158 protein-coding genes, 3 tRNA genes and 15 pseudogenes are annotated in these 192685 nt (G+C 71.4%); 73 read left to right on the top strand and 103 right to left on the bottom strand.

The window, feature by feature from the left end:
• Positions 1 to 99: 99 nt before the first annotated feature.
• Complete coding sequence (gene aspA / locus IE182_RS19285) at positions 100 to 1536, bottom strand: aspartate ammonia-lyase (RefSeq protein ID WP_190111103.1); 1437 nt, start codon at positions 1534 to 1536, stop codon at positions 100 to 102.
• 44 nt (positions 1537 to 1580) lie between these two features.
• The gene (locus IE182_RS19280) at positions 1581 to 2582 is read right to left on the bottom strand and encodes an asparaginase (protein ID WP_190111102.1); all 1002 of its coding nucleotides are present in this window, start codon (positions 2580 to 2582) and stop codon (positions 1581 to 1583) included.
• 139 nt (positions 2583 to 2721) lie between these two features.
• Between IE182_RS19280 and IE182_RS19275 the strand changes: the two genes are divergently transcribed.
• Complete coding sequence (locus IE182_RS19275) at positions 2722 to 3177, top strand: Lrp/AsnC family transcriptional regulator (RefSeq protein ID WP_190111101.1); 456 nt, start codon at positions 2722 to 2724, stop codon at positions 3175 to 3177.
• A gap of 34 nt (positions 3178 to 3211) precedes the next feature.
• On the opposite strand, the gene IE182_RS19270 is transcribed toward IE182_RS19275, so the two are convergent.
• Genes IE182_RS19270 through IE182_RS19260 form a run of 3 tightly spaced genes read right to left on the bottom strand, consistent with a single transcriptional unit; the run spans position 3212 to position 6805 of the window.
• Complete coding sequence (locus IE182_RS19270; protein WP_190111100.1) at positions 3212 to 4078, bottom strand: geranyl diphosphate 2-C-methyltransferase; 867 nt, start codon at positions 4076 to 4078, stop codon at positions 3212 to 3214.
• Positions 4079 to 4132: 54 nt separating this feature from the next.
• Entirely contained in the window at positions 4133 to 5344 is a 1212-nt protein-coding gene (locus tag IE182_RS19265; protein ID WP_190111099.1) for a family 2 encapsulin nanocompartment cargo protein terpene cyclase, read from the bottom strand.
• A 33-nt stretch (positions 5345 to 5377) separates the two neighbouring features.
• Complete coding sequence (locus IE182_RS19260; RefSeq protein ID WP_190111098.1) at positions 5378 to 6805, bottom strand: family 2B encapsulin nanocompartment shell protein; 1428 nt, start codon at positions 6803 to 6805, stop codon at positions 5378 to 5380.
• 535 nt (positions 6806 to 7340) lie between these two features.
• Between IE182_RS19260 and IE182_RS19255 the strand changes: the two genes are divergently transcribed.
• The 8 genes from IE182_RS19255 to IE182_RS19225 all read left to right on the top strand — a co-directional run bounded on the left by IE182_RS19255 (position 7341) and on the right by IE182_RS19225 (position 18046).
• A complete protein-coding gene (locus tag IE182_RS19255) occupies positions 7341 to 9563 on the top strand; it encodes a hypothetical protein (protein ID WP_190111097.1) in 2223 nt (740 codons plus the stop codon).
• Position 9564: 1 nt separating this feature from the next.
• Positions 9565 to 10815, top strand: a complete 1251-nt coding sequence (locus IE182_RS19250; protein WP_190111096.1) for a TRAFAC clade GTPase domain-containing protein — start codon at positions 9565 to 9567, stop codon at positions 10813 to 10815.
• Positions 10812 to 13286, top strand: coding sequence for a GTPase-associated protein 1-related protein (locus IE182_RS19245; protein ID WP_190111095.1), 2475 nt, complete (start codon positions 10812 to 10814; stop codon positions 13284 to 13286). The genes IE182_RS19250 and IE182_RS19245 overlap by 4 nt, the downstream gene beginning before the upstream one ends.
• Positions 13283 to 14902: a TRAFAC clade GTPase domain-containing protein gene (locus tag IE182_RS19240; RefSeq protein WP_190111094.1), complete on the top strand. Its 1620-nt coding sequence runs from the start codon at positions 13283 to 13285 to the stop codon at positions 14900 to 14902. Before IE182_RS19245 ends, IE182_RS19240 begins: the two co-directional genes overlap by 4 nt.
• 60 nt (positions 14903 to 14962) lie before the next feature.
• The gene (locus tag IE182_RS32500; RefSeq protein WP_268249626.1) at positions 14963 to 15091 is read left to right on the top strand and encodes a hypothetical protein; all 129 of its coding nucleotides are present in this window, start codon (positions 14963 to 14965) and stop codon (positions 15089 to 15091) included.
• A 68-nt stretch (positions 15092 to 15159) separates the two neighbouring features.
• On the top strand, positions 15160 to 15822 hold the full coding sequence (locus tag IE182_RS19235) for a vWA domain-containing protein (RefSeq protein WP_190111119.1): 663 nt from the start codon (positions 15160 to 15162) through the stop codon (positions 15820 to 15822).
• A complete protein-coding gene (locus tag IE182_RS19230) occupies positions 15816 to 16715 on the top strand; it encodes a PP2C family serine/threonine-protein phosphatase (protein WP_229844939.1) in 900 nt (299 codons plus the stop codon). The genes IE182_RS19235 and IE182_RS19230 overlap by 7 nt, the downstream gene beginning before the upstream one ends.
• Positions 16712 to 18046: a protein kinase domain-containing protein gene (locus tag IE182_RS19225; protein WP_190111093.1), complete on the top strand. Its 1335-nt coding sequence runs from the start codon at positions 16712 to 16714 to the stop codon at positions 18044 to 18046. Before IE182_RS19230 ends, IE182_RS19225 begins: the two co-directional genes overlap by 4 nt.
• A 41-nt stretch (positions 18047 to 18087) precedes the next feature.
• Here the strand turns inward: IE182_RS19225 and IE182_RS19220 are convergent, their stop codons facing one another.
• The 8 genes from IE182_RS19220 to IE182_RS19190 all read right to left on the bottom strand — a co-directional run bounded on the left by IE182_RS19220 (position 18088) and on the right by IE182_RS19190 (position 27825).
• Entirely contained in the window at positions 18088 to 18417 is a 330-nt protein-coding gene (locus tag IE182_RS19220; RefSeq protein WP_190111092.1) for a hypothetical protein, read from the bottom strand.
• A 38-nt stretch (positions 18418 to 18455) separates the two neighbouring features.
• Positions 18456 to 19943: an AbeC-like domain-containing protein gene (locus IE182_RS19215; protein WP_190111091.1), complete on the bottom strand. Its 1488-nt coding sequence runs from the start codon at positions 19941 to 19943 to the stop codon at positions 18456 to 18458.
• Positions 19944 to 19986: 43 nt separating this feature from the next.
• Positions 19987 to 21201, bottom strand: a complete 1215-nt coding sequence (locus IE182_RS19210) for a lanthionine synthetase C family protein (protein ID WP_190111090.1) — start codon at positions 21199 to 21201, stop codon at positions 19987 to 19989.
• Between the two features lie 136 nt (positions 21202 to 21337).
• The gene (locus IE182_RS32495; RefSeq protein WP_263869045.1) at positions 21338 to 21472 is read right to left on the bottom strand and encodes a hypothetical protein; all 135 of its coding nucleotides are present in this window, start codon (positions 21470 to 21472) and stop codon (positions 21338 to 21340) included.
• 3 nt (positions 21473 to 21475) lie between these two features.
• The gene (gene lanL / locus IE182_RS19205; protein WP_229844938.1) at positions 21476 to 24193 is read right to left on the bottom strand and encodes a class IV lanthionine synthetase LanL; all 2718 of its coding nucleotides are present in this window, start codon (positions 24191 to 24193) and stop codon (positions 21476 to 21478) included.
• Positions 24194 to 24294: 101 nt separating this feature from the next.
• A complete protein-coding gene (locus tag IE182_RS19200) occupies positions 24295 to 25212 on the bottom strand; it encodes a carbohydrate kinase family protein (protein WP_190111089.1) in 918 nt (305 codons plus the stop codon).
• Positions 25209 to 26150 carry a pseudouridine-5'-phosphate glycosidase gene (locus IE182_RS19195; protein WP_190111088.1) on the bottom strand — a complete coding sequence of 314 codons (942 nt, stop codon included), beginning with the start codon at positions 26148 to 26150 and terminating at the stop codon, positions 25209 to 25211. Before IE182_RS19195 ends, IE182_RS19200 begins: the two co-directional genes overlap by 4 nt.
• A 139-nt stretch (positions 26151 to 26289) precedes the next feature.
• A complete protein-coding gene (locus IE182_RS19190) occupies positions 26290 to 27825 on the bottom strand; it encodes an FAD-dependent monooxygenase (protein WP_190111116.1) in 1536 nt (511 codons plus the stop codon).
• Between the two features lie 170 nt (positions 27826 to 27995).
• Between IE182_RS19190 and IE182_RS19185 the strand changes: the two genes are divergently transcribed.
• Positions 27996 to 28628 (top strand): hypothetical protein, encoded by a 633-nt coding sequence (locus IE182_RS19185; RefSeq protein WP_190111087.1) that lies wholly within the window; start codon positions 27996 to 27998, stop codon positions 28626 to 28628.
• A gap of 25 nt (positions 28629 to 28653) precedes the next feature.
• Here the strand turns inward: IE182_RS19185 and IE182_RS19180 are convergent, their stop codons facing one another.
• The 4 genes from IE182_RS19180 to IE182_RS19165 form a co-directional block, all read right to left on the bottom strand.
• A complete protein-coding gene (locus IE182_RS19180) occupies positions 28654 to 29889 on the bottom strand; it encodes an ATP-binding protein (RefSeq protein WP_190111086.1) in 1236 nt (411 codons plus the stop codon).
• A gap of 21 nt (positions 29890 to 29910) precedes the next feature.
• Positions 29911 to 31959 carry a dynamin family protein gene (locus IE182_RS19175; RefSeq protein ID WP_190111085.1) on the bottom strand — a complete coding sequence of 683 codons (2049 nt, stop codon included), beginning with the start codon at positions 31957 to 31959 and terminating at the stop codon, positions 29911 to 29913.
• A gap of 152 nt (positions 31960 to 32111) precedes the next feature.
• Positions 32112 to 33377, bottom strand: a complete 1266-nt coding sequence (locus IE182_RS19170) for a serine hydrolase domain-containing protein (protein ID WP_190111084.1) — start codon at positions 33375 to 33377, stop codon at positions 32112 to 32114.
• A 135-nt stretch (positions 33378 to 33512) separates the two neighbouring features.
• A complete protein-coding gene (locus tag IE182_RS19165) occupies positions 33513 to 34610 on the bottom strand; it encodes a phosphotransferase family protein (RefSeq protein ID WP_190111083.1) in 1098 nt (365 codons plus the stop codon).
• 473 nt (positions 34611 to 35083) lie between these two features.
• Here IE182_RS19165 and IE182_RS19160 point away from each other — a divergent pair, with 473 nt between their 5' ends.
• Both IE182_RS19160 and IE182_RS19155 read left to right on the top strand, forming a co-directional pair.
• Positions 35084 to 36232 (top strand): serine hydrolase domain-containing protein, encoded by a 1149-nt coding sequence (locus IE182_RS19160; protein ID WP_229844937.1) that lies wholly within the window; start codon positions 35084 to 35086, stop codon positions 36230 to 36232.
• Positions 36233 to 36529: 297 nt separating this feature from the next.
• The gene (locus IE182_RS19155; RefSeq protein ID WP_190111082.1) at positions 36530 to 36802 is read left to right on the top strand and encodes a hypothetical protein; all 273 of its coding nucleotides are present in this window, start codon (positions 36530 to 36532) and stop codon (positions 36800 to 36802) included.
• A gap of 145 nt (positions 36803 to 36947) precedes the next feature.
• Here IE182_RS19155 and IE182_RS19150 read toward each other — a convergent pair whose 3' ends face one another.
• The 13 genes and pseudogenes from IE182_RS19150 to IE182_RS19090 all read right to left on the bottom strand — a co-directional run.
• Positions 36948 to 37454, bottom strand: a complete 507-nt coding sequence (locus IE182_RS19150; RefSeq protein ID WP_190111081.1) for an EF-hand domain-containing protein — start codon at positions 37452 to 37454, stop codon at positions 36948 to 36950.
• Between the two features lie 118 nt (positions 37455 to 37572).
• Positions 37573 to 39402 (bottom strand): PIG-L family deacetylase, encoded by a 1830-nt coding sequence (locus tag IE182_RS19145; protein ID WP_229844936.1) that lies wholly within the window; start codon positions 39400 to 39402, stop codon positions 37573 to 37575.
• A 37-nt stretch (positions 39403 to 39439) separates the two neighbouring features.
• On the bottom strand, positions 39440 to 40114 hold the full coding sequence (locus IE182_RS19140; protein ID WP_190111080.1) for a hypothetical protein: 675 nt from the start codon (positions 40112 to 40114) through the stop codon (positions 39440 to 39442).
• A 68-nt stretch (positions 40115 to 40182) separates the two neighbouring features.
• Positions 40183 to 41061 (bottom strand): alpha/beta fold hydrolase, encoded by an 879-nt coding sequence (locus tag IE182_RS19135; RefSeq protein ID WP_190111079.1) that lies wholly within the window; start codon positions 41059 to 41061, stop codon positions 40183 to 40185.
• 110 nt (positions 41062 to 41171) lie between these two features.
• Positions 41172 to 42458, bottom strand: coding sequence for a cytochrome P450 (locus IE182_RS19130; RefSeq protein ID WP_308432135.1), 1287 nt, complete (start codon positions 42456 to 42458; stop codon positions 41172 to 41174).
• A gap of 213 nt (positions 42459 to 42671) precedes the next feature.
• Entirely contained in the window at positions 42672 to 43262 is a 591-nt protein-coding gene (locus IE182_RS19125; protein WP_190111078.1) for a GTP-binding protein, read from the bottom strand.
• Positions 43249 to 43617: a DUF742 domain-containing protein gene (locus IE182_RS19120; protein WP_190111077.1), complete on the bottom strand. Its 369-nt coding sequence runs from the start codon at positions 43615 to 43617 to the stop codon at positions 43249 to 43251. Before IE182_RS19120 ends, IE182_RS19125 begins: the two co-directional genes overlap by 14 nt.
• On the bottom strand, positions 43614 to 44021 hold the full coding sequence (locus IE182_RS19115; protein WP_190111076.1) for a roadblock/LC7 domain-containing protein: 408 nt from the start codon (positions 44019 to 44021) through the stop codon (positions 43614 to 43616). Before IE182_RS19115 ends, IE182_RS19120 begins: the two co-directional genes overlap by 4 nt.
• A complete protein-coding gene (locus tag IE182_RS19110; RefSeq protein WP_229844935.1) occupies positions 44018 to 46306 on the bottom strand; it encodes a sensor histidine kinase in 2289 nt (762 codons plus the stop codon). The genes IE182_RS19115 and IE182_RS19110 overlap by 4 nt, the downstream gene beginning before the upstream one ends.
• A gap of 177 nt (positions 46307 to 46483) precedes the next feature.
• On the bottom strand, positions 46484 to 47872 hold the full coding sequence (locus IE182_RS19105) for a chloride channel protein (protein WP_190111074.1): 1389 nt from the start codon (positions 47870 to 47872) through the stop codon (positions 46484 to 46486).
• A 162-nt stretch (positions 47873 to 48034) separates the two neighbouring features.
• Positions 48035 to 49825 carry a cation:proton antiporter gene (locus tag IE182_RS19100; RefSeq protein WP_190111073.1) on the bottom strand — a complete coding sequence of 597 codons (1791 nt, stop codon included), beginning with the start codon at positions 49823 to 49825 and terminating at the stop codon, positions 48035 to 48037.
• Between the two features lie 63 nt (positions 49826 to 49888).
• Positions 49889 to 50809, bottom strand: a complete 921-nt coding sequence (locus IE182_RS19095; protein WP_190111072.1) for an aldose 1-epimerase family protein — start codon at positions 50807 to 50809, stop codon at positions 49889 to 49891.
• 184 nt (positions 50810 to 50993) lie between these two features.
• Positions 50994 to 51863, bottom strand: a pseudogene (locus tag IE182_RS19090) (DUF389 domain-containing protein); the annotation flags it as partial.
• Positions 51864 to 52086: 223 nt separating this feature from the next.
• Between IE182_RS19090 and IE182_RS19085 the strand changes: the two are divergent.
• From IE182_RS19085 to IE182_RS19075, 3 genes are all read left to right on the top strand, one after another.
• The gene (locus tag IE182_RS19085; RefSeq protein ID WP_190111071.1) at positions 52087 to 53907 is read left to right on the top strand and encodes a glycoside hydrolase family 15 protein; all 1821 of its coding nucleotides are present in this window, start codon (positions 52087 to 52089) and stop codon (positions 53905 to 53907) included.
• Positions 53908 to 53910: 3 nt separating this feature from the next.
• Positions 53911 to 54855, top strand: coding sequence for a cyclase family protein (locus IE182_RS19080; RefSeq protein ID WP_190111070.1), 945 nt, complete (start codon positions 53911 to 53913; stop codon positions 54853 to 54855).
• A gap of 182 nt (positions 54856 to 55037) precedes the next feature.
• Positions 55038 to 56615, top strand: coding sequence for a GMC oxidoreductase (locus IE182_RS19075; RefSeq protein ID WP_190111069.1), 1578 nt, complete (start codon positions 55038 to 55040; stop codon positions 56613 to 56615).
• Between the two features lie 39 nt (positions 56616 to 56654).
• On the opposite strand, the gene IE182_RS19070 is transcribed toward IE182_RS19075, so the two are convergent.
• The 4 genes from IE182_RS19070 to IE182_RS19055 all read right to left on the bottom strand — a co-directional run bounded on the left by IE182_RS19070 (position 56655) and on the right by IE182_RS19055 (position 61501).
• Positions 56655 to 57695, bottom strand: a complete 1041-nt coding sequence (locus IE182_RS19070) for a cytochrome d ubiquinol oxidase subunit II (protein WP_190111068.1) — start codon at positions 57693 to 57695, stop codon at positions 56655 to 56657.
• Positions 57695 to 59179, bottom strand: a complete 1485-nt coding sequence (locus IE182_RS19065; protein ID WP_190111067.1) for a cytochrome ubiquinol oxidase subunit I — start codon at positions 59177 to 59179, stop codon at positions 57695 to 57697. Before IE182_RS19065 ends, IE182_RS19070 begins: the two co-directional genes overlap by 1 nt.
• 99 nt (positions 59180 to 59278) lie before the next feature.
• Positions 59279 to 60655 carry an NAD(P)/FAD-dependent oxidoreductase gene (locus IE182_RS19060; protein ID WP_190111066.1) on the bottom strand — a complete coding sequence of 459 codons (1377 nt, stop codon included), beginning with the start codon at positions 60653 to 60655 and terminating at the stop codon, positions 59279 to 59281.
• 6 nt (positions 60656 to 60661) lie between these two features.
• The gene (locus tag IE182_RS19055; RefSeq protein ID WP_190111112.1) at positions 60662 to 61501 is read right to left on the bottom strand and encodes an SDR family oxidoreductase; all 840 of its coding nucleotides are present in this window, start codon (positions 61499 to 61501) and stop codon (positions 60662 to 60664) included.
• A 224-nt stretch (positions 61502 to 61725) separates the two neighbouring features.
• Here IE182_RS19055 and IE182_RS19050 point away from each other — a divergent pair, with 224 nt between their 5' ends.
• Positions 61726 to 62028 (top strand): NUDIX hydrolase, encoded by a 303-nt coding sequence (locus IE182_RS19050; protein ID WP_190111065.1) that lies wholly within the window; start codon positions 61726 to 61728, stop codon positions 62026 to 62028.
• A 99-nt stretch (positions 62029 to 62127) separates the two neighbouring features.
• Here the strand turns inward: IE182_RS19050 and IE182_RS19045 are convergent.
• Positions 62128 to 62830 (bottom strand): annotated as a pseudogene (locus IE182_RS19045) (SDR family NAD(P)-dependent oxidoreductase).
• Between the two features lie 91 nt (positions 62831 to 62921).
• Between IE182_RS19045 and IE182_RS19040 the strand changes: the two are divergent.
• On the top strand, positions 62922 to 63521 hold the full coding sequence (locus IE182_RS19040; RefSeq protein WP_190111064.1) for a TetR/AcrR family transcriptional regulator: 600 nt from the start codon (positions 62922 to 62924) through the stop codon (positions 63519 to 63521).
• 6 nt (positions 63522 to 63527) lie between these two features.
• Here IE182_RS19040 and IE182_RS19035 read toward each other — a convergent pair.
• Positions 63528 to 63692 (bottom strand): annotated as a pseudogene (locus tag IE182_RS19035) (VOC family protein); the annotation flags it as partial.
• Between the two features lie 7 nt (positions 63693 to 63699).
• On the bottom strand, positions 63700 to 64152 hold the full coding sequence (locus tag IE182_RS19030) for a winged helix-turn-helix transcriptional regulator (protein ID WP_190111063.1): 453 nt from the start codon (positions 64150 to 64152) through the stop codon (positions 63700 to 63702).
• A gap of 119 nt (positions 64153 to 64271) precedes the next feature.
• On the opposite strand from IE182_RS19030, the gene IE182_RS19025 reads away from it, so the two are divergent.
• Together IE182_RS19025 and IE182_RS19020 are read left to right on the top strand one after the other, a co-directional pair.
• Complete coding sequence (locus tag IE182_RS19025) at positions 64272 to 65582, top strand: MFS transporter (RefSeq protein WP_190111062.1); 1311 nt, start codon at positions 64272 to 64274, stop codon at positions 65580 to 65582.
• A 98-nt stretch (positions 65583 to 65680) separates the two neighbouring features.
• Entirely contained in the window at positions 65681 to 66955 is a 1275-nt protein-coding gene (locus IE182_RS19020) for an endonuclease/exonuclease/phosphatase family protein (RefSeq protein ID WP_190111061.1), read from the top strand.
• 566 nt (positions 66956 to 67521) lie between these two features.
• Here the strand turns inward: IE182_RS19020 and IE182_RS19015 are convergent.
• Positions 67522 to 68166 (bottom strand): TetR/AcrR family transcriptional regulator, encoded by a 645-nt coding sequence (locus tag IE182_RS19015; protein ID WP_190111060.1) that lies wholly within the window; start codon positions 68164 to 68166, stop codon positions 67522 to 67524.
• Positions 68167 to 68382: 216 nt separating this feature from the next.
• Between IE182_RS19015 and IE182_RS19010 the strand changes: the two genes are divergently transcribed.
• Together IE182_RS19010 and IE182_RS19005 are read left to right on the top strand one after the other, a co-directional pair.
• A complete protein-coding gene (locus IE182_RS19010) occupies positions 68383 to 69567 on the top strand; it encodes an FAD-dependent oxidoreductase (RefSeq protein ID WP_190111059.1) in 1185 nt (394 codons plus the stop codon).
• A gap of 146 nt (positions 69568 to 69713) precedes the next feature.
• Positions 69714 to 70163, top strand: coding sequence for a hypothetical protein (locus IE182_RS19005; RefSeq protein WP_190111058.1), 450 nt, complete (start codon positions 69714 to 69716; stop codon positions 70161 to 70163).
• 523 nt (positions 70164 to 70686) lie between these two features.
• Here IE182_RS19005 and IE182_RS19000 read toward each other — a convergent pair.
• Positions 70687 to 70824: a hypothetical protein gene (locus IE182_RS19000; RefSeq protein WP_190111057.1), complete on the bottom strand. Its 138-nt coding sequence runs from the start codon at positions 70822 to 70824 to the stop codon at positions 70687 to 70689.
• Between IE182_RS19000 and IE182_RS18995 the strand changes: the two genes are divergently transcribed.
• Positions 70814 to 71359 (top strand): hypothetical protein, encoded by a 546-nt coding sequence (locus IE182_RS18995; RefSeq protein WP_190111056.1) that lies wholly within the window; start codon positions 70814 to 70816, stop codon positions 71357 to 71359. The genes IE182_RS19000 and IE182_RS18995 overlap by 11 nt on opposite strands.
• 666 nt (positions 71360 to 72025) lie before the next feature.
• Here IE182_RS18995 and IE182_RS18990 read toward each other — a convergent pair.
• The 3 genes from IE182_RS18990 to IE182_RS18980 form a co-directional block, all read right to left on the bottom strand.
• On the bottom strand, positions 72026 to 73207 hold the full coding sequence (locus IE182_RS18990; protein WP_190111055.1) for an RNA polymerase sigma factor: 1182 nt from the start codon (positions 73205 to 73207) through the stop codon (positions 72026 to 72028).
• Between the two features lie 10 nt (positions 73208 to 73217).
• The gene (locus tag IE182_RS18985; RefSeq protein ID WP_190111054.1) at positions 73218 to 73586 is read right to left on the bottom strand and encodes a YciI family protein; all 369 of its coding nucleotides are present in this window, start codon (positions 73584 to 73586) and stop codon (positions 73218 to 73220) included.
• 124 nt (positions 73587 to 73710) lie between these two features.
• On the bottom strand, positions 73711 to 74094 hold the full coding sequence (locus IE182_RS18980) for a MerR family transcriptional regulator (protein ID WP_190111053.1): 384 nt from the start codon (positions 74092 to 74094) through the stop codon (positions 73711 to 73713).
• Between the two features lie 64 nt (positions 74095 to 74158).
• Here IE182_RS18980 and IE182_RS18975 point away from each other — a divergent pair, with 64 nt between their 5' ends.
• The gene (locus IE182_RS18975) at positions 74159 to 75307 is read left to right on the top strand and encodes an alkene reductase (protein WP_190111052.1); all 1149 of its coding nucleotides are present in this window, start codon (positions 74159 to 74161) and stop codon (positions 75305 to 75307) included.
• Between the two features lie 94 nt (positions 75308 to 75401).
• Here IE182_RS18975 and IE182_RS18970 read toward each other — a convergent pair whose 3' ends face one another.
• The 3 genes from IE182_RS18970 to IE182_RS18960 all read right to left on the bottom strand — a co-directional run bounded on the left by IE182_RS18970 (position 75402) and on the right by IE182_RS18960 (position 77869).
• Positions 75402 to 76292 carry a hypothetical protein gene (locus IE182_RS18970; RefSeq protein ID WP_190111051.1) on the bottom strand — a complete coding sequence of 297 codons (891 nt, stop codon included), beginning with the start codon at positions 76290 to 76292 and terminating at the stop codon, positions 75402 to 75404.
• A gap of 284 nt (positions 76293 to 76576) precedes the next feature.
• Positions 76577 to 77176: a hypothetical protein gene (locus IE182_RS18965; protein ID WP_229844933.1), complete on the bottom strand. Its 600-nt coding sequence runs from the start codon at positions 77174 to 77176 to the stop codon at positions 76577 to 76579.
• 63 nt (positions 77177 to 77239) lie between these two features.
• Positions 77240 to 77869 carry a quercetin 2,3-dioxygenase gene (locus tag IE182_RS18960; RefSeq protein ID WP_190111050.1) on the bottom strand — a complete coding sequence of 210 codons (630 nt, stop codon included), beginning with the start codon at positions 77867 to 77869 and terminating at the stop codon, positions 77240 to 77242.
• An 83-nt stretch (positions 77870 to 77952) separates the two neighbouring features.
• Here IE182_RS18960 and IE182_RS18955 point away from each other — a divergent pair, with 83 nt between their 5' ends.
• Together IE182_RS18955 and IE182_RS18950 are read left to right on the top strand one after the other, a co-directional pair.
• Positions 77953 to 78393, top strand: coding sequence for a MarR family winged helix-turn-helix transcriptional regulator (locus IE182_RS18955; protein ID WP_190111049.1), 441 nt, complete (start codon positions 77953 to 77955; stop codon positions 78391 to 78393).
• Positions 78394 to 78428: 35 nt separating this feature from the next.
• Entirely contained in the window at positions 78429 to 79007 is a 579-nt protein-coding gene (locus IE182_RS18950) for a hypothetical protein (RefSeq protein ID WP_190111048.1), read from the top strand.
• A 20-nt stretch (positions 79008 to 79027) separates the two neighbouring features.
• Here IE182_RS18950 and IE182_RS32810 read toward each other — a convergent pair whose 3' ends face one another.
• Positions 79028 to 79309, bottom strand: a complete 282-nt coding sequence (locus IE182_RS32810) for a DUF6083 domain-containing protein (RefSeq protein ID WP_373303583.1) — start codon at positions 79307 to 79309, stop codon at positions 79028 to 79030.
• Between the two features lie 376 nt (positions 79310 to 79685).
• Positions 79686 to 80156: a hypothetical protein gene (locus IE182_RS18945; protein WP_190111047.1), complete on the bottom strand. Its 471-nt coding sequence runs from the start codon at positions 80154 to 80156 to the stop codon at positions 79686 to 79688.
• A 574-nt stretch (positions 80157 to 80730) separates the two neighbouring features.
• On the opposite strand from IE182_RS18945, the pseudogene IE182_RS18940 reads away from it, so the two are divergent.
• Positions 80731 to 81531 (top strand): annotated as a pseudogene (locus IE182_RS18940) (IS110 family transposase); the annotation flags it as partial.
• Positions 81532 to 81690: 159 nt separating this feature from the next.
• Here IE182_RS18940 and IE182_RS18935 read toward each other — a convergent pair.
• Positions 81691 to 83142 (bottom strand): amidase, encoded by a 1452-nt coding sequence (locus IE182_RS18935; RefSeq protein WP_190111046.1) that lies wholly within the window; start codon positions 83140 to 83142, stop codon positions 81691 to 81693.
• 151 nt (positions 83143 to 83293) lie between these two features.
• Here IE182_RS18935 and IE182_RS18930 point away from each other — a divergent pair, with 151 nt between their 5' ends.
• Entirely contained in the window at positions 83294 to 83902 is a 609-nt protein-coding gene (locus IE182_RS18930; RefSeq protein ID WP_190111045.1) for a TetR/AcrR family transcriptional regulator, read from the top strand.
• Positions 83903 to 84303: 401 nt separating this feature from the next.
• The gene (locus IE182_RS18925) at positions 84304 to 84576 is read left to right on the top strand and encodes a hypothetical protein (protein ID WP_190111044.1); all 273 of its coding nucleotides are present in this window, start codon (positions 84304 to 84306) and stop codon (positions 84574 to 84576) included.
• 1280 nt (positions 84577 to 85856) lie between these two features.
• Here IE182_RS18925 and IE182_RS18920 read toward each other — a convergent pair.
• Positions 85857 to 86255, bottom strand: a complete 399-nt coding sequence (locus IE182_RS18920) for a VOC family protein (protein WP_190111043.1) — start codon at positions 86253 to 86255, stop codon at positions 85857 to 85859.
• A gap of 93 nt (positions 86256 to 86348) precedes the next feature.
• On the opposite strand from IE182_RS18920, the gene IE182_RS18915 reads away from it, so the two are divergent.
• Positions 86349 to 87338 (top strand): helix-turn-helix transcriptional regulator, encoded by a 990-nt coding sequence (locus IE182_RS18915; RefSeq protein ID WP_190111042.1) that lies wholly within the window; start codon positions 86349 to 86351, stop codon positions 87336 to 87338.
• Positions 87339 to 87383: 45 nt separating this feature from the next.
• On the opposite strand, the pseudogene IE182_RS18910 reads toward IE182_RS18915, so the two are convergent.
• Positions 87384 to 87756 (bottom strand): annotated as a pseudogene (locus IE182_RS18910) (transposase family protein); the annotation flags it as partial.
• 443 nt (positions 87757 to 88199) lie between these two features.
• Here IE182_RS18910 and IE182_RS18905 point away from each other — a divergent pair.
• The 3 genes from IE182_RS18905 to IE182_RS18895 all read left to right on the top strand — a co-directional run bounded on the left by IE182_RS18905 (position 88200) and on the right by IE182_RS18895 (position 94365).
• Positions 88200 to 89795: a hypothetical protein gene (locus tag IE182_RS18905; RefSeq protein ID WP_190111041.1), complete on the top strand. Its 1596-nt coding sequence runs from the start codon at positions 88200 to 88202 to the stop codon at positions 89793 to 89795.
• A 58-nt stretch (positions 89796 to 89853) separates the two neighbouring features.
• Positions 89854 to 90186 (top strand): trypco2 family protein, encoded by a 333-nt coding sequence (locus tag IE182_RS18900; protein ID WP_190111040.1) that lies wholly within the window; start codon positions 89854 to 89856, stop codon positions 90184 to 90186.
• A gap of 261 nt (positions 90187 to 90447) precedes the next feature.
• Positions 90448 to 94365 (top strand): tetratricopeptide repeat protein, encoded by a 3918-nt coding sequence (locus IE182_RS18895; RefSeq protein WP_190111039.1) that lies wholly within the window; start codon positions 90448 to 90450, stop codon positions 94363 to 94365.
• A gap of 219 nt (positions 94366 to 94584) precedes the next feature.
• Here IE182_RS18895 and IE182_RS18890 read toward each other — a convergent pair.
• Both IE182_RS18890 and IE182_RS18885 read right to left on the bottom strand, forming a co-directional pair.
• Positions 94585 to 94997, bottom strand: a pseudogene (locus IE182_RS18890) (transposase); the annotation flags it as partial.
• A 169-nt stretch (positions 94998 to 95166) separates the two neighbouring features.
• Positions 95167 to 95439: pseudogene (locus tag IE182_RS18885) on the bottom strand (macro domain-containing protein); the annotation flags it as partial.
• A gap of 468 nt (positions 95440 to 95907) precedes the next feature.
• Here IE182_RS18885 and IE182_RS18880 point away from each other — a divergent pair.
• Positions 95908 to 97647 carry an AIPR family protein gene (locus IE182_RS18880; RefSeq protein ID WP_190111037.1) on the top strand — a complete coding sequence of 580 codons (1740 nt, stop codon included), beginning with the start codon at positions 95908 to 95910 and terminating at the stop codon, positions 97645 to 97647.
• Positions 97648 to 98653: 1006 nt separating this feature from the next.
• Here the strand turns inward: IE182_RS18880 and IE182_RS18875 are convergent.
• Complete coding sequence (locus IE182_RS18875) at positions 98654 to 100513, bottom strand: hypothetical protein (protein WP_190111036.1); 1860 nt, start codon at positions 100511 to 100513, stop codon at positions 98654 to 98656.
• Between the two features lie 379 nt (positions 100514 to 100892).
• A complete protein-coding gene (locus IE182_RS18870; RefSeq protein ID WP_190111035.1) occupies positions 100893 to 101399 on the bottom strand; it encodes a tyrosine-type recombinase/integrase in 507 nt (168 codons plus the stop codon).
• A 278-nt stretch (positions 101400 to 101677) separates the two neighbouring features.
• On the opposite strand from IE182_RS18870, the gene IE182_RS18865 reads away from it, so the two are divergent.
• Complete coding sequence (locus IE182_RS18865) at positions 101678 to 102112, top strand: hypothetical protein (RefSeq protein WP_190111034.1); 435 nt, start codon at positions 101678 to 101680, stop codon at positions 102110 to 102112.
• A 355-nt stretch (positions 102113 to 102467) separates the two neighbouring features.
• Here the strand turns inward: IE182_RS18865 and IE182_RS18860 are convergent.
• Positions 102468 to 102697: pseudogene (locus IE182_RS18860) on the bottom strand (short-chain fatty acyl-CoA regulator family protein); the annotation flags it as partial.
• Between IE182_RS18860 and IE182_RS18855 the strand changes: the two are divergent.
• Positions 102694 to 102882 (top strand): annotated as a pseudogene (locus IE182_RS18855) (enoyl-CoA hydratase-related protein); the annotation flags it as partial. The pseudogenes IE182_RS18860 and IE182_RS18855 overlap by 4 nt on opposite strands.
• A gap of 103 nt (positions 102883 to 102985) precedes the next feature.
• Here the strand turns inward: IE182_RS18855 and IE182_RS18850 are convergent.
• Positions 102986 to 103135: pseudogene (locus IE182_RS18850) on the bottom strand (IS630 family transposase); the annotation flags it as partial.
• Between the two features lie 297 nt (positions 103136 to 103432).
• Here IE182_RS18850 and IE182_RS18845 point away from each other — a divergent pair.
• Complete coding sequence (locus IE182_RS18845; protein ID WP_190111033.1) at positions 103433 to 104533, top strand: bile acid:sodium symporter family protein; 1101 nt, start codon at positions 103433 to 103435, stop codon at positions 104531 to 104533.
• 229 nt (positions 104534 to 104762) lie between these two features.
• On the opposite strand, the gene IE182_RS18840 is transcribed toward IE182_RS18845, so the two are convergent.
• Positions 104763 to 105398: a phosphatase PAP2 family protein gene (locus IE182_RS18840; RefSeq protein WP_190111032.1), complete on the bottom strand. Its 636-nt coding sequence runs from the start codon at positions 105396 to 105398 to the stop codon at positions 104763 to 104765.
• On the bottom strand, positions 105398 to 106069 hold the full coding sequence (locus tag IE182_RS18835) for a DedA family protein (RefSeq protein WP_190111031.1): 672 nt from the start codon (positions 106067 to 106069) through the stop codon (positions 105398 to 105400). The genes IE182_RS18840 and IE182_RS18835 overlap by 1 nt, the downstream gene beginning before the upstream one ends.
• Before the next feature lie 153 nt (positions 106070 to 106222).
• On the opposite strand from IE182_RS18835, the gene IE182_RS18830 reads away from it, so the two are divergent.
• The 5 genes from IE182_RS18830 (at position 106223) to IE182_RS18810 (ending at position 110745) form a co-directional block, all read left to right on the top strand.
• A complete protein-coding gene (locus tag IE182_RS18830; protein ID WP_190111030.1) occupies positions 106223 to 106594 on the top strand; it encodes a BlaI/MecI/CopY family transcriptional regulator in 372 nt (123 codons plus the stop codon).
• Complete coding sequence (locus IE182_RS18825; protein ID WP_229844931.1) at positions 106591 to 107529, top strand: M48 family metalloprotease; 939 nt, start codon at positions 106591 to 106593, stop codon at positions 107527 to 107529. The genes IE182_RS18830 and IE182_RS18825 overlap by 4 nt, the downstream gene beginning before the upstream one ends.
• A 155-nt stretch (positions 107530 to 107684) precedes the next feature.
• The gene (efeO, locus tag IE182_RS18820) at positions 107685 to 108836 is read left to right on the top strand and encodes an iron uptake system protein EfeO (protein ID WP_190111029.1); all 1152 of its coding nucleotides are present in this window, start codon (positions 107685 to 107687) and stop codon (positions 108834 to 108836) included.
• A gap of 22 nt (positions 108837 to 108858) precedes the next feature.
• Positions 108859 to 109704, top strand: coding sequence for an iron uptake transporter permease EfeU (efeU, locus tag IE182_RS18815; protein ID WP_190111028.1), 846 nt, complete (start codon positions 108859 to 108861; stop codon positions 109702 to 109704).
• A 168-nt stretch (positions 109705 to 109872) separates the two neighbouring features.
• Positions 109873 to 110745, top strand: coding sequence for an ABC transporter permease (locus IE182_RS18810; RefSeq protein ID WP_190111027.1), 873 nt, complete (start codon positions 109873 to 109875; stop codon positions 110743 to 110745).
• Between the two features lie 108 nt (positions 110746 to 110853).
• Here IE182_RS18810 and IE182_RS18805 read toward each other — a convergent pair whose 3' ends face one another.
• From IE182_RS18805 to IE182_RS18790, 4 genes are all read right to left on the bottom strand, one after another.
• A complete protein-coding gene (locus tag IE182_RS18805; protein ID WP_190111026.1) occupies positions 110854 to 112317 on the bottom strand; it encodes an ABC transporter ATP-binding protein in 1464 nt (487 codons plus the stop codon).
• A 65-nt stretch (positions 112318 to 112382) separates the two neighbouring features.
• Positions 112383 to 113228 carry an ABC transporter permease gene (locus IE182_RS18800; protein ID WP_190111025.1) on the bottom strand — a complete coding sequence of 282 codons (846 nt, stop codon included), beginning with the start codon at positions 113226 to 113228 and terminating at the stop codon, positions 112383 to 112385.
• Positions 113225 to 114247, bottom strand: coding sequence for an ABC transporter permease (locus IE182_RS18795; protein WP_373303584.1), 1023 nt, complete (start codon positions 114245 to 114247; stop codon positions 113225 to 113227). The genes IE182_RS18800 and IE182_RS18795 overlap by 4 nt, the downstream gene beginning before the upstream one ends.
• The gene (locus IE182_RS18790; RefSeq protein ID WP_190111024.1) at positions 114232 to 115785 is read right to left on the bottom strand and encodes an ABC transporter substrate-binding protein; all 1554 of its coding nucleotides are present in this window, start codon (positions 115783 to 115785) and stop codon (positions 114232 to 114234) included. The genes IE182_RS18795 and IE182_RS18790 overlap by 16 nt, the downstream gene beginning before the upstream one ends.
• A gap of 351 nt (positions 115786 to 116136) precedes the next feature.
• On the opposite strand from IE182_RS18790, the gene IE182_RS18785 reads away from it, so the two are divergent.
• From IE182_RS18785 to IE182_RS18765, 5 genes are read left to right on the top strand one after another with little or no spacing between them, the layout of a single operon-like run.
• Positions 116137 to 117129, top strand: coding sequence for a TauD/TfdA family dioxygenase (locus IE182_RS18785; protein ID WP_190111023.1), 993 nt, complete (start codon positions 116137 to 116139; stop codon positions 117127 to 117129).
• Positions 117130 to 117157: 28 nt separating this feature from the next.
• Positions 117158 to 118174: an ornithine cyclodeaminase family protein gene (locus IE182_RS18780; RefSeq protein ID WP_190111022.1), complete on the top strand. Its 1017-nt coding sequence runs from the start codon at positions 117158 to 117160 to the stop codon at positions 118172 to 118174.
• Positions 118165 to 119544, top strand: coding sequence for a type III PLP-dependent enzyme domain-containing protein (locus IE182_RS18775; protein WP_190111021.1), 1380 nt, complete (start codon positions 118165 to 118167; stop codon positions 119542 to 119544). Before IE182_RS18780 ends, IE182_RS18775 begins: the two co-directional genes overlap by 10 nt.
• 35 nt (positions 119545 to 119579) lie before the next feature.
• Complete coding sequence (locus tag IE182_RS18770; RefSeq protein WP_190111020.1) at positions 119580 to 120605, top strand: cysteine synthase family protein; 1026 nt, start codon at positions 119580 to 119582, stop codon at positions 120603 to 120605.
• Complete coding sequence (locus IE182_RS18765) at positions 120605 to 122005, top strand: MATE family efflux transporter (RefSeq protein WP_190111019.1); 1401 nt, start codon at positions 120605 to 120607, stop codon at positions 122003 to 122005. Before IE182_RS18770 ends, IE182_RS18765 begins: the two co-directional genes overlap by 1 nt.
• Before the next feature lie 636 nt (positions 122006 to 122641).
• Here the strand turns inward: IE182_RS18765 and IE182_RS32635 are convergent.
• Positions 122642 to 123547 carry a DUF317 domain-containing protein gene (locus IE182_RS32635; RefSeq protein WP_190111018.1) on the bottom strand — a complete coding sequence of 302 codons (906 nt, stop codon included), beginning with the start codon at positions 123545 to 123547 and terminating at the stop codon, positions 122642 to 122644.
• A 227-nt stretch (positions 123548 to 123774) separates the two neighbouring features.
• Here IE182_RS32635 and IE182_RS32805 point away from each other — a divergent pair.
• A pseudogene (locus IE182_RS32805) lies at positions 123775 to 123975 on the top strand (hypothetical protein); the annotation flags it as partial.
• Between the two features lie 635 nt (positions 123976 to 124610).
• Here the strand turns inward: IE182_RS32805 and IE182_RS18755 are convergent.
• Positions 124611 to 124859, bottom strand: a complete 249-nt coding sequence (locus tag IE182_RS18755) for a DUF317 domain-containing protein (protein ID WP_229844929.1) — start codon at positions 124857 to 124859, stop codon at positions 124611 to 124613.
• 13 nt (positions 124860 to 124872) lie between these two features.
• Here IE182_RS18755 and IE182_RS32800 point away from each other — a divergent pair, with 13 nt between their 5' ends.
• Positions 124873 to 125142: a hypothetical protein gene (locus tag IE182_RS32800; protein WP_373303582.1), complete on the top strand. Its 270-nt coding sequence runs from the start codon at positions 124873 to 124875 to the stop codon at positions 125140 to 125142.
• Here the strand turns inward: IE182_RS32800 and IE182_RS32110 are convergent.
• The 5 genes and pseudogenes from IE182_RS32110 to IE182_RS32105 form a co-directional block, all read right to left on the bottom strand.
• Positions 125023 to 125271 (bottom strand): annotated as a pseudogene (locus tag IE182_RS32110) (NF041680 family putative transposase); the annotation flags it as partial. The gene IE182_RS32800 and the pseudogene IE182_RS32110 sit on opposite strands and share 120 nt — an antisense overlap.
• Positions 125272 to 125384: 113 nt before the next feature.
• Entirely contained in the window at positions 125385 to 125576 is a 192-nt protein-coding gene (locus tag IE182_RS18745) for a hypothetical protein (RefSeq protein ID WP_190111015.1), read from the bottom strand.
• A gap of 294 nt (positions 125577 to 125870) precedes the next feature.
• Positions 125871 to 126731, bottom strand: coding sequence for a hypothetical protein (locus tag IE182_RS18740; RefSeq protein WP_190111014.1), 861 nt, complete (start codon positions 126729 to 126731; stop codon positions 125871 to 125873).
• 218 nt (positions 126732 to 126949) lie between these two features.
• Positions 126950 to 127546, bottom strand: a complete 597-nt coding sequence (locus tag IE182_RS18735) for a DUF6233 domain-containing protein (protein ID WP_190111013.1) — start codon at positions 127544 to 127546, stop codon at positions 126950 to 126952.
• 481 nt (positions 127547 to 128027) lie between these two features.
• Complete coding sequence (locus IE182_RS32105; protein WP_229844927.1) at positions 128028 to 128216, bottom strand: hypothetical protein; 189 nt, start codon at positions 128214 to 128216, stop codon at positions 128028 to 128030.
• A gap of 111 nt (positions 128217 to 128327) precedes the next feature.
• On the opposite strand from IE182_RS32105, the gene IE182_RS32100 reads away from it, so the two are divergent.
• Positions 128328 to 128498 (top strand): hypothetical protein, encoded by a 171-nt coding sequence (locus IE182_RS32100; RefSeq protein WP_229844925.1) that lies wholly within the window; start codon positions 128328 to 128330, stop codon positions 128496 to 128498.
• A gap of 289 nt (positions 128499 to 128787) precedes the next feature.
• On the opposite strand, the pseudogene IE182_RS18725 reads toward IE182_RS32100, so the two are convergent.
• Positions 128788 to 129057 (bottom strand): annotated as a pseudogene (locus tag IE182_RS18725) (macro domain-containing protein); the annotation flags it as partial.
• Between the two features lie 1555 nt (positions 129058 to 130612).
• Here IE182_RS18725 and IE182_RS18720 point away from each other — a divergent pair.
• Positions 130613 to 131587 (top strand): SGNH/GDSL hydrolase family protein, encoded by a 975-nt coding sequence (locus tag IE182_RS18720; RefSeq protein WP_190111012.1) that lies wholly within the window; start codon positions 130613 to 130615, stop codon positions 131585 to 131587.
• Between the two features lie 79 nt (positions 131588 to 131666).
• On the opposite strand, the gene IE182_RS18715 is transcribed toward IE182_RS18720, so the two are convergent.
• From IE182_RS18715 to IE182_RS18695, 5 genes are all read right to left on the bottom strand, one after another.
• Complete coding sequence (locus tag IE182_RS18715; protein WP_190111011.1) at positions 131667 to 133670, bottom strand: alkaline phosphatase family protein; 2004 nt, start codon at positions 133668 to 133670, stop codon at positions 131667 to 131669.
• A gap of 17 nt (positions 133671 to 133687) precedes the next feature.
• Positions 133688 to 134131: a hypothetical protein gene (locus IE182_RS18710; protein ID WP_229844923.1), complete on the bottom strand. Its 444-nt coding sequence runs from the start codon at positions 134129 to 134131 to the stop codon at positions 133688 to 133690.
• On the bottom strand, positions 134112 to 134561 hold the full coding sequence (locus tag IE182_RS18705; RefSeq protein ID WP_190111010.1) for a hypothetical protein: 450 nt from the start codon (positions 134559 to 134561) through the stop codon (positions 134112 to 134114). Before IE182_RS18705 ends, IE182_RS18710 begins: the two co-directional genes overlap by 20 nt.
• A gap of 87 nt (positions 134562 to 134648) precedes the next feature.
• Entirely contained in the window at positions 134649 to 135065 is a 417-nt protein-coding gene (locus tag IE182_RS18700; RefSeq protein WP_229844922.1) for a hypothetical protein, read from the bottom strand.
• A gap of 1090 nt (positions 135066 to 136155) precedes the next feature.
• Positions 136156 to 136665, bottom strand: coding sequence for an O-acetyl-ADP-ribose deacetylase (locus IE182_RS18695; protein ID WP_190111009.1), 510 nt, complete (start codon positions 136663 to 136665; stop codon positions 136156 to 136158).
• A 155-nt stretch (positions 136666 to 136820) separates the two neighbouring features.
• On the opposite strand from IE182_RS18695, the gene IE182_RS18690 reads away from it, so the two are divergent.
• The gene (locus tag IE182_RS18690; protein WP_190111008.1) at positions 136821 to 137465 is read left to right on the top strand and encodes a LysE family translocator; all 645 of its coding nucleotides are present in this window, start codon (positions 136821 to 136823) and stop codon (positions 137463 to 137465) included.
• Between the two features lie 29 nt (positions 137466 to 137494).
• Here the strand turns inward: IE182_RS18690 and IE182_RS18685 are convergent, their stop codons facing one another.
• Positions 137495 to 138388, bottom strand: coding sequence for an NAD(P)-dependent oxidoreductase (locus IE182_RS18685; RefSeq protein WP_190111007.1), 894 nt, complete (start codon positions 138386 to 138388; stop codon positions 137495 to 137497).
• Positions 138389 to 139199: 811 nt separating this feature from the next.
• Here IE182_RS18685 and IE182_RS18680 point away from each other — a divergent pair.
• The gene (locus IE182_RS18680; protein WP_190111006.1) at positions 139200 to 140498 is read left to right on the top strand and encodes a cytochrome P450; all 1299 of its coding nucleotides are present in this window, start codon (positions 139200 to 139202) and stop codon (positions 140496 to 140498) included.
• Positions 140499 to 140629: 131 nt separating this feature from the next.
• Here IE182_RS18680 and IE182_RS18675 read toward each other — a convergent pair whose 3' ends face one another.
• The 7 genes from IE182_RS18675 to IE182_RS18645 all read right to left on the bottom strand — a co-directional run bounded on the left by IE182_RS18675 (position 140630) and on the right by IE182_RS18645 (position 144666).
• Positions 140630 to 141151 carry a hypothetical protein gene (locus IE182_RS18675; RefSeq protein ID WP_190111005.1) on the bottom strand — a complete coding sequence of 174 codons (522 nt, stop codon included), beginning with the start codon at positions 141149 to 141151 and terminating at the stop codon, positions 140630 to 140632.
• Between the two features lie 70 nt (positions 141152 to 141221).
• Positions 141222 to 141779, bottom strand: coding sequence for a hypothetical protein (locus IE182_RS18670; RefSeq protein WP_190111004.1), 558 nt, complete (start codon positions 141777 to 141779; stop codon positions 141222 to 141224).
• 113 nt (positions 141780 to 141892) lie between these two features.
• Complete coding sequence (hemC, locus tag IE182_RS18665) at positions 141893 to 142828, bottom strand: hydroxymethylbilane synthase (RefSeq protein WP_190111003.1); 936 nt, start codon at positions 142826 to 142828, stop codon at positions 141893 to 141895.
• 153 nt (positions 142829 to 142981) lie between these two features.
• On the bottom strand, positions 142982 to 143509 hold the full coding sequence (locus IE182_RS18660; RefSeq protein ID WP_190111002.1) for a secondary thiamine-phosphate synthase enzyme YjbQ: 528 nt from the start codon (positions 143507 to 143509) through the stop codon (positions 142982 to 142984).
• A 353-nt stretch (positions 143510 to 143862) separates the two neighbouring features.
• Positions 143863 to 143936, bottom strand: a tRNA-Lys gene (locus IE182_RS18655).
• Between the two features lie 263 nt (positions 143937 to 144199).
• Entirely contained in the window at positions 144200 to 144463 is a 264-nt protein-coding gene (locus IE182_RS18650) for a hypothetical protein (RefSeq protein WP_190111001.1), read from the bottom strand.
• Between the two features lie 129 nt (positions 144464 to 144592).
• Positions 144593 to 144666: transfer RNA gene (locus IE182_RS18645), tRNA-Lys, on the bottom strand.
• Between the two features lie 146 nt (positions 144667 to 144812).
• Between IE182_RS18645 and IE182_RS18640 the strand changes: the two are divergent.
• Positions 144813 to 145590, top strand: a pseudogene (locus IE182_RS18640) (MerR family transcriptional regulator).
• Positions 145587 to 146906, top strand: a complete 1320-nt coding sequence (locus IE182_RS18635) for a glycosyltransferase (RefSeq protein WP_190111000.1) — start codon at positions 145587 to 145589, stop codon at positions 146904 to 146906. The pseudogene IE182_RS18640 and the gene IE182_RS18635 overlap by 4 nt, the downstream one beginning before the upstream one ends.
• A 9-nt stretch (positions 146907 to 146915) precedes the next feature.
• Here IE182_RS18635 and IE182_RS18630 read toward each other — a convergent pair whose 3' ends face one another.
• Together IE182_RS18630 and IE182_RS18625 are read right to left on the bottom strand one after the other, a co-directional pair.
• Complete coding sequence (locus tag IE182_RS18630; protein ID WP_190110999.1) at positions 146916 to 148520, bottom strand: ABC-F family ATP-binding cassette domain-containing protein; 1605 nt, start codon at positions 148518 to 148520, stop codon at positions 146916 to 146918.
• A gap of 239 nt (positions 148521 to 148759) precedes the next feature.
• Entirely contained in the window at positions 148760 to 149713 is a 954-nt protein-coding gene (locus tag IE182_RS18625; protein ID WP_229844921.1) for an SGNH/GDSL hydrolase family protein, read from the bottom strand.
• Positions 149714 to 149893: 180 nt separating this feature from the next.
• On the opposite strand from IE182_RS18625, the gene IE182_RS18620 reads away from it, so the two are divergent.
• Positions 149894 to 151090: a PucR family transcriptional regulator gene (locus tag IE182_RS18620; protein ID WP_190110997.1), complete on the top strand. Its 1197-nt coding sequence runs from the start codon at positions 149894 to 149896 to the stop codon at positions 151088 to 151090.
• Positions 151091 to 151205: 115 nt separating this feature from the next.
• Here IE182_RS18620 and IE182_RS18615 read toward each other — a convergent pair.
• Positions 151206 to 151278 (bottom strand) — tRNA-Ala (locus IE182_RS18615).
• A gap of 193 nt (positions 151279 to 151471) precedes the next feature.
• Here IE182_RS18615 and IE182_RS18610 point away from each other — a divergent pair.
• The 3 genes from IE182_RS18610 to IE182_RS18600 all read left to right on the top strand — a co-directional run bounded on the left by IE182_RS18610 (position 151472) and on the right by IE182_RS18600 (position 155474).
• Positions 151472 to 152131, top strand: coding sequence for an NADPH-dependent FMN reductase (locus IE182_RS18610; protein WP_190110996.1), 660 nt, complete (start codon positions 151472 to 151474; stop codon positions 152129 to 152131).
• Positions 152132 to 152278: 147 nt separating this feature from the next.
• Positions 152279 to 153661 (top strand): tetratricopeptide repeat protein, encoded by a 1383-nt coding sequence (locus IE182_RS18605; RefSeq protein ID WP_190110995.1) that lies wholly within the window; start codon positions 152279 to 152281, stop codon positions 153659 to 153661.
• 193 nt (positions 153662 to 153854) lie between these two features.
• On the top strand, positions 153855 to 155474 hold the full coding sequence (locus tag IE182_RS18600; protein ID WP_190110994.1) for an FAD-binding oxidoreductase: 1620 nt from the start codon (positions 153855 to 153857) through the stop codon (positions 155472 to 155474).
• 10 nt (positions 155475 to 155484) lie between these two features.
• Here IE182_RS18600 and IE182_RS18595 read toward each other — a convergent pair whose 3' ends face one another.
• A complete protein-coding gene (locus IE182_RS18595; RefSeq protein ID WP_190110993.1) occupies positions 155485 to 156117 on the bottom strand; it encodes an alpha-ketoglutarate-dependent dioxygenase AlkB in 633 nt (210 codons plus the stop codon).
• A gap of 168 nt (positions 156118 to 156285) precedes the next feature.
• Here IE182_RS18595 and IE182_RS18590 point away from each other — a divergent pair, with 168 nt between their 5' ends.
• Positions 156286 to 157689, top strand: coding sequence for an amino acid permease (locus IE182_RS18590; protein WP_190110992.1), 1404 nt, complete (start codon positions 156286 to 156288; stop codon positions 157687 to 157689).
• A gap of 78 nt (positions 157690 to 157767) precedes the next feature.
• On the opposite strand, the gene IE182_RS18585 is transcribed toward IE182_RS18590, so the two are convergent.
• Positions 157768 to 158274, bottom strand: a complete 507-nt coding sequence (locus IE182_RS18585) for a macro domain-containing protein (protein ID WP_190110991.1) — start codon at positions 158272 to 158274, stop codon at positions 157768 to 157770.
• A gap of 182 nt (positions 158275 to 158456) precedes the next feature.
• Between IE182_RS18585 and IE182_RS18580 the strand changes: the two genes are divergently transcribed.
• A complete protein-coding gene (locus IE182_RS18580) occupies positions 158457 to 160328 on the top strand; it encodes a hydroxysqualene dehydroxylase (protein ID WP_190110990.1) in 1872 nt (623 codons plus the stop codon).
• Here the strand turns inward: IE182_RS18580 and IE182_RS18575 are convergent, their stop codons facing one another.
• Positions 160329 to 161126 carry an endonuclease/exonuclease/phosphatase family protein gene (locus IE182_RS18575; protein WP_190110989.1) on the bottom strand — a complete coding sequence of 266 codons (798 nt, stop codon included), beginning with the start codon at positions 161124 to 161126 and terminating at the stop codon, positions 160329 to 160331.
• Positions 161127 to 161256: 130 nt separating this feature from the next.
• On the bottom strand, positions 161257 to 162534 hold the full coding sequence (locus IE182_RS18570; RefSeq protein WP_190110988.1) for a helix-turn-helix domain-containing protein: 1278 nt from the start codon (positions 162532 to 162534) through the stop codon (positions 161257 to 161259).
• A 1090-nt stretch (positions 162535 to 163624) separates the two neighbouring features.
• Here IE182_RS18570 and IE182_RS18565 point away from each other — a divergent pair.
• Complete coding sequence (locus tag IE182_RS18565) at positions 163625 to 164125, top strand: hypothetical protein (RefSeq protein WP_229844920.1); 501 nt, start codon at positions 163625 to 163627, stop codon at positions 164123 to 164125.
• A gap of 69 nt (positions 164126 to 164194) precedes the next feature.
• Positions 164195 to 164947 (top strand): ATP-grasp domain-containing protein, encoded by a 753-nt coding sequence (locus IE182_RS18560; protein ID WP_190110987.1) that lies wholly within the window; start codon positions 164195 to 164197, stop codon positions 164945 to 164947.
• A gap of 154 nt (positions 164948 to 165101) precedes the next feature.
• Here the strand turns inward: IE182_RS18560 and IE182_RS18555 are convergent, their stop codons facing one another.
• Positions 165102 to 167324 (bottom strand): NADP-dependent isocitrate dehydrogenase, encoded by a 2223-nt coding sequence (locus tag IE182_RS18555; RefSeq protein ID WP_190110986.1) that lies wholly within the window; start codon positions 167322 to 167324, stop codon positions 165102 to 165104.
• Positions 167325 to 167570: 246 nt separating this feature from the next.
• Between IE182_RS18555 and IE182_RS18550 the strand changes: the two genes are divergently transcribed.
• A complete protein-coding gene (locus IE182_RS18550) occupies positions 167571 to 168404 on the top strand; it encodes a hypothetical protein (RefSeq protein WP_190110985.1) in 834 nt (277 codons plus the stop codon).
• Here IE182_RS18550 and IE182_RS18545 read toward each other — a convergent pair.
• The 5 genes from IE182_RS18545 to IE182_RS18525 form a co-directional block, all read right to left on the bottom strand.
• Complete coding sequence (locus IE182_RS18545; RefSeq protein ID WP_190110984.1) at positions 168401 to 169291, bottom strand: DODA-type extradiol aromatic ring-opening family dioxygenase; 891 nt, start codon at positions 169289 to 169291, stop codon at positions 168401 to 168403. The two genes, IE182_RS18550 and IE182_RS18545, sit on opposite strands and share 4 nt — an antisense overlap.
• 30 nt (positions 169292 to 169321) lie before the next feature.
• Positions 169322 to 170293: a quinone oxidoreductase family protein gene (locus tag IE182_RS18540; protein WP_190110983.1), complete on the bottom strand. Its 972-nt coding sequence runs from the start codon at positions 170291 to 170293 to the stop codon at positions 169322 to 169324.
• Positions 170293 to 172161 carry an asparagine synthase (glutamine-hydrolyzing) gene (gene asnB, locus IE182_RS18535; protein ID WP_190110982.1) on the bottom strand — a complete coding sequence of 623 codons (1869 nt, stop codon included), beginning with the start codon at positions 172159 to 172161 and terminating at the stop codon, positions 170293 to 170295. The genes IE182_RS18540 and asnB overlap by 1 nt, the downstream gene beginning before the upstream one ends.
• Before the next feature lie 185 nt (positions 172162 to 172346).
• Positions 172347 to 173171 carry a class I SAM-dependent methyltransferase gene (locus IE182_RS18530; RefSeq protein WP_190110981.1) on the bottom strand — a complete coding sequence of 275 codons (825 nt, stop codon included), beginning with the start codon at positions 173169 to 173171 and terminating at the stop codon, positions 172347 to 172349.
• A 128-nt stretch (positions 173172 to 173299) separates the two neighbouring features.
• The gene (locus IE182_RS18525) at positions 173300 to 174412 is read right to left on the bottom strand and encodes an FAD-dependent monooxygenase (RefSeq protein WP_190110980.1); all 1113 of its coding nucleotides are present in this window, start codon (positions 174410 to 174412) and stop codon (positions 173300 to 173302) included.
• A gap of 165 nt (positions 174413 to 174577) precedes the next feature.
• Here IE182_RS18525 and IE182_RS18520 point away from each other — a divergent pair, with 165 nt between their 5' ends.
• Together IE182_RS18520 and IE182_RS18515 are read left to right on the top strand one after the other, a co-directional pair.
• On the top strand, positions 174578 to 175561 hold the full coding sequence (locus IE182_RS18520; RefSeq protein WP_229844919.1) for a TetR/AcrR family transcriptional regulator C-terminal domain-containing protein: 984 nt from the start codon (positions 174578 to 174580) through the stop codon (positions 175559 to 175561).
• Between the two features lie 47 nt (positions 175562 to 175608).
• Positions 175609 to 176319, top strand: a complete 711-nt coding sequence (locus tag IE182_RS18515; RefSeq protein ID WP_190110978.1) for a YoaK family protein — start codon at positions 175609 to 175611, stop codon at positions 176317 to 176319.
• Positions 176320 to 176344: 25 nt separating this feature from the next.
• On the opposite strand, the gene IE182_RS18510 is transcribed toward IE182_RS18515, so the two are convergent.
• Positions 176345 to 177925: an MFS transporter gene (locus IE182_RS18510; protein WP_190110977.1), complete on the bottom strand. Its 1581-nt coding sequence runs from the start codon at positions 177923 to 177925 to the stop codon at positions 176345 to 176347.
• Positions 177926 to 178042: 117 nt separating this feature from the next.
• On the opposite strand from IE182_RS18510, the gene IE182_RS18505 reads away from it, so the two are divergent.
• The 4 genes from IE182_RS18505 (at position 178043) to IE182_RS18490 (ending at position 182624) form a co-directional block, all read left to right on the top strand.
• On the top strand, positions 178043 to 179068 hold the full coding sequence (locus tag IE182_RS18505; protein ID WP_190110976.1) for an Lrp/AsnC family transcriptional regulator: 1026 nt from the start codon (positions 178043 to 178045) through the stop codon (positions 179066 to 179068).
• An 84-nt stretch (positions 179069 to 179152) separates the two neighbouring features.
• Positions 179153 to 181849: a CHAT domain-containing WD40 repeat protein gene (locus IE182_RS18500; protein ID WP_190110975.1), complete on the top strand. Its 2697-nt coding sequence runs from the start codon at positions 179153 to 179155 to the stop codon at positions 181847 to 181849.
• 58 nt (positions 181850 to 181907) lie between these two features.
• Positions 181908 to 182249, top strand: a complete 342-nt coding sequence (locus IE182_RS18495; RefSeq protein ID WP_190110974.1) for a CU044_2847 family protein — start codon at positions 181908 to 181910, stop codon at positions 182247 to 182249.
• A gap of 138 nt (positions 182250 to 182387) precedes the next feature.
• Positions 182388 to 182624 (top strand): DUF5133 domain-containing protein, encoded by a 237-nt coding sequence (locus IE182_RS18490; protein ID WP_190110973.1) that lies wholly within the window; start codon positions 182388 to 182390, stop codon positions 182622 to 182624.
• Here IE182_RS18490 and IE182_RS18485 read toward each other — a convergent pair.
• A complete protein-coding gene (locus IE182_RS18485) occupies positions 182608 to 183552 on the bottom strand; it encodes a nitroreductase/quinone reductase family protein (RefSeq protein WP_190110972.1) in 945 nt (314 codons plus the stop codon). The two genes, IE182_RS18490 and IE182_RS18485, sit on opposite strands and share 17 nt — an antisense overlap.
• A gap of 478 nt (positions 183553 to 184030) precedes the next feature.
• Between IE182_RS18485 and IE182_RS18480 the strand changes: the two genes are divergently transcribed.
• From IE182_RS18480 to IE182_RS18470, 3 genes are all read left to right on the top strand, one after another.
• Positions 184031 to 185368 carry a diacylglycerol/lipid kinase family protein gene (locus tag IE182_RS18480; RefSeq protein ID WP_190110971.1) on the top strand — a complete coding sequence of 446 codons (1338 nt, stop codon included), beginning with the start codon at positions 184031 to 184033 and terminating at the stop codon, positions 185366 to 185368.
• A gap of 241 nt (positions 185369 to 185609) precedes the next feature.
• On the top strand, positions 185610 to 187301 hold the full coding sequence (locus IE182_RS18475) for a hypothetical protein (RefSeq protein WP_229844917.1): 1692 nt from the start codon (positions 185610 to 185612) through the stop codon (positions 187299 to 187301).
• Entirely contained in the window at positions 187298 to 188449 is a 1152-nt protein-coding gene (locus IE182_RS18470) for a DUF8225 domain-containing protein (RefSeq protein WP_190110970.1), read from the top strand. Before IE182_RS18475 ends, IE182_RS18470 begins: the two co-directional genes overlap by 4 nt.
• 18 nt (positions 188450 to 188467) lie before the next feature.
• On the opposite strand, the gene IE182_RS18465 is transcribed toward IE182_RS18470, so the two are convergent.
• Positions 188468 to 189679, bottom strand: a complete 1212-nt coding sequence (locus IE182_RS18465) for a cytochrome P450 (protein WP_190110969.1) — start codon at positions 189677 to 189679, stop codon at positions 188468 to 188470.
• Between the two features lie 226 nt (positions 189680 to 189905).
• Here IE182_RS18465 and IE182_RS18460 point away from each other — a divergent pair, with 226 nt between their 5' ends.
• Entirely contained in the window at positions 189906 to 190592 is a 687-nt protein-coding gene (locus IE182_RS18460) for a hypothetical protein (RefSeq protein ID WP_229844916.1), read from the top strand.
• Positions 190593 to 190597: 5 nt separating this feature from the next.
• Here the strand turns inward: IE182_RS18460 and IE182_RS18455 are convergent, their stop codons facing one another.
• The 4 genes and pseudogenes from IE182_RS18455 to IE182_RS32490 form a co-directional block, all read right to left on the bottom strand.
• Positions 190598 to 190954 (bottom strand): MmcQ/YjbR family DNA-binding protein, encoded by a 357-nt coding sequence (locus IE182_RS18455; protein WP_190110968.1) that lies wholly within the window; start codon positions 190952 to 190954, stop codon positions 190598 to 190600.
• 22 nt (positions 190955 to 190976) lie between these two features.
• On the bottom strand, positions 190977 to 191552 hold the full coding sequence (locus IE182_RS18450; protein ID WP_190110967.1) for a hemerythrin domain-containing protein: 576 nt from the start codon (positions 191550 to 191552) through the stop codon (positions 190977 to 190979).
• Between the two features lie 163 nt (positions 191553 to 191715).
• Positions 191716 to 192240 carry a hypothetical protein gene (locus tag IE182_RS18445; RefSeq protein ID WP_190110966.1) on the bottom strand — a complete coding sequence of 175 codons (525 nt, stop codon included), beginning with the start codon at positions 192238 to 192240 and terminating at the stop codon, positions 191716 to 191718.
• 127 nt (positions 192241 to 192367) lie between these two features.
• Positions 192368 to 192685, bottom strand: a pseudogene (locus IE182_RS32490) (hypothetical protein); the annotation flags it as partial.

Raw genomic sequence — 192685 nt, 5'->3', positions numbered from 1 at the left:
GGCTGACGGCCGTCCCACCCGCAGGGACCTCCAGTCGGACCGTCATCGAGTACGAGACGCTAGGCGCCGTTGCCATGAGAGAACTTCCTCTTTTCTGTTTCAGGACCGGACGGCCGTCGCGGCGGTCCGTGCGTGGGGGCGGGCGAGGTTGTCCGGGTGGAGGATCTCCCGGAGCTGCTCCTCGGTGAGCAGGCCCTTGGCCAGGACGAGGTCGTGGACGGAGGCGCCGGTGGTCAGGGCCTCCTGGGCGACGGCGGTGGCCTGCTCGTAGCCGATGTGCGGGTTCAGGGCGGTGGCCAGGCCGATGGACTGCCCGACGAGGCGTGCCAGGTGCTCGCGGTTGGCGGTGATGCCGGTGACGCACCGCTCGGCCAGGGTCAGGCAGCCGGCGCTCAGGTGACCGATGCTCTTGAGGAGGCTGTGCGCGATGACGGGCTCGAAGGCGTTGAGCTGGAGCTGGCCGGCCTCGGCGGCGAAGGTGACGGTCACGTCGTTGCCGATGACCTCGAACGCGATCTGGTTGACGACCTCCGGTATCACCGGGTTGACCTTGCCGGGCATGATGCTCGAACCCGCCTGCACGGGCGGCAGGTTGATCTCGGCGAGGCCGGCGCGCGGACCGCAGGACAGCAGGCGCAGGTCGTTGCAGGTCTTGGAGAGCTTGACGGCGATCCGCTTGAGGACCCCGGAGAGCTGGACGAACGCGCCCATGTCCTGCGTGGCCTCGACCAGGTCGCCGGCGACCGTGAACGGGATGCCGGTGATGGCGCTCAGGTGCCGGCAGGCCAGTTCCGCGTAGTGGGGGTGGGCGTTGAGGCCGGTGCCGATGGCGGTGCCGCCGAGGTTGATCTCGCGGAGCAGCGCGCACGCCTCGGCCAGGCGGGCCCGGTCCTCGTCCAGCATGACGGCGTACGCGGAGAACTCCTGGCCCAGCGTCATGGGGACCGCGTCCTGCAGCTGCGTGCGGCCCATCTTCAGGACGTCCGCGAACTCCTTCGCCTTGTCCGCGAAGGCCCGGCGCAGCACGTCCATGGCGTCGAGGAGGCGGTCGGCGGCGAGCTGCAGCGAGAGGTTGACGGAGGTCGGGTAGACGTCGTTCGTGCTCTGGCCGGCGTTGACGTCCTCCAGGGGGTGCAGGTGCCGGTAGTCGCCCTTGTCGTGGCCGAGGAGCTCCAGGGCCCGGTTGGCGATGACCTCGTTGGCGTTCATGTTGGTGGAGGTGCCGGCGCCGCCCTGGATCACGTCGACGACGAAGTGGTCGTGCCACTGCCCGGCGCGGATCTCCTCGCACGCCTTCACGATCGCGTCCGCCTTGCGGTCGTCCAGCAGGCCGAGGTCGCGGTTGGCGAGCGCGGTGGCCTGCTTGACGGAGGCGAGCGCGGTGACGAGCTCGGGGTGGGCGGAGATGCGGGTCCCGGTGATGGGGAAGTTCTCGACGGCCCGGAGGGTGTGGACGCCGTAGTACGCGGCGGTGGGGACGTCGCGCTCGCCGAGGAGGTCGTGTTCGGTGCGGGAGGGACCGGGGACGGCCGACATGGTGCTGGATCCGATCAGTGCGGTGGGGGGGAGGAGAAGCGGGGTCAGGAGGTGGCGGGCGTGCCGAGGGCGCGCCGCAGGGCCCGGGTGCCGTCATCCGTGGCGCCCGCGGGGTGGGCGAGCGCGGCGGCGAGGACGGCGATGCGTGCCTGGCCGGCGCGGAGGGTGCCGGTGAGCACGGCGCCGGCGGCCGCGAGGTCCACGGCGCCGCCGTGGGTGTAGATCTCGGCGACGGTGCCTGCGGGGACGCGGGTGGTCAGGGCGACGAGCACGCCGCGTGCGACGGCCGCCTCGACGGCGGCGACGACCTCGGGGGTCGCGTTGCCCGCGCCGGTCGCGACCAGGACGATGCCCCGGGCGCCGGCGTCGACGGCGGCGTTGAAGAGCAGGGGGTCCGCGTCGCAGTGGTGGGTGACGATGTCGACCCGCGGGAGGGGGGTGCCGGCGGCCGGCAGGGGCAGCGGCTGCGGGCGGTCGGGCTGCCGGCGGACGAGGACGTGCCCGTCCTTGACGTCCGCGACCGGGCTGCCGGAGGGGTCGGCGAACGCGTCGGCCGCGAGCGTCTGCACCTTGATCGTGCCGCGTGCGGCGTGTATCCGGCCGTCGAAGGCGACCAGGACGCCGTGGCCGCGCAGCGCGGCCGAGCTCGCGGCCAGCAGGGCGTCGTGGAGGTTGCGGGGGCCGTCGCCGTCGGGTGCTTCGAGCGGGAGCTGGGCGCCGGTGAGGACGACGGGGCGGGCATCGTCGTGGTGGAGGTCGAGGAGGAAGGCCGACTCCTCCAGGGTGTCCGTGCCGTGGGTGACGACGATGCCGTCCACGGCGGGGTCGGCCAGGACCTCGTGCACGGTCTGCAGCAGCGCGAGCTGGTCGCGGGTGGTGAGCCGGGCGCTGTTGACGCTCATCAGGTCGACGACCCGTACGGTCACGCCGGCGGGCACCGCGGCCGTGGCCAGTACGTCCCCGCCCCGTGCGTCGGCGGCGAAGCCGGAGCCCTGCCAGCGGCTGGCGATCGTCCCGCCCGTGCTGATGACGACGACCTGTCCCACGGTGCCCGCCTTTCTCAAGATCATCTGACGTCGGCCGCGAGGGGTACCGGCCGAGCAGGTGAACGATAGGACGAATCGCACGCAATCGGGTCGCTGAAATGAGCGGGGGGACCGTCGAAGTGTGGTGGATAATTGCGCGATGGATGCCATCGACAGAAATATCTTGCGCCAGCTCCAGGACGACGGTCGTCTGACCATCCAGGAGCTCGCCCATCGCGTCGGCCTGACGCCCTCCCCCTGCATGCGCCGCGTCCGCCAGCTGGAACAGGACGGCGTCATCCAGGGCTACCGGGCGGTGATCAACCCCGAGGCCGTCGGCCGGAGCTTCGAGGTCCTCGTCTCCATCGAGGTCAAGCGCGACCGTGAGGCGGTCGAGGCGTTCGAGGCGGCCCTCCAGGACATCCCCGACGTCATCGAGGCGTACCGCCTCTTCGGCAGCCCCGGCTGCATGCTCCGCATCGCGGTCGCCGACATCACCGCCTACGAGCGCCTGTGGATCGAGCGCCTCACGACGCTCTCGGGCATCACCGAGGTCAACTCGCAGATCATCATGAAGCGCGTCAAGGAACCCAGGGGCCTGCCGGTCGACCACTGATGCGGATGCGCCCGGCAGACCCCCCTCCGCGCGGTCAGATGCGGTCGGCGGCGATGAGGAGGTAGTGGAAGCTGCCCTCCTTGTACGCGGTCAGGAACGGGTCCTCGACGCCGGTGGCGAGGGAGGACTGGGCCCGCAGCTCCCAGTACGGAATGGTGGCGGCCGTGAGGTCGACGACGTTGATGGGCACGAGGCCGTTGGCGGCCATGGCCTTGAAGTAGGCGCTGCGGGGGTGGATGTTGCAGGTGTAGTGCTCGTCGATGCGGCTGACCGCCTTGGAGCGCAGGCCCGTGACGTCGTTGGAGCAGCCGGTGATGGTGACGTAGCGGCCGCCGTACGCCAGCTGGCGGGCGTGCTCGGCGAAGAGCTCGAACAGGTCCACGTACATGGTGGACTCGTTGTTCCAGATGCCCTGGAAGGCGCCGGTGGGGAGGCCGGTGTCCAGCATGTTGCCGAAGTGGTAGCGGACCTTGTCGTCCACGCCGCGCTTGCGGGCCTGGTCGTTGGCGAAGTCGACCTGGGACCGGGAGATGGACAGGCCGTCGACCTGGCAGCCGAAGCGCGCGTTGGCCATGATGCTGGTGCCGCCGCGGCCGCAGCCGGCGTCCAGCAGGCGCTGGTCGGGGGCTATGGGACCGAGGTGGTCGAGGAGGACGTCGGCCTGGGCCGACTCCAGCCGGTGCAGCTCCCGGACGATGCGCTCGTCCCGGGTCTCCTGCGGGCCCTCCAGGACGGAGGGGTCGTAGTCGCCGAGCCCGTAGTGGTGGTGGTAGAGGCCGTCGACGTCGCCCAGACGCAGGTTGACCGGGTCCTTCTCGTTGTTCCAGTACTCGGCGACGGCCTTCTGGTAGGCGGTGCGCAGGACGCCGGCCGGGGCGGCGGGGGCAGGGGTGGTCGTCATGGGGATGCTCCTTACGGCATTGCAGGGGGAGAGTGGGGTGACGAGGGGGCGGGCTCAGGCGCCGTTGTAGCGGGAGCTGCCGGCGTGCCATGCGCGGTTGCCGCCGAGCCAGGCCCACACGCCGGCGAGGAAGCGGCGCAGCTGGGGTGAGCCGGTGAGGGCGAGGGCCGCGGCCTGGGTCTCGTAGGCGCGTACCAGCTCGTCGTGGATCTCCACGCTCCGCTCGACCGCCTCGCGCGGCGAGCACTGCTCCTCCTCGGCGATCACGGTGGGCAGGTTGAACTCCACGCCCGAGGAGTCGTGTTCCTTCGTCATCGAGTACAGGTCGTTGACGAGCGTGCTCGCGGTGGCGGCCGTCGTCACGGCGCGGCGCACGCGCGGGTCGGCGTACTCGGTGGCGGGCAGCGCGTAGCCGCCGACCACGTCGGTCAGCGCGATGCAGGGCAGGAAGCTGTTGATCTGCCGGTGGGCCAGGTATTCGTGGACGCTGGGCACGTGGCCGCGGGTCCGCCAGGACCCCTCCTGGCCGTAGCCGACGAAGAGGACGGCGACCTCGTGCCGCAGCCGGGCCACCTGGGACGGTTCCGCGTACCGGCCCAGGTGGTCGAGGCCCGAGCGCAGGGCGACCCGTACGGGGTCGTCGCGCAGGTCCCTCTCCCAGGCGGGCGCGTAGCGGGCCGGGAGGTGGGCGGGGTCGAGGGCCGCGTAGGCGAGGCCGAGGTGCGAGCCGAGGAGTTCGGGCCGGGAACCCACGGTCTCGTCGTCGCAGTAGTAGTCGTCCGTGGCCCACTCCGCGAGCGCGCACTTCCCGGCCGCGAGCAGCCGGTCCGGGTCGTCGGTGTCGGGGTGGGCCAGCATCATCAGGCGCCCGAAGTCGGCGGCGCGGACGCGGTCGAGGCGTCCGGCGTAGATGCCGACCTCGTCGGCCCACGCCACCAGCCGGTCGTTGACCTCCCGGCCGAGTGCCGGGTCGTCCCGGACGGCGGGCGGGCAGTACAGCTCCGGGACCCCGGTACCGCTGGGGTCGCCGGCCGGCTCCGCGGCGGCCTCGGCAGCCGCTCTGCGGGCCACGATGCGGGCGGCCGAGGTGCCCAGTCCCGTGGGCCCGGTGGGCAGGGCGGTGCCCACCGGGCGGGGGGCGGCGACTCCGGGCAGCGCCTCCGGCGCGGAACGGCCGATGCCCTGGTGGTGGGTGAGCAGCGTGGCCACGAGCCGTGCCACGTCGTGGCGGGCCGTGGGCGCGGTGATCCGGGACAGCAGTGACACCGGTTCTTCTCTCCGTTCCGGGGGTGGTGCCCGTCAGGACGGGGTGTGGAAGACCTCGACGTTCTCCAGGACGCCGAGCGCGTCGGGCACGAGAACGGCGGCCGAGTGGTAGGTGCTGACCAGGTAGGAGATGAGGGCCTGGTCGTTGATGCCCATGAACCGCACGTTCAGGCCCGGCTCGTACTCGTCGGGGATCCCGGTCTGCCGCAGGCCGACCACGCCGTGCTCGGCCTCGCCCAGGCGCATGGCGAGGATGGAGGAGGTGCCCTCCTCCGAGACGGGGATCTTGCCGCAGGGGAAGACCGGCACGCCCCGCCAGGCGGGCACTGACCGGCCGCCCACCTCGGCGGTGTCGAAGGGCAGGCCCCGCTTGTTGCACTCGCGGGCGAAGGCGGAGACGGCCCGGGGGTGGGCGAAGAACGCCTTGGTGCCGCGCCGCATGCTCAACAGCTCGTCCATGTCGTCGGGGGTGGGCGGGCCCGAGTGGGTGGAGATGCGCTGGCTGTGGTCGGCGTTGTGCAGCAGGCCGAAGTCGGGGTTGTTGACCAGCTCGGCCTCCTGGCGCTCGCGCAGCGCCTCGATGGTCAGCCGCAGCTGCTGCTCGATCTGGTCCATCGGGTCGTTGTAGAGGTCGGCGACGCGGCTGTGCACCCGGAGGACCGTCTGGGCCACGCTCAGTTCGTACTCGCGGGGGGCGAGCTCGTAGTCGACGAAGGTGCCCGGCAGCGCGGGCTCGCCGGTGTGGCCGGAGGCGAGGGCGATGTCCGCCTCGCCCTTCTTGTTCTGCGGCCGCGCCTTCTCGGCCTGGCGCCGCCGGACGTGGGCCCGCAGCCGCTCGTTGCGGCCGGCCACCTCCTCGTACGCGGCCCGGGGCAGGGCCAGTACGGTGCACGCCGTCATCGCGCGCGCCGTGAACTCCCACGCGCCCGGTTCCTCGGCCACCACCTGGGCGCCGAAGAACCCGCCGTCGGCCAGCACGCCGCGCCGGATCTCCTCGCCGTACTTCCCGGTGCCGACCTTCTCCACCTTGCCGCGTGCGATCAGGTAGACGTGGTCGACGGACCGGCCGCGCTCGGCGATCACCTCGCCGGGCCCGTACTCCGCCTGCCGGCACCGCTCGGCCAGCGCCCGCAGCACCGTCCCGTCGTCGAACCCGCGCAGCAGCGGCAGCTCGCCCAGTTCCGCGGGGATGACCCTGACCGCGGCCCCTTCCTGGACGAAGGTGACCCGGCCGTCGCCGACCTCGTACACCAGGCGCCGGTTGACCCGGTACGTGCCGCCCTTCACCTCGACCCAGGGCAGCATGCGCAGCAGCCACCGCGAGCTGGTGCCCTGCATCTGGGGGACGGTCTTGGTGGTGGTCGCCAGGTTCCGTGCAGCGGCGATCCCCAGGCTGAGCTGTGCCCGGCCTGCGTGCTGTTCGGGCTGCTCCGGCTGCTGCCGGTGCGCTGCGGTCGACATCCCGGTCCCTTCCGTCTGGGCGCATGCGTCAAGAGGGAGCCCCTGCGTCCACCCGGTCGGGCGACGTGGAGCTCCCGCCGCGCAAGTGAAGCAGCGCGAAATGATGTTGGTCGAAATGACGGAGGATGCACCGGCGCGTTTGCGCCATCGGGCGGGCACGGGCCGGCACGATTCGCCCAGGGTTTCGAGGGGCGATGGGGGTGGTCAAGGACGGAGATCGCGTCCGCTATGCCGTGCTGGTCGGCATTTCGGGCGACCTGCGCCAGGGTTTCGCGACCGCTTCCCCGCCGCGGCGCACGCGACGGCCGGGGTGATCGAGGTGGCCGATAACGTGCAGTCGGCCGGGTTCCGCGGGGACGCGGCGGACACACCTGGACAACACGGAGTAACGCGGGGTGACACGACGTCGAGTTCGCGCCACGACCCGTGCATATTCGGACGGGTTGCTCAAGAATTCGAAAAGCCTCGCGTCGACGGTCGCGGATCTGCTGGGATGGCCCCTCACAGATGTTGGCAGTGAGCACGGGGGCGGCACGTGGGGCTGGAGTTCGGGCATCGCCTCGGGCTGCCCCAGGCACTGACCGCAGTGCCGCTGTCACCGTTGGTCGGCGGCTATGAGGACCTCGTCGCCCGGCAACACGCCCTGGGGCTACGGCACATGGGCGAGGCGCTGGTCGACCCGGGCGGACGTCTGCGCGTGCTGGACGGGGTGTACGTCTCGCGTGCGCCGCGCGGCTGGCGGCGCATCGACGGAGCCGCACTGCGGCGGTCGGCCGCGGACGGACCCCCCGCCGGCGAGCTCTTACTGATGTTGGCGGATCTGCACGACCACGACCCGACGGCGCTACGGCGCGTGCTGCTCTACCAGTTGATCGAGCTCCTGCAGAGCCGCCCGCCGGACGGACGCGACGCCATGGCGCTCTCACTGGGGGTCGATCCGGGGGAGGTCGCAGCCCTGGTCCATGCCGCGGGTGCGCAGCGCAGGCCGGACGCCGCACAACGGGCGGCCGCCGAGGGACTTCAGGACGCATGGGAGCGCCGAAGGCTCCGCCACGCCGCCCGTCTGGCGTCCCGACTGCCGCCCGGCGGCGGCCCGGACCCCTTCCTCGCGGAGCGGCTGCGGCAGATAGCGGCCCTCGTGGGGGAGACGGACGCGTCCCTCGCCGCAGCGCACCGGCTGGAGAGGCAAGGGGACGGGGAAGGGGCGGCCGGCCGCTACCTGCAGGCCGCCCGGCTCGCGGCCGACTCGAAGCGGGCGCTGCGCGGACTCGTCCGTACGCACCGGCCCGGCGGGGGCGCGCCGGGGCCGCTGGCCGTGGAGCTGCTCGCCGCGGGCCCGGCGCAACTGACCTGGGCGGACGACGGCGACATCACGACCTGGCGGGTCATCAGGCTCGACCGCTCCACGGATGGCCGTGCGCCGTCCGTGACCGAGGTCCGGGGGCGGGCGTCGGGCGGGTCCGCCCAGGACCCCCACCCTCCTCTCGGCGCCCAGGTACGGTATGCGGTCCTCCCCTTGCGGGACGGTGTCGTCGACGGCCCGCCCCTGGTGTCGGCACCCCTGCTCGTCGCGCCGGAGGTCTTGGGCCTCCGGCTGGCCGACGGCCGGGAGCGCGTGACGGCCGTCTGGACGACGCCCGCACAAGCCGTCGCCGTGCGCGCGGTCATGACCGGACCCGACGGCACCGAGCGCGAGATCGCCGCCGTCGACGGCGGGTTCACGGTGCACGGGCTGCGCACCGGGCCGTACCGGGTGCGCGTCAGCTGCCGCTACCGCGGTACGGACGGCCGGGAGGTCGGGTCACCGGGCGTCGAGGACACCATCACCGTCCCCACCTGGCCGTCGCCCGTCCTCGGTCTCGCCGCCACGGCCGGGGAGGGGGGCGTGCGCTTCTCCTGGACCGGCGGCGAGGACGCCGAGGTGCGGCTGGTCGAGTGGCCGGGCGGCGCCCCCGCCACCGGCACCGAACTCTCCCTCTCCTCCGAGGACGTGCCCGAGCCGTTGCCCTGGCCGCGGGCGGTGCCCGGGGTGCTCGTCCCGCCGCCCGGTGCCGTCGTGCGCGTCACGGCCGTCGCGGTGCGCGGTGAGCGCGCCGTGGCCGGACCGGGCGTCCGCATCGAGGTGCCGCACCCGGTCACGGCGCTGACCGCCGAGCGCATCGACGGCGGGCTCGCCCGGGTCACCTTCGACTGGCCCGCGGACGCGGGACAGGTGGCGGTCTCCGTCGAACAGGAGGGACGCCGGGCCGAGCACCGCGTCGCCCGCAGCGTGTTCCTCCGCGAGGGCCTGCACCTGCCAGTCGGTCCGTCACCGGCACGGCTGACCGCGCAGGCGGTGCCCCGCACGACGGACGCGACCGTCGTCCCTCCTCCCGCCGCCGCGGCTCAACTGCCCGCCGACGTCACCATCGCGTACCGGGTGGTCCCCGGCTCCCGCCGGTCCCTGCGCAGGAGGCCCGCCACGGTGCGGATTTCGCTGTCGTCCCCCGCCGGGGAACCCGCGGGCGGGCTGCCGGAGTTCGTCCTCGTCGCCCGCCCGGGCACCGGATCGCTGCCGGTCCGTCCGCGTGATCCCGCCGACGGCACCACGGTGCTGCGGCTGAGCGGCGAGGAGCTGCACCGCGCGGGGCGCGTCGAGCGCGAGATCGCCACCGGCGCCTGTCGCCCCCCGTACGCCTTGCGCGGATTCCTGCTCGGCGGCGCGGCCGCCTCCGTGCGCCTCGAAGAGCCCTCCCCCGCAACCCTGGTGGTCCGCTGACATGACGTCCGTCATCTGCCCCTACTGCTTCGACCGTGCCCCGGCCGCGCGGTTGCCGTACCGCTGTCTGATGACGGCGACCGGCGTGCGCGGCGGTCAGCCGTGCAATCCGGAGCGCGACGACGTGTGGGCCGAGTTCATGGGTCCGAGCGTGCCGCCCGCGCTGCGGATGCGCGGCCCGGTCTTCGCCGCGCCACGCTCCCTCGGCGGGCTGCGCGGCGGCGGCTCGCGCGCGGCCTGCCCCGGCTGCGGGGTCTCCACCCCCGTCCGGGTCTGCCGCCGCTGCCACAGCGACTTCCCCAGCGACTACTGCGACCAGGACAGCCGCATCATCGCGCTGGTCGGCGCGAAGGCGTCCGGCAAGAGCACCTACGTGGCGGTGCTCGTCAACGAGCTGCGCAACCGGGTGGGGCGCGCCTACGACGCCTCGCTCGCCGCCATGGGCAGCGACACCCAGCGCCGCGACCGGGAGCTGGCCGAGGACCTCTACGACCGGCTGCGGCTGCCCGAGGCCACCCGCCCGGCGGCCATGGGCTTCAACGACCCGCTGTTGTACCGGCTGAGCCTGCCGCGCCGCAGGCGGCTCGGGGACGGCAGCCGGCACACCGCGCTGGTGTTCTTCGACGCCGCGGGCGAGGACCTGGGCAGCGCCGAGGCGATGGACCGCTACACCCACTACCTCCGCGCCGCCGACGGCATCATCCTGCTCGTCGATCCGTTGCAGCTCGGCTCCGTGCGCGACCGGCTGCCGCCCGGCGAGGGGCCGCCGCTGCCCGCCGTCGAGACGCCGCCGGCGCAGATCGCCGCGGATCTCGCCGCCCAGCTGCGCGCGCACGGCCGCGGCGGATCGCGCGGCCGGGTCACCACCCCGATGGCTGTGGCCGTGACCAAGACCGACATGCTGCGACCGATGCTCGGCCCGCACTCCCCGCTGCTGCGCAACGCCCCGCACCACGGCGGCACCCTCGACGGAGGGGACCGGCTGGCCGTGCACGAGGAGATGCGCGCCCTGATGGAGGACTGGGACTCCGGAGCGCTGCGCCGGCAGCTGGAGCGGGACTTCGCCGAACTGTCCTTCTTCGGTCTGTCGGCGCTCGGTTCGCCGCCGCCCGCACAGGCGCCGGCGGACGCCCCCAAGTCGGGGCCGCAGCCGCTGCGCGTGGAGGATCCGCTGCTGTGGCTGCTCGGGCGCCGCGGCCTCGTCCCCGTGAGCAAACCCGGGAAGCCCACGGCCAAGGGGGTCGGCGCATGAGCCTGGCGCAGCTGCACTACACCTCGGCCCCGCCCGGACCAGATGGTTCCGGTTTCCGGTTCACCGCGGTGTCCCCGGAGGTGCCGCCGTCGCTGGTCAGGGAGACCGAGCAGCTCATCGGGTACGAGCCGCCCCGCGACGCCCCGCCGCGCCCCACGGAGGCCGAGCTGGCCGCCTTCCCCGAGGCGTTCAGCCACAGCGTGCTCTCCGACGGCAGCCGGCTGCTGGCCCGTACGGTCTACACGGGCGCCGACTACAGCGGGCGGTGGGGCAACTTCCACGCCCACGCCGTGCACCTGCCGGCGGGCACCACGCTGCCGGACGGCGCGCTGCCCATCACCGCCTGGGGCTCCCCGCGATGGGCCGTCGCCACCCCGCAGGGCGGGGTGCCGGAGCCGTTGGATGCGCTGCCCGCCGCGGGCCGCCTCACCCGCGACCGCCTGGTCGCCTTCGCCGCCTCGCGTGCGCCGTGGCTCGCCGGGTTCTTCGCCGATCTGCGCAGACTCGCCGAGGACGAGGCCGCACCGCAGATCGTCCTCGTCGAGCGGGACAGCACCGATGTGGCCTGGTGGATCGCGCTGGCCAGCACCGTACTGCCCCGTGAGGGCGCGCACCGGCTGACGTTCACCACGTACACGCGGCGGCCGCAGCTCGCGCGGCAGCAGATCATCGGCGTGCTGCCGGACGACAGCCGGCATCTGAGCGGGCACGACCAGCGGTACCGCGTGTACGACTGCACCGGACAGGGGCCCGGGCAGGCGGTGGCCGACGCCTGGGCGGAGGCCGCCGCGCGCATCTGGCTGGGCGGAGCACCCGGACTGTTCAAGGAGGCGGGCTCGCTGCCGGGCGGCCCGTTCACCCCCGGCCCGCTCGCCGTCACCGCGCTCTGCGCGGGCATCGGGCTCGGCGCCGCGGGCCGTACCGAGGCCGCGGACTGGGCGCGCGAGCACGGAGAGGTGCTGGGCGCCGAGCGGCTGCACCGTCTGGTGGCGGCGCTGTGCGCGCCCGCCCCCGACCGGACCGAGGCCGAAACAGCCGCTCTCGGCGGGCTGTTCACGATGCTCGACGGCAGGGTGCCGGCCGCCGCCACCGCACCGCTCGCCGCCCTGGTGCTGACCGAAGCCGTCCGCTCGCCCGGGTCCGTCACAGGGCTCGACGCCGTGCGGCCCGGCTCCCTCACCGAGGGCATGGGACAGCGCCTCGCCACCGAGCTGGCCCCCGCACTACGGGCCGGCATCGCCGACGCCGGGCAGGACACCGCACGGCCCGTGCAGCTGCTGCGCATCGCCGCCGTGCTCGGCGTGGACTGCTCGGACCTTCTGCCGGACGTGGCACGCAGGCTCTCCACCGCGCTGCTCGCCGACCCGGACACGGCGCGGACGACCGCGGTGCGCCGGGCGCTGGAGGAGGACGTCGCGCTGCGCACCGCCCTGTTCGGCAAGCTCGACGAGCTGGCCGTGGGCGATCCGCCCGCGGTGGCCCGGCTGCTCGCCCGGATCCCCCTCGGCCCCCTGGAGGAGGGCCGGGTCCTGCCCCATCTGCGGATGTGCGCCGAGGCGTCACGGGTGACGGCGGGCCGCAGCGACCGCGTCACCGCCCTGAACGCGGTGCTGCGGGCCGCCGGCATCTCCCTCTACGCCGAGCCGCTCATCATGCGCACCGCGGTCCACCTGGTGTGGGACGACGGCACTCCGACCGCCGGGGAGGCGCGGCTGACGCTCGGTGAGACCGGCCCCGTCCCCCACCGTACGGCCGGCACCTGGCCCCTGCTCGTCCGGGCCGCGCTCGAAGGGCCCGCCGACGATCCGGACGTACCCGACCTCGCCGGCGAACTGCTGGCCGGCTTCTCCGAGGACCTCGCAGCGCGCGAACGAGCGGCGCTGCTGCTCCTGGAATTCGCCCGCGACCTGCGGAACGGCTCGGCGGGACCGGGCTGGACCGACCGGGCGCTGTCGCTGCGGAAGGTGGCGGAGCCCGTGGAGCCCACCGTGCTCGGGCGTGTCTTCGAGGCACTCGCGCACCGGCTGCTCGCCGGGGACCGTCCGGGCGGGGAGCTGGACGCGCTGATCCACGGCGGCGATCCCGGCCTCCTGGCCGCCTACGCGCGGGCCGCCCGGTCGGAGCGGGTGCGCAGCCGGCTGCGCACGAGCCCCGACGGTGCAGCGGACTGCTTCGTCGCCTGGAGCTCGCACCCCCAGGCGAACGATGCCTGGCACGCGACGCGCACGGAGCTCCTCGACTCGGTGCTGCGCCCCGTCGTGCGGGAGCTGCCCGCCGACGACGTCGCCTCCGTCGAGGGCTGCCTGGAACGCATGGGCGGCCGCTGGGCGGAGGAGTTCCGGGCGTGGAACCGGCCGGGGGCGTTCGGCCGGCTCGGCCGCCGCCTTGCCGGACGGGGCCGCAGAGGCGCGGCGGGCGGGCACCGCTGGGGCGATGTGGAGCCGCCGCGCAAGGACGGCGGCCTGTCATGAGTCTGCTGTCCCTGGTGATGTGGGCGACTGGCCTCGTGGCGGTGCCGCTGTGCGTCTGCAACACCCTGTGGCTGTTCCTCGGCCACTCGCTGAAGGCCGCCGGGACCGTCCTCGGTCCCCGGCGGACCGGAACACCTGACCCGAGGATTTTGGGGGTGGGGCCGGGCGAGCCCGCCCACCGCGCGTACTGGTCGCGGCAGATGTGGCGGGACGCCCTGGCGGCGGCGCGCATCGCGCTGCACGCCATCTGGTTCCGGCTGACCACCGAGTGGCTGAAGGGCTCGGTCGCCCGGCTGTTCCGGGGCCGCCGGCCGGCAACCGGCCGGCCGGGCGAGAACGGGTTCACCCGCACCGTCATGCGGGTGGTCGCTCCGGGAACGGCCGTCGGGGCGGCCCTGGGGGCGGGGCTGGCGGCCCTGGCGATGTCCATGGTCCTGGCCGTCTTCGGGCTGCTGTGCGGCGCGGTGTGGCTGGGGGCCATGGCGGCCGTCGGCGTCCTGCGCGGCGCGGAACACCTCCGGGTGCTGGCCCGCGGCATCCGTATGAAGTGCCCCCATCCCGGCTGCTACCGGCCGTTCCCGCTGGCCGTCCACCGCTGCCCCGACTGCGGTGTGCCGCACGGCGACCTGCGCCCCGGCCCCCACGGCGTGCTGTGGCACGTGTGCGTCTGCGGGCAGCGCCTGGTCACGACCTCCTTCGCGGGCCGGGGGCGCCTGGCCACCCGCTGCCCGCACTGCGACCAGCAGCTCCCCGACGCGGTCGGCAGCATCCGCGTGGTGCACGTGCCGCTGGTCGGCGGCACTTCCTCCGGGAAGACGATGCTGATGGCGGCCGTGGTGGCGGGGCTCCAGTCCTGGTCGCGGCGGAGCCCGCTGGAGGTGGAGTACGCCTCCGCGGCCGACCGGCGGGACGGCGGGGCCCTCCACCAGCAGGTGCAGCAGGCCGGCTGGGCACACAAGACGCAGGGCGGACAGCCCCGGGCCTTCATGCTGGTCGTCCGGCACGGCAGGCGGCGGCGACTGCTGTACCTGTACGACCCGATGGGCGAGTCGCTGCGCGACGCGGGCTCCGTGCGGGAGCAGCAGTACCTGGCCCATGCCGATGGGGTGGTCCTGGTCGCCGACGTCCTCGCGGAACCCACGGTGCGGCGCGGGCTGCGGGGCGCCGACGCGGAGCGGGCGGACGCCGCCCGGCCGGCGGACCAGGGGCCGACGGACACCTACCAGCGGCTGACGGGCGAGCTGGCGGCGCTCACGGGGCGGCGCGCGCGCATGCCGGTGGCCACGGTGGTCACCAAGCGGGACGTGCTCGACCAGATCTCCACGCTGCCCGTGCCCGGTGCCAGGATCGACCGCTGGCTGACGGACATCGGCCTCGGCGCCCTGGTGCGCGGTCTGGGTCACGACTTCGGGGCGGCCCGCTACTGGGCCGTGAGCGCTCATGCGGCCACCGGTGCCGGGGCGCTGGACAGCGAGCAGCGCCGGGCGGCGGAGCCGGTGCTGTGGGTGCTGGCCCGCTCGGGCCTGCGCGTGGGAGCCCTCGCCGCCGAGACGGCCGCGCCGGACGCCCTGGGGCCGCGCGGCAGCACGACCGTGTCCGATCCATCAGGGCGCTGACGCGCTCGCACGACGACCAGGGGGACTTGGAATGCGAAGGATCCGCAGACGGAGGACGCCATGACGGTGGTGACACCGCACATCGCACGGGGACGCCGGCTGCTGTTCGGTCTGTTCGTCACGGCGTCGCTGATCACGCTGGTCCTGGCCGTGGCGCTGGCTCTGTACACAGTGCCGAGGCTCGGCTGACGCCCGCCCGGGCAGGAACGACGAAACGAAGGGAACAAGACGACGTGAGTGACATTCCCGGCGGGCCGATGGCCAACCGGCCGGTCCATTTCATCTGGCTGCTGGACTGCTCGTACTCCATGCAGGGCGAGAAGATCGCCCGCCTCAACTATGCGATCCGGGAGGCGGTCCCGGAGATGCGCGCGGTGGCGCACGACAACCCGGCGGCCCAGCTGTTGCTGCGCACCCTCACCTTCTCCACGACGGCCCAGTGGCACCACAAGGACCCCGTGCCGGTCGACGACTTCACCTGGCAGGACGTACAGGTGGACGGGATGACGAACCTGGGCGAGGCGCTGCAGCTGGTGGCGCGCGAACTGCAGACCCCGCCGATGCCGCAGCGTGCGCTGAAGCCGGTGCTCGCGCTCGTCTCCGACGGGGTGCCCACCGACGACTGGAAGGCCGGCCTGAAGGCCGTCGACGCCACCCCGTGGGGACGCAAGGCGGTCCGGGTCGCGATCGCCATCGGCGAGGACGCCGACCGGGGCGTGCTGCAGGAGTTCCTCGGCAATCCGGAGCTGCAGCCGCTGGACGCCAACAGCCCCAAGCAGCTCGCGGCTGCCATCCGGTGGGCCTCGACCGCCGCGGTGAAGGCCGCCTCGCAGCCGGTTGCGGGCTCGTCCGACCCGCTGGCGAAGAAGCCGCCGTACGCGCCGCCGGTGCTGGACGACGACGATGACGACGTGTGGTGACGGTGCTGCACGTGCCGCACTGGGAGACCTTCGACGCCACCGTGCCGGGGGTCAACAAGCGGCGGAACCAGGACTGGTGCACGGCCGAAGGAGACGGCTCCGCGGAGCGTCCGCTGATCCTGGCGGTCGCCGACGGGCACGGCTCCGCGCGGCATGCGCGCAGTGACGTCGGGGCTCGGCTCGCGGTGGACCTCTTCGCCGCGCATGCCCGGGAGTTCGCGGCCCTCGCGAGCGCCGACGGCCCCGACGGGTCGCGGAGCCTCAGCTGGCTGATGCACTACGCGCGCAACGTCATGCCGCGCAGGTTGGTGGCCGAGTGGCGGCGCAACGTGCTGGGGCACTGGCAGCGCCTGCACGAGCACGACCCGGACGCGACGCGGACGGCGGCGCCCACCGACGAGCAGAAGCTGCTGCTGTACGGGGCCACGCTGATCGGCGCCGTCCTGACCCCGCAGCTGTTCGCGGCCTGGCAGCTCGGCGACGGCGAGCTGACGGTCGTCGGGCACGACGGCGGGGTGGACCTGCCGCTGGCCCCGGCGGAGGCGGACCTCGGGGACGAGACGGAATCGCTGTGCAGCCGCGAGGCATGGCGCCTGGTGCGGGTGCACTGGGCGCCGATCGTGGCCCCGGCCCGCACGCCGCGGTTCGTCGCGCTGTCCACGGACGGCCTGTCCAAGAGCTTCGCCTCCGACGAGGGCTTCGTCCAGTTCATGGCAGGACTCGACACGCGGCTGTCCGAGGAGGGCGTGGAGGTCGTACGGGCCGTGCTGCCCGACTGGCTGGCGGCGGCCGCGCAGCACTCGGGCGACGACACCACCCTGGCGGCCGCCCGACGGCCGGTGCCCGGCGCGGGGCCGGCGGCCGACGAACGACAGACAACGGAGAGACAATGAGCGGCATGCTCGACACCGGCACCCGCCTCACCACCGAGGACGGCGTGGAACTCCAGGTCGCGGGGTTGCTCGGGACCGGCGGCCAGGGCGAGGTGTACCGGGTGCGGACCGCGGCCGGCGACCGGGCGCTCAAGTGGTACTACCCGGCGTGCGCGACGCCGGAGCAGGAGGACATCGTCCGGGAGCTGGTGGAACGGGACTTCGACGACGACCGCTTCCTGTGGCCGTCGGCGTTCGTCCGGGGCACGCGACCGGATGCGTTCGGCTACCTGATGGGCATCCGCCCGGACCGCTTCAAGGGTCTGCCCGACCTGTTCGCACGGCGGCTGCGCACCACGCCGCGCGCCCTGCTCGCCGCGGGCCTCTACATGGTGGAGGCGTACCAGGCCCTGCACTCCCGCGGCATCGCCTACCGTGACATCTCCTGGGGGAACGTCTTCTTCGATCCCGCCACCGGTGACGTCCTGGTGTGCGACAACGACAATGCGGTGGTGGAGGGCGAGAGCAGCGGCATCTCCGGGACCATGAAGTTCATGGCGCCCGAGCTGGTGCGCGCCGATCCGGGCGCCAGGCCCGGGACACAGTCCGATCTGCACTCCCTCGCGGTGCTCCTGTTCATGCTGCTGATGAACCATCATCCGCTGGAGGGCAGGCAGGAGCTGGCGATCCGCTGCTTCGACGAGGCGGCCGAGAAGAAGCTGTACGGCCGGCAGCCGCTGTTCGTCTTCGACCCGCAGGACGGCTCCAACGAGCCCGACCCCGTCGAGCAGTCCACCGTGCTCCACACCTGGGACGCCGCGCCCGAGGTGCTGAGGGACCTGTTCACGCACAACTTCACCGTGGGTCTGCGCGATCCGGCGGCGCGGGTGCGGGAGTCGCAGTGGCGTGACGCGCTGCGGGCCGTGCTGGACGGCGTCGTCGACTGTGCGCACTGCGGGCGGCAGAACATGACCGAGCCCGAGGAGACCACGGCGGGAACGTGCTGGTCCTGCCGCAGTGTGCTGGTGCTGCCGCCGCGCCTGGTGCTCACCACCCCATCGCCGCGGGCGGAGCGTCACGTCCGGCTGGGGCGTGCCGCGCGGGTGCACGCGCACCATCTGGTGCCGGAGCCCACGCGGCACGACTACGGCGACGCCACCCTCGTCGCCGAGCTGACCGAGCACCCGCAGAAGCCCGGCAGGTTCGGACTTGCCAATCGTTCCGGGGCGGCGTGGACGGGGACGCGGTCGGACGGCACGACCCAGCAGATCGCGCCCGGCCAGACCGTGCCGCTGCGCTCCGGGTTGGAGCTGGACCTCGACGGCGCCCGGGCCGTCGTCCGTCCGAAGTGACGTGGGGGGAGAGCCGTTCAAGGCTCTCCCCCCACCCCGGCTCACAGGCCGATGACGCGCCCCAGTTCCTGGGCGAGGGCCAGGCCCGCGCTGCCCGTGGTGAGCCCCGTCGAGATCGTCTCCAGCGCCCGCCTGACCCGTCCCGGGTCGGCGGGCCGCTGCTCCCGGTCGGCCCGCACCAGCTCGCCGCGGACCACGTCCGCGTGCTCGGCGAGCACCGGCAGGCCGTCGGCGCGCAGCTGCCGCGCCAGCTCGCCGGCCAGGCGCAGGGCCTCGGCCGCAGTCGCGCCGTGGTGGTGGATCTCGATCTTCCCGCCGTCGCCGAAGTTGCCCGGCCCGGAGATCTCACCGTGGAAGTTGAACGTGCTCATTCCTGCTCCTCGTCGATGGGGACGGAGTGTCCGCCGGGTCAGGGAGCCTGGCCGGGTGCACCGGACGGCTGCTGGCCGCCCTGCCCGTAGGCCGCGCTGATCTGCCCGTTGTTGCCGAAGTTGCTCGGCCCGGTGATGTCTCCGGAGAAGTTGTACGTCTGGGTGTTGATGACCTGCTGGGCCTGGTCGAAGGAGCTGGTGTCGACGTTGTGGTCCTTCAGGAACCGCTCCGTCGCTATCAACACGCCCTGCTGCAGGCGATGCAGGAAGTCCTGCGAGTCCATGCGGTCGGAGTGTCCCAGCTGGTCCCAGGAGGCCACGCGTTCGCGGATGCTGTCCACGGCCCCGTAGTCGTGCGCCACGTGCCGCTTACTGATGTCCCTGCGCAGTCTCTCCAGGTCGCGCGCCCGGCGATTGTTCGCTGCACCGCGCCGGTGGTTGCGGCCCGGTGCGCCGCGCAGCGCGGGCCAGGTCTGCCCGTTCGCACACCGCACCAGGCTCCACCAGCGTTCGAAGCCGTCGATCGGCAGCCCGTCCACGCGGCCGAAGGCGCCGCTCACCGGGGGGATTCCGTAGGCGGCGACCTCCCAGGAGAGGCTGGGGTGCTGGAGCCGGGCCCGCAGGTGCATCGACACGATGACGCGTCCGCCGTCGCCGACCCGCTCCAGGCTCAGGTAGGTACGCATTCCTGCGCCCGGGTTCAGCAGGCCCGCCTGCACCAGCTGCTTGGGGATCTGGGCGAGGGGCCGGCCGAGCGGATCGGGCAGCAGGTCCTTGCCGAGGTGTGGGACGTGGGTGCCCAGCACGTACAGCCGGTTCCTGGCCCTCAGCCCTTCGAGGCCGGCGATGTTCGCCATCTCCCGGGCCACGTAGGTGTGCAGGTCGACGGCGTCGAAGTCCTTGATGGTCAGCTTGCCGCCGCCCGGGGCCTCGGCGGGCCGGCTGACGTCGATGGGCTGCCAGACCACCTCTTTGATCTTCTTTCCGCTGCCCACGAACGGATTGGTGCGCTCGGCACTCGCCGTGTAGGGCACGACGTTGGCCTTCTTCATCTCCAGCAGCCGCTTCTCCGCCCCCTGGGGGGCGGGCGGCGCGAGGTCCTCGGCTTTCGCGCCCGTGCGGAAGACCTCCTGGGCGGCGTCCCGGGCCTGTCTCTCGGCCGTGTACACCAGCCACCACGCGGTACCGAACACCACGAGGATCCCGCAGCCGCCCACGGTCCCGGCGGGGGACGGCCCTGCGGTGAGTCCGTACAGCACCAGGAGCACCGCTGCCACCAACCCGCCGAAGAGCCAGGCGAGTCGGCGGTCCCGCGCCTCGGTGCGCCGGACGGCGGCCCCGGCGTGCCGTACGAGCGCCAGGAGATTGACGCCGAGCGGCAGGCCGACCGCGGTCATCCGGTCCGCGGTGAACTCCTCGTGCACCTCATGGGCGAAGCCCTCGTCCAGGTGCGTCGCGGCACACAGCCGCCGCGTCACCGCGTCCTGCCGGTACTGCGGCAGCGCGGGTAACTGCTTCCTCGCCATTCACCCTCCCCCAGGCGTGCGGGCAGCAAACAGTACCGTCTCCTTACGCCAGGAGCAGGGCACGGTCCCAGGTGGGGGCGTTGTCCGTGGTCGCGGCGAGGAGGGCGAGGAGCACGCCTGCGGCTCCGTCCAGGAAGCCGGGGCCGTCCTGGGCGAGGTTCCCGCCGTGTTCGCAAAACCGCGAGAGCCGGACGGTCAGGTCGGTTGCGGCGCGCCGGAACTCCGCGTCCCCGGTGTCGTGGGCGAACCGCAGCGTGATCTGCAGCAGCCCGGCGAGGCCGTGGCACAGGCCCGGTGACGTGTCGGCACCGCACTGCTCGGCGGACCGGCGGAGGACGGCCTTCATGGCCCGCACCGCCGTCCTCCGCAGGGAGGCGTCGTCCAGTGCCGTGCCCGCCAGCCACAGGGACCGGGCCACTCCGGGGGTGCCGTAGCACCACGAAGCGGTCCTGCGCCGACGGGGATCCGGCGTTCCGTCCAGTGCGGTGATGCCCGGCCAGTCGGGCCCCCGGGCGTCCTCGGTCCGGCAGGCCCCGAGTCGGCCGGCCGTCCTGCGCAGCGCCTCGTCCTGGCCCGGGACACGCACCCCGGCGGACCGGGCGAGCGCCATCAGCGCCAGCGGTCCGGCGATCCCGTGCGCCGCACCCCAGTTGAGGGCACCGTGCGGGAAGCGTTCCCGCAGGGCGTCGTCCCGGATGGCCGCGGCGGGCGTGAACCAGTGGGGAACTCCCCCGCGTTCCCCGCACAGGGCCACCACAGCGGTGAGCACGGCGCGCAGGGAGCGTTCCGCGTGCGGTGATTCCCCGGCCCGGCACAACAGCAGGGCGCCGGTCCCGGCGAGGCCGTGGATCACGTCGAAGTCCCGCCACGCCACACCGTGGGCGCCGTCGGTGAGTGCGACTGCCCGGCGTAGCGTTTCGTCCACGAAAGACTCGGGCGGACCTGCGCGGGACAGGCACCAGGCCGCGAACGCCGGGCCGGCCAGGCCCGCGTGAAGCCCCGGAGCCGTCGTTCCCAGGCGCTCGGTGCCCCTGACCGATGCGGCGAGGTACCCGTCGGCCAGGGCGCCCCAGCCCTCTCCGGGCCGGTACCGCTCCAGCTGGTGGTACACCAGGGCCGGCCCCGGTCCGCCGCCCGCGAGGTCGGGCCGTACGCACGAGGGTGCGGCGCGCGGCCGGCCCGCCAGCGCGGCCACGAGGCCGAGGGCGGCGTCCGCCGCGCCGCCGGACACCGCTGCCGTCCACGTGCTGCCGCCCAAGCCGTGCTCCTTCGGGCCCCCGCGCCTTGGGGCCCTCGGGCCTTCGGGCCTTCGGGCCTTCGGGCCTTCGCCAGGGTGCGGTCGGGGGTCGTGCGGCGGGCCCGCCGCACGACCGTTGGGAAGACCGTCGGGAAGATCAGCGGCAGCGCGGGTACTCCGTGCAGCCGTCGGTCCAGTCGGTGCGCGGGACGGTGTCACAACACATCATCGGCTCCAGCATCTCCCCGTCGGTCTCGGGGAGTTCCTGGAGCTCAAGGACCTCGGTTTCCATGGATCACGTCTCCTTCGTCGTCTGCTCGTCGTTCCTGTTCTCCGGCCGGCGGAGGTCGAGGGGGGCGGCGTACCAGGAGCGGCCGCCGCCGGTCCTGAGCCGCAGGAGGAAGTCCAGGACGCCGGCCAGGCCGACGTTGTAGCTCGCGCAGATCTCGCGCATCGTGTCGTCCGGCACCAGCAGCCGTCCGTCGCGCAGCGCGGCGCGGACGAAGAGGCAGCCGGCGGCCTCGGCCGCCTGCCGTCGGTAGCGGTCGTCGCCGGTCGCTGCGGCCAGGTCGAGGAGCAGTTCGGCGTTGCCCGCCACGCCGTGGCAGGTGCCGGGGCCCAGCCGCCAGCGGTCGCGGTACACCGCTGCCGCGGCTCCCTCGGCGTGCCGGAGGAACCGCGCGTCGCCGGTGGCCCGCCACAGCCGCACCAGGAACGTCCCCACGCCCGACGCGCCGTTGCACCACAGGTTCAGCCCCGTGCGCTCGTGACGGCCCGGGCCCTTCGGCCAGTCGGCGGCCCCGCCGTCGCGCCACCGGGCCACCGCGCACAGCGCCTCGCCGCCGCCCGCCGCGGCCTCGGCCAGGTCCGGCCGGCCCAGGGCCCGGCCCGCCGCGAGCAGGAAGGCGGCGTTGCCGGCCACCCCGTGCCCGTAGCCGTACGACGCGGAGCCCGCGAGGTCGCTCCGGTGCTCCCGGCCCGCAGGCCAGTCGACCGTGCGGCCGGCGCTCCTCGTCAGATGGAGCAGGCGGTCCGCGCAGTGCAGGGCCCTCTCGGCGAACCGCCCGTCGCCGGTGGCGTGCCACAGGTACAGCTGCGCCGTGCCGGCGCCGGCCAGGCCGTGGCAGACGTCCGGGTTGTTGCCGTCGAGCGGGATCCGCAGGGCCAGTGCCCGGGCCCGGTCCGCCAGGTCCTCGTCGTCCAGCGTCCGCGCCGCGTCGTACAGCGCCCACGCCGTCCCGGAGCGGCCGAAGTACAGCCCGGGCAGCACCCGGTCCGGCAGGGCCAGCCTGCCGTCGAGCCAGCGCGCCGCGGTGCGCAGGGCGGGCCGTGCCGCGCCCCGTCCGCTGCGCACCGCGCGGTCCAGGACGGCCAGCACCCCGGCGGCGCCCACCTGGACGTTGCACGGGTCGCCGAGGGGCAGGGTGCGGGGGCGGGGCCACAGGTACGCGGCGTCCGGGGCCATCGTCCCGGCCAGCCAGGCCAGTCCGTCGTCGATGAGCCGGTCGGCGTCGGCGTCGGGGAGTCCGGGGCCGGGTCGTTGCGGCGGCGCGGCCGGTTCCGCCCGGAGGAACGCCACGGCCCGGGGCAAGGGCCAACGCTGTCCGGCGTCCGCCGTCAGGCCGAGGAGCAGCGGGCCGAGGGCCTGCACGGCGGGGTGCGCGGGGGCGGCGGCGCGCACGAGGGCGGCGATCCGTTCACCGGCCGTCCTGCCTGCTGCGGGGACGTCCGGTGCCAGGACGGGGCTGATGCCGGTGGCGGCGTGCAGCAAGGTCGCGCCCAGGCTGTAGCAGTCCGCTTCCGGTCCCGGTGCGGGCGGTGCCGTGTCCGTACCCCCGGCCGGGCTGTCGAGGTGTTCCGGAGCGGTGAAGCCCTGCGTCCCGGCGACGTGGGCCGTTCCGCCCGCGTCGGCCGTGCACTCCAGGTCGACGAGTACGGGCGTGCCGTCCGGTCTCATCACGACGTTGCCGGGCTTCAGGTCGCGCAGGACGTGACCGGCGGCGTGCACCTGGCCGACGATACGGGCGAGGTCGCGGGCCAGGGAGTGGACGGCCGGGACCGGGAGCCGGCCGTCACCGCGCTGCAGTGCGTCGGCGGTCCACCGCTGCAGAGTCGTGCCGGGTATCAGGTCCTGGACGAGGAACACGTGCCCCGCGGACTCGAAGACCTCCCGTGCGGCCGGGGCGATGCCGTACGGAGCGAGACGGTGCAGCACGTCCGCCTCGTGGCGCAGCCAGTCCCGGGCGTCGTGTCCTTCGCGGTCGGCCCCGATGTGGGGTCGGGCCTCCTTCAGCAGGACGTCCTCACCGGTGTGCTGGTCGTGCGCGCGGTAGACGCCGCCGCGGTTGGAGTGCCGGACGGCTTCCCGGACCAGATAGCGGCCGGCCAGCAGGACCGGTCCGCCGCGCCGACGCGGCCCGGCCGGTGTCCCTGCGGCCGGCGGGAACGGCAGCGGGGCCCACGAGGGAGGGGAGAACCACGGCTTCCGCTCGTCCGGCACCACCGTGCCGTCGGGGGCCTCCAGCTGCGTTTCGTAGAAGCCGTCGTCATTGAGCTCGCGGGGTCTGCTGAAGCAGCCGAAGCGGTAGTGCACCAGGCTGTCCGCCCGGTAGCGCCGGTCCGAGAGGATCGCCGGGCCCGGCAACCCGGCCGTCGACCGGTGCAACTGCTCGGCCAGCAGGCGCAGCTGGTCGTCGTGGGCGGGATAGGCGGTGAGGAACTTGCCCGACTGCGCCCGGTCGGTCCGCACCGCGGTGAGCTCGGCGACGGCTCGCGCCGTGGGGGCGAACTTGAAGGCGCATCCGTGCCCCACCAGCACGGCTGCGGCCCGCTCCAGCACGCGGGACGCCGAGGCGGGGGTGGCCGACAGGTGCAGCTTCCAGCCCTGCGGGCGAAGGGTGTGCCGGACAGGGGCGACCATGCACCAGAATTCCCCGTCCGCCATCCGCCACGTGTCCGTCAGACCCGAAGCGTCCAGGACCTGCGCGACGATGTGCTGGTATCCCGACGTCACGCGCACAGAGTGGCACGGCGACAGGTTCGAACGGGAGAGTCGTGCACGCTTGTTCCGGTCCGGTGGGCCAGCACGCCGTGGCAGCCGGGACGGGCCCGTGGTCAGGGCGGCAAGGGGCCGTCGGGTGGGCGGGCGCCGACGAGGGCGACGGCCCTCGCGCCCGCGCGGCAGCCGCGGTGCGCGGCTGCGACCGGGCCGTCGCCGGCCAGGCGGGCTGCGAGGAACGCCCCGGTGAAGGCGTCACCGGCGCCGGTCGTGTCCGTGGCGGTGACCGGCTCGGCCGGGATCCGCGCGGTGACCGTGCCGGACGCGGCCACCAGCGCGCCACCCGGGCCCAGCGTGGCCACGACCAGCGGGAAGTGACGGCTCAGCTTGGCCGTGGCGTCGGCGGGCTCCGGCAGACCGGTGAGCAGGGCGGCCTCGTCGTGATTGGGCAGGAGGACGTCCGCTCCCGCCACGGCCGCGAGGAAGCGGTCCACGCCGAAGCGGGCGATGAAGCCGGCGGAGGCCGGGTCGACGCTCACCGCGATGGAACGGGCGCGGGCTGCCTCCATCGCCAGACGGGCCGTCCTGCGGCTGGTGTCGGAGAAGAGGAGATAGCCGGAGACGTGCAGGTGACCGACTCCGGCGAGCAGGTCCTCGCACCAGTCGTCGGCCGACAGGTGCAGCACCGCTCCGCTGTCGGTGAGGAACGTCCGTTCGCCGTCCGCTCCGACCAGGCAGATGACCGTGCCGGTGGGGATCCGTGGGTCGACCACCAGGTGCGGCCGCACTCCTGCCGCGCGCAGCGCGCGCTCGTGCGGACCGGCCGCGTCCGCGCCCACCCGGGCCAGGAGGCGTACGTCCGGCGCTCCCGAGTGGGCGGCCCAGCAGGCCACGTTGGCGCCTGCGCCGCCCGGGAGGGTGGTGATGCGGGCCGCCGTGTCGGTGGCGGGGGCCAGGGGTGTGCGGTGCCGGGCGATGACGTCGGTCACCACGTCACCCACGACGAGCAGCGCCCCGTTGCCGGCGTCGGTCATGCGGCACACGACGACGAGGCGTACGCCGCGGCGATCTCCGCCGCCAGCCGCACGTTGCCGCGCACCGCGGCCACGTTGGCTTCCAGGGACGCCCCGCCGGTGTGCCGGAAGAGGTGGTCCAGGAGGAAGGGGGTGACCGCCTGGCCGGTGACCCCCTCCCGCGCGCACGCGGCCAGGGCCTGTGCCAGCACCCGGTCGTGCAGCTCCGGGTCCAGCTGCTGCGCCACGGGCACGGGATGGGCGACGATCAGCGCCGAAGGCGGACCGCCGAGCGCATCCTGCGCCCGCAGCACGCCGGCCACCTCCGCCGCGGATTCGACCCTCCAGTCGACCGGCTCACCGGAGCTGCTGAGGTAGAACCCCGGGAACTCCGCCGTCCGGAAACCGAGAACCCCCACCCCCAGCGTCTCCAGGCGCTGCAGCGTCGCCGGCACGTCCAGAACCGACTTCACCCCTGCGCAGACCACGGCGATCCGCTCCTTCGCCAGCAGGTGCAGGTCCGCCGACTCGTCCTGGGCCCGTGCCCAGTCGCGGTGGACGCCGCCCAGACCACCTGTCGCGAAGACACGGATGCCGGCCCGCGCGGCCAGAAAGGCGGTCGCCGACACCGTCGTCGCCCCGCTCGCCCCCGCGGCCACGGCCGGAGCCAGGTCCCGGTGCCCCAGCTTGCGGATGCCACTCTCGCCCGCGACCCGTGCCAGCTGCGCCTCGTCCAGCCCGACACGGGGCCGCCCGTCCAGCACCGCAATGGTCGCCGGGACGGCGCCACCGGCTCTGACGAGCTCCTCCAGCTCCCGGGCCACCTGCAGGTTCCGCGGCCGGGGCAGTCCGTGGGCGATGATCGTCGATTCGAGCGCGACCACGGGCCGCCCACGGCCGAGTGCCTCCCCCACCTCGTCCGACACCACCGGCAGCCGCTCGCCTGACACCTCGGACATCGCAGACCCCTCCCATCACGCCCGGCACGACGCTGCTCACCGGATCCCTGATGCACAGACGTTCCCCACCCGGTCGCCCCCGAAGCCTTCGGCGTGAACGCTTCGTGCGCCCGCCGGCCCTCGCGGCGCGTCGCGCACGCTATCCGCTGTTGCGGGCCCGGGCACCGGTCCACATCGCCAGGACTCCGGCCCGTTCGGCGCGCAGGGCGCGGGGGTCGGTGGTGCGGCTCGCCCAGGCGATGTGGCCGTCGGGGCGGACGAGAACGGCGCTCGCGTCCTCCAGGCCGGTGTGGAGTTCGTGCCGGTGGGCATCGACCACCCGGATGCGGGCACCCGGCCGGGGCCGGGCCGACCGGTCCGTCCCGTCGGCCGGGTCTCCTGCGGCCCCGGGGCCGAGGTTCAGCAGGACGGGCCGGCCGTCGTGGAGGAGCTCGTATACGCGGGCCGGCCCCGCCGCCGTCTCCAGGGCGATGTCGGGCATGCGCCGGCCGGTGAGTGCGTCGGCGTCCGGCGTGGCCGGAGGGTAGGCGGTGTCGAGGGCGGAGATCCTGCCGGCCAGGTACCGGTTGACGTCCTCCATGTCGAGGAGCGTGTCGAGCAGTTCGCACAGGAGACCGGCGGCGGGACCGTACTGCTCCGTGAGCGGGAGTTCGACCAGCAAGGTCTGCGCCCGGGTGGCGGTGGTGACCGCGTGACCGACGGGGCGGCGCTCGTCGTCGTAGGTGTCCAGCAGGCCAGGCGGCGCCCGGCCGGCGACCGTGGCGGCGAGCTTCCAGCCGAGGTTCATGGCGTCCTGCAGCCCGGTGTTCAGGCCCTGGGCGCCGACGGGGAAGTGGATGTGTGCGGCGTCGCCGGCCAGCAGGACGCGGCCCCGCCGGTAACGCTCCGCGAGGCGGGTGGTGTTGCCGAACCTCGACATCCACCGTGGCATGCCGATACCGCAGTCCGTGCCGCACACGCGCATCAGCGAGGTACGGAACTCCTCCAGGGTCACCGGTTCGGTGGAGGGGACCCGCAACCGCCCGGGATCCATCACCACGTACCGGGTCAGCCCGGCCTCCAGCCGCGAGACGAGCACGCCGTGGCGCCGGGCCCGGTCGTTGCACGCGTGATCGGCGACGGCGAAGTCCCCCACGACGGCGGTCATCGACTCACGCGTCCCGGGGAAGCCGATTCCGGCCGCCTGCCGGACCAGGCTGCGCCCGCCGTCGCAGCCGACCGCGTACGCCGCACGCACGGTGACCGGCCCGCCGGGTCCGGATACGTCCACCTCGACGCCGTCGGCGTCCTGGCGGAGGCCGACGGCCTCGTACCCGCGGCGGATGTCCGCACCCAGTTCGAGCGCCCGCTCCGCCAGCAGCTCCTCGGTCCGGGACTGGGCCAGCAGCAGTGCGTAGGGGTGCCGGGTGTCGAGCGCCGTGAAGTCGAGACGCCGCTTGAGGCTGACGGCGAACTGCCAGCCGGGCACGGTACGGCCCGCGGCCAGGAACCGTTCGGCCAGGCCCCGCATGTCCATCAGCTCCATGCTGCGCGGGTGGAGGTTCAGCGCCCGCGACTCCCTGTGCGGTGTCGCGCGCTTGTCGACCACCAGGGTCCGTACGCCCGCCAGTGCCAGTTCGCAGGCCAGCAGCAGGCCGGTCGGCCCGGCGCCCACGAGGAGCACGCCGGTGTCCATGGGTGAGCCGGGGAACGTCACGCCCCCACCCTTCGGCGCGGGCCGTTCCCCGTCAAGGCGTCCTCCCGCACGGTGCGGTCCCGGGAATGGCCGGGCCCGGGCTTGGCTGCGCCGCGGTCCCGTACTGGAATGTCGGAGGTCCGACGGGACGTCGTGGGAGGAGTCCGCTGGTGATCCACATGACCGAGACCCTGGCCGTGCAGACTGTCGAAGGGTTCCTCACGCCCGACGAGACCGCCGAGCTCACCAAGGTGCTGGACGAGCACCTCGCGGCCACCGGCTGGGTTCCCGCGCGTCCCAGCGAGGGACTCACCCCGCCCGAGGCGGCGCAGGCCATCGTGGACGCCGGCCTGCAGCGCGCCCTGCCCGCCATCCGCCGGGCCTTCCCCTCCGCCACGGGCATCGAACCGTGGCTGTACCACGATCTGAAACCCGGTGACGAAATCCGTCCGCATGTGCACGGCGTGGGCGACCCGCAGGCCCGGCCGCAGCGGATCGCCCGGGTCGGCTTCGATCTCCAAGTTGCCCGACGTGGCGGTGAGTTCTACCTCGGCACCTGCTCCGCCGACGCCCTGTGGAGCGACGTCAGTGCGACGGGCAGCGACTACGCGCCCGGGACGCGGTTCGTCCACGAGATCACTGCCCGCACCGGCCCGGTGAAACTGGCCGACACCCCGCACACCCGTTGGACGTGCACCCCGCCGCCCGGAACGACCGTCGTCTACGGCATCCAGCTGGTCCACGGGGTCCGGCGAGTCGAGGAAGGCAGGGTGCGCAAGCTCATCACCACTCTCCTCGCGTGAGCCCGCGCGGCACGGTGCGGGATGGTCACGACGGCGCCCGGCCGCCCTGCCGGAGAGCCTGCAGGCCCCGGTCCAGCTGGAACGCCGCCTCGTCGGCGGCGCTGTTCAGCAGAGTGCCGGGAGGCAGGGCCCGCAGCCAGGCGTGCGCCGCGTCTCCGAGGCGTTCGGGGACCTTGAGCACCGGCCGGTGGAACCCACGGACGCGGGGTGCCGGGTTGAGCGGACTGCCCGGGAAGCACTGCAGTTCCGTCCCGTACGGTTCGGACGGCAGCGGCGCGCCGTTGGGGACCGGCAGCTCCAGCGCGACCCGGCCGGCCCCCGGGCTGCGAGGGGTCCGGCCGAGAGCGGCCTGTGCGTACACCTGGTGCGGATCGCAGCCCGTACTCACCCAGCTCATGTTGGACACGCCGCTGAGCCGGCCGTTCACCTCGATCACCTTCAGCCGGCCGTCGTCCGTGACGGCGAAGTCGATCTGCCAGGGCCCCCACGGCCCGCAGGTCTCCGTCATGTCGGCGACCGTTGCGGCCAGTTCCCCTCGCGCGCGGGCAGGCAGTGCCACGGGGGCGACCCTCACCCGCCGGCCCGGGTCGCAGTCGCTGCCGAGCCGGCCCAGGGAAGCCACGGGCCACGCCACCGTGGAGGACGAACCGGACAGGAGCTCGACCGCGTACTCCTCTCCCACGACGGCTTCCTGGACCAGCACCGGATACCTCACCTCGGCGCCCGCCCGGCCGAGACCCGCCCCGTCCTCCACATAGTGGCGCCCCGAGCCGAACTCGCTCCGTGCTTCCTTGACCAGGACGGGGAAGCCGAGCCCGTCCACGGCGCCTGCCAGTGCCTTCCCCTCGGCGCAGACCACGCCTCGCGGGACGGGCCAGCCCCGCTCCCCCGCGAGACGGTGGAAGGCCACCTTGTCGCTCGCCAGCAGCGCGAACCGTTCCGAGTGCACGGGCATACGACAGCCCGCACCCGCCGCACGCATGCGGGTCGCGGCGCGGGCGTAGGCGGGCAGGAACTGCTCCTGGCCGGGGCATCCCATGTTCGGCAGGGCGACGTCGGCCCGGTACTCCCTGAGCAGGTGCAGCAGCACCTGCTCGTCCATGGCCGCCGGCAGCTCACCGCACGTCACACCGGGTCCCAGGAACGAACCGGCATCCACGAACCCCAGCACGGTGACATCCGCACCACCGTCCCTGAGCGGCGGAACCAGCCTGTCCCCGCGGAACTCGCCCAGGACGACCACACGAACCACATGCACCACCCGCCCTCTCCGCACCCCTCCTCAGGTCTTCTCCAGGGCCCGCAGGGCCTCCACGAGCGCCCGGCCTTCCTCGTGGACGGGTTCGAGCTGCTCGATCAGGCCCTGCCGGACCTGGTTCTCGGGATGGGCGATCCGCAGCCGCACGAAGTCACGCGACTGCTCCAGCTGCTCCCGGTACTGCGCCAGGTTGTCGCCCAGGTGATCGATGACGTCGGTGCCCTGGACGCCGGCGGACAACGCGAACTGCTCCTTCACCACGGCGACTTCCGCGTCGATGGCGCCGATCCACTCCTCCTGGAGGGCTTCGAGCGAGCTGATCCTCTTCTTGCGGTACTGGATCCCCATGAAGACCAGCGCGGCCGCGCCCGCGACGAACCCCGCGGGAGGGAACACGGTGCCGGCCGCCGCCAGGCCGTACAGCCAGGTCCCGCCCGCGGCCACGGGGGTCACGATGCCGACCAGTGCCGCCGCACGCTGGACCACGTCCTGGGCGGTGGTCGCGCGGTGCGTCCGCTGGGGCACGGAGAGATCGTTCACGTCGAAGACGGAGTCGGGAAGCCGTCCCGCGAGGTCCTTGTCGCCGAAGACGTTGTCCACGGCCTGCACCACGTCCTGCTTGAACGCCTCGAACTGCTCGGTCCAGAGCGTTGCCGGACCGGTCGGGGCCTCCATCCACGTCCGGAGCGCCTGGGTCTTCGACACCTGGACCTGGTTCGCCCTGGCCGGCTTGCTGACGTCGGTCTGCCTGATGGGGGCGTCCAGCACGGAGTGCAGATGGGCGGCCAGCCGGCCGAACGGCCGCACGGCCCGTCCGACACGGGTCTGGAGCTTCCGCTCCAGCTGCTCGCGCAACTGCGGCAGCGCCCGGTCCAAAAGCTCCAGCCGCTGCTGCTGACCACCCAGCAACTCCCTCAGCCCGTCGATCTCCAGCCGCTCGGCCCGCAGCCGGTCCTCGATCACCCGCAGCCGGGGAACGAGCAGGACACGTGCCTCGGCCGCCACGGCGGCGATGTGCCGGGTACCGGTTCCCGTGCTGATCAGGTCCTCGATCGCCTGACGCAGCGTGTCCATCCGGCTCTCCGCCCGGTATCGCCGTGCGGACGCCTCGGCCTCCTCGGCCTCCAGCTTGGCCGCGCGCGCCTCCAGGGCCGGGGAGACAGGGAGGAAGCCCTCGCCGATGAACCCCAGGTCCGGCTGGCCGTCGGGGAGGGTGAAGTTCTCCCTCAGATAGCTGTTGTTGCGGGCTATGGTCGCCTTCCACTCGACCACGTTGCGCAGATCGAGGTTCGATGCCGAGTCGATGGCGGTGACCACCCACACGACCCGTTTGCCGGAGAGCAGATAGTGCTCGTAGAGGAAGCGGATGAGGTCGAGGTCCCTCTCCGAGAGCGTCCGGCTGGCGTGCGAGACGTACATGAAGCAGTCCGCATCGGCCATCGCGGCCCTGACGATCATGTCGTGGACGGGATTCGGGGAGCCGTAGCCGGGCAGGTCGTAGAGCTTCGCCGGAAGCCTGGCGTCGGCCAGGAGCACCTCGACCTCGGCGACCTCGCGGCCCCGGTGCGCCCTGAGCCGGTCGGTGACGTCCGCGTCCTGCATCGCGTACGCCGCGACCACGGACGGGGCCGGGGAGTTCCCGACGTCCTCCCACTGGCCGTCGGCCGAGTCGGTGAAGCGCACCCGCAGGTAGCCGGTCCCGGACGCGTCGACCGTGGACTGGCCGTCCACCGGCACCACGCTCGCGGGACAGGCCGTGGTCGGCACCGGCGAGGACGGCAGCAGCCCGACGAACTTGTCCGCCGTCCGTCCGTCGGCGGTCTGCACCTCGACCAGCTCCAGACCGCCCTGCAAGCCGCTCAGCAGGAAGCTCTTGCCGGACGAAAAGGCCCCCAGGAGCGCCACGTTGATCAGGGTCGAGGCCGCGCGCGTCCTCAACCGCTTCACGGTCGCGGCTTCCCCGCGCACGTCCTCCGGCCATTCTCCCGGAGCCTCGGGGAGGGCGGCCGCGTCGCGCAGCCACGCCTCGGACCGGTCGAGAACGTCGCGCAGTTCACCGCGCGTTTCATCCACATCCCTTGGCACAGTCACGCCACCGGTATAGCCCTTGGCTCACGAGCGACGTGGCCGATTCGGCAACCTCGGGCCCGTTCCGTTACCTCGGCCCCGACCCTCGCGCCCGTCCCCCGGCGCGACGCCCCCGGCGGGGGCGTCGCTGCGGGTCCTCACCTCGCCGCGGGCTGCGCGGGCAGGTTGTAGACGTTCCCCGGTGTGACGATCTTCGTGATCGCCTCGCCGAAGAGCGTGCTGGGTTCCGCACCGTCGTGATCGATGTCCGTGTTCAGCAACACGACGAGGGTCGCCTGGGCCTTGGGCAGATGGACGGTCAGGGTCTCGTAGCCGGGCAGCGAACCGTTGTGCCCGATCCAGCCCTGGACGTCGAAGATGCCGAGGCCGTACCCGGCGCCCGGGATCGTGGTCGGGGCGGTGGTGAGCCGCTGCTTCTGCGTGACGGCGCTGATCATGGTCTCGCCGTTGGGGAAGATGCCCGTGGCGACCGTGCGCGCCCAGACGCGCAGATCCTCCAGATCGGAGATCATCGCCCCGGCCGCCCAGCCCCAGGAGGGATTCCAGTCGGCGGCGTCCTCGGTCTTCCCGCTCGCGGTCTGGTTCGTGTATCCCTGCGCGTGCGGGTTCGGGAACTCCGCGCCGGCCGGGAAGAGCGTGGCATGCAGGCCGGCCGGTGCGAGGACGTTCTCCCGGATGAAGTCGCCGAGGGGCCGGCCACCGACCTTCTCGACGACCAGGCCGAGGAGGATGAGGTTGGTGTTGCAGTAGGAGAACTTCTCGCCCGGCGGGAACAGCACGGGGTGCTTGAAGGCGTAGCCGAGCAACTGCTGCGGCGTGAACGGACGCCGCGGATCGGACGTGAGCGCCTTGTAGAAGTCCTCGTCCTCGGAGTAGTTGAAGAGCCCGCTGCGCATCCCGGCCAGCTGGCGCAGGGTGATCGTGTTCCCGTTGGGCACCCCGTCGATGTACGTGCCGATCGGATCGTCCAGGTTCAGCTTGCCCTGGTCGACCAGCTTCAGCAGCGCGGTCACGGTGAACGTCTTGGTCTCGCTGCCGATCCGGATGTACATGTCCGACGACATCCTCCGGCCGTTGCTCTTGTCGGCGATCCCGAACGACCGCACGTAGCGCCCCTTGTCGGGCGTCCACAGCCCGACGGTCACCCCGGGGACGTCCGCCTCCCGCATGACGCGCTGCACGGCTTCGTCGAGCTGCTGCGCCACGGCGGGAGTGAGCTCCCGGAAGTCACCGTCGGCGGCCGGCGCGGAACCGGGCGGCGCCGGCGGTCCAGCAGCTGTGGCGGTAGTGGGAACGGGCATCGGCGCCACGCCTGCGGCCCCACTCGCAACCGGCACCACAACCATCCCCACGGCAACGGCGGTCACGGCCCCCCTGCGCAACCGTATGCACGAGTGCGTCATGGGCTGACTCCAGCCATAAGATGATAGAGCTACGCAAATCGTAGACCGATTCCCTTACCCGGGCCATCTGCCTGCCCTCGGGCGGGAAGCAGCCGGAGGCGGACGTGCTGCGGTGCCGGCCGGCTCCCTGGCCGCTCACCCGGGGCAGGACGCTTCACCGGCCTCGTCCAGCACCCTGGCGAGCAGGGCCGCGCTGCGCAGGTAGGGAGTCCGTCCGCTCGGCCACTGGATGCCCGTGCCCGTCATCAGGCGCGTGACCCGGGACGTGATCAGGCTGAACCGGAAGGCGGCGAACACCTCGTAGGAGGCGAAGTCGCGCAGTGGACGACCGAGGAGGGAGGCGTACGTCGCCACGGTCTCCCGCCGGCCCGGCAGGCCGGGAAGCCGCGGCAGACCGAGGCCCTCGCTCAGGTAGCGGTCGGTGAAGAGGTACCAGGCCAGGTCGCTCTCCGGCGCGCCGAGCGTGGCCATCTCCCAGTCCAGGAGGGCGACCGGCGTGTGGCCCGAGTAGATGATGTTGCCGATGCGGGCGTCACCCCACAACAGCCGCGGCGGTCCGGGCTCTTCCGGGCGGTGGTCCCGCAGCCAGTCGGCGGCGCGCAGGACGACGGGGTCGTCCTGGACGCCGTAGAACTCCAGATGCGCCATGCATGCGCCGAACTGGCGGCGCATGCCGACGGGACCATAGGCCCGGCCGTGGGCCGGGTCGTCCAGGAAGGACAGGTCCAGGGTGTCGGGGCCGAGGCGGTGGAGCCTCGCCATCAGTTGCAGACCGCCGTTCCAGACCTGCGCGCGGTCGGCCGCGCGGAGTTCCGTCAGCCAGCCGGAGCGGTGGTACGAGGGGATGTCTCCCGGCACCCGCCCGTCGATCCGTTCCATGACGACGAAAGGGGCGCCGAGGAGTTCGCCGGAGGACTCACTGCCGTGGATCCTGGCCACGGGCACGTCGGTTGTGGCCAGGAGTTCCTGGAGCCTGACCTGACGGTGCCACGAGGAGTCCGGCAACAGGTGGTGGCGGGCCGGAGCCACTTTGACGGCCAGGGGCCGGACCAGGCTCCGGCCCTGGTGGTTCCACTTCACGTCGCACAGGAGCGTCTCGCCGCTGAAGCCCGTCTCGTCGGGAGTGCTCAGGGCCCCGATCGTGGGGGTGCCCTCGGCGGGGAACCGGTCGGCCAGCCATTGCGTGATCGCCTCGCGGGTGCGGTGCGGATCGCGCTGCAGCGGTACGGGCATGCCTGCTCCCTGTCGGTGGTCCGGGCTCTGTCATCGGGGGGCCTGGTGTTCGCCGTCCGTCATTCCGAGGAGCATGGCCGGCGTCGGCCACCACAGCCCGCCCGGCGCGGGCGGCGTGCCGAGGCCGAGGTGCGTCGAGACTCAAGATCCAAATGCTCCCTGCCGGGCGGACTAACGTGATCGCCGGTTCTTGGTTACGTACCACCGAACAGATGCATCCGTGCGTGTGGCCGCCGCCGACGGGACCGGCTCAGCCCGCCTCGTCCCGCTCGCGGCGACCGGTGGTTCCACCGCAGACTCCGCACCGACCCCGCCCGCGCCACCTCTGTGCCTATAGCAATCACCGCCCGTCCAGAAACGATCTCCACAACAGGGGCCCGGCCGCCCCATACTCGCCCAGTGCGGTTCGCCCGGGCGCGGCTCGCCCAGTCGCGTCAAGAGAACGAGAATCCCGTATCCATCAAGGAGTCCCAGTGGCAAGGAACTTACGCAGACGGAGACTGGCGGCCGTGGTCGGCGCGGTGTTCGCGGCGGTGCTGGTGCTGCCGTCCCCGGCGCAGGCCCGGCCCGCGCAGCCTCAGCCCGCCGCCGACGGCCACGCGACCACACAGGCCGCGCTGAACGCCTTCCAGGCGGTGACCGGCCCGGGCGCCGGGGTCTACGCCGGGAACAGCACCGGTTCGTGGAACCTCAGCTCCGGTACCGGCCTCGTCGGCGCCAACCGGCCCGTCCAGCCCACCGACCACTTCCGCGCCGGCAGCCAGACCAAGACCTTCACCGCGGCCGTGGTCCTGCAGCTGGTCGACGAGGGGAAGGTCTCCCTCACCGCCCCGATCGAGCAGTACCTGCCCGGCGTGGTCGACGGCAACGGCTACGACGGCAACACCATCACCGTGCGCCACCTCCTGCAACACACCAGCGGCATCCCGGACAGCCCCAGCCTGCGCCCGCAGCCGACGTACACCCATGCCGAGCTGGTGCGCCAAGGGCTGGAACGCCCCCCGGTCGCCTCGCCGGGAAGCAAGCTCGTCTACTCCAACGTGAACTACCAGATCCTCGGCATGCTCATCGAGAAGGTCACCAAGGCCCAGGTCGGCGAGGCGATCACGACCCGCATCATCGGGCCGCTCGGCCTGAACCACACCTTCTACCCCGTGCCGGGAATCCGCACCCTCCCCGACCCGTACGTCCGTGGCTACAGGGTGCTCCGCATCGGCCCGGCCGTCTTCTGGACCGACGTCACGTCGGACTTCGAACCGTCCCAATTCGGCAGCGCGGGGGCGATGGTCTCGACCGAGCAGGACCTCACCGCCTTCTACCAGGCGCTCGTCGGCGGAAAGGTCGTGTCGCAGGCGAGCCTGGCCGAGATGAAGACGTTCTGGGACCAGGGCCAGGGCCCGGGCACCGGATACGGCCTCGGCCTGGCGGCCGGCCCCCTGCCCTGTGGCGGAGTGGCCATGGGACACACCGGCAGCGTCAACGGCTACATGTCGCTGACCATGGTGACCGCCGACGGCCGCCACGCGTCGGTGATGAGCAACTCGGCCGCTTCCCTCAATCAGACCGCCTCCATCATGAAGATGTACAAGGTTGCCGAAGCGGCGCTGTGCGAGACCTCGTAGGGCTGAGAGCAGGGCCCCTGTGAGCGGGCCCTCCGATACCGGAAGCGTGGCAGCCTCCCCCGCACCCACGGGCAGCGCGCTTCCGGCCGCACTCACCCGGTCGAACGTCCACCCGGCCCGGGAACGGGCCCGGAGGATCGTACGGTCCGGCGGAAGCATGGTCTCCTCCATGCCCGGTGTGTGCTGCTGGCGTCCATGAAGAGGAGGACGCCGGGGTGACTCTGCCGCCACGGGCCGGTGACACGGAGGCAGGGCGCCCACACGGCGTGCGCCCACACGGCGGTCTACTGTCGGATCATGACGGAGATCATCGTGGTGTACGAGCTCGACAGGGCGCCGACCGCGGTCGGCAGGGGCGAAGGGGCCCCGGTCGTCCGCCACGTGCATGCGGCGCCCACTGCCCCGGGCTCCTCGGCGCTGGGTCCCCGGACGTTCTGCGGCAAGGACACCTTCGCCATGGAGGCGGCCCCGTGGAAGCCGTCGGAGCACCCCGGTTCCTCGTGGTACCCCCCGGAACACGCCGACCGGGTCTGCAGCGCCTGCGACGCCGTGCTGGAGGACGAGACCTGACGGGCCGGGGCCACGGAGCCGGCCCTCGCCCGGCGACGGGCGGCGCCCCCGGTGGGGGTGACCGACCCGCCCGGTGGCCCGACGGTCGGTGCGTGGCCGGCGTCGCGGGCGAGTCGGCTCGGCCTGGCTGACTCCGGCCCGGGGCTCAGCTGGTGTAGAAGCGCTTCACCGCCTTCAGGAACTCCTTCGGGCTGATGCGTCCGCTGCTGTCGGCGTCGAGTTCGTCGAAGTACGCGGCGGCATCGGTGGCCGACATGCCCAGGAAGTCGCCGGCCAGGAGGAACTCGTCCCGGTCGACGGAGCCGTCGTCGTCGCGGTCGAGAAGATCGAACAGGGTCCGGCACACCTCGCCCTTGCCGGGGCGGTCCGCCGAACGGAAGCCGGGGGACGTCCGGGCGGCCACGTACTCGTCGCTCGAAAGGATCCCGTCGCCGTCGGCATCGCCGAGGGACAGCAGGAACGTCCACTGGGTCTTGTTGGCGTCGAGGAGAGCCCGCCCCTTGTCCGACTCCTCCGGGATGCCGAGCTCGGCCAGGAGCCGGAGCGGTGCCCGGAGGAAATCGGTCAGGTCGACGGATCCGTCGCCGTCCGCGTCCATGCGCTGGAACTCCTGGACGGGCACGAGCTGGGCGTTCTTGATGATGTCGGTCATGCTCCGAGAGAGTGCCACCCCCTGGCCCTCCGACCGGCGAGCCCCGGCGGCGTTCCCCCTGACGGGTGAACACCACCGCTGTCGGGAGCTCACACGACAGGTAGGCACCTCGGCTACGTCACTGCATCCGTCGCGGGCCGCAGCCGAGGGGGACCCCTGTGCGTTCGGACTGCCTGCGGGAAGCCTCCGAATGCTCGCTCTGGGCCGCCTCCATCGGAATGGCAGCAGGGTGCGTCGGACGTCCGGGCGGGGGAACGTAGCCGGGAAGGCCCAGGCCGCCCCAGACGTACGGATCGGCCTGGGCGCTGCCGGACGGGGACCATGCGAGCCGGGAGTGGCCCGTCCTGTCCTGGGTGTCGGAGTCGAAGAGGAGGACGTTCGCGCGGAGGCGGTCGGGGTCGACGGGCGCGGGCAGGCCGGCGAGCGGGAGCTTCGCTTCCACCGTGTAGCCCCGGTACGGCTCGGTGACCGTGGACACGGCGACCATCCCCGGTGCGGTCGAGGACGCCGGACCCTGCCGGTTGTCGCCGTCGCGCTCCGTGCAGGCTCCTCCCCCGTTCGCGGTGAAGGGCAGGACGGCGGCCTTGAAGGTGGTGGAGGTGTCGTCGGAGCGGCCCTGCGGGTCGAGGTCGATCTCGACGGAGTCGGTGCGCCAGTGCCGTTTGCAGTCGTTCGTGCCGTCGAGCGCGGCGCCCTTCTTGTCGTCGGTGACGTGCACCAGGACGTACAGGTCGTCGCCGTGGCGGGCGAAGCAGGCATCGGCCGCGCAGTCCATCGCCGAGGAACAGCGCGCACCCTCCCAGCGCGTGAGCTCCACTGCCGCGCCGGGATATTCGCCGGGGTCCGCCGTGCCGTTGACGACCGGCGCCTTCGCGACCTCGGGGGCGGTGGTGGAGGGACGGTCCGGGTCGGCGGGCTGGGCGTCGTTGGCCAGCCACGGCATCTTCATCCGCCGGGCCCAGTCCCGGAATTCCGCGTACTGGGGGCGCAGGCCGGACTGGGCGCGTTCCTTGGCCTGCAGGGGCATTCCGTTCTCGGCCACGACCGTGAACCATTCACACGGCATCTCCTGCAGCGGCGTCCCGACGTCCTCCGGCAGCGAGAGGAAGCCCTGCGTCCTGTACGTACGGGCCGCGTCCCGTTCCAGCTGGGCCCAGGTCTTCCCCCCGGAGGACCGCTCGCCCGGCCAGACGCCGAGGACGGGCAGCCCGGTGTTCTTGTCGTCGATCCGCTTGCCGTCGCACTGCGACCCCAGGGGGCCCTTGAAGCCCCAGCTCTGCGTCAGGAGCCGGGCGGGCTTCCAGGGCCGGTACTTCTCCTCGGCGATCTGCCCGGGAAACGCCCTCGGGTCGCCGGCCATGGTGAACGCCTCGATGGCCAAGCGCCCGGCCTGCTGGTGCGCGCCGTGCTGGTTGAAGGGCCGTGGGTCCATGGTGACGACGGTCTTCGGGGTGGTGGCCCGGATCACCCGGACCAGCCGTTCCAGTGTGTCGGTCGGCCGCTGCGGCTGCCGGTTCCAGACGGTGCCGGTCAGAGGCGCGTTCAGCGTGTACCAGAAGTCGGGCTTGTCGAGGTAGTAGACGTCGCGGATCCCGAGAATCCCGACGGCTTTGCGCTCTTCCGTCTCGCGGATCATCCCGAGGGCGGCACCCTCCTCGGGGCCGACGGCGTTGCTGCCGCCTTCGCCCCGGGTGACGGTGACGACCGCACTGCCGAGCCGGTCCCTCTCCCTCCAACGCCCCAACGTGGCCAGGGACTGGAACTCGTCGTCGGGGTGGGCACCGATGAACAACACGTCGGCGTGCGCACGGTCGGCACCACCACTCGATGCGGTGTGCCCGGACGGCACGCCCTTCGTGTCGCAGGCGGCCACCCACGGCACGACGGCGAGGAGCCCGGCTACCGCGAGGGCGAGGGACAGAGTGCCTCTCTGCTTGCACGGATCCACAGGACTCGTTCCTTTCCTTGCGAAAAGCGATGAGCCGTCAACGGTCGGCGAACGTCGCGACGGCGAACGCCAGCCTGCGGTCCAGCCAGCGAGCCTTGATCTGGAATTCCTGGCCCACGGACTGCATGACCTGCTCCTCGCCCGCCAGCCACAGCAGGGTCCGTTCCTTGACCTGGCCGTCGTCGTGTCCGAGGGACATCGCGGACTCCACCAACCCGCCGAGGAACTTCCCCGCGGCGCGAGCCGCAACCTCCTTGGGCGCGATGGCGGCCCACTTGTTGCGTCCCACGATCTCCGCGTGACCCGCCTGCTGAATGCGCCAGGTGTGCCGCAACAGTTTCCTCGCCGGAGGTACCCGACGGATCACCCCGACCTCCTGGCCCCGGCCGTCCCGCACGCTGTAGCGGCGCTCGTCACCCTCCGCGTCGCATTCCTCGATCGCGCACAGGACTTGCCGCGCCTCCCGGTCCTCGTACAGCACGCGGCCGACGTCACGGACACCCACGACGCCCGAGCGGAAGAAGGCACAGGGCGCCTTGACCCGGTCCTGGCCCTCGCGCCTGGGCACGCGCACGGCATTGGGGCCGAGCACAGGACGCTTACGCTGCGGACCGGTCTCCCGCTCCACGATGTCTATCGAGAACGTGTGGACGCCCCGCCAGTCGACGACGGCAACCGGCGGCTCGCTGTTCCTGTCTCTTCCGAAGGCCATGCCCCGACCATACTGAAGCTGTCGCTCCGCATTGTGGGGCGGCGTCCTCCAGGGCTGCCGCCCCTGGCTCATCTGCCCTTCGCGCCCGTGTGGCCGAGGATGGCCGTGGTGAGCGGGCCGAGCACGTCGCGCGGCAGTGCGTGGCCCATGCCCGGGATCTCGACGACGCGCGCCCCGCGGACGGCCTGGGCGAGGTGCTGGGGGTGCGGCGGCGGGAAGACCGGTTCGGCGGGGGCGGAGACGACGAGGGTGGGCACGTCGGTGGCGGCGAGTTCGTCCGTGCGCAGCATGCCCGAGCTGTCGGCGCTGCCGTGCGCGGTGTTCGTCCGATGGTGCCCGGTGTGCTCGATGATCCTGCGCTCCAGCGAGCGGAAGTAGTCCGCGTCGAAAGGCAGCTGCCCGCCGGACAGGACCCGCCAGTGCTCGACGCGGCGATCCAGCTCGGCCTCCGGCCCGTGGTCCTCGACCGGCCGGGACCACATCTCCAGCACCTCGGGGGCGATGCCGGGCAGTTCCTCGGGGGCGAGCCGGGTCCCGTCCGGGCTCGTGCAGGGAGCGGTGCTCAGCGCGCACGTACCCATGAGCGTCGCGCTGAGCAGCCGTTCCGGGTGATCGGCGATCAGGAGCTGCGCGAGCATGCCGCCCAGCGACAGCCCGACGATGTGGGCGCGGTCGATGCCGAGCCCGTCCAGCACGGCGACCGCGTCACGGGCGAGCTCCGTGACGGCGTACGGCCGCTCGTCGAAGGCCCAGGGCGAGCGGCCGGTGTCACGGTGGTCGTAGCGGATCACGCGATGGTGCACGGCGAGCGCGTCCACCAGCTCGTCGGGCCACCCCATGCCGGACGCCTGCGCGCCCATGATCAGCAGAAGCGGCGGGGCGGCGGCGGCGCCGCGTTCCTCCGCCCAGAGCCGTACGCCGGGTGCGACATCGATGAAGTGGTGCATGGGGTGCTCCTCCCGCGAGTACCTGAGATCGGAACGATAATACGATACGGTCCGTCTCGCGATCAAGGTGCACGTAGCCGCGTTACGCGGGGCCACGGCCTCGCGGCCCGTCAGGACGGAAGTGCCGGAGGAGGAGGCGGAGGCGGAGGAGGAGCCGGTGCCGCGAGGGACAGCGGTAGCGACTTCACGCCGTTGATGAAGTTCGAGACGAGCCGCTGCGGCTGCCCGGCCAGGCACAAGGACGGCAGGAGGTTCCGTACCTCCTCGTAGAACACCCGCAGCTGCAGACGAGCGAAGTGCGCACCCAGGCAGACGTGGGGGCCGTTCCCGAAGGAGACGTGGGGGTTGGGCGTCCGGGAGAGGTCCAGGCGGTGCGGCGCGGCAAAGGCCCGCTCGTCGTAATTGGCCGAGCCGTGGAAGACGACCACCTTCTCGCCCGCGCGTATGCGCCGGCCGGCCAGGCAGGTGTCGTGGGCCGCGGTCCGGCGGAAGCTGAGCACCGGCGGGTGCCAGCGCAGCAACTCCTCCGCACAGGCCGCCGCACCCACGTCCCCCCTGCGCAGCAGCTCGTAGGCGTCCGGGTGCCGGGCCAGGGCCAGCAGGCCGCCGGGCGCGGCGCTGCGGACGGTGTCGTTGCCCGCGATGGTCAGCAGGAAGAAGGACATCTCCAGCTCGGCCGTCTCCAGATCACCGTCCGACGCGAGCACGGTCATCACGTCGTCACCGGGATGCCGCCGCTTGAAGGAGGCCAGGTCCCGGGCGAAGCCGAACATGTCGCCCAGCATGGCGGGGGAACGTGGATCGGCGGGCCTGCCGTCCGGCCCCGGCTCGGGCGGGCCGGCCTCCTCCGGGTCCTGGTAGCCGATGACGCGCCGGGTCCAGCCCAGCAGCATTCCCCGGTCGGCTGCGGGCACCCCGAGCAGGTCGGCGAGGTTGAGCAGGGCGAACTCGTCGGTGACCGCGGCGACGACGTCACACGTTCCGTCCCCGGACCGCGCCGCGTCGGCGGCCGCCGTCAGCAGGTCGCGGGCCCGTCGGCGCACGGCGGCCGTGAAGCGCTCGACGCGACGGGGCGTGAAGGCGTGGCTGACCAGCCGCCGCAGCCGGCCGTGGTCCGGCGGGTCCTGATTGAGCATCATGCGCCGGACGAACGGCAGGTCCGCGGGGGCGGGATCCCGGATCTGCGTCGCGCCCAGGCAGGAGGAGAAGGTAGGCGCGTCCTTCAGGACGCGCAGGACGTCACGGTGCCGGGTGACCGCCCAGAAACCGGGACCGGCGGGCCAGCCGAGCACCTCGTGCTCGTCCTGCCAGGCCACCGGGTGCCGGTCGCGCAGCAACCGGTAGGCGGCGTGCGGCAGCCCGTCGGCATAGACCCGGGGATCGAACACATCGGGCACACCCGCACCCGCACCCGCACCCGCGGCACCCTCTACCACCGGCACGTCACCCGGCTCCCGGCCCGGGTGGCGGACCACCCGTGCACGGCGACGGCCTCGTACGGGCCGTCACCGTGCACGGAGCGCTGCAGGACGAGGGCGGACATGCCCCCACAGTGACCGCGAAGCGCCGCCCCTTCAAGAGGGTGCGTCTCCCCCGGTCCGGCGAGGTGGTCAGGCGGGCGCGGTGACGCGCGCCTGGGTGATGAGCCGGTCCAGCAGCGAGAGCAAGCAGCCGCGGACGTCCTCCCGGGAGCGGGCGTCGAGCAGGAGGACGGGGGTGTCCGGGTCCCTCAGGTGCAGGGCCGCCTTGATCTCCTCGGTGGTGTACGGCTGCTCGCCGTTGAAGCAGTTCGCGCCGACGACGAACGGCAGTCCGCGGCTCTCGAAGAAGTCGATGGCGGGGAAGCTGCGGTCCAGTCTCCGGGTGTCGACCAGGACGATCGCCCCGAGCGCCCCGGACAGCAGGTCGTCCCACATGAACCAGAAGCGTTCCTGACCCGGTGTGCCGAAGAGGTACAGGACCACGTTGGCGTCGGTGAGGGTGATGCGGCCGAAGTCCATCGCGACCGTGGTCGCCGTCTTGCCCTCGATGCCGTCGAGGTCGTCGACCCCGACGCCGGCGGACGTCAGCCGCTCCTCGGTGCGCAGCGGATCGATCTCGGAGACCGCTTCGACCAGGGTCGTCTTGCCGACTCCGAAGCCCCCGGCGATGAGGATCTTGACGGGAGACGCTTCCGGTGCGGCGGTGTCATAGTCGGGCAAGGTTGTCTCTGATTTTCATGAGCAGGTGGACATTGGAGGTCTCGGAGGCGTCCAGCGGCGGCCGGTGACGGATCAGGCCGCGCTCCAGCAGCTCGCCGAGCAGGAGCACCATGGGAGTCAGACGCATCCGCATCCGGGCGGCGATCTCGGCGACCGCCCGTCCGCCCGGCGGCGCGCACATGGTGAGGATCTCCCGCCACTCCGTGGGCAGACTGCCGTGACCGTGGTCGGCGTCGGCGGTCGCCGTGATCACGGTGTCCATCGTCAGGCCACGGCGGGATGCGGCCGTGCGCCCGTCGGTGAGGGCGTACAACCGCGTCCGGCGGCGCCGTCCGGGCTGGGGATCGGCCGTCATGACGACGTGGGCGCCTGTGAGCGTTCGGGGGTGTCCAGCCACTCGCCGAGCGCCTGCGCGGCGCGGACCGTCTCGCCGCCCAGTTCCCCGAGCCGTGCCTTGCGGGAGGCCACCACGATCAGCGTGCTGCCCGATCCGCACCCGACGATGCACAGGTACCGCTCGTCCATCTCGACGAGTTGGCGGACCACTCCGCCACCGTCGATCTCCCGCGAGATCGCCTTCATGGTGGACGCGATGCCGGAGGCCGCCGCGGCGACCCGTTCGGCCTGGTCCCGCTCCAGCATGTAGGCGCTGAGCTTGATCCCGTCGTTGGACAGGAGTACGGCCCCCTGGATCCCCGCGATCCTGCTCAGGTTGTTGTCCAGGATGCTGTAGATCGCATCGTTCTGTGTCGTCGTCATGGCTGGTCCTGTCGGAGCTCGAGTTCCACTTGCCTGGTGCTGTCTTCGTAGTCCGCCCAGGCGTCGGCCACCTCTTCGGGCGTGGCGGCGTCCCGGCCCACCGGTTCGGCCGCACGCGGCTCGCGGAGCCGCTGGGTCATGTGGGTCTGCGGGACGCGCTCGGGGAGAGCCGGCCGGCCGGGGACGTCCCCGGAACCGGACCGGGCCGACGCCTCCGGCTCCGGGGTCCCGGCCTGCCGCGCCTGCTCCTTCCGCGGGCGGCGCGGCAGTTCCGAGGCGCTGGGAGCGGGGTCGTCCGCCGCACCGCCGGACCGTTTCTGCTGGACGAGCTTCGGCCGTGGCTCCCCGGCGGGCTGCGGTGCGGGCGCGGACTCCTTCGCCGGACCGGGCGCCGCGGTGCCCTCCTGGGTCGGCACGAGGTGCTCACCCGGGACGATCACTACGGCGGACGTTCCACCGAACGCCGACCGGCGCAGCGTGACCGTCGCCCCGAGCTGGTCGGCGAGGTGGCCGACCACGAAGAGGCCGAGCCGGTGGGCGTTGCTGGCCAGCACGGAGTACGGCGGGGCCGAGTGCAGGCGGCCGTTCATCTCCTCGTACCTCTCGGCGGTCACCCGCGGGCCACGGTCCTCGATCTCGATGCAGAGACCGTCGCCGACCAGTTCGGACCGGATGGCGACCCTCGCCGTCGGCGGGGAGAAGCGCGTGGCGTTGTCCAGCAGCTCTGCCAGGAGGTGGCTGAGCTGGCTGATCACGCCGGGCTCCACACTGGTCTCGTCCATGGCGTGCCGGTCGATGCGCCGGAAGTCCTCGACCTCGGCGGCCGCTTCCCGCAGCAGGTCGGCGATGCGCATGGGGTCCATGTGGGGGTCGGGGATCTCGCCACCCGCCAGGATGAGCAGGTTCTCGATCTGCCTCCGCATGCCCACCGTGAGCTGATCGGACCTCATGAGCTCGGCGAGGAGTGCCTCGTCCTGGCCGAAGGTGTCCTGGATGTGCTCGGTGAGGGCCAGCTGCCGGCTGACGAGGTTCCCGGTCCGTGCGGCGATCCCGGAGGCGAACACACTGAAGCCCTGTCGCTCGTCGGCGAGCTTCCGATGTCCCTCGACGGATACGGCGACGACGTGGGCGAAGGCGTCGCTGATCCGCCCGACCTCGTCCTGCTCGCCCTCCGGCCGCGGCAGTGCATCGGTGCCGACGGCCTCTCCGCGCTGGAGGCGGTCCACGACGTCCGGCAGGGTCTCCTCGGCGACCGTCACCGTGCGGTCGTGGAGAGAGCGCAGGCGGCGCAGGACCGAACGCGTGGTGAAGACCACGACGGCGACGACCACGAGGAGGGCGGCACCGCTGGCGGCCACCAGCAGGACGACCTGATCGTCCAGCTGCGCCGCCCGGTCGTCGGCGTGGGCGAGCAGCTCGTGCAGCTCGCTCTCGTCGAGGGTGTTCAACTGGGCGGAAAGGGTGCCGTAGGCCGCCCGCCAGTCGCCGACGGCCGGTGGCAGCACGACGCCGGAAGAGACGTCCCGGTGCTCGGAGACGACCGCCTTCTCGATGCGGGACTTGGTCTGCCAGGCGTTCGAGGTGAGGATCTGCTGGAGGGCGTTCTGGTCGTCGAGGGGCAGGTCGAGGGCGACCGTGTCGTACAAGTAGCCGCTCGCGCCGACGGCTTCGACGAATTCACCGAACCTGGCGGACGTCAGCTTTCCGGAGGGGCCCGCCAGTGCGAGGAGGGAATCCTCGCGAGCCACCACCTCCGCTGCCGAGAACAGGGCCACGAGCGAGGTCGTCTCCCGCGTGAGCCCGCCGTCGTCGATGTGGCCGAAGTCTCCGTAGCAACGGATCGTTCCGCTGATCACGTCGGTGTAGTAGCCGACGGTGTCGTCCGGGCTGCCGTGGCGTGCGTCGGTGCGTTCGCGCTGGGCACCCAGGTCGGCCAGTCGCCGCGCGACGTCGTGGAGGCGGTCCTTCGCCCGGTCGGAGTGGAGCTGATCGGGGTCCGACGACTTCAGGAACACGGCCACGGCCCGGTCGGTGTCGGCCCGGCGGCCGCGCAGATCGGTCCCGGACACGGGCATGCCCGACCACCACGCGGCGGTGATCGCGCGCTCGGCCTGCAGTGTGGTCATGAGCCGGTACAGGGGTACGCCGGTCTGCCGGCCGGCCACCACGTCCTTGCGCAGGTGCCGGGACTCCTGCACCGACCGATCGGAGCTGATGAGAACCTGGACGCCCATCGCCACGGTGGGCACCACCGCGAGCCAGACGAGCAAGGTACGCAGGCGCACGGTCCGTCGTCGGCTTCTTCGTACCGGCTCGCCCGGGCCTTCGGATCCTGTGGGAGTCATCAGTCCTCGTAAAACACAGCAGGCCGTTTGCGGAGTGGGTGCCGATCATAACCAGCCAATTCCAGGAACAGCGGTCGAGGTTGGTTCACCGGATTGGTTGGGGCACTCAAGAGGGGTTCATCGCTGGATGCGGTGACTGTCGGCTGTGCCCGGAGATCGAGCGGATTGCACGCCGCGGTCGCCTTCCGGCTTCAGGGAGAATTGAGAGGTGAGCCTGGTGGACACGACATGCGCGACCACGACCGAGACGATCACCAACGGCATGACGGTGAGCCCCTGCGACCCGAGCAGCAGGGTGGCCAGCAGGACCGAGACCAGTGGAAGTCCGAGCATCGCGGCGCTCATCGCTCCGATGCCCGTGGCGAACCCCGCCACGAGGGACAGCTCCGGGAGGTGGGAGAGCAGGATGCCGCCCGCCGCGCCCACGAACATCGAGGGAAAGACGGGGCCTCCCCGGAAACTGCTGAGCGAGGCGCAGTAGGCCAGGCCCTTGCACACCACCAGGAGCAGCAGTGCTCCGACCGAATACGCGGTGCTGTGGGCGAGGAACGGACCCAGCGCCGTCTGGCCCGAATACAACACGTCGCTCTGCGGCTTGCCCGTGCTCTCCGCATAGGCGATCGCCAGTCCCCCCACGACCAGGCCCATGACCACCGTGGCCGGCACACGCCGGCGTTCGACGTGCGTCTTCAGGTGAACGGCGAGCCACCGGATTCCCACAGCCACGACGGCGGCCGACAGTCCGATGACGAGCGCCCAGCCGAATTCCGCGACCGTCGGCGTCACGGCTTCGGGCAGGTCGGGGAGCGCCAGCGAGTAGGTGCCCAGCCCGGTCCAGGATCCCAGGCCGATGAAGAGGAGCGCACCGATGCCCGCGGCGAGCAGGCCGGGCACCAGCACCAGGGCCATCATCGGTCCACCGAGTCCCGATGCCTCCATCAGGAAGAACGCTCCGAGCAGGGGCGACCCCAGCAGAGAGCTGATCGCCGCGAAGCTGCCCGCCGCTCCCATCATTGCGATCGCCTGCTCCGGGGCATCACGTTTGGCGAGGCGCGCGGCGCCCGCGGCCAGTCCGCCGCCGAGAGCGATGAGAGGCGCTTCCGGTCCGAGCACCGCACCGCAGGCCAGAGTCGCCAGGGCGGCGAGGAAGATGCCGGGGAGCTCGATCGGTGTGGGCGCGCCTTGGGGCGTGAACCCCTCCGCCGGCTCGTGACCGCCCTTGCCCGGCAGGTAGTGCACCGTAAGCCCCACGAGCAGTCCCCCGGTGCCGAGCAGGGGCAGCGGCCACCAAGGCGGCGTGCCGTGGAATCCCAGCGCCTGGGGCAGATCGGTGGAGAGCATCGGCTGGAGTGCGGCGACCAGTGCGAGGAAGCCGAACGCCGCCGCGGTCACCGGTACGCCGACCACCGCGGCCATCACCAGGAGCAGCACGTAATTGCGGCTCCGGAGGACCGTGAGCGGATCCGGGGGCGGCGCGTCCGTGGGTCCTGACGTGGCGTCCGGCATGCGCCTTGCCTCCTCGCGACGCGGACCCGAGAGGTGATTCCACCGGCTGTCCTCGGCGAACCCCGACCGCCGCGTCACCCGCTCCGGGCGGCGTTTTCCCACCCTGGCACACCGTCCTCACGCGGGCATTCCGAAGCCGCCCAAGCGGGGCGCACGAGCCCCTCAGCGGCCGGCCCGCTCCGGTGTTCGCGCGGTGCCCCGCTTGCCGGGGGCCAGCAGAACCACCGTGTCCCCCGGCCCGGGCGGCGGTGTGCCCGCGTCCGTGACCGGATCGAGGCGCCCGTCCGGGCGTACCAGGAACAGCAGGTCGCAACCGGGCGGCAGAGCAGTGCCGGCGGGCTGCGCCAGGACGGCCGCCCCGTCCTTGTACCTGCGGGAAAAGGCCGGCCACGTCAGATCCGCGCCGAACAGGACCTCGCCACCGACGAACGGCGCCACCACGCCGTGGCTCTCGGGCGGTGCGGCGAGGCGGTGGACCACCCCCTCCACGCTGCCGCGCAGAAGCGTCGCCGCCAGTGCGTTGAAGTCGTCCTCGGCGGTGAGGAAGAACACCGCCGTGATGCCCTCCAGCTCAGCGCCCTGGCCCGTGACGGCGGCCAGTAGTTCGCCCGGCGCGAGCTCGATCCCTGCCTGCCTGATGCGTTCGCGCTGCTGCTCCCGCCCTGCCCACATCACGACCTCCAGCCCCGCCGACCGCAGGGCCACACCGAGGTCGACCACCCACGGGTCGCCGCCGACCAGCAGCGGACGCGAGCGGGAGGGGCGCACGGCGCCCAGGAGCCGGGCCACGGGCGAGGCGGTCAGGCCGTAGAGCGTCACGGTCGCGACGATGACCACGAACGTGGCGGGGAGGATTTTCGCTGCGCCGCCGATCCCCTGGGCCGCGAGACCGGCCGAGAACGTCGACGCGGTGGCGGCCGCGACGATGCCACGCGGCGCCATCCAGCCGATGAAGCCTCTCTCACCGCGCGTCAGGTCCGTGCCGGGGGTGGACACCGCCGCGACCACCGGTCTGACGGCCAGCACCAGAAAGGCGGCGAGCCCGAGCGCGGGCAGCCCCACATGGCGCAGCGACTGCGGGGTGACGGTGGCCGAGATGGAGATGAAGAGCAGGCCCAGGATCACGGTGACCAGGGTTTCGAAGAACGGCCGGCGCGCCGGGACGTCGATGCCGGGGAGGTTGGCGACGGCCAGGCCCATCATCACGGCGGCGATGAGTCCCGTGTCCTCGCGCAGGACGTCGCAAAGGGCCGCCCCACCGATCACCGCTGCGAGCTGCACCGTGGTGCCGAGCACCTCACCGAGCGGCAGCGCCCGGAACAGCCCCCACAGCACAGCCGCCCCGGCCACTCCGCCGGCCGCTCCGATCCCCACACCGGTCAGGAAACCCGCGGCCACGCTGTCGAAGTAGTGCCCCGTACTGGCCGTGACCGCGTGGAAGACCAGTGCTCCCAGGATGCCTCCGACCGGGTCGATGAGGGAGCCTTCCCAGACGAGGATGTGCTGGAGCCGGTCCTTCGGACGCACGAAGCCGAGCAGCGGTCCGACGACCGTCGGCCCCGAGACCACGAGGATCGCGCCGGTCATGACGGCCGCCCGCCGGGACATGCCCAGCAAAGGCGCGGCGAGGAGCGCGCCGAGCAGCCATGTGACCGGTACTCCGATACAGATCAGCCTGGAGACGACCCGGCGCCTGTGGCCCCTCATCCTCGCCAGGTCCAGCCCGAGGCCCGCGTCGTAGAGGATCACCGCGACGGCCAGCGACACCAGCGGGGAGAACGCCGCCCCCAGCAGCCGCTCGGGGTTGACGTCGTCGATCAGCGCGCCGGCGGCGAAGCCGACCGGCAGCAGGACGATGAGGGCGGGGATGCGCAGGCGGCTCGCCAGGACCTGCGAGCCGACCGCGAGCATCAGGGTCAGGCCCACTCCCATGAGGATCTGATCCGTCGTCACGGCGGGTCCCTTCGCCGCGTGGCGGGCACGGCGGGGATCAGGGCGAGGGCCATGAGGGCGGCGTCATTCCCCCCATGGCGTGATCCCCCACCGGACGGTGTGCCGCTCGCCCGGACCGAGGCGGACGAGAGCGGTGCCGCTGCGGAAGGCGTCCGGTGGGCAGGTCATCGGTTCGACGGCGACCGCGCGCCGGCGCTCCCCCGGTGGGAGGGTGTCGCCGGTGTAGAGCTGCACGTAGTCGGCTCCCTCGCCGAGCCACACGTCCGTGCCGAACGCACCCGACGGATGGGCCAGGCGCACCACGGCCCGCCCGTCCTCGTCCCGGTCGAGGTCGCCGAAGGGGGTGTCCAGCCGGCGCGCTCCGACAGGCTGCGGTGTCCGCAGGTCGTACGGCGTCCCCGCGACCGGCTCGGCGGCCACCGGCAGGCCGCGCTCGTCGGTGCGCAGCCACGTCCGGGCGGGGACGGTCAGCACCGACTGGTCGACGACCGCGGTGCCCGCCGTGACGTAGGGATGCTGGCCGAAGCCGTAGGGGGCGGCGCTCGCGTCGAGGTTGCGCGCGGTGACGGCGACGGCGAGCCCGCCCTCGCCCAGGGCGTACTCGGCGCGGAGGTGGAGGCGGAACGGGTAGCCCGGCTGCGGCCACAGCGGAACCTCCAGGACGGCCCGGCTGTCGCTCGCCTCCACGACCTGCCACGACGTCCACCGGAGCAGTCCGTGGATGGCGTTGCCGCTTGCCGGCTCGGTGAGCGGCACCTGGAGGTCCTGCCCGTCCCACCGGTAGCGGCCGTCCCGGATCCGGTTGGGCCACGGCACCAGGATCTGGCCGCGCCCGCCGGTGATCCGGTCGTGTGCGGCGAATCCGTCGACCACGGTGCGTTCGCCGACCGAGTACGTCCGCAGCGCCGCGCCCAGCTCGACGACGACCGCACTGTGCGCACCGTGGCGCAGGGTCAGCTGCCGTCCGGTGCGGCTCTCCTGCACGTGTGGCCTCCTCGGTCCGCCCGGCCGGCGTCCTCGGCCATGGGCGCGATGGCGGCCCGCGGACGTGGCCTCCACCTCGGGAGCGTGCGGCCCCGCACCGGCCCGGTCAAGCGCGACACGTTCGCGCGGGCGCGATCGCCCGGGGCGTTCGCCCACTGGGCTGCTCCCGGACGGGACGGCGGTCTCATCCGCCGCCGGAGCGCCCGCTGCGCCGGCCGATGTACCGCCAGACGGCCCGTTGGAACCTGAGGGTCAGCACGCCCACCACGATCAGCAGCACGATGTTGAGCAGGAGCTGGATCAGGGATCCGCGCGCCTCGCTCCAGCTGGAGAACGCGCAGGAGACGCCGATGTCGGCGGCGGCGGGGATGGTGGTGACCGAGATGAAGACGCCGAACAGCGCGCTCGTCCGGGCCTGCGTCAGCGACACGATCCCGACGACGCCGGCCAGGACCGCGACGACGACCGAGAAGACGTCGGGGGCGTCGATCAGTGTGGAGACCGGCCTGATGCCCAGGTCGAACGCCTCGGGCTGAAGGCCGAGGCCCCGGATCGTCCAGGAGAACAGGAAGGTCACCACGACGGCCGGCAGGAATCCCGCGGTCAGGGCGAACAGGCCCCGGCGGATCCTGGTGCGGTTGCCGTGGTCGATGCCCAGCGCGACGCTGGTGATGGCGCCGTACTCCGGTCCGACGACCATCGCCGCGACGATCAGGATCGGGGAGTTGGTGATGATTCCCACCGCTCCGAATGACGCCCGCGCTGACCGGATAGACGTAGAAGCTCGGCAGATAGGTGCCCTCGGCGCGGATGCGCGCCTCGACCTCCTCCCAGACGGGCGCGTGCGCGAGCACCCCGAGCTGCTGCTTCTCCGCCTCGGCCGCGGTGCCGGAGAAGGCCGTCTCGACCGGTTCGATGATGAGCCACGGCGGTCGATTTCCAGCTCGCGCAGACCGCGCAGCACGGCGTTGGCCGCACCCGCCAGGATGTCGCATTCGACCGCGTCGCCGTCGGGGTTGCGCGCCCGTTCGGGAAGGACTATCAGGTTGAAGACGTAAACGGTCGCCGCGGCCGCGGTCGCTTCGGCCGCAGGGCCAAGCCCCGGCTGCGGTGTCCCGGCAGCCGCCGCCGTTGCGCCGTACGGGTGCCGCCCACGGACTGCCGTCGCCGTCGGCGGCCCTGGGCGTGCGGTCGTCGGCCGCTGCGGCGTGGCAAGGCCCAGCGGGGAGCCGGATAGTGGACACAGGGGGCCTCTCCCGAGACTTCGGAGCCAGCCCATGGACCGCTACCCTCCCATCGCCGAGCACGGCCTGGTGGGCGACCTGCAGACCAACGCGCTCGTGTCGTCGCAGGGTGTCGTGGACTGGTTCGCCGCTCCCAGGTTCGATTCGCCCAGCATCTTCGCTGCGCTGCTCGACCACGACCGCGGCGGGTACCTGCGGCTGGCCCCCGAGCACCCCGACGAGACCCGCAAGCAGCTCTACTACCCCGACACCGCGATCCTGGTGACCCGGTTCATGTCGCCGGACGGCGTGGGCGAGGTCGTCGACTTCATGCCCCCGGACCAAACCCGCACCGCCACCGACCGGCACACCCTGGTCCGCGTGATCCGCGCCGTGCGGGGAACGGTCGACTTCACGCTCGAGTGCCGGCCGCGCTTCGACTACGGCCGGGCCGGGCACGAACTCGAACTCGGCGCGAACCGCGCTCTGTTCCGGGCCCCGGGGATCGACGCGCACCTGCAGACCAGCTTTCCGCTGGAGCGGGACGGCCAGGACGTGCGCGGAAAGGTGACGCTGAACTCCGGCGAGTCCGGCGGGGCCGTGTTCACCGTCTGCGCGTCCGGTGGCGAGGCGCCCGCACCCCTCACGGCCGACGGGCTCACCGCACAGATGGCGGAAGTCGCCCGGTTCTGGCATCGGTGGCTGCGCCAGTCCCGCTACCGGGGGCGGTGGCCCGAGCTGGTGCACCGCTCGGCCATCACCCTCAAGCTCCTCACCTACGCCCCCACCGGCGCCCTGATCGCGGCGGCCACCACGGGCCTGCCCGAGCAGGTCGGCGGCGAGCGGAACTGGGACTACCGGTTCACCTGGGTACGCGACGGCTCGCTGTCCGTGCGGGCCATGCTGGACCTCGGCTTCGCCGAGGAGGCCACCGCCTTCGTCCACTGGCTGGTGGACAGGCTGCGTGAGCGCCAGGGCAAGGAGGGAGAGCCGCTCCAGACGATGTACCGGGTCGACGGCGATCCCGACCTGCCGGAGGAGACACTCGATCACTTCGAGGGCTACCGCGGCTCCTCCCCCGTCCGCATCGGCAACGGCGCGGCCGACCAACTCCAGCTCGACATCTACGGCGAGGCCCTCTACGCGATGTCCCAGGGGCGCGAGATCGCACAGCAGGCGAGCTACGAGGGATGGCAGGCACTCACCAGAACACTGGACTGGCTCGCCGACCACTGGGACCGGCCGGGCGAGGGCATCTGGGAGACCCGCGGCGGCCGCAAGAACTTCACCTACAGCCGGCTGATGTCGTGGGTCGCCTTCGACCACGGGCTGCGCCTGGCCGAATACTTCCGCAGACCCGCCGACCTGGAGCGGTGGCGCAAGGCGAGGGACGCCGTGTTCGAGCAGGTCATGCAACGCGGCTGGAGCGAGAAGGAACGCGCCTTCGTCCAGCACTACGACGGCGACGTCCTGGACGCCTCACTGCTGCTCATGCCCAGGGTCGGGTTCATCGCCCCCCGGTCCGGGGCCTGGCTCTCCACGCTCGACGCGATGGACCGCAAGCTCGTCTCCGACAGCCTTGTCTACCGCTACGACCCGGCGGCGTCACCGGACGGGCTGCGCGGCTCGGAGGGCACGTTCAGTCTGTGCACCTTCCTCTACGTCGACGCCCTGGCCCGGGCGGGGCGGCTGCCCCAGGCCCGTTACGCCTTCGAGAAGATGCAGACCTACGCCAACCACGTCGGACTGTTCGCCGAGGAGGTCGGCCCGAGCGGGGAGCAACTGGGCAACTTCCCCCAGGCGTTCACCCATCTGTCCCTCATCATGGCCGCCATCACCCTCGACGAGGCGCTCGACGCGGAGGACGGGCGCTGACCCATGGCCGCGCATGCCCGTCCGGCAGGACCGCCACGGCTGACCGCGGCCGAGTTCGACGTGCTGTACCGGCGCCTGCTCTCGCGCTCCGCCTGGGCCAGGGGCGAGAGGGGTGCACTGGACGCACTCACTCCGGCCCGGGTGCTGGCCGCCACCCGCGAGGTGCGGACCGGCCGGACGGTGACGCTCGCCGCGCCCGTGGAGACCCTGCCCGGTCCGGACAACCCGGAGCCGGCGAGGCACCGGATGACCGGGCGGCCCGGGGACGATGCCTCGGGCGGGCTCCACTTCGCGAGGGACAGCTTCGCCATGAACGTGCACGGCGACGCCGACAGCCACCTCGACGCCCTGTGCCACGTGATCTACGACGGCACGCTGCACGGCGGCGTGTCCGCGAGCAGCGTCACGCCGGGCGGCGCCGAGGCGCTCTCCGTCGAAGTGGCTCACGACGGGATCGTCGGCCGCGGCGTACTGCTGGACGTCCCGCGGCTCCGTGGCGTGCCGTGGCTCGAACCGGGCGATCACGTGAGCGCCGACGATCTGACCGCGGCCGAGACCGCCCAGCACGTACACGTGGGTGAGGGCGATCTCCTGTTCGTCCGGGTCGGCCACCGCAGACGCCGGAACGAGCTGGGCGCGTGGCACGCGGCGGATGCGCGCGCGGGGCTCCATCCGTCCGCGATGGAGTTCCTGGCGGAGCGGCGGGTCGCCGTACTCGGCGGCGACGGCAACAACGACACGGCCCCGAGTTCCACCGAGGGGATCGGCTTCCCCGTGCATGTGCTCGCGATCCACGCCATGGGCCTTCACCTGCTGGACTACCTGCAGTTCGAGGACTTGGCGCCGGTCTGCGAGGCCGAGGGGCGCTGGTCGTTCCTCTGCGTGATCGCCCCCCTGCGGCTGCCGGACGCCACCGGTTCACCGGTCAACCCGATCGCCGTCCTCTGACGTCTCCGGTGAAGGCACACCTGATCGGCTCCCGTACGGTCGCCGCTCCCGGGACCGCCCGATAGCTTCATATCTGATGCTGAACGTCCCGATTGCGCGCGTGCGTGTCCGGCGCGCTGCAGCGCAGGGCCCTCAGGGCACTACGGCCAGGGCAGCCACGACTCCGAGAACGGGTTCTCCGCATGGCCGACGATCACCACGACGTCATCATCATCGGCACGGGAGCGGGCGGCGGCACGCTCGCCCACCGGCTGGCCCCCACCGGCAAGCGGATCCTGATCCTGGAGCGCGGCGACTACCTGCCGCGGGAGCGGGACAACTGGGACTCCACCGCGGTCTTCGTCAAGGGCAAGTACCGTGCCCCCGAGTTCTGGTACGACAAGCACGGCAACGAGTTCCCCCCGGAGGTGAACTACTACGTCGGGGGCAACACCAAGTTCTACGGCGCCGCCCTCTTCCGTCTCCGGCCCGAGGACTTCGGCGAGCTGCGCCACCACGACGGCGTCTCACCCGCCTGGCCGATCCGCTACGAGGATCTGGAGCCGTACTACACGCAGGCCGAGCAGCTCTATCTGGTGCACGGGCGGCACGGCGAGGACCCCACCGAGGGTCCGGCCGGCGGCCAGTACCCCCACCCACCGGTGGAACACGAGCCGCGCATCCAGCAGCTCAGCGACGACCTGGAAAAGCGCGGACTGCACCCCTTCCACCTGCCCATCGGTGTGAACCTCACCCAGGACGAGAACGGCGGGGCCACCCATTCCAGCGTGTGCATCCGCTGCGACCGGGTCGACGGCTTCCCCTGCCTGATGGGCGCCAAGTCCGACGCACAGGTGATCTGCGTCGACCCGGCGCTGAAGCACGACAACGTCACGATGGTGACGGGCGCCGACGTACGACGCCTGGAGACCGACCCGACCGGACGCACCGTCACCGGGGTCGTGGCCGAGCTCGGAGACGGAACGACCGAGTCCTACAGCGCCGACATCGTGGTGGTCGCCTGCGGCGCGGTCAACTCCGCTGTCCTCCTGCTCCGTTCGGCCAACGACAAGCACCCCGGCGGCCTGGCCAACAGCTCGGACGTGGTGGGACGCCACTACATGCGTCACAACAACCTGGCGCTGATGGCCGTGTCGAAGGAACCGAACCCCACCAGATTCCAGAAGACCCTGGCGCTCCACGACTGGTACCTGGGAGCGGACGACTGGGACTACCCGCTCGGTGGCATCCAGATGCTCGGCAAGTCGGACGCCGACCAGATCCACGGCGAGGCGCCGCGCTGGGCCGGCGCAGTCACGCCCGACATGCCGTTCGAGACGCTGGCCCACCACGCCGTCGACTTCTGGCTGTGCGGGGAGGACCTGCCCCTCCCCGGGAACCGCGTCACCCTCGACAAGAACGACGACATCCACCTGGCCCTCGACGAGAAGAACAACATCGCGGGACTGAAGCGCCTCCAGCACAAACTGCAGGGCATGCTGAGCCACCTGGGCATGCACGAGCACCACCTGCTGTCGCACAGCATCTACCTGCACAAGGGCATGCCGATCGGCGCCACCGCGCACCAGGCCGGCACCGTCCGCTTCGGCGACGACCCGGGCAGCTCCGCACTGGACATCCATTGCAAGGCCCACGACCTGGACAACCTCTACGTGGTCGACACGGGCTTCTTCCCCAGCATCGGCGCGGTGAACCCGTCGCTCACCGCCATCGCCAACGCCCTGCGGGTCGGCGACCACATCGCCGCCCGCCTCGGCTGACGGGGCGCCGCAGGCCGCGACGGAGCCGACGGAGCGCCGCTACGGGTTGTCCCCGGGCGCTCTGGCCGCCCGGGTGTCGGCGTCGGTGAGCGGCTCCAGCTCGCCCATGGTGTCGAGCCGGTAGAGCAGCACCAGCGCCGGGCCGACCAGCACGACCGCGATGACCGTGACGATGCCCAGCCAGCGCAGGGTGTGGGCGGCGCCGGCCGCCTGGGCCACCGTCAGCGAGGTGGGCAGGACATAGGGCCGCTGTGCGAAGCCCCACGCGGCGACGGACAGGGCGACGCTGGCCACCGAGGTGCAGCGGGACCAGCCGTGGGACCGGCGCAGCAGAAGCAGCACGGTGGCCAGACCGCAGACCGCGGCCAGGACGATCAGCAGCAGGCCCACGCCCCCGGTCAGGCCCTCCCAGACGTACCGGGCGTCGTCATGGGTGACGGGCAGGCCGATGAGTGCGAGGACGACGACGGCGCAGAAGGCCAGCAGGGCCCGCAGCCGGAAGTAGTCGACGAGGTCGTCGGCGCCGAACCGCCGCGCGTCGGAGCAGAGGAACACCGCCCCGAGGAACGCGGTGGCGGCGATGGCCAGCAGACCCGCGAGGACGGAGGTCGGATGGGCCCAGGCGTCCGCGGAGGCGTCGGTCCCCACCGCGACCCGACCGGCGGCGATGCCTCCGAGCACCGCCCCGAGGAAGAACGGCGTGAGCAGCGACGAGATGGCGAACATCGCACCGAAGACCCGTCGTTGGGCCAGACGGCGGGACGGCTTGCGCAGGGCGAACCCGGCGCCGCGGAGCACCAGGCCCACGGCCGCGAGCGCGAGGGGCAGCCACATCGCCTCGAACACGGCCTGGAACATCTTCGGAAAGCCGGTCCACATGATGACGAAGACGAAGATCAACCAGACGTTGTTGGTCTCCCAGACCGGCTCCATCGCGTGATCGATGAGCCGGCGGGGCCGCCGGCCCCGCTCCGCCCCTCCGGCCAGGAGGTCCCAGAAGCCCGCGCCGTAGTCGGTGCCCCCGGCACAGGCGTAGGCGGCGATCGCGAGCACCATGACCCAGGCGATGAGACCGGCCATCACGACGCACCGCCGGACGTGCGGCCGGACCCGCCACCGGGTGCGGCCCCTGCGGCTGCCGGCTCGGGCTCGCCTCTGGGCCCATAGGGGGTGTCGGTCTCGGGCGGCAGTGCGGCGCGCACGGCGGCCGGGCCCTCGTCCGCGATGCGCCAGCGAGTGCGCATCGTCAGGACGACCGCGAGGAACGCGCCGAACACGGCCGCGTACACGGCCATGACGATGCCGAGCATCGCCCACAACGATCCGGCCCTGGTGGCGGTCACCGCCTCCGAGACCCTCATGTGGTGGTAGACGATCCAGGGCTGGCGGCCGACCTCCGTGGTGATCCAGCCGCACTCCACGGTCACCAGGCACGCGGCTCCCGCGAGGGCGGCGCAGCGGAAGAACCAGCGGCTGCGAGGGAGGTCCCGGTGCCGCAGCCAGGACCAGGCGTACCAGAGGGAAAGCAGGATCAGCAGGCTGCCGATGGTGACCATGATGTCGAACGCCCAGTGGGCGATGGTGGCCTGGGCGGCGGTGGGGCGGTCGGCGGCCGGCACCGACGTCAGGCCGGTCACCTGGGTGCTGGGCTTGAAGCCGGCGAGGATCGAGTCCAGCTGGGGGATCCTGAGTCCGCCGGAGATCGTTCCGTCGCTGTTCAGCCGCCCGAACATGTACTCGGGCACATGGGTGTCCGTCTTCCAGACGATCTCCGTGGCGGCGAACTTCACCGGCTGCTTGTGGAAGACGGCACGAGCGGCGGAGTCGCCGAGCATGAACTGGACCGGCGTGAGGATCGCCGCAACGGTGAACGGCAGCGTGAAGCCGAGCCGGTGGTACCGGTCGCGGCGTCCGCGCAGCCAGCCGGCCGCGTACACGCCGGCGACCACGTAGCCGGCGGTCATGAACATCGCGACCACGAAGTGCCAGTACTCCGGGCCGAACATCGGCGTGAAGACCGCCTGCCGCACATCGACGTCGACGGGATCGCCCTGGGCGTCGAGGCCGAACCCCTGCGGGGTGTTCATCCAGGAGTTGGCCGCGATGATGCCGAACGCGCCCATCAGGGCCGTCGCCGGCAGCGGTACGGCCAGCCAGAAGTGCGTCCAGGGCTTGAGCCGGCGCCACCCGTAGAGGTAGATCGCGATCAGGACGGCCTCCAGGAAGAACGCCCATGCCTCGACGCCGAACCCGAGGCCGAAGACGTCGCCCCAGCGGCCCATCATGCCGGGCCACAACAGGCCGAGCTCGAAGGACAGCACGGTGCCGGTGACGACGCCGATGGCGAACTGGACGGCCATCACCGCCGACCAGCGCCGTGCGAGCTTCAGGGCGACGGCATCGTTGCGGCGCAGCGCCCGGTGGTGCATCAGCACCGTGATGAACGGCAGCGCCACACCGAACGGGACCAGCAGGATGTGCGAGGCCAGGGTGAAGGCCATCAGCTCACGAGCCGGTAGGAGCTGGGGCGGGGTGTGCGCCAGAAGGGCCGCTGTGCTGAGCATGTGTGCCTCGGTGGTCTGCCCCGCGGGGGCGCGGGGGGCTGAGGAACGACAGGGGGTGCGAAGGAGTGGCAGCCGGGAGGTGCCGGCCGCCTTCCGTGGTCAGGGAGGTGGCGGGAACGCCTTCCGCCCGGGCGCCGGGCAGGCCGGCGTGCCGGCACCGGCACCGGCGTCGGCCTCCGCGTCGGCCTCGGCGTCGGACCAGGCGAAGGCGCGCTCGCGTCGCGAGCTGGTGGCGAAGGCGACGGACCAGCTGAGCACCGCTCCCAGCCTGCTGCGGAATCCGGTGAGGAAGGCGAGGTGGACGAAGAGCCAGACGAGCCATCCGATCGCGCCCGACAGGTGCAGCGGGCCGGCCTTGACGACGGCCCGGCCGCGGAAGATGTAGGCGGCACTGCCGAGGTCCCAGTACCTGAAGGGCTTCGGCTGCTTCGTCCTGCCCTCCACCGCGTGACGTACGGCCCGGCCGGCGTAGGAGCCCGACTGCATGGCGACCTCGGCCAGGCCCGGCAGCTTGTTCAGGCTCATCACGTCGCCCGTGACGCGGATCTCCGGGTGGCCGGGGACGGTGAGGTCGGGTTCGACGACGATGCGTCCGGCCCGGTCCTGCGTGGCGCCGGTCGCCCGGGCCAGCGCGGCGGCGATGGGCGGCGCCTCGACCCCGGCCGTCCACAGCACCGTGCGCGCCGCGAACCGGGTGGTCGCACCGTCCCGGCCCTGAACCGTCAGGCCGTGCGCGTCGACGGCGGTGACCTTCGTGCCCAGGTGGAGCTCCACGCCGAGGCTCCGCAGCGTGCGGGCCGCACGATGGGCCAGGGGGCGGCCGAACGCGCCCAGCACCTCGTCGGCCCCCTCGAAGAGCAGCACCCGGGCCTGGGCGGAGTCGATCGTCCGGAACTCCCGGTCCAGCGTGTGGCCCGCGATCTCCCTGATCTGTCCGGCCAGTTCGACACCGGTCGGCCCGCCGCCGACGAGCGCGAAGGTGAGCCACTGCTCCCGTTCCCGGGCGTCCGCGGCCGCTTCGGCCGTCTCGAACGCCTGGTAGATCCGTCGGCGGATGTCCAGCGCGTCGTTCAGGGTCTTCATGCCGGGGGCGTGCGCGGCGAACTCGTCGTGCCCGAAGTAGGACTGGCGCATGCCGACTCCGACGATCAGGTCGTCGTAGGGCAGCTCGACGGCGCCGCCGTCCGGTCGCCGGGCGTGGACCAGCCGGGCCTCGACGTCCACGTCGGTGGCTTCGGCGAGCAGGCAGCGCACGTTGTGATGGCGTCGCAGCACCGCGCGGAGCGGTTGCGCGATCTGGCCCTCGGACAGGATTCCGGAGGCGCACTGGTAGAGCAGGGGTTGGAAGAGGTGGTGGGCACGGCGGTCGACCACGGTCACGGCGACCGGTGACCGGCGCAGGGCGCGGGCGGCGAACAGCCCCGCGAAGCCCCCGCCGAGGATCACCACCCGGCGGGGCGTGACGTGATCCTGCATCGGCGATCAGCCGCCGGTGGCGAAGCCGGGGAAGAGCGTCATGCCGCCGTCGACGTAGAGCGTGGCGCCCACGACGTAGTCGAGCAGGTCGGACGCCATGGCGACGACGGCGTTGGCGATGTCGTCCGGGTCGCCCACGCGGCGGTACGGGATGAGGCGCAGCAGCTCGGCCTCGGCCTCGGGGGTGGACCAGGCGTCGCGGTTGATCGGTGTGCGGATGGCGCCGGGCGCGACCGCGTTGACCCTGATCCCCTTCGGGGCCAGCTCCTGGGCGAGGGTCTGCATCAGCATGCCCACGCCGCCCTTGGAGGAGGCGTAGTTCACGTGCCCGGACCACGGAATGATCTGGTGGACCGAGCTCATGCAGATGATCTTCCCGGCCGAACGGGACACCTCCGGCACCACCCCGCGCCGTACGAACTCCTTGGCGGCCTCGCGCGCGCAGAGGAACTGGCCGGTCAGGTTGACGTCGATGACCTTCTGCCACTGGGCGAGCGTCATGTCCGTCGCGGCCGCGTCCCGCTGCAGGCCCGCGTTGGCCACCATGATGTCGATGGTGCCGAACTCCTCGACCATCCGCGCGACCATGGCGACCACCTGGTCCTCGTCGGACACGTCGGCCTCGTGGGCGTAGGCGCGAACCCCGAAGCCCTTGATCTGCGCCACGACCTTCTCGGCCTCGTCCGCACCGACGACGTAGTTCACCACGACGTCCGCTCCGGCCCGGCCCAAGGCAACGGCGGTCGCCAGGCCGATGCCCGAATTGGCGCCGGTCACCAGCGCCTTCTGGCCCCTGAGAAGCTGCGCGGACACCGTCCCGCGGCTCTCGTCGACACTTCCTGGCACCACGATCTCTCCTTCGGCGTTTCGGACGGCACGCACGCCGAACGGGCGACACACACGGGAAGGCCGGGAGCCGGCCGGCCGCCAGGACGGCCACGAGAGCCGTCGCACACCCGGCCCCCCAGACCAAAGCACCCTGCGTCACGGGCGGCACAGACCGGCGCGCCACGCAGCCGTATTCGTCCGGGCACGTCACACGGTCGGGCTACGGGCTTCCGCGTCGCTACGTGAAGGCCGAGGACCTGGCGGTGGTGCGCGAGTACATCCAAGCCGACCACCCCGACGGCCACCAGATGATGTCCGGCACCGGGCATCGGGTCGAGGCGATGTTCCGGTGTCGCATCCTCCACGAGCCCTCGGTCCTCGGCGGGCCCGCCGAGGACTTCGAGCAGGTCGGCGTCGAATGGGTCGCTCTCGACAAGCTCCCCGGACTGCGCACACTGCCGCCGTGCCTGCCGACCGTCATCGCCGACGTCTTGGCAGCCGGTCGGGACCGGGGCGCTGTCTATCTGGGAGACAGGTATGCGTGAACCCGTTCCACAACCTGGTCGTGAGCCTGTGCGGTGTCCGATTCGCTCTGCCAGCAGCGTAAGGAGGGGAGCGCAGTACCAGCGCTTCGGTCTGCAGCTCTACCACGGGACGGTCTCGCCGTGGCGGTCCAAGAACTGCAGGCCGGGGGCGCCGGTCTGCGCTTCGAGGACGTCGACGACGGCCGGGATGCTCCCCTGGGGGGTGAGCGGTGCGTCGGGTCCGCCGAGCTGTGTCTGATTGTGGCCGGGGTCGATGAGCAGCTTGGTGTGTCCGTCGTCGGCATGGCGGGTGGTGTAACTGCGCATCAGCTGGTTGAGCGCGGCATTGCTGGCCTTGTAGAGCTCATAGCCGTCCTCGGTGTTCCGCGAGATGCTGCCCTGGTCGGAGGACATGACCGCGACGGTTCCGCCGGGCACGACGAGTCCGCGAAGAGCCTCAAGGGCGCGCAGCGGGCTCAACGTGTTGGTGATCATCACCTCGGTGAACATGTCGGTCGAAACCTCGTGGATCGGCTGGTTTCCTCGGTCGATCGCAGCGTTGACGAAGAGCAGATCGAGTCGACAGCCTTCGCCTTCCAGACGCTCGCGCAGCGCGGCTAGCTCTTCGGAGCTTGTCATCTCCAGCGATTCGACCTTCAGCCGGCCGTTCCAGGCATCGGCATTCGCTTGCAGTTCGCCGCCTCTCTGACGCGTCGTGGCGATAACTCGTCAACCGTGTCGGGCGAGTTCGTTGGCAAGGACGAGCCCTAACCCCTCGAGAGGCTCCGATGACGAGGGCCTTGCGGTTGGACGTGGCGGACACGCTCACTCCTTCGCGGTTGGGGAATTTGGACTAGACGCGCCGTTGCGTCTAAACAAGACCGCGGGGACCGCTGACGGGTAAGGCGTCCCGCATGCCCGCAGCCAGCCCTCAGCCCCGCAGGCCGCGCTCCGGGAACCGGCGCGACGAGTCCGCACGTCTCGCTGTGCTTCATGCCGCAGACGATCTGCTCGTCGAGCACGGCTTCGGAGCTCTGACCATTGAGGCAATCGCGCGGCGCGCCGGCGTCGCCAAGCAGATGATCTACCGCTGGTGGCCCTCGAAGGTCGAGATCCTCCTCGACACGCTCATCGAAGACAGCGACAAACGCCTTCCCGTCCCGACGGAGAAGCCCACGGCGGAGAGCATCCGTGGTTACCTTCGCGACCTCGCGCGATTCCTCGCCGGCGACCCTGCCGGCAAGGTCCTGCTCGTGCTCATCGCCGAGGCGCAGCACGATCCCGACACGGCCAAGAGCTTTCACAAGCGCTATCTCGGCCCACGCCGTGACCAAGAACGAGAGATGTTCGCGCGCGCAATCGACGCCGGCGAGGTCTCGCCCAGGCTCGGCCCCGACGCCACGATCGACGCCCTTGTCGGCCCGATCGTCTACTGCGCCCTGACGGGATCGGCTATTCCCCGCGGCCTGGTGGACGCCCTTGTCGAGGACCTGCTCAGGCCCCGCTCAAACTGAGTACCCTCAGTCGGCGGCGCCGCTGAGGGGCTGGAGCCGGGCGCGCAGGAGGCAGAATTCGTTGCCTTCCGGATCGGCCAGGACGTGCCAGTTCTCGGTGCCGGTCTGGCCGATGTCGACGGGCCTGGCGCCGAGAGCGAGCAGCCGTTCCAGCTCGGCGTCCGGACGCCTGCTCAGTTCACTGGCTGGAGACCTTGTGGACCGTGGTGTCGTCAGGGTTGAGTAGTCGCCCGTCCGCAGACAGGACTTCCAGTGCACGGAGGGGACGCCCCTGTCGGCAGTCGACCAACTCTGAGTGTGATTCGCCGGGGGCGAAGAAGTTCTGTTCGCCCCACTGCCGCAGGGCCACGATGACGGGGAAGAGGGCCTTGCCCTTCGGAGTCAGTACGTACTCGCGGTAGGCGCTGCCGTCCGAGGCGGGGACGGATTCGAGGACACCGCCGGCGACCAGGGTGCGCAGGCGCGCGGTGAGGATGTTCTTCGCTACGCCGAGGCTGCGCTGGAACTCGCCGAAGCGCCGGCTTCCGTCGAAGGCGTCCCGCACGATCAGCAGGGACCACCAGTCGCCGATCGCGTCCACCGACCGGGCGACGGGACATTCGCTGTCGTCGAAGCGCGTTCTGCTCACCATGGCGTCCCTCACTCCCTCTCACGACGGTTGCAACATGCTACCAAGAGCGGTTACCGTCGCCGTCGTTATTGGTAGCAAGATGAAACCAGAGTTGACATCAGATGCGCGGAGGGGTGCCGATGCCCGGCAACGGCGAGGCTGTGGAGGCTGTGACACGACAGGCCGAGGCCCGAAGCGGGGGAAGTGGAGGAAGCGGGGAAGGTTCCGCGTTCGTCCTGTCCCGTGGCGTCGTGGTTCTGTTCGCCGTCGCCTGTGGAGCCGCGGTGGCCAACGTCTACTTATCCCAGCCGCTCCTGGTCACCATGGGCCACGACCTCGCCATGAGCCCGGCACTGGTCGGCAGCGTGGTCACCCTCACGCATGTCGGATACGGGCTGGGACTCTTCTTCCTCGTACCACTGGGCGACGTGGTCGACCGCAGACGGCTCATCGTGGCCCAACTGCTGCTCCTGGTGGTGGCGCTGGCCACGGTAGCCGCCGCCCCCACAGCGGCGATCCTGCTCGCGGGCGTGGCAGCGATGGGGCTTCTCGCGGTCGTCACGCAGACGCTGGTGGCCTTCGCGGCATCGCTGGCCCCTCCCGCCGGGCGCGGACGGGTCGTCGGCCTGGTCACCAGCGGCGTGGTCAGCGGAATCCTGCTCGCCCGCACGGCATCCGGCCTCATGGCCGATCTCGCGGGCTGGCGCTCCGTCTACATCGCCTCGGCGTCGCTCACCGCTCTGCTCGCCCTGGTCCTGTACCGAGTGCTCCCGCGCCACAGTGACGCTCCGCCGACAACTCTGCGCTACGGCCGGCTCCTGCGCTCCACGATCACCCTGTTCGCACGGGAACGACTGCTGCGGCACCGGGCCCTGTTCGGTCTGCTGATCTTCGCCGCCTTCAGCACCCTGTGGAGCAGCGTCGCGCTGCCGCTCAGCGAGGCCCCGTACTTCCTGTCCCACAGCGCGATCGGGGCGCTGGGGCTGATCGGTGTCGCCGGCGCCCTGGCCGCGACCGTGGCGGGCCGCCTGAACGACCGCGGTCTCTCCCGGCACACCACCGGCATCGCTTTGGCACTGCTCGCCGCCTCGTGGCTGCCCTTGGCCTTCACCCGCGGCTCGCTGTGGGCCCTGGTCGTCGGGGTGATCGTTCTCGACCTCGCCGTGCAGGCGGTCCATGTCACCAACCAGACCCTGATCTACGCGCTGCACCCGGACGCGGGCAGCCGGTTGATCGGCGGATACATGGTCTTCTACTCGATCGGCAGCGCCACCGGCGCCGTCGCCGCGACCTCCCTCTACACAGTGGCCGGCTGGGGCGCCGTATGCGCACTGGGTGCCGCGTTCAGCTGCCTCGGGCTCGTACTGTGGGCGTTCACCCGACACAGCGCCCCGGACCCCGCCGCCAAGGCGGCCTCTCGCAGCGAAGCCTGCTCTCACAGCGAAGCCTGAGCGGCATCCGGTCATACCGGCGGGCGTGTGGCGCGGATCGACGTGAACGGATCGTTCCTGCGGTTGTTCGTACCCGATCGCTCCACAAGGAGACCACGATGCGATTACCGTTACCACCGCCCCGCGCCAAGGCCCGCTCCGGACCACGCACATCACGGCTGACGGCGGCTCTCACCTCCGTGCTGCTGGCGACCGGACTGCTGGTCTGTGCCGCCCCCGGGCCGGGCGGCTCCACGGCGCGGGCGGACGACCGGCCGGCGACGCCGGCGGCCCCGCCATCCGGCGGCCTGCCGTTCGCCACCTACAACATGCAGGGTTCCGACCACGGGCTGCGCTGGAACGGCGAAGTCGGCCCACTGACGATGCGCCACCAGGTGGTCGCCCTGCAGGAGGCCGGCAGCGGGCCGCCCGCCGCGGCGCACCAGCGCCACGGCGTCGGTGAGTCGATCCGCATTCCCGGCCCGTTGCCGGCGGGCCTGCCGGACCACGTGAACCACACGGTGTGGCGGTACCGCCACCACACCCGCCACGTGTACTTCCTCCAGACCGACCCGCAGCGCGACAGCACCACGGGACGGGACCGTTGGCGAGGCGGCCGGGTCAACCTGGCGGTGGCCACCCACGCCCGCGCGGACGTGGCCCCCCTGCTCAGGCGGATCCGTGCCGCCACCCGGGCCGGCGAGAACTGGGTCATGGTCGGCGACTTCAACCTCGACATCCGCAACCGCACCGACCGGCAGGCCCGGGAGCAGACCCTCCACCTGCGGCCCGACGAACAACTGGCCCGACCCCACCGCTCCACCCACCAGCGGGGCGGCGAACTCAACTACGCGATCACACGCGGCACACCCCGCTTCAACGCGGCCATCCCCGCGGGGCGCGGCTCGGACCACCACCCCGTCCAGTTCGAACCGGCCCCCAGCCCCGTACCGGCCGCGCCCGACGGTCCGGTGCACAACTTCTCCTCAGCCCTCGAGAACGCCCGGACCGGGTTGGCCCTCGACGTTCCGGGCAACAGCGGCCGTGTGACCACCCGCCTGCAGGCGTACAACGCCCGGCAGTGGTTCCGTGTGGGCACCGTGCGGGGGCACTGGTACCGCTTCGCTCACTGCAACAGCCCCCGAGCCGCGTCCGGCGCCCTCAAGGACCGCGCCGCCCTCGCCGCCGGCGAGGCGTGCCCCGGAGTCAATCCGTTCATGCCGGTGTCCCCCATCCTCATGCTGTCGTGCGAGTCGCCCGAGGCCCAGTGGCACCGCGACGACCTGGGTACGCCCGGCGGCCCGCTGCGCCGGCGCAACTCCCCGCTACCCGCAGCTGTGCCTGACCGGCACGGGGAACGAGACGTCGGTCGTGGCCTTCCCGTGCAACGATGAACCGCCCAGCAGTGGTGGGACAACTCCCGCGCGGTGCCCGAGCGCGCGTGGGAGGACAGTGACGGGCGGGTTCGGCTGCGTGCGTGGAACGGCCTCTACCTGGACACCTTCGGCGGGGGCAGTCGAGACGGCACCCCACTGAATCACCCGCGGGCACAACAACGTCAACACCCAGCGACAGGACGTCCAGTACGCCGGCAGCGGCGACAACCTCGTACGGCTCAGGGGATTCGGCAGCGGACAGTGCGTCGACATCCTGGACAGCGTCCAGCCCCGTCCCGGCGAGCGTTCCGTGCTGCACGACTGCACCGGCCGCGGCAGTAAGACGGACGGTACGGGCCACCGCTGGCAGGCGGAGGCCTACGGCGACGGCACCCTCCGCTTCCGCAACGAGGCCGCCTGTGCCTGGTGCCGGCGGCGCGGGAGGCTGCCTACGTGGCGATCGCGATCTGTAGCGACGACGTCCGTCAGCGCTGGACGATAGTGCCGTGACTCGGTAGCCACGAGGCGAACCGGGCCTGGGCCGGCGCACGACAGCCGACGGCCGGCTCAGGCCCTGGGGGCCGTCATCCGCCCCCCTCTTCCCCTACCCCTGCCCCATCCGTGCGCCGTACCCGGCCGGGGCGGTCCTCCTGTCGCGCCACGGGGGTAGTGGCCCAGCCGTGTTCCAGCAGGGTGAACAAGTCGCGCATGGTGCGGGCCGGGTCGTCGCTCGCGCGGGCGATGCTGGGGGCTTCCAGGGCGAAGCGTGCCAGGCCGGTGACGACGGGGGTGTCCTCGGTGAGCCCGGTGGCCTCGGCGAGGGTGGTGGCCAGTGCCTTCTCGTGGCGCGACCACATGCGCCGGGCGTAGTCCCGCAGCGCGGGGGTGGATTCGACGAGGACGAACACGGGGTCGTCGGTCCGTACGGCGGTACGGGTGCGCACCATGTGATCGCGCAGGGCATGCAGCACCGACTGGCCGGGGGCCCGGTCGCGAACGGCCGCCATGAGGGCGCTCTCGACGTCCGCGTCCAGGTCGAAGACGAGGGATTCCTTACTGGGGAAGTGCTTGAAGAGCGTGCTCAGCGAGACGTCGGCCGCCTCGGCCACCTCGCGTACACCGACGTTGTCGAAGCCGCGCTCGGTGAACAGCCGCACCGCGGCATCCGCCAGGGCCTGCCTGGTCTGTGCCTTCTTGCGCTCGCGGCGTCCTGTCGTTGTCTCAGCCATGCGCTCCACCCTACTCGTTCGAGGGGAGTCGATCGCAAGGGCGATCGGATCCAAAAGCAGAGCGGTTGTACTTTTGGAGCGGCTGTGTTTCTGTGGTGCAGGTACGCCTGACTGGCACTCAGCTGCCGGAACTCGAGGCGCTGCTCTGCCCGGAACAGGGCGTCACCGACGTCACCACCAGCACCCTTTTCAACCGTCGAACGGAGCGTGACCCTCATGTCCACCACCCCCCGCATCGCGATAGCCGGTGCCGGCCTCGGCGGCCTCGTCTGCGCGCGCGTCTTACAGCAGCACGGCGTGCCGGTCACGGTCTTCGAGCACGAGGCCGCTCCTCACTCCCGTTCTCAGGGCGGCACTCTCGACATCGACGAAGACACCGGCCAGGCGGCCCTGCGCGCAGCCGGCCTGTTCGACCAGTTCCTCGCCCTGTCCCGGCCCGAGGGCCAGGAGTGGCGCCTGTACGACCGCCGAGCGAACCTGATGCGCCATGACCAGGCCGGCGAGGGCGACCTGAGCAGGCCCGAGATCGACCGTGGTCAGCTGCGCGCGCTCCTGCTGGACTCCCTCACCCCCGGCACGGTCCGCTGGGGCCACTCCGTAAGGGCCGTCACCCCGCTGCCCCACGGCCCCGCGCGCCTGTACCACCGCAACCGCACCGACGAGGGCTTCGACGACTTCGACCTGGTCATCGGCGCCGATGGTGCCTGGTCCCGGGTACGCCCCGCGCTCTCCGACGCCCAACCCTTCTACGCCGGCGTCACGATGGTGGAAGCCCACTTCGACGACGTCGACCACCGTCACCCCGGCATCGCCCACCTGGTCGGTCGCGGCACCATGTCGGCCAAGGCGGGTCGCCGCAGCCTGGTGCTGCAGCGCAACAGCAACGGACACGTCCGCGCCTACATCACCTTCCGCGGCCCCCAGGAGTGGCACACCGGCCTCGACCTCGCCGACACCGACTCCGTACGTGCACGCCTCCTCGCCCAGTACCAGGGCTGGCACGAGAGCCTGCTGGACATCCTGCGCGACAACGAGGGCGGTTTCATCAACCGGCCCATGTACGTCCTCCCTGCCCCCCACTCCTGGCAGCGCGTACGCGGCATCACCCTGCTCGGCGACGCCGCCCACCTGATGCCGCCCGTCGGCGTCGGCGCCAACCTCGCTTTGCTCGACGGCGCCGAACTCGCCCAAGCCGTCATCGACCACCCCACCATCGACGAAGCCCTCGACGCCTACGAAAGCGTCATGCTGCCCCGCGCCGCCGACCACGCGAAGACCGCCCAGCAGATGCTCACCACCCTCATCCCCGACACCGACTCCGACGAGGCCGTCTTCCCCGACGCCCTCTGGCCGGCCGGCCCCCTCTCTGACGCGCGTCCTGCTCCCGCTCCCACCAGCTGAGCTCCGCCGTCCGGCTCGCTCAGGAGAGGATCAGCAACGCCATAAAGAACTGAGCCTGCACCTGCGCACCGACGATCCACCCGCGGACTGCCCGGACCCATGACCATTCCCCGGGTAGAGCGGCCGCCAGAACCGAATGGGTACTGATGGTTACTTCTCCCGCCTCCGATGTGCTCGACGACGCCGCGCAGCAGCGCCCCGTCACGCCCGGCATGGTGATCACGACATTGTTGATGCCGCTCATAAGCGTTGCCGGTCTGGTCACTTCCCTGAGCACCGATGACATCGAAAATGAATGGGTGGACCGGCAGCGTGAGGCATGCCGGCACATGCCCTTCCCGAAGGCGGAATACGCTGCCGCGTGGGGCGGACTGGTCCTCGGCATAGCCACACTGTTCATCTGCGTGCTGCTCACCAAGGAGGTCCGCCGGCGGTACGGCGCCCGCCTCGTGGAGACGTGGCCGCCACTGGTGACCTACGTCGGCGTGCAGCTGTGCATGTGGCTCACGGTGCTGACCATGCCGGTCGAGCTGATCCAGCTGTACGCCGCGTACACGTCCGCTGGGTCGGGGATCGTTCTGGGCGACTGCGGATAGCGACCATCCGCTGCCTTGCGACAGCACACTCTCGCCGACGAAGCCGGGCGATAAGGGCAATCGCGGAAGAATCAGCGGATGATCCGCCCTGAGAACCTGGTCGGCAGGCGCCTCCTACAGGTGACAACGTCCTGGCACCACTCCCCGGAGACCGAACCTTCTCTCATCCACATGTGGCTGCACGTGGATGGCCTCGGCCCCGTCCGGTTCCACACCTCCGGCAGCGGAGGCCGAGCGAATCGCCAGATGAATGTTCGATGCGGGGTGGCGGCCCATGGCGCGCCAGGGATCGAGGCGCGTGGCGGGTCGTTCGATCACCCCCGAGGGGGCGACTCACCCGCAAGGGGTATTGCCTGCACCCGGCGTTGCTCGCGCACACGCTCGCACCCGCCGACACGATCGGGGGCGGGGGCCGGTCGTGAGTGACGCCCGACGAAGGCCCCGCGGCGTACGCCCTGCTCGCCCCCAGCGAGATTTTTTCTCAGGCGTCGTGTCGATGAGGATGTCCCCTTGATCAAATTGATCAAAAGTTCGAACAGCCCGGGAAGGAAGTGAAGCCGGTGAGGACGGAGACGAGTGGCCCGCCGATGAAGGGGGTGGGGCTGAACAGCCCCAAGGCGTCGCGCAGGTGGCCCGTCACCCTCGGTCTTGTGGTCCTCACGCCCCTGATCCTGGCGGGTTGCGGGTGGCTCAACCAGGGCGGGTCGACCCTGTTGTTGATGGGCAGCGTCGTTGTCCTCATGCTCGTCCTGGTCGTGGCCGGGGCACTGTGCGGTGCGGGGCCCGGCACGTGTGTGGCAGTCCTCGGGTTCACCTTCGCCCTCTTCGTCGGGCCTGCGTTGGACGACTATGTACTGGATCAGCGCGGAACCCGGTACGAGGCCGTGATAGCCGACATCAGCAGCTATCACAGAAGGCACGGTACGGGGCACACCTGCACCGTCATCCGGTCGGACTCCGGGCGGAATCTGACCTACAGGATCGACGACTCGCAAGGGTGTGACGAGGACTTCGAGCCGGGGCGGCACGTGACGCTGGTGGTGGACCCGGAGGATTGGCTGGCGACGAGGCTGAGCAACGACGTCAACGGGCTGTCGTCCGGCCATGCCTGGACCGTCGGCGGGCTGCTCGCGGCCATGGATGCCTTCATCCTCTATGGCCGACTGCGCCGTCGGGCGGGACGGTCCCACCGGTGAAGTGCGAGCGACTCTTCGTCGCCGTCGGCGTTTGTACGCTCCTGGTCGTCGTCACGGGCTGCGGCACCGCCGGGGCAGGCAGCGCGACTTCTCCGGCTTCTCCCACCGCCCGGATCGAAGCGGCTCCCCCTCCGCCCCCGGACAAGGGTCCGCTGTACGACGGGGACAAGGACGGGAGCCCGGGAATCGAAGGCATCCGGATCCTCAGGGGCGGAATCGCACGGCTCCCCGGGGGCGCGACGGTCGCGCACGCGGAGGCGCACTCGGACGGTACGTCCCGCAACGCCGTGCTGGCCGAGGGCGTGACGCCCGCCGACCGCAGGGACGGGCAGCACTGGACCGTAGCGCCTCATGGGGGCCTGACGGTCGAGGGACGTGCCTACACGGTCCGGCAGATCTGCACGTACCGGGTCGTGCTCACGCCCCAGAGCTCGGATGACGCATCGCCGGGACCAGGACCGGGACCGGGACCGGCTCCCGCGAAGCAGGGAAGCGACAACAGCCGGCCGGCTGGCGCCGATGGCCGCTGGCGGCTGCGCTGGCACGTACCGCATACCCAGTCCGGAGGCGAGGGCTACAGCGTCATCCTCTACGACGCCCACGACAACCCGAAGCGGGCCGACATCGGAGGACCTGCGGCCGCATGGACAGCCCGTGCCCGTGCACTCACCGCGAGGCCCTGCGCAGCAGGTACTCCCGCTCCGGCAGGCTCAACGTGAGCCTCGCGGCCCGCCGGTAGTGCTCGCGGGCCCGATCGTGCTCCCCGGCCAGGTCGAGCAGGTGCCCGCGCACCGCGTGCAGCCGGTGGTGGCCGGCGACCCGCTTGTCGCCGTCGAGCGTGGCGAGCAGGGCCAGCCCCTCGGCCGGGCCGTGCACCATCGCGGTCGCGATCGCGCGGTTCAGGGTGACCATCGGGTTCGGCGCGGTGCGGTCCAGGATCTTGTAGAGGATCAGTACCTCGGCCCAGTCCGTCTCCTCGGTGGACGGCGCCTCGTCGTGGATCGCGGCGATCGTGGCCTGCAGAAGGTACGGCCCGGCAGGACCCTTGCGCAGGGTGCCGGAGACCAACGCGACGCCCTCCTCGATCCGCGCGCGGTCCCAGAGGCCGCGGTCCTGCTCGGCGAGCGGCACCAGAGCGCCGTCCGCGCTGCGGGCCAGCCGCCGGGCGTCGGTGAGCAGCATCAGCGCGAGCAGCCCGGCGACCTCGCCGTCGTCCGGCAGCAGCCGGTGCACCTCGCGCGCGAGCCGGATGGCCTCCGTGGCCAGCTCGACCCGTTGCAGGTCGGGCCCGGAGGTGGCGGTGTAGCCCTCGTTGAAGATCAGGTACAGCACCTGCAGCACCGCCGGCAGCCGCTCGGGGCTGTCCGGGAAACCGGCGCCCTTGATCGTCTGCTTCGCCCGGCTGATCCGCTGCGCCATGGTGGCCTCCGGTACCAGGAACGCATGCGCGATCTGGGCCGTGGTGAGGCCGCCGACCGCCCGCAGCGTCAGCGCCACCTGCGAGGGCGCCGACAGCTTCGGATGGCAGCACAGGAACAGCAGGCGCAGCGTGTCGTCGACGTGCCGGGACGGGTCGTCGTGCGGCGGCGGCTCCATGCTGACGGTGAGTTCGCGCTCCCGGCGTGCCGCCTCGCTGCGCCAGTGGTCGGTCAGCCTGCGGCCGGCGACCGTGACCAGCCAGCCCGCGGGCCTGCTCGGCACACCCTGCTCCGGCCACTGCACCGACGCCGCGAGCAGCGCCTCCTGGACGGCGTCCTCGCAGGCCTCGAACTGCCCGTGCCGGCGGACGAGCGTGCCGAGGACCCGCGGCGCCAGGTCGCGCAGCAGGTCCTCGATCTCCTCGCTCACGGGCGACCGCTCACAGATCGGCCCCGCAGGTGAACATCGCCGGGCGGATCTCGATCGACAGACCCTTGATCCGGGTGTCCGGGATGAGCTTGGCGATCTCGATCGCGCGCTCCTTGCTCTCGCAGTCGATCAGGTAGAAGCCGCCCATGAACTCCTTGGCCTCCATGAACGGCCCGTCGGTGACCGTGGGCGTGCCGCCGGTGCCGGTGACGACGGTCGAGTTCGCCGGGGCGGCGAGCGCCTGGGTGAGGATGAACTCCCCCGAGTCCTGGACGGTCTTCATGAACTCGCCGTGGCCGTCCATGATGAGCTTCCGCTCGTCCTCCGGGAGGGCGTCGAGGATCTCCTGGTTGACCTGCATGATCAGGAGGTACTTCATGTCCTTGCTCCTTGTGTCGGGTTCCGCCCGGGGGCGCCTCGACAGGGAGTCGGAGCCGTGCGGCGTCTTTCGACATCACGCTCCGGATGGCCGGGGGCAAGCGGCCAAGCTCACCGAGATGCGGTCACGGTGAGATGGCGGAGGCGTGCACTCCGGCCGAGGCCGTGTCGATGACGTCGTCCAAGACGTCGCGGGAGCGGATCAGGTCGTTGATCATTCGATTGATGCGGTCGCGTTCCGCGGTGAGTTCGTCGACCAGCAGTGGCGTGGCCATCTCGTTCGGGGCGCCGTCCGCATCACGCATGCAGGGGAGCAACTGCGCGATCTTCTTGCTGTTCAACCCCGCGGCGTAGAGCGCCTGGATGCGGATGACCCGGTCGACCGCCCACTCGCCGTAGTGCCGTTGGCCACCCGGAGTACGCTCGGCCCTCAACAGCCCCTGCGTCTCGTAATAGCGCAGCGAACGCTCGCTCACCCCACTGCGCCGAGCCAGTTCACCGATCCGCATTCCCACCTCGCATGCCGACTCAGGACTTGAACCTGACACCGATGTCACTTTCTACCGTACCGGCATGACGAACGCACCAGTTGACTCCCGTCCCTCCCGCCTCTTCGAGCCCGCCCGCCTCGGCGCCTTGGGCCTGCCGAACCGCCTGGTGATGGCGCCGATGACCCGCAACCGCGCTACGGCCGACGGCGTCCCGCAGCCGATCATGGCTACGTACTACGCCCAGCGCGCCTCCGCGGGGCTGATCATCGCCGAGGCCTCCACGCCGAACGCCGTGGGGCAGACCTACCCCAACATCACCGCGATCCACAACGAGGAGCACGTGGCCGGATGGCGACGCGTCACCGACGCCGTGCGCACCGCCGGTGGCCGGATGTTCCTGCAGTTGCAGCACGGTGGCCGGGTCGGCCACCCCGACAACAGCGGGCACACGCCGGTCGCACCCTCGCCGGTCCCGCTCCCGGAGACGATCTTCACGCCCAGCGGACACCAGGTCGCCGTCGTGCCCCGTGAGATGACCGTCGACGAGATCGACTCCACCGTGGCCGACTTCGCCGCGGCGGCCCGGCGAGCCGTCGACGCGGGCTTCGAAGGCGTGGAAGTGCACGCCGCCAACGGCTATCTGCTGCACCAGTTCCTTGCCAAGGGCACCAACCACCGCACCGACGCCTACGGCGGCTCGGTGGCCGGGCGCATCCGGTTCGTCGTCGAGGTGGTACGAGCCGTCGCCGACGCGATCGGCCCCGAGCGGGTAGGTGTGCGGATCGCGCCGGGGCTCACCGTCAACGGCATAGAGGAGGGCGACACCGAGAGCATCTACCCGGCGCTCGTCGCCACACTGGCCGATGCCGGCCTGGCCTATCTGCACGTCGTGTTCGCCGACCCGGACCAGCCCCTCTTCCAGGACATCCGCAAGAACTGGACGGGCACGTTGATCGCCAATCCGGTGCTGGGGTGGGGAGGACCGCTGCCCGCCGACGGCGGCAGGCACGAGGGCGAGCGGCTGCTCGCCGCGGGAGCCGACCTGATCTCGCTCGGCCGTTCCTTCCTGGCCAACCCCGACCTGGTCGAACGCATGCGCATCGGCGCACCGCTCAACCCGGTGCGGGAGAAGGGCCTGATGTATACGGGCGGAGAGAGCGGATACACCGACTATCCCGTACTGGCCGCCGCCCAGCACCGAGCCGGGACGGCCGAACCCGTCGGGGCATGAGCACCGCCAGGCCGTTCACGAGTGGCTATGGCCTACGACGCGCCGACGACTTTCGCAGCCCGGGCATGGAGCTTGCCAACCCGGCTGCGGGCGGTCACTCCACGCTCGGCATCCGCGACAGGGCCCAGCCGCCGGTGCAGAAGTACGTCACCGGGAGGACGAACGGCGCCAGCGCGGCGCACACCGCCGTTATCCCCGAGGCGCTGCAGCCGGCCAGGTCGGGTGTCACGCCGACGGCCAGGACGAGGGCCGCGGCGGCGTGGGCCGTCTGTGCCACGGGGGACCAGGCGAGTTGGCGCTGCAGCTTCCCGTACGGGATCAGGGAGAACGGCAGCCCGAGCGCGAGTACGCCGATCGCGAAGAGCACCCACGGTACCCACTGCATGACCGTGTCCGTCACCGGATCGCCCCAGTCCCCGGCCGCGTACCGCAGCAGCTCCTGGCGGCCGCCGACGTGACCGCCCAGCGAGAGGTCGTCCGGAGCCCACAGGACGGCGACTTCCTGGCCCGTGTGGGGTTCGCGTGGGGTGTACGTGTCCGGTGCTGTCAGACGGTCGGGGCCACCGTGTACGGAGAGCACCAGGTCAGCGGTGTATCCGGTGACGATGCGTTCGTCGTCCTCGTCGCCGTGGTGCAGGTGTGTGATCCGGGGCTTCTCCGCGATGGTGGCGGTGGAGACGCCGGCACCTGCCGCGTGCAGCGCGGCGACCTGTGTGTCGGGCGGGTCCGGAGGGCCGAACGAGGAGGTGGCGGCGGTCAGGGAGCACAGCAGCACCAGCGCCCATATGGCGACCTGCCGCGCCTTGACCCACCCCTCCGGGCCGGAGGACGAGGGCAGTTCCTCGAACCGCTCCTGCCGTCTCCGGGCTTGCCGGCTCAGGTCCTTCTCCAGCGGTACGCCTGCGGCGGAGTCGTGGTGCAGGCGCTTTCGGTGCCGGCGACGCCCTTCCCGCCGGTACACCAGCAGCAACACGGGCCGCGCCATGGATAAGAGTGCTGCTGCCCAGACACACGTCAGCACCCCGGTGTGCGGAACGGGCGCTTTCCCGTTCGCGAGCTCCCAAACGCAGGCCACGGTGGCTGCGACGAATATCAGTCCGGCCGTGGCCCGCACGGCCTGTGTCAGCGCGCTCCGCATGGCGCGTCCCCCCTCTTACTGCGTCATGTGCACCCGTACTGGGCGCAACCCGACGCGAGTCGATCATGAGGGGGTGGCAATGTCACCCTCAAACACCGACCCGAAGCGCAAGCCATCCCGAATCCGAACCCCTATTCGCTCAGCCCTACGACGCCCCAGCCCCGTCGGGCGGCTTCGGTGAGGACGCGGCCCCAGTCCTCCAGCAGGGAGGTGAACCGGTCGAAGTCGCCGACCCATCCGTCGGGATCAGCGGCATGTTCATCAAAGGCCTTGCGCAGCCCACCGAGCCGAGGCCGTACCTGCTCCCAGGTCGCGGCCAATTCCCGAATGCTGTCGGGCGACCGCGCGACCAGCGGACCGTAAGAGACGCCAGGCTCGTCGCAGAAGAAGCCCGGATCCGTGAGCTGCGCCTCACCGTCCGGGCCCTCCCGGATCAGCCCGAGCAGCATGGCGTCCCATTGGGTCCGCATCAGCAGGTCGGCCTGAGCACGGACGGCCTCCCACCGCTGTCCGGCCCAGAAGTGCGGCTTGAACGAGCCGCAGGTGTGCAGGAACTCGTAGACGGCGAAGTAGGTGCCGTTGGGCCCGCGCGGCCACTCGAAGTCGCCCTCGACGGCCGGCGCGTCGTGGTCCCTCAGCCCCGTCTCATCGGCGTACCAGGCATCCCTCAACCGCGACAGCCGCTCCCGGGGCGGTGCTTCCCCCAGCCATGACCATTCGGTGATCAGCACATTGATGTCCAGTCCCCTTGAGAAAAGAGTACCGATCGCCTGCACCGAGAACCGCCGGCGAGATCACCTGCCACGAAACGGGACCGAGTCTCGGTCTGGCCCTATCAGATCTGACGTCCCGCGAGACAGCCGCTCACCGGCGCCCCGCCACTCGTGGTCGGGCAGGAACCGCACGTCGTACCGCTCGGGAACAGTCGCGAAGCGATGGGCTTCCGGGACGACGGGACGGCTCGGCAGGCCGAATTCTTCCGCAGGTGCGCCGAGGTTTTCGAAGAACCGCTCGAAGGTGCCGCCGGGGCCGGCGGCGACGCCGACGACCTGGCTGTGGTGACGCTCCATGCGGTAGGCGTGCGGGCAGTTCTTGGGTACGAAGCCGAAGTCGCCGGGGGTGAGCAGTTTCTCCTGCTGGTTGCCTTCGGTGTCCTCGACGAACAGTCGTACGGCGCCTTGGGTGACGTAGAAGACCTCGTGGGTGTCGGGGTGCAGGTGGGCGGGGATGAGGTCGCCCTTGGGGCCTTCGACGGTGAAGAAGTTGAAGGTGTTCTCGGTCTGCTCGCCGCCGGCGTAGATGGTGATGAGGTCGCCGAACAGATGGGCGCGGTCCCCCTCGCCCTTCTCGATGAAGTAGGGCTTGCCCGGGTCGGCGGGTATACGGGAGGCACGTCGGTAGCGGGTGGCGTACTCGATGGTCATCGGGGCTCCTCGGGTCGACCTCACGAATGTCAGGCAGCCTGACATGAGAGGGTGTCGGCAGGCAAGCCGACCGTGAGGAACCCATGCAGTCCACCCGCCGCAACCTCCCCCAGCTGTTCAGCGACGCCCGGCGCTGGTTCGAAGAGGGGCTGCTGACAGCTCTGGAGGAGGCCGGGGCCACGCCGGTGTCCCCGACACAGGCGCAGCTGTTCGCCGTGCTGGACGACCACGGCACCACGGTGTCCGAGCTGGCCCGGCGCATGGGCGTCACCCGTCAGACCGCGCACCAGGCCGTGCACGGCCTGGTCGGCGCCGGCCTCCTCGAACAGGCCCCCGACCCCTCCTCCGCCCGGCAGCGGCTGATCCGTCGCACCGAGGAAGGGGAACGCGCACATCAGCAGGCCGGTGTCATCCTCGAGCGGCTGGAGGAGCAGCTCGCCGAGCGGATCGGCCGGGAGGCGGTCGACGCCCTGCGGGCGGCGCTGGAGGTGCCGTGGGGGCGGCCCCCTTCCCCGAGGGCATGAGGGCCGCTCGGGAACAGCAGGCGATACTGTCCGGCATGACCACAGCCCCCTCCCGTCCGGCCTGCCACGATCCGGCCGACTTCGCGTCGCGCCTGGCTACGGCCGAGGACTGGTTCAGCGCCGCCATCGGTGCCCAGCAGGACGGCGAGTGGGTGCTCACCGAGACGGAGCGCCGCGTCCTGGACGACCTGGTGGCGGCGACCAATCCCCTGCACGGTGGCGCCCTGCCGCCGCACACGGGGGAGTCCCTGTACGTACGGGTGGGGCGCATCCGCAACTGGGCCGGTGCGCTCCGGCTCGCCGCCCGGGCCGGCGGCTGGGAGCTGTCCCCGGTGACGGGTACGGACCCACGGGCCCTGGCCCGTCCCGCCGGTATGGCGGACTTGCTCTCGGGCATCTACGCGCTCGCCGAGCAGGGCGATCGTTGGCAGGAGCTGCTTCTGGGCACCGCCCGCATGATGAACGCGGCCGCCCCCGGCGACCCTCTGCGGGACAGCACCCCCGAGCAGGCGATCAACGACCTGCACCCGCGGTTCAGAGCAGACCTGGCCGCTGCCGAAGGTTTCTTCACCGGCCCCGGATCGCTGGACGACCTGCCTCAGTTCTTCTACTGACTAGCGGCTGCCCGGTCCGGTCACTCGTAGGGAAGGCCGGCGTTGACTCGGTTGCGGAGCCAAATGAACGTGAAGATCGGGGCGAGGTGCTCGGGCTGGGTTCGGTGGCTGCAGACGTGGCGGTGGGCGATGCGGCACATCGCGTCGACGGGACGTTGGCCTGCCCAGTTGGTGGCGCGGCCGTCGTCGGTGATGAACCAACGGTATCCAGCGGGGACGCTCGCGGGAGGGATCTCTTCCTTGGCCTCGGAAGAACCCAGGTTCCGTAGCAGGTCGCGAATCGGTCCTGTGCGGTCCCGCACCTGGGGCAGTCAGGCGGTGGAGCTTGCGCCATGGTGACGCCGTCGTCGATGGCCCGCCTGTCGCCGGCGGTGTGGCACTGATCGCAGAGCGGCCCGTAGGGCTTGCCGCGGTCCTTGACGGTGTCGTCTATTGCCGCGCATTCGCGGCATGCGTGCCGGTAGGTGACCCCCATTGTGTGGAGGTTGGCAGCGATGGCCTGCGTCGGCGAGGGCCTCGCTGGTCGTTTGTGCTGGTGAGCGCGTTCCGGGTGGGTCCACGGGCGGCTTGGGGGTTGACGGGTTGCGCGGTGGTGCACCGCACTGACGGCTGGTCAGGCACCCTTGCCACGAGCCGCCTCATCGCCAGTCGGGCAAGGTGAACGAGGGCGGGGTGAGGTCACAGCGCGGCGGCCCGCCCGCGTACCAAGAGGTTCTGCGTTCCCAGACCGATCGCCAGGTACGCGTACAGCGACGCGGTCCCCAACACCCCGGCCCTGGCCGCGTGGTCGATCCACAAGCCCAGCCCCAGGTGCACACCGCCGGCGGCCACCCACAGCCCGGTGGTGGCCGCCGTCCCCTTGCGCAGCACCTCGCCCTGGGGGCCGCGCCAGACTCGTACGGTCCGCGCCCTGGCCGCGCCGAAGCCCGCCGCGACGGCCAGGCTCGCCACCAGGAGGACGACAGGCAACGCTGCCAGCGGGCGGTCCTTGACTACTGAGGCGATACCGAAGGCAATCCCCGAGACGCCCAGTACGCCGAGGACCGCCGGGATGATCAGGGAGCCGATGCGCCGCACCGGACGGGTGCGCAGCTGCTGTCGCACCACCAGGCCGACGACCAACACGGCTATGACGAGGTCGCCGTTCATCAATGGTTCGTGGCGGGGCTGCAACCTGAACTCCGTGAGCGCGGAAGAGTGGAGCCGACGTCGCGAGCGGATCGTCGCGCGGCGCGAGGAGTGCGGGACCAGCAGGTAGACGACGGCGCGGGCCGGAGGGGACGCCACAGAGCCTGGAGGTGGTGGCCTGGCCCGCCGGCCGTGTCCACTATGCGGTTCGGGACACCGTCCCGACGAACACCTGCCGCCCACACCGGGACGACCGCTGCTCCGCTGCCGGTACGACGCCGGGCAGCCTCACTCATGCCGATCACCGAACGTGATCGGTACACCACGTCCGGGGAGCCCAACTGGCCGCCGGTGGGGTCCGCTGCTTCCCTTCGTTGTTCTGCGGGACGTGGTGAGCCCTTCGTATGGTTGACCCGCCCAGGGGCGTCGGGTGTGGCTTTCACGCTTCTGCCGCTTGTGGCTCTCCCGGATTGGCCACCCGACGCCCCACGACGACTCGGCTGCCAATTAGGAATTGCGAATGATCGCTCTGTAGGGAATCGACAGCGAGGTCGTCCGTGGGAGCCACCAGCAGCACACCGCACGGAGGAACCACATGGCCACGATCTGGGCCGGCATCGATGCAGGCAAGACACACCACCACTGCGTCGCGACCGATGACAGCGGCCAGCGGCTGCTGTCACGCCGCGTCGCCAACGACGAGCCTGAACTGCTCCGGCTTCTCGCCGACGTACTCACCCTGGGCGACGAGGCGACCTGGGGTATCGATCTGGCCGACGGCGGAGCCACGCTGGCCGTCACGATCCTGCTCCACCACGGCCAACCGGTCCACTACATCTCCGGCCGGGCTATCCACCGGGCCTCGGAGGGCTACCGCGGCGAGGGCAAGACCGACGCTAAAGACGCCGCGGTCACCGCCGACCAGGTCCGCGTCCGCCGCGACCTTCACCCCTTACGCGTCAGCGACGAGACAGTCACCGACCTCAGGATCCTCACCAATCGATGCCTGGACCTGGTCGCCGACCGCACCCGCGTCATCAATCGGCTCCGCGCCCAGCTCAACGGCATCTTCCCCGCCCTGGAACGTGTCCTGGACTTGAATCACACCGGGCCGCTGATCTTGCTGATGGGTTACCAGACACCCGTTGCCATCCGCCGGATCGGCACAAAGCGTTTGGCTGCCTGGCTGCGGAACCGCAGCGTCATCCGTGCTGACCAGCTCGCCGAGAAAGCCGGCGAGGCCGCCGATCGTCAGCACACCAGTCTTCCCAGGGAGAAGCTGGCCGCCCGGATGGTGCACACGCTGGCGAAGGAGGTAATGGACCTCAATCAGGAGATCGGCGAGCCCGACAAGCTCATCGAGGCCCGGTTTCGTGACCACCATTCCTTCGATGTCTACGACGGCGTGGGGGCGAGTATCCCCCGGCCCCCGCGCCCCCGCCTCGCACTACGAGATTACGAGGTACAGAGCATCTGCGGGGCGTGGGACGGTTGGAGCCGGGTGCGGGCCCAGGCAGCATCTGCTCGGGCCCGTCGTCGTGGCGGGCGGGGACCGTCAGGCGTTGTGGTGATTGCCCGCCCACACGGCGGGGGTCCGCTGGGCCCAGGGAGTGGCCCGTTCCAGTTGTCCGGCGAGACGGAAGAGGACGTCCTCGCGTCCGTATCCCGCGGCGAACTGGATGCCGATGGGGAGTCCGGTGGCGGGGTCGGTCTCCAGGGGGACGGACATGGCGGGGGTGCCGGCGACATTGAACGCGGCGGTGAAGGGCGAGCGGTGGAAGAGTTGCCGGACCCAGCCGAGACCGTCGGCGCCTTCGGCACCCTCGGCGTACGTACCCAAGGGGACGGGCAGTTCGGGCAGGCTCGGGGTGAGCAGCAGGTCGTAGTCGGTGAAGTACCTGCCGATTGCGCGCGCGACGCTGTTGCGCATCGCGAGTGCGTGGACGAACTCGGACCCGCTGACCTGCTGTCCGTATAGGTAGCTGGCCAGCATCTCGGGTTCGATGGTGGTGGAGTCGACGGGGCGCTCGAAGGCCGCGGCGAAGCCGTCGATCCACGTCACCAGATTGGTGCTCCAGAGGCGGGCATTGGCCAGGACGAATTCCTCCCAGCTGACGCCGAGGTCGACCTGGACCTCTTCCACCCGGTGTCCCAGGGACTCGGTGAGCCGTGCGGAGCGCAGTGTGGCGTCGACGACGGTGGCGTCGGCGGTCCGACCGCCCCAGGGCTGTGTAAGGAGGCCTATCCTCAGGCTCCCCGGGGAACGGGTGATCTCCTGTGCATAAGGCCGCTCCGGCCGCGGGGCGGAATAGGGGTCACCGGCCTCGGGGCCATGGACGAGGTCCAGCAGCGCGGCGCTGTCGCGTACCGAGCGGCTGAGGACGCCGTGGACTGCGAGCCCGTTGAAGACCTCGTCCGCGTCGGGGCCCATGGAGATCCGGCCGCGGGTCGGTTTCAGCCCGAACAGACCGTTGCCGGCGGCCGGGACACGGATGGAGCCCGCCGCGTCGGTGGCATGCGCGATCGGGACGATGCCCGCGGCCACGGCGGCTCCCGAGCCGCCACTGGAGCCGCCGGGGCTACGAGTGGGATCCCAGGGGTTACGGGTGGCGCCGTACAGGACGCCTTCCGTGGTGGTGCTGTACGCGAACTCCGGAGTCGCCGTGCGTCCGAGTGTCACCAGCCCGGCGCGGCGGAAGCGCGCCATGAGTGATGAGTCGGCCCCGGCGACGTTTCCTGCGGCGAGGCGGCTGCCCAGTTCCACTCGCTTGCCGGCCATGGCGACGGCGAGGTCCTTGATCAGGAAGGGCACCCCCGCCAGTGGCGTGCTGCCGGGGGCCGGCGTGTCCTGTGCGGGCCAGGTCTCGACGACGGCGTTGATCTGCGGATTCACCACCTCGGACGCCAGCTGGGCCGTCGCGGCGAGTTCCGCGGCAGTCACCTGGCCGCGGGCGACCAGGTCAGCCAGGCCGACGCCGTCGTAGTTCACGTACTCGGAGAGCTGCATATTCGTCCATTCAGGGGAAGCGACACCAGCCGACAAGACCGCTCGGTATCTCAAGATACCGAGCGGTATCGTGTGGGACTGAGCGGTACCGTAGCATTGACGGCAGGCGGTGCAACCCCCCACCGGACCGATGAAGGGCCGTACGGCGAGCATGGACAGAGTCAGCAGGCAGAGCAGGGTGGCCAAGTTGCCGCCCCGGGAACGGATCCTCGACGCGGCGGAGGAACTCTTCTCGCGTGAGGGGATCAAGGCGGTGGGCGTCCAGGCCATCGCCGGCCGGGCCGAGACCACCAAGATGGCGCTGTACCGCCATTTCGCGACCAAGGACGCACTGGTCGAGGAATGGCTCCGCATCGTGGCAGCCGACTACACCGCTGTGTTCGACCGGTTGGAGGAGGCACACCCCGACGAGCCCCGGGCACAGATCCTGGGGATCGCCCGGTTCATCGCCGACGGACTTCCCGGGATCTCCCACCGGGGGTGCCCGTTCATCAACTCCATCGCGGAACTACCCGACCGCACCCACCCGGCGCGCCGGCTGATCGAAGCCCACAAGGCCAACCAGATGCGCCGGCTCACTGACTTGTGTGCCCGGGCCGGGATGTCCGATCCGGACGAGGCGGCCACGGAGATCACCTTCGTCCTTGAAGGAGCCCAGGTAAGTACCCAGAACGGAAGCGTCGAAGACGCGGGTGAGCGGCTCATGCGGATCGTCGAAGCCGTCCTGGACCGCCACTCGGCCCCCAAGGCCGCCCGGTGAACGGTCACGCCATGGAATGATCCTGTGTGGTGGAGCGGCCGGACAGCAGTGAGCATCGCCCGGCCCGTCCCCGTGCTGTCCGGCCCTCACGCAGTCACCCGGCCGACGCGTCGAACAGCGGCTCCGGCCCGTCGCCGGTGATCCGGGCCCGAGAGTCCATCCACTCGCTCAGCCGGTCCCGCACCTGGGCGAAGTCACGTCGGCCCACGTCGGCCCCGGCCTGCTGAATCTCCCCGACGTACGCACGCGCCACTCAGCGCCAGGAAGAGATCGGCCAGGCGTGGCAAGTGAGCCGGGGGGATCAGTGACGTGCTTGCTCGGGTGACAGAGCGTCACTCACTCGAGGGGTGGCGCTGTGTCCCTGCTGCTCTGCGGCGCCTTCCGACTGCATGCTCGGCTCCATGATTTCGTTCCACCGTCCTTCGCCGGGCCTTCTCCTCGCCACCGCCGGCATCGGCCTGCTCACAGGCGCCGCATCGACCGCCTACGCTGCCGCCCTCCCCTCCCCCGCCCTGCCGGAACCGGCGCACGCGCCAGTGACCGGGCAGGCCGTCACCGTGTCGTGCCGTGCCTTCGGCCCGACGCTGTTCGTACATATCCCGTCGCAACTGTCCGCTCTTCCATCAACAGTCACTCCGGAGCTGAGGGGATTCCCGGAGTGTCTTACGGCATGAGCGGCGAGGAGGACACGGACGACGTGGACTCGCCCGAAGAGTAAGCCTGTTCTGCAAGCGGCCCACCTGATCGCGGACGACGAGAGCAGGCAGGCTCGGACAGCGTCAGGCTGCCGCCTTCGAATGCCGTAACCAGTCCCCGGCAACTGCCGGCGCCCGACGCCTCGGACGCCGAACGGACACCCTTCTGGGCTATTCAAATCTTGCTGCACTTGAGAGCGGCGAGTGGAGAGGCCTGTGTGGTGCGCATCGATTTCGCCCTGCCGGATGTCCGAGGTCCTTATCCTTCGCCTCATGATCCGGTGCGGTTGCTGAGGCTCAGTGCGCGAAGGGCTGCTGATTCTGCTTCTCGCACACGCGCCGGCTATCCGACATGCGCACCACGCCCAAAATGCAGGGCTGCCTGGACGTCTTCGCCTTCGACGGGCAGTGGCGGTCCAGGCAGCCGTATGGAGGCTCGGGCATCAGTAAGCGCTCCGGACGGACAGATGGCATCACCTCGCCTGCGACGCGAAGGCTGCGTACGCCCCTGAGCCGGACGATCCACCGGGCCGCACCTCGAGGCCTCGAGCAACCACATCCGCGGAAGAACGCCTTCCATCCTCTCGGCAACGGGGCGATGCGCGCCGGATGCCCTAGTTCAACGCTGCGTAGTCAGCTCCAAGTCAGCACGGGATCCTGCCTACAGGCAGCACACGCCGTGCGAGTTAACGGAACGGGCCTCAACAGCGCTCGGTGATGATGACGTTGTGTAACTGGCGGTGGGAAGCTCACCACCGAGGAACCACACGCGACCCATCGACACCTGACGCCTCCATCCCAGCACCGGCAGCCACATGCACATGAGCCCCGCACTCCCGAGCGGGAGTACGGGGCCCCGCGGCGCTGCCGCGCTCCGAGACGCCGTTACCGGATCACGGCTCCGAACGCCTTGCCGCCGGACGGGATGCCGTCCTTGCCCGGCGGGTGCACAAGCCGGACTGGTCCGTGCTTGGTCTGCCGACGCAGTGCGTCCACCAGGTCGGCGATGTCCTCGGGGGTGCGGGCGGGGCTGGTGGCGGGGCGGGAGGAGTGGCTGAGCAGGCCGTTCTCGCCGTGCGCGCCAGCGGGCGTACCACTTCGCCAGACAACAGCGGGAGATCCCGGCTCCCGCAGCGACGTGCGCGATCGGATGTCCGGCGTCGACCCGCAGGCACAAGCGCAGACCTCCTTGGGGGGTCAGCGGTGCCCGGCTGGTGGGCCCTTGGACTCGGCGGCCGCGTGAGCGGCTGTGCGTGGGGTCAGTGTGCGAACTTTTCGATGGCCGCTGGGGTGACGGGGGTGAAGAAGTTGACGAGGTTGCCGTCGGGGTCGCGGAACAGCAGTGACCGGTTGCCCCAGGGCATCGTGGTGGGCTCGTTGACGAAGTCGGTGACGAAGCCGGTCAGGTTCTGGTGAACGCGGTCCACGTCGTCGACGAGGAACTCGGTGATCACGCTGTGGTTGTCCGCCGGGCGGGCAGAGCCCGGGGCGAACAGCGGGACGGTGCGAGTGCCGGCGATCGCGAGGGTCGCGCCCGCGGTCTTGAGTTCGGCGAAGTCCTCGGTGGCCCACGTCGCCCGCGCCCCTGTGGCTCGCTCGTAGAACTCGACGAGGCGCGCTACGTCGCCGGTGATGATGCGGATCGAGACGAAGTCCATGGGAATCTCCTTGGCTGTGCTGGAGGCGTGCACGTCGCAGGCTAGGAGAAATAGTGGACAGAATCGGTCCTCTATTCACGTTAGGCTGCGAACATGCCTCGACCCACCGGCCGCGTGCTGACACTCCTGGAGCTGCTGCAGTCGGGCGGCACCCGGACGGTGGCCGAACTCGCCGACCGGCTCGGCGTCGAAGGGCGCACCGTGCGCCGCTATGTGGACCACCTGATCGACCTGGACGTGCCCGTGGAATCGGTGCGCGGCCGCTACGGCGGCTACCGGCTCGCCCCCGGGTACCGCTTGCCTCCGCTCATGCTCAGCGACGACGAGGCGCTGGCCGTGCTGCTCGGCCTGGCCGCCGGCCACCGATCAGGGCTGACGACGACGGAGCGCACGGCAGGCGAGACGGCGTCGGCGAAGATCCGGCGGGTGCTGCCCCAGCACATCGCCCGTCGGCTCGACACACTCCTGGAGGCTCTCGCCTTCACGGATCAGCCCGGCGAATTCGACGCCCCCAACGCCGGGCTCCTGCTCACCATCGCTGATGCGGTGCGCCACCGCCGACCGGTCTCGATCCGCTACACCGACCGCGACGGACGGCGCAGCGAACGCACACTGCACGCGTACGGGATCGTCGCCCATGCGGGGCGGTGGTACGTCACGGGCAAGGACGCCCGGATCGGCGAGGACCGAACCTTCCGGCTCGATCGCATCGCAGACGCGCGGACCCTGCCCGGCTCATTCGAAACGCCCATGGGTCCCGGTCCGGCACAGCGCGTGCTGTCCGGCTTCGCCACGGCCGAGTACCGGCACGAGGTGACCTTGCGGATCCACGGGACAGTTGAGCAGATCCGCGCCCACCTTCCCATCAGCGTCGCGAACCTGGAGGAGCACGAGTCCGCGGCCGGCAAGGACCGCGCGACCGAGCGCTGGCTGCGCGTCGAGCTACGGGCGGAGCGGCTCGACTGGTTGCCCCAGGTACTCGCCGCACTCAACCGGCCGTTCGTCATCGAGCGCCCCGACGAACTACGCGACCTCGTCACCGCGCTCGCCGACCGCCTCACGTCCTACGCCCGCCAAGCCTGACCGCGAGGAACCAATGTCATGAGATGGCACACCTAGAGGTCGCCGAGCCTCTCGGTGGCGACATCGTCGAGTTGCAGGAACCGATCGGGCCTTGTGGCCTCCGCCGTCCGGGATCCGTCCGAGTTTCTTGACGTCGATGTGGACGAGTTCGCCGGGTCGGTCGCGTTCGTAGCGGCGGATGACCTGGCCGGTGGGCCGGTCGATCCAGGCCAGCCGGTTCAGGCCGTGGCGGGTGGGTATCCGGTGCACGGTCGAGGTGGGCAGGCCCAGGATCGGGCCGATCCGGGCCGGGCCCGTTTGCGCGTCGTTCTCAGCTCGCATACCCGGGTTCGAGGGCGGCGGGGGTGCGGTGCGGGGTTGTGCGGGGCCGGCTGGAGCGGTCCCGCAGTCCCGGTTCGCCCTCGGTCTGCCACCGACGGTGGTGGGCGTCGGCGGAGTGGTCGTCACACCGGACATGCAAGGCCAGGGCTGGCTCGGCTCGTCGTCACAGCGGCACTTGACCACGCACGATGAGTTCTGAGCACGCACTCCTATTTCTACCGATCTCCCCTCGTGCCGCAAGCGGTGTCAGCTCCAACGAGGCGGTCGGTGACGGTTCCGTTCAGCAGCAGGCGTCGGCGGCGACGGCACCAACGACGCAACCGGTTCCCGACTCCCCTGCTCATGACATGCGATCGCCCACTGGCCACCTGATCGTCCCGGATGGCTCACGCACTGCATGGAGCGCGGTGTGCCGAGGCGATTGAATACGGCGCCGGGTGTCGTCATCCTGACGCTGTGGAGGCTATGGGGAAGGAAGCAGCGCAAAAGCCCGTCGACGTCCATCTCTTCGTCCGGCCGACGCCAGCGGAGACTGAGGCAGTGGCAGCCGTACTGCTTGCTGCTGGCGTGGAATCGACCTTACTTGAGCCGCCGGGCAGCGACTTTCACGCCGAGGTCGTGCGGACCGCGAGCATGACGCCCACGACCCTGGCCACAGTCGTCGTGGCGCTGCGACAGCGTCTCCGTCACGGCATCACAGTCCGCGTGGCCACGCCCAGCGATGTCGTCGTCCGGTGCGACGCGGACGTCGCACAAGGGCTGATGGTGATCCGAGGGCAGAACGGCGGCGACACCGAGATAGGGGACGCCGCCAGCGTGCCCGGCGTACTCGGGGCGGCATTGGTGCAGGAGACAGATCCATCGATCGTCGCATTGCCAGGTTCGTATGCTCCCAGTCTACTGTTCGAAACAGAGCAGAACGTAGCGCTGGCCTCTGAAGCAATCAGGATGGCCCGCGTCTTTGCCGACCCGGATTTCGTCCACGGCGCGCAGCCCACGCGCGATCTGCTCGACGATCCGGCCGCACTGACTGCTGTGGCCGAAAGGCCGCGCGTCTTGCTGGACCTGCTGCTGCTCGCCCATGCATTCTCCCGCACCGACGACGGCGACCCCGAAGTCTCGCAACTTCGTCTGCCTGGCATGGAGGAGGCCCGGCGGCTCGCCTCGGTGGTGGAGGTCTTCGTCCTGCCGTCGACCGACCCGGAAGCCAGGGTGCTGGTACGCCCGCTACCCGGCGGCGGCCAGGGGTTCCTCATCGGTGTGCCGCCGTTGGCCGCCGAACTCATGGCCAACCTGTGCTGGGCGATGCCCGTCCTCTTCAGTGTCGCCGACGAATCCTACGGAACCGGCGGCACGAGCCCTGACCGGGAAAGACTCTGGAGCGACCTGGACAGCTCGGTGGCCTCGTACCTGAGGTCCTGGCGACCTGGCCGCGCTACCACCACGCTACTCCCACCCCAGCCCCTCATCCCGATGACAATGCCGCCCGGCGAGATCCCCCACGGCCCCGGAGACCCCTTCATGGTCTTCGACGCGTGCGGCCTCTTCCTGATCGCCCGCGCTCTCGCCCCCATCCTCTCCGGCCGGCTCGGCGAGCAGGCCGACAGCAGCCCTCTGCCACCCTTCACCGCGGGTCTTCCCCGAGCAGTCGGCCGAGAAGTGATGGCCGACTCCTCCGGATACGTGCTGACAACAAACGCGCTCATCCTCGACAGCAGTGAACGAGCACCGTGCATGCCTGACATCGGCAATGTCAGGCGCCACTTCCATGGGGAACGGCCCAGCCGTTTCGGGCGGACCAGGCGGTTGCAGCAACAGGCCCGCCGCGACGGCATGCTGATGCTGCGGAGCGTCGACCGGGCCACCGAGGCGTTGCTGTCCTACTACGCCGTCGCGGACATCATCGCCGCGCTCGCCCGTGCCCGCGGAGACAGCGCGCTTGCCCGGCACCTGGAGTCGATCGCCGACCGCCGGGAGACGGTCTGCGCGTACGCGTCCTGGGTCAAGCAGCACGGTTTCCCCGAGTCCTGGGGCCTATGCACCTGGCGCGAAGGGGAGGAAGAGCAATGGGAACACTTTCAGGCATACGTACGGCACGTGCAACAGCACCTCGTTCCCGCAATCGTCGGTGGCTAGGGCGAGGAACCATGTCAACTCCCCTATCTTGCAGGGCTGAACAAATTACGGTGGCCGCATGAGCGACATCACGGTCGGCGAAGCCATCGACCACCTCAGGTCAGAGTTGACTGCTGCACAGGCCCGCGCAATCGATGCCGGAGTACGGTTCGAACTCGGCGACATCACTATGGAGTTCACCGTCGAGCTGCGTCGCGAGAACACCGCCAAGGGGTCCGTCAAGGCGTGGGTGGTCTCCGCCGAGGCGGGCGGCACGCGCGCCGAGGTGACCACTCATCGGCTCGCATTCACCCTGCGAGCGGTGGACCAGGACGGCCAGGGCATCAGGATCGTCAACTCCGAATCCGTCACGAGCGGTCTCGCGGGTGGCGGTGGCGCGCTCACCCGCTAGGCCGTGTCCGCAAAGTAGCGCCGTACGCCCGAAGGGCGTGGCCCGCGGCGTCTGGTGCGTGCGATCGCAAGGCGGAGGGTCGTCCTCGTTACTGGGCGTACTCGGGCGACCCCGACAACGCAGCGAGCGTGCGTGCTGGGGGCGCCTCCCAGCGGTAGCTGGGGGAGTCGCGGGCCAGGCGGGACTTTGCGGACACGGCCTAGTGCACCGGGTTGACAACGCGCGGCAGGGAACCAGGACGCCAGGGACGGAGCACTGTCGATGGAGCTGGGCCGGATTGTGGCCGTTCTGCTGGCCGGGGAGACGGAGTACGTAGGCAATGGCAGCGGCTACTTGCTCGGGCCGCGACTTGTGCTGACGGCCCGGCATGTGCTGGCCGGCCGGAAGACCTGTGAGGTGCAGGTACCCGGCGGTGCGCCGGTCCGGTGCTCCGCCGTTTGGCGGGGCGACCTGATCGCTGGAGCGGACGTGGACGCAGCCCTTCTCCTCGCCGAGGAGGACCTGCGCGGCTCCGTGGCACCTGTCCGCTGGGGCCGGCTCGTGACATCGCGGCAGCAGCCGTGCGATGTGGCCGGCTACCCTGACGCTGCCCGCCGGGCCGACGGCACCCTGGACCTCGAACAGCCCCGCGCCGTGCTGTCCCCCGGCACGGGCGCCCTTGCGCACCGCTACACCGTGGAACTCGCCAGTGCGCCACCTCCCGGCCCTGCCCCCTCCCCGTGGAGCGGGCAATCGGGCGCAGCGCTCTTCTGCGGTGCCACGGCCCACGGGCTGCCCCTGCTGACAGGTGTGGTCGTGACCGATGTGACCGGCTGGGGGCTGCCCCGCTGGGAGGCAGTGCCGGTGTACGCGCTCCTGGCCGACCGCCGGTTCACCGAGCTGGTGACCCGGCACACGGACGCCGCGCCCGTGTGGGAGCCTGTTGACCTCCAGGGCCTCATCGCTCCGGCCGGAGGCTGGCAGGTCCGGTCACCGGCGACGCTGCTGGACCAGCGGGCCGAAGTAGTCCGTTTCCACGGCCGCGAAGCGTTACTGAGCGAGCTTGTCGAGGACTGGTGCGACGGGGACGGGGTCCGGCTTTCCGTGATCACCGGGCCCGGGGGCGCCGGCAAATCGCGCCTGGCGCGCGAGCTGTCTGCGCGGCTGCGGGACCGGCACGGCTGGGTCTGCGGTGTGCTGGATGATCGCGGCCCGGAGGGGGACTACGGCGTCCTGGCCGAGGTGGATCGCCCCCTGCTGCTCGTGGCGGACTACGCCGAATTACGCATCCCACAGCTGACCAGTCTGCTCGTAGTACTGGACCGGCGGCCCGCAGGCCGCCCGCCCGTGCGCCTGCTGTTGACCGCGCGGGGCCGCGGCGACGACATCGGAGGCTGGTGGGACCAGCTCAGGACCCGCACCCGTGAGACCCGGGCACTGACCTACGACGCCATACACCGCCAACTGGCCCCGATCACGGAATTATCGGACCGTGATGCCCACTACCAGGACGCCCTGTCCGATCTCGCCCAGCGACTCCCCGAGGCCCTGCCTCGCGCACTGCGGGAGGTTACGGGCGACTGGTCGACGCGCGTCGCTCTGGTCCCGCCCCGGGACGTAAGCGCACCCGCGTACGGCTCGGTCCTCACCCTCCACATGACTGCACTGACCGATCTGCTGTCCGTACATCCCTTGACCCGTCCCGCCGATGCGCACCTTCTCGTCGAGGAGCAGCTCCTGCTGCACGAACGCGCCTACTGGGAGGACAGCGCGGCCAGCCGCCCTCTGCTGGTCGCCTCCGGGCCGGTAGGGCTGGCCGACGCGGTCGGCACGGCGGTCCTCACCGCCACGGCCGAACCCGGCCTTGCTCCGACGTTGTTCCGATCGTCGCCGGGGTTCCGCGAGGCCGCCGACGACCTCGTCGGCCAAGGCACTGCCTGGCTGGCCGAGATGTATCCGGGGGCCGGCGATACATGCTGGGGTGCGCTGCAACCCGACCGGCTCGGCGAGTACCACGTGGGCTCGCGCACCCGCGCCGATCCCGATCTCGTGACCCTGCCCCTGGTCGCCCTCGCGGCCCTCCCGTCCGCCCGGGACACGTCCACCCGAACCGAAGCAGTGGTCGCCGCCCTGGTCACGGTCTCCCGGACCGGTGCAGTCCCGCGCCACTGGCAGCCGGTCGCCGACGCCCTCGACGCAGCGCTCAGCCGCGAGCCGTCCCTCGCCGCCCAGATCATGCACGCCGCCACGCTCACCGATTGCCCCGATCCGCTCACCGAGGCTCTGCACCGGCTCACCGACGCCCCGGCCACCGATCCGCAGCATCTGCTGGAGCTGCTCGACCGGCTCGGCGCGGGCCGCAGCCGGGTGCTGGCCCGTTGGGCGACCCGGACCGCCGTCATCGCTGCCCGCGCCCTGCCTCCCGGGCAGCGGCCGGCAGCACTGATTCACGAGGCCGTCTGGCGCCAGACAGCCGGAGACCACCAGGCCGCCTTGCGCCGCTGCGACGAAGCCCTGCGCCTGTACGGCAGTGACGCGGCCGGCACCACACCCGCCCGGCTCGTCGAGGCCCTGACCACGAAGGCCCGCTCGCAGCGCTGGACCGGGGCCTTCACGCCCGCACTGGCAACTCTGGACGCGGCCGAAGAATTAGTGGCCGAGCTTCCCGAGGGTCCCGAGCGGGACATGGCAACCACGGAACTCCTCAGCGAACGAGGCCGGGTCCACGTCGGCCAAGGAGAGCCCGAGGCGGCGCTGCCGCTTCAGGAGCGCAGAGTGGCCCTCCTCACGGCACTCGCCGACGCAGGCCGGCCCACAGCATTCGAAAGGCTTGCGGACGCCGAGGCGGAACTCGCTCGCGCCCTGCACGCTCTTGGCCGCTTTCGGGACGCCTTCGAGGCCCTGTCGGACAGTACAGCCGAGGAGCTGAGCCGCACAGCAGGGGAGCACCCTGACACCCTCGACGGCGATGCCGTAGGCAGCATGGTCACCCGTGCAATTCGACTCAGGCAGCTCGACCGCCATGAGGAGGCGCTGGCCGTCCTGCACGACGCGCTCCTGGTCGTCGACTGCCCGGAGAGCCTCGCGACGCCCATCGGTGCAACCGGCTTGGCTGTCGTCCTGAACAACGTGGGCATAACCCTCATGTGCCTGGAACGGCACGAGCAAGCCGTGGAACCGATCCGGCGCGGGCTCGATATCCGCCGGCGGCTGGCCACACACGCCGGCATGCCTGTCGAGCCGCTCGCGAGCTCCCTGCTCCAGTACGCCAACGTGCTCCAGGAACTCGAACGCGACCAGGAAGCGCAGCAGGCTGCCGAGGAATGCCTCGCGGTCAGTACCGAACTCGTACGCCGCGGGCTCGCGCACCCGCGAACGAAGGCCCAGGCACAGATTCTGCTCGCCGCGATCCTGGTGAACGCCGCCGCGGCACAGCCGGGCAAGCCACACCGTGCTGAGCTGTTGAGGGCTCTTCGGCTGCTCAACGCCTCGGTGCGGTACTACGAACGGAACCTCCGTGACCTCCCCGGGGATCACCAAGCCGAGTACGCGGGCATCCTGAACGCCGCCGTGGAGCACTACTCCCGGCTGGGCCTGAACTGGCTCGCCTTCCAGGTCTCCCACCGCATGCTGGCCGTCTGGCGGACCGTGGCTCGCCACGACCCACTGCAGCACGGCGACAACCTGGCCAACGGCCTGGCAACCGTCGCCAGGGCCTACGAACGGGTCAGGCGCCCCGCCCGCGCCGAGCGGCTGCTGGCCGAGGCGGTCGCCGTCCGAGGCATGCTCGTGTCCCTGCGGGGAGAGGGCATCGACCGGGTCCAGCTCGCCTCCGCCCTGGCGGAGCACGGCGAAGCCCTCTCCCGTGCCGGCCGGCATCGCAAGGCCCTGACCCAGCTGCGTGAGGCACTCGCTCAGACCCAACGAGCACAACCAGACCTCTCGCCCGAGCAGTACGCGATCGCTATTGCCACCTGCCACTTCAACCTTGCCGACACCCTCCCCTGGACCGGAGCCTTCGAGGAGGCACTGGCCGAGGTGGCCGCCTCAGAAACCTCCCTGGTAGCCCTTGCCCAGCGCATGCCCGAGCTGTACGAGCAGGAGATGCGCGACTGCGCCGCCTTGCGCACAGCCATCGCCGACGCGGCGCGAAACGGCCTGCCCACACCTCCCCAACGCCGCCGCCCGACCCGGCGCTGATTGGCTTTCTGAGCAGGCGAGACCTTGGCGGCGATGGTTGCCGGCAGAGGGACAGAGCGTCTTTCGTCGACCTGCTGGCAGGGTTTTTGGCGATGTAGTCGTTGACGAAGGCGAAGTTGAAGACCCCGCTGAGAGTCCCGTAGCGGTTGATGGCGGTGCCGGCCTCATAGCCACGGTCCTCGACCATGCCTACGCCGGACTTCAGCGGCCCCACCGAAACCCACGTTCGCGGCGGTGCGGGATGATCAGGCCGGTGCCGCGGTAGCCGCCGTCCGCGATCACCGTCGCCCTGCCGACGGCAGCCATTGCGCCGGACAGCTCCCAGGCTTGGCAGTCGTTGCGGTTGCCCGTGACCGGCGGGCCGGCCACGACAGCGAGGCAGGTGTCCGCATCGATGATGACCTGGTGGTTGATCGAGTACCAGTAGTTCTTCGACCTCTCGGCGACCGTGTGGTCGCGCGTAGGGACGGGGTGCCGTCCACGATCAGTACGGTCTGCTTGCGGAACCGTTTGCGGGGCTGCAACGCGAGCGAGGACGCGAGGTGACCGATGATGCGGTCGGCGGCCGACTTCGAGACCCCGAACACCGGGGCAAGCTGTCGCAGTGTCAGGTTGGTCCACCAGTACGCGGCGGCACCCGCTGCCCACACCTCGGCCAACAGCAAGGGCGGTGGACTGTTCTGGGTCGGTCAGCCGTGCCTGGTGATAGACGGACGGCCGCCGCCTCGCATGAGGTTGCGGCCGTCCATTTGCCTCTTCTTGAGGGCTCGGACGAGGGCAGTCCTCCGGACCGAATAGCTGTCAATGCATCTGCGACGCGAACGCCTCGTACGCCCGCTCGTCGAAGAGGACGAAGCGGACCTCTTCTACCCTCGTCTCCGTCTGCCTCACCGTCTCGACCGCGATGCGCGCCGCGTCCTCCACCGGCCAGCGGAAGATGCCGGTCGAGATGGCCGGGAACGCGACCGTCTTCGCTCCCAGTTCGTCCGCGACCCGCAGCGACTCCCGGTGGCAGGACGCCAGCAGCTCCGAGCGGTCCTCCTCCCCCGACCACACCGGGCCCACGGCGTTGAGCGTTTACCCACCACTGATCATGCTGACCAACACCACCATTGAGTGGTACGACAACTCATCCGGACAGGGCTAGGACCTGCGGTTTTCCTCATTCTGGGCGCCAAAGTCAGCACCAAACCAGCACGGGTCCAAGCCTGCTGTCAGCACGCGTCACACATGCAGTGAACTCCACTCCGGCGGCGGTCAAAATAGTGACGGAACGTAGCACCTAGGAGACCCACGCAGCCTCCTCGTCCGTATCCAGATTTGACGGATTGCGTCGCAACGGCTGGGAGGTGGCCTCCCTTGCACCAGGCCCCAGGCGCCAGCGGCACTGCCTCCCCGGCCGCGACAGCCGGGCTGGTTGCGCGTCGAGATCCGGAAAGCCTCGAACATATTTGGCATATATCGAAGCAATCGCGGGGTTTCCCTCAGCCGCATGCGCATGCAACCATCTTGTCGCGTTCGCAGCCTATTGGGGGGTATTGCGTGGCATCTACACAGAGCAACGACCAGCGCTTACTCGACCGCATCCTGGATGATCAGCACCGGCGGCTAGCTCCGGACCAGGGCCAGGACGACTTCTTCACCTTCTTTGCCGCCGACAAGGCGTTGCAGGACTGGGATCTCGACAATGACGAGATCACGGATGGCATCGTGGACGGGGCCCATGACTGCGGCATCGACGGCATCTGGACCTTCGTCGACGGCCGCTACGTCACAGTCGACGCCCACCAGTACCTGACCCCGAGGGCAGGCACCATCGAGCTCGTCATCCTGCAGGCCAAAACCTCCCCGGGCTATCAGGAGACGGTGATCGAGAAGCTGCACTTCCATCTGCCCGATCTACTCGACATGGGCCGCGACGAGGATGGCCTGGTCGGGCATACCAACGCAAAGCTGCTGGAGCGGACGCGACGCTTCTTACGCATCCTCGAGGACCTGGCCTCATCGTTCCCTCAGGTCCGGGTCAAAGTGATCTACGCCAGCAAAGCGGCGGAAGGGCCACACCCGAACGTGAAGGCCAAGGGTGACCGCCTGCGCCGGGAGCTTGCGAAGATCACCTCCGACACCGAAGCCACCATCGAGTACCTGACTGCCGCGGACCTGCGTGAGCGGACAGCACGAGGGGCAAAGGCGGTCGCGCAGCTCATCTTCTCCGAAACCCCGATGAGCACCTCGCTCGGCGAGGGCTACGTCTGTCTGGCCCGCCTAGACGAGTACTACCGATTCATCACCTCCGACAACAAGGCACTACGGCTGGAGCTGTTCGAGTCGAACGTCCGGGACTACGCAGGCTCCACTGCGGTGAACAACGCCATCGGCAACACGCTGAAGTCCGGGACACGCGAGGACTTCTGGTGGTTCAACAACGGCGTCACCATTGTCGCCGACGCCGCACAGATCGCAGGAAAGAAGATCGTCATCAAGGACCCGCAGATCGTCAACGGGCTCCAAACCAGTCACGAGGTCTACAGCTACTTCCAGACCGGCGGCCAGCACCTTGACAGATCACTGCTGGTCAAGATCGTCGTCGCGCCCGAGTCCGGCACCACACGCGACAGGATCATCCGGGCAACCAACAGCCAGACCCAGCTGCCGGCTGGGGCCTTGCGAGCAACAGAGCCCATCCAGAAGGACATCGAGGAAAGCCTTTACCACGGGGGTGACTACCGCTACGAGCGCCGGGCAAGTTACTACCGCAACCTCGGCTTCCCTCTCGACCAGGTCGTCAGCATGACTCGCCTCGCACGCGAGTTCACCGCATTTGTCCTCCACGAGCCCCACACAGCGCTCCGCCACTCAGAAGCCCTCCTTCTGGATGACAAGCACTACGGGCAGATCTTCTCGGCCCGCAACAACCTCGACCTCTACCGCCTGACGCTCGACGTCCACGCGCGCCTACGGCGCTTCCTCACTCTGTACACCGAAGTCCGCCCCCTACTTGGCGAAACCATCGAGAACTGGCTCTACCCGCTCGCCAGCGGTTCCGCCTACACCCTCACCCGGTTGCGCCGCCCCACTGCACGCGACCTCCTCAACATCGACCTCGACCACCTCGACACCGAGCTCATGGAACGCATGACAAAATCCCTCGAGCAGAACTTCAAATCCGCCCTACGCGCCAATAAAGCCGGCGGCGTGGACCGCATCGCCCGCAGCCCCGAGTTCACCGACCGGCTCCGTCAATCCATCATCTCCCAAAGGCACTTCCACATCGAGCGATAGAGATATGCCGCATCCGGTGAGTCAGAGGCCTTGCAGGGGCATGAAATGCGACGGCGCCATCACCCATTATCGAAACACTAGCCCCTCGGCCTGCAACGCATTCTCGCAGCCAACGACGCGGAAGGCGTCTTCCTGGTGCGTTTCCACCCAGTGGACACACACCCCGTCGACGGGCCTCTTGGTGCAGCGGCCGCCGCAATTGGCTGACAGAGGACAAAAGTTCCCGGCGCGGTGGACGGTGAGGAGCTGGTCCCTTGAGGCCGTGCTCGCTGCGGTACACAGCGAGGGCCAGGCCGCTGGCGCTACCGTGCTCGGGGGACCTGGGTTCCTGGGACCAGCCGCGCTGGGCGGCGGTCCGTAGAGGAGGCTACGCCGCCCGCGCCGAGAAGCTGGTGAAACTCTATGTCCGGCAGCGAGCTTCGACAGCAAGGGTCGCGCACTGCTTAGATGGGAACGGTCGCGTCGTCACCTTGACTCCGTCAAGGCCACGATGCACAGACGCGAGAAGTGCCCCGCCCCCTTGCAGCCGGCCTAGCTTGCCGGGGGCGAGGCTGTGCAAACCGCGTCACGGCCCCGACCGTCAGGTCGGGGCCCTTGCGCTGCAGGCTCCGGTCACAGCCAGTCCCGCACGGTCAGCAAGACCGCACGGAGCGGGCCGAACCAACGGGCCCAGCGGTAGAGCCGGTCCCACCTGTCGCCGCGGTTTCCCTCTGGACCGTAGCCCATCGGGCTCCCCCTCTCCGGGCCCAGCGTTCGCGGACCCCGCGGGTAGCCCCACGAGCACCGAACTGCCTCTGAGAGCGAGTAACACCGCATCACGCTACCGGGCTCCAGAACACCCCCCAGACCGCACACAGACAGAAGACCCACGATAAACACCAAGAACACACCACTACGGCACCAAGAGAACGAAAAAGAGCCAGCATCCCTCGTCTGCCACCGTCATGCGAGTGCTCCGCGAACACCACGAAGAGGTGATCCCCCTGATCGAGTCTGCGGCGGTCACTCAGCGATGCTGGGGAACCTGTGCGTCCCTGACCAGCTCGGTGGCAGGAGGGGAATCAGGCCACAGGCGCCGGGTGAGAGCCTCTGTTGCGGCAAGCATTTGAGCGTGGTTGGGCCGTTCGGTCTGCGGATCGAGGACGGTGGGCGGGTGTGTGCTGTGGCCCGGACCGCAAATGATTCCCCGGTTGAGGGGGAAGCGTCCCAGGACAGGTGTCCCGTAGCGGTCGAGTTGATCCTCGACAGCCAGGTCGAAGGCGTCGGGCGGTACGTCCTGGCTGGCGGGGTTCAGGAGCAGCATCCCGGTGAGGGGGTGCCGTGGGGCCCATCGGCCCAGTTCCTGCTGGCGCCACTGCACGGCTGATTCAGCTGGCGTCAGCGTGACGGCCCTGGTGTCCGGCCCAGCTTCGGTGGGGAGCGGGATGTGCCGTCCGTAGGGTTCCGCCCGGTGTACGAGAATGCGGGCATCGACGAGCGGGCCGCAAGGTTGTTCTTCGTAGGGCCAGTCGGCGGCCTTGCCGATCAGGAAGGCACGGTCGAAGGCACGTCTGGCGTACGCCAACGCGGAGGCAACCGTTTCGTCGTCGCACAAAGCCTCCAGCGACCATAGTCCTCCAGGCGGCGGTGCGATGCGCAGCCGGCGCCAGCACGGGACTGTGTCTGGGACCGGGGCTGTGGCCCATGCCGGCTGGCCCGGGTCGCTGAAGCTGAATCTAGGTTCCAGTCCCCGGGTGAGGACGACCGCGGTGGCCAGGCCCTGGGCTGCCCAGACAGCCGCGATCTGCTCGGCCACCCACGACAGGTCGTCTCGGCCGACGCCGCCAGCGCATGGCACCCCCGTGAGCTGGATGACAGCACCGCCGCCGTCCGGGACAGCGCTGTCCCTGCTGCTGGGGCTGGTCTGCGGCCTGCTGAGGCCGAGTTGATCGCCAATCGCTGTCAGCGGCCGTGGACGGGGCACCTGCAATGGCAGGCCGGACGAGGCTGGGCGGCTGCGCACGGTAAGCACGCCCCGCCAGCCCCACATACCAGGCCGCGGTGCCAACTCCACCGTGCACTCCTCGGTACCGCAGGCATGGTCCAGAACACGAAGTCCGCAGCCCACCACGTGGTCCGTGAGCACCTCGATGAGCCGGGCATCATGGACCTGCGCCCCGGCCACGGAACGTTCGATGAGCCAGTCGAGGCCGTAGTCTGCCATGCGGGTATCCACTCGCAGCCCGGCGTAGCCGGCCAGACTGTCCCACAGGCGTGGACGCCGCAGCAGCGCACTGCCCATCGCATAGGAGGCGGTCAACTGGCGCACCAGGCTACGCGTAGCTGGCTCCTGCCTCTTGGGCCCGGGCTCGGGACGCTGCGGATCCCACTGCACGCTGTGCCCGGCCGCACGAATCTGCTCTTCGTGGGCGCCCAGCAGTGCAGCCAGGTCTTCCCCATGCGGTCCGGCCACCCACACCGACGGTGTGGCCGACCGCCACGACCGCTCGTACAGCCAGGTGCGGAACCCGAACCGCAACCGTGCGCCGTCCGACCGCACGGTCAGTCCCCGCACGCCGCGCCACGGCCCCTTCCGCGTGCGGTACGGCAGCAGCCTGAACAACGCCTGGACATCCTCGGCCCGCTCTACACGCAGCACCAAGCCCTCGTCCACGGGCTTGGCCTCCCGCACACCGAACGGCCGGGTCTGCCCCTCCACCGCGCCGAGCGCGGAGGCGAGAGCGGACTCCAGCAGCGCCTGGTCCGCCGAAGCGGCAGGGACCAGCTGATCGAAGCGTTGAAGCGCGCCGAGGCGCAGCCGCGCGCCTTCCAAGGACTCACCGGTGAGCTGGGCGGCGGCATTGCTGATCTGGTCGATGCTGTACATGGCAGGCTCCTTCCAAGCCGCCCCCCGACCTGGGCAGCGAAGGTGCATGTCAACACAGCAACAGAACACAGGAAACGATGAAGGGAACACGCAACGTAGGTTCTCTGCCGATGCCCAGTGGTCGGGTCGGGCATCCAGAACTGGCCGCGTCCGAGGCCAGGCAGGAGGAATTTAACCTAGCCCTCTGTCAGACTTCAACTACATCACGTACTGATCCCCCGATTGCCGGTACGGGCCCGGGGCGCCCTCGCTCTGCACAACAGGACCGTGCCCCATGGAGCCGGTGCAGGCCGGGTGGCAAACCCGAAACCGCGGTCACAAAGATGCTGCAGGTCAGCGGCGGCGTCGTTAGCCGAGAAACCGCGCCCCAGAGTGCGCCCTACGCGGCTTCGACGAGTGCGTCGAACTGCAGGGGCAGAGTCAGCTCGGTCTCGAGCATGAAGACGGAGTCCATGACGGTGCGGAGGCGTTGTGGGGCGTCGGGCATGATGTGGGCGTAGGTCTGGTGGGTGATTTTGGGGTCGCGGTGGCCGAGCCATGCGGCCATGTCGGTGACGGGTACGCCCTTGGACAGGCCGGCTGAGGCGAAGAAGTGCCGGAGCCAGTGCGGGGTGATCTTCCTGGTGATGTCGGCGGCTTTCTTGGCGTTGCGCCAGAGCCGGTCGACGAGGGAGTACATGAGGATGTTCGTTCGTCCGATGTTGGAGAACAGGTAGTCGCCGGCGATCCGGTTCAGACCGTCCTCGACGCGGAACGTGCCGTACAGTCGCAGGTGTTCGTGGATCTTGGCGGCGATGGTGGCCGGCAGAGGTACGGAGCGTCCTTCGTCCTGGTCCCGCCACTTGAGGTGGCGGATGCAGTGGGCACGCCCCCTGCCCTTGGTCACCGCCTTCTGCCGCTTTGTAGTGGGCTCCTCGTTCTTGCCGTCCTGAGTGATCTGCCGGTCTACGTGGGTCAGAGGCCACGAACGTGGCCCGGCTGGCCTGCCTGGAGATCCTCCGGGAAGCGGCAGGGCTTCCGGCCCTCGCCGTGGGAAGCGCAGGACCTGTCGAGCTCAGGCCCGTCCCGGAGCGCCGGCAGCTCAGGGACCTGCGGCGACGGCTCCGCCGCGACGTGTCCCGCATTGTCTCCCCCGGCCACGCCAGGCTCATCGCCGTACTGGCCATGGCACTCGACACGCGAGCACGGGCCGGCGAACTGGTGGCCCAGCGCATCGGCCACCTGTCGGATGACCGCAGTCGCATCCACGTCACCGGCCGACCCCAGCACGGGATGGATTTCACACCGGACCGTGAGGCCGTCTCCCTCTCGCCTCTGAGCCGAGACGCCCTCGCCCAATGGCTGCCCATCCGCTCACAGCTGACGGAGACGCTCGAGGGCAGCGCCACGGCACTCTGGGTCTCGCTCGCCCACAATCACGCGGGGACGACGCGCGACGACGGATCGCACACCCGGCGCCGTCACGGCGTGCCCCTGCAGCAACGCGGCCTGATCCGCAGCTACAACAGCGGACGTCACCGATACGGGCTCGCACACCTCCTACCCCCGAATCTCGAACAACTACGCCGCGCCCTTGAACGAGGGAGCGCCCGTCGCTGACCCCTCGCGGTTTCCCACAGCACGACGACAAGACCAATACGACGAACAGCCCACCCCTGAGCGGGCCCGGCTTCCGGGCGCGCGTCCGGCGGTGTTCTTGCCTGGCCCGCTTGGGCGTGCAGCAGCCGCAAGGGCAGGCCACGGAGGGCAACTTCGTCCGCCGCTCACCGCACGGCCGGGATTGCCGAGCCGGCTCGCCGAGCGGGCCAAGCTGCGGGAGGACCGGCTCACGATCTCTGTCAACGCCGGCGAGTCCGCTCACTTGACCGGCGTTGTTCACACGTCGGTCACACAACTGCCGGTGTTGTGAACCACGTTCCACAGCCGGAAAGGCATGGGACATGTCGGTCCCTGTTCACTCGGCTCCGACCATCGGATACGGAGCATGCGTGCGTCGGACCGGGTCGACGGCCAGCCGGCCGGTGGCCGCGCCCGCTGTGCGCAGTCGCGCCGCTCGCATATGCGGCAGCCCAGGCCGATCGGGGTGGCGGCCCGCGGATCGTTCAGTGCGACGCCTTCGGCGCAGACGAGCCGGTGGGCGTGGCGCAGTTCGCAGCCGAGCGCTATGGCGAACTCGGCGCGTGGCGGGCATGCCGGCCCCCATCGCGATGATGGCCAAGGAAGCCGTCAACCGCGCCTTCGAGACCACCCTCGCCGAGGGCGTGCGCTTCGAACGCCGCCTCTCCCGCCCGGCCTTCGCGACCGCCGACCAGAAGGAGGGCATGGCGGCCTTCGTGGAGAAGCGCCCGCCTGAGTTCACCCACCGGTGAGTCCTGGGCGGCACGGCTGCTCGCGCCGGTTCGTGAGGACCGGCGCCGAGCGCTGACGGCGCCACCGCCGCGGCGATCAGCGGCGGAGCTTCGTGTCGCAGGACGGCTGGGACCGGTCCAGGGCCTGGAACTGTGACTTCTCATCGACACAGAGAACCAGGGCCCGTTCGGGCGGATCGAGGCAGAGCCCGACCACGTCGTGGACCTTGTCGATGAGGAACGGGTCGGTGGACAGCTTGAATGTCTCAGCCCGGCCGATGCCGCGCCGCCCGGACCAGGCACCGCTTCGAGAGCTGTCCGGACCAGGCCGGGACAAGCCCGGCCCCGAACATGCCCTTCGGAGCCGTCAAGTGAGCGACACCGGTCCCCTCGGGCGGTGGGAACTGTGTGAGCGCCCGTTTGACGGCAAGCCCCTATCGGGACACGCCTCGTCGGCCCGGTGACAGCACGCACCATCTCGCAGCAAAGGTCGACGCATCCGTGGGACAGACCCCGCCCCCCGGTCACAACGGCGTCGGCGTTGCTCTCGGTTTCCGCTACGCTCCGCTGCGTGATTGTCGGCGTGGTGGCGTTGGTGCAGCGGTGGCTGCTCGGGATGATGCTGGTCTGCTATCTCCTGGCCGGGGTGTTCCCCGGGCCCGGGGAGTGGCTGCGGGCACTGACGCTACGTATTCCTGCCGGGGGAGCTTCGGTGACCGTGCCGATGGTGCTGCTGGCCCTGATGCTGGTGAACGCCGGACTCGGGGTGCGGATCGCCGACCTGGGCCGGGCGTTGCGGCGGCCGCTGCGGCTGGCGCTCGGCATTGCCGCGAACGCGTTGCTGCCCGCGGTCCTGCTCCCGGTGGTCGCGCTCTGCCTGCACTCCTGGCCCGATCCCGCCGAGGTGGAGGCCCTGATGGTGGGGCTGATGCTGGTGCTGGCCATGCCGATCGCGGGCGGAGCCGCGTCCTGGGGACAGAATGCCGGCGGCAACGTCCCGCTGGCCGTGGCGATGGTGGTCGGCTCGACGGTGCTCAGCCCACTCACCGTTCCCCTCGGCCTGCAGCTGACCGGCCGGCTCGTCGGCCCCGGCGGGACGGGAGCCCTGGACGACACGGCCCGGCTGGACGGGCTCGCCGGAGCGGGGGTCGGCGTCTTCGCGCTGGCTTCCGTGGTGCTGCCGTCCCTGATCGGTATCGCACTGCGGGCCCTGCTCGGCGAGCACCGGATCATCCGGGTACTGCCGCCGGTCAAGGCGGTCAACCTGCTGAACATCCTGTTGCTCTGCTACGTCAACGCGGCGGGTGCCCTCGGCCGGGCGGTGTCCCACCCGGACCCGGACCTCTTCGTGCTGGCCGTTGGTGTGTCCGGCGCGGTGTGCTGCCTTTCCTTCCTGCTCGGCCGGTGGATGTCCCGGTGGGCCCGGTGTGACGGTCCGGACGAGGTCTCGCTCACCTTCGCCACCGGGATGAACAACAGCAGCGCGGCGGCCGTGCTGGCCGCGGTCTGGTTCTCGCACCGCCCCGAGGTGCTGCTGCCGATCCTGTCCTACAGCCTCCTGCAGAAGATCGTGGCGGGAACGGTGGCAGGCCGTCCGGGTCGTGACGGCCGTTCCGGTGTGCGGTCCGGTCCGACGACCCGGGCCCGGCCGACCGGGGCGTCCACCAAGTGACCGTCCGTACCCACGGACTTGCGGTCGACTGCCTCCGTCGTGGACGGCTTGGAGACCTGCACCGCCGCCTCGGGTGACAGGCGCACGGCGCCTGCGCCGACAACCTCTCGCACCGCCCCATGCCCGGCCGGCCGGTCTGCGAGTGGCGCGTGACACCACCGCCGTCTGCCCGCCGAACGACCGCCGCGGCCGGCGGGCACGGGAGCGGCGGAGTGCCGGTCGTCGCCGCTCATGAGGCGATGAGCGGGCGCAGCGGGCCCCGGCCGAGGATCCGGGACAGCACAGGGGCATAGGAGCGGACGAGGACCGAGAGCACGGCAGCGACGAGGGCGCCGACGGCGAGGCCGGCGGCGATGTCGTGCGGGTAGTGGGCGCCGACCCAGACGCGGGAGGCCGCCATGGCCAGCGCGAAGGCGGCGGCAATCGCACCGAGGCGGGTCGAGACGAACCATAGGGCGACGGCCGCTGCGGCGGCGAGGGTGGCGTGGTTGCTGGGGAAGGACCAATCGCCGGGGGCGGGGCAGGCTTCCAGCGTGACCACGTGCAGCGACTGGCAGGGGCGGGCTTCGCGGACCAGCAGCTTGAGCAGGCTGCTGATGGTGAAGGCGCCGACCGTGATCACGGGCACGGCAAGGGCCTGCGCCGCCTGCTCGGGATGGCGGTTTCGGGCCTGCCACCAGCCCAGCAGCATGAGGACGGCGAAAAGGGCCAGGCCGTAGGCGGAGTAGTCGTTGATGAGGTGGTTGATCCAGGCCGGTGTCTGCTGTGCGGAGTGGACCACGTCGAGGTAGGTCGGACCGTCGATGCCGGCTCCGTCGAAGGTCCCGTTCGCCTGCGCGGCTGGTTCCGCTGTCACGCCATGCATCAGGCGCTTTCCTTCCGGTGTGCTCGCCGGGAACGCAGAAGCTCGAATGCGACCGGGACGAGTGAGATGACGACGATGAGGGCGATGATCGGCAGGAGGTAGTGGTCGATATTGGGGATGGAGGCGCCGAGGGTGTATCCGGCCAGGACCAGACCGACCGTCCACACCAGGCCGCCCAGGATCTGCCAGAGGGTGAAGGCGCGTACCGGGACGTCGAGGATGCCCGCGAGCGGGTTCAGCACGGTCCGTACGATCGGCAGGAACCGGGCCAGCACGATCGCCTTCGCGTACCCGTACTTCTGGAGGATCTCCGCCGCCCGGGCGGCGCCGTCACTGATCTTGCGGGACTTCGTACGGGCCAGGAACGCCGGGCCTGCCCGCCGGCCGAGCAAGTAGCCGGTCTGGGCGCCGGCCAGGGCGCCCGCCGCCGCGGCGAGCAGCACCCAGGGCAGTGACAGGCGCCCGGGGGAGGCTGCCGAGCCGGCGCACAGCAGTCCGGCGGTGAACAGCAGCGAGTCACCAGGTAGGAAGAACCCGATGAGCAGACCGGTCTCGGCGAACAGGATCACTGCGATCCCGATCGTCCCGAATGCGGCGAGCAGGGACTGCGCGTCGAGCGGGTTCACCGCGAGGTGCACCGGCGGTGGTGCGGCGAGCTGCGTGAGGATCATCGGCGCGGGGATCCCTTTCGATGGGGGGGCTCACCGCCGCAGGCACGACAGGGTGCCGGGCAGCATCGGAGGCGCACGGACCGCATACCCTGTGTCTACAGGACGGTAGTCCGTCTACTTCACTGTAGACGATCTCGGTGGGAGGATGGTTCCATGGCGCGGACCGACGGTGAGCGCAGGCCTGCGGGCGAGCTGGAGTCCAGTGTTCTGGCGGCATTGTGGGCGGCGGGCAGACCGCAGTCGGCGGCCGAGGTCAGGGCGGCGATACCGCAGCCACTGGCCCGCACCACGGTGGCGACCCTCCTGGCACGCCTTCACGAGAAGGGGACGGTCGGCCGCCGCCCGGGCGGCCGGGGGTTCGTCTACTTCCCGGTGGAGGACTCCCACGGCCTGACCGCGCGCCGGATGCACCGTGAGCTGGACCAGGACGACGACCGGGGCATCGTGCTGGCCCGGTTCGTGGACGGACTCAGCCCCGAGGACGAGGCGGAGCTCAGGCGCCTGCTGGAGGGAGGCGGTCAGTGATCGCCCTGCTGCTCCTCCCCCTCGTACTGCCGTGGATGCTGCCACCCCTCGCGCGGCGGGCGGTCGAGCGGGTGCGGCCCGAGATCGCGCTGTGGACGGTGACCACCGCCACTGCCGCGCTGGCGGTCGGGGTTGTGGCGTGCCTGGGGGCCCTGCTCCTTCCGCTCGCCCTGGCGATTCCCCCGCTCGCCGCTCTCGCGGAGCTGATCCAACCGCTCCAGGCCGGTCCACGACTCGCGGTCCTCGGGGTCTCCGTGCTGGCTGCCGGACTCCTGGCGGTCACCGTCGTCACGGTGGTGCGACACACCACGTCGGAGGCGAGGCGCCTGCGCGCCGCACACAGAGAGATCTCCGGCCTTCCGCACGCCGGGGGCCTGTGCGTCCTGGAGGATCCCCGGCCGGACGCCTACGCCTTGCCACCCAGCCTGCGCCGCCCGGGCCGGATCGTGGTGACCACCGGCATGCTGCGCTCCCTGGACCCGCGCGAGCGCGAGGCCCTTCTCGCCCACGAGCACGCCCACCTCGCCGGGCACCACCACGTCTTCCTCGCCGCAGCCCAGCTCGCCGGCTGGTGTCACCCGGCGCTGGCCGCCGTCGCCCCCCATGTGTCATTGGCCGCCGAACGCGCCGCGGACGAACGTGCGGCCCGGGCCGTGGATGATCGAACACTCACCGCACAAGCGGTGGGGCACGCGGCACTGGCCGCCACCCGCGGACGCGAGCGGGGGCCGTCGGCGCTTGCCGCCCGCGCCGCCACCGGACCCGTCCCCGCCCGGGTCAAGGCCCTGCTCACCCAGGCACCCGCCCGCCGCCTCGCCCCCGCACTGCTGGCCATGGCCCTGCTGTGTACCGCGGCAGGCACCTCTTCCGTGGCAGGAGCCGTCTTGCTGCACCGCGGCGTCGAGATCGCCCAGGGCGAGCAGCCTTCCGACTGACCGCACCCCGCACCCCGCGCGGTAGCTCCGCACCCCCTCCCACGTAATGGAGTTAGGGCAGCCTTCCTTTAGCGTCTACAGTTGAGTAGACTCCGCAGCGCCGGGCACCCCTGCCCGGCGCTTTCGTCTCTCTGCCCCTATGAAACGAGGCGTCCATGTCCGTCAGACCCCGTCACCTTCTGGTCGGCGCCGGCACCGTCATAGCGACGGTCGTATCGCTGTCGGGATGCTCACAGAAGGCCACGGGCGGCGACGGCTCGATCAAGGTGACGGCCTCGGACTCCAAGTGCGAAGTGTCCCGGGCCGAGTTCCCGGCCGGGCACCTCACCGTGGACGTGGAGAACACCGGCTCCAAGGTCACCGAGGTGTACGTGCTGTTCCCGGACGGCCGGATCGCGGCGGAGCGCGAGAACATCGGCCCGGGCACGAAGGCTTCGATCACCGCCGAGATCAAGGCCGGTGACTACGAGATCGCCTGCAAGCCCGGCATGAAGGGCGACGGCATCCACCGGAAGGTCACCGCCACCGGTAAGAACACGGCCGCCAAGCGCAACCCGGAAATGGACGCGGCCGTCGCCGGGTACCGCTCCTACGTCCTTGCACAGGCCGAGGAGACGCTGCCGAAGGCGAAGGCGTTCGCCGATGCCGTCAAGGCCGGCGACATCGAGACGGCACAAAAGCTCTACGCCCCCTCCAGGATCGGATGGGAGCGCACCGAGCCGGTCGCCGAGTCCTTCGGCGACATCGACCCCAAGGTCGACGTCCGCGAGGACGGCCTGGAGTCGGGCCAGGACCCGGCGAAGGACTGGACCGGCTGGCACCGCCTGGAGAAAGCGCTCTGGCAGGACAAGAAGATCGACGACCAGGAGAAGCGGCTCGCCGACCGGCTCATGGCGGACCTCAATGACTGGGTGAAGAGGGTCGGCACCGCCGAGATCACCCCCACCTCGATGGCCAACGGAGCCAAGGAGCTGCTCGACGAGGTCGCCCGCAACAAGATCACCGGCGAAGAGGACCGCTACTCCCACACCGACCTCGTGGACTTCAAGGGCAACCTCGAAGGCGCCCAGAAGACCTACGGACTCCTCAAGCCCGTCGCCGCCAAGAACAACCCGGGGCTCACCCGGGAACTGGACGGCCAGTTCACCGCCCTGACCGGGCTGCTGGACAAGTACCGCATCGGTGCCGCCGGATACGAGTACACCTCCTACGACAAGGTCACCGAGCCGCAGCGCAAGGAGCTCTCGGACGGCGTGAACGCGCTGGCCGAACCGCTGTCCAAGCTCGCCGCCGCCGTCGTCAAGTAGCCCGGAAGGACAACTCCACCCCATGTTCGGCAACTTCCTGATCGGACTGCGCGAGGGCCTGGAGGCCAGCCTCGTCGTCTGCATCCTCGTCGCCTACCTCGTCAAGACCGGCAACCGCCGCCAGCTGCCACCCCTGTGGGCCGGTGTCGGAATCGCCGTCACCCTCAGCCTCGCCTTCGGCGCGCTGCTGCAGTTCGGTTCCTCCACCCTCACCTTCCAGGCCAAGGAAGCCCTCGGCGGCACCCTTTCCATCCTGTCCGTCGGCCTGGTCACCTGGATGGTGTTCTGGATGCGGCGCACCGCCCGCCACCTCAAGAGCGAACTCCAGGACAAACTCGACGCCGCCCTGGCAGTCGGCACCGGCGCCCTCGTGGTGACCTCCTTCTTCGCCGTAGGCCGCGAAGGCCTGGAGACCTCCCTGTTCATCTGGACCGCCGCCCAGGCCACCGGCGACGGCATCCGCCCCCTCATCGGAGCCCTCCTGGGACTCGCCACCTCCGTGGTCCTCGGCTGGCTCTTCTACAAGGGCGCCCTGCGCATCAACCTGGCCAGGTTCTTCCGCTGGACCGGCGCCATGCTCGTCGTCGTCGCGGCCGGCGTCCTCGCCTACGGCATCCACGACCTCCAGGAGGCCGACCTCCTCCCCGGCCTGCACCACCTCGCCTTCGACATCAGCACCACCATCCCCCCGGACTCCTGGTACGGCACCCTCCTCAAGGGCGTCTTCAACTTCCAGCCCGACCCCACCGTCCTGCAGGTGATCGTCTGGGCGCTCTACCTGACCCCGGTCATGGGCTTCTTCCTGGCCCCCGAACGCCCCCGGCCCGCGCCGAATACCCGGACGGCGGCCGGGGCACCGGCCAAGTAGCGGCTGCGCCGCGAACCGGTCCCGGTCGCACCACCCGCAGGCGGGCCGGTCCTGCGCCCCGGGGCGGACACGACGCCCGAACCGGAGCGCAGGCCCATCACACCGGGGCCGACGTCACCAGGAAATCGACCGCCACCCCGCAACGAACGCCGACCCAACGGTGACCCTATGCGCGCATCCTCTGCCACCCTTCTCCCGGTCAACGCGACCCTCGGATGGGTTCTGGCCATCCTGCTCGCCACCGCCGTCACCGTGGTCGCCGTCTGCCACCTGACGCCCGATCACGGCACCAGCCGGGCCCGCGAGGTCCTCCTCGCCGGTGTACGGGCCGCCATCCAGCTCGCGGTGGTCTCCGCCGCCATCGGCTGGGTCGCCCACTCCCCCGCGGGCCTGCCCGCCTTCCTGCTCCTGATGTATGCGGTCGCCGTACGCACCGCCGGCCGCCGGGTCACCACCGACGCCACCTGGTGGTGGACGGCCGTGCCAATCGCTGCGGGCGTGGTCCCTGCCATCGGCCTGCTGCTGGCCACCGGCCTCGTGCCGGTGCGCGGCATCACGCTCATCCCGGTGACCGGGATCCTGATCGGCGGCGCGCTCACCGCGACCGTGCTGGCCGGCCGACAGAGCCTGGCGGTGCTCCGACTGCGCCACGGCAAGGTCGAAGCCGCCCTCGCGCTGGGCCTGCCGGAGCGGGACGCCAGGATCGAGATCGCCCGGTCCTCGGCCTCCGAGGCGCTCGTGCCCGGCCTCGATCAGACCCGCACGGTCGGACTGGTCACCTTGCCGGGCGCGTTCGTCGGCATGCTGCTCGGCGGTGCCGATCCGCTCACCGCCGGCGCCGTCCAACTGTTCGTCCTGATCGCCCTGATGGCTGTCCAGGCTGTCGCCGTCGCCATCACCCTGGAACTGATCGCCCGGGCCCGCATCACCGCTCCCGCCCCTCAGGACGGCAAACCCGCACCACGTCGGCAGGGGCGCCGGCTACTGGCCTCCCGCCGATCACACGCCCCGGCACCCACCGACCACAGGCGCGGAGACTGACCGGCCGCCCGGATCACGCCCCGTCCACACCCTCCAATGCTCAAGGGCACCACGGCGGCCGGCATCACGCACACGCCGGATGCCGGACGACCGCGGATCGGGTCCTCGTCAGGTCATCGCCACGAGCGAGGCAGTGGGCCCGCTGTCGGTGATGCGTCCGGTGTCGAGAAGGTGGACGGTGTCGGTGTAGCGGGCGATGAGGTGGTGTTCGTGGGAGACGACGACCAGCGTCATGCCGTGCTGTTCGCGTAGGGCCGTGAGGAGATTCATGATGGCGGTGGCGGTGTCCGGGTCGAGGGCGGAGGTGACCTCGTCGCAGAGCAGGATGTCGGGGCCTGCGGCGAGCGCGCGGGCGATGGAGACGCGCTGGCGCTGACCACCGGAGAGCTCGGCGGGGTAGCGGCGGGCGAAGTCGGCAGGCAGGTCGACGTCGGCGAGGAGTCCGGTGACCCGGTCGGCCAGGTCCGCCTTCGCGGTGGCCTGGTGAAGCCTGAGGGGCCGGGCGAGGGTGGCGCCGACGGTCCGGGCGGGGTTGAGGGTGCCGAGCGGGTTCTGCGGGACCAGCTGGATGCGGCGCTGCCGGTCCCGGCCGCGTTTGCGGGCCAGGGCGGGCAGCACCTGATCGTCGAGAGTGAGGGTGCCGGCATCCGGCCGCTGCAGTCCGGCGAGAACGCGGAGCAGGGTTGTCTTGCCGGATCCGGAGGGGCCGACGATGCCGGTGGCGCTGCCCGGAGCCGCCGCGAAGTCCACTCCGTCCAGGGCCAGGCGGGCGCGTCCGTGCCGGGTGAATCCCACCGTGAGGCCGTGGGCGGCAAGTCCGGTCCCTGTCGTGCCGCCGGGGCGGGAAACGGTGCCTTCCGGACGCGCTTGGAGCGTGGCCGACCGTGGCGCCGGACGGACGGCCGTGGCGAGGTCGACGACGTCGTCGACGCAGCGGGCGACGAGTTCGGGGTCGTGGCAGGCGAGGACGATCGCGAGGTCGCGGGTGGTGACGAGGTGGCGCAGGAGGTCGGCGATCTCGTCGCGCAGTGCGGTGTCGAGCCCCGCGGTGGGTTCGTCCAGCAGGAGGACGTCGGGGCGCCGGGCGAGGGCCCGGGCCAGCGCCACTCTGCGCTGCTGCCCGCCGGAGAGGGCGCCCGGGCGCCGGTCGGGCAGCCCGTCATCGACGGGCAGGCGGCACTCGGCGAGCAGGTCCCGCACCGCCTGCGGGGAGGGGTCCACGGCGGTCTCGGCTACGAGGCGACGGACGCGCATCCGGGGGTTGAGGGCGGAGGCGGGGTCCTGCCCCACGTACGCGACGCTGTGACGGCGCAGGTGCCGCAGCCGCTCGGCGGGGAGGGCCCGGACGTCGTGGCCAAGGACCTCGACGGTTCCTGACGAGACGTGGGCGCCGTCGGGCAGGTCACCGATGACGGCGCGCAGCAGGGTGGACTTGCCGGAGCCGGAGGGGCCGGTGAGGGCGGTGATCCTGCCACGCCGGAGGGTGAGGCCGGCGTCGGCCAGCAGCACCGGCCCGTCGACTATCCGTATCTCCAGGCCGGTGACGCTGACCACGGTCTGGTTGTCGGTCATGACCGCAGGGGGTTCCTCTGCTCGACGGGGCGGGGGTACGGACGCCTGCTGCCCGCGGGTGGGAGTCACCGGGCCACCACCGACACCCGGCGCGTGGTGGGCACGAGGGCGTCGGCGGCGAGGTTGACGCTCACGGCCAGGAGGCCGATGGCGAGGCTGGGGGCGACGACGGCCCAGGAGTTGAGGAGGGCGCCGGGGGCGTTCTCACGAATCATCAGCGCCCAGTCGGCGGCCGGCGGCTGGGGCCCGAGCTGGAGGAAGCCGGCCATGGAGATGACATAGACGGCGGCGACGAAGCGCAGGCCGAACAGCGCGAGGACGGTGGACCGCAGGTTGGGCAGGATCTCGCGCAGCGCGAGGTGCCACAGCCGTTCGCCGCCCGCGGTGGCCGCCTCGACGAAGCCCGACGCGGCGACAGGCGCGGCCGCGCCGGCGACGACGCGTACCGCGTACGGCACGCCGAGCACGGTAGCGGCGGCCATGACGGCCAGGCGCCCGCTGCCGGGCCAGGCCAGGGCGATCAGCATCATGCCCAGCACGGGCGGCAGCAGGATGGCGACGTCGGCGCTGCGCTCGACGAGCCGCCCCAGCGCCGGGGTGAGGACGGCGAAGCAGCCCAGTACGGCGGCCAGGGCGGTGACGAGCACGGCGACGACGAGCGCGCTGCCGATGAGGGCGCTGCCGCCGTGCAGCATGCGGCTCAGCACGTCCCGGCCGAGCTGGTCGCCGCCCAGGAGCGCGTCCTTGCCGGGCGGGGCGTAGGGGGCGGTGACGGGAGTGTCGATGGGGTGCGGGGCGAACTGCGGTCCGGCCAGGGCGAGCAGGGTCAGCAGGAGCCCGGGCGCGACTGCGAGGAGCACGCGAGCGGAAGGGCGCCGGGAGCGGATCGGGACGGAGGCGGGGGCGCTCATGGACGGGCTCCCAGGGTGCGGGCACGGATGAGGTCGGCACCGAGCAGGACGAGGCTGATGACGGCTCCGGTGCAGGCCACGACCCCGGCGATGACGGGGGTGTCGCGGTCGGCGACGGCTCCGGCCAGGACGGTGCCCAGCCCGGGGAAGTTGAAGAGGGTCTCGACGACGACCGCGCCTCCCAGCAGCATGCCGGTGGAGGTGGCGGCTCCGGTGGCGATGGCGGGCCAGGCGCCGGGCAGCGCGTGGCGCAGCAGCACGCGCCGGGGGGACAGCCCGTCCAGCCGGGCGGCCGTCACGTGCGGTGCCCCGGCCTGGTCGGCCAGCGCACCGCGGACGATACGGGCGTTCCAGCCGATCTGCGGTACAGCGAGGGCCAGGACCGGCATGACGAGCATGGTCCAGGAGGCGGGCGAGCCGTCGGGGGCGGTGAGCGTGACGGCGGGCAGCCAGCCGGTCCACAGCGACAGGACCAGCAGCAGGCCGACGGAAACGACGAACTCCGGCAGGGCCAGTGCGATGCCGGAGGTGAAGCCGGCGATCCGGTCCACCGCGCCGCCGGGGCGCAGCGCCGCCCAGCAGCCCAGGGCGAGCGCCGCCGCGAGGGTCACGCCGAAGGCGGTGGCGCCGAGCAGGAGCGTGTTGGGGAAGGGGGCGGCGAGCAGACCGGTGACGCGCTCACCGCGCGCGGAGGTGCCCAGGTCACCGGTGGGCAACGCGGTCATCCAGTCCAGGAACCGTTCCCACACGGGCCGGTCCAGGCCGAGTAGGTGGCGCCGGGCCGCGGTGTCGGCCGCACTTTCGCCGCGCTCGGAGGTGGCCGAGGCCGCGTCGCCGGGCAGCAGCTCGATCGCGGCGAAGACGACAGCGAGCAGCACGGCCAGCATCAGCGCCCGTTTGGCGAGCACTACGCCGGCACGGCCGACCGCCCGGAGGGAACGGCGCAGGGCCGAGGCCGCCGCAGGTGCTGCGGCGGCCTCGGCCCCTTCTATCGCTGCCTCGCTCAACGCGCCAGCCAGACGTTCTCGAGCTGGACCCGCCCGTAGCCGGGGAGCTTGGGCAGGTTACGGACCTTGGGCCCGGCCAGGTCGATGCCGTCGGCCATGCCCCAGAGCAGGTAACCAGACTTGTCGTACTCGATCTGCTGGAGCTCGCGCAGGGACGTGGCGCGGTCCTTCTTGTCGGCGGTTCCGATGACCTTGCGGTACGTGTCGTCGAAGTCCTTCTCGGACCAGCCGGCCTCGTTCTGCCCGGCGCCGGTCACCATGGTCTTCGAGGCGAAGAACACCACGGAGTCGTTGGTGCCCCAGTAGTTGGTGTAGAACTCGCCCTTGAGCCAGGTCTTGTCGTAGAAGGCGCCCGACTCCTGCTTGACGACCTCGACCTTGATGCCGGCCTCGCGGGCCTGGGTGGCGAACAGGGTCGCGGACTCGGCCAGGCCGGGGATGTCCTCGGTGGTGATGAGCTCGTAGGTCTTCGAGAAGTCGAAGTTCGCCTCTTCGAGGAGTTTCTTGGCCTTGGCGAGGTCGCGCTTGCGCTGGGGGATGTCCTTGGCGTAGGCGGGGTCGCCGGTGCCCAGGATGTCGTTGGCGACGGTTCCGTAGCCGGAGAGGACCTGCTTGACCATGGCCTCGCGGTCGACGACGAGCTTCATGGCCTCGCGGACCTTGACGTCGGCGAAGGGCCCGTCGGCGGTGCGCATCACGATGGGCATCGCCATGTCGTTGGGACGGCGGACGACCTGGACGTCCTTGCGCGAAGCAGCGGTGCGGGCGGCGACGGCGCCGGCGTTGGAGGCGACGTCGATCTGGCCGCCCAGCAGAGCGTTGGCCATGGCCTGGGGGCTCTCGAACATGGTCACCTCGATGGCGTCGAGGTGGACCTGCCCGCCGTGCCACTTGTCGTTGCGCAGCAGACGGGCGTTGCCGCCGCGGAACCAGTCGAGCTTGAACGGGCCCGTGCCGGGAGCCTTGGCGATGTCCTTGTCGGCGGTGTCCTTCTTGAGGACGAACGTGGACAGGCGGGTGAGCAGGGGCAGTTCGGCGTTGGCGTAGTCGGAGACCAGGACCACGGTGTCCTTGCCGTCGGCGGTGATGTTCTCCGCCTTGATGCCCGGCAGCCGGGCAGCACCCGCGGGGGTGTTGCGCAGCCGGCGCAGCGACCACACCACGTCATCGGCGGTGACCGGTGAACCGTCGTGGAATGTGGCGCCCTTGGCGATCGTGAACCGCCAGGTCTTCAGGTCGTCGGACGCCTTCCAGCCGGAGGCCAGGCGCCCGACGGTGTTGTCCTTGAGGCCCGGTGCGGTGAGCGTGTCGTAGACGAGGGCGATGATGAGGTAGTCGCTCTCGTTGCCCTGGTTCCCGTGCGGGTCGCGGGTGGTGGCGGAGGAGCGGCCGAGAGCGCCGATACGGAGGGTGCCGCCCTTGCGGGGGGCGCCGCCGGCAGAGTCCGCCGGTGAGGAGGACGCGTCCTTGCCGCCCCCACAAGCGGCGAGCAGCACGGCCGCGCCTATGCCCCCGCCGGCCCCCAGCGCCTGGCGCCTTGTCCAATTCACGTCGTCCTCGTTCCACTGCGACCATCGGTTACTTAGGCTTGCCTACCCTAATGCTAGCCATGATCGCAAAGATGAGTGGATCTTGAAGCGAAAGGCAAAACGCCCTCAACCTCCGCTTCTCGCTCGCCAGTCGATCAAAATCGGACGAAGAGGACCATTCTTAAGTAAGGTTTGCCTTACCTAATTTCAGTGGTACCTTCCTCGGCAGCCGCTGACGCCAACCACCGGTTCCCGCCACCTGCCATCCCCCCACAGGCCGCATCCCTGCGTATCGCCCCGCCTTGCGGCCGCCCCGAGGCATGCCCGGAACCCGCTCCTCCGCCCCACCGCACGGAAACGGATGACTTCGCCATGAGTACGGGAACCGCCCCCGTCCGCCTGCTCGACACCGCCTCGGTCGCCGAGCTCCACCAGGCCGCCGGACAGATCCTCGCCGCATCCGGCACCTCCGCCACGTCCCCCGAACTCCTCGGACGGGTCGCCGAGTCGGCAGCCGCCCTCAGCGAAACAGTCCGGCATCACCTGCGGCCCGTCGACACCGACGACGGCCTCTTTGTACTGCGCGGCCTGACCGTCGACGACACCGCCGTGGGCCCCACGCCCGGAAGCTGGGCCACCGCCGGGGACAGCGGCGCCATCCACGACATCGTGATGCTGCTGCTCGCCACCGCCATGGGCAACCCCATCGCCTGGGAGGGCCAGCAGAACGGGCGTTTCGTCCACAACATCGTCCCCGCCCCGGGCCACGAGCAGGAGCAGACCGGCGCCAGCAGTGACGTCCTGCTCAGCCCGCATACCGAGGACGCCTTCCACCCCGGCCGCGCCCACCTGCTGATGCTCGGCTGCATGCGCAACCACGACAACATCGCCACCACCGCCGCGAGCATCCGCAAGGTGCAGCTGGACGAGGCCGACATCGCCGTCCTCTCGCGCGCCGAGCTGCCGATCCTCCCCGACGACGCCTACGCGGAAGCGCAGGGCTTCGACGGGAGCCCGCCGGACGTCCCCGTCCTGTGGCACTCCGAGGACGGCCTCACCCTGCGCTTCGACCCCGCCTACACCCCGCTGGAGATCGCCACCCCCGCCTACCGGGCCGCATACGAGCGATTGGAAGCCGAACTCGCCCGCGTCTCGGTGGCTGTGAGCCTGAACCCCGGTGAGGTCCTCGTCGTCGACAACGACCTCGTCGTGCACGGCCGGGTCCCCTTCAAGGCCCGCTACGACGGCACCGACCGCTGGCTCAAGCGCGCCTCGGTACGCGTCCCCGGGCGCGCCACCCGCCCCACGGCCGAGGCCGCCGAGCACGGCTACGGCCAGGCCGCCCTCGAGGCGTACGCCGCCTGATCACCGACCAGCAGACGAGGAACCAACCATGACCAGCCCCACCACGGGCCCCTGCATACCCGCCGACGACACGACCCTGCGCCTGCTGTCCACCAGTGACCTCGCAGGCATCGACATCACCCTGGCCGACGTCGTCGACACAGTCGAGGGCGCCTACCGCACCCTGGCCGCGGGCCTCTCGGACAACCCGCGCAAGCTCACCGTCAAGCCCGCCGACGGTCACTCCGTCTCGTACGCGATGCTCGGCCGCGACGGCTCCCGCGACGTCGTCGCCATCAAGACCTCCTACAAGCACGGCCTGCACAAGGGCCGCGAGGAGCAGCACTACTACACCTCGCTCACGCTCTACGACGACGTCACCGGCCTGCCCGTGGCGATGATGGACTGCGGCCGCATCGGCTCCCTGCGCACCCCGGCCGTCTCCGCCCTCCTCGCCCGCGAGCTCGCCGCCCCCGGGGCCCGCAGCGCGCTGGTGATCGGCACCGGCACGCAAGGCCGGCTGGCCCTGCCGTTCCTGCTCACCACCCTGCCCGGCCTGGACCGGCTGATGCTCTTCGGCACCCACCCGGAAGGAATCGAGGCGGTACGGGCACAGTTGCGCGCCTACTTCCCCGACCGGGACGTCGAGGTCGTCACCGACGCACGGGCCGCCGCGGCCGAGGCCGACGTCATCGTGGCCACGGCGGGCGCCCACACCCCCGCGGCGATCGAGGCCGACGACCTGAAGCCCGGCGCACTGGCGATCCTCGTCGGCCACGGCCTGGCACCCTCGACCCTGCTCCGCGCCGACCGCGTCGTGGCCACCAGCGAGGCCCAGATGAACGTCACCGGCACCGACATGGCCGACGCCGACGGCCGGCTCCCCGCCGTAGACACCGAGTTCCCCCCGGTCCTCGCGGGCGCCGCGGCCGGCCGCACCGCCCCGCACGAGCGCGTCTTCGCCTACAACAGCGGCCTGGTCGTCACCGACATCGCCCTCGGCCACCGCTTCGCCCAGCTCGCCATCGAGCAGGGCCTGGGAACGCAGGTACCGCTGTGGCGGTGAACGGCATACCCCAGGCGCTCCCCACGCTCCCCGTGCACCCGGACCCCGAGACCGACGCGGTCATCGACAGCGGTCTCCTCCACGAGCTGGCCCACGCCTTCGGCGGGCCCTTCCACTTCCTGCTCCCGCACCGCTTCGACGCCAACCTCGCAGCGTTCCGGACGGCGCTGGACGAGGCCGGGGTGGACGGGCGCGTGTGCTACGCGAAGAAAGCCAACAAGGCCGCCGCGTGGATCGAACGCTGCGCGGCCACCGGCGCCGGAGTGGACGTCGCGAGCCTCGGCGAACTCCGCGAGGTCCTCGGCCACGGCGTCCGCGGCGAGAACATCGTGGTGACCGGCCCGGCCAAGAACGAGGAACTGCTGCGGATCGCCGTCCTCCAGGGCGCCCTGACCGCCGTCGACTCCCTCGACGAGTTGGACCGGCTCATCGCGCTGGCGCGCACCGGCGCGGTCCGCCCGGCCCGGCTGCTGCTGCGCCGGCTCCCCCCGGCTCAGCCGCACAGCCGCTTCGGTATGGACGAGGCCGAGCTCGACGAGGCGCTGACCAGGTGCGTGCGGGCGGGCGACGCCGTCCGGATGGAGGGCTTCAGCTTCCATCTGTCCGGCTACGCCGTCCAGCCGCGCGCCGACCTCGCCGGGCACCTCGTCGACCTCTGTCTCAAGGCCCGCGTCCTGGGGCTCCAGGCCGACCGGATCAGCATCGGCGGCGGCTTCGCCGTCGACTACGCGGCCGCCGACGACTGGCACGCCTTCCTCGCGACGCAGCAACCCAGGCACTACCACGCCCGCAAGACCTTCTCGGCCGCCGACTTCTACCCGTACCACTCACCGGTCGCCGGAGCCGACGCGCTCCGCGCCGTACTGGCCGCCGTGCCTGACGGTGACCAGGGCAGCCTCGGCAGCAGACTCCGGGAGACCGGCACCCTCCTGCTGATGGAACCCGGCCGCGCACTGCTGGACCGGGCCGGCGCCTCCGTCTTCCGCATCCAGGGCGTCAAGGACCGCGACGGCTACGCCATCCTCACCGTCGACGGGACGAGCCTGAGCCTGTCCGAGCAGTGGTTCAACAGCGAATACCTCCCCGACCCCGTACTGGTCACCCCGGCCGGCCGGGCCGGTGGCACCGGCGTCCACCCCACGTGCGTGGGCGGTGCGACCTGCCTGGAGTCGGACATGCTCACCTGGAGAAAGATCCCCTTCCCGGCCCGTCCCTCGGCAGGCGACCTGCTGGTCTACCCCAACACGGCGGGCTACCAGATGGACTCCAACGAGTCCCCGTTCCACGACCTGCCGCTGCCGCCCAAGGTCGTCCTGGAAACCACCGAAGGGCGGCCGCGCTGGCGCCTGGACCGCCGCCCCGCCTGCTGAAACCCTCCGTCCCACCTGTCACAGGAGCTCCCCCCATGAACGAGGCACTGACGCGCCCCGCCGTGGTCTCCCGCATCTCCGACCTCATCGGATACACCCCGCTGTTCGAGCTGTGCCGCTCCGACAACGGCAGCCGCCTCCTCCTGAAGCTGGAGATGTACAACCCCACCGGCACCGCCAAGATCCGCATGGCGCGCGCCATGGTCGATGCCGCCGAAGCCGCGGGCGAACTGCGCCCCGGCGGCCGGATCATCGAGTCCACCTCGGGCAACACCGGACTGGGCCTGTCGGTGATCGCCGCCGAGCGCGGCTACACCTTCACCGCGGTCGTCGACAACCACGCCTGCTCCGACAAGCTGCGCGGCATGAAGGCGCTCGGCACCGAGCTCGTCTACGTCGTCGACGACGGCACCGAGGAGCTCGCCACCGCGGCCCGTGAGGAGCTCGCCGAGGACATGGCCCGCGGCCAGGACAACACCATCTTCACCGAGCAGCACAACAACCCCGCCAACGGCGTCGGCTACTTCCCCGTCGCCCACGAACTCCACCAGGCCCTCGACGGACAGATAGACATCTTGATCGGCGCCGTCGGCACGGGCGGCGCCCTGTGCGGCACCACCCGCGAGCTGCGCAAGCTCGTCCCCGGCGTGAAGACCGTCGGCGTCGAGCCCAAGGGCTCCGTGGCCTTCGGTGGCCCCGCCCACGACTACTACCAGTCCGGCACCGGCACCCCCGAGGGCGCCGGGATCGGTGCCCTGGTCGACTTCGACCTGATCGACGAAGGGGTCAAGGTCGGCGACGTGGAAGCGTTCGCCACCTGCCGGGCCGTCGCCCGCACCGGCCTGCTCATCGGCGGATCCGCCGGTGGCGTCGTCCACGAGGCCCTGACCCGCCTGCCCTCGCTGCCGCCGGGCACGACTATGGTCGCCCTCATCAACGACGGCGGGGAGAAGTACATGGACACCGTCTTCAACGACGACTGGATGAACGACCGGAACCTCATCGACCCCGCCACGGAGCGCGAGATCGACGAAACCCTCACCAAGCTCCGCGAGAACTGATGCCCTCCATACAACCGACCGCTCTCCTCCGCGACAGCCGCGCGCTGGCCGTCCTCGCCGTCCCCCTCGTCCTCACCCAGCTCGCCCAGGTGGCCCTGACCACCACCGACACAGTGATGATGGGCCTCCTCGGGACCCGGGACCTGGCGGCGGGCGGCCTGGCCATCGTCATCTTCAACCAGCTCCGCACCATGGGCGTCGGCCTCGTCACCTCCGTGGGCAACCGGATCGCCGCCGCCGCCGCACGCGCGGAGACAGCCGAAGGCGACTCGGCGGAGAGCGACGAGGGGGTTCGAAAGATCGTCCGCGCGAGCATGGCGGTGGCCACCCTCGCCGGCCTGGCCGGGGCGGTCCTCATGCTCCTCATCGGCCAGGCCCTCCCGCTGCTCGGCCAGGACGAGGCCGTCGCCGACCGGGCGCAGACGATGCTCCTCGCACTGGCCCCCGGCCTGCTGCCGTGCCTGTGGTTCCAGGCGATCCGCCAGTTCACCGTCGGCATGCGCCGCCCCCAGGCCCTGCTGCGGATCACCCTCGCCTCCGTCGCGGTCAACGCCGGCCTCAACTGGCTGCTGATCCACGGCACCTGGGGCCTGCCCGAACTGGGCCTGCCGGGCATCGGCGTGGCCACCTCCACGGTCTATCTGCTTTCTTTCCTCGCCTTGTACGCCTCGGCGAAGAAGGACGCCGTCCTCGCCCCGCTGCTCAGCCTCAACGTGCTGCGCGCCGACCGCGCCACCGTGCGCGAGCTCATAGGGCTCGGCATACCCATCGCCGCGACCTACGGGTCGGAGGCCGGGTTCTTCTCGGTCACCGCCCTGATGGCCGGCTCCTTCGGCAGCGCGGCCCTGGCCGCCCACACCGCCGTCAACCAGCTCGTCTACATCGTCTTCCAGGTCGCCGTCGGCCTCTCCCACGCCGCCTCCATCAACGTCAGCCGCGAACTCGCCCTCGGCCGCATCGACGCCGCTCAGCGCATCAAGAACACCGCGCTCGCCTGCGCCGCCGCCGTCATGGCCGCCGTCGCCGTCGTCTACGTCACCCTGCCCGGCCTCGTGCTGCGCCCCTTCCTCGACGCCGCGGGTGACGACAAGGCCGTCTCCATCGCGACCCAGCTGCTGCTCGTCATCGCCGTGCTCCAGTTCTTCGACTGCGCCCAGAACATCGGCGTCGGCCTCCTGCGCGGCCTCGACGACACCAAGAGCGGCTTCCGCATCACCCTCATCGGGTACTGGGCCGTCGGCCTCCCTGCCGCCTGGCTCCTCGGCTACGCGGCCGGCCTCGACACCCTCGGCATCTGGCTCGGCCTCCTCACCGGCCTCGCCGCCACCGCGATCCTCCTCCTGCGCCGCTACGGCAGCGGCCTCCGAGCCCGCGCACGAGAGCAGGAGGCCGTTGCCTGACCGGAGCCCGCAAAGACGAGCGCCATGCCCCCTTCCGGCCGCGGGCACCATCCCTGCAGGACCGCGGCAGCATGTTCGGGCATGGCGCTCGTGGCATGAGGCCAAGCAAAGATCTGCCAGGCCACGGAGAGCCCGCCGAGCTGGAAAGAGCCACTGCCAGGACCCAACGACGGCTCGGCCCGCTTCGCTGCCGCCTTGGAGGCCCTGGCCCAGGACCTTGATACCGAAGCTCACCCCATCGACTACCGGCGACACCGCCAGGCACTGCAAGGCGGTCGCCGGCCAGCGAAACTTAGGGCTCGATCATCGCTGAACTTCCGCCAGTCCCTGTTCCCGTCCGCCCTAATCTGGACGACCGCAAGCGACAGGAGGCGCGTCCGCCTTCGTCTGGGCTTACGTCACCCGAGACAAACCCCTGTTCGCTCCGCGCCCAATCGAAGCTGAACAACCCCCTGACGTCCGCCGGGCCTGGCACCTCCGGCGCAGCAGCACATGGTCCCAGCTCTCACGACCCGATCCGTTGAACCACTACGCGGCCCTGCGCGAGCTCCTCCACCATCACGGCGACGTCCTCTTCGAAAAGATCGATTCCGGAACCGGCCCGCCCTCTGGTTGAGCGACGCCGCCTGACCTCCATTACGGGATCCACGTCCCGGCGACCTGGTCCGCGACGGAGAAGACAGTTTCGCAGTCCGGGCAGGTCGCCTGCCCGGACAAATAGGTCATAGCGAGAGCCACAAGCTCGTGGCGGTCGGCGAGCGCTCTGCCATACGGTCGCCTCGACAGGCCCTCCGGCTCATCCGGTGGTGTCGGGCGGAGAGGCGTCTTTTCGACGTCCTCCTTCAACGCGTAGTCATCGTTCGTGCCGAAGTAACCGTTAGTCCACACCGGGGGTGCGACGGGGTGGACGCGGGCGAAGAACTGCCAGGCCGCAGGGAGATCGTCGATGAGCACCTGCGGGGCGTCGGCCATCCATTCGGCGCCGCGCAGGCCGGTGGAGTCGAAGAAGTGATGGGTCTGCTGGCGTGTGGTCCGAGAAGGGGGCCCTGCTCGGGTGAGGGGTGCGGGCGGGAGAAGAACACCTAGAGGGCTCCGGTTTGCGTGTGTTGTGGGATGGGCCGTCTGTACCCTTGGGGACGGGGCGGCGGCACAGCAGGTGCTGCTGCCGGTTCCGGTCAGGGTGAACCGGCCAGGCGGGACGTCAGCGCGGGGCGGCGCGATCAGCTCCGCCACCACTACTGCCACGACCTCGGCCGGGGTGTCCGCGTGAAAGGTGGCGTCCCAGCCGGGCTCCTGGGCTGTTCCGGTGACATACCTCCGCCACCCCGCCTTTTCCTTTCCGCGGAGGGATTGCGGATACCAGCCGCAGTAGAAACGGCCGTCATGCGACTGGATATGGACATTGGAGTCGCTGTCGACGACGAATTTAAATCCGTCAGCTTTGAACTGGTCCAGGACCAGCGCGGGTCGCCCGGCTCCGATCAGCCACTCCCGCAGACGCAGAACCTCAATCGTCGTGGCAAATCCTGGAGGCGTCGTCACCGAGTCCGTCCCTTCGCTGGCCTAGGGTTTGTCCAGCCGACTGTGACACGAGCCCAGATCGATCCCCCAACCCGTTCGGGCGGCGTCCGCCACCGGCGAACACCTGGAATTCAATTTGCGCTTTCTGACACTGTTGGCTAATCCGACCGCAGGCGTTACGTCGGCTTCGACGATCCGTTGAGGATCTTCGAAGCCGACGTCGTGTTGTGGGGAAGGTGTCGGTGTCACTGCACGTCAGGAGCAGGAGCCTCGAGGTTCCGGTGGAAGCAGCTCGGGTGGCGCGGGCCGCGTTCCCCAAGGGAAGCCTGCCGATGCGGATCCGCGACGAACTCGGGCCTCTGTTCGGTGACGAGGAGTTCGTGGAGCTCTATCCATGGCGAGGTCGTTCCAGGGCCGCCAGGGTGCCGCTCCGCTGGCCTCCGCGTGGGCGCCGACGACCTCGAAGCCCTCGCGCGCCCTTCGTCCGACGACCCGGGCGACATGATGGCTGGACGCCCCCGTCCGCAATCAGCACCTATCGATCAGGAGATCGGGCACTCACTCTCTGCCTGAGCGCCGCTTGTGTATGCGCATCACGGAATGACAAGATCGCCGGACGTCGCTGGCCGACGCACCATGACCGCAACTCGCCTTCTGGTAAAGGACGTTCGATGCTTGTTCCGCTCCTGAACCCCATCGTCACCGCTGTCAACTCCATCGCGGCCGCACTCCTCGGCGGCTGATACAAGCGCCCGCAATCCTGCCCCGTACACGCCTGTCCCGGCCGTGCGGGGCATCGTGCTGTTCGACGTCCAGCGCAGGACGCTACGAACCACACGCGGCACCGCCGCATCACAACTCGCCCGGATGCCGACCCACTGGCCTCCGCCTCGGCACCCGTCGGCCCCTGGCCGCCGCACACTCCGCCGCGGTCTCGTGCAACAACCTCAGATACAACACAACGGTGGCACGGTCGTCACCTTGCGTCATCACGGCACCTACCAGCGGTTCGGGTCCATCCTTCTCCTCCGTCCACTGGGGTCCGCGACACGCCGCGGCGGGCACGGCACAGAAAGAGCGGTGGTCAGTCCTGAACGAGAAGCGGTTCCACCGCACCGAGCGGTGAGTGGTCCGGGCCGTGAAGGAACGCGTCGCGGCCCTGGGCATGCGCAGCGGCCAAGGCAGTGGTGAAGGCAGTGACCAGCTCGGTCGGGGTCATGTCGCTGAAGGTCGCGGCCCAGCGGGTGGGGCCGAAGGGGGCGTCGTAGGCGTTGATCCTCAGCGGGATCGACGCGGCTCTGTGGTGGGACGAGAAGACGGCGTACTTCTTCAAGGGCAACCAGTACGTGCGCTACAACCTCGAAGCGGACAAGGCCGACGAGGGCTACCCGAAGATGATCGGCTCCTACTGGGCGGGCCGCTCGCCGAGCTGGGCTCCTGCCGGGTCCTCACCCTGTTCCAGGCCCTGGACGTCACCGCGCCCGTCCGTGTCAGCTTGGTCCGAGTCGGTTTCGTTCGGTGATGCTCTCGGGTCGTTTCACGGTCTTGCCCACGTCGTAGCGGGTGGCGGACCGCCGGTTCTTCGAGCCACGTGGTCTTCCAGGGCCTGGGCTTGAGGGTTTCGGTGCACGGGCCGGACAGTGCAGGTGCGGGCGGAGGTTTCGAAACCCCCGGCGGACTCGGGCCGGGGTGAGCCGGCCGGGCTCGGCGGGCTTCTCCCACGGCCGCCGCAAGTCGTCGGCGGCGCGGATGCGCCGCACGTCATCGCCGACCGGCTCGCCCGCTGCCTGGCCGACCAGATGCGGCTGACCTGGCTGATCAAGGATCCGGTGGGCTGGCTGATCAGCCGGGTCCTGCCTCAGCGCCAGCAGTGCGGTGACGTGCGGTGCGACGACCGGGTGCTGCTCGGCTCTGGCCGGGACTGCCCCGGTACGAGGAGCGGCAGGCCGATCGCCGCGCGCAGCGTCGCGCGGTCGCGGCCGCCGTCGACGCCGCGATGCCCGGGGCCTTCGAGGCGGAGCGCCAGGCGGCCACCGAGCAGCAGCTGCACCAGGACGTGACGGTCAGGGCGTGGGCGAAGGCATACAAGTGGGAACAGGTCCGCGCCCGGCAGGCCACCGCGCCTCAGGCCCAGGCTGAGACCGCAGCCATGCTGCCCGAGGGCGACGTCCCGGTCGCGCCGCTGGCCCCGGTCGTGCTGCCCGCGCCCCGCACGGCCGTTGTCGCCCCGGCCCCGGAGTCAGCCGACGCCGTCGACGACCAGGAGCTGGTCCTCGAGGAGCTCACCCGCGAGCAGGTACTGGGCGTTCTCGAGGAGATCACCCGGAAGCAGGGACTCCTTGTGTTACTCCGCAGGCGTGATCCGCCAGGTGCCGTGACGTACGTCGAGCGTCGCGGTGAGGTCGGCCTGCTGCGGGAACGAGACGCCCAGCTGCCACGGGTCTGGCAGGGCAGCCAGCCCAATGGTGATCAAATCCTCGGTGACGTTGCCCAGGGCTCCGATCCAGTGAGGTGCGGTGGCGATCAGCCGCTCAGGTAGCCAGGGCCCGGGCTCGGGAAGGCGCGAGAGGGGCTCCTCGGCGAGTTCGGCGAGGGCTGAGCCAGCCAACAGGGTCAGCAGCCGCGCCAGGACCGCGGCCGGCAGGGCGGGGTCGCGGGTCTCCAGCAACACGTAGCAGTCGTCATGGCCCGAGAACCAGACCCGGGAGTCTCCCAGGAAGCTCAGCAGCAGCTCATCAATACCGGCCGTGCCGAGCACGAGGGCGAGCTCGTCGAGTTGCTCCGTAGTCACGTCGGCAGGCACGTCGATCAGAGTCAGCTCATACGGCGACCAAGTGCCGTCGAGGAAACGGGGCAGGAGGCCGCGGTCCATCACCAGGAACTCCTCCGCGAGTCCGTACGTGCCGGACGCCCAGGATCCGAGGGAGTGGACTGTGCACGGCACGCCGAGCTCGGCCGCGATCAGCGAGGGGCGCAGCGAATGCCAGTCCTCATCCAGGTAGGAGTTGGTCTCCAGCGACACCACCGCCACGGCGTCGTTCGCCACGGCCACGAGGAGGTCTACCAGCTCACCCGCCTGGGCTGCCCCGGCGCTCACCTGCCACAGGCCCTCGGCCTCGCGGATGCTGAAGCTCAATGGGAACGGGCGGTGCTCCATGCCGACACTGTTCACGCTGAACGCGCCCTGCTGCCCGACCTCGATCACTGCTCCACCCCCGAGAGTCCGCCGGACGCCACTGCCCAGCCCGTCCGCATCAATCATCGCCGCTGCACGGCACTCAAGGCCGCGGCACGGACCCTGACTCGGCCAGGAGACGGGGAGCGTCCCTGAAGCCCGGGCAGTGGTCCGTATCTCCTACACCTGACCACGGCGGTTCCCGTTCCCCGGTACCTCGGCGGCGTTTCCGTGGGAAACGGTCGCGGTTACCGTGCGGTGAGCTGGTCGGCGCCGCAGACGGTGCAGGCTTCCGCGCCGGGGCGGCGCAGTGCTGCGAGGGCCTGGGCGGTGGTGAGCTCGGCCGGGTCGGGCGTGGTGAAACACGTTTCGTGGTGGATGACGGTGCGCCGCGGTCCGGGGTCGTTGTAGGGGTGGCGGGGGCGCTGGACTTTCCATCGGTCGGTGGCATCTCCGCGGACCTGCGGCCTGCCGGCACCAGCCCCGCTCCCGGCCTCCGCTGGCGGCGGCGGGTTCGGGGCGGTCTTGCGTCCGCTGCGGGCCCGGGCGATCACCGCGGGGTGTCGGCGGATGGGGACCCCCTTGTAGCAGGTGTCCGGGACCGGGGTGACGTGGCTCGCCGGTACGGAGAAGGCGATGTCCGCGGGCTCGGCCAGGTCTATGCCCTGGATTGTGGCGTGTGCCCAGAAGGTCAAGGTCACCTCGTAGTACCAGGTGCCGTCGGCGGCCTGCCACCGGCGGAGCAGGCGGGCGAGGAGTTCCTGTCCGTCGTAGCTGCCCACCCGGATCGGCGGGGTCGGAGTCCGCTCCGCCACCCCGTCGCCCACCAGGACGTCGTCGTCCATCACGGGTCCTGCCTCGTAGTTGGTGACCGTCGGTGACCCCTCCGACTGCAACTGCCGGCATGCCGATTCCGGGTCCTCGAGGTCCCGGTCGAGGTCGCGGGTCAGAACAACCGGAAGCAGCCTGCGGGGCAGTGGTACGACCTCACCGATGAAGGCACCGCCACTGAACGCCCCCGCCCGGTCGGCCTCAGCCAGCAGGGCCGCTGCGGACTCCGGCTGACCGCCCTGGAGCTCCTCAACGGAAGACCGCGAGCAGCAGCGGCGCAGTCGCGCCCGGTCCAGGCCACACCCGCGCCGGGGGATTCCAGGACGTCAGCACGCTCACGGGCATCAAGGGTGCGCCAGACGGGCACCCGGCACTCCTGCCCGCATTCCTCGCAGTGCCAGGCGTAGGGAACTCTCACTGAGACCGTCATCCGGCGTCCCTGGCCTTCCAATCCGGGCCGTTGATCACTTCTTGGACGGGCTTTCGATCCGTCGGCTACTTGCCGCTGGTGACCTGTGACAGCAATGCCGTCAACACCCGGCCGAGGGCGGAATCACGAAGGGCCCGCTTATGGATGGTCAGGCTCCACTTGCCGCGCGTATCACGTTTCATGACGACCTCGGTCTGCAGGAGCGTGATCACCAGTCCGGCGACCGGGAGCATGAAGGGGTCGAGGCGCTCCATCGGTGTTCGCGCATAGTCGACTGCATCCCCGACTGTCGCCGCCAGGCCGTCACGCAGAGTCGCAGCATATACGAGCGCGATTCACGCCAACTTGCCATCCTTCACGGCTGGTTGGCAGCTATCCAGATACCTCTCCGCATCCCCCGCGTCCACAGCTTCCCTCAGCTCAGCAAGGTCCACGGGAAGTCGTACGGCCGAGGGAAGCAGCCCGCGGTCCTCCACCAGCACCGCCAGCGCCCGGAGGGCCTCGTCGTCGGAGAGGGCCTGGATTCGCTGCTCTAGCTCACCATGACTCTGCATGCCTGAATTCTGGCTCTTGTGCCGGGTGCGTGGATAGAGTCACGCAAGTCGGCAACGAGGCAGGACGGAGAGCATTCTCCGTGCGGCGCCGACGTGGAGCCGGGAACGCCTTTCCGCGCCACCTCTCCATGTGCCCCGTTCTCCTGCGCTCGCGCATCGAAGACGGCAACCAAAACGAAAGAGCTGCCAGTTCATGCCAGCTGGCGGCTCCATCTCGTGATTCAGGGGGCTCAGGCGCGACGGAAGCTTCAGATCGCGCCAGACAGGGCAGTCACCTCAGCTGTGCGGCGAAGGCCTCGTACGCCTGCTCGTCGAAGAGGACGAAGCGGACCTCTTCCACCGCCGTCTCGGTCACTCGCACCGACTCCACCGCGATGCGTGCACCGTCTTCCATCGGCCAGCCGTAGATGCCCGTGGAGATCGCCGGGAAGGCGACAGTCCGTGCGCCGAGCTCGTCGGCAACCCGAAGCGACTCCCGGTAGCACGAAGCAAGCAACTCCGAGCGGTCCTCCTCGTGGGTAAATCGTTGACCCACGGTGTTGGGCGTTTACCCACTGGACCGGGAGCGAAGGGGGCACCCGCCCTGGGGAGGTCCTTGATGCCCCGATGACCAATTGCCACGGAGACCATGACGTTTCGCCCTGTGACCCTGGGGCTGATAACGAGCCAGAGCACGGAGAGGACAGGCATGTACGACGATGCGATCGGCGCCGCGGTCAGGACGTTCGCAGGCGGATCCCCAGCTTGAGATCCGGTCGATCGAAGACGCGAGCTGCGCGGTGCGATTACTCGATCAGGGCCTGCGCGACGGACTTGGCGCTGTACCAGTTGATGGCGCGGGGAGCGAAGGAAGCGGCAAGAACCCTATAGGCTCAGCGGCAAAACCTTCAGCGCCGGGACGACCGGCCGCTTCGGCATCGGGCTGGCGACGCTGAGCGCACTCACCACTACCTGGCAAGTGCATTGCCACCCCTTCCACGTGCGATTCTCCGGCCTCGACCTCCTAGTGGGTGCACAACACCCGTATCCCCGCACGGAAGACATGTGAGCGGCGCAACAAGGCGCTGATCACCCCGTTCCAGTCGCCGTGGCGCTCCCGCTACGGCCGGAGGAAGCCGACAGCGTGCACGCAGGGTTGCGCGTCGCCTCCCTGGACGTCGCAGCCCGTGTAAGCACATAGTTCGACCTCGCGGTCAGTCGCGAGGCTTCTCCCCAGCCCGTTGAATGACCAGCTCGTGCCCCTGGCGGCCGACTTGTGGTTGAAGCCGTCCTCGAGGTTCTCAGCGACGTCGCATCCGATGCCTGGCCCCTGGTGCCGCTCCCGGCGCCGGCGGCAGAGCGATCGGGCGACCGAGACCGGTCCGCATCGCAAGTGGAGGACGGCATCCGCGCAGCGATGCTTACCCGCGCCAGGCAGCAACTTGCCGTCCCTGCCACCGCCCGCGACCGTGGCGAACTTGCCCGGACAAAGTAGTGATGACGAGTTCCACTACCTTCCCTTCCGAGCAGATACCGCTCCTGAAGCGCTGCCAGTGAGTCCCGTGGCCTGCGTTTCCCGTGACAAGGTCTGCCCGTTTGACAAACGGTGATTCCACGTCATGAACCTTGCCGCAACATTGTGCAGACACGACCCAAAATACCGTCCGCATCCCGAGTGCGGCGACTGTAACGTGCTTCGCATCGCTCACACCGACCGATCAAATCGAAAGATCGAATCATAATTTCCAGTCACGCATCGTGGAGATGTCTCATTCGGTGGAGGACTCATGCCTGGCACGGAATCACATGACTGTCGCAAGCCCCCTTTCCGCATATTCTGCAGATCTCGAAGAACCCTTGCACTGGCATCGGCCGCCGCGCTGCTGCCACTCTGTCTGGCTGTCTCAACGGTCGAGTCCTCGGCGATGTCGAGAAGTTCCGTAGGCTCCAAGGGCAAACCCACCGCGGCCGTCTCCCTCGGCGACAGCTTCATATCAGGAGAGGGAGGGAGATGGCAGGGCAATGTCGATATAAAGTACAGCCCCACCGACGACATGTACGGAACTGACCGGGCCACCGCTTGCGGCCCTTCCGGATGCGTGAAGGATCCGACCCGCGTGTACGGGACCACCTACCTCGACCCGACAACGAAGAAGGAGAACGGTTGCCACAGGTCGGACGTCGCGGAGATCGCGACCTCTGGAATACCCGTGGACTATAAGGTGAATCTCGCTTGCTCAGGGGCGGAGACCGTGCACGTACTGCCCGCCGCCGCGGGCGGCCAGGACTTCAAGGGGCAGAGGCCACAGGCTGACCAGCTGAAGGATCTCGCAGCAAAGTACGACATCAAGCTGGTCCAGCTCTCCATCAGCGGAAACGACCTCGGCTTCAGCAAGATCATCGAGGACTGCGTCTGGCAGTTCCTGTACGGACCGGTCGGCAGGTACTGCTGGAAGAAATGGGATTGGACTGTCAAGCAGGCGCTGGCGAAAGAGATTCCGGAGAAAGTAGGGAACGTGGTCGACCGGATCCGCTCCGTCATGCGGCAATCCGGCCACCGGGACGGCTCCTATGTCTTGGCGATTCAGTCGTACCCGTCGCCGGTCCCACTCTCCAGCAGCTATCGGTACGCCCAAGGCAGCAGCTTCACTTCCAACCGGTACGCTCCGGGTGGGTGTCCCTTCTACGACCAGGACACGAACTGGGCGCGCAAGGATGTCGTCAACAGTATCGCCCACATGCTCGAGGGAGTGGCCGACAAGAAGAATCTTCACTACCTGGACCTTCAGTGGGCTGCGCAGGGCCATGAAGTCTGTGCTGATGGTGTCCGCCAGGCAAAGGCGGGTGAAACGCTCACGAGCCCTACCCCCGGCAGGAATGCGGAATGGATGCGCTTCCTTTCTGCCGGGGCCGCCCGCCCGCAGGGCCAGAAGGAGGAATCCTTCCACCCCAATTCCTATGGTCAGCTGGCTCTGGGAAGGTGCCTGGGCGCCTTCTACGACAAGGTGGCCTCTGGGCCGCACCGCAAGTACGAGTGCCTGAACAGCCCGGGTCAGGGACCAGAGGGCATGCACCTGAAGCCGTTGGCCTGACGCCCGAAGTGGTGGTCTGCCGGTTCATCCGGCAGACCACCATGATGCATGAGGAGAAATACGGTCGTGACGGTGCTGATCAGCCGCTCACGCTCTCCTTGCCGTTCTCGATGTGGCCCATCAGGCGCCGGTGCAGTACGCGATCCCCCTCACGGATGACGGACAGTGTCACGTCGTACCAACCGTGCTCAGCCTCGGCGTTCCACACGATCGTGGTCCCGTCGCCGGGCCGAAGTGTGTGCTGCTCGGTTCCGAGGTGCTTCCCGGTGGGACCGAGGTCGAAGATGACCTCGTCCGTGCCGGGGTTGTGCACTGTCATCATCACCTGGCGAGGGTCGGTCTGCACCTGCGAACTCACCTGGAGTCCTGCCGCCCGGTCGGCAGGCACGCCACCGAACTCGCGGCGGAAGCCGTTGGGGCCGGTAATGATGAACATGTACGCCGCACCGGTCAGCTCGAAGGACTCTTCGTCGGTTCCCCGGATGTCGAAGTGCTCCGGGGCTTCATAGGAGCGCCGGTCGTCCAGGGAGCCAAGGCCCTCGTAGGGGTAGAGGGTGAGGTGAGCGCTCGAGGAGCCGCTGTTGACCAGGGTCAGGCGGAACCGGTGGTCGTCGCCGAGTGCGCCATGGGCGTCGGGCTGGTACGGCAGGGCGCGAGCACGCCGCAGCCCCGGAGGTACGGCCGGCGGGGCTGCGGTCCGCTCGAAGTCGAACGCCGAGGTCAGGTCACCGGCCACCGTGCGCCGCCAGCGGCTGATCCACGGTTGCCTGATGCCCAGCCACTCCTCTAGGAACCGCACCTGGGAGGTGTGATCGAAGACCTGGGAGCACACGTATCCGCCGGTCGACCAGGGCGATATCACGAGCAGGGGGACCCGTGCGCCCATGCCCAGGGGCTGTGAGCCGGCCCATTCGTCGGTCTCGGTCCGCGGCGGCACCGGCGGCGGCACATGGTCGAACAGGCCGTCGTTCTCGTCGTAGCTGATGAACAGCACGGTGGAGTCCCACACCTCCGGGTTCGAGGCGAGGGCGTCCAGAACCTGGTAGACGATCTTTTCTCCGCTGCGCGGATGACTGTTCCCGGGGTGCTCGGAGTTGGCCTCGGGTGGTACCAGGTACGACACCTGAGGCAGGCGGTTGGCCTCGATGTCCTTTCGGAACTCCCGGAGGAACCCCATGGTGGTCGACCATTCCGTGCTGGAGCGGGCCAGGCCACGCTGGTACAGGCTCTGGTCGGCTGTGCCGAGCTTTCCCACACCTGCCGCGAGGGCGCGGAGCTTCTCCTCACGCTGCTGGGGTTCCAGGCCGGGCAGACTCTCGTAGAAGGTGAAGAGGGACAGCTCGTCATGTAGCTGGGCATTGTCCAGCGCCTGACGGTAGACGCGTTTGAACTCGGAATGGAATTCCACGTTGTTGTCGTAGAAGTTGTCCCACTCCTGGTAAATTTTCCAGGATTTGCCGTTCTGCTCCAGCCATTCCGGATAGCTGCTCCAGCCATACCCACGGCGGTCGTACGGGCGCCTCTGTTCCCGATCGTGTGCGGTCGCACCCTTCACCCGGCCGCCGCCGGGCTCGAAGCCCCCGTAGCCGCTGAAGAAGTAGTTGCGGTTGGAGGTGGTCTCGCTCGACACCGAGCAGTGATAGGCCTCGCAGAGGGTGAAGGTGTCGGCCAGCTCGTGGTAGAGTGGTACGCCCTCCGCGCGGTAGTAGCCCATCGCGGCCCGTCCCTTGGCCGCGATCCACTGGTCGTACCAGCCTGAGTTCCAGGCCATGTGCTGAGTATCCCAGTCGTGAACCGTGCTCTGGTCCTGACTTCCGTCGTCGGCCAGTGAGAACGGACGGACCGCCTCCCCCTCTTGCGCGGGCTGATCGAAGATGGCGCTTTTTCCGTCCCGCAGCAGGATCGCATTGCGATCGGAAAATCCGCGCACGCCAGGGACGGTACCGAAGTAGTGGTCGAACGAGCGGTTCTCCTGCATCAGTAGGACGACATGCCGTACTGCCTGCAGACCACCGCCCGCAGGTGTGCGCCGCAGGGCCCTCAGCACTGATTCCGGGAGGTTCGAGCGATGCGCCGGGAACATGGGGCTCCTTTCGTGGTTCACGCGTAGGTGAGGTAGATGTACTTGCCTCCTGCTCCCGCGTTCAGGTCGGTGGGAATGATCTGGTATCCGGGGTCCGGCTGTGGGGTCCTGACGTCCGACACGAGGATCCGGAGGTCCGTGATCGGCTTCCCCCGAGCCAGGTCGTGTGTGATGGCCGTGTATATGCGCATTCCCTTGTCGGTTCCCGAGTTGAGGTCGACCGGGCTCTTGACGTAGCCGGGAGCCGCGGGCTGTTCCCGGGTCAGGAAGGTGATGCCCGTGACCGGGCTGCGACCGTCGTCGCCCTTCTCGACGAGAAAGTAGAGGTAGTCACCCCCGGCACCGGCGTTGAGGTCTTCGTCGAGACGTGTCCAGCCGAGTGGAGTGCGGGCGTCGAGGTCCTCTTCCGAGAGCCGCTCCGTGAGCACCAGGACGTTGAGGTCAGTGACGTACTTGCCCACGGGCTGCTCCTTGCGACTGGTAGGTGAGGTACACGAACTTGCCCTTGGCGCCCTTGTTCAGGTCGAGGTCGATACGGAACCACGGGGCCGGGGGCTGGGCCAGGCCGTCCGTGTCGAGGAGCACGTCCAGGTCGGTGAGCGGCTCCCCTCGACCGGGGTCGCGCGTGACGCAGGCGTGGATGTACGGACCGCCTGCCCCCTTGTTCAGGTCGACGGGAAGGAGCCGGTAGCCGGGGGGCGCCGGAGCGTCCTTCCCGAGGACGAACAGGACGTCTGTGAGGGGTCCGGCAGCACCGTCCCTTTCGTAGGCGAAGTACAGGTAGGCGCCCCCGGCGCCGGCGTTGAGATCCTTCGGAATCCTGCTCCAGCCCTTCGGTGGCTGCGTGTCCTTACCTTCCAGGACCATCAGGTCGGTGACGAACGAGGTCATGGTGTCTCCCCTGGTTTGGGGCAGTGGCGGACAAGACCGGCGGGACGGACACCACTGCCCGCCCCGCCGCTGTTGCGGGAGTCCCGCTTACATGTGGATCAGGTACACATATTTCCCGCCGGCACCGGCGTTGAGGTCCGTGTCGTACCGCTCCCACGGCTTCTGCGGCTGGTACCCGGCATCTTCCGTGAGGACGACGTCGAGGGCTTGGATGGGCTGGCCCTTTTCGGGGTCGCGTGTGTAGCAGGTGTAGATGTAACGGCCACCTGCCCCCTTGTTGAGATCTGTCGGGAGCTTGTGATACCCAGTCGGCGGTTGGGCCTGGGGGTCGGTCAGGAAGAGGATGTCGGTGATGGGAGCGAAGGTGCTGTACTGGTCCGTCTCGTAGGCGAAGTAGAGGTAGGCACCCCCGGCACCCGAGTTGAGGTCCCGCGGAATCTTCGTCCAGCCCTCGGGCTCGATCTGGTCCTGGCCGATGAGGACCATGAGGTTGCTGATCGCCACGTGCACCGCCTCCTCAGGGGCAACAGCAGATGGATGAGCGACACTACGCCCGTGGTTGCCGCGCAGCAGAGCCTCCATCCCGCCAGGCGCATGTTCGAGACCACATCAGGTCAGCCACTGTTCTAGCTGCGGACACTCCTCGTCGTGACGCCGCCGCCGTCGAACACCACGCTGCCGCGCCCTGCGCAACGACGCTGTCTTCCCGGCCGGAATCCTCAAGGCCGCCGTCGCCCAGAGCCAGGCCGTGGGCACGGTCGGCCTGATGGTGCCCGCGAACGGCACATGAGCGCACGGCAGCTGAGTCGCTCGTCTTCCCGCACGAACTCACAGAACTCGTTCCCTTCCAGGGCAGCATGGACCTACCAGCGGACTCCTCGTCTCGCTCGCGCACGAGCGTCACCCCCAGGCGACAGCTGCTCTTCCGCCCCACCGGCCCGAGCAGAGCCCGGACGTAGTCCCGCATCCGCCGCCGCAGGTCAGCCCGGCCGAACCGGCGACAGGGCGCGACCAAGGAGGCACACCGCTGCGCTGCAGAACCTTGGCCTACCGAGTCGGTGACCGGGAGATGCTCAGCTCAGCTGAACTGCCATGCCCCCCACGGTAGTTCGGCCAGGCTGGCCAACGTGGTTCGCAGCGCCCGTTCGACTGTGTCCGTGGTGAGGACCGGTGGGCCGACGGGGACTGGCCGAGCAAGTTCGGGAACAGCTCTGTGCGGTTGTAGGCATCCATAAGCCCGACAATGTGCTTGATCACGCTTGGCGCGGTGTTCGGGTCGGCGTTGTCGGCGAGCGCCAGTGCGGCCAGCGCGTGTGCGGCGGTGTCGCGGGGAAAGCAGGTCGGCGCGGGTGTCGGGCTCGCAGGGCAGGAACGGCAGTTGGCCGGATACGGCGACACCAACCTACTGGTCGCGGCGCTCGGGAATGGTGTGCTTGATCTACCGAAGCCGCAGAGAACGGCGGTTGGGCTATTCGGGGTCGGTCAGCAGTGCCCGGCGATGGACGTACGGCCGCCACCTCGCATGAGGGGGTGGCCGTACGTTCGTGTCTTGTTGGGGGCTCGGGCGAGGACAATCCTCCGGACCGTGCAGCCGTCAAGGCATCTGCGACGCGAACGCCTCGTACGCCCGCTCGTCGAACAGCACGAAGCGGACCTCCTCCACCGACGTCTTCGCCTCCCGCACCGTCTCGATCGCGATGCGCGCCGCGTCCTCCAGCGGCCAGCGGAAGATGCCCGTCGAGATGGCCGGGAACGCGACCGTCTTCGCGCCCAGTTCGTCCGCGACCCTCAGCGACTCCCGATGGCAGGACGCCAGCAGCGCCGAGCGGTCCTCGTCCGCGCTGTACACCGGGCCCACGGTGTGGATCACCCAGCGGGCAGGAAGGCGGCCGGCCGTCGTTGCCACCGCCTGGCCCGTGCGCAGGCCCTTGCCGTAGTGCGAGGCGCGCAGGGCGCGGCAGGCTTCGAGGATGTCCGGGCCGCCGGCGCGGTGGATGGCGCCGTCGACGCCACCGCCGCCGAGCAGGGACGAATTCGCCGCATTGACAAGGGCGTCGACGTGCTGCTGGGTGATGTCACCGCGGACGAGAACAATGCTGGTCATGCCCCCATCCTCACCCATGCACGGGTGGGTCGTGGTGCCGATCCGGGCGGGTCGGCCGTCGACGCGGCAGAAACGCGGCCGTATCGCCCAATTCCTGCCCGATTTCGGGCAGGAATATGGCAGTCCCCCTCATGTCCCTTCTACAGTGGCAGCCCATGATCACCGTGAACGCCCTCGGGTCCTTCGCCCTGGTCGTGGGACTGCTCACCCTCACGCCCGGCCTCGACACCGCCCTCATACTCCGGACCGCCGCGCTCGGGCACCGTCGCCGCGCCTGGGGCGTGGTCCTCGGGATCCAGACGGGCACGCTGGGCTGGGGGGTGTTGACGTCGCTCGGGGTGACCGCTCTTCTCACCGCCTCTCATCTCGCCTACGACATGCTCCGGTGGGCCGGCGCCGCCTATCTGGTGTGGATGGGCATCCGGCTTCTCCGGGCCCGGCGCCGGTCGTCCGGTGGCGCCGGGGAGTCCGCCGAGCCGCCGGCCGTGGCCGACTCCTCGGACTCCTTTCCGGGCGGCTGGCGGCAGGGCACGGTGACGAATCTGCTCAATCCGAAAATGGGCGCCTTCTACGTCGCCGTCCTCCCGCAATTCATTCCGCCCGGCGCTCCGCACCTCCTCGCCGGTGTGCTGCTGGCCGGCGTACACATCCTTCTCGCCATCGTCTGGTCCTGCGCGCTGATCGGTTTCGCCCATGCCCTCCGCAACCGTCTGCAGCGTCCCTCCGCACGCCGGTTCCTGGACCGGATCACCGGCACGGTCATCGTCGGTTTCGGCTTCCGGATAGCGCTCGGGGACTGAAGCGGCCGAGGGGCGGCGGCTACGGGGTTTCACCCCCGCACCTCCTGGGTGTCCTTGCGCATGAACTCGACGAGGCGTGCGTAGCTGTCCTCGCCGTGGCCGGCGGCGATCGCCCGTCCGGTCAGGTCCCTCAGCAGCTCCGGCAAGCCGGACTCCACCCCGCGCAGTTCGCTCGCGTGGACGAGGAGGTCCATCGTCGAACGGTGCAGACGCAGGGGGAAGTCGTCGCCGGGGTACTGCCCGGCGTCGATCTGCGGAGCGTAGGCGGCCATGAACCGGCCCACGGTCTTCATCCACCGGCCGGCCACGTCCGTGTAGGCCCTCGCGGATTCGTTGCCGCCCGGGCCGTCGGCGCCGACGAGCGCCGTACCGTGCAGCCAGCCGGCCAGCGTGGACCACATGAGGCTCAGCAGCGCCGTGTCGTACACGGAGGCCAAGGCGGCGTCGGTGCCCAGGTGCACCGGCTCGGCGAGAGCCGACAGGATCGTGCGGTGGTCGTCGAAGGCAACTCGTGAACCGCCGTAGAGCACCAGGACGTCGGGGTCACCGATACCGGGCGGAGTCGTCATGACCGCGCCGTCGAGGTAGGCGACACCGTGCCGCTCCGCCCAACAGGCCGTCTCCCGCGCGTGCGGCGGCGAGCCCGAGGTGAGGTTGACGAGGCTGTGTCCCGCTATCGTGCCGGCCAGCGGGTGCAGGACCTCGCGGACGGCCTCGTACGTCGCCAGGCAGACCACGACCAGCGGGCTGGCGGCCACGGCCTCGACGGCCGACTCCGCCTCCACGGCCCCCTGCCCCACAAGGGTCGCCGCCCTGCCCGGCGTGCGGTTCCAGACGGTCGTCCGATGACCCGCCGTCAGAAATGCTCCGGCCAGCGCAGAACCCATCGGACCGAGACCGAGGACAGTCACCTGCGTATTCATGTTTCCCCCGTTTTCGCAGGACGCTCACGGGAAAGTCGACGACTCCCCCTGAATGGCGTCCCTTCTCATTTTCCATGACGGGTGACGGGTCCGAGTGCCGACGCCGGTCAACTGCCGTCCGGCACAACGGCGTCGCCCAGCCGCCGATTCCCGTCGGCAAGCGCCGCAGGGTCCGCCCGCCCCCTCGGGCGGACGTCGGTACAGGCCGGGTCGACGCATCCGCCGAGCCCGGGGAAACGCCTGGTCGGCGGTGGCCGCGACGGAGTGAGGCCCCTTGGGGCCTTTTGCGGTGGCGGCCCTGGCACCGACGTCGGCCACGGGCGGCACCGTCCGCCTGACCGGACGGTGCAGTTCGGGCGGTGCCGCCCTCCGTAAACACGGAATCTGACGGCGTCCGGGTGACCTTCGAAGAACGTATATGCCCTTCAGGGGCCGTCTACCCGCGTGCGTATCTTTTCGGGTACGGGGGCCGGGCGAGTCAGGTGAATGGGCACGGGGTGCGTCCGTATCGAGTTGTGGCAACGGATGGATGCGGGAGGCGTCACGATTCCCGTGGCCCTACCGGCACCTTCCCGGCACCACGCTCGCACCGGGCGGCGCTCCCCCTGATGTGCATTCGTCAAGAGGGCTTCCGGGGAGGGGAACCGGATGCCGCCGGCCCGGAGGAGGCGGTGCGACCCTGGCAGCAGGGGACGGGCCAGGGGGCCATCTCCCCTGGAAATGCAGGGAGGTTGCGGCACCCGATGCCCCTGACCTCTGGACAGAGCGCACCCAGGGCGCTGCGGAAGAGACGAGAGAGTGGGTTTTGACGTTGCCTGAGTCCATCGACCTCGACGCCGGGGCGAGCGCGCACACCGTTTCCACCGGGGCGCAGCAATGCCCCTTGCTCTCGTCCGAATCGGCAGCGGCCACGTTCGTCTCGCACGGTTCGGACGAACTCCATCCCATGCTGAAGACGCTCAGGGACGAAGCGCCGGTGTTCTTCAGCGAAGAACTGAACATGTGGATCGTGTCCCGGTACGACGACGTGACGCGGATCCTCAAGAATGCGGAACTCTTTCCCGCCTCCACCCGGTCCATCATCATGGCCAGTTATCCTCCCGAGGTCCGCGAGGTACTCGCGAGCACCAGCACGTTCACCGCTCCCAATATGGGCTTCGACGGATCTCCGACGCACGAGCGGCTGCGCAAACCAGTGGTGCCGTACTTTTCCGCCAAGGGCGTCCAGCGCCTGGAGCCACGCATCCGTGACATCACCGCACAGCGCATCGCCGAGCTTCCCTCCGACCCCCCTGTCGACCTCGTGGAAGCGTATGCACGACCACTGGCGAACAGCATCGTCGTCGAGCTGGCCGGGTTCCCCGAAGACGACTACGACCGGATCATCCACTACCACCGGGCCGTCAACGCATTCTTCTTCGGCCAGCCTCCCGCGCATCTGCAGCTCGCCTACGCGAAGGACGTACGGGAATGGGAGGAGTACCTTTCCGGCGTGATCCGGCTGCGCAGCGACAGTCCCGGCGACGACCTGATCAGTCTTCTCACGCAGAAGGTGGCCCGGGGAGAGGCCGACTACACCGAGCAAGAACTGATCAGCCTCATCAGCTTCGACGTCATCACCGCCGGCTTCCGTCCGACCAGCTTCGCCCTGGTCAATCTCTGCAAGGAGCTGCTGCAGGACCCTCGTCGCTGGCGGCTGCTGCTCGACGGGCCCGGACACTTCGACGCGCTGTTCAGCGAGACGCTCCGGCGCTCCGGACCTGCCCTCGGGGTGTTCCGGATGACCGCGGCCGACACCGAGGTGGGGGGCGTCCGCATCCCGGCGGGCTCGGTGCTGTGGGTCATGACGGCGTCGGCGAACCGTGACGAGAGGCATTTCCCGCAGCCCGACACGTTCGATCCGCAGCGGCGGCACCTGGCGGGCAGCCTGCACTTCTCGCAGGGCTTGCACTACTGTCTGGGCGCCAACCTCGCCCGCGTGGTCGCACGGGCCGGCATCACCGCCCTCGCACGGCACCGCCCCGGCCTGCGGCTGGTCCCGGACCAGGAGCGCGTGTACGAGCCGAGCATCAACGTCGTGGCGCCGACACGGCTGCTGGTCGAATGGTGAGGCAGTCCCGCAGCGCCCGTCCGGGAGCGCACAAGGGCACCACATCCGCTGCCTGCCCCTTCCGCCGGGGCAGCCGAGAGCGAGCAACCGACAGCCGACGGCCGGCAGCTACGCACCGGATCGGATGCCGTTCACGTGGTGAGCAACCGGTTGAAGAACGAACGGTAGTGCTGCAGAGCCACCCGCAGCTCCTCGGTGTCCACCTCCTCACCGCGGTTCCACTGCCCTTCGAGATCCTGCTTGCGCTGGGCGAACGTCGCGGCCAAGGTCTGCATGACCTCCGCGACGAGGGCGTCGGCCGTGTGCACCGCTTCGCGCGGATCGTCGACGAACCGGGTCTGGACGTCCTGCCAGCGCTCCTGGAACCCCTCCGCGTCCTCCCGGTCGAGCAGCCGCGACGCCTCGCCCTCGTCCCCCACGGCCGCGTCCGTGGCCGTGCCCGTGGCCGCCTCCGCGCCCGTGGCCGTGCCTGCGTCCGCCTCCCGGGCCGAAGGCGCAGCGGTCTCGCCCGCCGTCGGCGTGCTCTCGCCCGGGAAGGTGGGGACGCCGGGTTCGCGGCCCGTCCCGCCGTCCGCGTCCCGCTCGCCGGCCCCGGCCAGGTCATCGGTGGAGAGGACGTCTTCCTCAGGTTCCGGTGCTTCTTCCCGTTGCATGTTTCCTCCGTCGGCCTGATGCCCGCCGGTCAGGCACCTTGCCGCCCGCCGGTCGGGCGCGGTGACGGGGTCAGGCCCGGGCGTGACGGGCCTGGCCCCCGTTGGAGAGCAGCTCGTCGAACAGGGCGCGGTAGTGCACCATGGCGCCCCGCAACTGCTCGGTGGTCGCCTCGTGCTTCATGCTGAGGCCGTTGATCTCGTGAGCGCTCCGGTAGTGCTCAAGGGTGCGGCTGTGTTCGACCGAGAGGTCCTTGAGCCGCTGCTCGAAGTCGTCGGTCGGGTATCCGCGCTCGCGCATGAGCGAAGTGACCAGGAGGTCCGCATCCTGTACGGCGTCCTCCGGGCGGTCGACGAATTCGCCCTGCACGTGGGACCAGTTCCGGGCGTACCGGTCCCGGGCGCCGCCTTCCAGCGGCTTGATGTCCAGTGAGTCGTGGCGTTTTTCGCGTGCGCTCAGGTCACGCTCGGCCGCCCGCCGACTGCCGCGTTCCTCCACGGTCCGTTCGTACTCGGGGCCGAAACGCTCGTGCAGCCGTCGGCGGCGCCGGGTGAGGGAGACCGCGAAGGCGACAACGGCAACCACCACCGCGACAGCGATGATGATCGCCAGCAGTGTCCCCGTTGACATCGAGCACACCCCCTTGAAAGCCGGAAATGCCCTCTTTAGGGTATCTCACCCCTGAATATTCCGGTACGGGCTGCCGAACGCCGCATTGATCACGTCGTGCCCGCGGCGGCCGCTCAGTGCGCGATGTTGTCGATGAGTTCGCGCGCGCCCTGGCGCAGCAGGGCCAGGGCGACGGAGGCGCCGAGGTCGGCGGGGCCGAGCAGGCCCGCCCACTCGTGCGCGTTGAGGACGGTCTTGCCGTCCGGAGTGAAGACGCAGGCGCGCAGGGAGAGGTCACCGCCTCGCTGCGCCGTGGCGTAGCCGGCGACCGGGCTGTTGCAGTGGCCCTGGAGGACGTGGAGGAACATCCGCTCCGCAGTCGTCTCGCGGTGGGTGGCGGGGTCGCCCAGACCGCTGACGGCGTCGATGGTGACGGTGTCGTCCGCCCGGCACTGCAGGGCGAGGACGCCGGCGCCGATGGGCGGGCACATGGTCTCGGTGGAGAGGACCTCGCTGATCACGTCCGTGCGGCCGATGCGTTCGAGGCCGGAGAGCGCCAGGAGCAGCGCATCGACTTCGCCCGCGCCGAGCTTCTCCAGACGCCGGTTGGCGTTGCCGCGCAGGGGGACGCAGTCGAGGTGCGGGTGGGAGGCGGCGAGCTGGGCGCTGCGGCGTACGGACGAGGTGCCGATGCGGGTGCCGGGCGGCAGTTCGTCGAGCGTGCGGCCGCCGGGGTGGACGAGGGCGTCCCGGATGTCGTCGCGCTTGAGGAACGCCGCGAAGGTCGTACCCGCCGGCAGGGGGCGGTCGGCGGGAACGTCCTTGACGCAGTGCACGGCGAGGTCGGCGTCTCCTGCGAGCAGGGCGGCGTCGACCTCCTTGGTGAAGGCACCCTTCCCCTCGACCCGGGCGAGATCGCCCAGCCACAGGTCGCCGGTCGTCTTGACGGGGACGACCTCGGTGCGCACGGCGGGGTGGTGCAGCGCCAGCTCGGCGCGGACGCGTTCCACCTGGGCCAGGGCCATGGGTGAGTCGCGGGAGACGATGCGGATCAGCTCGGGGACGGGCATGTCACCCACGATAGGGCGCCGCCGGTGCTCGTCGGCGGCCTGCCGGGACACCCATCCGGCTGGTCCTGCAGGGACGTTGCCGGCTTCGGACGGGAGTACGAGGAGCAGGTGCGCGGCGCGTGGTTGATGGCGGTCCCGGCAGCCGCCGGGGTCTCAGCGGGCGTGCGGCGTGAGCACCGACGCGATCGGCACGACGGCCGTATGGACGCGGACCAGGAGCTCACGGACGCGTGGGCCGTCGAATTCGGCCAGCATGACCGCCTGCCACCGGCCGAGGTACAGGGCGCCCGACGTGATCGGGATGTTCAGTTCGGGATGGGTGGCTATCCAGGCGCGGGCGTGGGAATGGCCGTTGTCGCGTTCACTGCCGTGAACCAGCCGCTCGTCGGCCGTGCGCAATTTGTCGTGGGCGTAGTAGTGGTGTCCGCTGTGCGGGGCGAGCCGTTCGAGCACCTTGCTCATGTCCGAGTCGAGTCCCGGATCGACTTCGTTGATGACGAGGCCGCACGTGGTGTGGCCGCAATAGACGTGCAAGGTGCCTTCCGCTGCACCCGCTCCGGCGACGAGCCGCCGCAATGCACTGCTCAGGTCCACGACGGCCTCGGGCTCGTCGATGGAGACGGAGAGCCGGGCCGAGACCACGATGGAACTTCCGGCCGGCTGCGCATCACGTGAGATCACGGCGACTCGTGAACCCGAAACGGTGGTCATGGTGCCTCCAGAGGGCCTCTGATTCCAGCGGAACAGCCACACTCGCGAACAGTGGCAGCCCACCCCCGGCCGCGTAACGGCCCTTCCGGTCGTTCTTCGTGCGGCAGCCGGCCCCGAGGGGAACACCCTTCTCAACGACGTGCAGGCATAGAGCTGTCCATGGGAAAGGTGGGCCCAGGGGTGAGGACGGAGGCAGCCAACCCGGTCAGAACGGTGCGGCAGGGCGGAAGAAGCCGCACTGCCTCGATCCCGTCCCCGCCCTTCCCGGAAGGTCAAGAACGGAGGGCTCCCACCGCAGTTGGTGGGAGCCCTCCGTCGTCCTGTGCGCCGCCAGGGACTCGAACCCCGGACCCGCTGATTAAGAGTCAGCTGCTCTGACCAACTGAGCTAGCGGCGCGAAAGAAATATTACCCGACGGAAAGCGCTCCGCAGACCTGGGTCACGCGCACCACAACGCCGTCATCACGCCCGCCGCGCCCGTCCCCGTCAGCAGCATCCGGTGGTCGACGACGGCGACGAGTTCGTTCGGGCAGCGCCATCGTCACCCCGTCCGCGGCCACCAGCCTGCGCAGGCCCGCGTGGCCGCGCAGGAAGCGGTACAGGGTCCGGGTTCGGTAGACCCGGCGCCTCGGCGCCCGCCGTCGTCGGCGTTCGCCGCTGTCAGTGCCCGTCGTCGGCCACCTGCGCGACCCATCCGTACGGCAGCTCGTCCCCGTCGACCGTCACGGCCTCGACGGTTCGCGTCTCGGGGTCGATCTCCGCCTCGATGCCCTCGCCGACGTAGCGGGGGAAGCCGGACACGCCGAGCTCGCCGGTGGCCTCGACGGCTGCCGCGCGGAGCGGGGAGCCGTGGCGGGGGTGGGCCTCGGCGTCGGTGAGCTGCGGTTTCAGGACGACGGTGTACCGGGGAACGACAGGGCTCATGCTCTTGAGGCTAGCCCGGCCTGCGGCGGAACGCGCGGGAGCCGCCCCGCCCGGGCCGCGCCGGACGGCGGACGGCAGCCCTACGGCTCAGGCCCCCACCGCATGAGCGGTGGGGGCCTGAGCCTTCCGTGCGCCGCCAGGGACTCGAACCCCGGACCCGCTGATTAAGAGTCAGCTGCTCTGACCAACTGAGCTAGCGGCGCGGGAGAAATATTAGCCGATCGTCGGGATGGAATCGAACGCCGGTACCGGCCCCCTGCCCCCTGCCCCCTGCCCCCTGCCCCCTGCCCCCTGCTTGACCCTCCCCCTACGTCAGGCGGCACTCTGAGCCGCGACGAAAGGCGGTTGCATGAGTTTCTCGGTCGGGCAGGTGGCGGGTTTCGCCGGAGTCACGGTGCGCACCCTGCACCACTACGACAAGGCGGGGCTGCTGTCGCCCGGTGACCGCAGCCCGGCGGGCTACCGGCTCTACAGCGACGCGGACCTGGCGCGGCTCCAGCAGATCCTCTTCTACCGGGAGCTGGGGTTCTCGCTCGACGAGATCGGCGCCATCATGGCGGACCCCGGGGCCAATGCGCTCGGTCACCTGAGGGAGCGTCACCGGCAGCTCACGGAGCAGATCGCCCGGCTCGGCAAGCTGGTCGAGGTCGCCGAGCACGCCATGGAGGTGCAGCAGACGGGCGTCGAGCTCACCCCGCAAGAGCGCTTCGAGGTGTTCGGCGAGGTCACCTTCGACCTCAGCTACGCGACGGACGCCCACCTCAAGTGGGGCCACAGCGAGGGCCACCGGCAGTCGATGGCCCGGGCCGCGGCCCATACGAAGGAGGACTGGCGGCAGATCATGGAGGAGGCCGCCGTGTGGCGCCGGCGGCTCGTCGCCGCCCACGACGAGGCCGTGGCCCCCGACGGCGACCGGGCCATGGCCCTTGCCGAGGAGCACCGCGAGCACATCGGCCGCTGGTTCACGCCGTGCCCGCCCGAGATGCACTGCCGCATCGCCGACGACTACGTCGAGGACGCCCGCGCCTTCGCGCTCGTCGTCCCCCCCGTCCGAGCAGCGCACGGGCCTGGCCGTCTTCCTCCGGGCAGCCGTGCACGCCAACGCCGGAAGAGTGCGTACCTCATGAGAATCCTCATCATGGCGGCCGGTTCCCGCGGAGACGTGGCCCCGTACACGGGTGTCGGTGTCCGGCTGCGGGAAGCGGGCCATCAGGTCACCGTCGCCGCGCCCGAGTCCTTCGCCTCGCTCGTGACGGAATGCGGCCTGGGCTTCCACGGCCTGCCCGCCGACCCGCGCAGTCCCGTACGACCCGGGGCCGGATCGGCCGCCCGGCAGGAGGGAACGGCCGCGGGGCAGGGCGGCACCGCCGCCCTCATCCGCAAGGCCGCGGCGTTCATCCGCGACCTGGGCGAGGGGCTGGCCGACGCCGCCGACGCGCAGGGGGCGGAGCTGCTCCTGCTCTCCACCACCACGGCCCCGCTGGGCTGGCACGTGGCGGAGGCCAGGGGCATCCCCAGCCTGGGTGCGTACCTGCAGCCCGTGGCGCCCACCGCCGACTTCCCACCGGTGGTCGGCGGCGGCCGCTCGCTCGGCCGGTGGGGCAACCGGGCCGCGGGCCGCCTCGCCCTGCGCGTCGTCGACCGCATCCACGCCGGCGCCGTGCAGGACCTGCGCGGGAGGCTGGACCTTCCGGCCGTCACTCCCCGTACGATGCGCCGACGGCTGGAGAAGGCCGGCTGGCCGGTCGTGCACGGCTTCAGCCCCACCCTCGTCCCCCGCCCGGCCGACTGGCGGGCGGGGCTCGACGTCGTCGGCAACTGGTGGCCCCACGTCCCCGCGGACCGGCGGCTCCCGGAGACGGTCGAGGACTTCCTGCGGGCCGGGCCGCCGCCGGTCTTCATCGGCTTCGGCAGCATGGCCGGCGGTGAGGGCGAGCGCCTGAGCGAACTCGCCGTGCAGGCCCTGCGCCGGGCCAAGGTGCGCGGCGTCCTGCAGGCCGGCTGGGCCGGCCTGTCACCGGCCGGCACCGGGACCGGGACCGGCGGCGCCCCGGCCGACGGCCTCCCGGCGGGCGACGCGTCGACCGATGACGTGCTGACCATCGGCGACGTTCCGCACAGCGAGCTCTTCCCGCACATGGCCGCCGTGGTGCACCACGCCGGGGCGGGCACGGCCGCGGCGGCCCTGCGGGCCGGGGCCCCCGCCGTCCCGGTGCCCGTCACGGCCGACCAGCCGTTCTGGGCCCGGCGCGTGGCCGCCCTCGGCGCGGGGACCGACCCCGTCCCCTTCGGCGAGCTGTCCGTCGGACGTCTCGCCGAAGCGATACGGAAGGCGGTGGACGAACCGTCGTACCGTGCCCGTGCCGTCCGCGCCGCCGCGGCGCTCGATGCGCAGGACGGCGCGGGCGAGGTCGTCAAGAAGGTCGAGGAGCTGGGCGGCTAGGGCCTGCGGTCAGGCCAGGGTGACCAGCCCCCGGTACTCCTCGCTCCACAGGTCCTCGTCCCCGTCCGGCAGGAGCAGGACGCGGTCGGGGCGCAGGGCGTCGATCGCACCCTCGTCGTGGGTGACCATGACGATCGCCCCCGGGTAGGAGCCCACCGCGGCGAGGACCTCGCCGCGCGAGGCGGGGTCGAGGTTGTTGGTCGGCTCGTCCAGCAGGAGCACGTTCGCCCCGGAGTGGACCAGCCCGGCCAGGGCCAGGCGGGTCTTCTCCCCGCCGGAGAGCACCCCGGCCCGCTTGTCGGCGTCGTCCCCGCCGAACAGGAACGCGCCCAGCACCCGCCGCGCCTCACCGTCCGTCAGGTGCGGCGCGGCCGCGGCCAGGTTCTCCCGTACGGTGCGGGCGGGGTCGAGGGTCTCGTGCTCCTGGGCGAAGTAGCCGAGCCGCAGGCCGTGCCCGTGCACCACCCGTCCGCTGTCCGGCCGCTCCTCGCCGGCCAGGATGCGCAGCAGGGTGGTCTTTCCCGCGCCGTTGAGGCCGAGGACGACCAGGCGGCTGCCCCGGTCGACGGCCAGGTCGACGCCGTCGAGGACCCGGTGGCCGCCGTAGGACTTGCCCAGGGCGACCGCACCCAGCGGCATGCGCCCGCACGGGGCGGGGTCGGGCAGCCGGATGCGCGCGACCTTCTCCGCGCGGCGGGCGGGTTCGAGGTCCGCGAGCATGCGGTCGGCGCGGCGGGCCATGTTCTTGGCCACCGTCGCGGTGGCCACCCGGGCGCGCATCTTGTCGGCCTGCGCGTGGAGGGAAGCGGCCTTGCGTTCGGCGCCGGCCCGTTCCCGGGTGCGGCGCCGCTCGTCCGCCTCGCGCTGGGCGAGGTAGGCGGACCAGCCGGTGTTGTGGACGTCGACGGTGGCGCGGTGCGGATCGAGGTGGAAGACGCGGTTGACGGTGTCGGCCAGCAGGGCGGTGTTGTGGCTGATCATGACGAGACCGCCCTGGTGGCCTTGCAGGAACGTCCGCAGCCAGGCGATCGAGTCGGCGTCCAGGTGGTTGGTCGGCTCGTCGAGCAGGAGGGTGCCCTCGTGTCCGGCGAACAGGATGCGGGCCAGTTCCGCGCGGCGGCGCTGGCCGCCGGAGAGGGCGCCGACCGGTTCGGTCATCACGCGCGGGGGCAGCCCGAGGCCGGCTGCGACGCGGGCGGCCTCGGCCTCGGCGGCGTATCCGCCGCCGGCCTGGAAGGCGGCGTCCGCGCGTGCGTAGGCGTTCATGGCCCGCTCCAGCGCCGCCGGACCGGCGGCGTCGGCCATCGCGGCCTCGGCGGCCCGCAGCGCCCGCAGGGCACGGTCGAGGCCGCGGGCGGAGAGGATCCGGTCGGTGACGGTGAGGGACGGGTCGGCCGCGCGGGAGTCCTGGGCCAGGAAGCCGACGGGGCCGGTGGCGGTGATCGTTCCGGCGGCGGGCCCGGCCCGGCCGGCGAGGGCGGTCAGCAGGGTGGTCTTGCCGGCGCCGTTCCGGCCGACCAGGCCGATCCGGTCGCCGGGGGACACGGTGAAGGAGATGTCGGACAGCAGCAGGCGGGCACCCGCGCGCACCTCGACACCACGAACGGTAATCATGGAATGACGCTCCGAGAAAGCAAAAGGACACACTTCTGGCGTGGAAGCGGGTCCTCGGCTAGGAGACTCGGGGCGTGGACATGCGCTCAGGCTAACCACACCCCGCGGAAGGACGCATGTCCTTTTCGCGCGGCGGTGCGCCCGGCGGTGCACGGGGAACGTGCACGGCAGCCGCCCGGCCCGCAGGGGGTCCGGGCCGGACGGCTGGAGGCCGGTGGGCCGGGATCAGCGGCCGGAGGTCAGTGGCGGAGCGCCTTCAGCACCGCGTCCGCCCTGACGCGCTCGCCCGCGGCGTTGGGGTGCAGCGGCAGCGTCGGGGAGCCCGGGAGGAGGCCCTCGACCCAGGGGGCGGACGAGCAGGGGTCGTGTCCCGTGGTCGGGGTGAGCGTGTCGACGTAGGTCGCGTCGCCGGCCGCGGCGGCCTTGGCGAGCACGGTGTTGAGGTCGGCGAGCACGGTGCGCAGGTAGGCGATGTCGCCGGTCGTGATGGGCATCTTCCCCAGGCACGTCTTCGGGTCGTCGGGCACCACCGACGGGTAGCCGACGACGAGCACCTTGGCGTGCGGCGCCTTGCCGTGGATCCGCCGGAGGCCGTCGGCGAGCCGGGGGGCGACGGAGTCCAGCCGCTTACGGAGGGTGTCCTTGTAGAAGTTCCGGCAGGGGGCGCCGAGGGGGTTGGTCAGGGCCAGGGCGGAACACGTGGCCACGACGTCGACGAACCCGAGGTCCGAGGTGCCGAGGTTGTTGCCGCCGAGGGTGAGCGTGACGAGCCCGGTGTCGGCACCGACGGCGTCGAGCTGGGGACCGTTGACGGGGATCCCGGCGTCGGTCTGCCGCGCGGTGAGTGCGCTCACCTTCGCCGCGGCACACGTCACGTCCTTGTACGAGGCCGGGTTGATGCTCGCGGCGACGAGGCGGCCGTAGCTGCGGTCCGAACGCAGGCACAGTCCCCCTGACAGCGCCGGGATCCCGGCCCCGGCGGCGTAGGAGTCGCCGAGCGCCACGTAGGAGGGGCCGGGGGCGGCGGGGTTCGCGGCGTGGGCGGCGGGGGTGGCCAGCGTCGTGAGGGAGGTGGCGAGGAGGGTGCAGCCGGCCACGGCGTACGGCCACTTCCTGGGGCTCTTGGTGTTCCGGGGGGTCGTGGTGCTCGCGGGGCCGGCCGGTACGGTGCGGGGCTTGGCGGCTCTGGGCACGGTTCCTCCTGGGGTGGGAGCACGGGTGAAGGGGGCTTTCGAAACCGGCCGGTAACGTTGCAGGTATCGTCGTGGCCTTCCGCTTCCCGGGCCATGTACGGGGGCACAGCAAAGGCAGGGGCCCGTTGTCCCCGGGCACAACGTCGCTCCCCGCCGCATCGTGTTTGTAGCCTGCGCGTCATGAGCCGCACTCCGTCTCCCCCCACCGAGGTCGCTCCCGCAGCAGCCCTGCTCCTGGCCCGCGCACCGGAACTGGGCGGCCGCATGGCCCGCCGCATCCGGGCCGAAGTGGCCTATTACGGCAGCGAGGAGCGCGTTCCCTCCGAGGAGTTGCACGCTTCCTGCCGGGGCAATGCCGAGCTGGTCCTCGGGCAGCTCGTCGACGGCCGCGGGGCCGACCTGGCACCGGCCCGGGACACGGGCCGTGAGCACGCCCGCCGGGGCGCCCCGCTGGCCGACCTCCTGCACGCCTACCGCGTCGGCTCCGAGTTCCTGTGGTCGGAGCTGGCCGCCGCGGTCCGGGACACCGACGGCGTCACCGTCGACACGATCGCGTCGCTGGCCACGTGGTGGGTGAACGAGGGGCTGGCGGCCGCGGCCGGCGACGCCTACCGCGAGGCGGCTTCCGAACTCGTGCTGCAGCGCGAGCGGGAACGTTCGGCCCTGGTCGAGGCCCTGTTCACGGGGCTGCTCAGCGACCGCACCACCGTGTGGGAGACGGCCCAGGTCCTCGGCCTGCCGGCGGCGGGGCCGTTCGTCGTGGTGGCGGCCGACGTCCCCGCCCCGGGCCGGGAGGCACTGCCCGGCATCGAGTCCCGGCTGCTGGCCGAGCAGGCGCGCTCGGCGTGGCGGCTGCTGCCCGACCTCCAGGTCGGCGTGGTCGCCCTCCCGGGCCAGGGCGGCGAGGCGGCGGCCCTGCGCGTCCTCGGCCGGGCGGCCCGCTCCCGCGTCGGTGTCAGCCCGCCGTACCGCGCGTTGCAGGACACCCCCCGGGCGCTCCGCCTCGCCCGCCTGGCCCTGGCCGGACTGCCGGAGCGGGCGGGGGGCGTGGCCCGTTTCGACGACAGGCCGGTCGCCCTGCTGGTGGCGGCGTCCCCGGACGAGGCCGGGCGGGTCGCCCGGGTGGTCTTCGCACGGGTGCTGCAGCTGCCGCCCGCCGAACGGACACGGCTGCTGGAAACCTTGGAGTGCTGGTTCGCGGCCGCCGGCTCGGCGGCCGAGGCGGCGCGGCTGCTGTACTGCCACCGCAACACCGTCCGCTACCGGCTGCGCCGGCTGGAGGAGCTGACCGGGCACTCCCTGCAGGATCCGCGCGCGGTCGCCGACCTCGCCGTGGCGCTCAGCGCGCTGCGGCTGCTGCCCTGCGAACGGTCGTGACGACAGGACGACCCACCGGACACCCGACAGAACGACCGACAGAACGACCAGCGGGCAGGAACGACCGGAACGACGACGAAGAGGCCGCCATTCCTGGCGGCCTCTTCGTCCACTGTGGAGCTAAGGAGAATTGAACTCCTGACCTCCTGCATGCCATGCAGGCGCTCTACCAACTGAGCTATAGCCCCTTGTTGAGTTTTTCGCCCGGTTCCCCCGGCGACACGGACAACTTTACACGGACATCCCCGCCCTCCGCCAAATCGCTCGCGCCCAGGCGCTAGCCCGGAAGGCCCAGCCCCGTCGCGCGGTGATCGCGGCGCGACCACACTGGTCGCCAGGGCGCGTGGCGGGCGCGTGTCCGCACTCCGGAAGGACTCTCCCATGGCCACGGACGCCCGGCCCGGTCCGCTGCGGGTCCTCGTCTTCGGCGCCGCGCTGCGGGCCGGATCGACCAATGCCCGCCTCGCCTCCCTGGTGGCCCGTCTGATCGCGGAGGCGGACGCCACCGTCGACCTCGCCGCCATGCACGAGTTCGACATGCCGCTGTACGACGGCGACACGGAGGCCGCCGGGGGCATGCCGGAGGGCGCCCTCGCGCTGCACGCCCGGGTGGAGATGAGCGACGCGTTCGTGATCTCCTCCCCCGAGTACAACGCCTCCGTGCCCGGCGTGCTGAAGAACGCGATCGACTGGGTCTCCCGCGTCCAGCCGCAGCCGTTCAAGACCAAGCACGCGCTGCTCCTGTCCGCCTCCCCCTCGCTCGTGGGCGGCAACCGGGGGCTGTGGGCGCTGCGGGTCCCCCTGGAACACCTCGGCACCCGCGTCTACCCGGACATGTTCAGCCTCGCCCGGGCACACGAGGGCTTCACCGACGACGGGCTGCTGGCCGACTCCGGGCTGCAGCAGCGCCTGGCCGAGACGGTCTCGGCGTTCCTCAGCCTCGTCGAGGCCGATACCCGGTACGTGTGTCTGCGGCGCCGGTGGTACGAGTTCCTCGGTGACCGCACCGAGGCGCTCGTCACCCACCGGGCGGAAGGCTGAGGGGGGCGGCTCGGCGGCCGGGTGCCGCGCGCATCCGGCGGGGCACGGCGGGGCAGGCATGCAGGCACGTACTGACGGGGGCCGCCGTGCCGGGCACGGCGGCCGGGCGGGAGGAACCGGGTGGGACGCGACCGGCACGCTCAGGCGATGACGTACACCGGCACCGACGCGGTGCGGCGCTACGACAACGCGCTGGACTGTCTGCTGCTCTTCCGCGAGGACGTGACCGCGGAGGTCCGGGCGGTGCTCGCCGACTGCCCGCGCTCGGTCCTGGGGAACGTCTTCCAGGCGTATCTGGGGCTGCTGGGGACGGAGGAGACGGACGCGGCCGAGGCCCGGACGGCGTTCGCCGGCTTCCGCCGCGGCGTGGACCCGGCGGAGGTGACGCCCCGGGAGCGCCTGCACGTCGAGGCGGCCGCCTCCTGGCTGGACGGTGACGTCCACCGGGCCGGCCGCCTCCTGGGGGAGATCACCACGGTCTGGCCGCAGGACGCGCTCGCCCTGGCGGTCGGCCATCAGATCGACTTCTTCACGGGGAACGCGGTGCTGCTGCGCGACCGGATCGGCGGAGTGCTGTCCGCGTGGGACGAGGCCGATCCGCACTACGGCTTCCTGCTCGGCATGTATGCGTTCGGCCTGGAGGAGGCGGGCCACTACGGGCAGTCGGAGCAGGTGGGGCTGGCGGCCGTGGAGCGCAACGCGCGCGACGTGTGGGGCATCCACGCCGTCGTGCACGCCTACGAGATGCAGGGCCGGTTCGCGGACGGGATCCGCTATTTGGACGAGCGTTCCGGTGACTGGGCGGAGGGCAACTACCTGAACGTCCACAACTGGTGGCACTACGCCCTCTACCTCCTGGAGGCGGGACGGACCGACCGGGTGCTGGAGGTCTACGACGCCGCCGTGCACCACGAGGGTTCGGCCGGGGTGGCGATGGAGCTGCTGGACGCGGCGTCGTTGCTGTGGCGGCTCCGTCTCGCGGGGGCCGACACCGGTGGCCGCTGGGCGGCGCTGGCCGACGCCTGGGCGGCGCGGCGGGACGGCGCCTATTACGTCTTCAACGACGTGCACGCCGTCATGGCCTACGTCGGAGCGGACCGCATCGCCGACGCCGAACGTCTCCTCCTCGACCGGCAGGCGTGGAGCGGGCGGACCGGGCCGGAGGTGTCCAACGTCGCGATGACCACCGAGGTCGGGCTGCCGGTGGGCCGGGCGATCGTCGCCTACGGCCAGGGAAAGTACGACGACGTGGTCGATCTGCTGCTCCCTCTCCGGTACCGCCTGCACGCCTTCGGCGGCAGCCATGCCCAACGGGACGCGGTGCAGAGGACGTTGGTGGAGGCCGCCGTGCACGCCGGACGGCACGACGTGGCGCGCACCCTGCTGAGCGAACGCATCAGCCTCCGCCCGGTGTGCCCGTACAACTGGCAGGCGCAGGCACGCCTCGCCGACCGGCTCGGCGACACCGCCGGGGCGGCTGCGGGCCGGCTCCGGGCCGCCGAACAGATGTCGGCGGCCCGCGTCCGCTGACGGGGGCGGCGGCTCGGTCACGCAGACGCCGACCGGGACTGATCCCTCCGGCGCATCCTTCTCCGGAACGTCCTTGTGTACTTCCTTGGGCGGAGAGGCAGTTGGTCACTGCGGACGATGTTCCGCCACACAGTGCCCCCGATCGTGGGAGGTGAGTGTTTTCCCGGATGTTGAGTGGTGGAAGGGACGGAACATGTCGGAAGTGACGCGACGCGGGGTCATGGCGGGGACGGCGGTGCTCGGCGGGGCGGCCGTGGGGCTGGCGGCGCAGGGCCTCACGGCTCCGGCGGCGCTCGCGGCGCCACGGGCCGGTGCCGCGCCGTCGCCGGGTCCGGTCACGGTCGGTCCCGAGGACGCCCGTTACCCGTCCCTGACGCGGCGGGGCACCAATGCGCGCTTCGTCGGGAAACCCGACTACGTACGCGTGGTGAGCTCGACCGAGCAGGTCGTCGGCGCAGTGCAGCAGGCGGTGCGCGAGGGCCGGCGCATCGCGGTGCGCAGCGGCGGGCACTGCTTCGAGAACTTCGTCGACGACCCGTCCGTGCGCGCCCTCATCGACCTCTCGTCCCTGTCCGCGGTGTCCTACGACGCGCGGCGACGGGCGTTCGCGGTCGAGCCCGGTGCGTTATTGGGCGAGGTGTACCGCAAACTGTTCCTCGGCTGGGGCGTGGCCATTCCGGCGGGGGCGACCCCGGAGGTCGGTGTCGGCGGGCACGTCCTGGGCGGCGGCTACGGCATGCTGTCCCGTCGGCACGGCCTGTCCGTGGACCACCTGTACGGCGTCGAGGTGGTGGTCGTGGACCGGTCCGGGAAGGCCCGCAGCGTGGTGGCCACCCGGGAGCCGGACGATCCGCACCGTGATCTGTGGTGGGCGCACACCGGGGGCGGGGGCGGCAACTTCGGCGTCGTCACGCGCTACTGGTTCCGTGACCCGGCGGCCACGGGATCCGATCCGTCGCAGCTGCTGCCCCGGCCCCCGGCCTCCGTCCTCTCCTTCTACGCCTCCTGGCAGTGGAAGGACCTCGACCGGCGCGCCTTCACCCGGCTGCTGGGCAACCACGGGAGCTGGCACGAGGAGAACAGCGCCCCGGACTCGGCCTACGCCGGGCTGTTCAGCGTGCTGATGGTGGGCAGCCGCAAGGCCGGCAGCATCAGCCTGGTCGGCCATCTGGACTCCACCGGGGCCGGCGCCGAACGGCTGGTCGACGCCTACGTCGCCGCGGTGGGCCGGGGGGTGGGAGCGCAACCGACCGTGGGGCGGGAGAGCCGGCCCTGGCTCCAGGCGGCGGCGAACGTGCAGGAGACGGCGCCCGCATCGTTCAAGGCGAAGTCCGCCTACCTGCGCAAGCGCTACACGGACCGGCAGATCGGCGTCCTGCACGACCACATGGCGGGGAAGGCGGGCGCGCAGACCGACGGGTCGCTGTGGCTGGTCTCCTACGGCGGGAAGGTCAACACCGTCGCGCCCGACGCCACGGCCGTCGCCCAGCGGGACTCGATCCTCAAGGCGATCTACCTGGCCGGCTGGGACGAGGGGCGGGACGAGCCCGGACCGCGTCTGGCCTGGGTGCGCGACGTCTACCGGGACGTCTACGCGGACAGCGGCGGCGTGCCCGTACCGGGCGCGGTGAGCGACGGCTCGTTCGTCAACTACCCGGACGTCGACTTCACCGACCCGGCCCTCAACACCTCCGGCGTCCCCTGGTCGACGCTGTACTACAAGCACAACTACCCCCGGCTGCAGCGCATCAAGGCCCAGTGGGACCCGCGCGACACCTTCCGCCACGACCTTTCCATCCGCCCGGCGACGTGACGCGGACGGGTCACAGGACGCCGCGGGGGCGGAACTGGATGCTGATGCGCGGGCCGACGGGCTGGGCGGTCTTGGGGACCGAGTGGTCCCAGGTGCGCTGGCAGGTGCCGCCCATGACGAGGAGGTCGCCGTGTCCGAGCGGCCGGCGGACGTGCGGGGCGCCGCCGTCGCGCGGCCGCAGCAGCAGGGGGCGCGGCTGGCCGAGGGAGAGGATGGCGACCATCGTGTTCTCCCGGGCGCCGCGGCCGATGCGGTCGCCGTGCCAGGCCACGCTGTCGCGGCCGTCACGGTAGAGGCACAGGCCGAGGGTGCGGAACGGCTCGCCGAGCTCTTCGCCGTAGTGCGCGCTCAGGGCGTCGCGGGCCGCCGCGAGGACGGGGTGGGGCAGGTCGTCGGCCTCTGTGTAGTGGGCGAGGAGCCGGGGGACGTCGACCACGTTGTCGTACATGTGCCGCCGCTCGGCGCGCCACGGCACCGAGGCCAGCAGGGCCTCGAAGAGGATGTCGGACCCGCTCAGCCAGCCGGGCAGGACGTCGATCCAGGCGCCGTGCGCGAGCGGTGTCCGGCGCGCCTCGCTCAGCGGGCGCCCGAGGCCGGCGTCGTCCGCCACGTCGAAGAGTGAGCCTTGGAGCTGGACTGCCATGGATGCAGGGTACGCCACATATAGAACGAACGCTCGAATCCACCCCGCCCCGATCCGGTGATCACGCTCCGTGAAGCGGGCGTCCGCATATCGGACGGGCCGGCCGCGGTCCTTCCGACTTGTCCATACTCATGACTTCCCAATCTCGCATGATGGACAGGTACGACCATGAGCCGGACACTCCCGTCTCCTCCCCCGCTCACCGAGAGCCCCGCGCAGCAGGACTCCCCGCTGTCGAACGGCCTCAAGCAGCGGCACCTTTCGATGATCGCCCTCGGCGGTGTCATCGGCGCCGGCCTCTTCGTGGGCTCCGGCGCCGGCATCGCCGCGGCCGGGCCGTCGATCGTGCTGGCCTACGCCGCGTCCGGCCTCCTCGTGATGTTCGTGATGCGGATGCTCGGCGAGATGTCCGCGGCCAATCCGGCCTCCGGCTCCTTCTCCGTCCACGCCGACCGCGCGATCGGGCCGTGGGCCGGCTTCACCGCCGGCTGGATGTTCTGGACCCTCCTGGTCGTGGGCGTGGGCATCGAGGCGATCGGCGCGGCCCACATCGTGCAGGGCTGGTTCCCGGGCACACCGTCCTGGATGTGGGTCCTGGCCTTCATGGCGCTCTTCTGCGCCACCAACCTGGGCGCGGTCTCCCGCTTCGGCGAGTTCGAGTTCTGGTTCGCCGCCCTGAAGATCGGCGCCATCGCGCTCTTCCTGGCCCTCGGCATCCTCGCGATCCTGGGCGTCCTGCCCGGCAGCGACTCCCCCGGCACGGCGCACCTCCTGCACGACGGCGGCTTCCTCCCCCGGGGCATGGACGGCCTCCTCGCCGGACTGCTCGCCTCGGTCGTCGCCTACGGCGGCCTGGAGACGGTGACCATCGCGGCCGCCGAGTCCGAGGACCCGGCGCTCGGCGTGGCCAAGGCCGTGCGGACGACGATGTGGCGGATCGGCATCGTCTACGTCGGCTCCATGCTGGTGATCGTCACGCTGATCCCGTGGAACAGCGGAGCCGTCACCGAGAGCGGCCCCTACGCAGCCGTCCTCGACCGCCTCGGCGTGCCCGCCGGCGGTCAGATCATGAACGTGGTCGTCCTGATCGCCCTCCTCTCCGCGATGAACGCCAACATCTACGGCTCCTCGCGCATGGCCTACTCGCTCGTCGCCCGTGGCCAGGGCCCCAAGGCCCTGGGCAAGGTCTCCGGCGGCGTACCGCGCCGCGCGGTGCTCGCCTCCTGCGCGTTCGGCTTCTTCGCCGTCCTCCTGTCGTACTGGTGGCCCACCACGGTCTTCGCCTGGCTGCTCAACATGGTCGGCGCGGTCGTGCTGGTGGTGTGGGGCTTCATCGCCGCCTCGCAGCTGCTGTTGCGCCGCCGGCTCGAACGGGAGGCACCGGAGAAGCTCGTGGTGCGGATGTGGGGCTTCCCCTACCTGACGTGGGTGACGCTCGCCGGTGTGCTCGGGGTGCTCGCGCTCATGACCCTCGACACCGACACCCGCCTGCAGCTGTACTTCACCGGCGGCCTGGCGCTGGCGCTGGCCGTGACCGGCTACGTGCGGCAGCGGACGGCCGCAGCCGGCTGAGCCGCCCCCACTCCCCGCCGCCCCGAGGCCGGCTCCTCCTGCAGGAGCCGGCCTCGGCCGTGCTGCGGGCTCCCCCACTCAGGCGGCCGGGGCCGCCGCCGGTATGTCGTAGACCGTCACGGGGACGCCCTGACCTATGAGATGGGTCTGCAGCAGCGGGTCGATGCGGTCCCAGGAACCGCCGGCCAGACCGCAGCCTATGCGGGGCGCGTGCACGGAGGCGCCCAGGCGGATGCAGTGCCGGGCCAGCGCACGCAGGGCCGCGTCCACGGCGTCGTACCGGAGGGGCACGTCCTTGCGGCCCGGGCGCGCGATCCCGTGCTGGCCGATCATGTTCGCCACCCAGAGGCCGTCCCCGACCTCGACCATCTGGACGGCACCCAGCCCGAAGTCGCTGCCGGGCCGGTCGCGCTCGCGGTACCACGCGCGGTAGGCGGCCTCCGGAGCCCGCCAGCGCTGCGAGAGGGCGGTGACGAACCCGCGCCCCCACCCCCCGGTGTCATTGCACACGTGCGCGATCACCCTGGGCCCGCTGCCCACCGGCGCCGTCGCGTCCCCCGTCACGTACCGCACTTCAGCGTTCATGAGCCCACCGTAGGACCCCCCACTGACAACGCTGCGGAAGACAATCCTCCGCCGAAGGCCGGCGGGGCGCGGCCGTGGCGTCACCCGGGCGGGTGCATGACCACTGGCGGGCGCTTTGGTCCCCTTGGTGCTGGCTAGCCTCACTTCGGCAGCGTGTCGGCGTGCCTGAGGGGGGACCGCACATGGCTGAGGCAGCGGGGACGAACGGCGACGGCGCGGGAGGGACGGAGCTGCAGGGGAACGCCGGGACGTACCGGCCCGGGCGCAGGGCCGTGTTGCGGTGCGGGGCGGCGGCCGGTGCGGGAGCGGTGGGTTCGGCTCTCGTGCCGGCGGTCGTCCAGCGCGCCGTGGCCGGGTCGCGGCCGGGCGGACGGACGGTGGCCGTGCTCGGAGGGGGCGTCGGGGGCCTGACGGCGGCCCACGAACTCGCCGAGCGCGGCTTCGAGGTGAGCGTGTACGAGCAGCGGCGACTCGGCGGCAAGGCCCGCAGCGTGTCGGTGCCCGGCACCGGGAGCGGCGGACGACGGGACCTGCCGGGCGAGCTGGGACACCGGGCGGTGTTCGGTTTCTACCACCACCTCTTCGACACGCTCCGGCGCATTCCGCTCCCGGCGGGGGCGGGCTCGGCACTCGACAGCCTCGTCGAGGTCCCGGAGTGGCGGCTGTCCCGGGCCGGCGGACACGAGGACGTGATGCTCCCGTTCTCCCTGGAGGCCCGGCCGCTGGACGTGGACCTCCTGCAGCGGCTGCTGCTGGGCGCCGCCGACCAGTTCCTGCGTCTGCCGCCCGGCGAGCGCCTGGCGCTCGCGCGCCGCCTGACCGTCCTGCTGACCAGCAGCCACGAGAGAAACCTGGGGCAGTGGGAACACATCCCGTGGACCGACTTCCTCTCCGTCAAGGCCGGCTCCGGGGAGTACTCCACGGTCTGGGGCCGCGCGCCCGCGCTGCTCGACGCCCTCAAGCCCGAGCTGGCGAGCACCCGCACCTGCGGGCAGGCCCTCGAATCCGTGCTGCTGTCGCTCATGCGGCGCGGCACGGGCGCGCCTCCGGTCCAGATCTTCGACGCGCCGACCAGCCAGGCGTGGTTCGACCCCTGGGAGCGGCATCTGCGCGCGCTGGGGGTGCGCTTCGCGATGGCCCACACCGTCGACGCCCTGGAGCTGCGCGGCGGGATCGTCACGGCGGCGCGCGCCCGAACGCCCACGGGGACGGTACGCATCGAGGCGGACTGGTTCGTGGTGGCCCTGCCCACGGAGCGTGCCCGGCTGCTGTGGGACGAGCCCGTCCGCCGGGCCGACCCCCGGCTGGCGGCGATGGACCTGCTGCAGACCAACTGGTGCCAGGGCGTCCAGTTCTTCCTGCGCCGCCCCGCGCGCCTGGCCCGGGGGCACGTCCTGCACCCGGACGCCCCCTGGGCCCTGGCCTCGGTGAGCCAGGCGCAGTTCTGGCGGGAGGACTTCGCCCGGACGTGGGGCGACGGGCAGGTGCACGACCGTCTGTCGGTCGACATCAACGACTGGGACGAGCCCGGCCCGCTCCACGGCAAGCCGGCCAGGCGGTGCACCCGCAAGGAGATCGCTCAGGAGGTGTGGGCCCAGCTGAAGGCGTCGCTGGAGGACACCGGACGCGAGGCCCTGCCGGACGGCATCCTGCACTCGTGGTACCTCTCCCCGGCCGTCGCGGGCGACGACGACGCCGTCGGCCGGGGCGATGCCGAGCTGGTCAACACCGAGCCGTACCTGCGCAACGACGCGGGGTCCTGGGCCCACCGGCCCGACGCGACGACGGCGATCGGCAACATGTTCCTGGCCGCCGAGTACGTCCGTACGTACAGCAACGTCGACTTCGCCTGCATGGAGACCGCGTGCGAGGCCGCACGACGCGCCGCCAACGCGGTGCTGGAAGCCGCCCGTTCCGGTGCGGAGCCGGCGCAGCTCTTCCCGGGGTACCGGCCGCCGGAGCTGGAGGCCGCGAAGCGCCTGGACGCCGCCCGCTACCGGCTGGGGCTCCCCCACCTGCTGGACGCGCGGCCGCCGGCCCGGCAGGCCGTCTGATCAGAGCTCCAGGAGGGCCTGCACGGGAAGGTGGTCGCTGGGGTACGTGCCGTTCTCGGCGAACGTGTTGATCTCCGACCGGTGGGCGCGGACCTGGGGGGAGGCGAGGATCCAGTCGATGCGGTCGCCGTCCGGGACCGGGGGACGGTAGCCGTGGAACGTGCCGTACTGGGGGCCGCGCTCGGCGGCGGTGTCCCAGGTGTCGGTCAGGGAGCCCTTGGTGAGCATGGTGGCGTAGACGGGATTGCGGTGGGCCGCGACATTGAAGTCGCCGGTGACCACGCGGGGGACGGCGGGGTCGGGGCGGAGGCGGGTGGTGATCAGGTCGGCCGAGCGTTCGCGCGCGTGCTGGCTCAGGTGGTCGAGGTGGGTGTTGAGGGCGTGGAAGGGCCTGCCCGTGCGGCGGTCGGCGAAGCGGACCCAGGTGGCCATGCGGACGACGGTGTTGCCCCATGTCGCCGAGCCGATCAGGGAGGGGGTGTCCGACAGCCAGAAGTGGTCGTACTCCTCCGGGAACAGCCGCGCGGTGTCGTAGAAGAGGGCGGTGAACTCGTCGCGGCTGCCGCCCTGCCGGCCCATGCCGACCCATGCGTAGCGCGGCCCCAGGTCATCGGCGATGTCGCACAGTTGCCCGTAAAGGCCCTCCTGGGTGCCCAGCAGGTGCGGGGCCGTGCGGTGCAGCAGGCGGCGCATGACCGGGCGGCGCTCGGACCACGGGTGCGGCCCGGTCTCCGAGGCGTAGCGCAGGTTGAACGTCATGACGCGCAGTCCCGGGCGGTCTTCCGTGCGGGCGGCCATGGTGTCCCTCCGTCCTGGGGGTGGGGTGGGGCGGCGCCTGGCACGGTGGTCCGTTCCCGGCGCGCCCCGTCGTCCTCACCGTCCCAGAGGTGGTGCGGCTGTGTCAGGAGGTGCGGCCACGGTGGCGTGATCAGGTGCAGGTGCTGCGGCGTCTGGCGATCCGGCCGCGCAGGTGTTCACGTCGTCTGAGGTCGAGGATGTCGCTGCTGCTGAGGACCCCGCTGAACCGCGTGAGGAGGTGGTGGAGGTCGTCGCCGTCGGCGGCCGTTGCCCCGGCGGCTTCCGCCGGCCCGTCCGCCGCGTCGTGGTGGTCCGTACGGTCCGTACGGGCTGCCGCCCGGTCCGTGGGCTCGCCCGGGTCGGCCGGGGATGCGGGTGAGAGCTGCGGCTGCTGCACCGGGCCGGGCGGCCGTTGGTCGGGTGCGTGGGCGTCGGGTTGCTGGGTGGCGGCCTCCCAGAGCGGTCCGAAGTAGTCGAGCGGGCCGCCGAGGACGTGCAGGAGGGCCACGAGGTCGTCCCATTCGGCGGGCTGGGTGCCTTCGAGCAGGGCGGTGACCCGGTCGGCCGACAGGCGCCAGCGGGTGGCGACGGCGATGTCGTAGGCGGTGGGCTGGCCGGCCCGGACGTGCAGGGTCCGCAGGGCCGCCAGCAGGCGCGCGGGCCCGAGCAGCCGGCCCTGGTCGGCGACGATCTCGCCCGGCTTCGCGACGACGACCGGTGCGGCCACCGTGGCGGTGTCGCGCAGCCGTTCGGTCTCCCAGACCTGGCGCAGGACGGCCGGGTCCGCTCCGCAGGCGATGGCGAAGCGTTCGGTGAGGGGCCAGGCGGGGACGCGTTCTCCGCTGAGGATGCGGGAGAGGTAGGAGGCGGAGCAGCCGGCGCGGCGGCTGAGGACCTGCAGTTGCACGTTCGAGGCGCGGGCCAGCATCGACAGGACGGGAGCGAGCCGGTTGAAGGCCGGGCTCGTCGGGGTGCGGGCCGAGAGGGGGGTGTCGACGGGCAGGTCGGGTGGCGGCGGAGGGGATTCCTCCGGAACGGGCGCGTGGCCGTAGAGGGCGCTGAGGGACGGCGAGGGCGTCCGCAACTGGATGTGCTGGCTCAGCCGCCGGAGGATGAACGCCTCGGTGTAGCGGTGGCGCGCGGTGTCCTCACTGACGTTCAGCAGTCGGCCGATGCGGCTCCAGGTCACCCGGCGGTGCCGGGCGCGGCCCACGAGGCCGGCGGTGAGGCTTTCGAGTTGGGCCCGCAGCTGTTCGGTCCGGCGCAGCGGATCCTCCGCGTCGGGGGCCTGCAGGCTGCGCTGCAGCTGGCGGGTCTCCTCCAGGATGTCCTTGACGATCTCGACGAGGACCTCGTCCGCGCTCGTGGAGGCGGCGGGGGCGGCCGGGTGGGCGGGGGCGTGCACCATCCGGGGCCGGCGCCTGGGGAGGGGTGCCCGCGGTGGAGGCGCCGCCGCGCTCGTGCCCGGCGCCGGGGCGGCGCTCTGCGGGTTCTTCCGCATCCGGTAGGCGGCTTGGCGGCAGGGGGTGCTGCAGTACTTCTGCGGCCGGCCGACCTTGGGCTCGCCGCTCGTTCCGAGGGGTGTCTGGCAGAACTGGCAAAAACTCATCCTCGCCGTCCTCGTGTCACTCGTGTCACGTAAAGGGTTCAGCCGGGGAAGTTCCGTCGCTGATTTGGCCGGAGCGGTCCACTATTTCCATCACGGAAAACCGGACGCCTTCTCCGGAATCCCGGTTTTCGTCGCGGAGGGCCGGGGGCCGGCCGGGTCCCGCCCGGCCGGCCCCCGGCGGCGCTCATGACCGGCGCCTGCACCTCAGCCAGTGGGTGCCACCAGCCATTCCGAGGGCGGCGAGGGTCGCGGAGAACGTCTCCGGCGTGAACTGCACGTGGACCGAGGCACCGGAGATCAGCAGGATTCCCGTGACAGGGATGGACACGAACCGGGCAAGCGCGGGCTTGCCCGATCGGTTCAAACGACGGAAGGTTTCGTAGTGCCTGCTAGTGTCTTCGTCGTGAGCCAGACGGTGTTGAAGCTGTTTGGCACGCCGGCGTCGGGGGGATCGGTTCATTCGTACCTCTCGGTGTTCGAATTGCTGAGGGACGCGTGCAGGGCTTGGAATGAAGGTTTGGCGACCGCTTCACGCCCTGCACGCGCCTGAGCGTGACCCTAGCTTTACATTGCGCTGAAAACGAATCGCACTAATGGTGCATCAGGAACATTCCGCGGAACGCCGCAGGACCATCCGAATTCTGTAGCGAAAACCCGTGCCCGTCTCCCCGGGTTTCTCCGATGTCACCCATCGCTCCCCTCTTTCCTGGTATGACAGGAACGCGGATCATGATGGGGTACCTGGCGCTTTCACCCCTCCGCACCGGCCGCCCCCGTAGGACATTTGTCCCGGGGGACGCGTGATGGACGGCTCTGCCCGCGGCGGGGGCCCGGCGGCATGATCGTGGGTGTCAGGGAGAAGCGACACCACACGTCAAGGGGCGGGCACATGAACGGCAGCATCACCGGGCAGCGGACCGAGAACGAGACCGGGGCCGCAGCCGATGGCCGGGAGGCCGGGAACGGGACCGGCCCGCAGCCGGCCGCGGGGCTCGCCGACGTGAAGCCGCTGCCCGTATGGTTCTTCGCGTTCGAGGGCTCGCTGGGAGCGGCCTACGACCTGTGCCAGGCGTGGGACAAGGCGTGGATGGCCCTGGCGGCGCTGGCCCTGGTGAACATCGTCATCGGCTTCACGGTGCTCCGCCGCCGCGTGAAGCTCGTGCGGGCGATGCTCAAGAACTCCCGCACCCGCACGATCCTCTTCGCCCTGGTCGGCCTGCGCCTTGCCGTGCACCTCGCGCTGGGCGCCGTGGGCGCCGCGACCGTGTCGACGGCCGCGCACGTGGCCATCGGCCTCGCGATGGCCACGACGACGGTGGCCCTGCTGTGGTTCGACCAGCGCGTCACCTTCCGCGCCCTCGGCCTCCTGCCGGCCCGGCGCGCCGCCTGACGGAGCGCTCGGCCGCAGGCCGGATATTTACGGTGGGCTCGTTCCGCGGAAGCGTCCATGATCTTCCTCATGACCCTCCTCCTCCCGCCCCGGCTGACCGCTTCCGCTGAAGCCGTCCGCGATGCCGCCCACCGACGGGGCCTGGCCACCGTGCAGCTTCCGGCGTTCGTCGTGCCCGACGGTCTGCGGGCAGGACATCTGCACGCCGGGCCGGCCTTCGCGGACGCGGTGGCGCCCGGTCTGGGGATCGCGCCGTTGGAGGCGCCCGAGGACTGGCTGGCCCGGCTGGAGCGGGAGCACACGCAGCGTCAGATCCTCGCCGTGCCGATCGCCGAGGCGTACGCCCTGCGGCGACCGGCGTTCGTCACGTCACCCAACGACAAGTCCCTGCGGGCCATGGTCTACGCCGACGGCTCCCGGCTGCCCGGGCCGGACGCGGTCGGCCCCCACACACCCGTGCTGGTCAGCGACATAGTGGAGTTCACCGTCGAGTACCGGCTGTACCTGCTCGACGGGGCGGTCCACGCCGGCAGCCGGTACGCGGAGAACGGGCGGCTGTCGCTCGGCCCGCTCTCGGCGGATGCCGCCGCCTTCGGTGCGGAGCTGCTGGCGGCGTACGGCCGCACGCTGCCCGCCGCGATCGTCGTGGACGTGGGAACGACCGGCGGACGCTGGGCCGTGATCGAGGCCAACGCCGCCTGGGCCAGCGGCCTGTACACCGTCGACCCCGACCGTGCCCTCGACGTCATCCTCCGCGCGGCCGGCCCGCGCGGCGCCGTCACGCCGAGGGACCGGCCGTTCGTACGGCCCGGCTGTCGCTGAGGAGCCGTTGCGCGGGCAGCCCGTCGGTGCGGACGAGGGCCCGGCACGGAGTGCGGGCCGGCACGGGAACGGGCCCGTCCCGGCCGGCGTAGTGCCGGCCGGGACGGGCCCGTCATGACGGGGGGACGGCCGCCGTGCGGCGGCCGGTCCGGCGTCAGGCCAGGGTCGCGAGAGCCTGGTTGAGGGTCGCCGACGGACGCATGACGGCCGCGGCCTTGGTCACGTCGGGCTGGTAGTAACCGCCGATGTCGGCCGGGGAGCCCTGCACCGCGATCAGCTCGTCGACGATCGTCTGCTCCTGCTCGGCGAGCGTCTTGGCCAGGGGCCCGAACGCCTCCGCCAGCTGCGCGTCGGCGGTCTGCTTGGCCAGCTCCTGGGCCCAGTAGAGGGCCAGGTAGAAGTGGCTGCCGCGGTTGTCGATGCCACCCAGGCGACGGCTCGGCGACTTGTCCTCGTTGAGGAAGGTGCCGGTCGCGCGGTCGAGGGTGTCGGCGAGGACCTGGGCGCGGGCGTTGCCCGTGGTGGTCGCGAGGTGCTCGAAGCTGACGGCCAGCGCGAGGAACTCGCCCAGGCTGTCCCAGCGCAGGTAGTTCTCCTTGACGAGCTGCTGGACGTGCTTCGGCGCGGAGCCGCCGGCACCCGTCTCGAACAGACCGCCGCCGTTCATCAGCGGGACGACCGAGAGCATCTTGGCGCTGGTGCCCAGCTCCAGGATCGGGAAGAGGTCGGTCAGGTAGTCGCGCAGCACGTTGCCGGTGACGGAGATCGTGTCCTCGCCGCGGCGGATGCGCTCCAGGGAGAACGCGGTCGCCTCGACCGGCGACATGATCTCGATCTGCAGGCCCTCGGTGTCGTGCTCGGGCAGGTACGCCTTGACCTTCTCGATCAGCTGCGCGTCGTGGGCGCGGCCCTTGTCCAGCCAGAACACGGCCGGGACGCCGGTGGCGCGGGCGCGGGTGACGGCGAGCTTGACCCAGTCGCGGATCGGCAGGTCCTTGGTCTGGCACATGCGGAAGATGTCGCCCGCGCCGACCGTCTGCTCCAGGACGACGTCGCCGTTGCCGTCGAGGACCCGCACGGTGCCCGTGACGGGGATCTCGAAGGTCTTGTCGTGGCTGCCGTACTCCTCGGCCTTCTGCGCCATGAGGCCGACGTTGGGCACCGAGCCCATCGTCGAGGGGTCGTAGGCGCCGTTGGCGCGGCAGTCGTCGATGACGACCTGGTAGACGCCGGCGTAGCTGCTGTCCGGGAGGACCGCGAGGGTGTCGGCCTCCTGGCCGTCCGGGCCCCACATGTGGCCGGAGGTGCGGATCATGGCCGGCATGGAGGCGTCGACGATGACGTCGCTGGGGACGTGCAGGTTGGTGATGCCCTTGTCGGAGTCGACCATCGCCAGGGCGGGGCCCTCGGCGAGCTCGGCCTCGAAGGACGCCTTGATCTCGGCGCCCAGGTGGGGCACGCCGTCCAGGCCCTTGAGGATGCCGCCCAGGCCGTCGTTCGGGGTCAGGCCGGCGGCGATGAGCACCTCGCCGTACTTCGCGAACGTCTTCGGGAAGAAGGCGCGGACCACGTGACCGAAGATGATCGGGTCGGAGACCTTCATCATCGTGGCCTTCAGGTGCACGGAGAACAGCACGTCCTCCGCCTTGGCGCGGGCGACCTGCGCCGTGAGGAACTCGCGCAGCGCCGCGACGCGCATGACGGACGCGTCGACGACCTCACCGGCGAGCACGGGGACCGACTCGCGCAGGACGGTGGTGGAGCCGTCGTCGCCGGAGAGCTCGATGCGCAGCGTGCCGGCCTCGGCGATGACCGCGGACTTCTCGGTGGAGCGGAAGTCGTCGACGCCCATGGTGGCGACGTTCGTCTTCGAGTCGGAGGACCAGGCGCCCATGCGGTGCGGGTGCGCCTTGGCGTAGTTCTTGACCGAGGCGGGGGCGCGGCGGTCGGAGTTGCCCTCGCGCAGGACCGGGTTGACGGCGCTGCCCTTGACCTTGTCGTAACGGGCGCGGATGTCGCGCTCCTCGTCGGACTTGGGGTCGTCCGGGTAGTCCGGCAGCGCGTAGCCCTGCTCCTGCAGCTCGGCGATCGCGGCCTTCAGCTGCGGGATCGAGGCCGAGATGTTCGGCAGCTTGATGATGTTCGCGCCGGGCGTCTTGGCCAGCTCGCCGAGCTCGGCGAGCGCGTCGGCGATGCGCTGGCTCTCCTGGAGGTACTCGGGGAAGCTGGCGATGATGCGCCCCGCCAGGGAGATGTCGCGGGTCTCCACAGTGACGCCGGCCGTCGAGGCGTAAGCCTGGACCACGGGCAGGAACGAGTGCGTCGCCAGGGCCGGGGCCTCGTCAGTGTGGGTATAGATGATGGTCGAGTCAGTCACCGGGTGCTCCGCTCCACTTCTATAACATTGCTCGACATCAAGATATCCTGTGACCGGCCCCTTCTCGACAGGGGCCTGCCCCCGCGGCGGGGCGGCCGGTGCCGGTACTCACACCGGCACTGAGTATGCGGGGGCCGTCTGAGTATCCGGGCCCGTTTCCGGCGCGGCGCAGGGCCGTACTCTTCTGACGTGATCACGCCGATCACGTGCGTGGACGCACCGACCGTCCGAGAGGGAGCCCGCCCCATGACCGTGCCGCCGCCTCCGCCGCAGCAGCCGCCGACCCCGTACCCGGCGCCGCCGCAGGCCCCCGGGTATCCGCAGCCGCAGGTCCCGGGGTATCCGCAGCCGCAGGGGTGGGGACTGCAGCCGCCGCGGGACAAGCGGCTGGGGGCCGGGGGGATCATCGCCATCGTCGTGGCGTCCGTGCTGGGCGTGACCGCGCTCGGGGGTGTCGCCCACTACCTCAGCTCGTACGGGCACGATTCCTCCACGGACGAGAGGCCGGCGCCCGCGTCGGCCGAAGCCCCCCGCGGTTCCGGCGGGAACGAGCCGTCGGGCCGGGCCGAGCCCTCCCCCCAGCGCTACCGGCTCACCGTGCCGGCCACCCTCCTGGGCGGCCGGTACACCCTGGCCAAGGACGTGAGCCGGACCATCGACGACGGCATAGCCGGTCAGCGCAACAGCTGGAACGAGCGCAACATGAAGGGGGTGGGAGGGCAGTACACGGCCGACGGCGGAGAGCAGGAGCTGGTCACCGGCGGCCTCTACGGCGAGATCGCCGACCCCCGGCGCACTCTGGACAGCATGTTCCAGGGGATGAACGCGAACCCGGGCGTCACCGTCACCACGCCCCCGAAGGACATCACCCCGCCCGGCGCCCGGGAGCCGGTGACGTGCGAGCGCTATTCCGTCACCCGCTCCGGCGGCACGGGGTTCGTGGCCGTCTGCGGCTGGGGCGACCACAGTACGGCGGCCACCGTCTCGCTGCCCGGCCCCGACGACCGTGCCGACCTCGAAGCGCTCGCGAAGCAGACCGCCGAGGTGCGCGACGAGATGCGCGTACCGGCCGGCTCCTAGGGGGCCGGTACGGAGGTCCAGCCGGCGCCGGGCCGGTCGAACCAGAGGTGGACCTGGCCCGTCCCGATGCCGTTCTCGTACGCGCCGAAGCGGCGGCCCGGGGCCCGGCACCGCGCGCCGCCCACCGCGCCGGCCAGCATGAGGTAGTGGCCGAAGCGCGCCTCGGGGGCGAAGCGGAGGTAGTCCGGCATGGCCTCGATGACGAGGTCGTGCCGGCCCGCCTCCAGCCAGGCAATGCGCTGCTCGTCCGCCGCGCGCGCCTCGGGGGTGATGATGTGGGCCGGGTCCCCCGCCATGCGGTCGCGCAGTTCGGCCAGCGGCCAGAAGCGGTGGGAGAGGCCGCCCGAGGCCACCAGCAGCACCGTGCGGTCCAGGCCGGCCACGGCCTGTGCGACGGCCTCGCCCACCGCGAGGAAGTCCTCGCCGGTCGCCGTCTGGCAGACCGAGACGGACACCCACGGCTTGCCGGAGGCGCCGAGGTAGGTCCAGAGGTTGAGCGTCGCGTAGTGGACCGGCAGGTACGGGTCGTCGTTGGCCGTGATCCACAACGACCGCTCCTGCGCCACGTCCGCGACGGCGTGGGCCAGTCCCGGGTCGCCGGGCAGGTCGTAGGGGAGCCGGCTGATCGCGCCGGGCATCTCGTCCGAGGTGAACAGGCCCTGGCGGCGGGGGTGGGCGGTGACGACCGTTTCGGTGGTCGTGCCCCAGTGCGAGTCGAACACCACGACCGTGTCGTAGTCGGCCGGGTCGATCCTCTCCTGCCGGAGCCGGGTCAGGCCGGTCGCGAGGGTGAAGTCGCGGCCTCCGTTGGCCTCGATCCTCTGTGCCTTCGGGAACATGATGACGGGTGCGTGCGAGAGCAGGCCCGCACCGACGATGTCGCCCATGGACAACCTCCTGGTGCCAGTCGTTGCGGGCTACGGGACTAGCAGGAGCTTCCCGGTGGTGCGCCGGGCCGCGAGCTCGGTGTGCGCGCGGTGCGCCTCGGCGAGGGGATACGTTCCGCCGATGGTCACCGTGAGCGTGCCGTCGGCGATGCCGTCGAAGACCTCGCCCGCCCGCCACTCGAACTCCTCGACGGTGGCCCGGAAGTGCTCCAGGTACGGGCGCGTCAGGGTCAGCGAGCCGCCCCACAGCAGCCGCATCACGTCCACGGGCGGCACCGCGCCGCTGGCGCCGCCGTAGAGGACCAGCGTGCCGCGGGTGCGCAGGGATTCCAGGCTCGCGTCGAAGGTGGCGGCGCCGACGCCGTCGTAGACCGCGTGGACGCCCGCGCCGTCGGTGAGCCGGCGGACCTCGGCGGCCAGGTCGTCGGTCTCGGTGTAGCGGATGATCTCGTCGGCGCCGTTGGCGCGGGCCAGCTCCTCCTTCTCCCGCGTGGAGACGGTGCCGATGACGCGGACGCCGCGCCGCTTGAGCAGCTGGGTGAGCAGCAGCCCCACTCCGCCGGCCGCGGCGTGCAGCAGCACCGTCTCGCCGGCGCGCGCCCGGTAGGAGTCGTTGGCCAGGTAGTGGGCCGTCATGCCCTGGACGAGCACGCCGCCCGCGGTGGGCAGGTCGACCCCCTCCGGCACGACGATCGCCTTGTCCTGCGGGACGACGACCCGGCTGGCGTAGCTGCCGAGCACGGTCGTCCAGGCGACGCGGTCACCGGGCCGGAACCGGGTGACGCCGGGGCCGACGGAGCGGACGATGCCCGATCCCTCCTCGCCGGGGATCGACGGCAGGGGCAGGGGGTAGCGGCCCTCGCGGCGGTAGAGGTCGATGAAGTTCACCCCCGCCGCGGCGAGTTCGACGAGGATCTGGCCCTCGGCCGGCTCGGGGTCGGGCTTCTCGACGTAGATCTGGACCTCGGGCCCGCCGGTCTCCCGGATCTCGATGGCGTGCATCAGTTGGCTCCCTTCACTCCGGTCAGCTCCACTTGGTAGGTGCGTGCCCAGTCGTCCAGCCGGACGGTGGACTCCACGAGGATCCGCTCGAACTCGGAGAGGCTGCCCGTGGAGGTCTTGGCGGCCGTCCGCCGTACCGCGTCGCCGTCGAGGAAGGCGCTCAGCGGTGCCCGGTCGTCGCCCGCCGCCTTGGTGAGGCCCGTGATGAGGGCCCGGTCGTAGGCCGGGTCCTGGATGGAGGGGTAGGCGGCCTTCTTGCGGCGCAGCACCGACTCCGGCAGCAGGTCGGCCGCGGCCTCCCTGAGCAGTGCCTTCTCCTGGCCGCTGAACGTCTTCATCTCCCAGGGGACGTTGAAGACGTACTCGACGAGGCGGTGGTCGCAGAACGGCACCCGGCCCTCCAGGCCGCTGGCCATGCCCATCCGGTCCTTCTTGTCCAGCAGGATGGGCAGCCACCGGGTCAGGGTGAGGTAGCCCAGCTCGCGGGTCCGCCGGCCCGCTGCGCTCTCGCCGTCGAGGAGCGGGACCTCGGCCAGGGCGGTGCGGTAGAGGTCGGCCTCGTACGCGGCGAGGTCGATGCCGTCGACGAACCAGGGGTGGAACAGCGAGCGGGGGTCGAGGCCGCGGTGGGCGCCCAGCTTGAGCCAGGGAAACGTTTCGGCGCGCCGTGCCTCGGGGTCGGAGAACCACAGGTAGCCGCCGAAGACCTCGTCGGCGCCCTCCCCCGACAGCGCCACGGTGGCGTGCTCGCGGACGGCGGCGAACAGCAGGTACAGGGAGACGTCCAGGTCCGCGAAGTTGAAGGGCAGGTCCCAGGCGCCGAGGACGGTCCGGCGCACGGCCGCATCGAGCAGGCCGGCGCGGTCGAGGACGATCGGGTGGTGGTCGCTGCCGACGTGCCGGGCGACCTCCAGGGCGTAGGGGCCGTCCGGGGTGGGGCGGATGGCGTCGGCCCGGAAGTTCTCGGTGTGGCCGGTGAAGTCGACGGAGAAGGTGGACAGGCCGGCGCCGTCGGCGGCCCGGGCCCGGGCCGCGAGCGCGGTGACGGTGGAGGAGTCCAGCCCTCCGGACAGCAGCGCGACGAGCGGTACGTCGGCGACCATCTGGCGCGGGACGATGTCGTCGAGCAGCTCGCGGACGGTGGCGACGGTGGTCTTCAGGTCGTCGGTGTGCGGGCGGGACTCCAGCTGCCAGTAGCGTTCCTCGCTGATGCCCTCGCGCCGGACGCGCAGCAGGTGGCCGGGCTTGAGTTCGCGCATGCCGCGGAAGGGGACGCGGCCCGGGGTGCGCAGGAACAGCAGGGCGTCGCACAGCTCCTCCGCCCCCGCGGCGGCCTCGGCCAGCGGGTTGGCGAGGATGGCCTTGGGCTCGGAGCCGAAGAGGACGCCGTCCTCGGTGGGGTAGTAGAAGAGCGGCTTGACGCCGAGGCGGTCCCGGACCAGCAGCAGTTCCTCGCGGGCGGTGTCCCAGATGGCGAGGGAGTACATGCCGTTGAGGCGGTGGACGAAGTCGGTGCCCCACTCCAGGTAGGCGCGCAGCGCCACCTCGGTGTCGCTGCGGGTGGCGAAGCGGTGGCCGAGCAGGACGAGTTCCTCACGCAGCTCGCGGAAGTTGTAGATCTCGCCGCCGTAGGAGATCACGGCGCGGGGCAGGTCGCCGGGGCCGCGCTCGGGCGTGCGCATGGGCTGCGCGCCGTGTTCGAGGTCGATGATGGACAGCCGCCGGTGTCCCAGTGCGATGTGCTCGTCCAGCCATATGCCCTCGGCGTCCGGTCCCCGGCGGGCCAGGGTGTCGGTCATGGCCTGGACGACCGGGGACTCGGCCCTGAGGTCGCGGGTGAAGCCTGCCCATCCGGTGATGCCGCACATGGTCGTTCTCCGTATCTCAGTCGGCGGGCCCCTCGCACCGGGCCCGCCCGCTCCGATGCCTCCAGCCTGACTCGCTCCTCGCCACCCGAGCGGTTGCGTACATAAAGTTCTCGACCCGGCGTGAGGAAGGCGTCCGTCCGCCGTCACCGGTCACCGGCCGCTCCACGGGCGGCAGTTCGGCGCGTTCACGGCTGCCGGACGTCGAGACGCACCATGCCGGGAAGTGCCCGGCGGACGAGCGGGGAGCGCTGGCCGTGGTGCAGCACCAGTCCGGTCAGTCCCCGGCAGGCCGGCCAGGGCAGCCGGCGGACGCCGGCGATGCGCGGATGGAGGGTGCGCAGCCGCTCGTAGGAGCCTGGGCTCATCGCGGACGACAGGGGCGGCAGGCGGTACGTGCCGCAGTACAGCACATGGCGGCGGGCCAGTGCGGCCACCCAGTGCGGGACGGTGTCGAAGACGAGCGACGCTCCGGGGAAGCGCTCGGCGCAGAGGGTGACGAGGCCGGCCACCGCTTCCCACGGCAGGTACATCATCAGCCCCTGGGCGCTGATCAGCAGCGGCTGCGCAGGGTCGACGCCCTCCGCCCAGCGCGGGTCCGTCACCGAGCAGGCGACGGTGTCCTGCCGGGGCCCTTGGGGCAGCAGGGCGCGGCGCCAGGCCAGGGTTTCGGGCAGGTCGACCGTCAGCCATCGCACCCGGCCGTCGTCCACCCGCCAGAACTGGGTGTCCAGGCCCTCGCCGAGGGCGACGACGGTGCCGTGCGGCGCGCGGGCGAGGAAGGACCTCACTTCGTCGTCGAAGACGCGGGACCGTGCCGCCAGGTACTGGGCCAGCGGCGGGACGGGCGGGCCGAAGGTCTCCCGTGCGGGCCAGCCGCTGCGGGCCAGCACGTCGGCCGCCAGGGGATCGGGCAGCAGGCTGCGCGGGTGCCGGGCCTCGGCGGCCCGGAGGTACAGGACCCACCAGGCGGTGGCGGGGACACCCGACGGGTCGGGAGCGGCCAGGGGCACGGTGGCTCCCGTCGTTGTCGGCTTCCCCGGGGATGATGCGCACCCCGCCGGGCCCGCAAACGGCCCTCGCAGGCCCCGTCCGGGTGAACGTGCTCCGCCCGCGTGCGGCCGGCGGGTGGACGCGCCGCTCAGGCGTCGAGCGCGATGCCGTTCTTGGCCTCTTCCATCGCCTCGTCGGAGGGCGCGCCGCCCGCGTTCTTGTCGGCGAGGGCCTGGTTGAGGCCGACGAAGGGGCGCATGCGCGTCTCGTAGCGGGCGAAGGCGGCCGCGTGGTCGCCGTCCGCCCTGCCGAGTTCGGCGGCCAGGACGTATGCGCCCACGAGGGCCAGGCTCGTGCCCTGGCCGGAGAGCGGGGAGGGGCAGTAGCCCGCGTCGCCGGCCAGCGCGACCCTGCCGGTGGACCACTGCTCCATGTGGATCTGGGCCATCGAGTCGAAGTAGAAGTCGGGTGCCTGCCGCATGGCCTCCAGCAGCCGCGGCGTCTCCCAGCCGACGTGCTCCAGCCCGGCGGTCATGAGCGCCTTCTGCTGCTCGGTGTCGCGGTGGTCGTAGGCGATCGGCTCCGACCGGAAGCCCAGCGTGGCCCTCATCTCGGTGTTGTCGTGCACCGGATAGAGGCAGTAGGTCGCCGCGTCGTCGTTGAGCCAGACCTGCCAGTTGTCGAGCCCGAGGAAGTTGTGGGTGCTGAAGACGGTCAGGTAGGCGCCGAGGTGGCGGATGAACCGCTCCTCCGGGCCGAAGGCCAGCTGCCGGACCTTCGAGTGCAGGCCGTCCGCGCCCAGCACGAGGCCGAACGTGCGGGCGGGCCCCTGCTCGAAGCCGACCCGTACGCCGTCGGCCTCCTCGTCGAGGGTGGCGACGGAGTCGCCGAAGAGGAACTCCACTCCTGCGTCGACCGCCTGACGGTGGAGCAGCATGGCCAGGTCCTCGCGCAGCAGCTCTATGTCCTCGCTGTCCAGCCGGCCGCTGCTGTACGTGTGGTCGGTGGTGCGCCACAGCTCCTTGCCCTCGGCGTCGAGCATCGCCATGCCGCGCATCCGGGTACGGACCTGCCGGGCCTCGGCCAGGATCCCGGTCCGGTCGAGGACGTCGAGGGCGACGCCGCGGACGTCGATGGCCTGGCCGCCGGGGCGGACGGCGGGGGCCCGCTCGACGACGGTCACGGCGAAGCCGTTGCGGCGCAGCCAGTAGGCGAGGGTCAGGCCCGCGACGCTGGCACCGGAGACGAGGACGTTCTGCATGCTGAGCTCCTTCAGTACGGTGTACACAACTGAATGTACACCGTACGCACAGCTCCGCAAGTGTCGGTACTACCGCCCTGGACTAGGACAGATACGAGGGCTGACGAACGTTCCAGGGCCTTTTCGCTGCTAGCCTCTGTACTAGGACAGAGGGAAGGGGTCCCCGTGGCCGAAAAAATTTCTCCGCCGTATCTGCGCATCGCCGCCGAACTGCGGCGACGCATCTCCGACGGCGAGCTCGCTCCGGGCGACCGCGTACCGTCCACCCGGCAGATCGCCAGGGAGTGGAACGTGGCGCTCGCCACCGCCACCAAGGTGCTGACCACCCTGCGCCAGGAGGGGCTCGTGCGGGCGCAGTCGCGGGTCGGCACCGTGGTGGCGGGCCCGGCCGCCGCAGCGTCCCCATCGCCGTCGCAGTCGCCGTCGCCGTTGGCACCCTCGTCGCCGCAGCCTCAGCCGTCCCCGCCCGGCCGGGCGGCCGACGGCGAGCTGACGCAGGAGCGCATCGTCCGTGCCGCCGTCGCCATCGCCGACGCCGAGGGGCTGGCCGCGTTGTCCATGCGGGGGGTCGCGGCGCGGCTGGGTGTCGCGGCCATGTCGCCCTACCGCCACGTCACCAGCAAGGACGACCTGGTGTTCCTCATGGCCGACGCCGTCCTCGCCGAGATGTCCTACCCCCGCGATACGTCGTCCGGCTGGCGCGGCCGCCTGGAGCAGGGCGCACGCGCGCTGTGGGCGGTGCACCGCGCCCACCCCTGGCTCGCGCAGATCGCCCCGCTCACCCGGCCGCTGGCCCTGCCGCACCTGATCGCCTACTCCGACTGGATGCTCGGGGCGCTCGACGGCCACGGCCTCGGCCCGGCGACGATGTTCAACCTCAACGCCCTGATCTACAGCTATGTGCAGGGCACGGCCGTCCAGCTGGAGCGCGAGGCCCAGGCGCAGAGCGCGACCGGGCTGTCCGAGGAGCAGTGGATGGACTCCCAGGCCGCCGCCTTCGACGCGCTCGTGGCCTCCGGCGCGTACCCGGCGTTCACCAAGGTGGTCGGATCGTTCGGTGACGGCGGCTACGACCTGGACCTCGACGCGGTCTTCGAACTCGGCCTCACCTCGATGCTCGACGGCCTGGCCGCGTTGATCGACGGCTGAGCGGCCGTGCGGCACAGTGGTAGCGCCGCCGACCGGAAGGAGCCGCCGTGGACCCGAGGCCCGGGGCCGCCCTCACGGCGGTGATGGTGGCGCTGACGCTGATCACGGGGGTGGTGGAGGCCGTCAGCTTCCTGGTGCTGGGCCCGGTGTTCACGGCGATGCAGTCGGGCAACGTGCTCTTCCTGGCGTTCTCGCTCACCAAGGAGGGCGGCCTGTCCCCGGTGGCGGCGTCCGCCTCCCTCGGCGGGTTCGCGGTGGGGGCCGTCCTGGGGTCGCGCCTGGAGTCGAGCGTGGACGTCCACGGGCGCCGGTGGCTCGTGGTGGCGCTCGTCGCCGAGGCGGCACTGCTGGGCGTGGGGGCACTGACCGCGTGGGGCATCGACGGGGTGGGCGAACCGCTGTCGGGCCGGCACTACGCGGTGACGGCCGTGGTGGCCGGGGCCATGGGGATGCGGAACGTGACGACCATGCGGGCCCGGGTGCCGGATCTGCCCACCACACTGGCCACCCGCTCGATGACGGCCCTCCTCGGCGGCTCGCCGCTCGCGCTCGACACGCGGATCACGTCCGGCGCCCGGGCACAGGGCCGCCGGACGGCCGCGGTGGCGGTGCTGTTCGCCGGTGGCCTGCTCGGCGCGTGGATGCTGCACGAGGCGGTGCGCCCCCCGGTCGTCCTGCTGACTGCGGCCGGCGGCGTCCTCGCGACCGGCCTCCTCTACGCCTGCGCGCCGCGCGCCGGCCGGCCGGAACCGGCCTGACGGCGGCGCGGCGCGCCCCGAATGCTCAGACCGGCGTCCGCTCCGGCGCCTGGCGCGGGGCGGGGACCCCGTCCGCCGCCGGCTCGGCGGTGGCCGCCTTCGCCGCGGGGCGGACCAGGGTCAGCACGAGGAGTCCGCCCGCGGCGGCCGCCAGGGCCGAGCAGAGGAACACCCGCTCCAGGCCGGCCGCGAACGCCTCGTGGACGAGGCGCTCGGTGCCCGCGCGCAGGCCGGCCGGTGCGCCCTCGACGATCCGGCGCGCCTGGCCGCCGGCGAGCGCGGAGGCCGCGGAGTGCGGGTCGAGACCCGAGCGGGCGTCCTCGAACACCTTCTCGGCACGGCTGGTGAAGACGGCTCCGAGGCCGGCGATGCCCAGCGTCATGCCCAGCTGCCGGAAGGTGTTGACCGCTCCCCCGGCCATGCCCATGCGCTGGGGCGGCACGCTGCCCATCGCGGCCGACACCAGGACGGGGATGGCCAGGCCGACGCCGACGCCGGTCACGCACAGCCCCGCCAGGACCGCGGAACGGCCGGCGTCCGCCGTCATGCCGCCGGCCAGGAGCAGCATGCCGGCCGCGATCACGAGCAGCCCCAGGCCGATCGGCACCCGGGGTGCCATCCGCTGGAGGTAGCGGCCCGCCACGAGGGAGACCATGAACGACAGCGCGGCCAGCGGGGCCAGCGCGAGGCCGGCCGCCACCGGGCCGAGGCCCAGGAGGGACTGCAGCCACAGCGACGTCAGCGCCAGGCAGCCGAACGCGCCGGCCTGCAGCAGCAGCGCGCCGCCCATCAGCCCGGTGAAGGAGGGCCTGCGCAGCAGGGCGAGGTCCAGCAGGGGCTGGCGGCCCCGGCGTTCGGCGCGCAGCGCGGCCGCCACGAACGCGGCCAGGGCCAGCGCCGCCACGCCGAAGGCGCCCAGCGTGAGGGGCGAGGTCCAGCCGGCCTCGCCGCCGCGGATGAGCCCGTAGGTGAGGCCGGCCGCCGCGACGGTGAAGGTCACGGCGCCGGGGACGTCCAGCCGGGCCGGCCGGCCGGGGCCCTCGGCCGGGGCACGGCGGTCGGCCGGGACGACGCGCAGGGTCAGCGCGACGGCCACCGCGGCGATCGGCAGGTTGACCAGGAAGATGGCCTGCCAGCCGATGTGCTGGGTGAGGAGCCCGCCCAGCAGGGGGCCGGCGGCGGCCGCCGCACCGTTGACCGCGCCCCAGACGCCGAAGGCGGTGCCGCGGTCGCGCCCCCGGTAGGTCGCGCCGAGCAGGGCCGTGGTCGTGGCGAACATCGCCGCGCCGCCCACGCCCTGCACCGCCCGCGCGGCGACCAGGACCGCGGCGTCGGGCGCCAGGCCGCAGGCGAGCGAGGCCAGGGCGAACACCGCCAGCCCGGCCACGTACAGCCTGCGGTGGCCGAAGCGGTCGGCCAGCGACCCGGCGGCCAGCAGCAGGGCCGCCAGGGCGAGGGCGTAGGCGTCGACCACCCACTGCAGGGAGCTGAAGCCGGCGTCCAGGTCGTCCGCCATCTGCGGGAGCGCCACATTCACGATGGTCACGTCGACCAGCAGGATGAAGGCCCCCAGGCAGACAGCCACCAGAGGCTGCCACTTACGCATTCGAGTCTCGTTTCGTCGTGTCCGTACGTCGTGCTCCATACCCTCGCCGCATGCTGCGGATATCCCACAGCCAGAGCGAACCGATCGGCGATATTCGACAATCAGTACGCTGGTGCGGTGGATACCGACATCGAGCCGTACCTCTTCCCCGACCTCGACGTCCAGGACCGGCCGCTCGCCCAGGCCCTGCAGATCGACGGGCGGGCCCCCTTCAGCCGGATCGCCCAGGTGCTCGGGGTCTCCGACCAGACCGTCGCCCGGCGCTACACCCGGCTGCGCACCACCGGGACGCTCCGCGTCGTCGGGCTGACCGACCCGTTGCGGGTGGGCGACACCCCCTGGTTCGTCCGGGTGCGGTGCACGCCCGACGCGGCCGCCTCGGTCGGCGAGGCGCTGGCCCGGCATCCGGACACGAGCTGGGTGAAGCTCACCTCGGGCGGCACGGAGATCACCTGCAACGTCCGTTCCCGCAGCGCCGGCCGTCCGGGCGGCGACAACCCGCTGCTGCTGCAGGAACTGCCGCGCACGCCGCGGGTCGTCGACGTCTCCGCGCACTGCCAGCTGCACGTCTTCTTCGGGCAGCGGCACAGCCACCTCACCCGCTCCGGGCCGCTGACGCCCGGCCAGGTGGCCGCGCTGGCGCCCGCCGCCGGCCCCGGCCCCCTGGACGAGGCGGCCGCGCCCTACCCGCTGGACGACCAGGACCAAGGGCTCCTGGACGTCCTCGCCCACGACGGCCGCGCCCCGCTGGCCGAACTCGCCGCGGCCACCGGCTGGTCCCTGACCACCGTCCGCAGGCGGATGGCCGAGCTGCACGCGTCGGGCGCGCTCTACTTCGACGTCGACTACCACCCGCGGGTCATGGAGGGCGGCTTCCGCGCCACGCTGTGGCTGCAGGTCGAGCCGGCCCGGCTGGAGGCCGCCGGGCGGGCGCTGGCCGGGCACCCCGAGGTGGCGTTCGCCGCCGCCACCACCGGGACCGCCAACCTCCACGCCAGCATCGCCACGCGGGACGCCGGCGCGTTCTACCGCTACCTCACCGGCCCCGTCGCGGCCCTGCCCGGCGTCCGGCACACCAGCACGGCGCCCACGCACCGCGTCCTCAAGGGCCCGGGCCCCTGGCAGCCCCGGCCCGGGCAGTGAGCCGCGGGGCGCCCCGGTCGGGCTAACCGCCCTGGTCCCCTCCTGCGTCCGCCCGCAGGATGGGGTCATAAGGAAGGGGTGGCGATGGCCACTGACCTCGAACTGGAGATCTCCGGGACGGGCCCCGGCGACTACGAGGTGCGGGTGGTGCACGCCGCGGCCGGCGGAGAGCCCACGGCCAGGCTGCAGCTGGACGTCGACGCACTGCTCGCCCGGCGTCCGGAGCTGGAGGCGACGGTGCTGGCCTCGTCGGTGTCGGCGCGCCGGGTGGTGCCGCTCTGCGAGGAGCCGGTGCAGCAGGTCGGGCAGCAGCTGTTCCGGGCGCTGTTCACCGGCCCCGTCTACGGGACCTACCGGGCCAGCCTGGGGGTGGCGCAGGAACGGCAGGAACGGCTGCGGATCGTGCTGCGGCTGGACGCGCCGGAGCTGGCGCTGCTGCCGTGGGAGATGCTCTTCGATCCGGAGGCCGGCGCCTACCTGTGCCGGCACGAGCCGCTGGTCCGGCACGTGCCCGCCCTGTACACGCCCGAGCCGCCGCGGGTGAGCCCGCCGCTGCGGGTCCTGGTGATCATCGCCTCGCCGCGTGGGCTGCCCCCGCTGGACACCGACGCCGAGCGCGAGCAGCTGCAGAAGGCGCTGGCCGGGCAGGTGGCGGCGGGACGGGTCGAGCTGACGTGGCTGCCGGACGCCGGCTGGGACAGCGTGCAGGCGGCGCTGCTGGAGGGGGAATGGCACGTGCTGCACTTCATCGGCCACGGCGACTACGACGCCGGCACCGACGAAGGGCTGATCGCGCTGGTGGACGACAGCGGCGGCCCGGCCATGATCGATGTCAACCAGCTGGTGGACCTGCTCGGCGAGGCCGAGCCCACGCCGCGGCTGGTCGTGCTCAACTCGTGCGCCTCGGCACAGGGTGGCACCCACGACGTGTTCTCCAGCACCGGCGCCGCCCTCGTCCGCAGCGGCATCAGCGCGGTGGCCGCCATGCAGTTCACGGTCAGCGACCGGGCCGCCGTCCGCTTCGCGCAGGGCTTCTACACCTCGCTCGCCAGCGGCCACCGGATCGACGAGGCCGCCCGCAGCGGCCGCATCGCGATGCTCGGCTGCGGCCGTACGGCGCTGGAGTGGATCACGCCGGTGCTGTACGTACGGGGGGAGACCACCCGGCTGTTCACCTTCACGTCCGCACCGCACCCGCCTGCGGCCCGGGAACCCGAGCCGTCGCAGCAGCAGGAGGCGGCGACGCCGCACCCCGGGCGGGCGCAGCCGCCCGAGGCGGGCCGTCACGAGGCGCAGGTGCGTGCCCTGCACGTGATGGCCAGCGCCGAACTGCGCATCGGCAACCACGACAAGGCCATCGAGCTGCTGGACGACCTGCTCGCCCTGGACCCGGAGCATCACGAGGCGGCGGCGCTGCGCGAGACCGCCGTCCGCCGGTGCCGGCTCGTCGGCCTCCGCGAGCGGGCGGCCGGGGCGGAGGCCGCCGAGGACTGGGCCACCGCGGTCGAGGCGTACGCGGAGATCCTGCAGGAGCAGCCCGAGGACCGCGACGCGGCCGCGCGGCAGGAACGGTGCCGGGCCCGGCAGCAGGTTGCGGACCTGCAGGCGGAGTTGCGCTATCACGCGGAGGCCGGGCAGTGGCAGGCCGTCCTCGACGTCGACGAGGAGCTGCGCCGGCTCGACGCGGCCGCGGCCGACCCCGCCGGGCTGGCCACCCGGGCCCGCGGGGCCCTGCAGGACGCCGAGCGGGAGGCCGGGCTGCGGACCGCGCTGGACGAACGGGCGGCCGCGCAGGAGTGGGCCCAGGTGCGGGATCTGATCGCCGAGCTGACGGCGCTGCGCCCGGAGGCGGCCGGGGAGTACACCGCGCTCGCCGACCGGGCGCGGCACGAGCTGCGGGCCCACCCGCGCGAGGAGGGGCGCATCGACTTCGGGCACGAGGTCTACGCCCTGGCATGGGATCCCGACGGCGGGGCCGTCGCCGTCGGGGGCGCCGCGGCGTCGGCGCGGGTGTACGACGTGACGGGGCGGGAGCGGCTGGAGGTGGTGGTCGGGGTGCCCGAGCTGCACTGGGTGTACGCGGTGGCATTCAGTCCGGACGGCACGCGGCTGGCCACCGGCTCCGACACCCACACGGGGCGGGTCTGGGACGCGGCCACCGGCCGGGAGTCGCTGGAGGTGCGCCAGGACAAGGCGGTGCTCGCGGTGGCGTTCAGCCCGGACGGCACGCGCATCGCCACGGGCGGTCTCGACCGGACGGCCCGCGTCTGGGACGCCGCCACCGGGGAGGAAGTGCTCGAAGTGCGCCACGACAACACGGTCTTCGACGTGGCGTTCAGTCCGGACGGCCGTCGCATCGTCACTGGTGGACTCGATCGGACCGCCCGCGTCTGGGACGCCGCCACCGGCGAAAAGCTCACCGAAGTACGCCACGACGACACCGTCTTCGCGGTCGCCTTCAGCCCCGACGGCCGTCGCCTCGCCACCGGAAGCCACGACCGGACGGCCCGCGTCTGGGACGCCGCCACCGGCGAAAAGCTCACCGAAGTACGCCACGACGACACCGTCTTCGCGGTCGCCTTCAGCCCCGACGGCCGTCGCCTCGCCACCGGAAGCCACGACCGGACGGCCCGCGTCTGGGACGCCGCCACCGGCGAAAGGATCAGCGAAGTGGGCCACGAGGACAATGTGCTCGCGGTGGCGTTCAGCCCGGACGGCAGCCGGCTCGCCACGGGCAGCCATGACCACACCGTCAGGATCTGGCCGGTCGGCGACGCATAGCCGTCCGGCACGGCGGCTCCCCGCGTGGGGAGCCGCCGACGAAGCGAAGGAGAGACCGTTGGGGCAGCTCGTGGAATTCCCCACCGCCGGCGGCGGTACGGTGCTGGTCGAGGTCAGCGAAGGGACGACGACGGCGGGGACGGTGACGCGTGGCCTGCACGAGAGCTCGGTCGTCGAGCGGGCGCAGCGGACGTTCGAGGACGCCGTGCGGCGTGTCGAGCCCGGCGTGCAGGCCGTGGTGACGCAGTTGCGGTCGGCGGCCCAGTCGCCCGACGAGATCAAGGTCGAGTTCGGCATCAACCTGCACGGTGAGGCCGGTGCGTTCATCGCCAAGGCGTGCCTGGCCGCCAACTTCACCGTGTCCCTGACCTGGAAGCCGACGGGAGCCGGCACGCCGTGACCCCGCCCGGCCGCCGCCCGTGAGAACGACGCAGGAGGGCGGCGGCCGGGGAAAGGGGAATGGAGCGCGGTCTTCCGGGCAGGCGCGGAGAGAACGTCGTGTGCTCTTTCACATATCCGTCTCTCGAAGGAGAAGCCCATGCTGCTTGCCCACCCCGCCGTGCTCGACGATCTCGTCCGGCGCTACACCTCACTGGAGCGCACGCTGGCATCGGGGAAGGCAGGCCCGACGACGCGGCAGAGGCTGGCCGACGTCGCCTACACGCTGTGCGTGTCGACCGGAACGCGCGACATCGACGCCGCGCTGGTCGTCGCCCGGCACCGCCTTCCCGGTTCCGGGCCGGGCGACGACAGCGCGCTCACGTCCGGCGGGTGACCCCGGCCCCGTCGGCCGCCGGCGGCGCGGGCGGGGCCGGCGGGAAGGGGATCGCGGCGAGGGCGGGCAGGAGCGACTCCTCCTCGGCGTCCAGGTGTGCCAGCAGTTCGTCGGAGAGCCGGGTCAGCTCGGTACGGAAGCGCACGGGATCCGCCGTGGTGATGTCGGCCAGCAGGGCGAGGAGTTCGTCCTTGAGGCGGGCGAGCGTCCGGTGTTCGCCCGCGAGGCGGTCGAGGACGTCGCGCAGGTGCGGGTGCTGTCGGCCGAGTGCCGGGAAGACGTGATCGTCCTCGCCGGTGTGATGGAAGGTCAGGGCTTCGCAGAAGGCCAGGCAGTGCTGCCGGATCTGCAGGCCCAGCCCGGGCGCCGGCGGCTCCTGCGGATCGTGGTGGGCCGCCCGTGCGGCGAAGTGGGCGTCGGTCTCGGCGCGCACGTGGCGCAACTGCCCGCGCAGCCAGGTGTGGATTTCCAGGAGCTTGTCGGCGAGGTTCATGACCTCGTGCGCCGTGCCGGCCCCGTGATCGGGCCGTTCCAGGACCACCACGGGCAGGGTCCGCGTCGTGCGGGCCTGGTAGTCGGCGTACCCGGGGGCGACGCCGGCCACGTGGTCGAACAGTTCGTCGCGCCGTGCTCCCTCGGCGGGGACCGCGACGGCCTCGAACGTCTCGGTGCCGGTCTCCACCCGCACCACGGGGTGGGCGAGCAGGTTGTGGTACCAGGCGGGGTGGTGGGGTGCGCCGAGGTTGGACGCGACGACCAGCAGCAGGTCGCCGTGGCGCACGCAGCCAAGCGGAGTGGTGTGTTCGGCCCCGGACCGGGCGCCGGTGGTGGTGAGCAGGAGGAGGTCGCCGCCCTCGAAGGGGCCGCCGACCTTCCCTGCGTTGGCCCGGAACTCCTCGATGACGCGCTGGTTGAAGGACATGGGCATACGGGTGTGGTTCTCCAGGAAGAAGGCATGGGTCCGCGGTGACGGTGACCGCGGTGACGGGTGGTGGAGTGCGCGGCGATGTGCGCACCGGACCGCGTCGTTCCCACCCGTGACCGTGCCCCGCAGAGGGTTGCCCCCCGGGCGGACGGGTGCGGCTGCCGGCGGTGGCGGGCGCCGCACGGGACGTCGCACGGGAAGGCGCACGGGACGGCGCGGGAGAGGGAACGACGCGCGGCGGCGTCTACGTCAGGCGCAGGATGCGGAGTACGAACTCATGGCATGGCCCCTCGGTGCAGGGTGTCCGCCCGGCTGCCGGCCTGCCCACTGCTCTGTAGCCGGCGCCACGCGACACGCGGATCATTGAAACCGGGCCGTTTCCCCCTGTCAATGCGGATCCGCTGCTTCCGGATGAGGGCGCAACGATGGCGGCCGTTCGCGGCGTCCTTCAGGTGTCCGGTGGCGACGGGAGGACGGGACCATGGGCGACGGCAGGGGCGTGCACGGCGTGACGGCGCAGCGACGGGCCGCGCGCCTGGCGCTCCTGGCGGCGTTCTCGGCGGCGTCGGTGCTGCTCCTGGCCGGGGGCGTCCGAAGCGTCGGGCTGGTGGGTGCCGGGCTCGGCGGGCTGGCCGCCTGTGCGGCGGGGCTGTGGTGGACGCTGACCCGCCGGGGCGTCGCGCGGGTGTGCGCCGCCGTCCTGGCCGCGGCGGCACCGGCCGCGGTGATCGCCTTCTACGTCGCCGCGGGGCTGCTCTGGCTCGTGCTGCTCTCCGGCGGGCTGTGGGTGCTGGCGGCCTGCGCGGGGTGGGCCGCACTCGGTGCGGACCGTGTCCCCACGGCCGCGCCCGGGGTGCCGGTCGCGCCGCCGCAGCGGCCGTTCCTCATCATGAACCCCCGCTCCGGCGGGGGGAAGGTGACGCGCCACCGGCTGCGGGAGAAGGCGACGGCGCTGGGCGCGGAGGTGGTGCTCCTCGACCCCGGCCGGTCCCAGGACGTCGTGGCGCTCGCGCGCGAGGCCGTGGCCCGCGGGGCGGACCTGCTGGGGGTGGCCGGCGGCGACGGTACCCAGGCCCTGGTCGCCGGGGTGGCTGCGGCACACGACGTGCCCTTCGTGGTCGTCGCGGCCGGCACCCGCAACCACTTCGCGCTGGATCTCGGGCTGGACCGCAACGACCCGGCGGCGGGCCTGGACGCCCTCACGGACGGGGTCGAGTTCCGGGTGGACCTCGGGCGCGTCGGGGACCGGGTCTTCGTCAACAACGCCTCCTTCGGCGCCTACGCGGCGGTGGTGCAGAGCCCCGCCTACCGCGACGACAAGGTCCGCACCGTGCTGCACCTGCTGCCCGACGTACTGACCGGCCACCACGGGCCCCGCCTGACCGTCTGCGCAGGCGGCGTCACCGTCGAGGCCCCGCAGGCCGTGCTGGTGAGCAACAACCCCTACCGCGTGGGGGACCGGGCCGGGCTCGGCCGCCGGGAGCGGCTGGACGGTGGCGTACTGGGGCTGCTCAGTGTCAGGGCCGACAACGCGGCGCAGGCGGCGGCCCTGCTCCGCGGCCGCCGCTCCCCCGGCCTGACCGTCCTCGCCACCCGCGCGGTCCTGGTCGACGCCGACGCGCCGATGGTGCAGGTCGGCGTCGACGGCGAGGCCCTGTCCTTCCCCGCCCCCGTCCGCTGCGCCATCGAGCACCGGGCGCTGCGCGTGCGCGTCCCCCGCCGGCGCCCGGGCGTGCCACGGTTCAGGCCGCGCCTGGACTGGCGGCGGCTGCGCGAACTGGCCTTCGGCCCGGAGCAGCCGGCCCGGGCGGCCCGCTGACGCCGCGCACGGTCACAGGCGGCCGCGGGCATCCGGGTTGCCGACCCCCGCAACGGCTGGGAGCCTCGAAGGAGGACGCCGGAACGGTGCGGAGCCCCGTTGCCGGTGAGCTGACGGTGACGCGAGGCCCGGTGGCGGACCGCCCCGGGAAGGACTCGCCCCCATACCCCTCCCCCGAGGCGCGGCGCGCACGGGCGATGTCGCGCGGGGACGCCCGTCATTGCGCAGACCGGGACCGCCCATGACAGGACCCACCCCCGACGGCATGCGCGGCCAGCCGCCCGAGCGGCGGCGGGCGACCGCGTGGGCGTGGCCGTCCGACGGCGGCGGGCGGGCCGGCGGCTCGTACGCCCCGGGGCTGACCGCCGCCGTCCCCGCCGGGCAGGGGCCGGCGATGCCCGACCTGGCGGCCGGCCGGCTGTACCGGGCCGTGAGCGGGGTGGACGGCGAGGCGCGGCCGATGGCCGACGCCGAGCGCGCGGAGCTGCACGACCCCCTGGCCGAGGTCTTCTTCCGGCACGGGCGCTTCCCGATGTCCTCGCGCGAGCTGCTCGCGGGGCTCGACGGCGCCGGAGCGGTGCCCGAGCAATCCGTGTTCCTGGTCAGCGAGTCGGGCCAGCTCCCCCCGCCCGCGGCGCCCGGTCTGCACCGCGACATCCGCTACGCGATCACCCGGGCCGAGCGGGGGCGCATTCCGGACCTGCTGATCAGCACGGGGGCCAACAGCGACCCGGACACCACGTTCCTGCAGGTCGCCGCCTGGGATGCGCAGGCGGGCCACTTCAACTACTACATGCGCATCCGGCCCGCGTGGGTGTGGACCGGCGACTCGTGGTCGGCGCTCGCGCCGGCCTCCCGGGGGCACGGCTGCTTCGACAGCCACGTCAACGGCAGCGTGGTGATGAAGGAACTCAAACAGCCCTGGATCCACTGGCAGTCCATGGCGGCGACGATCCGGCTGGCCCCCGACGACCCCCTGCGCGGCGACCCGCTGTACGGGCAGGTCGCGGGCGCCGAGCAGCTGGAGACGACCGTCAAGGCCCTCGTCGGCCGGTGGACGGACGCCCGGCTGGCGAAGGTGACCGCGGGCGGGACCGTGGACCGTCCCGACCACCTGCTGCGCCAGCTGTTCACCAGCACCACGGTCAATCTCACCAGCACCTCCGTCCAGAGCGCCACCGTCCGGGCCGACGGCGACGACCTGGTGCTGCCCATCGGCTTCTGGCTGAACGGCGACGCGCTCCTGGACGACCTGGGCCTGCCCGTCGCGTCGGCGCCGCCGCGCGTGCCCGCGGCGCTGTACCTGGGCAGCCTGAGCCGGTTCGGCTTCCGCATGCAGGAGCGGACGAGCGGCTTCTCCCAGCCCGGTGACACGTTCTTCGCCTTCCTGGTGCCCGAGGCGGCCCGCGAGGACAACGACGTGGTGCACCGGATGGTGCTCGCCGGGATCGTCCCGGCGAAGTTCGCCGCGGCCGCGCTGATGGTCGACTTCCCCAATCCCGTCTACAGCACGGACCGGGCCCGCCTCATGGCGTACGTTCCCACCGCGCCCACCCCCGCCGCGGCACTGGCGGACTCCGTCGCCGACGCGATCACGACCGCCGCCCGGGGCCTGCCGCAGGACAGCCCGGAGGCCCGGTTCGCCGAGCACTGGGCCCTGGCCGACGACGCCTGGCCCACGGCCTTCGCCGCCCGCGTGGACACCTACCTGGGCAGGGCCGCCGCCCGAACCGGCACCCCCGAGGGCTTCGACGACCTCACCCGGCTCGCCGAGTCGCGGCGCCGCGACTTCCGCAGCAGGAAGCTCAACGAGTTCGAACTCACGCTGCCCGTCACCGACATCCCCGCCGACGCCCCCCGGCTGCGCATGAACGAGGACGCGACGGTCACCACGACCGCCCCCGCGCCCGTCACCCAAGGAGCGACGCCATGAGCACACTCGACGCGTACGGGCCTCCCGGACGGCTCACCGACCTCGACGACGTGGGCCTGAAGGCATGGAACGTCTTCCTCTCCGACAGCGTCGACGGGGCCGTCAAGGGGCCCGATCCGGCCAAGGTCCGCAACGACAGCCCCCGGCCGCAGTTCTACAACCTCACCAGGGCCCAGACGGCATCGGACGCCACCGAGGCCACGGTCACCTGGGCCGCGTTCCCCCGGCGCATCAAGCTCGACTCCCTCTCGGACGCCCAGCGCTGGCAGCGTGCGGACGCCAGCCGCGACGTCCAGGACGAGTACTGCGAGTGGAGCGTCACCCGCGACGACGCCGGGAGGATCATCCGCGTGACGTTCACCTGCGAGGGGCCCGAATACTGGGACGTCCTCGCGCAGACCAGCCCGGAAACGGCGCTCCGGCTCTACCAGCAGCACGTCAGCCCGCAGGTGCGCAAGGCGGACCTCTTCGGCCTCGACGGCCGCTACCAGCGCCGCAACCGGTGGAACGACTCCACCACGCAGGGCGCCATGCACCTCATCCAGCCGTCCAACACCCTCGGCGCCGAGATCGAGCTCGCCGCGGCCGCCACGATACGCCGCGTCATCGACGGCCAGGAGCTCGTCACCGCACAGGAGCTCATCGCCTGCAGCAAGTACGGCGTCGCCGAGCGGCACAGCGACCCGCACATCGGCGAGGTCGTCAACACCGTCGCCCGGCAGGCGGCCGACCTCTCGCTCACCGACCCCGTGGGCCTGTACTTCAACGGGCTGTCGACCGAGGGGTGGCTGACTCCCGACTCCTCCGACCCGCAGAGCTACTGGAGGTACGTGCGCGGGGAGCAGAACCATCCGGTCAGAGCCGTCTACGAGGTGCCGGCGGACCGGCACTTCACCGTCTCGGACATCACCATCGGCGGCAAACCCATCCGCTTCGGCGCGCAGATCGCCGACTTCATCACCATCAAGCTCTCGGCGGTGGCCTGCCGGATCGGCGACAGCACCGTCCAGCCGCAGACGGCGTGCGTGGAACTCGTACCGGCCACGGCCGGTCCGGCGACGAGCGCGTTCGCCGCGAGCGCCTTCTCCCCGTACGGATACGTGGGCGCCGGCTCCGCCGAAGCGGCCGCCACCACCCGCCGGGCCTGACGCCGGCCGGGGCCGGGCTCAGCAGGCGACGAGCAGCTCCCGCAGCCCCCGGATCACGAAGCCCGGCTTCCACTGCGGCTCCGCCACGAGCCGCAGCCGCGGTGCGCGCCGCAGCAACGTGCCGAAGACGGCCTGGAGTTCGATGCGGGCGAGCGGGGCGCCCAGACAGTAGTGGAGGCCGGCCCCGAAGCCGAGGTGGGGGTTGTCTGCGCGGGTGACGTCCAGGCGCTCGGGGTCGGGGAAGCGGGCGGGGTCGTGGTTGGCGGAGCCGAACAGCAACGCCACCTCGCTGCCACGCGGGACGAACGTGCCGCCGATCTCGATGTCGTCGAGCACCCAGCGCTCGAAGAGCTGCAGCGGCGTGTCGTAGCGCAGCAGTTCCTCGATCGCGCCCGGCAGCAGGGCGGGGTCGGCGCGCAGGGCGGCGAGCTGGGCGGGGTGACGGAAGAGCGCCCACCAGCCGTTGCCGGTGGTGTTGACCGTGGCCTCGTGGCCGGCGTTCAGGAGCAGGACGCACGTGGAGACCATCTCCTGCTCGGTGAGCCGGTCCCCCTCGTCGTGGGCACCGATCAGCGCGGTGAGCAGGTCGCCGCCCGGGCGGGCGCGGCGGTCGGCGATCAGCTCCCGCAGGTAGGCGGAGAACTCGGCCGAGGCCCGCACGGCGCGCCGTGCCGTCGCCTCGTCCGGGTTGAGTTCGTACATGCCGCAGATGTCCGCGGACCAGGGGCGCAGCAGCGGCCGGTCGGCGGCGGGGATGCCGAGCATCTCGGCGATGACGGCGACCGGCAGCGGCTCGGCGACCGCGGCGATCAGGTCGCCGCCGCCCTCGGCGAGGAGGCCGCTCACCAGCTCGCCGGCCAGCCGGCGGACGGTCGGGGCGAGGTCGTCCACCCGGCGCGGGGTGAACGCCTTCGCGACCAGGCGCCGGATCCTGCTGTGGTCGGGGGGCTCCAGGTCGAGCAGCCCGTTGCCGTTGAGGACGTGGAAGGGCTCGTGCGCGGCCGGGGGCGGGGTGCGGCCGAACTCCTCGTGCGTGAAGCGGTGCAGGTACGTGCGCCCCAGCCGACGGTCGCGCAGCAACGCCCGGACGTCCGCGTGGTGCGGCACGAGCCACTGCCGGCTGGGCGCGAACCAGTGGATGCGCCCCGCGGCCCGCAGCCGTGTGTATCCGGGGTAGGGGTCGGCGACGAAACGGGGGCTCCACGGATCGAAGTCGGCGCTCGCGTCCATGGGCGGATGCTAGCGACGCTTCCGGTCCGTCCACCATGGCAGGAAGCTGACAGGGCGACGGCTCCGGCCGGCGGCTCCCCTCCGGCCCGGTCCCGTCGTCCCGCCGCGTTCCCGGGTCCTCGTCCCGCCGTCCTGTCATCTTCCGGCCGGACCCTCCTTCCACGGCGTCATCCCGGCACCGGCCTCATTACGCTCTGCTTAACGATCTTGGTGAAAGGCATGGCACGTGAACAAGCGCTTCGCATCCGTCGTGGTGGCCTCGGCCGGTCTGCTCTCGCTCATGAGCGGCACCGCCCTCGCGGACACGGCTCCCCCCTCGCCCGAACAGTCCTGTGAGGGCGTCAAGCTGACCGGTGCCCTGCCCGCGCCGCCGGCCGGGATGGCGGTGGTGCAGGACGTCACGATCGGCAAGGACTGCAAGCCCGTGACGGGCCCCGTGCAGTACGTTCCCGCCTCCTCCGGCAAGGCCGCCGCCAAGGGCGCGCTCGCCGCGGCCCCCCGGAGCGCGGCCGCCGCGGGCCGGCAGTTCCGCAGCTGGAACGAGATGTTCGACTGCTGCAACATCCGGATGACCGGCCTGTACACGACGTCGACCTGGAACAGCGCGGACGGCCGCATCACCACCGCGGCGACCGAGGCGCGCCACGAGTGGAACCGCGAGCCGTGGGACGCGGGCTGGTCGCTGAAGTCGTCGGACAAGAAGGACGACTGCACCAACGACTGCGCGACCGTCACCACGCAGGCGAACGCCGAGTTCACGTACAAGGGCATCTTCGACGTGACCGGCAAGTGGTACGCCAACACCCACCACTCGAACGTCAAGCTCAACCCCGACTCGACGGCGACCTGCACCTTCGACGTGGAGCTGCGGCACACCTTCATCGGCTGGAACTGGCGTCGCGGCTGCGAGTGACCCCCTCAGCCCTGCCCGGCCCCCGGGCCCGGCAGGGCGTCCGCGAGGCGCTCCGGCGCGGCCTGCCGCCAGGAGTCGACCAGGATGTCGCGCAGTTCGTCCAGGTCCTCCAGGGCGGCGAGCCGCACGCGCACCCAGTGGGAGCCCGCCTCGTGCGGCGGCACCCAGAACTTCTCCGGCTCCGCCGCGATCAGCTCCGTGCGCTCGTGCTTGGGGCACCGCACGGCGAAGGACGTCCCGTCGTCGGGGATCGTGATGTACATCTTCCCGGCCACGCGGAAGGTGGGAATGCTCCACGCCTCCTTCTCGACGGTCTCGGGGAGGGACAGCGCGATGCGGCGGACGTCAGCAGCAGTGATCACGTGACCAGGTTAGAACGGGCGTTCAGTGCCTGTCGCCCATGGCCTTGCGCACCGCGTCGCGGGCGCGGTCCACGAGGGCGGTCACCGGACCCAGCACGAGATTCTTCGTGGCGCTCTCCACACCGGGGTGCGGGTGCGTGGGAGCCACCGCCTCGGCTGCCCTGACGGCCTTGGCCATCCGTGCGAGCATCCGGGGTTCGGTCTCCTCCTGCAAGCGGCTGAACTCCAGCCGTTCCTCGGAGTCGGCGTGCGCCAGGACGTCGTCGCGCAGCGCCCGCAGCGTGGGCATGAAGTCCGGGTCGTCGACGTCCATGCCGTCCAGTTCGCTCAGCACCTCCTTCGCCTCCCGCTCCTCGCGCAACCGGTCGTCCACGACGCGGTCGCCGCCCGGGAAGGCGCGCCGTGCGGTGGGGTGCACCACTTCTTCCTCGGCCGTCTCATGGACGGCGAGCATGCGGACGAGCTTCCTGAACGCCTCACGGCGTCCTTCGCCCTCCGCCGTCTCGACCTGCTCGAACAGTTCCCGGATCTGCCGGTGCTGCTCCTTGAGCAGTGTCACGACGTTCTCGTCCGCGCCGCCGTGTGCCCGCTCCGCCATGCCTGGCCTCCTGCCGGTCCCCTGGGTCACCAGCGCAGACTCTGCCTCCTGCGCCCCTCCGACAGTGCCCCACCGGGGCCTCGGCCGGGACGCCTGCAACGGGTCGCGGTCGGCCTTTCATCTGTTCGGACGAACGGGCGGTGCCGGGGCGCCGGCACGGGGCTCAGGCGGCGTGCTCGTGCCCCGCGTCCAGCCGGCCGAGCAGCTCGGCGCGGTGCAGCCCGGCCAGCGAGGCCACCAGGTCCGGGTGCCTGAGCAGGGGGGCGGCGCGTCCGTCGTGCGCGTCGGGTGCGGTCAGCCGGCGGAACTCGACCGGCAGCCCCAGGGCGTGGTCGCTGTCGCCGACGGCGGCCACCGCGGCGGCGGCCAGTCGCCGGTCGGAGAGCAAGGCCGCGGCCCAGCTCGCGACGGCCTCGTCGACCCACGTCCGCCACGCGTGGTCCGCCTCGTCGGTCTCGCCGAGGTCGGCTCCCGCGAGCCAGTCGAGGCGGGCGGACCCGCCGGGGCCCGCGACCATGACCAGACCGGCGTCCAGGACCGTCGGATACCGCAGCCACGCCGCGACCGTCACCGCCTGGCGCGCCTGCGCACCGGCGAGCACGGAGTCCAGCGCGCCGCCCCCGGGCGCGTACGCCCGGGTCAGCCACTGGGCCGTGGCGGCTATGAGCGGGGAGAGGTCTGCGGACATCACGGGGAACCGTTCGCGTCTGCGCCCCTGACGGACGCCACATGCGGACAAGACGAGAGAAAAGGCTAGCCACCGCCTCGAACCGGGCCAATGACCTGCGTCACGCGGGGGCAGGCCACGGCGCGGGTCAGCGGCCGCGCCGGCCGAGGGAGCGCGGGCGCAGCAGGGCGGCCGCCAGGATGGCCGGGGTCGTGAGCAGCAGGGTGAGGGTGACCAGCGGGGTGTGGCGCACCGGCTTCTTGGACACGGCCTTGAGGGAGTTGCGATAGGCGGGGCGGGGCGGGAACTGCGGGCGGGGTGTGGTGGGCACCGCGTGCGACGGCGGCGGGGCGGGGGCGGCGGGCGGCCGCAGCGGCACGGTCCCGACGGGCAGCGGGCCCGGGGCGCGGGGGGCGGGCGGTGCGGCCGGAGGCGGAGCGCTGGGGCCGGGCACGGGCGGGGCGGT

It is taken from the genome of Streptomyces cinnamoneus, assembly GCF_014650495.1.
GTDB lineage: Bacteria > Actinomycetota > Actinomycetes > Streptomycetales > Streptomycetaceae > Streptomyces > Streptomyces cinnamoneus.
The sequence above is the reverse complement of the archived record's forward strand: the minus strand, read 5'-3'. Positions and strand labels throughout refer to the sequence as shown.

Excerpts from the sequence above, each read along its gene's own strand:
- aspA (WP_190111103.1), bottom strand. The coding sequence starts at position 1,536 with ATGTCGGCCGTCCCCGGTCCCTCCCGCACCGAACACGACCTCCTCGGC.
- IE182_RS19275 (WP_190111101.1), top strand. The coding sequence starts at position 2,722 with ATGGATGCCATCGACAGAAATATCTTGCGCCAGCTCCAGGACGACGGT.
- IE182_RS19270 (WP_190111100.1), bottom strand. The coding sequence starts at position 4,078 with ATGACGACCACCCCTGCCCCCGCCGCCCCGGCCGGCGTCCTGCGCACC.
- IE182_RS19260 (WP_190111098.1), bottom strand. The coding sequence starts at position 6,805 with ATGTCGACCGCAGCGCACCGGCAGCAGCCGGAGCAGCCCGAACAGCAC.
- IE182_RS19250 (WP_190111096.1), top strand. The coding sequence starts at position 9,565 with ATGACGTCCGTCATCTGCCCCTACTGCTTCGACCGTGCCCCGGCCGCG.
- IE182_RS19245 (WP_190111095.1), top strand. The coding sequence starts at position 10,812 with ATGAGCCTGGCGCAGCTGCACTACACCTCGGCCCCGCCCGGACCAGAT.
- IE182_RS19240 (WP_190111094.1), top strand. The coding sequence starts at position 13,283 with ATGAGTCTGCTGTCCCTGGTGATGTGGGCGACTGGCCTCGTGGCGGTG.
- IE182_RS32500 (WP_268249626.1), top strand. The coding sequence starts at position 14,963 with ATGACGGTGGTGACACCGCACATCGCACGGGGACGCCGGCTGCTGTTC.
- IE182_RS19235 (WP_190111119.1), top strand. The coding sequence starts at position 15,160 with ATGGCCAACCGGCCGGTCCATTTCATCTGGCTGCTGGACTGCTCGTAC.
- IE182_RS19225 (WP_190111093.1), top strand. The coding sequence starts at position 16,712 with ATGAGCGGCATGCTCGACACCGGCACCCGCCTCACCACCGAGGACGGC.
- IE182_RS19220 (WP_190111092.1), bottom strand. The coding sequence starts at position 18,417 with ATGAGCACGTTCAACTTCCACGGTGAGATCTCCGGGCCGGGCAACTTC.
- IE182_RS19215 (WP_190111091.1), bottom strand. The coding sequence starts at position 19,943 with ATGGCGAGGAAGCAGTTACCCGCGCTGCCGCAGTACCGGCAGGACGCG.
- IE182_RS32495 (WP_263869045.1), bottom strand. The coding sequence starts at position 21,472 with ATGGAAACCGAGGTCCTTGAGCTCCAGGAACTCCCCGAGACCGACGGG.
- IE182_RS19200 (WP_190111089.1), bottom strand. The coding sequence starts at position 25,212 with ATGACCGACGCCGGCAACGGGGCGCTGCTCGTCGTGGGTGACGTGGTG.
- IE182_RS19195 (WP_190111088.1), bottom strand. The coding sequence starts at position 26,150 with ATGTCCGAGGTGTCAGGCGAGCGGCTGCCGGTGGTGTCGGACGAGGTG.
- IE182_RS19190 (WP_190111116.1), bottom strand. The coding sequence starts at position 27,825 with ATGGACACCGGCGTGCTCCTCGTGGGCGCCGGGCCGACCGGCCTGCTG.
- IE182_RS19170 (WP_190111084.1), bottom strand. The coding sequence starts at position 33,377 with ATGACGCACTCGTGCATACGGTTGCGCAGGGGGGCCGTGACCGCCGTT.
- IE182_RS19165 (WP_190111083.1), bottom strand. The coding sequence starts at position 34,610 with ATGCCCGTACCGCTGCAGCGCGATCCGCACCGCACCCGCGAGGCGATC.
- IE182_RS19155 (WP_190111082.1), top strand. The coding sequence starts at position 36,530 with ATGACGGAGATCATCGTGGTGTACGAGCTCGACAGGGCGCCGACCGCG.
- IE182_RS19150 (WP_190111081.1), bottom strand. The coding sequence starts at position 37,454 with ATGACCGACATCATCAAGAACGCCCAGCTCGTGCCCGTCCAGGAGTTC.
- IE182_RS19140 (WP_190111080.1), bottom strand. The coding sequence starts at position 40,114 with ATGGCCTTCGGAAGAGACAGGAACAGCGAGCCGCCGGTTGCCGTCGTC.
- IE182_RS19135 (WP_190111079.1), bottom strand. The coding sequence starts at position 41,061 with ATGCACCACTTCATCGATGTCGCACCCGGCGTACGGCTCTGGGCGGAG.
- IE182_RS19120 (WP_190111077.1), bottom strand. The coding sequence starts at position 43,617 with ATGACGGCCGATCCCCAGCCCGGACGGCGCCGCCGGACGCGGTTGTAC.
- IE182_RS19115 (WP_190111076.1), bottom strand. The coding sequence starts at position 44,021 with ATGACGACGACACAGAACGATGCGATCTACAGCATCCTGGACAACAAC.
- IE182_RS19105 (WP_190111074.1), bottom strand. The coding sequence starts at position 47,872 with ATGCCGGACGCCACGTCAGGACCCACGGACGCGCCGCCCCCGGATCCG.
- IE182_RS19085 (WP_190111071.1), top strand. The coding sequence starts at position 52,087 with ATGGACCGCTACCCTCCCATCGCCGAGCACGGCCTGGTGGGCGACCTG.
- IE182_RS19080 (WP_190111070.1), top strand. The coding sequence starts at position 53,911 with ATGGCCGCGCATGCCCGTCCGGCAGGACCGCCACGGCTGACCGCGGCC.
- IE182_RS19075 (WP_190111069.1), top strand. The coding sequence starts at position 55,038 with ATGGCCGACGATCACCACGACGTCATCATCATCGGCACGGGAGCGGGC.
- IE182_RS19070 (WP_190111068.1), bottom strand. The coding sequence starts at position 57,695 with ATGGCCGGTCTCATCGCCTGGGTCATGGTGCTCGCGATCGCCGCCTAC.
- IE182_RS19065 (WP_190111067.1), bottom strand. The coding sequence starts at position 59,179 with ATGCTCAGCACAGCGGCCCTTCTGGCGCACACCCCGCCCCAGCTCCTA.
- IE182_RS19060 (WP_190111066.1), bottom strand. The coding sequence starts at position 60,655 with ATGCAGGATCACGTCACGCCCCGCCGGGTGGTGATCCTCGGCGGGGGC.
- IE182_RS19040 (WP_190111064.1), top strand. The coding sequence starts at position 62,922 with ATGCCCGCAGCCAGCCCTCAGCCCCGCAGGCCGCGCTCCGGGAACCGG.
- IE182_RS19030 (WP_190111063.1), bottom strand. The coding sequence starts at position 64,152 with ATGGTGAGCAGAACGCGCTTCGACGACAGCGAATGTCCCGTCGCCCGG.
- IE182_RS19025 (WP_190111062.1), top strand. The coding sequence starts at position 64,272 with ATGCCCGGCAACGGCGAGGCTGTGGAGGCTGTGACACGACAGGCCGAG.
- IE182_RS19020 (WP_190111061.1), top strand. The coding sequence starts at position 65,681 with ATGCGATTACCGTTACCACCGCCCCGCGCCAAGGCCCGCTCCGGACCA.
- IE182_RS19015 (WP_190111060.1), bottom strand. The coding sequence starts at position 68,166 with ATGGCTGAGACAACGACAGGACGCCGCGAGCGCAAGAAGGCACAGACC.
- IE182_RS19010 (WP_190111059.1), top strand. The coding sequence starts at position 68,383 with ATGTCCACCACCCCCCGCATCGCGATAGCCGGTGCCGGCCTCGGCGGC.
- IE182_RS19005 (WP_190111058.1), top strand. The coding sequence starts at position 69,714 with ATGGTTACTTCTCCCGCCTCCGATGTGCTCGACGACGCCGCGCAGCAG.
- IE182_RS18985 (WP_190111054.1), bottom strand. The coding sequence starts at position 73,586 with ATGAAGTACCTCCTGATCATGCAGGTCAACCAGGAGATCCTCGACGCC.
- IE182_RS18980 (WP_190111053.1), bottom strand. The coding sequence starts at position 74,094 with ATGCGGATCGGTGAACTGGCTCGGCGCAGTGGGGTGAGCGAGCGTTCG.
- IE182_RS18975 (WP_190111052.1), top strand. The coding sequence starts at position 74,159 with ATGACGAACGCACCAGTTGACTCCCGTCCCTCCCGCCTCTTCGAGCCC.
- IE182_RS18970 (WP_190111051.1), bottom strand. The coding sequence starts at position 76,292 with ATGGCGCGGCCCGTGTTGCTGCTGGTGTACCGGCGGGAAGGGCGTCGC.
- IE182_RS18960 (WP_190111050.1), bottom strand. The coding sequence starts at position 77,869 with ATGACCATCGAGTACGCCACCCGCTACCGACGTGCCTCCCGTATACCC.
- IE182_RS18955 (WP_190111049.1), top strand. The coding sequence starts at position 77,953 with ATGCAGTCCACCCGCCGCAACCTCCCCCAGCTGTTCAGCGACGCCCGG.
- IE182_RS18950 (WP_190111048.1), top strand. The coding sequence starts at position 78,429 with ATGACCACAGCCCCCTCCCGTCCGGCCTGCCACGATCCGGCCGACTTC.
- IE182_RS18945 (WP_190111047.1), bottom strand. The coding sequence starts at position 80,156 with ATGAACGGCGACCTCGTCATAGCCGTGTTGGTCGTCGGCCTGGTGGTG.
- IE182_RS18935 (WP_190111046.1), bottom strand. The coding sequence starts at position 83,142 with ATGCAGCTCTCCGAGTACGTGAACTACGACGGCGTCGGCCTGGCTGAC.
- IE182_RS18930 (WP_190111045.1), top strand. The coding sequence starts at position 83,294 with ATGGACAGAGTCAGCAGGCAGAGCAGGGTGGCCAAGTTGCCGCCCCGG.
- IE182_RS18925 (WP_190111044.1), top strand. The coding sequence starts at position 84,304 with ATGATTTCGTTCCACCGTCCTTCGCCGGGCCTTCTCCTCGCCACCGCC.
- IE182_RS18920 (WP_190111043.1), bottom strand. The coding sequence starts at position 86,255 with ATGGACTTCGTCTCGATCCGCATCATCACCGGCGACGTAGCGCGCCTC.
- IE182_RS18915 (WP_190111042.1), top strand. The coding sequence starts at position 86,349 with ATGCCTCGACCCACCGGCCGCGTGCTGACACTCCTGGAGCTGCTGCAG.
- IE182_RS18900 (WP_190111040.1), top strand. The coding sequence starts at position 89,854 with ATGAGCGACATCACGGTCGGCGAAGCCATCGACCACCTCAGGTCAGAG.
- IE182_RS18895 (WP_190111039.1), top strand. The coding sequence starts at position 90,448 with ATGGAGCTGGGCCGGATTGTGGCCGTTCTGCTGGCCGGGGAGACGGAG.
- IE182_RS18875 (WP_190111036.1), bottom strand. The coding sequence starts at position 100,513 with ATGTACAGCATCGACCAGATCAGCAATGCCGCCGCCCAGCTCACCGGT.
- IE182_RS18865 (WP_190111034.1), top strand. The coding sequence starts at position 101,678 with ATGGCACTCGACACGCGAGCACGGGCCGGCGAACTGGTGGCCCAGCGC.
- IE182_RS18840 (WP_190111032.1), bottom strand. The coding sequence starts at position 105,398 with ATGCATGGCGTGACAGCGGAACCAGCCGCGCAGGCGAACGGGACCTTC.
- IE182_RS18835 (WP_190111031.1), bottom strand. The coding sequence starts at position 106,069 with ATGATCCTCACGCAGCTCGCCGCACCACCGCCGGTGCACCTCGCGGTG.
- IE182_RS18830 (WP_190111030.1), top strand. The coding sequence starts at position 106,223 with ATGGCGCGGACCGACGGTGAGCGCAGGCCTGCGGGCGAGCTGGAGTCC.
- efeO (WP_190111029.1), top strand. The coding sequence starts at position 107,685 with ATGTCCGTCAGACCCCGTCACCTTCTGGTCGGCGCCGGCACCGTCATA.
- efeU (WP_190111028.1), top strand. The coding sequence starts at position 108,859 with ATGTTCGGCAACTTCCTGATCGGACTGCGCGAGGGCCTGGAGGCCAGC.
- IE182_RS18810 (WP_190111027.1), top strand. The coding sequence starts at position 109,873 with ATGCGCGCATCCTCTGCCACCCTTCTCCCGGTCAACGCGACCCTCGGA.
- IE182_RS18805 (WP_190111026.1), bottom strand. The coding sequence starts at position 112,317 with ATGACCGACAACCAGACCGTGGTCAGCGTCACCGGCCTGGAGATACGG.
- IE182_RS18800 (WP_190111025.1), bottom strand. The coding sequence starts at position 113,228 with ATGAGCGCCCCCGCCTCCGTCCCGATCCGCTCCCGGCGCCCTTCCGCT.
- IE182_RS18785 (WP_190111023.1), top strand. The coding sequence starts at position 116,137 with ATGAGTACGGGAACCGCCCCCGTCCGCCTGCTCGACACCGCCTCGGTC.
- IE182_RS18780 (WP_190111022.1), top strand. The coding sequence starts at position 117,158 with ATGACCAGCCCCACCACGGGCCCCTGCATACCCGCCGACGACACGACC.
- IE182_RS18770 (WP_190111020.1), top strand. The coding sequence starts at position 119,580 with ATGAACGAGGCACTGACGCGCCCCGCCGTGGTCTCCCGCATCTCCGAC.
- IE182_RS18765 (WP_190111019.1), top strand. The coding sequence starts at position 120,605 with ATGCCCTCCATACAACCGACCGCTCTCCTCCGCGACAGCCGCGCGCTG.
- IE182_RS18735 (WP_190111013.1), bottom strand. The coding sequence starts at position 127,546 with ATGGACGACGACGTCCTGGTGGGCGACGGGGTGGCGGAGCGGACTCCG.
- IE182_RS32105 (WP_229844927.1), bottom strand. The coding sequence starts at position 128,216 with ATGGAGCGCCTCGACCCCTTCATGCTCCCGGTCGCCGGACTGGTGATC.
- IE182_RS18715 (WP_190111011.1), bottom strand. The coding sequence starts at position 133,670 with ATGTTCCCGGCGCATCGCTCGAACCTCCCGGAATCAGTGCTGAGGGCC.
- IE182_RS18705 (WP_190111010.1), bottom strand. The coding sequence starts at position 134,561 with ATGACCTCGTTCGTCACCGACCTGATGGTCCTGGAAGGTAAGGACACG.
- IE182_RS18695 (WP_190111009.1), bottom strand. The coding sequence starts at position 136,665 with ATGACCAGCATTGTTCTCGTCCGCGGTGACATCACCCAGCAGCACGTC.
- IE182_RS18690 (WP_190111008.1), top strand. The coding sequence starts at position 136,821 with ATGATCACCGTGAACGCCCTCGGGTCCTTCGCCCTGGTCGTGGGACTG.
- IE182_RS18685 (WP_190111007.1), bottom strand. The coding sequence starts at position 138,388 with ATGAATACGCAGGTGACTGTCCTCGGTCTCGGTCCGATGGGTTCTGCG.
- IE182_RS18675 (WP_190111005.1), bottom strand. The coding sequence starts at position 141,151 with ATGCAACGGGAAGAAGCACCGGAACCTGAGGAAGACGTCCTCTCCACC.
- IE182_RS18670 (WP_190111004.1), bottom strand. The coding sequence starts at position 141,779 with ATGTCAACGGGGACACTGCTGGCGATCATCATCGCTGTCGCGGTGGTG.
- hemC (WP_190111003.1), bottom strand. The coding sequence starts at position 142,828 with ATGCCCGTCCCCGAGCTGATCCGCATCGTCTCCCGCGACTCACCCATG.
- IE182_RS18650 (WP_190111001.1), bottom strand. The coding sequence starts at position 144,463 with ATGAGCCCTGTCGTTCCCCGGTACACCGTCGTCCTGAAACCGCAGCTC.
- IE182_RS18635 (WP_190111000.1), top strand. The coding sequence starts at position 145,587 with ATGAGAATCCTCATCATGGCGGCCGGTTCCCGCGGAGACGTGGCCCCG.
- IE182_RS18630 (WP_190110999.1), bottom strand. The coding sequence starts at position 148,520 with ATGATTACCGTTCGTGGTGTCGAGGTGCGCGCGGGTGCCCGCCTGCTG.
- IE182_RS18620 (WP_190110997.1), top strand. The coding sequence starts at position 149,894 with ATGAGCCGCACTCCGTCTCCCCCCACCGAGGTCGCTCCCGCAGCAGCC.
- IE182_RS18610 (WP_190110996.1), top strand. The coding sequence starts at position 151,472 with ATGGCCACGGACGCCCGGCCCGGTCCGCTGCGGGTCCTCGTCTTCGGC.
- IE182_RS18605 (WP_190110995.1), top strand. The coding sequence starts at position 152,279 with ATGACGTACACCGGCACCGACGCGGTGCGGCGCTACGACAACGCGCTG.
- IE182_RS18600 (WP_190110994.1), top strand. The coding sequence starts at position 153,855 with ATGTCGGAAGTGACGCGACGCGGGGTCATGGCGGGGACGGCGGTGCTC.
- IE182_RS18595 (WP_190110993.1), bottom strand. The coding sequence starts at position 156,117 with ATGGCAGTCCAGCTCCAAGGCTCACTCTTCGACGTGGCGGACGACGCC.
- IE182_RS18590 (WP_190110992.1), top strand. The coding sequence starts at position 156,286 with ATGAGCCGGACACTCCCGTCTCCTCCCCCGCTCACCGAGAGCCCCGCG.
- IE182_RS18585 (WP_190110991.1), bottom strand. The coding sequence starts at position 158,274 with ATGAACGCTGAAGTGCGGTACGTGACGGGGGACGCGACGGCGCCGGTG.
- IE182_RS18580 (WP_190110990.1), top strand. The coding sequence starts at position 158,457 with ATGGCTGAGGCAGCGGGGACGAACGGCGACGGCGCGGGAGGGACGGAG.
- IE182_RS18575 (WP_190110989.1), bottom strand. The coding sequence starts at position 161,126 with ATGGCCGCCCGCACGGAAGACCGCCCGGGACTGCGCGTCATGACGTTC.
- IE182_RS18570 (WP_190110988.1), bottom strand. The coding sequence starts at position 162,534 with ATGGTGCACGCCCCCGCCCACCCGGCCGCCCCCGCCGCCTCCACGAGC.
- IE182_RS18565 (WP_229844920.1), top strand. The coding sequence starts at position 163,625 with ATGAACGGCAGCATCACCGGGCAGCGGACCGAGAACGAGACCGGGGCC.
- IE182_RS18560 (WP_190110987.1), top strand. The coding sequence starts at position 164,195 with ATGACCCTCCTCCTCCCGCCCCGGCTGACCGCTTCCGCTGAAGCCGTC.
- IE182_RS18550 (WP_190110985.1), top strand. The coding sequence starts at position 167,571 with ATGACCGTGCCGCCGCCTCCGCCGCAGCAGCCGCCGACCCCGTACCCG.
- IE182_RS18545 (WP_190110984.1), bottom strand. The coding sequence starts at position 169,291 with ATGGGCGACATCGTCGGTGCGGGCCTGCTCTCGCACGCACCCGTCATC.
- IE182_RS18540 (WP_190110983.1), bottom strand. The coding sequence starts at position 170,293 with ATGCACGCCATCGAGATCCGGGAGACCGGCGGGCCCGAGGTCCAGATC.
- asnB (WP_190110982.1), bottom strand. The coding sequence starts at position 172,161 with ATGTGCGGCATCACCGGATGGGCAGGCTTCACCCGCGACCTCAGGGCC.
- IE182_RS18525 (WP_190110980.1), bottom strand. The coding sequence starts at position 174,412 with ATGCAGAACGTCCTCGTCTCCGGTGCCAGCGTCGCGGGCCTGACCCTC.
- IE182_RS18510 (WP_190110977.1), bottom strand. The coding sequence starts at position 177,925 with ATGCGTAAGTGGCAGCCTCTGGTGGCTGTCTGCCTGGGGGCCTTCATC.
- IE182_RS18500 (WP_190110975.1), top strand. The coding sequence starts at position 179,153 with ATGGCCACTGACCTCGAACTGGAGATCTCCGGGACGGGCCCCGGCGAC.
- IE182_RS18490 (WP_190110973.1), top strand. The coding sequence starts at position 182,388 with ATGCTGCTTGCCCACCCCGCCGTGCTCGACGATCTCGTCCGGCGCTAC.
- IE182_RS18485 (WP_190110972.1), bottom strand. The coding sequence starts at position 183,552 with ATGCCCATGTCCTTCAACCAGCGCGTCATCGAGGAGTTCCGGGCCAAC.
- IE182_RS18480 (WP_190110971.1), top strand. The coding sequence starts at position 184,031 with ATGGGCGACGGCAGGGGCGTGCACGGCGTGACGGCGCAGCGACGGGCC.
- IE182_RS18475 (WP_229844917.1), top strand. The coding sequence starts at position 185,610 with ATGACAGGACCCACCCCCGACGGCATGCGCGGCCAGCCGCCCGAGCGG.
- IE182_RS18470 (WP_190110970.1), top strand. The coding sequence starts at position 187,298 with ATGAGCACACTCGACGCGTACGGGCCTCCCGGACGGCTCACCGACCTC.
- IE182_RS18465 (WP_190110969.1), bottom strand. The coding sequence starts at position 189,679 with ATGGACGCGAGCGCCGACTTCGATCCGTGGAGCCCCCGTTTCGTCGCC.
- IE182_RS18450 (WP_190110967.1), bottom strand. The coding sequence starts at position 191,552 with ATGGCGGAGCGGGCACACGGCGGCGCGGACGAGAACGTCGTGACACTG.
- IE182_RS18445 (WP_190110966.1), bottom strand. The coding sequence starts at position 192,240 with ATGTCCGCAGACCTCTCCCCGCTCATAGCCGCCACGGCCCAGTGGCTG.